The 191,392-nt window shown below is 53.6% G+C and carries 174 protein-coding genes; 116 read left to right on the forward strand and 58 right to left on the reverse strand.

Going from position 1 to position 191,392, the window contains the following annotated elements; all coding sequences use genetic code 11:
• The first annotated feature begins 542 nt into the window (after positions 1 to 542).
• Positions 543 to 1,841, forward strand: coding sequence for an MFS transporter (locus OGY17_RS20605; protein ID WP_008785510.1), 1,299 nt, complete (start codon positions 543 to 545; stop codon positions 1,839 to 1,841).
• Here the strand turns inward: OGY17_RS20605 and OGY17_RS20610 are convergent.
• From OGY17_RS20610 to trxC, 5 genes are all read right to left on the reverse strand, one after another.
• Positions 1,838 to 2,173 (reverse strand): YfiM family lipoprotein, encoded by a 336-nt coding sequence (locus OGY17_RS20610; protein ID WP_008785509.1) that lies wholly within the window; start codon positions 2,171 to 2,173, stop codon positions 1,838 to 1,840. The genes OGY17_RS20605 and OGY17_RS20610 overlap by 4 nt on opposite strands.
• Positions 2,174 to 2,205: 32 nt before the next feature.
• On the reverse strand, positions 2,206 to 3,561 hold the full coding sequence (gene pssA, locus OGY17_RS20615; RefSeq protein WP_003835350.1) for a CDP-diacylglycerol--serine O-phosphatidyltransferase: 1,356 nt from the start codon (positions 3,559 to 3,561) through the stop codon (positions 2,206 to 2,208).
• A 114-nt stretch (positions 3,562 to 3,675) separates the two neighbouring features.
• A complete protein-coding gene (locus OGY17_RS20625) occupies positions 3,676 to 6,336 on the reverse strand; it encodes a bifunctional acetate--CoA ligase family protein/GNAT family N-acetyltransferase (RefSeq protein ID WP_286608263.1) in 2,661 nt (886 codons plus the stop codon).
• A gap of 36 nt (positions 6,337 to 6,372) precedes the next feature.
• Positions 6,373 to 7,071 carry a tRNA-uridine aminocarboxypropyltransferase gene (gene tapT / locus OGY17_RS20630; RefSeq protein ID WP_234103816.1) on the reverse strand — a complete coding sequence of 233 codons (699 nt, stop codon included), beginning with the start codon at positions 7,069 to 7,071 and terminating at the stop codon, positions 6,373 to 6,375.
• 69 nt (positions 7,072 to 7,140) lie between these two features.
• The gene (trxC, locus tag OGY17_RS20635; RefSeq protein WP_008785506.1) at positions 7,141 to 7,560 is read right to left on the reverse strand and encodes a thioredoxin TrxC; all 420 of its coding nucleotides are present in this window, start codon (positions 7,558 to 7,560) and stop codon (positions 7,141 to 7,143) included.
• Positions 7,561 to 7,767: 207 nt separating this feature from the next.
• On the opposite strand from trxC, the gene OGY17_RS20640 reads away from it, so the two are divergent.
• Positions 7,768 to 8,847, forward strand: a complete 1,080-nt coding sequence (locus OGY17_RS20640) for a tRNA/rRNA methyltransferase (protein ID WP_286608265.1) — start codon at positions 7,768 to 7,770, stop codon at positions 8,845 to 8,847.
• 33 nt (positions 8,848 to 8,880) lie between these two features.
• On the opposite strand, the gene ung is transcribed toward OGY17_RS20640, so the two are convergent.
• A complete protein-coding gene (gene ung / locus OGY17_RS20645; protein ID WP_057066702.1) occupies positions 8,881 to 9,570 on the reverse strand; it encodes a uracil-DNA glycosylase in 690 nt (229 codons plus the stop codon).
• Between the two features lie 317 nt (positions 9,571 to 9,887).
• Between ung and grcA the strand changes: the two genes are divergently transcribed.
• Positions 9,888 to 10,271, forward strand: a complete 384-nt coding sequence (gene grcA, locus OGY17_RS20650) for an autonomous glycyl radical cofactor GrcA (protein WP_003037563.1) — start codon at positions 9,888 to 9,890, stop codon at positions 10,269 to 10,271.
• A 79-nt stretch (positions 10,272 to 10,350) separates the two neighbouring features.
• Here grcA and eamB read toward each other — a convergent pair whose 3' ends face one another.
• Complete coding sequence (eamB, locus tag OGY17_RS20655; RefSeq protein ID WP_008785502.1) at positions 10,351 to 10,938, reverse strand: cysteine/O-acetylserine transporter; 588 nt, start codon at positions 10,936 to 10,938, stop codon at positions 10,351 to 10,353.
• Between the two features lie 102 nt (positions 10,939 to 11,040).
• Here eamB and OGY17_RS20660 point away from each other — a divergent pair, with 102 nt between their 5' ends.
• A complete protein-coding gene (locus OGY17_RS20660; RefSeq protein ID WP_234103818.1) occupies positions 11,041 to 11,937 on the forward strand; it encodes a LysR family transcriptional regulator in 897 nt (298 codons plus the stop codon).
• A gap of 17 nt (positions 11,938 to 11,954) precedes the next feature.
• Here the strand turns inward: OGY17_RS20660 and srmB are convergent, their stop codons facing one another.
• Positions 11,955 to 13,283: an ATP-dependent RNA helicase SrmB gene (srmB, locus tag OGY17_RS20665; RefSeq protein ID WP_003835340.1), complete on the reverse strand. Its 1,329-nt coding sequence runs from the start codon at positions 13,281 to 13,283 to the stop codon at positions 11,955 to 11,957.
• 130 nt (positions 13,284 to 13,413) lie between these two features.
• On the opposite strand from srmB, the gene trmN reads away from it, so the two are divergent.
• The gene (gene trmN / locus OGY17_RS20670) at positions 13,414 to 14,151 is read left to right on the forward strand and encodes a tRNA(1)(Val) (adenine(37)-N(6))-methyltransferase TrmN (RefSeq protein ID WP_048215761.1); all 738 of its coding nucleotides are present in this window, start codon (positions 13,414 to 13,416) and stop codon (positions 14,149 to 14,151) included.
• Here trmN and nadB read toward each other — a convergent pair.
• Positions 14,136 to 15,758 carry an L-aspartate oxidase gene (gene nadB, locus OGY17_RS20675; RefSeq protein ID WP_048225097.1) on the reverse strand — a complete coding sequence of 541 codons (1,623 nt, stop codon included), beginning with the start codon at positions 15,756 to 15,758 and terminating at the stop codon, positions 14,136 to 14,138. The two genes, trmN and nadB, sit on opposite strands and share 16 nt — an antisense overlap.
• 263 nt (positions 15,759 to 16,021) lie before the next feature.
• On the opposite strand from nadB, the gene rseD reads away from it, so the two are divergent.
• The 12 genes from rseD (at position 16,022) to acpS (ending at position 25,634) form a co-directional block, all read left to right on the forward strand.
• Positions 16,022 to 16,186, forward strand: a complete 165-nt coding sequence (rseD, locus tag OGY17_RS20680) for a rpoE leader peptide RseD (protein ID WP_122973798.1) — start codon at positions 16,022 to 16,024, stop codon at positions 16,184 to 16,186.
• Positions 16,183 to 16,758, forward strand: a complete 576-nt coding sequence (gene rpoE, locus OGY17_RS20685) for an RNA polymerase sigma factor RpoE (protein ID WP_003037573.1) — start codon at positions 16,183 to 16,185, stop codon at positions 16,756 to 16,758. The genes rseD and rpoE overlap by 4 nt, the downstream gene beginning before the upstream one ends.
• 31 nt (positions 16,759 to 16,789) lie before the next feature.
• The gene (gene rseA / locus OGY17_RS20690; RefSeq protein ID WP_008785497.1) at positions 16,790 to 17,440 is read left to right on the forward strand and encodes an anti-sigma-E factor RseA; all 651 of its coding nucleotides are present in this window, start codon (positions 16,790 to 16,792) and stop codon (positions 17,438 to 17,440) included.
• Positions 17,440 to 18,396 (forward strand): sigma-E factor regulatory protein RseB, encoded by a 957-nt coding sequence (gene rseB, locus OGY17_RS20695; RefSeq protein ID WP_003835334.1) that lies wholly within the window; start codon positions 17,440 to 17,442, stop codon positions 18,394 to 18,396. Before rseA ends, rseB begins: the two co-directional genes overlap by 1 nt.
• On the forward strand, positions 18,393 to 18,857 hold the full coding sequence (rseC, locus tag OGY17_RS20700) for a SoxR-reducing system protein RseC (RefSeq protein WP_003037576.1): 465 nt from the start codon (positions 18,393 to 18,395) through the stop codon (positions 18,855 to 18,857). The genes rseB and rseC overlap by 4 nt, the downstream gene beginning before the upstream one ends.
• Positions 18,858 to 19,127: 270 nt before the next feature.
• Positions 19,128 to 20,927: a translation elongation factor 4 gene (gene lepA / locus OGY17_RS20705; RefSeq protein WP_003037577.1), complete on the forward strand. Its 1,800-nt coding sequence runs from the start codon at positions 19,128 to 19,130 to the stop codon at positions 20,925 to 20,927.
• Between the two features lie 15 nt (positions 20,928 to 20,942).
• A complete protein-coding gene (lepB, locus tag OGY17_RS20710; protein ID WP_003835329.1) occupies positions 20,943 to 21,917 on the forward strand; it encodes a signal peptidase I in 975 nt (324 codons plus the stop codon).
• A 269-nt stretch (positions 21,918 to 22,186) separates the two neighbouring features.
• A complete protein-coding gene (gene rnc, locus OGY17_RS20715) occupies positions 22,187 to 22,867 on the forward strand; it encodes a ribonuclease III (protein WP_003037579.1) in 681 nt (226 codons plus the stop codon).
• Positions 22,864 to 23,769 carry a GTPase Era gene (era, locus tag OGY17_RS20720; protein ID WP_003037581.1) on the forward strand — a complete coding sequence of 302 codons (906 nt, stop codon included), beginning with the start codon at positions 22,864 to 22,866 and terminating at the stop codon, positions 23,767 to 23,769. The genes rnc and era overlap by 4 nt, the downstream gene beginning before the upstream one ends.
• A 27-nt stretch (positions 23,770 to 23,796) precedes the next feature.
• Positions 23,797 to 24,507, forward strand: a complete 711-nt coding sequence (recO, locus tag OGY17_RS20725) for a DNA repair protein RecO (RefSeq protein ID WP_008785495.1) — start codon at positions 23,797 to 23,799, stop codon at positions 24,505 to 24,507.
• Between the two features lie 15 nt (positions 24,508 to 24,522).
• Positions 24,523 to 25,254, forward strand: coding sequence for a pyridoxine 5'-phosphate synthase (gene pdxJ, locus OGY17_RS20730; RefSeq protein ID WP_008785494.1), 732 nt, complete (start codon positions 24,523 to 24,525; stop codon positions 25,252 to 25,254).
• Positions 25,254 to 25,634 (forward strand): holo-ACP synthase, encoded by a 381-nt coding sequence (acpS, locus tag OGY17_RS20735; protein ID WP_235126983.1) that lies wholly within the window; start codon positions 25,254 to 25,256, stop codon positions 25,632 to 25,634. Before pdxJ ends, acpS begins: the two co-directional genes overlap by 1 nt.
• A 106-nt stretch (positions 25,635 to 25,740) precedes the next feature.
• Here acpS and OGY17_RS20740 read toward each other — a convergent pair whose 3' ends face one another.
• Both OGY17_RS20740 and OGY17_RS20745 read right to left on the reverse strand, forming a co-directional pair.
• The gene (locus OGY17_RS20740) at positions 25,741 to 26,001 is read right to left on the reverse strand and encodes a YfhL family 4Fe-4S dicluster ferredoxin (RefSeq protein ID WP_003037590.1); all 261 of its coding nucleotides are present in this window, start codon (positions 25,999 to 26,001) and stop codon (positions 25,741 to 25,743) included.
• 55 nt (positions 26,002 to 26,056) lie between these two features.
• The gene (locus tag OGY17_RS20745; RefSeq protein WP_032944256.1) at positions 26,057 to 26,905 is read right to left on the reverse strand and encodes a MurR/RpiR family transcriptional regulator; all 849 of its coding nucleotides are present in this window, start codon (positions 26,903 to 26,905) and stop codon (positions 26,057 to 26,059) included.
• A 117-nt stretch (positions 26,906 to 27,022) separates the two neighbouring features.
• Here OGY17_RS20745 and murQ point away from each other — a divergent pair, with 117 nt between their 5' ends.
• The 4 genes from murQ to tadA are packed head-to-tail and all read left to right on the forward strand — an operon-like array spanning position 27,023 to position 30,494.
• Positions 27,023 to 27,916: an N-acetylmuramic acid 6-phosphate etherase gene (gene murQ / locus OGY17_RS20750; protein ID WP_032944255.1), complete on the forward strand. Its 894-nt coding sequence runs from the start codon at positions 27,023 to 27,025 to the stop codon at positions 27,914 to 27,916.
• A gap of 9 nt (positions 27,917 to 27,925) precedes the next feature.
• Complete coding sequence (locus OGY17_RS20755; protein ID WP_008785492.1) at positions 27,926 to 29,290, forward strand: PTS transporter subunit EIIC; 1,365 nt, start codon at positions 27,926 to 27,928, stop codon at positions 29,288 to 29,290.
• Positions 29,291 to 29,293: 3 nt separating this feature from the next.
• The gene (yfhb, locus tag OGY17_RS20760; protein WP_008785491.1) at positions 29,294 to 29,929 is read left to right on the forward strand and encodes a phosphatidylglycerophosphatase C; all 636 of its coding nucleotides are present in this window, start codon (positions 29,294 to 29,296) and stop codon (positions 29,927 to 29,929) included.
• A 28-nt stretch (positions 29,930 to 29,957) separates the two neighbouring features.
• On the forward strand, positions 29,958 to 30,494 hold the full coding sequence (tadA, locus tag OGY17_RS20765; protein ID WP_071845284.1) for a tRNA adenosine(34) deaminase TadA: 537 nt from the start codon (positions 29,958 to 29,960) through the stop codon (positions 30,492 to 30,494).
• 40 nt (positions 30,495 to 30,534) lie between these two features.
• On the opposite strand, the gene mltF is transcribed toward tadA, so the two are convergent.
• Positions 30,535 to 32,085 (reverse strand): membrane-bound lytic murein transglycosylase MltF, encoded by a 1,551-nt coding sequence (gene mltF / locus OGY17_RS20770; protein WP_008785489.1) that lies wholly within the window; start codon positions 32,083 to 32,085, stop codon positions 30,535 to 30,537.
• A 257-nt stretch (positions 32,086 to 32,342) separates the two neighbouring features.
• Between mltF and purL the strand changes: the two genes are divergently transcribed.
• The 5 genes from purL to glnB all read left to right on the forward strand — a co-directional run bounded on the left by purL (position 32,343) and on the right by glnB (position 40,809).
• The gene (purL, locus tag OGY17_RS20775; RefSeq protein ID WP_191215498.1) at positions 32,343 to 36,230 is read left to right on the forward strand and encodes a phosphoribosylformylglycinamidine synthase; all 3,888 of its coding nucleotides are present in this window, start codon (positions 32,343 to 32,345) and stop codon (positions 36,228 to 36,230) included.
• Between the two features lie 649 nt (positions 36,231 to 36,879).
• The gene (qseE, locus tag OGY17_RS20780) at positions 36,880 to 38,310 is read left to right on the forward strand and encodes a two component system sensor histidine kinase QseE/GlrK (RefSeq protein WP_108912488.1); all 1,431 of its coding nucleotides are present in this window, start codon (positions 36,880 to 36,882) and stop codon (positions 38,308 to 38,310) included.
• Between the two features lie 22 nt (positions 38,311 to 38,332).
• Entirely contained in the window at positions 38,333 to 39,076 is a 744-nt protein-coding gene (gene qseG, locus OGY17_RS20785) for a two-component system QseEF-associated lipoprotein QseG (RefSeq protein ID WP_032944248.1), read from the forward strand.
• Entirely contained in the window at positions 39,076 to 40,410 is a 1,335-nt protein-coding gene (gene glrR / locus OGY17_RS20790; RefSeq protein WP_304502732.1) for a two-component system response regulator GlrR, read from the forward strand. The genes qseG and glrR overlap by 1 nt, the downstream gene beginning before the upstream one ends.
• A gap of 60 nt (positions 40,411 to 40,470) precedes the next feature.
• Positions 40,471 to 40,809 carry a nitrogen regulatory protein P-II gene (glnB, locus tag OGY17_RS20795; protein ID WP_002914032.1) on the forward strand — a complete coding sequence of 113 codons (339 nt, stop codon included), beginning with the start codon at positions 40,471 to 40,473 and terminating at the stop codon, positions 40,807 to 40,809.
• A gap of 101 nt (positions 40,810 to 40,910) precedes the next feature.
• Here glnB and hmpA read toward each other — a convergent pair whose 3' ends face one another.
• The gene (gene hmpA / locus OGY17_RS20800) at positions 40,911 to 42,101 is read right to left on the reverse strand and encodes an NO-inducible flavohemoprotein (RefSeq protein ID WP_234103810.1); all 1,191 of its coding nucleotides are present in this window, start codon (positions 42,099 to 42,101) and stop codon (positions 40,911 to 40,913) included.
• A 326-nt stretch (positions 42,102 to 42,427) separates the two neighbouring features.
• Between hmpA and glyA the strand changes: the two genes are divergently transcribed.
• The gene (gene glyA, locus OGY17_RS20805) at positions 42,428 to 43,681 is read left to right on the forward strand and encodes a serine hydroxymethyltransferase (RefSeq protein WP_003835277.1); all 1,254 of its coding nucleotides are present in this window, start codon (positions 42,428 to 42,430) and stop codon (positions 43,679 to 43,681) included.
• A gap of 92 nt (positions 43,682 to 43,773) precedes the next feature.
• Here glyA and hcaD read toward each other — a convergent pair whose 3' ends face one another.
• The 5 genes from hcaD to hcaE are packed head-to-tail and all read right to left on the reverse strand — an operon-like array spanning position 43,774 to position 47,991.
• Positions 43,774 to 44,976, reverse strand: coding sequence for a phenylpropionate dioxygenase ferredoxin reductase subunit (gene hcaD / locus OGY17_RS20810; protein ID WP_191215500.1), 1,203 nt, complete (start codon positions 44,974 to 44,976; stop codon positions 43,774 to 43,776).
• Between the two features lie 9 nt (positions 44,977 to 44,985).
• The gene (hcaB, locus tag OGY17_RS20815; RefSeq protein WP_234103808.1) at positions 44,986 to 45,798 is read right to left on the reverse strand and encodes a 3-phenylpropionate-dihydrodiol/cinnamic acid-dihydrodiol dehydrogenase; all 813 of its coding nucleotides are present in this window, start codon (positions 45,796 to 45,798) and stop codon (positions 44,986 to 44,988) included.
• On the reverse strand, positions 45,795 to 46,115 hold the full coding sequence (gene hcaC, locus OGY17_RS20820; RefSeq protein ID WP_032944244.1) for a 3-phenylpropionate/cinnamic acid dioxygenase ferredoxin subunit: 321 nt from the start codon (positions 46,113 to 46,115) through the stop codon (positions 45,795 to 45,797). The genes hcaB and hcaC overlap by 4 nt, the downstream gene beginning before the upstream one ends.
• The gene (gene hcaF, locus OGY17_RS20825; protein ID WP_032944241.1) at positions 46,115 to 46,633 is read right to left on the reverse strand and encodes a 3-phenylpropionate/cinnamic acid dioxygenase subunit beta; all 519 of its coding nucleotides are present in this window, start codon (positions 46,631 to 46,633) and stop codon (positions 46,115 to 46,117) included. Before hcaF ends, hcaC begins: the two co-directional genes overlap by 1 nt.
• Positions 46,630 to 47,991, reverse strand: a complete 1,362-nt coding sequence (hcaE, locus tag OGY17_RS20830) for a 3-phenylpropionate/cinnamic acid dioxygenase subunit alpha (RefSeq protein WP_286608267.1) — start codon at positions 47,989 to 47,991, stop codon at positions 46,630 to 46,632. Before hcaE ends, hcaF begins: the two co-directional genes overlap by 4 nt.
• 135 nt (positions 47,992 to 48,126) lie before the next feature.
• On the opposite strand from hcaE, the gene hcaR reads away from it, so the two are divergent.
• Entirely contained in the window at positions 48,127 to 49,008 is an 882-nt protein-coding gene (gene hcaR / locus OGY17_RS20835; protein WP_060683414.1) for a DNA-binding transcriptional regulator HcaR, read from the forward strand.
• Between the two features lie 4 nt (positions 49,009 to 49,012).
• On the opposite strand, the gene OGY17_RS20840 is transcribed toward hcaR, so the two are convergent.
• The 4 genes from OGY17_RS20840 to OGY17_RS20855 all read right to left on the reverse strand — a co-directional run bounded on the left by OGY17_RS20840 (position 49,013) and on the right by OGY17_RS20855 (position 53,978).
• Entirely contained in the window at positions 49,013 to 50,095 is a 1,083-nt protein-coding gene (locus OGY17_RS20840) for a fimbrial protein (RefSeq protein ID WP_286608269.1), read from the reverse strand.
• The gene (locus tag OGY17_RS20845) at positions 50,086 to 52,581 is read right to left on the reverse strand and encodes a fimbria/pilus outer membrane usher protein (RefSeq protein WP_286608272.1); all 2,496 of its coding nucleotides are present in this window, start codon (positions 52,579 to 52,581) and stop codon (positions 50,086 to 50,088) included. The genes OGY17_RS20840 and OGY17_RS20845 overlap by 10 nt, the downstream gene beginning before the upstream one ends.
• A 42-nt stretch (positions 52,582 to 52,623) precedes the next feature.
• On the reverse strand, positions 52,624 to 53,316 hold the full coding sequence (locus OGY17_RS20850) for a fimbrial biogenesis chaperone (RefSeq protein ID WP_032944234.1): 693 nt from the start codon (positions 53,314 to 53,316) through the stop codon (positions 52,624 to 52,626).
• An 83-nt stretch (positions 53,317 to 53,399) separates the two neighbouring features.
• Entirely contained in the window at positions 53,400 to 53,978 is a 579-nt protein-coding gene (locus tag OGY17_RS20855; RefSeq protein ID WP_008785473.1) for a fimbrial protein, read from the reverse strand.
• Between the two features lie 493 nt (positions 53,979 to 54,471).
• Between OGY17_RS20855 and OGY17_RS20860 the strand changes: the two genes are divergently transcribed.
• Positions 54,472 to 55,620 (forward strand): 3-phenylpropionate MFS transporter, encoded by a 1,149-nt coding sequence (locus OGY17_RS20860; RefSeq protein WP_286608274.1) that lies wholly within the window; start codon positions 54,472 to 54,474, stop codon positions 55,618 to 55,620.
• On the opposite strand, the gene csiE is transcribed toward OGY17_RS20860, so the two are convergent.
• The 7 genes from csiE to OGY17_RS20895 all read right to left on the reverse strand — a co-directional run bounded on the left by csiE (position 55,615) and on the right by OGY17_RS20895 (position 64,633).
• Complete coding sequence (gene csiE, locus OGY17_RS20865) at positions 55,615 to 56,892, reverse strand: stationary phase inducible protein CsiE (RefSeq protein ID WP_032944230.1); 1,278 nt, start codon at positions 56,890 to 56,892, stop codon at positions 55,615 to 55,617. The two genes, OGY17_RS20860 and csiE, sit on opposite strands and share 6 nt — an antisense overlap.
• Positions 56,893 to 57,849: 957 nt before the next feature.
• Entirely contained in the window at positions 57,850 to 58,449 is a 600-nt protein-coding gene (locus tag OGY17_RS20870; protein WP_153752480.1) for a KpsF/GutQ family sugar-phosphate isomerase, read from the reverse strand.
• Entirely contained in the window at positions 58,446 to 60,083 is a 1,638-nt protein-coding gene (locus OGY17_RS20875) for an FGGY-family carbohydrate kinase (RefSeq protein ID WP_008785469.1), read from the reverse strand. The genes OGY17_RS20870 and OGY17_RS20875 overlap by 4 nt, the downstream gene beginning before the upstream one ends.
• A 17-nt stretch (positions 60,084 to 60,100) precedes the next feature.
• The gene (locus tag OGY17_RS20880) at positions 60,101 to 61,054 is read right to left on the reverse strand and encodes an ABC transporter permease (protein WP_008785468.1); all 954 of its coding nucleotides are present in this window, start codon (positions 61,052 to 61,054) and stop codon (positions 60,101 to 60,103) included.
• A 1-nt stretch (position 61,055) separates the two neighbouring features.
• The gene (locus OGY17_RS20885) at positions 61,056 to 62,045 is read right to left on the reverse strand and encodes an ABC transporter permease (RefSeq protein WP_008785467.1); all 990 of its coding nucleotides are present in this window, start codon (positions 62,043 to 62,045) and stop codon (positions 61,056 to 61,058) included.
• A complete protein-coding gene (locus tag OGY17_RS20890; protein ID WP_008785466.1) occupies positions 62,038 to 63,546 on the reverse strand; it encodes a sugar ABC transporter ATP-binding protein in 1,509 nt (502 codons plus the stop codon). Before OGY17_RS20890 ends, OGY17_RS20885 begins: the two co-directional genes overlap by 8 nt.
• Positions 63,547 to 63,649: 103 nt before the next feature.
• Positions 63,650 to 64,633 carry an autoinducer 2 ABC transporter substrate-binding protein gene (locus tag OGY17_RS20895; protein ID WP_003037665.1) on the reverse strand — a complete coding sequence of 328 codons (984 nt, stop codon included), beginning with the start codon at positions 64,631 to 64,633 and terminating at the stop codon, positions 63,650 to 63,652.
• A 420-nt stretch (positions 64,634 to 65,053) separates the two neighbouring features.
• Here OGY17_RS20895 and OGY17_RS20900 point away from each other — a divergent pair, with 420 nt between their 5' ends.
• Both OGY17_RS20900 and OGY17_RS20905 read left to right on the forward strand, forming a co-directional pair.
• Entirely contained in the window at positions 65,054 to 65,692 is a 639-nt protein-coding gene (locus OGY17_RS20900) for a DUF1007 family protein (protein WP_008785465.1), read from the forward strand.
• Positions 65,683 to 66,663, forward strand: coding sequence for a nickel/cobalt transporter (locus tag OGY17_RS20905; protein ID WP_008785464.1), 981 nt, complete (start codon positions 65,683 to 65,685; stop codon positions 66,661 to 66,663). Before OGY17_RS20900 ends, OGY17_RS20905 begins: the two co-directional genes overlap by 10 nt.
• A gap of 103 nt (positions 66,664 to 66,766) precedes the next feature.
• Here the strand turns inward: OGY17_RS20905 and suhB are convergent, their stop codons facing one another.
• Positions 66,767 to 67,570, reverse strand: a complete 804-nt coding sequence (gene suhB, locus OGY17_RS20910) for an inositol-1-monophosphatase (protein ID WP_003835237.1) — start codon at positions 67,568 to 67,570, stop codon at positions 66,767 to 66,769.
• Between the two features lie 118 nt (positions 67,571 to 67,688).
• Here suhB and trmJ point away from each other — a divergent pair, with 118 nt between their 5' ends.
• The 11 genes from trmJ to sseB all read left to right on the forward strand — a co-directional run bounded on the left by trmJ (position 67,689) and on the right by sseB (position 76,466).
• A complete protein-coding gene (trmJ, locus tag OGY17_RS20915; protein ID WP_008785463.1) occupies positions 67,689 to 68,420 on the forward strand; it encodes a tRNA (cytosine(32)/uridine(32)-2'-O)-methyltransferase TrmJ in 732 nt (243 codons plus the stop codon).
• A gap of 239 nt (positions 68,421 to 68,659) precedes the next feature.
• On the forward strand, positions 68,660 to 69,151 hold the full coding sequence (iscR, locus tag OGY17_RS20920) for a Fe-S cluster assembly transcriptional regulator IscR (protein WP_003037674.1): 492 nt from the start codon (positions 68,660 to 68,662) through the stop codon (positions 69,149 to 69,151).
• 112 nt (positions 69,152 to 69,263) lie between these two features.
• Complete coding sequence (iscS, locus tag OGY17_RS20925) at positions 69,264 to 70,478, forward strand: cysteine desulfurase (protein ID WP_003835233.1); 1,215 nt, start codon at positions 69,264 to 69,266, stop codon at positions 70,476 to 70,478.
• A 26-nt stretch (positions 70,479 to 70,504) separates the two neighbouring features.
• Positions 70,505 to 70,891, forward strand: a complete 387-nt coding sequence (iscU, locus tag OGY17_RS20930) for a Fe-S cluster assembly scaffold IscU (RefSeq protein ID WP_002913991.1) — start codon at positions 70,505 to 70,507, stop codon at positions 70,889 to 70,891.
• Positions 70,892 to 70,911: 20 nt separating this feature from the next.
• A complete protein-coding gene (iscA, locus tag OGY17_RS20935) occupies positions 70,912 to 71,235 on the forward strand; it encodes an iron-sulfur cluster assembly protein IscA (protein WP_003835203.1) in 324 nt (107 codons plus the stop codon).
• A gap of 108 nt (positions 71,236 to 71,343) precedes the next feature.
• The gene (gene hscB / locus OGY17_RS20940) at positions 71,344 to 71,859 is read left to right on the forward strand and encodes a co-chaperone HscB (RefSeq protein WP_003835201.1); all 516 of its coding nucleotides are present in this window, start codon (positions 71,344 to 71,346) and stop codon (positions 71,857 to 71,859) included.
• Positions 71,860 to 71,874: 15 nt separating this feature from the next.
• On the forward strand, positions 71,875 to 73,725 hold the full coding sequence (gene hscA, locus OGY17_RS20945; RefSeq protein ID WP_071446842.1) for a Fe-S protein assembly chaperone HscA: 1,851 nt from the start codon (positions 71,875 to 71,877) through the stop codon (positions 73,723 to 73,725).
• Position 73,726: 1 nt separating this feature from the next.
• Complete coding sequence (gene fdx, locus OGY17_RS20950; protein ID WP_003037690.1) at positions 73,727 to 74,062, forward strand: ISC system 2Fe-2S type ferredoxin; 336 nt, start codon at positions 73,727 to 73,729, stop codon at positions 74,060 to 74,062.
• 11 nt (positions 74,063 to 74,073) lie between these two features.
• Positions 74,074 to 74,274 carry a Fe-S cluster assembly protein IscX gene (gene iscX, locus OGY17_RS20955; RefSeq protein ID WP_003037694.1) on the forward strand — a complete coding sequence of 67 codons (201 nt, stop codon included), beginning with the start codon at positions 74,074 to 74,076 and terminating at the stop codon, positions 74,272 to 74,274.
• Positions 74,275 to 74,335: 61 nt separating this feature from the next.
• Positions 74,336 to 75,619, forward strand: coding sequence for an aminopeptidase PepB (gene pepB, locus OGY17_RS20960; protein WP_008785461.1), 1,284 nt, complete (start codon positions 74,336 to 74,338; stop codon positions 75,617 to 75,619).
• Between the two features lie 70 nt (positions 75,620 to 75,689).
• Positions 75,690 to 76,466: an enhanced serine sensitivity protein SseB gene (gene sseB, locus OGY17_RS20965; RefSeq protein ID WP_286608278.1), complete on the forward strand. Its 777-nt coding sequence runs from the start codon at positions 75,690 to 75,692 to the stop codon at positions 76,464 to 76,466.
• A gap of 43 nt (positions 76,467 to 76,509) precedes the next feature.
• Here the strand turns inward: sseB and sseA are convergent, their stop codons facing one another.
• Positions 76,510 to 77,355 (reverse strand): 3-mercaptopyruvate sulfurtransferase, encoded by an 846-nt coding sequence (gene sseA / locus OGY17_RS20970; protein WP_048225027.1) that lies wholly within the window; start codon positions 77,353 to 77,355, stop codon positions 76,510 to 76,512.
• Between the two features lie 206 nt (positions 77,356 to 77,561).
• Between sseA and OGY17_RS20975 the strand changes: the two genes are divergently transcribed.
• The 13 genes from OGY17_RS20975 (at position 77,562) to OGY17_RS21035 (ending at position 97,289) form a co-directional block, all read left to right on the forward strand.
• Positions 77,562 to 82,496, forward strand: a complete 4,935-nt coding sequence (locus OGY17_RS20975) for an alpha-2-macroglobulin family protein (RefSeq protein ID WP_008785458.1) — start codon at positions 77,562 to 77,564, stop codon at positions 82,494 to 82,496.
• Positions 82,497 to 84,809 (forward strand): peptidoglycan glycosyltransferase PbpC, encoded by a 2,313-nt coding sequence (gene pbpC, locus OGY17_RS20980; RefSeq protein ID WP_008785457.1) that lies wholly within the window; start codon positions 82,497 to 82,499, stop codon positions 84,807 to 84,809.
• Positions 84,810 to 84,957: 148 nt separating this feature from the next.
• Positions 84,958 to 85,389, forward strand: coding sequence for a nucleoside-diphosphate kinase (gene ndk, locus OGY17_RS20985; protein ID WP_003037710.1), 432 nt, complete (start codon positions 84,958 to 84,960; stop codon positions 85,387 to 85,389).
• Positions 85,390 to 85,640: 251 nt separating this feature from the next.
• Positions 85,641 to 86,807: a dual-specificity RNA methyltransferase RlmN gene (gene rlmN / locus OGY17_RS20990; protein WP_008785455.1), complete on the forward strand. Its 1,167-nt coding sequence runs from the start codon at positions 85,641 to 85,643 to the stop codon at positions 86,805 to 86,807.
• Positions 86,808 to 87,090: 283 nt separating this feature from the next.
• Positions 87,091 to 88,089, forward strand: coding sequence for a cytoskeleton protein RodZ (rodZ, locus tag OGY17_RS20995; RefSeq protein WP_008785454.1), 999 nt, complete (start codon positions 87,091 to 87,093; stop codon positions 88,087 to 88,089).
• 26 nt (positions 88,090 to 88,115) lie between these two features.
• Positions 88,116 to 89,234: a flavodoxin-dependent (E)-4-hydroxy-3-methylbut-2-enyl-diphosphate synthase gene (ispG, locus tag OGY17_RS21000; protein ID WP_003037720.1), complete on the forward strand. Its 1,119-nt coding sequence runs from the start codon at positions 88,116 to 88,118 to the stop codon at positions 89,232 to 89,234.
• 110 nt (positions 89,235 to 89,344) lie between these two features.
• Positions 89,345 to 90,619 carry a histidine--tRNA ligase gene (hisS, locus tag OGY17_RS21005; RefSeq protein WP_003835173.1) on the forward strand — a complete coding sequence of 425 codons (1,275 nt, stop codon included), beginning with the start codon at positions 89,345 to 89,347 and terminating at the stop codon, positions 90,617 to 90,619.
• Between the two features lie 13 nt (positions 90,620 to 90,632).
• On the forward strand, positions 90,633 to 91,253 hold the full coding sequence (locus OGY17_RS21010; protein WP_003835172.1) for a YfgM family protein: 621 nt from the start codon (positions 90,633 to 90,635) through the stop codon (positions 91,251 to 91,253).
• A 10-nt stretch (positions 91,254 to 91,263) separates the two neighbouring features.
• The gene (gene bamB / locus OGY17_RS21015; protein ID WP_191215504.1) at positions 91,264 to 92,442 is read left to right on the forward strand and encodes an outer membrane protein assembly factor BamB; all 1,179 of its coding nucleotides are present in this window, start codon (positions 91,264 to 91,266) and stop codon (positions 92,440 to 92,442) included.
• 118 nt (positions 92,443 to 92,560) lie between these two features.
• Positions 92,561 to 94,033 (forward strand): ribosome biogenesis GTPase Der, encoded by a 1,473-nt coding sequence (gene der, locus OGY17_RS21020; RefSeq protein ID WP_003835168.1) that lies wholly within the window; start codon positions 92,561 to 92,563, stop codon positions 94,031 to 94,033.
• Positions 94,034 to 94,333: 300 nt separating this feature from the next.
• Positions 94,334 to 95,875: a peptide MFS transporter gene (locus OGY17_RS21025; RefSeq protein WP_048225012.1), complete on the forward strand. Its 1,542-nt coding sequence runs from the start codon at positions 94,334 to 94,336 to the stop codon at positions 95,873 to 95,875.
• A gap of 63 nt (positions 95,876 to 95,938) precedes the next feature.
• Positions 95,939 to 97,021, forward strand: a complete 1,083-nt coding sequence (locus tag OGY17_RS21030; RefSeq protein WP_153753962.1) for a Gfo/Idh/MocA family oxidoreductase — start codon at positions 95,939 to 95,941, stop codon at positions 97,019 to 97,021.
• 52 nt (positions 97,022 to 97,073) lie between these two features.
• Positions 97,074 to 97,289: a zinc ribbon domain-containing protein gene (locus OGY17_RS21035; protein WP_003835160.1), complete on the forward strand. Its 216-nt coding sequence runs from the start codon at positions 97,074 to 97,076 to the stop codon at positions 97,287 to 97,289.
• Here the strand turns inward: OGY17_RS21035 and xseA are convergent.
• On the reverse strand, positions 97,286 to 98,659 hold the full coding sequence (gene xseA / locus OGY17_RS21040; protein ID WP_048215788.1) for an exodeoxyribonuclease VII large subunit: 1,374 nt from the start codon (positions 98,657 to 98,659) through the stop codon (positions 97,286 to 97,288). The two genes, OGY17_RS21035 and xseA, sit on opposite strands and share 4 nt — an antisense overlap.
• Positions 98,660 to 98,819: 160 nt before the next feature.
• On the opposite strand from xseA, the gene guaB reads away from it, so the two are divergent.
• Both guaB and guaA read left to right on the forward strand, forming a co-directional pair.
• Positions 98,820 to 100,286 (forward strand): IMP dehydrogenase, encoded by a 1,467-nt coding sequence (gene guaB / locus OGY17_RS21045; RefSeq protein WP_003037756.1) that lies wholly within the window; start codon positions 98,820 to 98,822, stop codon positions 100,284 to 100,286.
• 63 nt (positions 100,287 to 100,349) lie between these two features.
• The gene (gene guaA, locus OGY17_RS21050; protein ID WP_195995367.1) at positions 100,350 to 101,927 is read left to right on the forward strand and encodes a glutamine-hydrolyzing GMP synthase; all 1,578 of its coding nucleotides are present in this window, start codon (positions 100,350 to 100,352) and stop codon (positions 101,925 to 101,927) included.
• A gap of 121 nt (positions 101,928 to 102,048) precedes the next feature.
• On the opposite strand, the gene mscS is transcribed toward guaA, so the two are convergent.
• Positions 102,049 to 102,927, reverse strand: coding sequence for a small-conductance mechanosensitive channel MscS (mscS, locus tag OGY17_RS21055; RefSeq protein ID WP_057069350.1), 879 nt, complete (start codon positions 102,925 to 102,927; stop codon positions 102,049 to 102,051).
• A 364-nt stretch (positions 102,928 to 103,291) separates the two neighbouring features.
• Complete coding sequence (locus OGY17_RS21060) at positions 103,292 to 103,495, reverse strand: YfgG family protein (protein WP_103015178.1); 204 nt, start codon at positions 103,493 to 103,495, stop codon at positions 103,292 to 103,294.
• Between the two features lie 350 nt (positions 103,496 to 103,845).
• Between OGY17_RS21060 and OGY17_RS21065 the strand changes: the two genes are divergently transcribed.
• A complete protein-coding gene (locus tag OGY17_RS21065) occupies positions 103,846 to 106,116 on the forward strand; it encodes a bifunctional diguanylate cyclase/phosphodiesterase (protein ID WP_286608281.1) in 2,271 nt (756 codons plus the stop codon).
• Here the strand turns inward: OGY17_RS21065 and ppx are convergent.
• The 4 genes from ppx to purM form a co-directional block, all read right to left on the reverse strand.
• Complete coding sequence (gene ppx / locus OGY17_RS21070) at positions 106,096 to 107,637, reverse strand: exopolyphosphatase (RefSeq protein ID WP_032944195.1); 1,542 nt, start codon at positions 107,635 to 107,637, stop codon at positions 106,096 to 106,098. The genes OGY17_RS21065 and ppx overlap by 21 nt on opposite strands.
• A gap of 4 nt (positions 107,638 to 107,641) precedes the next feature.
• A complete protein-coding gene (ppk1, locus tag OGY17_RS21075) occupies positions 107,642 to 109,708 on the reverse strand; it encodes a polyphosphate kinase 1 (protein WP_032944192.1) in 2,067 nt (688 codons plus the stop codon).
• 216 nt (positions 109,709 to 109,924) lie between these two features.
• The gene (gene purN, locus OGY17_RS21080; RefSeq protein ID WP_008785442.1) at positions 109,925 to 110,566 is read right to left on the reverse strand and encodes a phosphoribosylglycinamide formyltransferase; all 642 of its coding nucleotides are present in this window, start codon (positions 110,564 to 110,566) and stop codon (positions 109,925 to 109,927) included.
• Positions 110,563 to 111,600: a phosphoribosylformylglycinamidine cyclo-ligase gene (purM, locus tag OGY17_RS21085; RefSeq protein WP_020996702.1), complete on the reverse strand. Its 1,038-nt coding sequence runs from the start codon at positions 111,598 to 111,600 to the stop codon at positions 110,563 to 110,565. Before purM ends, purN begins: the two co-directional genes overlap by 4 nt.
• A 295-nt stretch (positions 111,601 to 111,895) precedes the next feature.
• Here purM and OGY17_RS21090 point away from each other — a divergent pair, with 295 nt between their 5' ends.
• The 4 genes from OGY17_RS21090 (at position 111,896) to OGY17_RS21105 (ending at position 116,319) form a co-directional block, all read left to right on the forward strand.
• Positions 111,896 to 113,326, forward strand: coding sequence for a 6-phospho-beta-glucosidase (locus tag OGY17_RS21090; protein WP_071446833.1), 1,431 nt, complete (start codon positions 111,896 to 111,898; stop codon positions 113,324 to 113,326).
• A 183-nt stretch (positions 113,327 to 113,509) separates the two neighbouring features.
• Complete coding sequence (upp, locus tag OGY17_RS21095) at positions 113,510 to 114,136, forward strand: uracil phosphoribosyltransferase (RefSeq protein WP_003835110.1); 627 nt, start codon at positions 113,510 to 113,512, stop codon at positions 114,134 to 114,136.
• A gap of 96 nt (positions 114,137 to 114,232) precedes the next feature.
• On the forward strand, positions 114,233 to 115,522 hold the full coding sequence (uraA, locus tag OGY17_RS21100; RefSeq protein ID WP_003835107.1) for a uracil permease: 1,290 nt from the start codon (positions 114,233 to 114,235) through the stop codon (positions 115,520 to 115,522).
• A 95-nt stretch (positions 115,523 to 115,617) separates the two neighbouring features.
• Entirely contained in the window at positions 115,618 to 116,319 is a 702-nt protein-coding gene (locus OGY17_RS21105; RefSeq protein ID WP_211924219.1) for a DnaA inactivator Hda, read from the forward strand.
• A gap of 35 nt (positions 116,320 to 116,354) precedes the next feature.
• Here OGY17_RS21105 and arsC read toward each other — a convergent pair whose 3' ends face one another.
• Together arsC and bepA are read right to left on the reverse strand one after the other, a co-directional pair.
• Complete coding sequence (gene arsC / locus OGY17_RS21110) at positions 116,355 to 116,714, reverse strand: arsenate reductase (glutaredoxin) (protein ID WP_048215795.1); 360 nt, start codon at positions 116,712 to 116,714, stop codon at positions 116,355 to 116,357.
• A 123-nt stretch (positions 116,715 to 116,837) separates the two neighbouring features.
• Positions 116,838 to 118,301 carry a beta-barrel assembly-enhancing protease gene (bepA, locus tag OGY17_RS21115; RefSeq protein WP_008785438.1) on the reverse strand — a complete coding sequence of 488 codons (1,464 nt, stop codon included), beginning with the start codon at positions 118,299 to 118,301 and terminating at the stop codon, positions 116,838 to 116,840.
• A gap of 226 nt (positions 118,302 to 118,527) precedes the next feature.
• Between bepA and OGY17_RS21120 the strand changes: the two genes are divergently transcribed.
• The 4 genes from OGY17_RS21120 to iadA all read left to right on the forward strand — a co-directional run bounded on the left by OGY17_RS21120 (position 118,528) and on the right by iadA (position 122,056).
• Positions 118,528 to 119,592: an AI-2E family transporter gene (locus OGY17_RS21120; RefSeq protein ID WP_003037941.1), complete on the forward strand. Its 1,065-nt coding sequence runs from the start codon at positions 118,528 to 118,530 to the stop codon at positions 119,590 to 119,592.
• 166 nt (positions 119,593 to 119,758) lie between these two features.
• A complete protein-coding gene (locus OGY17_RS21125; protein WP_032944189.1) occupies positions 119,759 to 120,418 on the forward strand; it encodes a nucleoside recognition domain-containing protein in 660 nt (219 codons plus the stop codon).
• A 1-nt stretch (position 120,419) separates the two neighbouring features.
• Complete coding sequence (locus OGY17_RS21130) at positions 120,420 to 120,881, forward strand: YjiG family protein (RefSeq protein ID WP_003835099.1); 462 nt, start codon at positions 120,420 to 120,422, stop codon at positions 120,879 to 120,881.
• Positions 120,882 to 120,892: 11 nt separating this feature from the next.
• Entirely contained in the window at positions 120,893 to 122,056 is a 1,164-nt protein-coding gene (iadA, locus tag OGY17_RS21135; RefSeq protein WP_286608283.1) for a beta-aspartyl-peptidase, read from the forward strand.
• 107 nt (positions 122,057 to 122,163) lie between these two features.
• On the opposite strand, the gene bcp is transcribed toward iadA, so the two are convergent.
• Both bcp and OGY17_RS21145 read right to left on the reverse strand, forming a co-directional pair.
• The gene (gene bcp / locus OGY17_RS21140; RefSeq protein ID WP_003835095.1) at positions 122,164 to 122,634 is read right to left on the reverse strand and encodes a thioredoxin-dependent thiol peroxidase; all 471 of its coding nucleotides are present in this window, start codon (positions 122,632 to 122,634) and stop codon (positions 122,164 to 122,166) included.
• Positions 122,634 to 123,206, reverse strand: a complete 573-nt coding sequence (locus OGY17_RS21145) for a glycine cleavage system transcriptional repressor (protein ID WP_003037954.1) — start codon at positions 123,204 to 123,206, stop codon at positions 122,634 to 122,636. The genes bcp and OGY17_RS21145 overlap by 1 nt, the downstream gene beginning before the upstream one ends.
• Before the next feature lie 145 nt (positions 123,207 to 123,351).
• On the opposite strand from OGY17_RS21145, the gene dapA reads away from it, so the two are divergent.
• From dapA to ypfH, 6 genes are all read left to right on the forward strand, one after another.
• The gene (gene dapA / locus OGY17_RS21150; protein ID WP_003037957.1) at positions 123,352 to 124,230 is read left to right on the forward strand and encodes a 4-hydroxy-tetrahydrodipicolinate synthase; all 879 of its coding nucleotides are present in this window, start codon (positions 123,352 to 123,354) and stop codon (positions 124,228 to 124,230) included.
• A gap of 16 nt (positions 124,231 to 124,246) precedes the next feature.
• Positions 124,247 to 125,281, forward strand: a complete 1,035-nt coding sequence (bamC, locus tag OGY17_RS21155; protein ID WP_003835088.1) for an outer membrane protein assembly factor BamC — start codon at positions 124,247 to 124,249, stop codon at positions 125,279 to 125,281.
• Between the two features lie 111 nt (positions 125,282 to 125,392).
• Positions 125,393 to 126,106 (forward strand): phosphoribosylaminoimidazolesuccinocarboxamide synthase, encoded by a 714-nt coding sequence (gene purC, locus OGY17_RS21160; RefSeq protein WP_003835086.1) that lies wholly within the window; start codon positions 125,393 to 125,395, stop codon positions 126,104 to 126,106.
• Positions 126,107 to 126,234: 128 nt separating this feature from the next.
• The gene (gene ypfJ, locus OGY17_RS21165; protein ID WP_286608285.1) at positions 126,235 to 127,098 is read left to right on the forward strand and encodes a KPN_02809 family neutral zinc metallopeptidase; all 864 of its coding nucleotides are present in this window, start codon (positions 126,235 to 126,237) and stop codon (positions 127,096 to 127,098) included.
• A 15-nt stretch (positions 127,099 to 127,113) separates the two neighbouring features.
• On the forward strand, positions 127,114 to 129,129 hold the full coding sequence (locus OGY17_RS21170) for a tRNA(Met) cytidine acetyltransferase TmcA (protein ID WP_286608287.1): 2,016 nt from the start codon (positions 127,114 to 127,116) through the stop codon (positions 129,127 to 129,129).
• Between the two features lie 73 nt (positions 129,130 to 129,202).
• Complete coding sequence (gene ypfH, locus OGY17_RS21175) at positions 129,203 to 129,901, forward strand: esterase (RefSeq protein WP_071446828.1); 699 nt, start codon at positions 129,203 to 129,205, stop codon at positions 129,899 to 129,901.
• Positions 129,902 to 130,005: 104 nt separating this feature from the next.
• Here the strand turns inward: ypfH and OGY17_RS21180 are convergent, their stop codons facing one another.
• From OGY17_RS21180 to OGY17_RS21190, 3 genes are read right to left on the reverse strand one after another with little or no spacing between them, the layout of a single operon-like run.
• On the reverse strand, positions 130,006 to 130,206 hold the full coding sequence (locus OGY17_RS21180) for a YpfN family protein (protein ID WP_003835080.1): 201 nt from the start codon (positions 130,204 to 130,206) through the stop codon (positions 130,006 to 130,008).
• A 27-nt stretch (positions 130,207 to 130,233) separates the two neighbouring features.
• Positions 130,234 to 131,361: a succinyl-diaminopimelate desuccinylase gene (gene dapE / locus OGY17_RS21185; protein WP_003037976.1), complete on the reverse strand. Its 1,128-nt coding sequence runs from the start codon at positions 131,359 to 131,361 to the stop codon at positions 130,234 to 130,236.
• 3 nt (positions 131,362 to 131,364) lie between these two features.
• Complete coding sequence (locus tag OGY17_RS21190; protein WP_128611175.1) at positions 131,365 to 131,721, reverse strand: ArsC family reductase; 357 nt, start codon at positions 131,719 to 131,721, stop codon at positions 131,365 to 131,367.
• Between the two features lie 389 nt (positions 131,722 to 132,110).
• Here OGY17_RS21190 and ypfM point away from each other — a divergent pair, with 389 nt between their 5' ends.
• Positions 132,111 to 132,170, forward strand: coding sequence for a protein YpfM (gene ypfM, locus OGY17_RS21195; RefSeq protein ID WP_001386977.1), 60 nt, complete (start codon positions 132,111 to 132,113; stop codon positions 132,168 to 132,170).
• A gap of 75 nt (positions 132,171 to 132,245) precedes the next feature.
• Here the strand turns inward: ypfM and acrD are convergent, their stop codons facing one another.
• Complete coding sequence (gene acrD / locus OGY17_RS21200; protein ID WP_286608292.1) at positions 132,246 to 135,359, reverse strand: multidrug efflux RND transporter permease AcrD; 3,114 nt, start codon at positions 135,357 to 135,359, stop codon at positions 132,246 to 132,248.
• Positions 135,360 to 135,543: 184 nt separating this feature from the next.
• Positions 135,544 to 137,241: a nitrate/nitrite two-component system sensor histidine kinase NarQ gene (gene narQ, locus OGY17_RS21205; protein ID WP_048234754.1), complete on the reverse strand. Its 1,698-nt coding sequence runs from the start codon at positions 137,239 to 137,241 to the stop codon at positions 135,544 to 135,546.
• Between the two features lie 260 nt (positions 137,242 to 137,501).
• On the opposite strand from narQ, the gene aegA reads away from it, so the two are divergent.
• The 3 genes from aegA to OGY17_RS21220 all read left to right on the forward strand — a co-directional run bounded on the left by aegA (position 137,502) and on the right by OGY17_RS21220 (position 141,380).
• A complete protein-coding gene (gene aegA, locus OGY17_RS21210) occupies positions 137,502 to 139,481 on the forward strand; it encodes a formate-dependent uric acid utilization protein AegA (RefSeq protein ID WP_286608295.1) in 1,980 nt (659 codons plus the stop codon).
• Between the two features lie 156 nt (positions 139,482 to 139,637).
• Entirely contained in the window at positions 139,638 to 140,213 is a 576-nt protein-coding gene (gene nudK / locus OGY17_RS21215) for a GDP-mannose pyrophosphatase NudK (protein ID WP_008785426.1), read from the forward strand.
• A 123-nt stretch (positions 140,214 to 140,336) separates the two neighbouring features.
• Positions 140,337 to 141,380: a DUF1176 domain-containing protein gene (locus OGY17_RS21220; RefSeq protein WP_286608297.1), complete on the forward strand. Its 1,044-nt coding sequence runs from the start codon at positions 140,337 to 140,339 to the stop codon at positions 141,378 to 141,380.
• Here the strand turns inward: OGY17_RS21220 and tkt are convergent.
• Positions 141,370 to 143,364, reverse strand: coding sequence for a transketolase (tkt, locus tag OGY17_RS21225; RefSeq protein ID WP_286608299.1), 1,995 nt, complete (start codon positions 143,362 to 143,364; stop codon positions 141,370 to 141,372). The genes OGY17_RS21220 and tkt overlap by 11 nt on opposite strands.
• Positions 143,365 to 143,644: 280 nt before the next feature.
• Between tkt and maeB the strand changes: the two genes are divergently transcribed.
• From maeB to eutR, 18 genes are all read left to right on the forward strand, one after another.
• A complete protein-coding gene (gene maeB, locus OGY17_RS21230) occupies positions 143,645 to 145,924 on the forward strand; it encodes an NADP-dependent oxaloacetate-decarboxylating malate dehydrogenase (RefSeq protein WP_003835063.1) in 2,280 nt (759 codons plus the stop codon).
• A 160-nt stretch (positions 145,925 to 146,084) separates the two neighbouring features.
• The gene (gene eutS / locus OGY17_RS21235) at positions 146,085 to 146,420 is read left to right on the forward strand and encodes an ethanolamine utilization microcompartment protein EutS (protein WP_003037995.1); all 336 of its coding nucleotides are present in this window, start codon (positions 146,085 to 146,087) and stop codon (positions 146,418 to 146,420) included.
• 12 nt (positions 146,421 to 146,432) lie between these two features.
• Positions 146,433 to 146,912, forward strand: a complete 480-nt coding sequence (gene eutP, locus OGY17_RS21240; RefSeq protein ID WP_003037998.1) for an ethanolamine utilization acetate kinase EutP — start codon at positions 146,433 to 146,435, stop codon at positions 146,910 to 146,912.
• A complete protein-coding gene (eutQ, locus tag OGY17_RS21245; RefSeq protein ID WP_103285614.1) occupies positions 146,890 to 147,588 on the forward strand; it encodes an ethanolamine utilization acetate kinase EutQ in 699 nt (232 codons plus the stop codon). Before eutP ends, eutQ begins: the two co-directional genes overlap by 23 nt.
• Before the next feature lie 9 nt (positions 147,589 to 147,597).
• Complete coding sequence (eutT, locus tag OGY17_RS21250) at positions 147,598 to 148,401, forward strand: ethanolamine utilization cob(I)yrinic acid a,c-diamide adenosyltransferase EutT (protein ID WP_003835057.1); 804 nt, start codon at positions 147,598 to 147,600, stop codon at positions 148,399 to 148,401.
• Positions 148,398 to 149,414, forward strand: a complete 1,017-nt coding sequence (gene pta / locus OGY17_RS21255) for a phosphate acetyltransferase (protein WP_032944169.1) — start codon at positions 148,398 to 148,400, stop codon at positions 149,412 to 149,414. The genes eutT and pta overlap by 4 nt, the downstream gene beginning before the upstream one ends.
• Before the next feature lie 36 nt (positions 149,415 to 149,450).
• A complete protein-coding gene (gene eutM / locus OGY17_RS21260; RefSeq protein ID WP_003835054.1) occupies positions 149,451 to 149,744 on the forward strand; it encodes an ethanolamine utilization microcompartment protein EutM in 294 nt (97 codons plus the stop codon).
• Positions 149,745 to 149,858: 114 nt separating this feature from the next.
• Positions 149,859 to 150,146, forward strand: coding sequence for an ethanolamine utilization microcompartment protein EutN (gene eutN / locus OGY17_RS21265; protein WP_003038011.1), 288 nt, complete (start codon positions 149,859 to 149,861; stop codon positions 150,144 to 150,146).
• An 11-nt stretch (positions 150,147 to 150,157) separates the two neighbouring features.
• Positions 150,158 to 151,561 carry an aldehyde dehydrogenase family protein gene (locus tag OGY17_RS21270; RefSeq protein WP_003835050.1) on the forward strand — a complete coding sequence of 468 codons (1,404 nt, stop codon included), beginning with the start codon at positions 150,158 to 150,160 and terminating at the stop codon, positions 151,559 to 151,561.
• A gap of 12 nt (positions 151,562 to 151,573) precedes the next feature.
• Positions 151,574 to 152,413, forward strand: a complete 840-nt coding sequence (eutJ, locus tag OGY17_RS21275) for an ethanolamine utilization protein EutJ (protein ID WP_079935155.1) — start codon at positions 151,574 to 151,576, stop codon at positions 152,411 to 152,413.
• Entirely contained in the window at positions 152,403 to 153,590 is a 1,188-nt protein-coding gene (gene eutG / locus OGY17_RS21280) for an ethanolamine utilization ethanol dehydrogenase EutG (protein WP_286608302.1), read from the forward strand. The genes eutJ and eutG overlap by 11 nt, the downstream gene beginning before the upstream one ends.
• Before the next feature lie 119 nt (positions 153,591 to 153,709).
• Positions 153,710 to 154,942: an ethanolamine utilization protein EutH gene (gene eutH / locus OGY17_RS21285; RefSeq protein WP_003835043.1), complete on the forward strand. Its 1,233-nt coding sequence runs from the start codon at positions 153,710 to 153,712 to the stop codon at positions 154,940 to 154,942.
• Positions 154,939 to 156,342, forward strand: a complete 1,404-nt coding sequence (gene eutA / locus OGY17_RS21290; RefSeq protein WP_103285613.1) for an ethanolamine ammonia-lyase reactivating factor EutA — start codon at positions 154,939 to 154,941, stop codon at positions 156,340 to 156,342. The genes eutH and eutA overlap by 4 nt, the downstream gene beginning before the upstream one ends.
• 11 nt (positions 156,343 to 156,353) lie before the next feature.
• A complete protein-coding gene (gene eutB, locus OGY17_RS21295; protein ID WP_003038029.1) occupies positions 156,354 to 157,715 on the forward strand; it encodes an ethanolamine ammonia-lyase subunit alpha in 1,362 nt (453 codons plus the stop codon).
• Positions 157,716 to 157,735: 20 nt separating this feature from the next.
• Positions 157,736 to 158,632, forward strand: a complete 897-nt coding sequence (gene eutC / locus OGY17_RS21300; protein ID WP_008785418.1) for an ethanolamine ammonia-lyase subunit EutC — start codon at positions 157,736 to 157,738, stop codon at positions 158,630 to 158,632.
• Positions 158,633 to 158,641: 9 nt separating this feature from the next.
• Positions 158,642 to 159,301, forward strand: a complete 660-nt coding sequence (gene eutL, locus OGY17_RS21305; protein WP_003838537.1) for an ethanolamine utilization microcompartment protein EutL — start codon at positions 158,642 to 158,644, stop codon at positions 159,299 to 159,301.
• A gap of 11 nt (positions 159,302 to 159,312) precedes the next feature.
• Positions 159,313 to 159,843: an ethanolamine utilization microcompartment protein EutK gene (eutK, locus tag OGY17_RS21310; RefSeq protein WP_003835033.1), complete on the forward strand. Its 531-nt coding sequence runs from the start codon at positions 159,313 to 159,315 to the stop codon at positions 159,841 to 159,843.
• A gap of 48 nt (positions 159,844 to 159,891) precedes the next feature.
• Positions 159,892 to 160,944 (forward strand): HTH-type transcriptional regulator EutR, encoded by a 1,053-nt coding sequence (gene eutR, locus OGY17_RS21315; protein WP_003835032.1) that lies wholly within the window; start codon positions 159,892 to 159,894, stop codon positions 160,942 to 160,944.
• A 95-nt stretch (positions 160,945 to 161,039) separates the two neighbouring features.
• On the opposite strand, the gene hemF is transcribed toward eutR, so the two are convergent.
• Positions 161,040 to 161,939 carry an oxygen-dependent coproporphyrinogen oxidase gene (gene hemF / locus OGY17_RS21320; RefSeq protein WP_048224960.1) on the reverse strand — a complete coding sequence of 300 codons (900 nt, stop codon included), beginning with the start codon at positions 161,937 to 161,939 and terminating at the stop codon, positions 161,040 to 161,042.
• A gap of 2 nt (positions 161,940 to 161,941) precedes the next feature.
• A complete protein-coding gene (amiA, locus tag OGY17_RS21325; RefSeq protein ID WP_003038046.1) occupies positions 161,942 to 162,811 on the reverse strand; it encodes an N-acetylmuramoyl-L-alanine amidase AmiA in 870 nt (289 codons plus the stop codon).
• Positions 162,812 to 163,023: 212 nt separating this feature from the next.
• Here amiA and OGY17_RS21330 point away from each other — a divergent pair, with 212 nt between their 5' ends.
• The 10 genes from OGY17_RS21330 to cysM all read left to right on the forward strand — a co-directional run bounded on the left by OGY17_RS21330 (position 163,024) and on the right by cysM (position 171,426).
• Positions 163,024 to 163,449 (forward strand): GNAT family acetyltransferase, encoded by a 426-nt coding sequence (locus OGY17_RS21330; protein WP_003038048.1) that lies wholly within the window; start codon positions 163,024 to 163,026, stop codon positions 163,447 to 163,449.
• The gene (locus tag OGY17_RS21335; RefSeq protein WP_003835027.1) at positions 163,436 to 163,885 is read left to right on the forward strand and encodes a DUF2919 domain-containing protein; all 450 of its coding nucleotides are present in this window, start codon (positions 163,436 to 163,438) and stop codon (positions 163,883 to 163,885) included. Before OGY17_RS21330 ends, OGY17_RS21335 begins: the two co-directional genes overlap by 14 nt.
• Before the next feature lie 59 nt (positions 163,886 to 163,944).
• The gene (locus tag OGY17_RS21340; protein WP_048215807.1) at positions 163,945 to 164,520 is read left to right on the forward strand and encodes an RpoE-regulated lipoprotein; all 576 of its coding nucleotides are present in this window, start codon (positions 163,945 to 163,947) and stop codon (positions 164,518 to 164,520) included.
• Positions 164,521 to 164,613: 93 nt separating this feature from the next.
• Positions 164,614 to 165,513 (forward strand): porphyrinogen peroxidase, encoded by a 900-nt coding sequence (gene yfeX, locus OGY17_RS21345; RefSeq protein WP_048234761.1) that lies wholly within the window; start codon positions 164,614 to 164,616, stop codon positions 165,511 to 165,513.
• 172 nt (positions 165,514 to 165,685) lie between these two features.
• On the forward strand, positions 165,686 to 166,477 hold the full coding sequence (gene ucpA / locus OGY17_RS21350) for an SDR family oxidoreductase UcpA (RefSeq protein ID WP_003835020.1): 792 nt from the start codon (positions 165,686 to 165,688) through the stop codon (positions 166,475 to 166,477).
• Between the two features lie 157 nt (positions 166,478 to 166,634).
• Entirely contained in the window at positions 166,635 to 167,651 is a 1,017-nt protein-coding gene (cysP, locus tag OGY17_RS21355; RefSeq protein ID WP_003835019.1) for a thiosulfate/sulfate ABC transporter substrate-binding protein CysP, read from the forward strand.
• The gene (gene cysT / locus OGY17_RS21360) at positions 167,652 to 168,485 is read left to right on the forward strand and encodes a sulfate/thiosulfate ABC transporter permease CysT (protein WP_003038061.1); all 834 of its coding nucleotides are present in this window, start codon (positions 167,652 to 167,654) and stop codon (positions 168,483 to 168,485) included. It begins immediately after the preceding gene.
• Positions 168,485 to 169,360 carry a sulfate/thiosulfate ABC transporter permease CysW gene (gene cysW, locus OGY17_RS21365; protein ID WP_003038064.1) on the forward strand — a complete coding sequence of 292 codons (876 nt, stop codon included), beginning with the start codon at positions 168,485 to 168,487 and terminating at the stop codon, positions 169,358 to 169,360. The genes cysT and cysW overlap by 1 nt, the downstream gene beginning before the upstream one ends.
• Positions 169,350 to 170,447 carry a sulfate/thiosulfate ABC transporter ATP-binding protein CysA gene (cysA, locus tag OGY17_RS21370; protein ID WP_286608304.1) on the forward strand — a complete coding sequence of 366 codons (1,098 nt, stop codon included), beginning with the start codon at positions 169,350 to 169,352 and terminating at the stop codon, positions 170,445 to 170,447. The genes cysW and cysA overlap by 11 nt, the downstream gene beginning before the upstream one ends.
• Positions 170,448 to 170,514: 67 nt before the next feature.
• Positions 170,515 to 171,426 carry a cysteine synthase CysM gene (gene cysM / locus OGY17_RS21375; RefSeq protein WP_003835014.1) on the forward strand — a complete coding sequence of 304 codons (912 nt, stop codon included), beginning with the start codon at positions 170,515 to 170,517 and terminating at the stop codon, positions 171,424 to 171,426.
• Positions 171,427 to 171,517: 91 nt separating this feature from the next.
• Here the strand turns inward: cysM and OGY17_RS21380 are convergent, their stop codons facing one another.
• Both OGY17_RS21380 and ptsJ read right to left on the reverse strand, forming a co-directional pair.
• The gene (locus tag OGY17_RS21380) at positions 171,518 to 172,234 is read right to left on the reverse strand and encodes a type 1 glutamine amidotransferase (RefSeq protein ID WP_048234763.1); all 717 of its coding nucleotides are present in this window, start codon (positions 172,232 to 172,234) and stop codon (positions 171,518 to 171,520) included.
• 13 nt (positions 172,235 to 172,247) lie between these two features.
• Entirely contained in the window at positions 172,248 to 173,540 is a 1,293-nt protein-coding gene (gene ptsJ / locus OGY17_RS21385) for a MocR-like B6 salvage transcription factor PtsJ (protein ID WP_191226952.1), read from the reverse strand.
• Between the two features lie 82 nt (positions 173,541 to 173,622).
• On the opposite strand from ptsJ, the gene pdxK reads away from it, so the two are divergent.
• Both pdxK and OGY17_RS21395 read left to right on the forward strand, forming a co-directional pair.
• Complete coding sequence (pdxK, locus tag OGY17_RS21390) at positions 173,623 to 174,489, forward strand: pyridoxine/pyridoxal/pyridoxamine kinase (protein ID WP_167820180.1); 867 nt, start codon at positions 173,623 to 173,625, stop codon at positions 174,487 to 174,489.
• On the forward strand, positions 174,486 to 174,725 hold the full coding sequence (locus tag OGY17_RS21395) for a hypothetical protein (protein WP_008785406.1): 240 nt from the start codon (positions 174,486 to 174,488) through the stop codon (positions 174,723 to 174,725). The genes pdxK and OGY17_RS21395 overlap by 4 nt, the downstream gene beginning before the upstream one ends.
• 148 nt (positions 174,726 to 174,873) lie before the next feature.
• Here OGY17_RS21395 and crr read toward each other — a convergent pair whose 3' ends face one another.
• The 5 genes from crr to cysZ all read right to left on the reverse strand — a co-directional run bounded on the left by crr (position 174,874) and on the right by cysZ (position 179,734).
• A complete protein-coding gene (gene crr, locus OGY17_RS21400) occupies positions 174,874 to 175,383 on the reverse strand; it encodes a PTS glucose transporter subunit IIA (protein ID WP_000522253.1) in 510 nt (169 codons plus the stop codon).
• 40 nt (positions 175,384 to 175,423) lie between these two features.
• On the reverse strand, positions 175,424 to 177,151 hold the full coding sequence (gene ptsI, locus OGY17_RS21405; protein WP_008785405.1) for a phosphoenolpyruvate-protein phosphotransferase PtsI: 1,728 nt from the start codon (positions 177,149 to 177,151) through the stop codon (positions 175,424 to 175,426).
• Between the two features lie 45 nt (positions 177,152 to 177,196).
• Positions 177,197 to 177,454, reverse strand: a complete 258-nt coding sequence (ptsH, locus tag OGY17_RS21410; protein ID WP_002913505.1) for a phosphocarrier protein Hpr — start codon at positions 177,452 to 177,454, stop codon at positions 177,197 to 177,199.
• Between the two features lie 383 nt (positions 177,455 to 177,837).
• Complete coding sequence (gene cysK, locus OGY17_RS21415) at positions 177,838 to 178,809, reverse strand: cysteine synthase A (RefSeq protein WP_003038091.1); 972 nt, start codon at positions 178,807 to 178,809, stop codon at positions 177,838 to 177,840.
• A gap of 163 nt (positions 178,810 to 178,972) precedes the next feature.
• Complete coding sequence (gene cysZ / locus OGY17_RS21420) at positions 178,973 to 179,734, reverse strand: sulfate transporter CysZ (protein WP_057066948.1); 762 nt, start codon at positions 179,732 to 179,734, stop codon at positions 178,973 to 178,975.
• A 230-nt stretch (positions 179,735 to 179,964) separates the two neighbouring features.
• Between cysZ and zipA the strand changes: the two genes are divergently transcribed.
• From zipA to OGY17_RS21435, 3 genes are all read left to right on the forward strand, one after another.
• Positions 179,965 to 180,978 (forward strand): cell division protein ZipA, encoded by a 1,014-nt coding sequence (zipA, locus tag OGY17_RS21425; RefSeq protein WP_048215814.1) that lies wholly within the window; start codon positions 179,965 to 179,967, stop codon positions 180,976 to 180,978.
• Positions 180,979 to 181,049: 71 nt separating this feature from the next.
• A complete protein-coding gene (gene ligA / locus OGY17_RS21430) occupies positions 181,050 to 183,065 on the forward strand; it encodes an NAD-dependent DNA ligase LigA (protein ID WP_060683464.1) in 2,016 nt (671 codons plus the stop codon).
• Position 183,066: 1 nt separating this feature from the next.
• Positions 183,067 to 183,285, forward strand: coding sequence for a DUF3820 family protein (locus OGY17_RS21435; protein ID WP_003038102.1), 219 nt, complete (start codon positions 183,067 to 183,069; stop codon positions 183,283 to 183,285).
• On the opposite strand, the gene OGY17_RS21440 is transcribed toward OGY17_RS21435, so the two are convergent.
• The gene (locus tag OGY17_RS21440) at positions 183,282 to 184,280 is read right to left on the reverse strand and encodes a bile acid:sodium symporter family protein (RefSeq protein ID WP_100272054.1); all 999 of its coding nucleotides are present in this window, start codon (positions 184,278 to 184,280) and stop codon (positions 183,282 to 183,284) included. The genes OGY17_RS21435 and OGY17_RS21440 overlap by 4 nt on opposite strands.
• A gap of 89 nt (positions 184,281 to 184,369) precedes the next feature.
• Between OGY17_RS21440 and OGY17_RS21445 the strand changes: the two genes are divergently transcribed.
• The 7 genes from OGY17_RS21445 (at position 184,370) to OGY17_RS21475 (ending at position 191,245) form a co-directional block, all read left to right on the forward strand.
• Positions 184,370 to 185,296 (forward strand): LysR family transcriptional regulator, encoded by a 927-nt coding sequence (locus tag OGY17_RS21445; protein WP_003834913.1) that lies wholly within the window; start codon positions 184,370 to 184,372, stop codon positions 185,294 to 185,296.
• A gap of 428 nt (positions 185,297 to 185,724) precedes the next feature.
• Positions 185,725 to 186,816 (forward strand): YVTN family beta-propeller repeat protein, encoded by a 1,092-nt coding sequence (locus OGY17_RS21450; protein ID WP_286608306.1) that lies wholly within the window; start codon positions 185,725 to 185,727, stop codon positions 186,814 to 186,816.
• A gap of 77 nt (positions 186,817 to 186,893) precedes the next feature.
• Complete coding sequence (locus OGY17_RS21455) at positions 186,894 to 187,289, forward strand: DUF302 domain-containing protein (RefSeq protein WP_286608308.1); 396 nt, start codon at positions 186,894 to 186,896, stop codon at positions 187,287 to 187,289.
• Positions 187,290 to 187,519: 230 nt separating this feature from the next.
• Positions 187,520 to 187,789 carry a YdgH/BhsA/McbA-like domain containing protein gene (locus OGY17_RS21460; protein ID WP_008785396.1) on the forward strand — a complete coding sequence of 90 codons (270 nt, stop codon included), beginning with the start codon at positions 187,520 to 187,522 and terminating at the stop codon, positions 187,787 to 187,789.
• Positions 187,790 to 188,114: 325 nt separating this feature from the next.
• Positions 188,115 to 188,948 (forward strand): xanthosine phosphorylase, encoded by an 834-nt coding sequence (gene xapA / locus OGY17_RS21465; protein ID WP_286608310.1) that lies wholly within the window; start codon positions 188,115 to 188,117, stop codon positions 188,946 to 188,948.
• Between the two features lie 57 nt (positions 188,949 to 189,005).
• Positions 189,006 to 190,262, forward strand: coding sequence for a nucleoside permease (locus OGY17_RS21470; protein ID WP_208743890.1), 1,257 nt, complete (start codon positions 189,006 to 189,008; stop codon positions 190,260 to 190,262).
• 98 nt (positions 190,263 to 190,360) lie between these two features.
• Positions 190,361 to 191,245 (forward strand): LysR family transcriptional regulator, encoded by an 885-nt coding sequence (locus tag OGY17_RS21475; protein ID WP_048234780.1) that lies wholly within the window; start codon positions 190,361 to 190,363, stop codon positions 191,243 to 191,245.
• Positions 191,246 to 191,392 lie beyond the last annotated feature (147 nt).

Consider the following 191,392-nt stretch of genomic DNA (forward strand, 5'->3'; position numbering starts at 1 on the left):
CAGCAACGGCCCGGAGGGTGGCGGGCAGGACGCCCGCCATAAACTGCCAGGCATCAAATAAAGTGAAGAAGCCCATCCTGCCGGATGGGCTTTTTTGCGTCTGTGCGGGATGAAAACCGCCGGATGCGGCGTGCCGCCTTATCCGGCCTACAGGAGCCGGGCTGAACGTATTTTGTAGGCCTGATAAGCGCAGCGCATCAGGCAACGCGGCGGTACATTGCCGGATGCGGCGTATCGCCTTATCCGGCCTACAGAGGCAGGGCTGAATGTATTTTGTAGGCCTGATAAGCGCAGCGCATCAGGCAACGCGGCGGTACATTGCCGGATGCGGCGTAACAGCCTTAATCGACCAACAAAAGCATACTGTCTCGATCTACTACACGGATCTCTCCCTCGAACATATCTGAATCCTTTCTCTGCTAATTAAAATCGTGATCTTTACCGCACAATAAGATATAACAATTATATAACATTCTATTCACTAAAAAACACACAACCATCATTGATAAATTCACGCGATCGTTGGCAGGGGTACAATTCTAATGGCTGATAGTAGTGTAACTGAGAACGGGGCGCTGGCAGACGGCGATACCCGTCGTCGTATATGGGCGATTGTCGGAGCATCATCAGGGAATCTGGTCGAATGGTTTGATTTCTATATCTATTCATTCTGCTCTCTTTATTTTGCTCATATCTTTTTTCCATCAGGAAATACCACCACACAACTCTTACAAACCGCTGGCGTTTTTGCCGCTGGCTTCTTGATGCGACCAATTGGAGGCTGGCTGTTTGGCCGTATCGCGGATAAGCACGGGCGTAAAAAGTCCATGTTGCTGTCCGTTTGTATGATGTGCATGGGATCGTTGGTGATCGCTTGTCTACCGGGATATGAAACTATCGGTACCTGGGCGCCTGCGCTATTACTGCTGGCAAGGCTATTCCAGGGGTTATCTGTCGGTGGTGAATACGGAACCAGCGCGACCTATATGAGTGAAGTCGCCGTTGAAGGTAAGAAAGGTTTTTATGCTTCATTCCAGTACGTAACGTTAATCGGCGGACAGTTACTGGCATTACTGGTTGTGGTCATATTACAGCACACGTTAGAAGACTCAGCGCTCAGAGAGTGGGGTTGGCGTATTCCATTTGCGTTGGGCGCCGTGCTGGCTATTGTTGCGCTATGGCTGCGTCGCCAACTGGATGAAACCTCGAAACAGGATGTTCGCGCGCTGAAAGAAGCGGGTTCCCTGAAAGGTCTGTGGCGTAATCGCAAAGCTTTTGTCATGGTGCTTGGTTTTACCGCCGCGGGTTCGTTGTGTTTTTACACGTTCACAACCTATATGCAGAAGTACCTGGTTAACACAGCCGGTATGCATGCCAACGTAGCCAGCGGGATTATGACGGCGGCACTGTGTGTGTTCATGCTGGTACAACCGTTGTTCGGCGCCTTGTCTGATAAAATTGGCCGACGTACTTCAATGCTGTGTTTTGGCGCGTTGGCCGCGATTTTCACCGTTCCCATTCTGACAGCATTGCAAAGCGTAACATCCCCGTATATGGCGTTTGCTCTGGTGATGTGTGCTCTGTTAATCGTCAGTTTCTATACGTCAATTAGCGGTATTCTGAAGGCCGAAATGTTCCCGGCACAGGTGCGCGCTCTGGGGGTCGGCTTATCTTATGCGGTGGCCAATGCGCTGTTTGGCGGTTCAGCCGAATATGTCGCGTTGTCCCTGAAGTCTGTCGGTATGGAAACGACATTCTTCTGGTACGTCACTGCGCTGGCAGTAGTTGCGTTTTTAGTATCGCTAATGCTGCATGGGAAGGGGAAAGGTCTGCGCCTCTAGTAATGTGCCAGTTGCCAGACCGCATAGCCGGTAGATGCGCCTGCAACATCCCAGGCGAAGTCCTTCCAGCTCCAGCCGCTCCCTGCGGGGCGGCTGTCCCATAGCTCTTTTGACGCACCCAGGCTGACTGAGAACATCAGGCCGATAGCCGCACTGCGATCGCGGCTGTTGCCCTGATGTTGGGCATATTCATTGCCGGCTGCGGCAAGCATGGCGGAGGCGATGAAGTGTTGAGCTTTGTCTTGCCCGCTCCACTGGTCGTTAGCCATATGGCTGCAGCCCGAAATGGCAAGGACACTGGTAAGAATGAACAGGCGCACCGTTACCTCCATATGAAAAACCCCGTCACTGGACGGGGTCTTGATTACAGAATACGGCTAATTAATCTGTCGATACGAATACGGCGTAGTCGACGGATGAGCTTACGCACTTTGACTGGATAGTCAGCAATGCTTTGCAGGTCGCGATAGTGCTTAACGACGGTAGTATGCGTACGGATAAGCTCCAGCTCTTTATCGCGCTGAGGGGTGAGCTCTTGCTTAGGATCGTGGATAAGGATGGCGTTTTCCAGATCCAGACGCCAGGCGCGAGGGTTAAGGTTGTTGCCGGTGAGCAGCATCCATTTATCATCAACCCACATACCTTTCAGATGATAGGTATTGTCATCATCTTTCCATAAGCGCACGACCAACTGGTCGGTATTCACGTAATACTGCAATCTGCTCAAGAAACGGCGCAGATTTATTTCATACAGATAAGGCAGCGCGCCGATGATCTTGAATGGCTCATCTTCCGGGATGAAAAAGTCGTTGGCGGTTTTATCACCGACAATGATTTCAACCTTTTTCCCTTCACGCAGCAGTTGAATGATATTGCGCACCAGTATGGCGGGAAGGTTGAAATAAGGGGTACAGATTGTAAGCTTGTGCTCCGCGCAAGGCATAAGATGGAAAATGGTCTTATTTAACAGACTGGATTTCCCAAGGCCCACCAGAGGCGTAACCGAAAGCTGTTCGTTATCAGCATCACCCTGAAAATGGAATGACGCATCGCGCAGTTCCTGACGGTACAGGCGGATGTCGTTTTTAATTTCTGGGCTTTTAGGGCGGTTGATATCATCAAGACGGTTAACGCCGCGACCGTTCATCAGGTTTTGCGTCACCCAATCGAACATGATATCGGCCATTTGCGCGTTGCGAATCAACTGATAACGGTCATAGCGATATTTATCATGCTGATGCAGGTAAACATCGTTCAGACTGGCCCCGCTGTACAGGACGCTGTCATCAATGATAAAGCCTTTGAAATGCAGGACGCCAAGCGCTTCACGGGTGTTAATCGGGACACCGTAGACAGGAATATCGATACCAGGGTTTTCTTGCGCCATTCGGCAATACCAGTCAGCATTGGTATTGGATGCCGCAGCACCAATACGACCGCGCTGGGCTCGGTGCCAGTCGACAAGCACCCGGACATCCAGCTCAGGACGCTGCCGTTTTGCCGCATAGAGAGCGTCAAGTATGCCTTTACCACCGTCATCCTGTTCCAGGTACAGCGCAATAATGCAGATCCGTCGCGTCGCGCTGGCTATTTTTTCCAGCAGAGTCTCCCTGAAATTAGCGGGAGCATAAAAGAAATCTACATCATCAACTGACTGAGAAATCTTGGGTAGTTGGGCAAGGTGTTGTTGATGTTTATTACGCTTAAATTTTGACAACATCACAGTGCATTTCTTCTCTGTTCATTGAAGGGTCCTCTGTGCTATGCAGACGACATAAGCGGGCAATGATACCACCAGTACCCATTAATGTGGTCAACATTTCCAGTACCTTACTCACGATTCCTCACATTGGGCCAGATTAAGCGTTAGCCCAACAATTCCCTCTTCGAGCTGGACGTCAACAACAAACCCGAGTTTTCGGGCCAGGGCGACCATCCCACGATTGTTCGGCATCGTAATACCATTCAAACGTATAAGTCCGTGATCTCGAGTATAGGCAATTAATTTTTCCATCAATCGGCGACCCAGTCCAAGCCCTTTGAGATCGGAACGAACCAGTACGGCAAACTCAGCGTCTACGTTATCAGGATCCGAGATTGCTCGCGTTACGCCGAGGATCTCTTCGTGATTCTCTTTACAACGCACCGCAACAAAGGCCATTTCCCGATCGTAGTCGATCTGCGTCATATTGGCTAAATCTTCGTGGGTAAATTCGTTGATCTCACTGAAATAGCGATAATAAAGATCTTCTTTTGTCACCTGAGAAATGAACTGCTGAAGATGAGGTTCATCCTCCGGCAAAATGGGGCGGAACAGACAGCGCTCGCCGTTCTTCAACTCCACCCACTCTTCAAGCTGATGAGGGTAGGGACGTACAGCCAGTCTGCTTTCGTTATCTCCCGTGAAAGGGGCAATATCCAGCGTAACGTCCAGCGCGGTAAATTCTCCGGCCGAGGCCAGCAGCGGATGAATATCCAGACGCTGAATTTCCGGGCAATCGACGATCAGGTTGGAGACCTGCACCAGAAGTTGGCTCAACCCGGCGATATCCAAAGGGCGCAGTGCGCTGCGCGCGCGGATCTTTTTATTTTTGATCCCCTGGATCACCAGATAACGCGCCAGATTCATGTTCAATGGCGGCAATGCCACCACGGCTTGCTCTTCCGGTCGCCATTCAACACCACCTTCACCCAGCATAATCAACGGGCCAAATACCGGGTCGTGTTCAACGACAACGCGAAGCTCCTGAGCGCCGGCGCGATTCGCCATACTTTGCACTAATAAGCCGTGAATGCGTGCCTGCGGCCAGGCCATTTTTACCCGATCGAAAATTGCATTGGCGGCCTGTTGCACTTCAGTGGCTGTACGCAGGTAGAGCATCACCCCCTGAACTTCTGATTTATGCGGAATATCAGGAGAACGCAGCTTGAGCGCCACCGGGTAGCCGATTTGCTCCGCGATGTGTACGGCTTCCGCGCTGTCGCTGGCGATCCACGTTGGCAGCGTGTGTAAGCCATAAGCCTGTAAAATCGGCTGCACTTCATGGGTATCAAGCGATGTCGCTCCTTCAGCAATCGCACTCTGTAACAGATTATGCGCTTCGGCGGTGTTGGAGGTCAGGCTGTCAGGCAGCGCAGGCGTTTCTCGTAGCTGCTTCTGGTTTCGCCGATACTCCACCATATGCATAAATGCGGTGATGGTACCTTCCGGCGTGCGGTAGGTGGGCAGTCCGGCTTCGCTAAACAGTCTGCGGGCTTCCTGAGAGGAAAACTCTCCGCACCAGTTGGTCAGCAACGAGACGAATTTTCCTCGGGGGTGATGCTTTACCGCTTCAATCAATGCCAGTGCGCTTTCGGTTCCGGGAGCGGCTGCGCTGGGTGAATGAATCACCATCAGCGCGTCGAAATCCTGGCTGGCGAGCAAAATATCCAGCGTCTTAACGTAGTGTTCGCTGCTGGCGTCATCACGCAGATCCAGCGGGTTGGCGATATCAACATGTTCAGGCAATGCATCGCGTAATTTCTGGCAGGTGTCTTCACTCAACGTCGCCAACTTGCCATTTTTTGACCACAGTTCATCTAATGCCAGTGCGGCAGGCGCGGCCCCATTGCTGATGATCATCAGCCTGTCGCCACGTAGTGGACGCATGTGGCTCAGGGTTTCGACCGCCGAAAACAGCTCGTGAGTGTCTTGCACGCGTAATAAACCGGCACGCTGAATAGCGGCATCCCACGCAGGGTCCATCCCGGCGCTGGTATGCAGTAAACGCTGCGCCGCTGGACTACGACCGCTCTTAATCACCAAAATAGGTTTATTGCGCGAGGCGCTGCGGGCGGCGGAAACAAAGCGTCGGGCATCACTTAAATGCTCGAGATACAGCAATATCGCGCTGGTTTTGCTGTCGCGCGCCAGGTAATCCAGCAGCTCATCAACGTCGATATCCAGGCTATCACCCAGCGCGATAAAGTAAGAAAAGCCCATTTCTCTCTGCTGTGCCCAGTCGAGTATGGTATTGGATACGGCAGCGGATTGAGAGATAAAAGCCAGCTTGCCGCGCTTAATCGGGACGGGGGAAAAGCTGGCGTTAAGCCCTTGCCAGGGCGCGAGAAGTCCCAGGCTGTTGGGGCCCAGCAAACGTATGTTGTAGCGTGATGCGCAGGCCAGCAGCTCTGCGTGCTGCGCCGCGGGAGCTGAAAGAATAATGCAGGTTTTACAGCCTTTCTCGCCAAGCGCTTCGAGTAACGCAAGGTTACGGCTGGCATTGGTGCACAACACGGCGAGATCCGGGCTAAAGGGCAGGCTGTTGATATTGGGCCATGCCAGTACGCCCAGCACCGCTTTCCATGCGGGCGTCACCGGTAAAACAGGTCCATTGAAACCGCCGGCAAGCAGGTTACGCATCATCAGGTAACCCGCGCGATTAGGCTTCATTGACGCCCCAATCACCGCAATGGATTTCGGTCGCAGTAGTGCTTCCAGACCACGCTGACTCATATCGGCTTCCTTAATGACACCAGTGACCGAATGATTTTAAACGTTTTCTGATGAATCTGCTGTGACGCTTCCCTGATGTTGAGTTTTTCCTGCCAGGTAGCGGGTTTTAAAGCGAGTGAAATGATCGCTTAACCCTTCTGCGGCTTGCGTATCTCCCGCCAGATCCAACAAGGCGATGGCCACTTCGGCAGTGCAATATTGCCCTTCAGCGTGAACGCCACGCAGGTGGTAAGCAGAAAGGCGTGATAAATCAACGGAGATCACCGGTAGGTTATCGAGGTACGGGCTTTTGCGGAACATTTTACGCGCCTCAGGCCAGGTGCCGTCGAGCATGAGAAACAATGGGGGCTTACCGGCTGGTGGCGTGAAAATCACTTCACGCTCTTCACCCGCATAGGAGGCTGGGAATACAACCATCGGCTGGTAATCCGGATTTTTCACCAGTTCCAGCAGCGCCTGCGGCGGCTCGGTGCGTGACCACTGAAAAGCCGTGGTATCGGGCAGAATATCAGCAATCAAACGCCCCGTGTTGCTGGGCTTCATCGGCTCGGTATCAAACATCACCAGACAAAAGCGACTTTTTGCCTCAGAGGGTGCCAGCGTTGCGCACAAGCAGAGTTTCTGCGGCAGCAGGCAGCGCTGACAGCGGCGAACGCGATTACCTCGGGCAAGGAAAGGACGCGTGGCGCGCGCGAGGCGCTCAGCGCGTAACTGAAGAACAGCGTTATCGGTCATGGGGAAACACGTTGAAAAACGCTATTGTCGCAGAGGTGAAAACGGGGCACAAGATGCGCCCCGTAGAGATTATAATGATTCGTTAAGCCAGCTATCAAACGGGGCTTTTGGTACAGCGCCGTTAAGCATGTCGACGATTTCCCCTTTTTTGAAAATCATAATGGTCGGAATGCTGCGGATACCGAAACGGGCGCTGAGTTCACGCTCGGCTTCCGTATTCACTTTAACAAAACGCACTTTACCGCTACGCTCTTCCGCGACATCTTCAAAAATCGGGGCGAAGTTACGACATGGACCACACCAGGGGGCCCAAAAGTCAACGACCACCGGGAGATCGTCTTTTAACAGTTTATCCAGTGTCTCACCGGTCGCATTGATCACCTCCCCATCAAACAGGTCGTGACCACAGCGTCCGCATTTAGCCGCTTCCTGGACACGATCGTCGGGGATGCGGTTGATAGCCTGGCAGCTGGTACAAACGGTATTCATAACTAACCTCTGGATGAGTGGAGTGGACTTCACGGCAGGAACGCCAGTATGTTTCTATTATGTTACATATTATCGGGGAGTCTGTTCTAAACAACAATGCGTTTTATTCAATGAGTACAATAGTCCTTAGCTTTTAAATGAAATAATGGCTAACGACGTGCACATCGGGTAATCTGCGCGCTTCGCGCAGAGCAGGTGGAGAAAAACATGAGCGACGAACTGAAGAACAAAAACGGCAAGGTCAAAGTGATGTACGTCCGCAGTGACGATGACTCGGATAAACGCACCCAAAATCCACGTACTGGCAAAGGCGGCGGTCGCCCCGGTACTTCCCGAGCCGAAGGCGGTCGTCGCCCTGCCCGTGATGACCGAAAGGGTCCGAACAGCGAACGCGGTCGTGAACGTGGTCGTGACCGCGATGTAGAACGTGACCGCAGACGTGAAGATTCACCGTGGCGTACCGTGTCCCGCGCACCGAATGATGACGCAGCGGATAAAGCCGATCACGGCGGTATTAGCGGTAAGAGCTTTATCGATCCTGAAGTATTACGCCGTCAGCGTGCGGAAGAAACCCGCGTTTACGGTGAGAATGCCTGTCAGGCTCTGTTCCAGAGTCGTCCGGACGCCATCGTCCGCGCCTGGTTTGTTCAGAGCGTAACCCCGCGCTTTAAAGAAGCATTACGCTGGATGGCGGCAAACCGCAAAGCCTATCACGTGGTTGACGAAGCCGAGCTGGCGAAAGCCTCTGGCACTGAACACCATGGTGGCGTCTGTTTCCTGATCAAAAAACGTAACGGTACTACCGTTAAGCAGTGGGTCGGTCAGGCAGGGGCGCGGGATTGCGTGCTGGCACTGGAAGATATCGCTAACCCGTATAACCTGGGCGGCATGATGCGTAGCTGCGCGCACTTCGGTGTGAAAGGCGTAGTGGTTCAGGATGCGGCGCTGCTGGAATCAGGTGCGGCCATCCGTACCGCTGAAGGTGGTGCAGAGCACGTTCAGCCGATTACCGGCGACAGCATTGTTGATGTGCTGGACGACTTCCGCCAGGCGGGTTACACGGTTGTGATGACCTCAAGCGCGAAAGGCAAACCGCTGTTTACTACCACGCTGCCGGAAAAAATGGTGCTGGTATTAGGGCGTGAGCGTGAAGCTCTGCCAGAAGCAGCATGCTCAGCCGACGATTTGTGCATAGCGATTGACGGCACTGGCAAGGTAGAAACGCTCAACGTTTCTGTGGCAACAGGCGTGCTGCTCGCGGAGTGGTGGCGTCAGAACAAAGTCTGATAATAAAAATGCCAGCGAATCGCTGGCATTTTTTTACTCGCTTTCTGCGGGTAATACCGGCATCCAGTCAATTGGCTTTTCACCTCGTTGTTCCAGCCATTCATTCGCCAGTGCAAAGTGATTGCAGCCAAAGAAACCGCGATGCGCAGAGAGCGGTGATGGGTGGGGCGCTTTCAACACATGGTGACGCTGCGTATCAATAATCGCGCCTTTCTTCTGTGCGTGAGAACCCCAGAGCAGGAAAACCACACCTTCCCGATGTTGGTTAATCAGACTGATGACTTTATCGGTAAATGTTTCCCACCCAAGGCTGGCGTGAGAATGTGCCTGGCCGGCGCGGACGGTGAGTACGGTGTTGAGTAACAGTACCCCCTGGCGTGCCCAGCTTTCCAGATATCCGTGCGTTGGGCGCGTGAAGCCTGGAATCGTTGCCTCCAGCTCTTTGTACATGTTCAGCAACGAGGGTGGAGTGGCAATGCCGGGGCGAACAGAGAACGCGAGACCGTGTGCCTGGCCTGGACCGTGGTAAGGATCCTGACCCAGGATGACGACTTTCACATCACCAAGCTCGGTAAAGCGAAAAGCGTTAAACACATCTTTTTGCGGCGGATAAATTGTCATTCCCGATTGACGCTCGCCGGCAACAGTATGCAGTGTGTTAACAAAATAAGGCTGCTGTTTCTCTTCAGCCAGCACATCGTGCCAGGTTAATTCGGTGGCCATCCCGCTCTCCTGCGAATTTTCAATCCCCCTAGCTTAACTGCTTCTTTCGACGTCGCAAAATTCTGTACGTTACTCAATGGTCTACCCCTTAAAGATAGTTGAAAATTTATGTAAAAAGTTTATCTGCACACATGGCGTAAGTTGATGTAAAACAATAAAATCCACCTATCACCACTTTTCATGTGTGGTTTTTATTGATTTAAATCAAAGATTCAAGGGTGTGTGAGGGGTATATATACACTCAAGCAACAATGGTTTTACCAATTGGCCGGATGACGGCCAACCGAGATCAAATAATTTTGCCGGGGAGGCATCAAATGATTACAGGTATCCAGATTACTAAAGCTGCAAACGACGACCTGCTGAACTCTTTCTGGCTGCTGGACAGCGAAAAAGGCGAAGCTCGCTGCATCGTTGCGAAAGCAGGTTTCAATGCTGATGAAGTTGTTGCAGTCAGCAAACTGGGCGAAATCGAATACCGTGAAGTACCGGTAGACGTACAGCCGGAAGTCCGCGTGGAAGGTGGTCAGCACCTGAACGTGAACGTTCTGCGTCGCGAAACGCTGGAAGATGCAGTTAAGCATCCGGAAAAATATCCGCAGCTGACCATCCGTGTTTCTGGTTATGCAGTGCGTTTCAACTCTCTGACCCCAGAACAGCAGCGCGACGTTATTGCTCGTACCTTTACTGAGAGCCTGTAAGGCTCACGGGGAATAACCCCGTTTAGCAGAGAATCAAAAAGCGGAAGATGCCAGTGCGTCTTCCGCTTTTTTGCATCTGTTAGTAAAAGATCCTCACCGCGCAATACACCAACAGCAGCGCCAGAATGATATTCAACTGTCGACCGTAACGGCAAAAAACGCGCTGAAAAAGATGGCCCGCCAGCGCCCAGCAGGCATTCCCGAAGGTGCCGATCAGCGCTAACAGAATACTCACCCCAATCAGCCAGTGGGCGTCCTGAGTGTACGGTAATACGAACGTGGATAACGCGGTAATGCCGTACAAAATGATTTTCACGTTAACAAACTGCAAGCCAAAACTTGCCCAGAAGCTAATCGGCTCTGACTGCAATCTATCGTTCGAGGTCGGGCTGGTGGCGATCTTCAGCGCCAGCCACAGGATATAAGCGGCCCCAGCCCAACTAAGCCAATGGATGATGGCTGGATCCATGACCGCCAGTGAAAATGAAATCCCGGCGCACATCATCATGACGATTAAAAAGCCCAGACTCATTCCGGCCAGTACGCGTGTACTCTGACGAAAACCGTGTGACGTCGCGGCGCTGAGCGCAAGGATGTTGTTTGGTCCGGGAGTTAGCGCGGTAATCAATGTATAGGTCCAGAATGCACTTAAAAGCGTGGGGGTCACTTGTTATCTCCTCTGTTTTGGTAGACAGTACCCGAGGCAAAATATTAAAAAAAATGAATGTTTTTGCATTCTGAGTTCGATATTTTCGATGGGTTGGTGCGGATGGATTTACGTCGGTTTATTACGCTAAAAACGGTGGTGGAAGAGGGTTCATTTCTGCGGGCATCACAAAAACTGTGCTGTACGCAATCAACGGTTACCTTTCATATTCAACAGCTTGAGCAAGAGCTTTCGGTGCAGTTGTTTGAAAAAATTGGTCGCCGGATGTGTCTCACCAGTGAGGGAAAACGGCTGATGCCGCATATCCATGACCTGACGCGCGTGATGGCATCGATTCGACAGTCGGCACATCAGGATGCGCAGCCGAGCGGCGATCTACGTGTCGCAACAGGCGAAACGCTGCTGGCGTATAAAATGCCGCAGGTTTTACAGCGATTTAAACAACGTGCGCCCCATGTGCGGCTGTCTTTACAGTCGCTCAACTGTTATGTCATTCGCGATGCATTGCTCAGTGATGATGTTGATCTGGGGGTCTTTTATCGGGTGGGTAATGACGATGCCCTGGAGTTGATGCCGCTTGGCGATCAGTCACTGGCATTAGTTGCTTCGCCACTGCTTCAGCACGTTGATTTTACTCAGCATAACCAGCACATTCCCTGCAGTTTTATCATTAATGAGCCGCAATGTATTTTCAGACAACGCTTCGAGGGGCTACTGCGTAAACGACAGATTACGCTGGAAAATACCATTGAGTTATGGAGCATTGAAAGCATTAAGCAGTGCGTATCGGCAAATCTTGGGATCAGCTTTTTGCCGCATTTTGCCGTCGAGAAAGAGTTACGTTCAGGGGAGTTGATTGAATTACTGTTCAGTGAACAACCTGAGTTAATTACGGCATTGTGTGGTTATCATGCCGGAAAAGTCGTTAGCCCGGCGATGCGGGTGTTTCTTGAGTGCATTGAAGAGAGTTTTGCATCACGTGAAAAAATGCCGGGCTAAATGGCCCGGCATTCGGTTTACTCTTTGTCGGACTGCTGGGTAGCAGCGCCGCTCGGCTTACGACGTTTGCCGATATTTTTGGCGTCGCGGTGACGTTTTTTCACCCGCGGCTTCTCTTTCTCTTTCGCCTTTTTCTCAGCGCGCTTCGCCAGCACTTTCTTGGATGGCTTACCGTTAGATTTCTCACTTGGCGCGCGCGTGGTTGGACGCAGTTCGTCAATGACGCGAGCTTTCAACGGTTCGTCAATATAGCGGCTCGCTTTGCCGAGCAGCAGGTGGTCGTGCGCTTCAACTAAAGAGATCGCAGTGCCTTTACGGCCAGCACGACCGGTACGGCCAATACGGTGCAAATAGGCATCGCCACTGCGCGGCATGTCGAAGTTAAACACGTGGCTGACGTCAGGAATATCGATCCCGCGAGCGGCGACGTCGGTTGCTACCAGCACGTTCACACGACCATCGGTCAGGCGTTTGATCGCTTCGTTACGTTTGTTCTGCACCATCTCGCCTTCGAGATAGCAGTTATTAATGCCCGCCTGGCGCAGCCAGCCTGCCAGTTCGTGCACACGCTCACGTTTGCGTACGAAGACAATCGAGCGAGTCGCTTCCGGCTGTTTTAACAGGTGGATCAGCATGGCAGTTTTGTGCTCGATGTCATCGGCACGGTAGTAAAACTGATGGATCTTCTTGCGTTCACGGGTGGACGGATCCGCTGAGACTTCGACCGGGTCTTCCAACAGACGCTCGGCAAAATCTTTAATCGCATCGCCTTCCAGCGTGGCGGAAAACAGCATGGTTTGCTTACGCCAGCGTGTTTCACCGGCGATATGCTCGATGTCCTGGGCAAAGCCCATGTCCAGCATACGGTCTGCTTCATCGAGAATTAGCGTTTCAACCGCATGGCAGTCGAAGTTTTCTTCTTTAATGTATTGCAGCAGACGACCCGTGGTGGCGACCACGATGTCCTGGTTTTCGCTAAACACTTCCATGTGGTTCATGTAAGCCACGCCGCCGGTAATCGTAGCGATATCCAGATGTGTATTCTTCGCCAGCTCACGAGCGTGTTCGGCAACCTGCATCGCCAGTTCGCGCGTTGGCGTCAGGATTAAAATGCGCGGCGGACCAGATTTCTTGCGCGGGAAGTCGAGCAGGTGCTGCAACGCTGGCAGCAAATATGCCGCCGTTTTACCGGTGCCTGTCGGCGCAGAACCGAGTACATCACGGCCATCGAGCGCAGGCGGAATGGCGGCAGCCTGAATGGCGGTCGGGCGAGTGAAACCTTTTTCCTGGAGGGCATCCAGAAGGCTTTCATCGAGTTCAAGTTCGGAAAAAGTCGTTACAGTCATGTTCTACCTCTGAGTGGGGCGCTGATTATAGACGTTACGGCTGCAATCTTCATCTGTTTGTATGGATATACCTTCTCAGGTATTGTTTTTATCCTATGTTATCGTTTTTTTTCCAGGAAGGTTGTTCTTCATGCCCCAGTCTACATCCGTACTGAGACGTAATGGATTTACTTTTAAGCAGTTTTTTGTGGCACACGATCGCTGTGCAATGAAAGTCGGAACAGACGGCATTTTATTGGGGGCCTGGGCCCCCGTTGCGGGCGTAAAGCGGATCCTGGATATTGGTACCGGGAGTGGCCTGTTGGCGCTGATGTTGGCCCAGCGCACTGATGAAAACGTCATCATTGACGCCGTGGAGCTTGATGTCGATGCCGCGCAGCAGGCGCAGGAGAACATCGCGCAATCTCCGTGGATGCATCGCGTGAGTGTTCATACAGAAGATGCGCAGCAGTGGATACCGCGTCAGACCGTGCGTTTTGATTTGATAATCAGCAACCCTCCCTATTATGAACAGGGCGTGGAATGTGCTACACCGCAGCGCGAGCAGGCGCGCTATACCACCACGCTCGATCACCAGGCGTTGCTTACGCTGGCGGCGGACAGCATTACGGAAGAAGGTTTTTTTTGTGTCGTGCTGCCGGAACAGATTGGGAACGCGTTTACCCAGCAGGCATTAAGTATGGGCTGGCATCTGCGATTACGTACGGATGTAGCAGAAACGGAAGCCCGACTACCGCATCGGGTATTGCTGGCATTCTCCCCGCAGGCCGGGGAGTGCTTTAGCGACAGGCTGGTGATTCGTGGGCCAGACCAACGTTACTCTGAAGGTTACACGGCACTGACCCAGGCGTTTTACCTGTTTATGTGATGACTTAGCGGCGAGAGAATGGACGGGCCGGCTTCTGGAAGCTGCTCTGGGTAATCCAGCGTGTAGTGCAGGCCCCGACTCTCTTTGCGCATCATTGCGCAGCGGACAATCAACTCGGCAACCTGCACCAGGTTACGCAGTTCCAGCAAATTGTTCGACACGCGGAAATGGGCGTAATACTCGTCGATTTCCTGTTGCAGCATGGTGATACGGCGCAGAGCGCGCTCCAGGCGCTTGGTCGTACGCACAATACCGACGTAATCCCACATAAACAGCCGCAGCTCATGCCAGTTATGCTGGATAACAACCAACTCATCCGGATTTTCTACCCGGCTTTCATCCCAGCCCGGGAGCATGCTAACGCCGCGAGCATAAGGCATGCGCCTGTCGATATCTTCAGCCGCGGACCAGCCATAAACCAGACACTCCAGCAATGAGTTCGATGCCATCCGGTTGGCACCATGCAGGCCGGTGTAACTCACTTCGCCGATCGCATACAGCCCGTCGACATCGGTACGGCCAAAGTCATCCACCATCACACCGCCGCAGGTATAGTGCGCGGCAGGCACGATGGGAACCGGCTCTTTGGTTAAATCAATGCCCAATCCCAGCAACTTTTCATAAATCATCGGGAAATGCTGACGAACAAATTCTTCCGGCTTATGGCTGATATCGAGGAACATGCAATCTGCACCAAGGCGCTTCATTTCATGATCAATGGCGCGGGCGACAATATCGCGGGGAGCCAATTCGCCACGTTCGTCAAAATCGGGCATAAAGCGTGAACCGTCCGGGCGCTTCAGGTGCGCTCCTTCGCCGCGCAGCGCTTCGGTCAGCAGAAAATTGCGCGCCTGCGGATGATACAGCGCTGTCGGGTGAAACTGGTTAAACTCCAGGTTGGCGACGCGACATCCCGCGCGCCAGGCCATTGCAATCCCGTCACCCGAGGAAATATCCGGATTGGTGGTGTATTGATACACCTTTGATGCGCCGCCGGTGGCCAACACTACCGACTTCGCATGGCAGGTTTCGACGGCTTCTTTATTACGATTCCAGATCCATGCGCCGACAACCCGACGCGTTCCCGGCAGACCGATTTTATCGGAGACAATCAGGTCGACGGCGTTGCTACGCTCAAGAACCCGGATATTGGGGTGATTTTGTGCCTGGCTGACGAGGGTGGTTTCGACTTCTTTGCCGGTAGCATCCGCAGCGTGCAGGATGCGTCGATGGCTGTGACCGCCTTCACGGGTCAGGTGATAGCTCTCTTCGCCGTTAGGCTGAACCTGTGTATCGAATAAGACGCCCTGATCGATAAGCCATTGAACGCAGGTGCGGGCATTGCTGGCGACAAATTCAACCGCATGGCGATCGCACAGCCCGGCCCCGGCAATCAGCGTATCTTCAACGTGGGAGTCGATACTGTCGGTTTCATCGAAAACCGCGGCAATACCCCCCTGGGCATAAAATGTCGAGCCTTCGCTGACCGGCCCTTTGCTCAGGACAATAACCTGATGTTTTTCAGCCAGGCGCAGCGCCAGTGAGAGTCCGGCAGCCCCGCTGCCAATGATCAGCACGTCACAGGATAATTCAGGAGTCGTATTCATGATGTTTGTTTAATTTACTAAACAGTGTTTGGTCACCATAGCACCACATTGCGCGATACTGCACGTTTTATTTTTAAATGTGTTGCAATGACTAAACATGAAGGAAAAGCATGATGAGGGCGAAATAGGCAAAAATATTTTGTGAAGCAGGCCGTTAGCATCAGATTATGTGATGAAATAAAGTGCCCGTTGGGTTACTCTGCAAGCGGTGAAATGGGCATTTCTGTACAGATAGTGCGTTGATCGGGTTATGTAGACTTATAATGAGAGATAAGACCTGTCTACAACATGACAAACAAAAAACAATGCGTAACGGAACTTTACGAAACTTGAGCACTCTAAGCATTTGCTTGCTCATAGTGAAGCTGATGGAGTGGCGTTTCGAAAGCGCGTGGAAATTTGGTTTGGGGAGACTTTACCTCGGATGAGCGAGCAGTTAACGGACCAGGTCCTGGTAGAACGGGTCCAGAAGGGAGATCAGAAAGCCTTTAACCTACTGGTAGTGCGCTATCAGCATAAGGTGGCGAGTCTGGTTTCTCGCTATGTACCGTCGGGTGATGTACCCGATGTAGTACAAGAAGCATTTATCAAAGCCTATCGTGCGCTGGACTCGTTCCGGGGAGATAGTGCTTTTTATACCTGGCTGTATCGTATTGCAGTCAATACAGCGAAGAATTACCTGGTCGCTCAGGGGCGTCGTCCACCTTCCAGTGATATTGATGCGATTGAAGCAGAAAATTACGAAAGTGGCGGTGCGCTGAAAGAAATTTCGAACCCTGAGAACTTAATGTTGTCAGAAGAACTGAGACAGATAGTTTTCCGAACTATTGAGTCCCTCCCGGAAGATTTACGCATGGCAATAACCTTGCGGGAGCTGGATGGCCTGAGCTATGAAGAGATAGCCGCTATCATGGATTGTCCGGTAGGTACGGTGCGTTCACGTATCTTCCGAGCGAGGGAAGCTATTGATAATAAAGTTCAACCGCTTATCAGGCGTTGACGATAGCGGGATACTGGAAAAGGTATTAGGCATGCAGAAAGAGAAACTTTCCGCTTTAATGGATGGCGAAACGCTGGATACTGAGTTACTCAAAGAGCTAACTCACGACCCGGAAATGCAAAAAACCTGGGAGAGTTATCACCTGATTCGCGATTCCATGCGAGGTGATACCGCCGACGTTCTCCATTTCGATATTTCCGCCCGCGTAATGGCCGCCATCCAGGATGAGCCAGTACGTCAGACGGCGCCATTGATTCCTGAGGCCCAGCCAGCACCGCACCAGTGGCAGAAAATGCCATTCTGGAAGAAAATGCGTCCGTGGGCCGCGCAGCTTACCCAAATGGGTGTGGCCGCGTGCGTATCACTTGCAGTTATCGTTGGCGTCCAGCACTATAATGGGCAATCTGAAACGTCCCAGCAGCCCGAAACACCGGTATTTAATACATTACCGATGATGGGTAAAGCCAGTCCGGTAAGCCTGGGTGTACCTTCTGACGCGACGGCCAGCGGCGGTCAACAACAGCAGGTACAGGAGCAGCGTCGTCGTATTAATGCCATGTTGCAGGATTACGAATTGCAACGTCGACTGCACTCTGAACAGCTTCAGTTTGAGCAGGCCCAAACACAGCAAGCCGCTGTGCAGGTGCCAGGAATTCAAACTTTAGGAACGCAATCGCAGTAATGAAGCAACTTTGGTTTGCCATGTCACTTGTGGCTGGTAGCCTGTTCTTCTCTGTAAACGCCTCGGCCAATCCTGCGTCCGGGGCGTTGTTGCAGCAGATGAATCTGGCCAGCCAGTCGCTAACCTATGAGCTGTCATTTGTCAGCATCAATAAGCAGGGTGTTGAATCCCTACGTTATCGTCATGCCCGCCAGGATAACCGTCCACTCGCGCAACTATTACAAATGGATGGACCGCGCCGGGAAGTTGTGCAACGCGGCAACGAAATTAGCTATTTTGAGCCTGGTCTCGAACCGTTCACGCTGAACGGCGATTATATCGTTGACTCTCTGCCATCCCTGATTTACACCGATTTCAAACGCCTTGCTCCCTACTATGATTTTATCTCAGTAGGCCGCACCCGTATTGCCGATCGGCTCTGTGAAGTGATCCGCGTTGTGGCGCGTGACGGCACCCGTTACAGCTATATCGTTTGGATGGACACGGAGACCAAACTGCCAATGCGTGTCGATCTCCTCGATCGTGATGGCGAAACGCTGGAACAGTTCCGTGTGATCTCCTTTACCGTGAATAACGGTGTTAGCGACAGCATGCAGACGTTAGCAAAAGCGAATTTACCACCGTTGCTGTCGGTTCCTGCAGGCGAGAAAACCAACTTCAACTGGAGTCCGTCGTGGTTGCCACAAGGTTTCAGTGAGGTCTCAAGCAGTCGACGTCCGCTGCCGACGATGGATAACATGCCGATTGAATCACGCCTTTATTCTGATGGCCTGTTTAGTTTCTCCGTGAACGTAAACCGTGCGACGCAGAACAGCGCCGATCAACTGCTGCGTACTGGCCGCAGAACGGTCAGCACCAGCGTGCGTGATAACGCGGAAATTACGATTGTGGGCGAGCTTCCACCACAAACGGCGAAGCGTATCGCGGACAATATCAAGTTCAGGGCAGCACAATGATTAAAGAGTGGGCGACGGTCGTCTCCTGGCAAAATGGTCTGGCGACGGTCAGCTGTGATGTTAAAGCATCATGTAGCAGCTGTGCTTCCCGGGCCGGATGCGGGAGCCGCGTACTGAACAAACTGGGACCACAGACCACACACACTATCGTGGTGCCCTGCGACGAACCCTTGACCCCTGGTCAAAAAGTTGAACTGGGCATTGCCGAAGGTAGCCTGCTGGGTTCGGCGATGCTGGTCTACATGTCTCCGTTGGCGGGACTGTTTCTTTTCGCGGCGCTGTTCCAGGTGCTGTTTGGTTCCGATCTTGCGGCATTAAGCGGCGCAGTGCTGGGGGGCGTGGGCGGATTCCTGATTGCTCGTGGATACTCTCGTAAGCTTGCTGAGCGCGAAGCCTGGCAGCCGGTCATTCTGAACGTTGCTCTCCCACCCGATCTTATTCGCGTCGAAACCCAGCAGTGATATCTTTGCCTGATGGCGTTGCGCTTATCAGGTCTACAGCGTGCTCAGATGCAGGCGTAGGCCGGATAAGGCGTTTATGCCGCCATCCGGCAAAAGTTTCACCGACTTTGCAAGGTTGTTTCCAGTTCCCGCTATCCTTGCTCTATGAACGTTTCCTCGCCTCAGCGTTGTAGTGTAGAATGCGGCGTTTCACTTAAACAGACGTTAAGCTCAGATCAGCGACTTCTCAGAGCCTGCTCCGGCGGGCGTAAGGCACAATAATTACACTATATGAAGAACATACGTAACTTTTCAATCATAGCTCACATCGACCACGGTAAATCGACGCTGTCTGACCGTATTATCCAGATCTGCGGTGGCCTGTCTGACCGTGAAATGGAAGCGCAGGTTCTCGACTCGATGGATCTTGAGCGTGAGCGCGGTATTACTATCAAAGCGCAGAGCGTGACGCTCGATTTCAAAGCATCTGATGGTGAAACCTATCAGCTTAACTTTATCGACACCCCGGGCCACGTTGACTTCTCGTATGAAGTTTCCCGCTCGCTTGCTGCCTGTGAAGGCGCATTGCTGGTGGTTGATGCCGGACAGGGCGTAGAAGCGCAGACCCTGGCTAACTGCTATACCGCCATGGAAATGGATCTGGAAGTAGTACCGGTACTGAATAAAATTGACCTGCCAGCCGCCGATCCTGAACGCGTAGCGGAAGAGATCGAAGATATCGTCGGTATCGATGCGACAGATGCCGTTCGCTGCTCGGCGAAAACCGGCGTTGGCGTCACTGACGTTCTTGAACGTCTGGTACGCGACATTCCGCCGCCGGAAGGCGATCCGGAAGGCCCATTGCAGGCGCTGATCATCGACTCCTGGTTCGATAACTACCTTGGCGTGGTGTCACTGGTGCGTATTAAAAACGGCACCATGCGTAAAGGCGACAAAATTAAAGTAATGAGCACCGGTCAGGTCTATAACGCTGACCGTCTGGGCATCTTCACGCCAAAACAGGTTGACCGTACCGAGCTGAAATGCGGCGAGGTAGGTTGGTTGGTTTGTGCGATTAAAGACATCCTCGGCGCACCGGTTGGCGATACCCTGACGCAGGCGCGTAACCCGGCAGACAAACCGCTGCCAGGCTTTAAAAAAGTGAAGCCGCAGGTTTACGCCGGTCTGTTCCCGGTGAGCTCTGACGACTATGAAAACTTCCGTGACGCGCTTGGCAAACTGAGCCTGAACGACGCCTCCCTGTTCTACGAACCGGAAAGCTCTACCGCGCTGGGCTTCGGCTTCCGTTGTGGCTTCCTTGGTCTGCTGCACATGGAGATCATTCAGGAACGTCTGGAGCGTGAATACGATCTGGATCTGATCACCACCGCGCCGACCGTAGTCTACGAAGTCGAAACCACGGCAAAAGAGACTATCTACGTCGATAGCCCGTCCAAGCTGCCGCCGCTGAACAACATCTACGAACTGCGTGAGCCGATCGCTGAGTGTCACATGCTGCTGCCGCAGGCTTACCTTGGCAACGTCATCACCCTGTGTATCGAGAAGCGCGGCGTCCAGACCAACATGGTTTACCACGGTAACCAGGTGGCGCTGACGTATGAGATTCCAATGGCGGAAGTCGTACTCGATTTCTTCGACCGTCTGAAGTCGACCTCTCGCGGCTACGCGTCGCTGGACTATAACTTCAAACGCTTCCAGGCGTCTGACATGGTGCGTGTTGATGTCCTTATCAACAACGAACGTGTCGATGCACTGGCGCTGATTACCCACCGCGACAACTCCCAGAGCCGTGGCCGTGAACTGGTTGAGAAGATGAAAGATCTGATCCCTCGCCAGCAGTTTGATATCGCGATCCAGGCGGCCATTGGCACGCACATCATCGCGCGTTCAACGGTTAAGCAGCTGCGTAAAAACGTTCTGGCGAAATGCTACGGTGGCGATATCAGCCGTAAGAAAAAGCTGCTGCAAAAACAGAAAGAGGGTAAAAAGCGCATGAAGCAGATCGGTAACGTCGAACTGCCGCAGGAAGCGTTCCTCGCCATTCTGCATGTCGGTAAAGACAGCAAATAATCTTAAGGAGTTGGCATGGCGAACATGTTTGCCCTGATTCTGGTGATTGCCACACTGGTGACGGGCATTTTATGGTGCGTAGATAAATTCATCTTCGCGCCAAAGCGCCGGGAGCGTCAGGCAGCAGCGCAAGCTGCTGCAGGTGATTCACTGGATAAAGCTACGCTGAAAAAAGTGGCACCTAAGCCAGGCTGGCTGGAAACCGGGGCGTCCGTTTTCCCGGTACTGGCGATTGTGCTGGTGGTGCGTTCATTTATCTATGAACCATTCCAGATCCCGTCAGGTTCGATGATGCCGACGCTGCTTATCGGTGACTTTATCCTGGTGGAGAAATTCGCCTACGGGATTAAAGATCCGATTTACCAGAAAACGTTGATCGAAACCGGTCATCCGAAACGCGGTGATATCGTGGTGTTTAAATACCCGGAAGATCCGCGTCTGGACTACATTAAACGTGCTGTCGGTTTACCGGGAGACAAAGTAACGTACGATCCAGTGGCGAAAGAGGTGACTATTCAGCCAGGATGCCGTTCCGGTCAGGCGTGTGAAAACGCGCTGCCGGTAACGTACTCTGATGTTCAGCCAAGTGATTTTGTACAGACCTTTGCTCGTCGTAACGGCGGTGAAGCGACCAGCGGCTTCTTTGAAGTTCCGCTGAACGAAACGAAAGAGAACGGTATTCGCCTTTCTGAGCGTAAAGAAACGCTGGGTGAGGTTACGCACCGCATTCTGACCGTGCCGATTGCGCAGGATCAGGTGGGGATGTATTACCGTCAACCTGGTCAGCCGTTGGCAACCTGGATCGTTCCGCCGGGACACTACTTCATGATGGGTGATAACCGTGATAACAGCGCGGACAGCCGTTACTGGGGATTTGTACCGGAAGCGAATCTGGTTGGTAAAGCGACCGCTATCTGGATGAGTTTCGATAAGCAAGAAGGTGAATGGCCGACCGGTGTGCGTTTAAGCCGTATTGGTGGCATTCACTAATCACCGATAATCGTTCACGTTGTCGTCATTACGGCGGCAGCGTGAATTATTTCTCGGATAAATTCCCGCAGACTAACGACATCCCTTGTCGTTGTGTATAGAATATTCCCCCGAAGTTTTAGGTTGGCACCGACAGGTTGCCACGGCACACGAAACAGCGTTGGTTTGTATATAAATGCATGCAGGCGAAGCCAGATGGCTCAGCGAAGTGCGTATATCAGGTCTGTTTCGTGTGCTGAATTGTTGACGCATTCATTTATTGGTATCGCATGAACCCCATCGTAATTAATCGGCTTCAACGGAAGCTGGGCTACACTTTTAATCATCAGGAGCTGTTGCAGCAGGCATTAACTCACCGGAGCGCCAGCAGCAAACATAACGAGCGTTTAGAATTTTTAGGCGACTCTATTTTGAGCTTTGTTATCGCTAATGCGCTGTATCACCGTTTCCCGCGTGTGGATGAAGGTGATATGAGCCGCATGCGCGCGACGCTGGTTCGCGGCAATACGCTGGCTGAATTAGCCCGTGAGTTTGACCTCGGTGAATGTTTACGTTTGGGGCCAGGTGAGCTGAAAAGCGGCGGCTTCCGTCGTGAATCAATCCTGGCGGATACCGTTGAAGCTTTGATCGGCGGCGTCTTCCTCGACAGCGATATTCAAACCGTTGAGCAATTGATCCTGAACTGGTATCAAACTCGTCTGGATGAAATTAGCCCAGGCGACAAACAAAAAGATCCGAAAACGCGCCTGCAGGAATATTTGCAGGGCCGCCACCTGCCTCTGCCGTCTTATTTGGTTGTACAGGTCCGTGGTGAAGCACACGATCAAGAATTTACTATCCACTGCCAGGTCAGCGGCCTGAGTGAACCGGTGGTTGGCACAGGTTCGAGCCGTCGTAAGGCTGAGCAGGCTGCCGCCGAACAGGCGTTGAAAAAACTGGAGCTGGAATGAGCGAAGAGAAAACCTACTGCGGATTTATTGCTATCGTCGGTCGCCCGAACGTCGGCAAATCCACCCTGTTGAATAATCTGCTTGGGCAGAAGATTTCTATTACCTCACGTAAGGCTCAGACAACACGTCACCGTATTGTTGGCATCCATACCGAAGGCGCGTATCAGGCGATTTATGTTGATACCCCGGGTCTGCATATGGAAGAAAAACGGGCTATTAACCGCTTGATGAACAAAGCGGCGAGCAGCTCGATCGGTGATGTTGAACTGGTTATTTTCGTTGTCGAAGGCACCCGCTGGACGCCGGACGACGAAATGGTGCTCAACAAGCTGCGTGATGGCAAAGCCCCGGTTATTCTGGCCGTCAACAAAGTCGACAACGTTCAGGAAAAAGCCGATCTGCTGCCGCACCTGCAGTTCCTGGCAAGCCAGATGAACTTCCTTGATATCGTACCGATTTCTGCCGAAACCGGCTTGAATGTCGATACCGTTGCGGGCATCGTGCGTAAGCATTTGCCGGAAGCTATTCATCACTTCCCGGAAGATTACATCACCGACCGTTCTCAGCGCTTTATGGCCTCTGAAATCATCCGTGAAAAGCTGATGCGTTTTCTGGGTGCTGAACTGCCGTACTCCGTTACCGTGGAGATTGAGCGTTTTATCTCTAACGAGCGCGGTGGCTACGACATCAACGGTCTGATCCTCGTTGAACGTGAAGGGCAGAAGAAGATGGTTATTGGCAACAAAGGGGCCAAGATTAAAACCATCGGCATCGAAGCGCGTAAAGACATGCAGGAGATGTTCGAAGCGCCCGTTCACCTCGAACTGTGGGTGAAAGTGAAATCCGGCTGGGCCGATGACGAACGCGCGCTGCGTAGCCTCGGTTACGGCGACGACGTCTAAACACATCCTCTGAAACACGGCGAGTATATGGAAGGATGGCAACGCGCTTTTGTCCTGCATAGTCGCCCCTGGAGCGAAACCAGTCTCGTGCTGGACGTCTTCACGGAAGAGTCGGGTCGCGTGCGCCTTGTGGCTAAAGGCGCACGTTCCAAACGCTCCAATCTTAAAGGCGCACTCCAGCCTTTTACCCCGTTGTTGCTTCGCTTTGGTGGACGTGGCGAGGTCAAAACCTTGCGCAGCGCCGAAGCCGTTTCTCTGGCACTCCCCCTTAGCGGAATCACGCTGTACAGCGGCTTGTATATTAACGAGCTTATCTCGCGCGTACTCGAATACGAAACCCGTTTTTCTGCACTCTTTTTCGATTACCTGAACTGCATTCAGGCGCTGGCTGGCGCGACGGGTTCGCCAGAACCTGCGTTGCGTCGCTTTGAGCTAGCCTTACTTGGTCATCTGGGGTATGGCGTCGATTTTACCCACTGTGCGGGCAGCGGCGAGCCGGTAGACGACACCATGACCTATCGCTACAGGGAAGAAAAAGGGTTTATCGCAAGCGTAGTGATTGATAACGCCACCTTTACCGGACGCCATCTGAAAGCACTCGAATCGCGGGAATTTCCGGATGCTGATACGCTTCGCGCCGCGAAACGCTTTACCCGCATGGCGTTAAAGCCGTATCTTGGTGGTAAGCCCTTAAAGAGCCGCGAATTATTCCGGCAGTTTATGCCGAAGCGAAAATAAAAAACGAGGATTGTCATGGCCGAATTACTGTTAGGCGTCAACATTGACCACATTGCCACTTTACGTAATGCACGCGGTACCGCATATCCGGACCCGGTTCAGGCAGCGTTTATCGTTGAACAGGCGGGCGCGGACGGTATTACCGTACACCTGCGTGAAGACCGTCGTCATATCACCGACCGTGACGTACGTATTTTGCGCCAGACGCTGGATACGCGCATGAATCTGGAAATGGCAGTCACCGAAGAGATGCTGTCGATTGCCGTTGAGACTAAGCCGCATTTTTGCTGCCTGGTGCCGGAAAAACGTCAGGAAGTTACCACTGAAGGTGGGCTGGACGTCGCCGGTCAGCGTGACAAGATGCGCGATGCCTGCAAACGGCTGGCGGACGCAGGCATTCTGGTTTCGCTGTTTATCGATGCCGATGAAGAACAGATTAAGGCCGCTGCGGAAGTTGGCGCACCGTTTATTGAGATTCACACCGGCTGTTACGCCGATGCGAAAACCGACGCAGAACAGGCCAGCGAACTGGCGCGTATCGCCAAAGCGGCAACCTATGCTGCAAGTCTTGGCCTGAAGGTGAATGCGGGTCACGGTCTGACGTATCACAACGTTAAAGCTATCGCGCGGATCCCGGAAATGCACGAGCTGAACATTGGCCATGCCATTATTGGACGTGCGGTGATGAGCGGCCTGAAAGAGGCCGTAGTCGAAATGAAGCGCCTGATGCTGGAAGCGCGTGGCTAATGGCGATTCTGGGATTAGGTACGGATATCGTGGAGATTGCCCGCATCGAAGCGGTGATCTCCCGTTCCGGCGACCGCCTGGCAAGACGTGTGCTCAGCAACAACGAATGGGCAATCTGGGAAACGCATCAGCAGCCGGTGCGTTTTCTGGCGAAGCGTTTTGCAGTCAAAGAGGCGGCAGCAAAAGCCTTTGGCACGGGTATTCGCAATGGGCTGGCGTTTAATCAGTTTGAAGTCTTTAACGATGAACTCGGTAAGCCGCGTCTGCGATTATGGGGAGAGGCGTTAAAACTGGCGGAAAAACTCGGCGTTGCGCACATGCATGTGACGCTGGCCGATGAGCGTCACTACGCCTGCGCCACGGTGATTATCGAAAGTTAGATTCAGGACGATGCCGGATGGCGACGCGTAGCGTCTTATCCGGCCTACGGGTTATGCGTTTGTTGCAGGGGCAGGGTAGGGGCTTCATCGCCAGATGGCGACGCGGCTAAAGTTTATCGGCGTGGTGCATCAGCACAAACTTATCCCACAGCTGCTCTTCTGTTTCGACATGCGCCGGATCTTTCAAAATAGTATTGGGGATCGGGCACACTTTCTGGCAGGTTGGCGTGTCGTAATGGCCTACGCATTCCGTACACTTGTCGCTGTTAATCTCGTAAATGCTATCACCCATCGAAATCGCCTCATTCGGGCATTCGGGCTCGCACATATCGCAATTGATACACTTTTTAGTGATTAACAGGGCCATCAGGAAACTCTCAAAACATCACAAATCGGGCGGGCATTATACGCGCATTCTTTGCTCAGACCAGTTTTTTTACCAGTGCCTCACTGTGGCGAATACGTTCCGGGGCATGCTCCAGATCCTGCTGCACCAGCGCCATAAACAGTAAATCAGTGAGCATCATTTGCGCATGGGTGGAGGAAATCGCTGCGCTGCGCGTGGCCTGCTCCTCGGCAATGGTGTACAGACAATGACTTGCCCGTTGCTGCAGGGCGTTCGGTGTAAATCCGGTGATGGCGAGGATTTTCGCGCCGGTGCGCAACGTTTCATCCGCAGCCAGGTTGAGCTCGCGACGCTCTCCGGTATACGAAATGGCCAGCAGTAGATCGTTGGGCGAAAGCGCCTGCACCGTCGCCAGTAGGGCGTGCATATCGCGTTCCACCACCGCGTTAAAACCAATCTTCAGCAGCTTCCAGGCAAAATTCTGTGCCACCAGACCCGATGCGCCAATCCCGGTCACGATAATGCGGCGGGCTGAACGCAGCATCGTGACGCTCTCCATCAGTTTCTCTTCGCTGTTGACGTCCAGCGTTGCATGCATCGCCGCCACGTTCTCTTTAATCAGTTTCTCGCCTACCATTCGCATCGGGTCGTCACCGCGAATCTGATTATGTACCGGAATGGAATGGGGATTGGGATTGCTGGCCAATGCTTCGCTAATCGCCAGTTTGAGTGCCGGGAATCCTTTAAAGCCCATCTTTTGCGCGAATTTCACCACGCTGGACTGGCTGACGCCCGCTTCAAAGGCCAGCTGTTGTGAACTGAGATGACGCGCAGTATCCGGTTGAGCAAGAAGATAATCCGCAAGTTTTTTATCGCTTTGCGCGAGATCCGGATAACGCTGACGAATGCGAATTAAACAGTTCATGCTTTCTCCTGGCGAAAATGTGATGGCGATTACAAAACAAAATATCACTCGCCTTAGTGAATATAATATTCCATTATGACAGATTATTATGAATTAAAAATTCCTAAGGAACAAAAAATGAATCTCGGTGCGTTAGTTTCAGAAACCCGCAATCCTCAGACCATGGATCTGGATGCGCTCTCCACTCTGGAGTTGGTTCATCGTTTTAATCAACAGGATACGCTGGTAGCTGAAGCAGTAAAAGCAACTCTTCCTGAAGTTGCGCGCGCGGTTGATGCGGCAGCTGACGCGCTAAAAGCCGGTGGACGCATTATTTACATGGGAGCAGGTACCAGCGGGCGTCTTGGGGTGCTGGACGCGTCTGAATGCCCGCCGACCTTCGGCGTCCCGCACGGTCTGGTGGTTGGGCTGATTGCCGGGGGACCGGGCGCTTTGCTGAAGGCAGTAGAAGGCGCAGAAGACAACCCGCAGCTAGGCGAAGACGATCTGCGTGGGCTCAATCTTACCGCACAGGATCTGGTGGTGGGGCTGGCAGCTTCTGGTCGCACGCCGTATGTAATTGGCGGGTTGAAATATGCGCGTTCGGTGGGCTGTACAACGGCGGCTATTTCTTGCAATCCGGATTCCCCTATCGCGCATGAAGCGGATATTGCTATTTCTCCGGTAGTGGGGCCTGAGGCGCTGACCGGGTCAACACGACTGAAATCCGGCACCGCGCAAAAGCTGGTGCTCAATATGATCTCCACCGGCGCGATGGTGAAATTTGGCAAGGTGTACCAGAACCTGATGGTGGATATGCAGGCAACCAACGTCAAACTGGTCGATCGGGCGTGCCGTATGGTGGTTGAAGCCACCGGTATTGCGCGGGCTCAAGCTGAAACGCTGCTGAAGCAGACGGATTATGATGTTAAGCCAGCTATTTTAATGGCGCTCACCGGCCTGGATGCCGCTGCCGCCCGCGAAAAGCTTGCCGCTCACCAGGGTTTTTTACGCGCGGCGTTAGAACACTAAGAGGTGTATATGGATAAGACGGCGTTGCTGGCCAGCGACATCCTGCTGGGCGTTGGCGGAGAGAACAATATTCTGCGTCTGGAAAACTGTATGACCCGTGTCAGGGTGGAAGTTCAGGATGACGGGCAGATCGATATTCCCCGCCTCAGGCAACTGCCCGGCGTTAGCGGCTACGTGAAGCAGGGCGCACAGCACCAGATTATTGTCGGCCCCGGTAAAGCTGCCAAAGTGGTGGATGCCATGCGTTCCCTGATTGCCGATGGCGGCGAGCGAGCAGGTGCCAATGATATTGAGCGCACCAAGTCAGAGGCCAAAGCAAAGTACAAAGCGCCGATGAGCGATGCGCTGCGCAAACTGGCGAACGTCTTTATCCCTCTTATTCCGGCGTTTATCGCCTCCGGTTTGATTACCGGCATTATTAACATCCTTAAGCGCCCGGATATCGTGGGGGATTTTGCGACCCACTATCCAAATATGCTGGGGTTGATGGGCATATTTGGCAGCGCCGTGTTTGCCATTATGAATATTCTGGTCGGGGTGAATACCGCCAAAGTTTTCGGTGGCTCCCTGGCAATGGGCGGGGTGATGGCGGGGATCCTTTCCAGCCCTCAGCTGGCGCAAATTACCCTGTTTGGCGAAGCGTTGCAGCCGGGGCGTGGCGGGGTGATCGCGGTATTGTTGGTGGTTGCGCTGATGTGCTGGATCGAACGCAAATTCCGCACGCTGTTGCCGGAATCACTGGAGCTTATCCTTAACCCGCTGCTAACCACCATCATTACCGGCGTAATCGCGATTGTGGCGCTGCAACCGCTTGGCGGATGGATTTCTGAATCTATCGCTCACGGCGCATCCTGGGCTATCGATCGCGGCGGTTTTCTGGTCGGTGCTGTGCTGGCAGGAACCTTCCTGCCGTTGGTGCTCACCGGACTTCATCAGGGATTGGTGCCCATCCACGTTGAGCTGGTTCAGGCACACGGTTATAACGCGCTTTTTCCGATCCTGGCGATGGCGGGCGTTGGGCAAATAGGTGCTGCGATCGCGGTTCTGATGAAAACTCGTAATGCGCGGCTAAAGAAAGTGATCAAAGGGGCGCTACCGGTCGGACTGCTGGGGATTGGCGAGCCGCTGATTTTTGGCGTAACGCTGCCGTTGGGTAAGCCGTTTATCGGTGCCTGTCTTGGCGGCGCGGTAGGTGGGGCGCTGATTAGCTACTGGAAGGTGGCGACGGTCATCACCTTTGGCATCTCCGGGTTACCGCTGGCACTGACGATTGTTGCCGGAAAAGTGATGTTCTATCTGTTAGGCTATCTGGTAGCAGTTATCGCCGGGTTCCTGTTTACCTGGCTATTGGGATTCACTGATCCAGAGGAATAAGGTTTGACCAATCACCAGCGCCGCGTTGTCTTTTTTGATTTGGATGGCACGTTACACCAGCAGGATATGTTCGGTAGTTTTATTCGTTATCTGCTGCGTCGCCAGCCGCTGAATGCGTTGCTTGTGCTGCCTCTATTACCGGTGATTGCGCTGGCGTTGCTGATAAAAGGACGTGCCGCCCGCTGGCCAATGAGCCTGCTGTTATGGGGATGCACTTTTGGCCGCAGTGAGGCGCGTCTGAAAGCGCATCAGGCCGACTTTGTGCGCTGGTTTCGCCGTAACGTGACGGCGTTTCCGCTCGTGCAGCAGCGGCTGACAACCTACCTGTTAAGCTCTGACGCTGATATCTGGCTTATTACCGGCTCTCCGCAGTCACTGGTCGAGCAGGTTTACTTTGATACTCCATGGCTACCGCGAGTCAATCTGATTGCCAGCAAAATGGCGCGGGGATACGGCGGTTGGGTACTGACTTTGCGCTGTCTGGGCCATGAGAAAGTGACACAACTGGAACGCCACATTGGCGCGCCGCTACAGCTTTATAGTGGCTATAGTGACAGTAATCAGGACAATCCGCTGCTCTCTTTTTGCCAGCATCGCTGGCGCGTCACGCCGCGCGGAGAGCTTCAGCAACTCGAATAGCTAACGCACATGCAATTTGAAGTATGACGTGTATAATGCGCCCGCTTTGATTACTGGAGTTACCCCTTTGTCAGATGTTGAATTTAGCCACGAATACTGGATGCGTCATGCTTTAACGCTGGCTAAGCGCGCCTGGGATGAGCGTGAAGTCCCGGTGGGTGCGGTATTGGTACATAACAACCGAGTGATTGGCGAAGGCTGGAACCGCCCGATTGGACATCATGATCCGACTGCCCACGCTGAGATTATGGCGCTGCGTCAGGGCGGCCTGGTGCTGCAGAACTACCGTCTGTTAGATGCCACGCTGTATGTCACTCTGGAGCCGTGCGTGATGTGCGCTGGCGCGATGGTGCACAGCCGTATCGGTCGGGTCGTTTTTGGCGCGCGCGATGCGAAAACGGGCGCTGCCGGGTCATTAATGGATGTACTGCATCACCCTGGAATGAATCATCGGGTTGAAGTGACAGAGGGGGTACTGCGGGATGAATGTGCCACGTTGCTCAGTGATTTCTTCCGCATGCGCCGGCAGGAAATCAAAGCCCTGAAAAAATCCGCTAATCAGTAACTCTCAGCCTGACGGCAGTGCGCTTATCAGGCGTACAAGACTACTTCTCCTCTTTTTTATGCGGTGAAAACAGCAAGGAAGGGGAGTGCGTCAGGTAGTTTGACGACGTTTGAGACAGAAACGCCGAAAGCGGGAATTTCTCTTTACCTAATAGTTCTGCGGGCGTCACCGTCGGGTAATCCTGCGCCAGTTGCTGCGTTTCTAGCGCCTGTTTTTCTTTCTCTTGCAGATATCCCACCAGGCTAATTTGGTACTTACGGATATTTTCCACATAGGCGTAAGCTTCGTGGCCGCGCGCATAGCCATAGGTCAACTTGTTATAATACGGTTTTTGGCTGAGAAGCGGTAATCGCTGTTTTACGTCGGACCAACTGTTCGGATTGCCTTTGGTTTTCACCGTCAGCGCCCGCGCATCCAGCATGTGCGCATAACCCATGTTATAGGCTGCAAGGGCAAACCAGATGCGTTCTCCTTCGGGGACGGTATCCGGTACTTTACTCATCATATCCTGCAAGTATCGCGCCCCGCCGCTGATACTCTGTTCGGCATCGGTACGGTCGGTCAGCCCGAGACTCTGAGCGGTATTTTTAGTCAACATCATCAGCCCGCGTACGCCGGTTGGAGAGGTGGCCTGCGCGTCCCAGTGTGATTCCTGATATGAGATAGCGGCCAGCAGTCGCCAGTCTATCTCTTGCGCATATTTCTCAAACAGCGGCTTGAGGTCCGGCAACACGCTGTCTACGGCGCGTAAAAAGGAGCGGGTATCGACATAGTCAAAATCATCGCCATGTCCGAGATATTTCTCTTCCAGCCGTGCCAGAGAACCGTCTTCATTCATGGTGTTGAAGAAATCCAGTAGGGCGGCAGACAGCGTGTTGTCATCGTCCAGCCGACTAAACCATGTCACCGGTTGTTCGTCAGAGACGTCGAGCGCTACGGCCAGCTCAGGATGCACGCGTTGATATAAGCTGATGGCAACAGAATCGGCAATGGTGTAATCCAGCTTTCCGGCGATTACATCATCAAGCAGTTCGGTGGTGCCCTTTTTGTCATCGACTTTCCAGCTCAGATCGGGAAATTTTTTCTCTTTTAGCTGCTGGAGGTCATTAACCACCACGTGCCCCGGAGCGATAGTCAGTTGGTTTTCGTTCACGGTGGCAAGCGTGCGCGGGCGGTATTGCCCAACCCGGTACACCAGCTGTTGTGAAACCGAATAATAGGTCGGGCCGGGCTGGTAATTTTTCACCCGCTCGCTGTTATAGACCAGACCAGCGGCTAACAGGTCGGCATTGCCGTTATCCAGGTCGTCAAAAAGCTGGCTGATGTTCTGGCGTACGGTAACTTTTAACTTCACGCCTAAGTAGTCGGCAAATTCCTGGGCCAGTTCATAATCCAGACCGAATTTTTTGCCATTGAGGGTCGCGTAAGTTAATGGCGAATCAATGGTACTGACGCGTAGCTCTCCCCGCGACTGAATGGCGGCGATACGATTTTCGGCTTTACCGAACCAGGGGATAGATGGCCAAAGGGCCGCTGCCAACAACAGCGTCAATATGCCGATGAACAGATAATTAATCTTTAATTTTTTCAATTAGTTAATTCTCTGAACCGTACGTTGTCTCTGTCTGCTGTGGTGTTGATTAAGAAGTGAAGTCGTCATTAATGAACGGCATTTTGCTTAAACTTGCGTCAGTTGGCAACTTATTCAGAAATCTGACCGCATTTGATGATAAGTGACGGTCGTGATTTTATTTCGACGCAAACGGTTTCGTCGGCGCGGTAGATTCTTTATAATGACGCCCGTTTCCCCCACTTGGGCACACCGAAAGCTTAGAAGACGAGAGACTTATGATGGAAATTCTGCGTGGTTCACCTGCACTGTCTGCATTCCGTATTAACAAACTGCTGGCACGTTTTCAGGCTGCCAACCTCCAGGTCCACAACATTTACGCCGAGTACGTCCATTTTGCCGATCTGAATGCACCGTTAAATGAAGATGAGCACGCGCAGCTTGCACGCCTGCTGAAATATGGTCCTGCTCTGCAAAGCCACGCCCCGGAAGGCAAACTGCTGCTGGTTACGCCTCGCCCAGGCACCATCTCCCCGTGGTCTTCTAAAGCGACTGATATTGCCCACAACTGCGGTCTGCACCAGATTAGCCGCCTGGAACGTGGCATTGCCTGGTATGTAGAAGCCTCTACGCTGACCGCTGAGCAATGGCAGATGGTGGCCGACGAACTGCACGACCGCATGATGGAAACGGTTTTCTCTGCGCTGAACGATGCCGAAAAACTGTTTGCCCATCACCAACCGGCGCCGGTCTCCAGCGTTGATCTACTGGGTGAGGGGCGTCAGGCGCTGATCGACGCTAACCTGCGTCTGGGTCTGGCGCTGGCGGAAGACGAAATTGACTATCTGCAGGATGCGTTCACCAAACTGGGACGTAACCCGAACGATATTGAACTATACATGTTTGCGCAGGCCAACTCTGAGCACTGCCGCCACAAGATTTTTAACGCCGACTGGGTTATCGATGGTAAACAGCAGCCGAAGTCGCTGTTCAAGATGATCAAGAATACCTTCGAAACCACGCCGGACCACGTGCTGTCTGCCTATAAAGACAACGCTGCGGTAATGGAAGGCTCTGAAGTGGGCCGCTATTTTGCCGATCACAAAACCGGCCGCTACGATTTCCATCAGGAACCAGCCCACATCCTGATGAAGGTTGAAACTCACAACCACCCGACGGCTATCTCTCCGTGGCCAGGTGCTGCAACCGGCTCCGGTGGCGAAATCCGCGACGAGGGCGCAACAGGTCGCGGTGCAAAACCGAAAGCCGGGCTGGTGGGTTTCTCCGTTTCCAACCTGCGTATTCCTGGCTTTGAACAGCCGTGGGAAGAAGACTTCGGTAAGCCGGACCGTATTGTTACCGCGCTTGATATCATGACCGAAGGCCCGCTGGGCGGCGCGGCGTTTAACAACGAATTTGGTCGTCCGGCGCTGACCGGCTACTTCCGTACCTATGAAGAAAAGGTCAACAGCCACAACGGCGAAGAGCTGCGCGGTTACCATAAACCGATCATGCTGGCAGGCGGGATCGGTAACATCCGTGCCGATCACGTGCAGAAGGGCGAGATCGTCGTTGGCGCTAAGCTTATCGTCCTCGGCGGCCCGGCGATGAACATTGGCCTTGGCGGTGGGGCAGCCTCCTCTATGGCTTCCGGCCAGTCTGATGCAGATCTTGATTTCGCTTCCGTACAGCGTGACAACCCGGAAATGGAACGTCGTTGCCAGGAAGTTATCGACCGTTGCTGGCAGATGGGTGATGCGAACCCGATTCTGTTTATCCATGACGTTGGTGCGGGTGGACTGTCTAACGCTATGCCGGAGCTGGTAAGCGATGGTGGTCGCGGTGGTAAGTTCCAGCTGCGCGATATCCTCAGCGACGAGCCGGGTATGAGCCCGCTGGAAATCTGGTGTAACGAATCCCAGGAACGCTACGTGCTGGCGGTTGCTGCCGATCAATTACCGCTGTTTGACGAACTGTGTAAGCGCGAGCGCGCGCCGTATGCGGTGATTGGTGAAGCTACCGAAGAACAGCATCTGACCTTGAGCGACAGCCACTTCGACAACCAGCCGATCGACATGCCGCTCGATGTGCTGCTGGGTAAAACACCGAAAATGACCCGCGATGTGCAGACGCTGAAAGCTAAAGGCGATGCCCTGAATCGTGGTGAAATCTCGATTGCAGATGCGGTTAACCGCGTGCTGCATCTGCCGACTGTCGCGGAGAAAACGTTCCTCGTGACCATCGGTGACCGTACCGTTACCGGCATGGTGGCGCGTGACCAGATGGTTGGTCCATGGCAGATCCCGGTCGCTAACTGCGCGGTCACTACCGCAAGCCTCGATAGCTACTACGGCGAAGCGATGTCTATCGGCGAACGCGCGCCGGTTGCACTACTGGACTTCTCTGCCTCTGCGCGTCTGGCGGTCGGTGAAGCGCTGACAAACATTGCGGCAACGCAGATTGGTGACATCAAACGTATTAAGCTGTCGGCAAACTGGATGGCGGCTGCGGGTCACCCTGGTGAAGATGCTGGCCTGTACGAAGCAGTAAAAGCCGTTGGGGAAGAGCTATGCCCGGCGCTCGGCCTGACCATTCCAGTGGGTAAAGACTCTATGTCGATGAAAACCCGCTGGCAGGAAGGTAACGAGCAGCGTGAAATGACCTCGCCACTGTCGCTGGTGATTACCGCCTTTGCCCGCGTAGAAGATGTGCGCCACACCATTACCCCGCAGCTGTCTACTGAAGACAACGCCCTGCTGCTGATTGACCTCGGTCTTGGTCACAATGCGCTGGGCGCTACGTCGCTGGCGCAGGTTTACCGTCAACTGGGCGATAAGCCTGCCGACGTGCGTAACGTTGAGCAACTGAAAGGCTTCTACGATGCGATTCAGGCGCTGGTCGCTGCGCGTAAGCTGCTGGCCTATCATGACCGTTCTGACGGTGGTCTGCTGGTTACGCTGGCGGAAATGGCCTTCGCCGGTCACTGCGGTATTGACGCTGATATCCACTCTCTGGGTGAAGATCGTCTGGCGGCGCTGTTTAACGAAGAACTGGGTGCGGTGATTCAGGTTCGTGCTGCTGAGCGTGAGGCGGTGGAAGCGATTCTGGCTGCCCACGGCCTGGCAGACTGCGTACACTTCCTCGGTAAAGCCGTTGAAGGTGATCGTTTCACCCTGACCGCTAACGGCCAGCCGGTGTTTAGCGAAAGCCGTACAACCCTGCGTATGTGGTGGGCGGAAACCACCTGGCAGATGCAGCGTCTGCGTGACAATCCGGAATGCGCCGATCAAGAACACGACGCTAAAACCAACGATGCGGACCCTGGTCTCAACGTTAAACTGTCGTTTGATATCAACGAAGATGTTGCCGCTCCGTACATCGCCACCGGTGCGCGTCCCAAAGTGGCCGTACTGCGCGAGCAGGGTGTGAACTCCCACGTTGAAATGGCAGCAGCCTTCCACCGTGCGGGTTTCGAAGCCATCGATGTGCACATGAGCGACCTGCTGGGCGGACGTATCGGCCTGGGTAACTTCCAGGTGCTGGTGGCCTGCGGCGGCTTCTCTTATGGCGATGTGCTCGGCGCTGGTGAAGGTTGGGCGAAGTCGATTCTGTTCAACAACCGCGTCCGTGATGAGTTCGAAACCTTTTTCCATCGCCCGCAAACGCTGGCACTCGGCGTGTGTAACGGTTGTCAGATGATGTCTAACCTGCGTGAGCTGATCCCAGGAAGCGACCTGTGGCCGCGCTTTGTGCGTAACCATTCCGACCGCTTTGAAGCCCGCTTCAGTCTGGTCGAAGTGACGCAAAGCCCATCCTTACTGCTTGCTGATATGGTGGGTTCGATGATGCCGATTGCCGTTTCTCACGGTGAAGGTCGTGTGGAAGTGCGTGACGGTGCGCATCTGGCTCAGCTTGAGAGCAAAGGTCTGGTGGCGCTGCGCTACGTTGATAACTTCGGTAAGGTGACCGAGACCTATCCGGCTAACCCGAACGGTTCGCCGAACGGCATTACTGCAGTGACCACTGAAAATGGTCGCGTCACCATTATGATGCCGCACCCGGAACGTGTGTTCCGTACCGTGAGCAACTCCTGGCACCCGGAAAACTGGGGCGAGGATAGCCCATGGATGCGTATTTTCCGCAACGCGCGTAAACAGCTCGGTTAATTCGCTCAATAGTCATCAAGCCCCTCTTCGCGAGGGGCTTTTTTTTGTCTGCCGGATGGAACCCGCCTGATGACGCTACGCTTATCAGGCCTACAGGGAAAATGCGGTTGTAGGCCGGATAAGGCGTTCACGCCGCCATCCGGCAATAAACTCAGCGCTTGCACCTAAAAGTAAAGTGTCGGGAAATGCCGACATGGGCAGGGTTGCGGTGTCGTCAAAAAGAGACGTTTAATTATTTGATTTAATAGGGATTTGTTTTTAAGTGCTGCAAGTGTTGCTGATTGGCGACAGAGAGAACAAAAAACAGCCAGAATTGTTATTTGTGAAAATAATAATATTTTTCATACTTATCATTGTGTTAATAAAGCGTTTTGAATATTGGCACAGATGCTGCATAATATTAACCAGTGGCTCATTCACCTTCTTATGTCAGCCCCTTCGGGACGTGCTACATAAACTTCGAATGACGCACAACAAGGTGCCTGCCGTCCAACATCTGATATTAGCATTGCTCATATCAACCTCCGGGCGAAACGTCGAGTTAGGCACCGCCTTATTCCATAACAAAGCCGGGTTAATCCCGGCTTTGTTGTATCTGGCGTTCCCCTCAGTTAGCATCAATCTATTCCTGTCCATTGAGAGTAACGCCTTGAAGCGCTGGTCAGTTTTTCCCCGATCTTTACGTCAATTGGTGACGTTGGCCTTCTTGCTTATCCTGCTGCCGTTGTTAGTTCTGGCCTGGCAGGCATGGCAAAGTCTGAATGCCCTGAGCGCGCAGGCTGCGCTGACAAACCGCACCACGCTGATTGATGCCAGACGCAGCGAGGCGATGACCAACGTCGCGCTGGAGATGGAGCGCAGCTATCGGCAATACTGCGTGCTTGATGACCCAACATTGGCCAGGGTCTACCAAAGCCAGCGTAAACGCTACAGCGACATGCTGGATGCGCATGCGGGGGTGTTGCCGGATACCAAGCTCTACCAGGCGTTGCGTCAGGATCTTAACGATCTCGCGCAGTTGCAGTGTAAAAACAGTGGTCCTGACAGTGTGTCGGCTGCACGGCTGGAAGCGTTCGCCAATGCCAATACCGAGATGGTGCAAGCGACGCGTACCGTGGTCTTTTCTCGTGGGCAGCAGTTACAGCAGGAAATAGCCGAACGCGGGCAGTTTTTTGGCTGGCAGGCACTGGTGCTGTTTCTCGTCAGCCTGGCGATGGTCTTGCTGTTTACCCGCATGATTATCGGTCCGGTGAAGGGCATTGAACGGATGATCAACTGTCTGGGAGAAGGGCGCTCGCTGGGGGATAGCGTATTATTTACCGGGCCACGGGAATTAAGATCCGTGGGGCAGCGCATCATCTGGTTAAGCGAACGCCTCTCCTGGCTTGAGTCGCAACGGCATCAGTTTTTACGCCATCTTTCCCATGAGCTGAAAACACCGCTGGCGAGCATGCGCGAAGGTACCGAATTGTTGGCCGATCAGGTGGTTGGCCCGTTAACACCGGAGCAAAAAGAGGTGGTCGGTATTCTGGATGACAGCAGCCGTAACCTGCAAAAGCTGATTGAACAACTCCTCGATTACAACCGCAAGCTGGCGGATGACGAGGTGGAACTTGAAAGTGTGGAAATTGCGCCGCTGGTGGAAAGCGTTGTTTCTGCGCATAGCCTGCCCGCTCGCGCCAAAATGATACATACTGATGTTGCGCTTGCGGTGAACACCTGCCTGGCAGAACCGATGCTGTTGATGAGCGTGCTGGACAATCTTTATTCCAATGCGGTGCACTATGGTGCTGGATCCGGTAACATTTGGATCCGCAGCAGTTTGCATGGCTCAACGGTATACATCGATGTAATGAATACCGGCACACCGATTCCAGAAGCAGAACAGACCATGATCTTCGAGCCTTTTTTCCAGGGGAGTCATCAGCGAAAAGGGGCGGTAAAAGGAAGCGGGTTGGGGCTAAGCATTGCCAGAGATTGCATCCGCCGTATGCGGGGCAAGCTGTATCTGGTTGATGACCATGCGCAAAACGTTTGTTTTCGCATAGAACTGCCGCTAGCTGCTGCGAAAAATCACTAAAATAAACCTAAGTCTGGTGAGTATGCCATACGTTGTTGTCCGAATGCTTAAACGACATTTTCTTCGTCGCGTCATCCTCGCAAGCCTGCCGTGCCTGGCGCTGGTTGGTTGTGTCCCGAACGCGGTGAATCATATTATCGGCGATCCCTCGCAGGAGAAAATTCCGCCTAATCAACTGGCGGACTACCTTGCAACCGACTGTACGGATATCTGGTCGCTGTCTGGCCAGTCTACAGAAACCAATCCGTTGTACTGGCTGCGGGCGATGGATTGTGCCAATCGCCTGATGCCGGTGCAGGCGCGTAGTGAAGCCAGCACCCTGATGGCAGATACCTGGCAGGGCGCTTTCAGGCGTGGGATCCTGCTCGATAATGCCAACATTACGCCGCCTGAAAGGCGGGAGGCTGTTACGCGCCTCGATGCGTTAAGCCCGCAAATTCCGCCGCAGGTACGCCCGCTGTATCAGGTCTGGCGCAGCAGCCAAACGTTGCAGTTGCAGCTTGCCGAAGAGCGTATGCGCTACAGCAAACTCCAGCAGGCGTCCGACAGCGATCTCGATACGCTGCGTCAACAGCAACAGCATTTGCAGTCCCAGCTCGATCTCACGACCCGCAAGCTGGAGAATCTGACCGATATTGAGCGCCAGCTTTCCACGCGCAAACCTGGCGGTAACTACAATCCTGATGCGCTGCACGGGAACGATAAACTCACTACGCCTGATAACGAAGAAGGCGCAGCGCCGTCTGCCGATGAGGTTACGCCATGATAAGCCGTAAGCCCGCGCATCTGCTGCTGGTGGATGACGATCCGGGACTGTTGAAATTACTTGGAATGCGACTGACCAGCGAAGGCTACAGCGTCGTGACCGCGGAAAGTGGGCAGGAAGGGTTACGGGTGCTGAACCGTGAAAAAGTGGATCTGGTTATTAGCGATCTGCGCATGGATGAAATGGATGGTATGCAGCTGTTTACTGAAATCCAGAAAGTACAGCCTGGGATGCCGGTGATTATCCTGACCGCTCACGGCTCCATCCCGGACGCTGTTGCGGCGACCCAGCAAGGGGTGTTCAGTTTTCTCACCAAGCCAGTCGACAAGGACGCGTTGTATCACGCGATTGACGGGGCGCTGGAACAGTCTGCGCCCGCCACCGATGACAGCTGGCGCGAATCTATCGTTACCCGCAGCCCGCTGATGCTACGCCTGCTGGAACAGGCGCGGATGGTGGCGCAATCGGACGTTAGCGTCTTGATTAACGGCCAAAGCGGGACCGGGAAAGAAGTTTTCGCTCAGGCTATTCACAACGCCAGCCCACGCAGCCAAAAACCTTTCATTGCCATTAACTGCGGCGCGTTGCCGGAACAACTGCTGGAATCAGAACTGTTTGGTCATGCGCGCGGTGCTTTTACCGGTGCGGTGAGCAATCGTGAAGGGCTGTTTCAGGCCGCAGAAGGCGGTACGCTGTTTCTCGATGAGATTGGCGATATGCCTGCGCCGTTACAGGTGAAACTGCTGCGCGTATTGCAGGAACGAAAAGTCAGACCGTTGGGCAGTAACCGCGATATCGACATTGATGTGCGGATCGTTTCTGCGACCCACCGCGATTTACCCAAAGCGATGGCACGGGGCGAATTTCGCGAGGATTTGTACTATCGCCTCAATGTGGTGAGCCTGAAGATCCCTGCGCTGGCCGAGCGTACGGAAGATATTCCGCTGCTGGCGAACCATCTGCTGCGCCAGTCTGCTGAACGGCACAAACCGTTCGTACGCGCCTTTTCAACCGATGCCATGAAGCGGTTAATGACCGCCAGCTGGCCGGGCAACGTGCGTCAGCTGGTCAACGTAATTGAGCAGTGCGTGGCGTTGACCTCTTCGCCGGTGATCAGCGACGCGCTGGTGGAGCAGGCGCTGGAAGGGGAAAACACCGCGCTGCCGACCTTTGTTGAGGCGCGTAACCAGTTTGAGCTCAACTATCTGCGTAAGCTGCTGCAAATCACCAAGGGCAATGTGACCCACGCGGCAAGAATGGCGGGGCGCAACCGCACCGAATTCTATAAATTGCTTTCTCGGCACGAGCTGGATGCAAACGATTTCAAAGAATAAATCTGCGGATTATGTTAGCTTTATTCGATCAAAAGACAGGCGACCTTTTCAAGGAATAGCATGAAAAAGATTGATGCGATTATTAAACCCTTCAAGCTGGACGACGTCCGCGAAGCGCTGGCAGAAGTCGGCATTACCGGTATGACTGTGACAGAAGTGAAAGGTTTTGGCCGTCAGAAAGGCCATACCGAGCTGTACCGTGGTGCGGAATATATGGTGGATTTTCTGCCGAAGGTAAAAATTGAAATTGTGGTTACCGACGACATCGTCGATACCTGCGTCGACACCATTATCCGTACTGCCCAGACCGGCAAGATCGGTGACGGTAAGATTTTTGTCTTCGACGTGGCACGCGTTATTCGTATTCGTACCGGTGAAGAAGACGACGCGGCAATCTAAGCCGCGCCGTTAATTTGTAGGCCTGATAAGCGTAGCGCATCAGGCAGAGTGATTGCCGGATGGCGGCGTAAACGCCTTATCCGGCCTACTTGCGTAACACATTACAAGACTTTGTGCGGGCCAAAGCACTCGTAATGAATGTTCTCGTTTTTCACGCCCAGACCGACCAGCTGCTTCGCGGCGAACTGCATGAAACCAACCGGACCGCACAGATAAAACTGCATCGCCGGATCGCTAATTGCGCTTTCCAGTTTGTTCAAATCCATCAGACCTACGCTATCAAAGGCACCTTTCGCACGATCGGCTTCGGTTGGCTCACGATACCAGGTGTGTGCGCTAAAGCGTGGCAGCGTTTTGCCGAGTTCATTGACTTCATCAGCGAAGGCATGCACGTCACCATTTTCTGCCGCGTGGAACCAGTTAACCTGCGCCGTATGCTTCGCTTTTGCCAGCGTATCCAGCATCGCCAGCATTGGGGTTTGTCCCACGCCCGCGGAGATCAGAGATACCGGGGTGTCGGTCGCGACGTCCATAAAGAAATCGCCCGCTGGTGCGGCCAGGTGAACAACGTCGCCAACATTCGCATGGTTGTGCAGCCAGGTTGAAACCTGACCACCGTCTTCACGCTTAACCGCAATACGGTAGCCTTTGCCATCGGGTTTACCGGTCAGTGAGTACTGACGAATTTCCTGATGCGGGAAACCTTCCGGCTTTAACCAGACGCCCAGATATTGCCCCGGATGATATTCAGCCACTGCGCCACCGTCGACAGGTTCAAACTCAAAGCTGGTGATAAGTGCACTGCGTGGGGTTTTTGCCACGATGCGGAAAGGACGGGTACCTTCCCAGCCGCCATTTTTATTGGCATTTTCGCTGTAGATTTGCGCTTCACGGTTGATGAAAACGTTCGCCAGCACACCGTATGCTTTGCCCCACGCATCCAGAACTTCCTGGCCTGGGCTGAACATTTCGTCCAGCGTTGCCAGTAAATGGCCACCCACGATGTTGTACTGCTCGGGTTTAATCTGGAAGCTGGTATGCTTCTGTGCGATTTTCTCAACAGCCGGCAACAGTGCCGCCAGGTTTTCGATATTGCTGGCATACGCGGCAATAGCGTTAAACAGCGCTTCACGCTGATCGCCATTACGCTGATTACTCATGTTGAAGATTTCTTTCAGCTCTGGGTTATGCGTAAACATGCGGTCGTAGAAATGGGCGGTCAGCTTCGGACCTGTTTCAACCAGCAGGGGAATGGTGGCTTTCACTGTAGCGATGGTTTGTGCGTCAAGCATACGGTCTTCCTTTATCTGAAACTTTAATGATGTATGTCAAATACATCTTATAAAAAATACCCCTGCATTGTAAATGGTTCTTTGTAACTTTGCGTTGTAAAGGTTACATCGTGAAAAATCTGCATCACAAACCTGAAAAGAAATCCGTTGAAATTCAGCAGACCTTTGTTCTCCAAAGCCTTGCGTACCATGAAGGTAATCGTTTGCGTAAAATCCTTTGTCAAGACCTGTTATCGAAGAATGATTCGGTTATACTGTTCGCCGTTGTCCTACGGACCGCCTTTTAAGGCCGAAAATTTTATTGTTAGCTGAGTCAGGAGATGCGGATGTTAAAGCGTGAAATGAACATTGCCGATTATGATGCCGAACTGTGGCAGGCTATGGAGCAGGAAAAAGTACGTCAGGAAGAGCACATCGAACTGATCGCCTCCGAAAACTACACCAGCCCGCGTGTTATGCAGGCGCAGGGTTCTCAGCTGACCAACAAATATGCTGAAGGTTATCCGGGCAAGCGCTACTACGGCGGTTGCGAGTACGTTGATATCGTTGAGCAACTCGCTATCGATCGCGCAAAAGAGCTGTTTGGCGCTGACTACGCTAACGTACAACCGCACTCCGGCTCTCAGGCTAACTTCGCTGTTTACACCGCTCTGCTGCAACCGGGCGATACCGTTCTGGGTATGAACCTGGCACAAGGCGGCCACCTGACTCACGGCTCCCCGGTTAACTTCTCCGGCAAACTGTACAACATCATCCCTTACGGTATTGATGAGTCCGGCAAAATTGACTACGAAGACATGGCGAAGCAGGCCAAAGAGCACAAACCGAAGATGATCATCGGTGGCTTCTCTGCTTACTCCGGCGTTGTTGACTGGGCAAAAATGCGCGAAATCGCCGACAGCATCGGTGCATATCTGTTCGTCGATATGGCGCACGTTGCAGGTCTGATTGCCGCAGGCGTTTATCCGAACCCGGTTCCACACGCACACGTTGTGACCACCACCACCCACAAAACCCTGGCGGGTCCACGCGGTGGCCTGATCCTGGCGAAAGGCGGTGACGAAGAGCTGTACAAAAAACTGAACTCCGCTGTGTTCCCAAGCGCGCAGGGCGGCCCGCTGATGCACGTGATCGCGGCGAAAGCTGTGGCGCTGAAAGAAGCGATGGAGCCTGAGTTCAAGGTTTACCAACAGCAGGTTGCCAAAAACGCCAAAGCGATGGTGGAAGTGTTCCTGAACCGTGGCTACAAAGTGGTTTCTGGCGGTACTGAAAACCACCTGTTCCTGCTGGATCTGGTTGATAAAAACCTGACCGGTAAAGAAGCTGACGCCGCGCTGGGCCGTGCTAACATCACCGTTAACAAAAACAGCGTACCGAACGATCCGAAGAGCCCGTTTGTGACTTCCGGTATCCGTATCGGTTCTCCGGCTGTGACTCGCCGTGGCTTTAAAGAAGCTGAAGTGAAAGAGCTGGCTGGCTGGATGTGTGACGTTCTGGACAACATCAATGACGAAGCTGTTATCGAGCGCGTCAAAGGTAAAGTGCTGGATATCTGTGCACGTTTCCCGGTTTACGCGTAAGTAATACGGATTGCCAGATGGTGGTGTAAACACCTTTTCCGGCCTACAGGTAACTCACATGTAGGCCAGATAAACGAAGTGCCATCCGGCAGTTATATTGACTTAAGCAAGATTGTTTCATTGATTAAAGTCGCCACTGGCGGCTTTTTCTTTGCCTGAATCCATTTTCTCAATAAACGTATTTCTCGGCCCTGATTCAACGTTACTGCGCCGACAATCACGCCATCCTGTAGGTTAAACCATATTGCTTTCTGCGCATCAGGATCGCCGCGTAGGAGCCAGTTCTCACCCTGCATTTCGCCGACAAACTGTAGATTATCACGGTACTGATCGGTCCAGAACCAGCCCGGCGTTGCTGCTGGCTGCGGTTGATTGAGCATCGCGGCGGCGGCAACCTGTGCCTGAAAATTGGCGTTTTCCCAGCTTTCCACGCGTACTAACGAACCGTCAGCCTGGCGTGTTATCGCTACGTCACCGGCGGCGAAAATCGCGGGATCGGAGGTGGTGCAGGCGGCATCAACGATAATGCCGTTTGCCGTCTCCAGCCCCGCTTCGCGGGCCAGCATATCGTTCGCCACAATACCAATGCCATAGATCACCGCATCAGCGGTGAGAGTTTCGCCGTTTTGCAGCATGAGCGAGAGACACTCTCCTGCTTCGGCATGCTCAATAGCGCTGTTAAGCAGTACCCGCACGCCCGCAAGTTGGTGGCGGGCTAGCAGGTAGTCGCGCACCGGAGCAGGCGCGTTGCGGCCCATGACCGTTGGCGCCAGCTCCACCACCGTCACCTGACAGCCGCGTTGAGTCGCGCTGGCCGCCAGTTCCAGACCAATGGTGCCCGCACCGACAATGACAATCGACTTGCCCGGCAATAAATTGTCGCGCAGGCGCTCGGCATCGCCCGCGTGGCGCAGGGTGAAGCAACGATCGCCCAGCTTATCCAGTTGCGGAAGGGGGCGTGCCGCAGCGCCCGTCGCAATCAGTAGCCGATCCCATGGATAACTCTGCCCATTAGCCAGCACCAACTGATGCGTTTGGCGGCCGAGCGTCTGCACAGTAACCCCCAGATGCAGCTGTACGTTGTGTTCCCGCCACCAGTCAGCGGGGAGTATCGGCTGAAGTTGCGGATTGTCGTCCAGTAGCATCGCTTTGGAGAGCGGTGGGCGTTCATAGGGCAGATGCTGCTCATCGGAAAACAGGTGTAATTCGCCGTCAAAACCTTGTTGGCGCAGTGCAGCGGTAGCCATAGCCGCCGCCTGACCGCCGCCGACGATAGCAATAGTTTTTGGGTTCATAACGCCTCCTCAGAGATCCAGTCCGGCGGCGACGTGACGAATACCGCGAATACCCAGACCGGCGTCGGCATTGATCATCACGCCGCTCAATGTGCGGTTGTTGCGTTTTGACGCCAGCATCACATACGGGCCGGTAAAATCCGCCGGCTCCGGGAAAAATTGTAGTGGCAAAATAGCGGCGATTTTTTCCGGCGTCAGCGACTGCATAATCGATGTATCGTTTTGTCCCAGCGCCTGCGGGCCGCGTAGATCTGTCGCCATACCGCATGGACCGACACCGTTAACACGAATCTTTGGTGCCAGCTCGTATGCCAGCTGGCGAATCAGCCCGGTAGCCGCATGTTTGCTGGCGGTATACAGCGGGCCGCCGCCGCCGGGATACCACGACGCATTGGACAGGGTAAAGATGATGCTGCCTTCGCTGGCGATAAGTGCTGGGGCACAGGCTTTCGCGCCCAGCAGATAGCCCAGCACGTTGACGTTAAACAGCTCGTGGAAGCCGCTCTCCAGCGCCTCCGCAGGCGTATTGACCAACGAGGCGTTGTGATCCCATATCCCCGCATTTCCGATAAAACAGTCCAGCGTATCGTAATGCGTCAGGATTTGATCTACCGCGCGCTGATAGTCGGCGTAGCAGGTGACGTTGCCTTCGATTGCCAGCACATGTTCGCCAAAGCGCTGACGCAGGCTGGCAACTTTAGCTGGCGACAGCTCCAGCGTGGCGACCCGCGCACCTTCTTCGATGAAACGCTCGACCAGTGCCAGACCAAGACCGGAGCCGCCGCCGGTGATAAAGACCACGTTATCGCGTAAATCGCTCATCTTGCGTCCTCTGGAATATCAACAAACACATCGCTACCGTCTACATATACCGCGTAGGTGGTGAGCGCGTCGGTGGCGGGCAAGCACAACGCCTTGCCGGTTTTCAGGCAAAAACTGGCGGCATGCAGCGGGCATTCCACCGTAGCGTCGTCTTCCAGATAGCCTTCCGACATCGAGGCGTTACCGTGGCTACAGCGATCGTTAATGGCATAGAACTCGCCGCCAACGTTGAACAGCGCGATGACGGGCGAAGTATCAAGCCGGAGCGCTTCACCCTCCGGCAAATCCCCTACGGGGCAGGCATAAACACGACTCATCAGAACAGTACACTCAGGTTATGGGAGGTGATCACCGCTTGATCCAGCACGATCTCACGCTCCAGTAAGCGCCACTCATCGCCCGGCAAACGGCGCACTTTGTCTATGCGCATGCCGACGTAAAAGGTTTCATCGCGCTCTTTTTGCGCGCGATACAGCAGATAATTAAGGCGCACGGCAAAGACGTCGGGAACCCCAGTTTCACTGACCTGGCAGTTGCTGATCAGGTGCCGGGTACGCGACGGTGGCTCTTCCGCCCAGGCCATGCCGGTTTCCAGCCGCGCGATACGACGTTCGAGCTGGTCTTTGTTGTCGTTGAAAATCCAGGTGGTCGGCGGCTGCACGCCTTTGCGACGATCGCGCGTCTGGGCATTGACCGTCGTACGCATGGTGTAGCGAATGTCTTCATCCAGTTGTGCCAGCCAGTCACGAAACTTCCAGTCATCCAGCAGGCTGGCTTCATGGTAGAGAAACTGTGTAATGCGGTGGTGTAGTTCCTGAGAAACTAAGGTGCTCATTTCATCACCTCCTGCTGGTAAGCTGAAGTTTTCTCCTGCACTTCCTGCCAGCTTTCGCTGCTGAGCAAATCGGCCCAGCGCTGATACATGCCGCGCGCGGCGGTTTCCGAAAAGATGTAGTTGGTGATCCCCGGAATGCCGTCTTCACGACGTTTCTCCTGGCCCAGCCCCATTTCCAAACACAATTTGGTGTTGCGTGCGCGATGACCCTTCAGCAGTTTTTGAATTTCACACCAGTTTTCCGAGTCGTCCTGCTCCAGGAATCCGGCGGGGCCAAAGGCGCGCGTGGCGCTGTTTTCAAACGCAGCTTTCACTTCATCAGAAGCGGCTTTATCGGTAATACAGAATGCCCATACTTCAACTTGATCCGGCCCGCGCGGATGCCAGACCCTTAAGGTGGCAGTACCGTTGAGCCAGGAAAGCGTTGGGAAAATGTTGTTGTGACCGGCCAGACGCAGGGCGCGAACTTTTCCCAGACGCTGCTCGGCTTCCGCGTAGGTGTCGCGGTAATAGCTGGAGACTTCGCCGTCGACCCAGACGTTGGCATCGGGATTTTCGGTAAAGAAAAATCCGCTGCCGTGCCCATCCTGACCGAACTGTAGTGCGTCTTTGGCGGTTTCCCACACCGGGCGGGCGGTTTGTCCGTCGCCCAGGCGTTTATCGCTGCCGTCGTCTTTTGCCCCCAGCACCTGCACGGCCGAGGCATGGCTGAACAGCGCGTGATACTGGTCGCTGGCAAACTGTTCGGCGGGGAATTTCCAGTTACAATCAATGGTCCACTTTTGTACGCCACCGACGATTTCGGTGCCGCCTTCACGACGATCCAGCACACCGTCGAGATACCAGGCGATGTCGCCGAGATAATCGCGCAGCGCAGGCGCGGAGGTATCCCAGTTGCCGAAAATCAGTCCCTTGTAGCTCTCTACGCCAGGAACTTCGTTCAGCCCCCAGTGCGATTTGCACAGCCCTTGCGGGTAGGCGCGCGGTTCCAGTGGCACGTCGATCAGATCGCCGTTAATGCCGTACGACCAGCCGTGATACGGGCAGGTGAAGGCGCGGGTATTGCCGCAGTCGGCGTAGCTGACGCGCATTGCGCGGTGGCGACACTGGTTGAGAAACGCTTTGATGCTGCCGTCTTTCTGGCGAACCACCACAACCGCATCCTCGCCCATGTAGGTGTTAAAAAAATCACCGGGTTTGGGGATTTGGCTTTCGTGGGCGAGAAATAACCAGCAGCGTCCGAAGATGCGTTCCAGCTCCAGTTGGTAAATTTCAGGGTCGGTATAAATTCGTGGGGTTACGCGACCGTTTTGTGTGTCGATCAGTTGGTAGATGTCTAAATTTGAGGGTGTGGTCATATTTTTTAATCCTGAAAGCTAAGATGTATTGACCTTCTTTTTTTGTACCTTAAGGATGTTGCTGGTTAGTTATCAATCTGTGAAATAGTAAATTTCTACCAGTTGAGACATTTTTTCGATAACAAGGAGAAGGGCATGGAACTGAGGCACTTACGCTATTTCGTAGCGGTGGCGCAGGCGCTGAATTTCACCCGAGCGGCAGAAAAGCTGCATACCTCTCAGCCGTCGTTAAGCAGCCAGATCCGCGATCTGGAAACGTGCGTGGGCGTTCCGTTGCTGGTGCGGGATAAACGAAAAGTTGCGCTGACGGCGGCGGGAGAGTGCTTTTTACAAGATGCGCTGGCGATCCTCGAACAGGCGGAAAACGCCAAAGTTCGTGCCCGTAAAACGGTGCAGGAAGATAATCATTTCGCCATCGGTTTTGTCCCTTCCGCAGAGGTAAATCTGCTGCCGAAGGTGCTGCCTTTGTTTCGTTTAAAACAGCCTGATACGCACATTGAGCTGGTGAGTCTGATCACCACCGAACAGGAAGAGAAGATCCTGAGTGGAGAGCTGGATGTGGGCTTAATGCGCCACCCGGTGTACAGCCCGGATCTCGATTATCTGGAGCTGATTCATGAGCCGTTAGTAGTGGTTTTACCGGTGAATCATCCGTTAGCTAATGAGCAAGCAATCTCCGCAGAACAACTACACGGCGTGAATTTTGTCAGCACTGATCCGGCCTACTCCGGTGCGTTAGCGATGATTGTCAAAAACTGGTTTCAGCAGCAAAAAAGCCAGCCCAACATTGTGCAGGTGGCAACCAACATTCTGGTGACCATGAACCTGGTCGGCATGGGGCTGGGGGTGACTTTGATACCCGGTTATATGAATAATTTTAATACCGGACAGGTGGTTTTCCGCCCTATTGTTGGCGATGTTCCGACCATTGCGCTGTTGATGGCGTGGAAAAAAGGCGAGCTAAAGCCCGCCCTGCAGCATTTTATCGAACTGGCTCAGCGCCAGCCGATGTTGTGAGCCATTATTTCACGAGAACGGTGATGGTCGCGGTACCGCTAAATTTCCCCGGCGCGGGCGTGCCGCCGAGCATATTAATCGGCCAGGCTTCCAGGTTGATTACTCCCTTGCCGGAAGGATCGATATTGATCAATCCATTTGTGAACGGGACATTGACATGGGTGCCGTCGATACGGGCCATTCTCACACCGATGTCCGGGACATTATTGGCTTCCTGGCGGCGGGCGACTAACGTGTACTGCTCAATCACATCATCAGCATCAATCCTCATTTCCATGCTATTTTTGATGGTTGAGGTATCACCGCAGTCATAGTGAATGTCAAAATTGACCGGTGTATAGCCGTCCGGCATCTGGTCCTTGGTGGTGAAACGGTTGGCGTTGATAAAACCGAGATCGACCTGAATCACGTCGCCCTGGTTGATTTTACAATCCTGGGGCACGGTGATGCTCCCCTGGATGCGCAGTTCGGCGATATTTTCCATGCTGCTCACCGATGGTGGGGTGGACGAACTGGTCCATCCGGCCTGTACTGAGGCGACCAGGGTGTCTGGAATTACCAGTTCCCCCAGGAAGGGTTTGGTGACGTACAGCGTAAAACGGGTGCTCGCGCCAATGTTTACCGGCGCGGCGCGGATCTCCGCTGGGTCAGCCGTGCACACGCTACCTTTGCTGCTGCTGGGGCTGTAAGAGCCACTTTCCTGGATAGGTTTAGTGTTCTGCGGCGTGACCGCCGTCTTCCCGGGAATGTCATCAACTTCAGTTTTAATATCCAGATTATCATTCAACTGGTAAAAGCCGCTGAGTTTACCGTTTTTAGATAGCGCGCTGGTGACCGTATAGTACAACGCCACTTTGCTACCCGCGCTACAGCTGCAATCGATTTGATAAGCATTGCCTGAGAGCGGCGTTGGCAGTTCCAGCGAGGTTCCCGCGACGTTCTGTGCTTGCGTCCAGTCGCTGGCTATATTGACGTTAAAGCTTCCCGTCGCGGAGCAGGCCCCGGTCACCGCGTAGACCGGGGTGATAGGTAGCGCCAGTAGCGCGGCGGTAATCCCATTTTTCATCCACAGACTCTTTATTGACATAGCGCGTTCCCATTTTGTATTGCGGTGTTGCGAGCAGCATCTTCCGGCAGGCTGAAGGTAAACTGGCACTGTTGATCTGGCTGATTACCCCAGCGCACGGACCAGATCTGCGGCTGGCTGTTTACGCCAGTGATATACAGCACGCCACCTTCATCAACGATGCTCTGCTGCGTCTGACTGCTGGCGATGGCGCCGAAGGGCAGTGCTTTTCCGCGCGCATCGGTGAGTTTCAGCAGTACGCGGTAGCCGGTCTGGGCAATAAAGTGTGCCGTTACGGCGGCACCGCGATTAGGCACTACGGTGCGCACCGTTTCGGTGACGTCGACGTTATCCGGCATCATTGTGGTATCGAGAGAGATGGCGTTTTCCTGATACGCGGTCAGATAGGGGATCACGGCATAGCCAAAATAGTCGGTGGCGATGCCGGGGTAATTTTTCACCCGGATCCCTGCCGCGCCGTTGGTGTCAATCAGCGCAAAGGCATTGCCCAGTGACTGCGACAGGGTCACGCCGTGACGATGGGCGACAATACCGCCAGAGAGGCCGTAGCTCAGTTGGCGGTTATCGCTGCTGTAGTCGTAACCGGCATTCACGGTGCCGTAGGCAGAACGGTAGCTGCCGTACAGACTGCTGCTGCCCGGATCGCCGCCTTCGCTTTGCCGTTGTTTCAGGTTATAGGTCAGCCGACGGTCTTCCAGCAGCGAGCCATTGATGCCCACTTCGTGCTGAGTAGCGCGATCGCGCTGGTCGGTGGTGCGCCAGGTTGCCTGCGCATGCGACAGCCAGCGATCCAACGGCACGCTCAGGCTGAGCGACAGCGTACGGTCGTTGTCGCTGTCATGTGAGTCGGTAAACTGGCCGCTGAGGTTATAGCTCACGCCCCACAGATTGCCGTTCAGGCCAATGGACAGATTTTTATCCTGCTGCTCGCGATCCCAGTACTCCTGCTGCGAGCCAGAGGCGTAGAAACTGATACCAGAAAACAACGTCTGGCTGACAGTGAACTGAGCTTCATTGCGCAGGTGATCGCCGCCGTTGATACCCTTCTGGTTGGCGTCGGAGAAGTTGAAATAACCGCTGCTGGTGTAGCGGTAGTAGCTTAGCGACACGCTGGTGCCGCTTTCCGGTAGGTCTTTGATGTACTGGGTGCGCCAGCTGTAGCCATGATAGCTTTCATCGTTATCAAGCTGAGTGTCCGCACGGCTGACGTCCATCGATACTGCCCCCAGAACGCCAAGCGTAGAGCCGAGGCCCAGCGCCAGCGCTGGGTAGTCCTGCGAGGCGTTCAGGCCGCCGTAAAGCGTGAACGCGTTGTTCAGACCATAGCTGGCGGTGCTTTCAAGGAACTCCGGCTCGTGGCTGTCCTGCGAGCTGGCAGCGCGAAAGCGCCCCGCGGTGACGCTGTATTTTAGATAACCCGGTCTTTGCATCTGCGGCAGCGCGGAGAACGGCTGGACGAAATGACGTATGCTGCCGTCGGCTTCTTCGATAGTGACGTCTAAGTCGCCGCTGAACGCCGAAGGGTAGAGATCGTTGATTTCAAAAGCCCCAGCCGGAACGTTGCTTTGATACAGGGTGTAGCCGTTTTGCCGTACCGTCACGATAGCGCTGGAGTTGGCGATGCCGCGAATGGTCGGCGCAAAGCCGCGCTGGCTGTTGGGCAGCATGGTTTCATCAGAGTACAGCCGCACGCCGGTAAACTGATAGCTGGAGAACACCGTGCCTTCGGTGGCGCTCTCGCCTATCACCAACTGCGATTTCAGGCTTTTGATATCCCGTTGTAGCCAGCTATTAATGCTATCCCAACGCGTGTCATTATCGCTGTGCGCCCAGGTCGAGTAATTGCGCAGTCGCCAGGGGCCGATGTTGGCACCATTTTGCATATTCAGATACTGACGCCGATCGCTGTCGTTGTCGTACTGGTTTTGCGAACCGCTAAAGTTGTAGTTGGTGAACAAAACCGGCATCCCGTCGTCCCAGCGTGCAGGATCTACATAGCCGCGGGCGTCACGGTAAAGGGCAATCTGCGGCACGCTGAGATTCAGTCGGCTGTGGTTGATATCAAACTGTGAGATGCTGCCGGGAATCGCCTGCGTCAGGTCGGCTACTATCGTGGCGTTGTCCTGCTCCGCCAACTGTGGATAGTTGTCGATTTTAAAGCCCAGCTCACGCAGTTGCCCGAGGGTGAACTGAGGAATCAACTGGTGGTCTTTACCCGCGACAAACGGCAGCCTACGCTGACCGGTTTTCTTGTTGTTAATATAAATATCAACAATATATTCGCCGGGAAGCTGGGCGTTATTCTGCGAAAATACCGCCAGATCCACCGCCTGCTGGCCGCTTTTCTCCGTTTCCAGAAGGGTTGGGTCAAAGTAGAAGTCACCGGCCCAGGCATGGCCGGAGGCCAGGCATCCGCTGGCGATTGCGCAGTGCAACCAGAAGGCAAGTGGCTTCACGGTTGATAAATTCGGCGTTCTTTGCGTCATATCGCTTGTCATTCCCTGAGAGCTATCATCGTGAGGCGTGGCTTATTGCAGTGTCTGGGTTTCTGTTTTGGTGGTACCGCCATAGTCGTTGATCGCGGCCCACCGCACCGTTTTCCCTGCGGCTGCGGGGACCGCCAGCCGTTTATGCTCGCCGGGAGCGATGTAATCGATTTTATTTGTGAGATCGGTTTTCCCTAACGCAAGACCGGCGAATACGACGTGATAAGCCGATGGGTTATATATATCTAACTCATTATTGCTATATTTATATTCAAGAGATTTATAAGCATCGTACGGCTTGCCGACTAAATTTGTCGGGCGATAAAATAGTTTTATTCGTGTTTTAAATACCAGCGTTAGCGTATTATTATTCGCATCGGTGGTTTGGCTTTTGGCAGGAATAGCGCGCACATTAATAAAGAACAACGATTCTTTATCGTTAGCAATGTTTTCAGATGATTTTATAATTCGTAATGATGAATCGTTATCAGCATCGAGGCGAAAAAGCGGCGGTGTAATAATAAAGGGGCCTCGTGCGGTTCCCTGTGCATTGTCGACCCACGACTGCAATAAATAAGGCAGACCTTCACTGTGGTTAGCCACCGGCAGCGCGGCCTCTTTTTTCCCGGCATCGTAGATGACACGGGTTCTCTGTAGCACAATACCGCCAGCGAGGCTTTGGCTGACCCAACTGCCCAGCACCAATGCCAAAGCGAGCGCGGTGTTTTTTTTCATCGCTGTTATCCTTAACCTGATGTCAAAAAACGTCTCTTTCCATCCCAGCGGGAAGAAGGGATGGAAAGAGACGGTATACGGGATTAGCGGTAGTCGATGGTGACGTCAACGCTGGCGTTGGCTTCGCCTGGGGAGATCTCTTTAGGATCAACAGTGGAGACGTAATAGGCTTGTAGCCCTACAATAGTGGTGCCATCGGCTTCCGGGGCAAAGCTGATTTTTGAATCAGCCGCGGGCAACTTATTCAGCACCATCGTTGCGTTGTCGCTGGCTCTTGCGATACGGATGCCCACGCCGGTTGCGGCGGTATCCATGCTGCTAACGGCGACCAGATCGTCGTGATCGGCTACGGTGCCGCCAGCGCGCGTTTCCAGCCACAGCTGGAACGAGTTGTCCGTTGTGCCATCAACGTGCTCCCACGGGGAGGCTGGGCAGTTTTCCAACGGAATATTAACCGGAATCGCCGGGCTGGTATCACCGACAGTTTTAAACTGTGCGGCGGCGTAATGACCCAGTTCCACGTTGATGACGTCACCATCGGCGAATTCACAGGTGCTGGTTAGAATTTCACCCGTAAATTCAATTTTACCGTCCGTCGCCCATGCGCTTCCCGCAGAAAGCGCCAGCAAGCTAACCGCTATAGATTTTGCAATTTTGTTCATTAAAGTCCCTCTTATTTGATTAACCTGTTAGCAATTAAATTAATGAAAAGACAAAGATCAAAATTAATTGCTGGGCAATGGTATTCGATATGCGCTGGCAGTCATATTAATAAGTGAGATTTTCAGATTATATTTATTAAAAATGAACGGGCTAACTGCTATTACATTTAAATAATTTTAAATTAGTACGGAGTCAAAATATTGCAATCACGAATATTGGCTGCTAAATGATATACTTGTGATGATATTAAGGATTTTGGTATTCAGCTGAGTATTTTTCGCAAAATCCATTCAATTCCTTGCATTACTGTTTATTCATCCCATCATGTTCCCTGCTGTAAAATCATACAGATGTAAACGATTGCGGATGCGGATGACCAATCGTGTTGGTTAAAGGTGATGTTTGTCACAATTATTTCGTAAATGTGAACGGTAGTACTCTTCAGAATGTGGTTTGAGTCATTAGACTAGGGCTTCCAAAACGGGAGGACCCATGGCTTTGCATTCCACGCGCTGGCTGGCGCTCGGTTATTTCACCTACTTCTTTAGCTACGGTATCTTTCTGCCTTTCTGGAGCGTCTGGCTCGAAGGGCTAGGGCTGACGCCGGAAACCATCGGTTTACTGCTGGGCGCGGGGCTGATTGCCCGTTTTCTCGGTAGTTTGCTGATTGCGCCGCGTGTGAGCGATCCCTCTCGGCTGATCTCAGCGTTACGTATTCTGGCCCTGTTGACGCTGGTGTTTGCGCTGGCCTTCTGGGCGGGAACCAACGTGGCGTGGCTGATGGTGGTGATGGTCGGTTTTAACCTGTTTTTCTCACCGTTGGTACCGCTGACCGACGCGCTGGCCAACACCTGGCAGAAACAAATCACCATGGATTACGGTCGGGTGCGACTGTGGGGATCTGTGGCTTTTGTGATCGGCTCCGCGCTAACCGGCAAACTGGTGAGCCTGTTTGACTATCGGGTGATCCTGGTCCTGCTATCGCTTGGCGTCGCCTCGATGCTGCTGGGCATGATGATTCGCCCGAGCGTGCAGCCAGTGGGTGAAAACCGTCAGCAGGAGAGTGCGGGATGGCCCGCCTGGCGCGCGCTGATAACCCAGAGCTGGCGTTTTCTTGCTTGCGTGAGTCTGCTACAGGGTGCGCATGCTGCGTATTATGGTTTCAGCGCCATCTATTGGCAGTCTGCCGGATATTCCGCTTCGGCGGTGGGCTATTTATGGTCACTAGGTGTGGTGGCGGAGGTGATTATTTTCGCACTTAGCCACAAGCTGTTCCGTCGCTTCAGCGCCCGCGATCTGCTGCTGCTTTCCGCCATTTGCGGGGTGGTGCGTTGGGGATTGATGGGCTGGAGCACCGAGCTGCCGTGGCTGATCGTGGTGCAAATCCTCCATTGCGGAACCTTTACCGTCTGCCACCTGGCGGCAATGCGTTATATCGCGGCACGCCAGGGGAGCGAAGTTATTCGTTTGCAGGCGGTGTATTCCGCGATAGCGATGGGCGGCAGTATCGCCATCATGACCGTATTCGCGGGCTATCTGTACCAGAATCTGGGCAGCGGCGTGTTCTGGGTGATGGCGCTGGTGGCGCTCCCGGCAATCGTTCTGCGCCCGAAGGTGGTCGCGCAGCCTGCAACGTTATGATTCGAGGATTTTGCGGATCTGCTGCTGCTGATGCGGCGTAAGCGCCAGATCCGCATGAATCAACGGGGGTGAAAATAGCGGTAACGGCGTGGTATACGGCGTAATAATCAGCGTTACGCCGCGCGGGGCACCCTCTTTTTGAAAGTCCTGCATCGGCATATGTTTTACGTTGAGCGGCAGCAGCGTCAGTTCGCGCAGCTGTTGCTCTATATGTACTTCAAGTTGTTCGTTACTACCGGTCAGCAGGATAATCTGCTTTTCGTGTAAATCCTTCTCCTGCATCAGCCAGGCGCCGAAAATAACGGCCACCAGCCCGATCTCTTCTTCGGAAAATTGCACATCGTATTCGGCCTCGAAGCCGTGAATCGCCTCGCGGGTAGTACGAACCAGCCGGGGATAAAGGCGGCTGAACTCCTCCGGCAGCGTGTTATCAATGCCGATGGCAAACACGCTGCGGTTCAGTGCCTGAGCCAGGTGGATATACAACTGGTCATTCAGCCCTTGCTCATCGCTGAAGCGCACATTGCCATACTCGCGAAAACGCAGCACCAGCCGCGCAATAGCAAGGCGCAGGCGGCGATCCTGCTGGTGATTATCGCGAATCGGGTCGGGGATACGAAGCATTGAGAACAGCAACGCCATAAACAGCGATTCGCCCAGCGGTGCACTCTGCATGACGTGGCGCTGCCAATGACGGCCAATTTCCTCGGCGAGCGGATATTCCGCGCAGGATTGCGCCCAGCGTTGCTGGAGTGGGTTAAACTCCGGGGTGATCCCCGCGTGGTGCTGTAGCAGGCAGTACTGTAAATACAGGCGCAGGAACTGGATGTCACGACACTCAAACGGTTTCTGCAAGCGCCGGGAACACAGATTAATGAGCGCGTGCAGATTGGTGTCGTCATACAGCGTACGTGCGATCCCCCGTTGTTTAAGTTCTGCTTTTAACGCCGGGGTAAACTGCTGGGCGATAAAGGCAGGGCAAATCCGCAGGCCACGGCGCAGCCACTGCAACAGACACAGACGTTGATTTAGCGGGGTTCCTTCGATCGTATAGCCACCATTCTGCGCGGTGGCTATCGCGAGCCGGTGATAGCGCTGGATTTCGAGTCCTGCGCCAATAATATCTTCCTGAACCGTGGCATCATCGACACCGTTGAGGCTGCTGAAGGTTTGTGTAGTAGCGATTTGCCCCGGCAGGAAAAGCGTCAGCAGCACCTGGCAACGGCGCTGGGGAGCGGAAAGTACAGATGGTGGGGCAAGCGTTGACATCATCTGTAGATTCTCCCGTGAGTATGTTTGATAAGAATAGCTAAAGTTTGCTCATAGATTTGAGGAATGGAAAGCTTTCCACCAGGAATGCTGGAGAGCGTCACAGAATTTTTAACGTGCGGAACAGATAGCGGTAGTGGAACGCAGCGCGTTAATCCGCTTTTTCACTGTTTTATCTTTTGTTTAGATATAAATAAACCGGCAGGTTGCGCAATGACGTACTGTTAATGCTCCTGTATCAACATATGTTGGCGGAGCATAATGAATATGTTTTCTCCGAGAAAAGGTTCCGTTCACCTTATGTTCATCGCTTCTCTGTACACTGAACGGCAGTGAACGTGTTAAGGGTGCTATCGCCGCACCCTTAACAATCCCGGCTCCCGGCGGGAAAATTGCCGCTCCGCGGTTCCCTCAGCTTATTCCTCCAGGCTACAGGGCCGGGCGCGATGTAACGTCCCTGTAAAGCGCGCCCTGAGCCAGCATCCATGCTGGCTCTCCCGGCCTTACGGAAACACGTCGGCAATTTTCAGCCGGACCAGCTCACACCCCACCTTCTGCGTTTTTTGTTAAAACAGCAAAACAGATTTAACTGGAAGTCAGAGCGTTGAAGCGATGACCCCGGTCCGGCTGAAAATCGATGAGGCGTTGACGGCTGACCGGGTCTGCCCGCAGGGATGCGGGCAGAGAGGACGGCCTGCATGGATGCAGGCTCGGCCCCGACCCGACAGGCAGACGGAATAAGACGAATAGCTCGCGCAGCGACGATTTTCCCGCCGGGAGCCTGGGATGCAAGGGAGGCGGCGGTGAGCCTCCCTTGCACGTTCACGGGTATAGCGATATCAGAGAAGCGATGCACATAAGGTGAACGGAAACTTATTCAGAGTAAAACGTTCTCCCTACATGTTTAACTGACCGCCATTACACCTGCAAATAGGTGGGTAACAAGAGCGCTGTCTGGCGTTACTTACCACGGCTCAGTGTTAATCCCACATCACCACCTGGATGCACAGACAACAGCGTCTCTTTTGAGTAACCGCTTTCGCTCATCAGGCAGGCGCAGGCGGCGTCAAAGATAGCCAGCACCAGTAAAATTGAGGTGGTGGCCAACATGTTCAGCGGGTCGGCCTCACGCTGGACGCCGGTGGAAATCACCAGTCTCGACGCTTTAGCAATGGCTGAATCGGCGTTTTCAGTCACGCTCAGAATCGGCACATTTCGCGCATTTAGTCCGGGCAGCAGCCGGGTGAGTTCGTCCGAATTCCCCCCACGCGACAGCATAATCACCAGGTCGTTGGCGCGTAAAAAACCGAGATCGCCATGCGCCGCGTCCGTCGCGTTGAGGTAAATCGCCGGACGTTCCACGCACGCAAGCATATGCGCCACTTTACGCGCCGCAATGCCGGAGGTGCCGACGCCAGTGACGACGATTTTCCCCCGACAGCCGCGCAGCTCCGCCATCAGCGACTGCCAGAGCGGTTCAGTCAGATGCTGCCCCAGACCCGCCAGGGCATCGCTATAGAGCTGAAATACGCCGGTGGCCTGAGACCAGGAGTCGCTCATGCGTCCTCCTGCATCAACTGGCGGTATTTCATATGATCCTGATACATCTCGTGGAATACCCGATATTTGCGATCGTAGTACTGCTTAATGCGATTTGTTTGCGGGGTAACCGTTTTACCAATCCGGCTCATCGCCGACATCGCTTCCGGGAAGGTTTCGAAAACGCCCGCGGCGATAGTTCCCATCATGGCGCCACCCAGCAGCATGGCTTCGCTCTCTTCAGGCAGCAGCATCGCGCAGCCGGTGGCGTTGGCATGTTCCTGAACGAAGATTGGGTTTTTCGTCCCGCCGCCGCTGGCCATTATCGTATCGATGGTGTAGCCGCTTTGATTCATCGTTTCAATGATATGGCGGGTTCCCAGCGCAATGGCCTGGATGGTCGCAAGGTACTGTAGCGCCATATCTTCCGGCGTACGTGACAGTTTCAGTCCGGTGATTGCGCCCGTAAGCGTTGGGTTAGCGCGTGGCGAGCGGTTGCCGTGGAAATAGGGCAGGATGTGCATATCGCGGGTTAAAAATGCGATATCTTCCGGCTCACCGGCCATTTTACGCAACAGCGCATTCAGCACTTCGTAAATGGTCTGCCCCTGAGATTTAGCTTGCGCCAGCAGGGTTTCGTAGCAAGGATGCGACTGAATAACGTGATCGATTAACGCCCCTGTTGCCGACTGTCCACCTTCGTTGAGCCAGTATTCTGGCAGCACGGCTGAGTAGTAAGGACCCCAGACGCCGCCGATAAAACGCGGCTCTTTGGAAATCGCCATGTGTCCAGTGGAAGTGCCGCCAATCAGCGCGATACGACGGTCAAAATCCGCCACCTCGCCGGAAACACCGCTTGCCCCGAGCGTGCCGAGGGTACCGGCGTGGGCATCGATGATCGAGACGCTGACAGCGGTCCCCGGAATCAGCCCCATTTCGCTGGCGGCGCGCGCGGATAGCCCGTGACCGAGCGGTTCGCCCATGGTTTTCACGTAGCGACCAATTTTGGCGGCATCATGCTCCAGCAAATCTTCCAGCCCAATCTGGCGGAAATAGCTGGCATCCCATTTGTCTTCATGGCCCATATAGGTCCATTTACACACCGTCGAACACAATGAGCGCGTGTCATCGCCCGTTGCGCGCCAGGTCAGGAAATCGGGCAGGTCAAAGTAGTATCCCGCATTGGCCCAGGTGTTGGGCATATGTTGCTTCAGCCATAGCAGCTTGGGCGTTTGCATTTCTGGGGAGATAATACCACCAACGTAGTCCAGCACCCGATGATGCAGGGCGTTGATGCGCTCGGCCTGAGTAATGGCGCGGTGATCCATCCACACAATGATGTTCTGTTCGCTGCGCCCGGACGGGCTAATGGTCAGCGGTTTACCTTCTTTGTCCAGCACCACCAGTGAACAGGTCGCGTCAAAGCCCAGACCTTTCACCTGGATTGGGTTGATATCCGACTGGTTAATCGCATCGCGAACCGCGTTACACACCGCCTGCCAGATGTTATCGGAAGACTGCTCAACAAAATCGGCCTGCGGGCGGTAAATCTCGATGGCCCGACTGGCCTGACCGACCATTCTGCCGTTGAGATCAAACACGCCAGCACGGGCGCTTCCGGTTCCGACATCCACACCAATAAAGTAACTTGCCATAATTTTTTCTCCTGAAATCAGGCTTTACGATTCTGTAATGCGATAAAGAGGATCAGCACCGCGCCCCACAGCGCCATCGTCAGATAGCTGCTGACCCCCAGCAAGTTAAGGCCGCTTTCCAGCATTTGCAGCACAATCAGTGCCAGCACCAGGCCGATAATGCGCCCGAAGCCGCCATCCGGGTTGATACCGCCGAGGACGGAGGCAAGGATGGTGACCAGCAGGTAGGATTCACCGTATCCGGCTTTAGCTGAGTTGAATTTCGCCATCATCAAAATGGCGGCGACCCAGCCGAGCAGGGCAGAAATCACGTACACCGAAATTTGTACCCGTACGGTATTCACACCGCTGTAGCGGGTAGCCTGCTCATTGGAACCGACGAGATACAGGCTGCGCCCAAGCGTGGTGTGCTCCAGCAGCACCCACAGCAGGATTGCCACCAGGAAAAAGAGCAGTAGCGCCACCGGAATACCGGCAATCGTGGCGTTACCAAGGTACTGAATGGCGGTCGGAAAACCGGAAATCACCGTCCCGTTGGAAAGCAGAATATTCAGCCCGGAGATAAGCGTCATCGTGCCGAGCGTGGCGAGAATAGGCGAAACCCCGACCCAGGCAATCAGCGCACCGTTGAGCGTGCCGATAACCACCGCCACGGCAGCGCCTGCCAGCAGCGCTAGCACCAGAAACAGCGGGTTATCCGGATGGGTGACGATAATCGCCGCCATCACCAGCGAGCAGGCGTTCGCCCCGGCAATAATCGACAGGTTAATGCCGCCGGTCAGCATGGTCATGCCCATCCCGAGGGCCAGCATGCCGAGGATTGGTAGCTGTGAGCCAATCGACTGGAAGTTAGCGACGCTGAAAAAACGGCTGCCAAGCAGGGCCGAGAAGACCAGGGCGACGACCACAATAATCACGCATTGCAGACGAATGATGGCATCACCGGGTAAAAATCTGGCGATTGTTTTCATCTCAAAGCTCCCTTGCCAGTTTGCGTTTTTCGTTCCAGGCCGTGGCGCTAATGCTGACCAGGATAATGGCGCCGCTGAACACGGTGTGCCAGTAAGAGGAGACGCTGAGCAGCGTCAGTCCATTTTGTAAGAAGGCCAGCAGAACCACGCCGAGCAGGGTTCCGGTCAACGTACCGCGCCCGCCGCTCATGCTAGTTCCGCCGAGTACTACCGCCGCCAGCACCGTCAGCTCAAAGCCGAGCAGCGAATTGGGCGCAACTGACTGGGTGATTTGCGCCTGAACCACGGCGGCAACGCCTGCCAGAATGCCCATGTAGCCATAGACGTAAAAATGCAGCTTCAGCAGATTCAGCCCCAGGCGCGAGGCCGCGTCGCGGTTGCCGCCCATGGCGTAAACCTGACGGCCAAGACGGGTATAGTTCATCAGCACGGCGGTAAAAATGATCACCGCCGCCAGGCACAGCAGGGGGAGGGTCAAACCGTAGTCGTAGCCATCCGCCGCGGTGAACGAGAACCAGTTAATGCCGTTCATAAACCAGTCCGGGAAGCCGTACAGCCAGGTGCCTTTGGTGGCGTAAACCAGCAGACCGTAGTAGACGTTCAGCGTGGCGATGGTAATGATGATTGCCGGAACGCGTAGCCAATAGACCAGAAAACCGTTGATCAGCCCAAGCAGCAGGCCCACCGCAATGGCGATGATTAACGCCAGCGCGAAGTTGCCGCCGTGACCGATAACCCAACTGGCCATTGCATACTGGGCTATCGCGGTCATCGCCGGAAATGAGATGTCGATCCCGCCGGAAATCAGCACTACAAACAGCCCACAGGCCAGGATGCCGAGAATCGCGTAGCTGGTGGCCACATCCGTCAGGTTCCCCAAAGACAAGAACTCGTCGGTGCTGATGCTCAGCCCAACGGCAAGGGCTACAACCAGCAGGCCCAGCCAGAACTCATGTTGCCCGATTAAACGGGAGAGATGCATCTTATTCATTGATTACCTCGACCACTTCAGCAATCTCCTCTTCACGGCATTGATGAGGATTAAATTCCGCCACCAGCTTGCCGCGACGCATTACCAGCACACGGTGGCTGTTGTAATACGCTTCCGGGATTTCATCGCAAATCATCAGCACCGCCATACCCTGTTCAGCCAAATCGCGGGCTATCTGGTAAATACCCTCTTTGTTGGCGATATCCACGCCGACGGTAGGCGAGTCGAGGATCAGGATGCGCGGATTGGTCGCCACCCATTTGGCAATGGCGATACGCTGGGCATTACCGCCGGAAAGGGTTTTGACCGGCAGGTGCGGATCGGACACTTTGATATTCAGTTCGCGGATTAAATCGGCGACCAACTTTTGCGCTTTACGATGATCGAGCAGACCGCTACCGGTGTGCAGTTGATCAAACACCGTGACGATGGTGTTGTCGTAGATCGACTGCTCCATGATCAGCCCCTGCGTCAGGCGATCTTCTGAGACATAGCCGATCCCGTGTTGGATGGCGTCATGGTTATTGCGCAGAGTAACCGGCTGACCGTTAATGCGAATCTCGCCGCTTTCCGGGTGGGTCATACCAAACAGGCTCAGACAAAGCTCAGTGCGCCCGGCACCCAGCAGACCAACAATGGAGACGATCTCGCCGCCGTGCAGCGACAGATTAATGTTTTGGTATTTGCCTCTGCGGCTCAGATTGCGCAGCTCAAGCAGCGGCTCTTGCTCAATCGCGGGCCTTTCCGGCAACGGGCTGTAGTGGAAGCGTTGTCCGGTCATCAGGAAGGCCAGCTCGTGGCTGTCGAGTTCGCTGGCAGGGTATGTGCCCACCAGTTTGCCGTCGCGCATTACGCTGATGCGGTCAGCCACTTCCATCACCTCATCCAGACGATGGCTGACAAACACGACGCAAATTCCGGCCGCTTTCAGTTCATTAACTACTCGCAGCAGGCCATTAACCTCCTGGCGGGTTAGCGAAGCGGTGGGCTCGTCCATAATCACCAGACGCGCATCGGCGGCAATCGCCCGGCAAATGGCGACCAGCTGTCGATCAGCAATTGAGAGTTTTTCAACTTTTTTATCGGGATCGATATTCACCCCAATACGTTTCATGGCTGCCAGCGCCTGCTGCTTCATGGCGCCGCGACGCACCCAGATATCGCCACCTGGCAGATAGCGGTTGACCGCGATATTTTCTGCGACGCTAAAGTTGGGGAACAACGACAGGTCCTGATAAATAACCTGAATGCCATAATGGGAAGAGAGCTGCGGCGTCAGATGATGGAACAATTTTCCGTCGAGTAAAATCTGCGCGCCTTTTTCCGGATGATAAACCCCGGAGATCACTTTAATAATGGTACTTTTACCACAGCCGTTTTGACCCGCCAGACAGTGAACTTCGCCTTTTCTCAGCGTCAGATTCACGTTATCCAGCGCCAGCACGCCCGGGAATTGTTTGCTGATATTCTCAAGAGTGATAAATGCGGTGGTGTCTGCCATGGACAATACCCCTGCGCGCGTCCGGGGGGACGCTGAGTGTTAGTTTGGTTGATAGCGCCGACCAGACGGTCGGCGTTAAGGTTCCCTGGTGTTGGCTAAAGCCTTAGAAACCAAGTGATTGTGCGTTGTCTTTGGTGACTTCGAGGATCTTGTTAAAGCGGATCACTTTCTTCTCCGTGTCGATATCGGCTTTCCCTAAACCATCGATACTCAGATCGGCGTTCACTTCTTTGCCCTGCAACAGCTGATCGGCAACAGTGACCAGCGCGTAGCCCGCGTCTTTTGGATCCCACAGCAGCGCTTTTTTGATATCACCGCGCATCAGGTAAGGTGCTGCCTGCGCTGGCATAGCGATCCCGACGACGGCGATCTTATCTTTGGCGCGTTTTTTCTGCACAGCCTGACCCGCACCGATTGGACCCAGTGAGCCGAAGCCGATAATGCCCTTCATCTGCGGGTAGGTTTTCATCAGATCCAGCGTTGTGGCGTAGGATTTATCGATGCTTTCCGCGACCGGCAGACGTGAAGTGACTTCGAACATTTCCGGATATTTTTCTTTCTGGTACTTAATTGCATAATCCGCCCACGCGTTATGCAGTGGGACCGTCAGCGAACCAACATAGATGGCATATCCGCCTTTGCCGCCCATATTTTTCGCTAACTCATCGACGTTAGCCTGTGCGTATTTTTCACTGTCGATGGTTTCGATATCCCACTGGCCAATTTGCTCATCCGGGGATTCGTGCGTCAACACCACGATGCCTTTATCGCGCGCTTTTTTCAGTACAGGCTCAAGGACCTTGGCATCATTCGGCACCACGATGATCGCATTAACGTTTTTGGCGATCAGATCCTCAATCACTTTCACCTGCTGCGCCGGGTCCGGCGTTGAAGGTCCGGTCTGGTAAGCATTCACATCCAGTTTTTTTGCTGCTTCATTTACGCCGGTTTCCATCCGGTTAAACCATGGGATCCCGGTGACTTTAGCAACCACAGCAATTTCATATTTTTCCGCCGCAAAGGACGTGCCGGACAACATGCATGCAGAAACCAGGGTTGCACTGAGTAATGCGAGTTTGAATTTCATAGTTGTACCTTTCGTAGGGGGCAGGACATGTCACGGCGTGAAGTTAACAATGAATGGAAGAGGGAATGAATCATAAGTTTTGTGAATGTGATCTATGCCCATTGTTGTGAATTTATGGAAATAAAATAGTTAATAATTAGTTAAATTTGCATGGTTTTACATTCAGTCGTTCAAATTAAGTGTTAATTAAATATTAAAATGAAACTATCAATTAACATATCATTATCATTTGGCTTAAGTTTTGACGCCGAAAAGGTGTTTGAGGGGAATTTCCCGAAGAAGAAATTATCGAAATTGAGAACTGAATCGATACCGGAAAAGGGTGCTCAATATTTTTTCGTTCAATGGTATCCTCAGCACACTTTCGCCAAACCAGGCATCATTATTTGTGGCGGTGTAGATTTTCATCGTGGAGAACTCATGCAAGGCGTTAAACGTATCATTATCACGTTGTTTCTCGCTGTCCTGTCCTTTGGCGCAGGCGCGCATCCCCACAGCTTTATCCATCTGAAAACTGAGATAGTGAGCGAGAATGACCAGTTCGTCGCGCTGAAAATGCGCTGGACGATGGATGAAATTACCTCGGCGGATCTGCTTTACGATGCGGGGAATGCCAAACCTGGTGATGAGATCTGGAAGAAACTGGCGGCGGAAGTGATGGCCAACGTTCTCGGGCAGCACTATTTCACCGAAGTGTGGCACGACGGGAAAAAGGTAAAGTTTAAAAACAGGCCGACGGAATATGGCATGGCGCAGGAGGAACACCAGGCTGTGCTGACGTTCGTTTTGCCGCTGGCCGAAGCTCAGCCGCTGAGTGGTCAAAAATATACCATTTCAACCTTCGACCCGACCTACTACGTTGATATGAGCTATGACAAAGACAGCGACGCCAGGCTGGGGCAGGCCATAAGCCAGAAATGCCGGATTTCAGTACATACGCCGACGCCCAATGAACAAACGCTGAGCTTTGCGCAGTCGCTGGATAAAGAAGACGCACCGCCGGAGGATATGGAGTTGGGTAAACAGTTTGCACAGACGGTAACGCTGCAATGTCAGTAGTTTATCAACAACGTGCAGCCAGACGTCGCTGGCTGACGCTATGGCCGCTGGCTGTCTTTTTGCTGTTGGCGGCAGGCGGCATACTGTGGCTATGGCAGGCCTGGCCGCAGGTGATGATGAAAAGTGTCGTCTGGCAGCGCGACGTTAACCAACAGATGAGCGGGTTGCTGAAAGCAGTTGCCGCCAATCCGGCCCAGGCCGGGGGATCGCTGCTGCTGTTTAGTTTTCTCTACGGCGTTCTGCATGCGCTGGGGCCGGGACATGGAAAAGTCGTTATTACCACCTGGCTGGCAACGCACCCCTCGAAGCTGAAGTCGAGTATTGGCCTGACGCTAGCCTCATCTTTATTACAGGGGCTGGTCGCTATCGGACTGGTGGTTGTGGTGCTTACCATCTTGCAGTTGCCTGCACGACAGCTACATATGAGTAGTTTCTGGCTGGAGAAAGGGAGTTATGCTCTGGTTGGCGTGTTGGGTGTTTTATTGTGCGTCCGTGCGCTGAAGAAATTGCGCCAGCTGCTGCGCCGCCCAAAATTCACTGCCTTCACGCCGCATCATGTGCATCACGAGGGTTGCGGCTGCGGGCATCAGCATTTGCCCGATCCTGAACAGCTGCAAAATGGTGATGACTGGCGTGCCCGGTTGATGATCGTGCTGTCTATGGGGATGCGCCCGTGCTCGGGGGCCATCATGGTTTTACTGTTCAGCAAAGTGGTTGGCGTGTTTAGCTGGGGTATGGCGTCGGCGCTGGCGATGGCGGCAGGAACATCTTTGACGATTACGTCACTGGCTCTGCTGGTACACAGTTTCCGCTCGCTGGCGGTGAAACTTAGCGGGCATAAAGCGCCGGTATTGTGGCGACAGATTGGCTGGACGACGCTGGCGTTAGCCGGTGGTGCGGTGCTGATCGCTGCTGCGGTAGTGATGTGGATGAGTGCGGTGCCGGTAGGGCGAGGGATAAGACCGTTTTAGCACTGTTGTAGGATGAATGCCTGATGGCGCTTCGCTTATCCGGCCTACGGGGAACTTCCCTGGTAGGCCGGATAAGGCGCTAGCCGCCATCCGGCATCAACGATTAGCGCTTCAGCGCATCGCTCAGTTCGTCACGCATGTTAGCCAGCATGGCTTTCACTACGCGCGGGTTACCTGCAACGATGTTGCCGGTCGCCATGTAGTTATGACCACCGGTAAAGTCGCAAACCAGTGCGCCAGCTTCACGGGCAATCAGCTCACCTGCGGCGAAATCCCACGGGCGCAGGCCAATTTCGAAATAACCGTCAACGCGGGCTGCGGCAACGTAGGCCAGATCCAGCGCAGCAGAACCGGTGCGGCGGAAGTCCGCGCATTCGGTAAACATGTTGCCAAGAATTTTCATGTAAGAAGCGGCGTGCTGTTTGGCTTTGAACGGGAAACCGGTGGCGATGATGGTGCCATCCAGATCGCGGGCGGTGCTGCCACGCAGACGGTAGCCGTTCAGCTGTGCGCCCTGGCCACGGGTTGCGGTGAACAGTTCGTTACGCATTGGATCGTAAACAACGGCGACTTCAGTACGGCCTTTGATGCGTACTGCGATGGATACCGCGAAGTGCGGCAGACGTTTTACGAAGTTGGTGGTGCCATCCAGTGGATCGATAACCCATTGAACATCCAAATCTTCACCAACATGTTCACCGCTTTCTTCGGTGATGATGGTGTGCTGTGGGTAAGATTTGCGAATCGTTTCGATAATAATCGCTTCGGCGGCTTTATCGACGTTAGTCACGAAATCATTGCTGCCTTTCTGGCTGGTTTCTACAGAGTCTGGGGTTTCGTAGTGTTTGGCAATTACATTACCCGCCTTGCGCGCTGCGCGCACGGCGATGGTCAGCATCGGATGCATCGGTCTCTCTCACTGGATGTTAAAGAACGGGAAAACGGCGCAGAGTATAGCAGCGAGTTCGGAATATGTCTTCGTTTTATGATAATATGCCAGAATAATCTTTAGCCGAAGAAATACAATGCTGCAAAATATTCGAATCGTGCTGGTGGAAACCTCTCACACTGGCAACATGGGCTCTGTAGCCCGCGCAATGAAAACCATGGGTTTAACCAATCTGTGGCTGGTAAATCCACTGGTTAAACCGGACTCCCAGGCAATCGCCCTGGCTGCGGGGGCCAGTGATGTGATCGGCAGCGCGCAGATCGTCGATACGCTCGATGAAGCGCTGGCAGGTTGTAGCCTGGTGGTAGGCACCAGTGCGCGTTCCCGCACGCTGCCGTGGCCGATGCTGGATCCGCGTGAATGCGGTTTAAAAAGTGTCTCTGAAGCGACGAACTCGCCGGTGGCGCTGGTCTTTGGTCGTGAACGTGTTGGTCTGACCAACGAAGAACTGCAAAAGTGCCATTATCACGTCGCCATTGCCGCGAACCCGGAATACAGTTCGCTCAACCTGGCGATGGCAGTGCAGGTCATCTCTTATGAGGTGCGCATGGCCTGGCTGGCGACGCAGGAAAGCGACAAGACCATAGATTACGAAGAAGCAGAGTATCCGCTGGTCGATGATTTAGAGCGTTTTTACGGTCATCTGGAGCAAACGCTGCTGTCGACCGGGTTTATCCGCGAAGGGCACCCGGGGCAGGTGATGAATAAACTGCGTCGTTTGTTTACGCGCGCGCGTCCAGAGAGCCAGGAACTGAACATCCTGCGCGGGATTTTAGCTTCAATCGAGCAGCAGAATAAAAGCAAGTAACTGTACTAATGCCGGATGCGCTTCGCTTATCCGGCCTACAGGCCGCACGATTCGTAGGCCGGATAAGCGAAGCGCATCCGGCAAGTGAAAATGGCACTGAAGGTTAAATACCTGACTAAATTAGTCAAGTAAATAGTTGACTGATTTAGTCGGGAATGTCAGACTTGCCCCTGCTATGCAATACCCCCATTTTACAATAAAAAACCCCGGGCAGGGGCGAGTTTGAGGCTAAGTAAGACATGAGACTGACATCAAAAGGGCGTTACGCCGTGACCGCAATGTTGGACGTTGCGCTCAACTCCGAAACGGGCCCGGTACCGTTGGCTGATATTTCTGAACGTCAGGGAATTTCCCTGTCATATCTGGAGCAGCTGTTTTCCCGTTTGCGTAAAAACGGTCTGGTTTCCAGCGTACGTGGACCAGGCGGCGGGTATCTGCTGGGTAAAGATGCCGGCAGCATCGCAGTAGGTGAAGTGATTAGCGCTGTTGACGAGTCTGTAGATGCGACCCGTTGCCAGGGCAAAGGCGGTTGTCAGGGCGGCGATAAATGCCTGACCCACGCGCTGTGGCGCGATCTGAGCGATCGTCTGACCGGTTTCCTCAACAACATTACGTTGGGCGAACTGGTAAATAATCAGGAAGTCCTGGATGTGTCTGGTCGCCAGCATACCCATGACGCTCCACGCACTAATCGTGCTCAAGACGCGATCGACGTTAAGTTACGCGCATAATAAAAGTATTTTAGAATCAGGCCGGGGTGCTACACACCCCGTTAACTCGGTCGTACATCCAGCCGGTTGCCTGATTCCTTGCATTGAAGCGATGTACGGAGTTTATAGAGCAATGAAATTACCGATCTATCTCGACTACTCCGCAACCACGCCGGTGGACCCGCGTGTTGCCGAGAAAATGATGCAGTGTCTGACCCTGGACGGAAACTTTGGTAACCCAGCGTCTCGTTCACACCGTTTCGGCTGGCAGGCTGAAGAGGCGGTAGATATCGCCCGTAACCAGATTGCCGACCTCGTGGGCGCTGACCCGCGTGAAATCGTATTTACTTCCGGTGCGACTGAATCCGATAACCTGGCGATTAAAGGTGCAGCCAACTTTTATCAGAAAAAAGGCAAGCACATCATCACCAGCAAAACCGAACACAAAGCCGTGCTGGATACCTGTCGTCAGCTGGAGCGCGAAGGGTTCGAAGTCACCTACCTCGCCCCGCAGCGTAACGGCATTATCGACCTGAAAGAACTTGAAGCGGCAATGCGTGACGACACCATTCTTGTGTCCATCATGCACGTGAACAACGAAATCGGCGTGGTGCAGGATATCGCGACTATCGGCGAAATGTGCCGTGCTCGCGGCATCATCTATCACGTTGATGCGACCCAGAGCGTGGGCAAACTGCCTATCGATCTGAGCCAACTGAAAGTTGACCTGATGTCCTTCTCCGGCCACAAAATCTATGGTCCGAAAGGTATCGGCGCGCTGTACGTTCGTCGTAAACCGCGTATTCGTATTGAAGCGCAGATGCACGGCGGCGGTCACGAGCGCGGTATGCGTTCCGGTACGCTGCCTGTGCACCAGATCGTCGGCATGGGTGAAGCATACCGTATCGCTAAAGAAGAGATGGAAACCGAGATGGCGCGCCTGCGCAGTCTGCGTAACCGTCTGTGGAACGGCGTGAAAGATATGGAAGAGGTGTACCTCAACGGTGACCTCGAGCAGGGCGCACCGAACATTCTCAACGTCAGCTTCAACTTTGTTGAAGGCGAGTCGCTGATTATGGCGCTGAAAGACCTGGCTGTATCCTCCGGTTCTGCATGTACTTCTGCAAGCCTGGAGCCATCCTACGTGCTGCGCGCGCTGGGGATGACCGACGAGCTGGCACACAGCTCAATTCGTTTCTCTTTAGGTCGTTTCACTACCGAAGAAGAGATTGACTATGCCATCAATCTGGTTCGCAACTCCATTGGCCGTCTGCGCGACCTTTCTCCACTGTGGGAAATGTTCAAACAGGGTGTGGATCTGAACAGCATTGAATGGTCACATCACTAATTCGGCACCGATAAGGAGAATTCAACATGGCTTACAGCGAAAAAGTTATCGATCATTACGAGAATCCACGTAACGTGGGCTCTTTTGACAACAGCGACGAGAACGTGGGTAGCGGCATGGTGGGTGCACCAGCCTGTGGCGACGTGATGAAGTTGCAGATCAAAGTCAACAATGAGGGTATCATTGAAGACGCGCGTTTCAAGACTTACGGCTGCGGTTCCGCTATTGCTTCCAGCTCTCTGGTTACCGAATGGGTAAAAGGGAAATCTCTGGACGAAGCACAGGCGATTAAAAACACCGATATCGCCGACGAGCTTGAACTGCCACCGGTGAAAATTCACTGCTCTATTCTGGCTGAAGACGCGATTAAAGCCGCGATTGCGGATTACAAAAGCAAACGTGAAGCAAAATAATTAAGAGTTGAGGTTTTATTATGTCGATTACCTTAAGCGACAGTGCAGCAGCGCGTGTAAATACCTTCCTGGCAAACCGCGGTAAAGGGTTTGGTCTGCGTCTGGGCGTGAGAACCTCCGGCTGCTCAGGTATGGCCTATGTACTGGAATTTGTTGACGAGCCGGCGGCTGAAGATACCGTGTTTGAAGACAAAGGCGTAAAAGTCGTGATCGACGGTAAGAGCCTGCAATTCCTCGACGGTACGCAGTTAGACTTCGTCAAAGAAGGTCTGAACGAAGGGTTTAAGTTCACTAACCCGAACGTGAAAGACGAATGTGGATGCGGCGAAAGCTTCCACGTGTAACGCGCTTACTGATAACCCCACCGTGGTCGCCTGCGCGTGGGGTTTGTTTTACCTGACTCTCTGGTTTTGCCTCATCGAACAACAGAGAATCGATGCCCTGAGAATGTTATGGACTACTTCACCCTCTTTGGCTTACCGGCCCGTTATCAGCTCGATACTCAGGCGCTGAGCCTACGTTTTCAGGATCTACAACGTCAGTATCATCCTGATAAATTCGCCAGCGGTTCCCAGGCGGAACAACTTGCTGCGGTTTCGCAGTCCGCCACTATCAACCAGGCCTGGCAAACGCTGCGTCATCCTTTGATGCGCGCCGAATACTTATTGTCTTTACACGGTTTTGATATCCGCAGCGAGCAGCACACGGTGCGCGATACCGCGTTCCTGATGGAGCAACTTGAGCTGCGTGAAGAGCTGGACGAGATTGAACAGGCAAAAGACAGTCAACGTTTAGATGCGTTTATGAAACGCGTCAGCGAAATGTATAACGTTCGCCATCAACTGATGGTGGAACAGCTGGATAGCGAGACGTGGGACGCAGCGGCAGATACCGTGCGTAAGCTGCGTTTTCTCGATAAACTGCGAAGCAGTGCAGAACAACTCGAAGAAAAACTGCTCGATTTTTAATTTCCGGAAGCGAAAATGGCCTTATTACAAATTAGTGAGCCTGGTCTGAGCGCCGCGCCGCACCAGCGTCGTCTGGCGGTAGGTATCGATTTAGGCACCACCAACTCCCTGGTTGCTACCGTACGCAGCGGCCAGGCCGAAACGCTGGCAGACCATGAAGGTCGCCACCTGTTGCCGTCAGTGGTTCACTATCAGCAGCAGGGCTACTCTGTCGGTTACGATGCCCGCGCCAATGCAGCGTTGGATACGGCAAACACCGTTAGCTCAGTAAAACGCATGATGGGCCGCTCTCTGGCGGATATCCAGGCGCGTTACCCGCATCTGCCATATACGTTCCAGGCGAGCGAAAACGGTCTGCCGATGATTGAAACCGCTGCCGGTTTGCTTAATCCGGTGCGCGTCTCCGCTGATATTCTGAAAGCGCTGGCCGCGCGGGCTACCGAATCGCTGTCCGGCGAACTGGACGGCGTGGTTATCACCGTTCCGGCTTACTTTGACGATGCACAGCGTCAGGGGACCAAAGACGCCGCGCGTCTGGCGGGCCTGCACGTATTGCGTCTGCTGAACGAACCGACCGCAGCGGCGATCGCGTATGGTCTGGACTCCGGTCAGGAAGGCGTGATCGCAGTCTACGATCTTGGCGGCGGTACGTTTGATATTTCTATTCTGCGCCTGAGCCGTGGCGTGTTTGAAGTGCTGGCGACCGGCGGTGATTCCGCGCTCGGCGGCGACGATTTTGACCATCTGCTGGCCGATTACATTCGCGAGCAGGCGGGCGTGGCCGATCGCAGCGATAACCGCGTACAGCGTGAACTGCTGGATGCCGCGATTGCAGCGAAAATCGCACTTAGCGACGCTGATTCTGTAACGGTTAACGTGGCAGGATGGCAGGGTGAAATCACCCGTGAAACCTTTAATGAACGCATTTCCGCACTGGTCAAGCGTACGCTGCTGGCCTGCCGTCGCGCGCTGAAAGATGCGGGCGTGGAGCCGCAAGATGTTCTGGAAGTGGTGATGGTTGGCGGTTCAACGCGCGTGCCTCTGGTACGTGAACGCGTCGGTGAATTTTTTGGCCGCACGCCGCTGACCTCTATTGACCCGGACAAAGTGGTCGCTATCGGTGCGGCAATCCAGGCGGATATTCTCGTCGGAAATAAACCGGACAGCGAAATGCTGCTGCTGGACGTTATCCCGCTGTCTCTGGGACTGGAAACCATGGGCGGTCTGGTGGAGAAAGTGATCCCGCGTAACACCACTATCCCAGTGGCGCGCGCGCAGGACTTTACCACCTTTAAAGATGGCCAAACCGCGATGTCCATTCACGTGATGCAGGGCGAGCGTGAGCTGGTGCAGGACTGCCGTTCACTGGCGCGTTTTGCGCTGCGCGGCATCCCGGCATTGCCGGCTGGCGGTGCGCACATCCGCGTGACCTTCCAGGTGGATGCCGATGGGCTGCTGAGCGTCACCGCCATGGAGAAATCCACAGGCGTTGAGTCCTCAATCCAGGTTAAACCGTCCTATGGTCTGACCGACAGTGAAATCGCCTCCATGATTCAGGATTCGATGAGTTTTGCCGAGCAGGACGTTAAAGCCCGTATGCTGGCAGAACAGAAAGTCGAAGCGGCACGCGTACTGGAGAGTTTATCCGGTGCGCTGAACGCTGATGCCGCGCTGTTAAGCGCCGCAGAACGTCAGGCTATCGACACCGCCGCCGCGCACTTGAGCGAGGTTGCACAGGGTGACGATGTTGACGCGATAGAACAAGCCATTAAAAACGTAGACAAACAAACCCAGGAATTCGCCGCTCGCCGCATGGACAAATCCGTCCGTAGCGCGCTGAAAGGCCATTCCGTGGACGAGGTTTAATATGCCAAAGATTGTTATTTTGCCTCATCAGGATCTCTGTCCCGATGGCGCAGTTCTGGAAGCTGAGACCGGCGAAACCATTCTCGACGTTGCCCTGCGTAACGGAATCGAGATTGAACACGCCTGTGAAAAATCCTGTGCCTGCACTACCTGCCACTGCATCGTGCGTGAAGGTTTTGATTCTTTGCCGGAAAGCACAGAAGAAGAAGACGACATGCTGGATAAAGCCTGGGGACTGGAGCCGGAGAGCCGTTTAAGCTGTCAGGCGCGGGTAACCGAGGACGATTTAGTGGTCGAAATCCCACGTTACACAATCAATCATGCGCGTGAGCATTAACAGAGGGTAGTATGGGACTGAAGTGGACCGATAGCCGCGAAATCGGCGAGGCGCTGTATGACGCTTTCCCCGATCTCGATCCCAAGACCGTTCGTTTCACCGATCTGCACCAGTGGATCTGTGACCTGGAAGAGTTCGATGATGATCCTCAGGCATCGAACGAAAAAATCCTTGAGGCCATTTTGCTGGTCTGGCTGGACGAAGCCGAATAAGTCAACGGGCTGCCCACGGGTGGCCCGTTTTCCTGTATGCGCGAAAATAAGGATAAATAAAATGACAGAAGCCATGAAAATTACGCTTTCCACGCAACCCGCCGATGCCCGCTGGGGTGAAAAGGCGACATACAGCATTAATAATGACGGCATTACCCTGCACCTGAACGGAAAAGATGACCTCGGCCTTATCCAGCGTGCTGCGCGTAAAATCGACGGCCTGGGTATTAAACACGTTCAACTGGACGGTGAAGGCTGGGATACCGAACGTAGCTGGGCGTTCTGGCAGGGCTACAAGGGACCAAAAGGCACCCGCAAAGTTGAGTGGGCCGCTCTGGACGAAGCGCAGCGCAAAGAGCTGGATAGCCGTCTGAAGATTATTGACTGGGTGCGCGATACCATTAATGCCCCGGCAGAAGAGCTGGGTCCGGAACAGCTGGCGCAGCGCGCTGTTGATCTGCTGTGCTCCGTCGCGTGCGATAACGTCTCTTACCGCATCACCAAAGGTGAAGATCTGCGCGAGCAGAACTACATGGGCCTGCATACCGTGGGTCGCGGATCTGAACGTCCTCCAGTGCTGCTGGCGCTGGACTACAACCCAACAGGCGACAAAGAAGCCCCGGTTTATGCCTGCCTGGTTGGTAAGGGAATTACTTTTGATTCCGGTGGTTACAGCATCAAGCAAAGCGCATTTATGGACTCAATGAAGTCCGACATGGGCGGTGCGGCAACGGTCACCGGCGCGTTGGCATTTGCCATCACCCGTGGTCTGAACAAGCGCGTGAAGCTGTATCTGTGCTGCGCGGATAACCTGATTAGCGGCAACGCCTTTAAGCTCGGCGACATTATTCACTATCGCAACGGTAAAAAAGTTGAAGTGATGAATACCGATGCCGAAGGACGTCTGGTGCTGGCCGATGGCCTGATCGATGCCAGCGCGCAGAAACCGGAACTGATCATTGATGCTGCCACGCTGACCGGCGCGGCGAAAACCGCGCTGGGCAACGATTACCACGCGCTGTTTAGCTTTGATGATCAGCTGGCTGCTCGCCTGCTGGCAAGTGCGGCGCAAGAAAACGAACCGTTCTGGCGTCTGCCGCTGGCAGAGTTTCACCGTAGCCAGTTGCCGTCGAACTTTGCCGAACTGAATAACACCGGTAGCGCGGCTTACCCGGCTGGCGCAAGCACCGCGGCGGGCTTCCTGTCCCATTTCGTGGAAAACTACCAGCAGGGCTGGCTGCATATCGACTGCTCCGCAACCTATCGCAAAGCGCCGGTTGAGCAGTGGTCTGCGGGCGCAACCGGTCTGGGTGTGCGCACGATTGCGAATCTGCTGACCGCATAATTTATTACTGTATTGCCGGATGGCGCTACGCTTATCCGGCCTACATGTATTCATCCAATTTGTGATACTTATGTCCGAAACAAAAAACGAATTAGAAACATTGCTGGAACAAGCGGCGACAGAACCTGCGCATCGTCCGGCATTTTTCCGTACTTTACTGGAATCCACAGTCTGGGTGCCGGGTACTGCCGCAGAAGGCGAGGCGGTGGTTGAAGACAGCGCTCTCGACCTGCAGCACTGGGAAAAAGAAGACGGCACGACCGTGATCCCGTTCTTCACTTCTCTGGAAGCCCTGCAGCAGGCGGCGGAAGATGAGCAAGCATTTGTCGTTATGCCGGTGCGTACGTTGTTTGAAATGACGCTCGGCGAAACGCTCTTTCTCAACGCGAAACTGCCGACCGGCAAAGAATTTATGCCGCGTGAAATCAGCCTGCTGATGGGGGAAGAGGGGAATCCGCTCAGCACCCAGGAAGTACTGGAAGGCGGTGAATCGCTGATCCTCTCTGAAGTCGCTGAACCTCCGGCGCAGATGATTGACTCGCTGACTACGCTGTTTAAAACCATTAAGCCGGTAAAACGCGCGTTTCTCTGCTCAATCAAAGAAAGCGCGGAAGCCCAGCCGAATCTGCTGATTGGTATTGAAGCGGAAGGGGATATTGAAGAGATCATCCACGCTGCTGGCAGCGTCGCGACCGATACGCTGCCGGGCGATGAACCTATTGATATCTGCCAGGTGAAGAAGGGTGAGAAGGGCGTGAGCCACTTTATCACTGAGCATATCGCACCGTTCTACGAACGCCGCTGGGGCGGTTTCCTGCGCGACTTTAAACAGAACCGGATTATCTAAATTGTAGGCCGGATAAGCGAAGCGCTATCCGGCTTTTCCAGCTTTATAATTGCGGTTCTACCGGTAAATCGTTGCGCGCTCCCCATTCGCTCCATGCGCCGTCATACAATGCGACGTCAGAAACGCCCAGCGTGGCAAGTGCCAGCACGACGACGGCAGCCGTTACGCCGGAGCCGCAGCTGGCGATAATAGGGCGGTCAAAGCTCACGCCGTGGCTGAAGAAAATAGCATCCAGCTCATCGGTGGTTTTCAGTTCGCCGTCACGAACCAGTTCTGTCCACGGTACGTTAAGCGCACCCGGCACATGACCACGTTTCAGACCAGGACGCGGCTCGTCAACTTCGCCATTAAAACGCGCAGCCGGACGGGCATCGACGATCTGCGCCGTTTTTTCATGACTGGCCAGCAGTACATCGGTAACGCGCACAACTGCGTCAGGCGTAAAGGCCACGTTAAATTCACCTTCAGGTAAATCCTCATCGCCTTCCTTGAGCATTAACTCATCGCGCTTCCAGCCTGCCAGACCGCCTGCCAGAATGGAGACATTTTCGACGCCAAATGTCCGCAGCATCCACCATGCGCGTGGCGCGGAAAACAGATTACCGTCATCGTAGATAACCAGATGCTTATCCTGATCAACGCCCAGCTCGCGCATCGCAACGGCAAAGGCTTCGGGGCGTGGCATCATATGCGGTAGCGGTGAGGTATGATCGGAAAGTGCTTCAATATCAAAAAAGACTGCGCCAGGAATATGGCCCGCACGATACTCCTCGCCAACATCGCGATCTTCCTGTCCTGGAGGTGCCATCCGGGCATCAAGAATTTGTATTTCCGGGTCGTCAATGTGTTCGGCAAGCCAGTCGGCAGCGACAAAGAAGGCGGTGGTCATAGGCATCTCCATTTTTACCAGGTTTTGGCAAATTGTCGGATGTTTACCGTAAAGCGACAAGTAAAACAGGCTGATTTGTCAGGTGAATCCACATTAATCACTTAAATTAAGACAACGTTGTTCAGTTACTGACTTCCACAGCCGGAAATCTGACGCATAATAGTTGTTCTACGTAGCTAACGGGCCACTACGGCCAGGGATGAAAAATGAAACATTTACGCGTAGCGGCCTGCATGCTGATGCTGGCACTGGTCGGGTGCGATAATAATAACGAAAAATCACCGACGGCTGCGAAACCTGACTCGCCAGCTCCCCAGACTGCGCCAGTAAAAGACAAGGCCCAATTACAAAAGCTGGTGCAACAAAGCCAGGGCAAGTCGCTGACGCTGCTGGATGCCTCAGAGGTCCAGCTCGACGGTGCGGCAACACTCGTTTTGACCTTCTCCATTCCCCTCGCTCCAGAACAAGATTTTTCCCGCGTCGTGCACGTTGTTGATAAAAAAAGCGGCAAAGTGGATGGTGCCTGGGAGCTGGCGCCAAATCTGAAAGAGCTGCGCTTACGCCATCTGGAACCTAACCGGGAACTGGTGGTGACCATTGAGCGTGATTTGCTGGCGTTGAATAAAGCGACGTTCGCTATTGATTATGAAAAAAACATTACCACCCGCGATGTACAGCCAAGCGTTGGGTTTGCCAGTCGCGGCTCGCTGTTGCCGGGAAAAGTAATTGAAGGCCTGCCGGTAATGGCCCTCAATGTTAACAGCGTGGATGTGAACTTCTTTCGTGTGAAGCCTGAATCGCTCGGCGCATTTGTCAGCCAGTGGGAATACCGCAATTCGTTGACGAACTGGGAATCTGACAATCTATTGAAAATGGCGGAACTGGTGTATACCGGACGCTTTGACCTCAATCCTGCGCGTAACACCCGTGAGAAGTTGCTGCTGCCGCTGAGCGATATCAAGCCGTTGCAGCAAGCAGGTGTTTACATCGCGGTGATGAATCAGGCTGGACAATACAACTACAGTAATGCCGCTACGCTGTTCACGCTCAGCGATATTGGTGTGTCTGCGCACCGTTACCATAATCAACTGGATGTCTTTACGCAGAGTCTGGAAAACGGCGCTGCGCAGCAGGGTATAGAGGTCACCTTACTCAACGAAAAAGGACAGACGTTGGCGCAGGCTACCAGCGACGCGCAGGGTCATGTCAAACTGGAGACTGATAAAGACGCGGCTTTATTGCTGGCCCGCAAAGACGGGCAAACCACGCTGCTGGATCTGAAACTCCCGGCGTTGGATCTGGCTGAATTTGATATTGCCGGTGCACCGGGATACAGCAAACAGTTCTTTATGTTTGGTCCCCGTGACCTCTATCGTCCTGGCGAAACGGTGATCCTCAACGGATTACTGCGTGACAGCGACGGCAAAACGTTGCCCGACCAGCCGGTGAAGCTGGAGGTCGTGAAGCCCGACGGGCAAGTGTTACGTTCGGTGGTTAGCCAGCCGGAGAACGGTCTGTACCGTTTTAGCTGGCCGCTGGACACCAACGCGCCAACCGGTATGTGGCATATTCGTGCTAATACGGGCGACAACCAGTCACGGATGTGGGATTTCCACGTCGAAGATTTTATGCCTGAGCGGATGGCGCTCAATCTCTCCGCTAATAAGATTCCCGTGGCTCCGGCTGATGAAGTGAAGTTCTCGGTAGTGGGCTACTACCTGTACGGCGCGCCCGCTAACGGCAATGCTCTGCAAGGGCAGCTTTTCCTGCGCCCGCTGCGCGAAGCGGTGCAGGTATTGCCGGGGTTCCAGTTTGGTAATATTGCCGAAGAAAACCTGTCCCGCAGCCTCGATGAAGTTCAGCTTACGCTGGATGAACACGGTCGCGGCGAAGTGACCACCAACAGCCAATGGCAGGAGACGCATTCCCCGTTACAGGTGATCCTGCAAGCCAGCCTGCTGGAGTCAGGTGGCCGCCCGGTGACGCGTCGGGCTGAACAAGCCATCTGGCCTGCGGACATGCTGCCGGGTATTCGTCCGCAGTTTGCGGCAAAAGCCGTCTATGACTACCGCACTGATACCACTGTGAATCAGCCTATCGTTGATGAAAACAGCAACGCAGCTTTCGACATTGTTTATGCCGATGCGCAGGGCGAGAAAAAAGCGGTGTCCGGTTTGCAGGTGCGTTTGATCCGCGAGCGCCGGGATTATTACTGGAACTGGTCTGAAGGCGAGGGCTGGCAATCACAGTTCGATCAAAAGGATCTGGTTGAAGGTGAGCAGACTCTGGATCTTAAGGCCGATGAAACCGGTAAAGTCAGCTTCCCGGTTGAGTGGGGTGCCTATCGTCTGGAAGTGAAAGCCCCGAATGATGCGGTGAGCAGCGTACGCTTCTGGGCAGGTTATAGCTGGCAGGATAACAGCGACGGCAGTGGGGCTGTGCGTCCCGATCGCGTGACTCTGAAACTGGACAAACCCAGCTACCGTCCTGGCGATACCATGAAGCTGCACGTTGCCGCTCCTGCTGCTGGCAAAGGTTATGCGATGGTGGAATCCAGCGAAGGCCCGCTGTGGTGGCAAGAAATAGACGTACCGGCGGATGGTCTCGATATCTCCATCCCGATTGATAAAACCTGGAATCGCCACGATTTGTATCTCAGTGCGCTGGTGGTTCGTCCTGGCGACAAGTCCCGTTCGGCCACGCCAAAACGGGCGGTTGGTTTACTGCATTTGCCGTTAGGTGATGAAAACCGTCGTCTGGCGCTGGCGCTGGAAAACCCGGCGAAAATACGTCCAAACCAGTCGTTGACCGTCAAGATTAAAGCCAGCGTCAAAAATGGCGACGTACCAAAACAGGTTAACGTGCTGGTCTCTGCCGTTGATAGCGGGGTGTTGAACATTACCGATTACGCCACGCCAGATCCGTGGCAGGCATTTTTCGGACAAAAACGCTATGGCGCGGATATTTATGATATTTACGGCCAGGTGATCGAAGGGCAAGGGCGGCTGGCGGCGCTGCGTTTTGGTGGTGATGGCGATGAATTAAAACGCGGCGGTAAGCCACCGGTCAATCACGTCAATATCGTGGCGCAACAGGCGCTGCCGGTCACGCTCAACGAGCAGGGCGAAGGTACGGTGACGCTACCGATTGGTGATTTCAACGGCGAGCTACGGGTAATGGCACAGGCCTGGACGGCGGATGACTTTGGCAGCAGTGAAAGCAAGGTGATTGTTGCCGCGCCGGTAATTGCTGAACTGAATATGCCGCGTTTTCTGGCGGGAGGCGATACCTCGCGACTGACGCTGGACGTGACTAACCTGACTGACAAACCGCAAACACTGAATATTAAGCTCGCGGCCAATGGCTTACTGGAGCTGATGGGGCAAGATCCTGCTCCATTGAATCTGGCACCAGGCGTACGGACTACGTTGTTTATTCCGGTGCGTGCGCGGGAGGGGTTTGGCGATGGCGAAATTCAGGCAGAAATTAGCGGTCTGACTTTACCGGGTGAAACGCTGCCAGTTCAGCATAAACAGTGGAAGATTGGCATGCGTCCGGCGTTCCCGGCGCAAACCGTTAATAACGGTGTCGCACTTCAACCGGGCGCAACCTGGCAGCTTCCGGGCGAAGAACTGACCAATTTCTCCCCTGCAACGATGCAGGGACAACTGCTGTTCAGCGGTAAGCCGCCGCTAAATCTGGCGCGTTATATCCGCGAACTGAAGGCTTACCCTTACGGCTGCCTGGAGCAAACTGCGAGCGGGTTGTTCCCATCCTTATACACTAACGCTGCGCAATTGAAGGCGTTAGGTATTGTGGGTGACAGCGATGAAAAACGCCGCGCGGCAGTCGATATTGGGATTTCTCGTTTAGTGCAGATGCAGCGTGATAACGGCGGTTTCGCGCTGTGGGATAAAAACGGGTCGGAAGAGTACTGGCTGACCGCGTATGTCATGGATTTCCTCGTTCGGGCAAATGAACAGGGCTACAGCGTCCCGGTAGAGGTCATTAACCGTGGCAACGAACGGCTGCTGCGCTATTTGCAGGATCCAGGAATGTTGTCGATTCGCTATACCGACGACTCTTCAGCAAGCCGGTTTGCCGTACAAGCCTACGCCGCGTTGGTTCTGGCGCGTCAGCAAAAAGCCCCGCTCGGCGCATTGCGTGAGATCTGGGAGCGTCGTGCGCAAGCGGCCTCTGGTTTACCGCTGTTACAACTGGGAATCGCGCTGAAAAATATGGGCGATGCTAACCGCAGTGAACAGGCGTTGACGCTGGCGCTGAATACGCCGCGCCGCGATACGCAACAGTGGATGGCGGATTACGGCAGTGCGTTACGCGACAACGCGCTAATGCTGGCCTTGCTCGAAGAGAACAAGCTCAAACCTGACGTGCAGAATACGCTGCTGAACACGTTGTCAGAACAGGCCTTTGGGCAGCGCTGGCTCTCGACTCAGGAAAATAATGCGTTGTTCCTTGCCGCGCGTACGTTACAGGACTTGCCAGGCACATGGCAGGCGCAAACGTCACTCTCGGAGCAACCGTTAGCCGGGGAGAAATCACAGACGCGTAATCTGGATGCCGATGCGCTGTCTACGCTGAGCGTCACCAATACCGGTAATCAACCGCTGTGGCTGCGTCTGGATGTGAGCGGTTATCCGCAAACCTCACCGACGCCTGCCAGCAACGTTCTGCATATTGAGCGTCAAATTCTGGGGCTCGACGGAAACAGCAAATCGCTGGATTCGCTGCGCAGCGGCGAGCTGGTGCTGGTCTGGCTGGAGGTGAAAGCCAGCCAGAACGTGCCGGATGCGCTGGTGGTTGACTTACTGCCAGCAGGACTGGAACTGGAAAACCAGAATCTGGCCAACGGCAGCGCCAGCCTGCAGGATAGCGGTAGCGAAGTGGCGAATTTGCTTAATCAGATGCAGCAGGCAGATATCCAGCACGTTGAGTTCCGTGACGATCGCTTTGTCGCTGCGGTGGCGGTCAATGAAGGACAACCGGTTACGCTGGTGTATCTGGCGCGAGCGGTAACGCCGGGGACCTACCAGGTTCCCGTCCCACAGGTGGAATCAATGTATGTTCCGCAGTGGCGCGCGACCGGTGCGACAGAGGGACTTTTGATTGTCAGACCGTAAATGATGCGCCGGTTGGGTAAACGCGGCTGCTGGCTCTGGCTGGCAGCCGTTGCGCTATTGATTGTGGCGGCAGTTTGGGCGGCAGATAAAATCTGGCCGCTGCCTTTGCGCGAAGTCGATCCGGCTCGGGTCGTGGTGGCACATGATGGTACGCCACTCTGGCGCTTTGCTGATGCCGAAGGTATCTGGCGGTATCCGGTAACGATTGATGAGGTGTCGCCCCGCTACCTTGAGGCGTTAATTAACTATGAAGACCGCTGGTTCTGGAAGCATCCCGGCGTCAATCCGTTTTCAGTACTGCGCGCAGCATGGCAGGACCTCTCCTCTGGGCGTGTGGTTTCGGGCGGCAGTACGCTCACCATGCAGGTCGCACGATTACTCGATCCCCATCCGCGAACCTTCGGCGGCAAGTTTCGCCAGCTCTGGCGCGCATTGCAGCTGGAATGGCATCTCTCCAAACGCGGCATCCTGACACTGTATCTCAACCGTGCGCCGTTTGGCGGTACGCTGCAGGGCGTCGGGGCGGCAAGCTGGGCCTATCTTGGTAAATCACCCGCGCAATTGAGTTACTCCGATGCCGCGCTGCTGGCTGTTTTGCCACAGGCACCGAGTCGCCTGCGTCCGGATCGCTGGCCGGACCGTGCTGAAGCGGCGCGTAATAAAGTGCTCGAACGTATGGCGAGCCAGGGTATTTGGCCTGCCAGACAGGTACAGGAGTCACGTGAAGAGCCAGTCTGGCTGTCGCCCCGGCAAATGCCGCAGTTAGCACCGTTATTCTCGCGCATGATGCTGGGAAAAAGCCGGAGCGATAAAATCGTGACTACCCTTGATGCCGGATTGCAGCGTCAACTGGAAGAGCTGGCGCAAAACTGGAAGGGGCGCTTACCTGCACGCAGTTCGCTGGCAATGATTGTGGTCGATCACACCGATATGAGCGTGCGTGGTTGGGTGGGGTCGGTAGATATGAATGACGACTCCCGCTTTGGTCATGTGGATATGGTGAATGCGATCCGTTCGCCTGGCTCGGTATTGAAGCCGTTTATCTATGGACTGGCGCTGGATGACGGACTCATTCATCCCGCTTCGTTGTTGCAGGATGTCCCGCGGCGAACCGGAGATTATCGACCGGGGAATTTTGACAGCGGTTTTCATGGCCCGGTGAGTATGAGCGAAGCGCTGGTAAGGTCGTTGAATTTACCCGCCGTGCAGGTGCTCGAAGCCTATGGTCCGAAGCGCTTTGCCGCATCGTTACGTAACGTCGGCTTACCGCTGTATCTGCCCGCAGGGGCTGCGCCGAATCTGTCGCTGATTTTAGGTGGCGCGGGGGCAAGGCTGGAAGATATGGCCGCAGCGTACAGCGCCTTTGCCCGTAAGGGAAAAGCGGGAAAACTGCGTCTGCAGCCGGGTGACCCACTGCTTGAACGTCCGTTGATGTCGGCGGGCGCGGCGTGGATTATTCGCCGTATTATGGCCGACGAAGCGCAACCGCTGCCGGATAACGCACTGAGCAGAGTGGTTCCGCTGGCGTGGAAAACGGGTACCAGCTATGGCTATCGCGATGCCTGGGCGATTGGCGTTAACGCCCGTTATGTGATCGGTATCTGGACTGGCAGACCAGACGGAACGCCGGTGGTGGGCCAGTTTGGATTTGCCAGCGCCGTGCCGCTGCTCAATCAGGTCAACAATCTTTTGCTCTCTCGCGGGACCAATCAGCCGGAAGATCCACGTCCTGATTCCGTGAGTCGCGGCGTGGTGTGCTGGCCGGGCGGGCAATCCCTTGCCCCAGGAGACAGCAACTGCCGTCGCCGTCTGGCAACCTGGTTACTGGATGGCAGTCAGCCGCCAACGTTATTATTGCCCGAGCAGGAAGGGGTTAATGGCATTCGTTTTCCTGTCTGGCTGGATGATGAAGGCAAACGTGTGGCGGCGGATTGCCCGCAGGCGCACGAACAAACGTTAATCGTCTGGCCATTGCCGCTGGAGCCATGGCTACCTGAATCAGAACGCCGTGGGGCGAGATTACCGCCAGTTTCTGCCACGTGTCCGCCGCTGGGACAAGACGCTTCGCAGCCATTGCAGTTGACAGGCATTCGTGATGGCGCGATTGTGAAGCGTTTACCCGGTTCTGCTCAAGCCTCATTGCCGGTGCAAACCAGTGGTGGGAGCGGTGAACGCTGGTGGTTTCTTAACGGTGAAAGGCTGGAAGAACGAGGGCGTCGTCTTACGCTACGGCTGGCGACTAAAGGGGATTATCAACTGCTGGTGATGGATGACGCTGGTCAGGTAGCGACGGTGAGATTTTCGATGCAGTAGACCAGTTGGTGACTGTTTGTTGCTAAAATTCATCTTATTTTAAAGAAATGTTACCTTCATCAATAGTCAATTGCCGGGATGCTCTTTATAATCCGCGCCAGGTCGTACATCTATATAGACAACAACAGAACACATTACAGAGGTTATCATGGCTATTGAACGTACTTTTTCCATCATCAAACCAAACGCGGTGGCAAAAAACGTTATTGGGAGCATCTTTGCGCGCTTTGAAGCAGCAGGGTTCAAAATTGTCGGCACTAAAATGCTGCACCTGACCGTTGAGCAGGCACGTGGCTTCTATGCTGAGCACGATGGCAAACCGTTCTTTGACGGTCTGGTTGAATTCATGACCTCCGGTCCGATCGTTGTTTCTGTTCTGGAAAGCGAAAATGCCGTACAGCGTCATCGCGATCTGCTGGGCGCAACCAACCCGGCGAATGCGCTGGCCGGTACTCTGCGTGCAGACTATGCTGACAGCTTCACCGAGAACGGTACTCACGGTTCCGACTCCGTTGAGTCAGCGGCGCGCGAAATCGCCTATTTCTTTGGTGAAGGTGAGGTTTGCCCGCGCACTCGCTAATAAGCTCGTGGGGTAGGCAGGATAAGCATTTGCGCATCCGGCTCTGCTTTGCCTGATGGCGATGCTGATGCGTCTTATCAGGCCTACGATCTTCCTTTACATATTATTTTCGCTAATGCTTCGTGCAAACGTGGCATCCCTGCGCCAGACTTTGTACAATGCAACGCCCCGGAAGAGCAGATCGCTTGCCGGGGCGTTTCTTTTTAACCCTCCACGGGCCACAACGTGTAACAACGAGGCCGGAAAAAATTATGTCTGAATTAGTTAACACCTCTGAAGTCGTCATTCCTGCGGTTCCAAATAAAAATGGAAAAATTAACCTGCTGGATCTGAACCGTCAGCAAATGCGCGAATTCTTCAAAGAGATGGGCGAAAAACCGTTTCGTGCCGATCAGGTCATGAAGTGGATGTACCACTATTGCAGCGACAACTTTGATGACATGACTGACATCAACAAGGTGCTGCGTAACAAGCTGAAAGAAGTGGCTGAAATTCGCGCCCCGGAAGTGGTGGAAGAGCAGCGTTCTTCTGACGGTACGATCAAATGGGCTATCGCGGTTGGCGATCAGCGCGTTGAAACGGTGTATATCCCGGAAGACGATCGTGCGACCCTGTGTGTTTCTTCACAGGTCGGGTGCGCATTAGAGTGTAAATTCTGCTCTACGGCGCAACAGGGCTTTAACCGTAACCTGCGGGTATCGGAGATCATTGGTCAGGTCTGGCGCGCGGCGAAGATCGTCGGTGCGGTGAAGGCTACGGGCGTGCGTCCTATTACCAACGTGGTGATGATGGGGATGGGCGAGCCGCTGCTCAACCTGACCAACGTGGTTCCGGCGATGGAAATCATGCTCGATGACTTCGGTTTTGGGCTGTCCAAGCGTCGCGTCACGCTCTCCACCTCAGGTGTTGTCCCTGCGCTGGATAAGCTGGGTGATATGATTGACGTCGCGCTGGCGATTTCTCTGCATGCGCCGAACGATGAAATTCGTGACGAAATTGTACCTATCAACAAAAAGTACAATATCGAAACATTCCTTGGCGCGGTTCGTCGTTATCTGGAGAAGTCCAACGCTAACCAAGGTCGTGTAACCATTGAGTATGTGATGTTAGATCACATCAATGATGGCACTGAACACGCGCATCAGCTGGCAGAACTGCTGAAAGATACTCCGTGTAAGATCAACCTGATCCCGTGGAACCCGTTCCCGGGCGCGCCGTATGGCCGTAGTTCTAACAGCCGTATCGATCGTTTCTCCAAAGTGTTGATGAGCTATGGTTTCACTACCATCGTGCGTAAAACACGTGGTGATGACATCGATGCAGCCTGCGGTCAGCTGGCGGGCGACGTTATCGACCGTACCAAGCGTACTCTGCGTAAGCGTATGCAGGGCGACGCTATCGAGATTAAGACCGTTTGATGTTGGCGCACTACGGTATAATTCCTGTACCGTAGTGCAACGTAAGCCATATGAGGTTTTTTGTTGTCGTCGTCAGGTCAATAATAACGGTGCGTTTTTGTCGACTTTAAGGCAGTATGTAACGGCGTAACAAGTGTTTAGCCCTCAGGTTTACGCCGTTTTGTCATTGATAGTCTGACCGTTTTATACTGTCTGACGATGGTTAACTGACCAGATGTTTCGCGGTGTGGGTGAGCATTGTGGCTCGCCGGCATCAGAACCCAAATTTACGCAGCTGTAGCGAATGAATACTGAAGCCACGCACGACAAAAATGAAACACTATCCACCGGCGTTCGTCTGCGCAATGCCCGTGAACAACTCGGATTCAGCCAGCAGGCAGTCGCGGAGCGACTTTGCCTGAAGGTCTCCACGGTACGCGATATTGAAGAGGATAAGGCGCCAGCCGATCTTGCTTCAACATTCCTGCGCGGGTATATCCGTTCTTATGCGCGTCTGGTGCATATTCCTGAAGAAGAACTGTTGCCAGGGCTGGAAAAACAGGCTCCGATTCGACCAGCTAAGGTCGCACCGATGCAGAGCTTCTCGCTCGGTAAGCGTCGTAAGAAACGTGACGGCTGGTTAATGACCTTTACCTGGCTGGTACTGTTTGTCGTTGTCGGACTGACAGGCGCCTGGTGGTGGCAGAACCATAAAGCGCAGCAGGAAGAGATCACCACCATGGCCGATCAATCCTCTGCTGAGCTGAATGCCGGTAAAGAGGGTGCGCAGAACGTACCGTTAGATACCAGCGCAGCAGCAGGGCAGGATACCCCTCCGGCTCCTGACGATGGTGCGGTAGCGGACGCAGCGCCAACGCCAGACGTTGCTGCGACCCCGGCACCCGCCGCTGATGCGCAACAGAACGCCGTTGTTGCCCCATCTCAGGCTAACGTCGATACCGCAACCGCAGCGCCAACAGCGCCAGCTACAGCGGCTCCTCTGCCGACCGATCAGGCAGGTGTGACTACACCTGTAGCCGATCCTAACGCGCTGGTGATGAACTTTACCGCCGATTGCTGGCTGGAAGTAACCGATGCGACCGGTAAAAAACTGTTCAGTGGGATGCAGCGTAAAGACGGCAATCTAAACCTGACCGGTCAAGCGCCGTACAAACTGAAAATTGGCGCCCCGGCGGCAGTGCAGATTCAGTTCCAGGGTAAACCTGTCGATCTGAGTCGTTTTATCAGAACTAACCAGGTTGCGCGTCTGACCGTTAATGCCGAACAATCACCGGCTCAGTAACAGACGGCAATGCGGGAGATTTTTTAATGCATAACCAGGCTCCAATTCAACGTAGAAAATCGACACGCATTTACGTTGGGAACGTGCCGATTGGCGATGGTGCGCCCATCGCCGTACAGTCTATGACTAACACGCGTACCACGGATGTGGAAGCGACGGTTAATCAGATTAAAGCGCTGGAACGCGTAGGCGCAGACATTGTTCGTGTCTCCGTACCGACAATGGATGCCGCAGAAGCGTTCAAGCTTATCAAACAGCAGGTTAACGTCCCGCTGGTTGCCGATATTCACTTCGACTATCGTATCGCGCTGAAGGTGGCGGAATACGGTGTTGATTGCCTGCGTATTAACCCTGGTAATATCGGTAGTGAAGAGCGTATTCGCATGGTGGTGGATTGCGCTCGTGATAAAAATATTCCAATCCGTATCGGCGTCAACGCCGGATCGTTGGAAAAAGATCTGCAGGAAAAATACGGCGAACCGACGCCGCAGGCGCTGCTGGAATCCGCTATGCGCCATGTGGATCACCTCGATCGTCTGAACTTCGATCAATTCAAAGTCAGCGTTAAAGCATCTGACGTTTTCCTCGCCGTAGAATCCTATCGCCTGCTGGCGAAACAGATCGATCAACCGCTGCATCTGGGGATCACCGAAGCCGGTGGCCTGCGTAGTGGTTCGGTGAAGTCCGCGATCGGCCTTGGCCTGCTGTTATCTGAAGGGATCGGCGATACGCTGCGTGTTTCTCTGGCAGCCGATCCGGTGGAAGAGATCAAAGTGGGTTTCGATATCCTGAAATCGCTGCGTATTCGCGCGCGCGGGATCAACTTCATCGCTTGCCCAACCTGTTCGCGTCAGGAGTTTGACGTTATTGGTACGGTTAACGCGCTGGAGCAACGCCTGGAAGATATCATTACGCCAATGGACGTTTCGATCATCGGCTGCGTGGTAAACGGTCCTGGTGAAGCGCTGGTTTCTACGCTGGGCGTGACGGGCGGTAACAAGAAAAGCGGCCTGTATGAAGACGGCGTGCGTAAGGACAGACTCGATAACGACGACATGATTACGCAGCTTGAAGCCCGCATCCGCGCTAAAGCGAGTATTCTGGACGAAGCGCGTCGTATCGACGTGCAGCAGCTTGAAAAATAACAACGTGATGGGAAGCGGCGTGCTTCCCGTGTATGATTGAACCCGCATGGCGCCCGCATTGTTCGGGTTAGCGCTGAGGGTTCATTTTTATATTCATAAAGAGAATAAACGTGGCAAAAAACATTCAAGCCATTCGCGGCATGAACGATTATCTGCCTGGCGAAACCGCCATCTGGCAGCGCATTGAAGGCACTCTCAAAAACGTGCTCGGTAGCTACGGTTACAGTGAAATCCGCTTGCCGATTGTAGAGCAGACCCCGTTATTCAAACGCGCGATCGGTGAAGTCACCGACGTGGTTGAAAAAGAGATGTATACCTTTGAGGACCGTAATGGCGACAGCCTGACGTTGCGTCCTGAAGGGACTGCGGGCTGCGTACGCGCCGGCATCGAACATGGTCTCCTGTACAATCAGGAACAGCGTCTGTGGTATATCGGGCCGATGTTCCGCCACGAACGTCCGCAGAAAGGACGCTATCGTCAATTCCATCAGCTGGGTGTCGAAGTATTTGGCCTGCAAGGCCCGGACATCGATGCGGAGCTGATTATGCTGACCGCTCGCTGGTGGCGCGCGCTGGGTATTTCTCAGCATGTTAGCCTTGAGCTGAACTCAATCGGTTCGCTTGAAGCCCGCGCTAACTACCGTGATGCGCTGGTCGCCTACCTGGAACTGCACAAAGAGAAACTGGACGAAGACTGCAAGCGTCGTATGTACACCAATCCGCTGCGCGTTCTCGACTCTAAAAACCCGGAAGTACAGGCGCTGCTCAACGACGCGCCTGCACTGGGCGACTATCTTGATGACGACTCTCGCGAGCACTTCGCGGGCTTGTGCAAACTGCTGGAATCCGCAGGCATTGCCTACACCGTCAATCAGCGTCTGGTTCGTGGTCTTGATTACTACAACCGCACCGTATTTGAGTGGGTTACCAGCAGCCTGGGCTCTCAGGGCACCGTGTGTGCCGGTGGTCGTTACGACGGTCTGGTAGAGCAACTTGGCGGTCGTGCAACGCCAGCCGTGGGCTTTGCTATGGGGCTGGAACGACTTGTTTTGTTAGTTCAGGCAGTTAATCCGGAATTTAACGCAGATCCTGTTGTCGATATATACCTGGTTGCTTCAGGGGCGGACACGCAGTCGGCGGCAATGACGCTTGCAGAACGTCTGCGCGATGAAGTTCCTGGTGTGAAACTGATGACAAACCACGGTGGCGGCAACTTTAAGAAACAGTTTGCCCGTGCCGATAAGTGGGGCGCCCGCGTTGCACTGGTACTGGGCGAGTCCGAAGTGGCTGACGGTACTGTTGTAGTGAAGGATTTGCGCTCTGGTGAGCAAACGGCAGTAGCGCAGGATAGCGTTGCCGCGCATTTGCGCACTTTACTGGGCTAAGGAGAAGGACAGCGTGGAAATTTACGAGAACGAACACGACCAGGTTGATGCGGTAAAACGCTTCTTTGCTGAAAACGGCAAGGCGCTGGCTGTTGGGATCATTTTAGGGGTTGGCGCGCTGGTTGGTTGGCGTTACTGGACCAGCCATCAGACGGAGTCCGCACGCTCTGCTTCTCTGGCATATCAAAATACGGTGACTGCGGTTAGCGCGGGTAAACCGGACAGCATTCCTGCCGCTGAGAAATTTGCTGCAGAGAATAAAAATACCTACGGCGCGCTAGCTTCACTGGAACTTGCGCAGCAGTTTGTTGACCAAAATGAACTTGAGAAAGCCGCAAGCCAACTGCAACAGGGCTTAGCTGCAACCAGCGATGAAAACCTCAAAGCGGTGATCAACCTGCGTCTGGCTCGTGTTCAGGTTCAGCTTAAACAAGCCGATACCGCGCTGAAAACGCTCGACACCATTAAAGGTGAAGGCTGGACGGCCATTGTTGCCGATCTGCGCGGTGAAGCGTTGCTGAGCAAAGGCGACAAACAAGGTGCGCGTAGCGCATGGGAAGCGGGCGTGAAAAGCGATGCCTCTCCTGCTCTGAGCGAAATGATGCAGATGAAAATCAATAATTTGTCCATCTGAGAGGGACCCGATGCAATTGCGTAAATTACTTCTGCCAGGGCTGCTTTCCGTTACCCTATTGAGCGGCTGTTCACTGTTTAGTGGCGAAGAAGATGTCGTTAAGATGTCCCCATTACCGGTGGTTGAGAACCAGTTTACTCCGTCTACGGACTGGAGCACCTCCGTAGGCAACGGTATTGGTGATTTCTATTCCAATCTTCATCCTGCGCTGGCGGATAACGTTGTCTATGCAGCCGATCGCGCTGGTGTAGTGAAAGCATTGAACGCAGGCGACGGTAAAGAAGTCTGGTCTGTGAATCTGGGTGAGAAAGACGGCTGGTTCTCCCGTGCATCTGCACAGCTTTCTGGCGGTGTAACCGTGTCCGGCGGACATGTTTACATTGGCAGCGAAAAAGCACAGGTTTATGCGTTGAATACCAGCGACGGTACCACCGCATGGCAGACGAAAGTCGCCGGTGAAGCGCTGTCTCGTCCTGTTGTGAGCGATGGCGTAGTTTTGATCCACACCAGCAACGGTCAGTTGCAGGCCTTGAACGAAGCTGATGGTGCTATCAAATGGACCGTTAACCTCGACATGCCTTCTCTGTCACTGCGCGGCGAATCTGCCCCAGCGACCGCCTTTGGCGCAGCTATTGTCGGCGGTGATAACGGTCGCGTGAGCGCCGTGCTGATGCAGCAAGGCCAGATGATTTGGCAGCAACGTATTTCTCAGGCGACAGGTCCAACGGAAATCGATCGTCTGAGCGACGTTGATACCACGCCGGTTATCGTCAATGGCGTTGTTTATGCGCTGGCTTATAATGGTAACCTGACGGCGCTGGATCTGCGCAGCGGTCAGATTATGTGGAAACGCGAACTGGGCTCGGTGAATGATTTTATCGTCGACGGCAACCGTATCTACCTGGTTGACCAGAACGACCGCGTACTGGCACTGACCACCGACGGCGGTGTGACGCTGTGGACGCAAAGCGATCTGCTACACCGTCTGCTGACGTCCCCGGTATTGTATAATGGCAATCTGGTCGTCGGTGATAGCGAAGGCTACCTGCACTGGATTAACGTTGACGATGGTCGTTTTGTTGCCCAGCAGAAAGTCGACAGCTCAGGTTTCCTGACCGAGCCGGTCTCTGCTGATGGTAAACTGCTGATCCAGGCGAAAGACGGTACGCTGTACTCTATTACGCGTTAATCGTCCCGGCCGCTCGCTTTGAAAAACGGCTCCTGGTGCAGGGGCCGTTTTACTGTTTTTAACAACGGGGCAAAAAATGTGCCCGTTGTCTGATGATTTTTTAAATGAGGCTTTAAACATGGTACCTGTGGTCGCGCTTGTCGGGCGCCCTAACGTTGGCAAATCCACGTTATTTAACCGTCTAACTCGCACCCGAGATGCGCTGGTTGCGGATTTCCCGGGTCTGACTCGTGACCGTAAGTACGGTCGTGCGGAAATTGAAGGCCGTGAGTTTATCTGCATTGATACCGGCGGTATTGATGGCACCGAAGACGGTGTTGAAACCCGTATGGCGGAACAGTCGCTGTTGGCTATCGAAGAAGCAGACGTTGTGCTGTTCATGGTGGATGCGCGTGCTGGCCTGATGCCAGCGGATGAAGCTATTGCTAAACACCTGCGTTCGCGCCAGAAACCGACGTTCCTGGTCGCCAACAAAACTGACGGACTCGATCCTGACCAGGCGGTTGTTGATTTCTACTCATTGGGTCTGGGTGAAATTTATCCGATTGCGGCGTCCCATGGTCGTGGTGTTCTCAGCCTGCTGGAGCATGTTCTGCTGCCGTGGATGGATGACGTTGCTCCTCAGGAAGAAGTGGATGAAGACGCAGAATACTGGGCGCAGCTTGAAGCCAAAGAAAACGGCGAAGAAGAGCCTGAAGACGATTTCAACCCGCAGGATTTGCCGATTAAACTGGCAATCGTCGGCCGTCCGAACGTAGGTAAGTCCACGCTTACTAACCGTATTCTCGGCGAAGACCGCGTGGTGGTTTACGACATGCCGGGAACCACGCGTGACAGTATTTATATTCCGATGCAGCGCGATGAACGCGAATATGTGCTCATCGATACCGCGGGTGTGCGTAAGCGCGGCAAAATTACCGAAGCGGTAGAAAAATTCTCAGTAATCAAAACGCTGCAGGCAATTGAAGATGCCAACGTGGTGATGCTGGTGATTGACGCGCGTGAAGGGATTTCCGATCAGGACCTGTCGCTGCTGGGCTTTATTCTCAATAGTGGGCGCTCACTTGTTATCGTTGTGAACAAGTGGGATGGTCTGACGCAGGAAGTAAAAGAGCAGGTCAAAGAGACGCTGGACTTCCGTCTGGGCTTTATTGATTTTGCGCGCGTACACTTTATCTCAGCTCTGCACGGTAGCGGCGTGGGTAACCTGTTTGAATCGGTCCGTGAAGCATACGATAGCTCTACACGTCGCGTGAGCACCGCGATGCTGACGCGCATCATGACCATGGCAGTAGAAGATCATCAGCCGCCGCTGGTGCGTGGTCGTCGTGTGAAGCTGAAATATGCCCATGCCGGTGGTTATAACCCGCCAATCGTGGTGATTCACGGCAACCAGGTCAAAGACCTGCCGGATTCCTACAAGCGCTATCTGATGAACTATTTCCGCAAGTCTTTGGACGTAATGGGGACGCCGATCCGTATTCAGTTCAAAGAAGGGGAAAACCCGTTTGCGAACAAACGTAATACATTAACGCCGACTCAGATGCGTAAGCGTAAGCGTCTGATTAAGCACATCAAAAAAAGCAAGTAACTGTTGCTGATGCAGATAAAAACCCGCGCTTGTCGCGGGTTTTTTTTCGTCTGCCCATTGCTGATCTCCCCCTGTGTAAAGTCAATCACTATTCGTTTTTTGCCAAGTTTAAATCTAAGAAAGTAGACATTTGTCGAGTTTTCATCTTAAAGTCCGGGGGCTGGTACTAGACAAAACTAGCCTTAGGTTATCAAATGGTTAAATAACTTTTCGCCGCATGTAAAAAATCGGTCAGATACGTAACTGGCTGGCGTACATCGCGGTGTTTACACGCACGACGACATAACTTTCGGGAGAATTATGCAATCCTCTGTTAATCAAAAAGAAAGCCGAACTTTCTTCGGTCATCCTTACCCGCTCGGCTCGCTGTTCTTCACAGAGATGTGGGAGCGCTTCTCGTTTTACGGCATTCGCCCGTTACTGATCCTGTTTATGGCTGCTACCGTTTATGACGGCGGCATGGGGCTGGCGCGTGAAAATGCCTCGGCGATTGTGGGTATCTTTGCCGGTACGATGTATCTCGCCGCGTTGCCTGGTGGCTGGCTGGCGGATAACTGGCTCGGCCAACAGAAAGCGGTGTGGTACGGTTCCATTTTGATTGCGCTCGGTCACTTGTCGATCGCGCTCTCGGCCATTATGGGGAACAACCTGTTCTTTATCGGCCTGATGTTTATCGTGCTCGGTTCTGGTCTGTTTAAAACCTGTATCTCAGTGATGGTTGGCACGCTGTATAAAAAAGGCGATGCGCGTCGCGACGGCGGCTTCTCGCTGTTCTATATGGGCATCAATATGGGATCGTTTATCGCGCCGCTGATCTCCGGCTGGCTGATTAAATCCCACGGTTGGCACTGGGGCTTTGGCATCGGTGGTATCGGGATGCTGGTGGCATTGATCATCTTCCGCGTGTTTGCCGTTCCATCGATGAAACGTTATGACAGCGAAGTGGGTCTGGACTCAACCTGGAACAGCCCGGTAGTGAAACGTAATGGCGTGGGCGCGTGGCTGCTGGCGCTGGCCGTCGGCGTAGCTGTTATCGTTACGCTGATTGCGCAGGGCGTGATTGTGATAAATCCGGTCGCGGTTGCCAGCATACTGGTATACGTGATTGCAGCCTCCGTTGCCTTGTACTTTATCTACCTGTTCATCTTTGCCGGTTTGAACCGTAAAGAGCGCGCCAGACTGCTGGTCTGCTTTATCCTGCTGGTTTCCGCCGCGTTCTTCTGGTCTGCATTTGAGCAGAAGCCAACCTCATTCAACCTGTTCGCTAATGACTACACTAACCGTATGATCGGCGATTTTGAAATCCCGGCGGTCTGGTTCCAGTCGATAAACGCACTGTTTATCATTCTGCTGGCACCGGTATTCAGCTGGGCGTGGCCGAAACTGGCGAGCATGAATATTCGCCCGAGCAGCATCACCAAGTTCGTTATCGGTATTCTCTGTGCCGCTGCAGGCTTTGGTCTGATGATGCTGGCAGCGCAAAACGTTCTCAGTAACGGTGGCGCAGGCGTCTCCCCATTCTGGCTGGTGGGCAGTATCCTGATGCTGACGCTTGGTGAGTTGTGCCTGAGCCCGATCGGTCTGGCGACCATGACGCTGCTGGCTCCGGAAAGAATGCGCGGGCAGATGATGGGCCTGTGGTTCTGCGCCAGTGCGCTGGGTAACCTGGCCGCAGGTCTGATTGGTGGTCATGTTAAGGCCGACCAACTGGATATGCTGCCGGATCTCTTCGCTCGCTGCTCGATTGCGTTGCTTATCTGCGCCGCGGTACTGATCGTCCTCATTGTGCCGATCCGTCGCATGCTGGAGAATACGCAAACTAAACCGGCTACTAGCGCCTGATAACACCTCGATTGTGCCGGGGCAGACGTGATGTCCCGGCCAATTCATTTACGAGGTGAGAACATGCTGTTAGGGTTTGTTGGGCTTGGCGCAGTCGTTGAAACGGCATACTTGCCCGCATTGCGTAAACTTTACGGTGATTCCCTGTGCTGTGTGGGATTTGACCTGCAACCCGCAAAACAGCCCGCTGGTGTGACACGCTGTGCATCGCTCGCTGAACTTCTTGCAACACCGCTTGATACCCTGTTTATCACCACCGCATCCCTGCATCATCTCGATGTGCTTGAACAGGCGCTGGCCGCTCCCATCGCACGAATCGTGGTTGAAAAACCGATTGTTGCCACGCTTTCCCAAATTAAAAAACTGAAAACGCTGCTGGAGCAACCCGACGCTGCCGACCGTGTGCTGGCGCTCGACCACTGGATGGCGCGCAATGGCGCAATGCAGCTGGCATTGGGAAAACTCGGTGCGCAGTGGCAGGGCGATAACCCACAACAGGCACTTGTCTCTCACTTTTCAGACGTTGTTAAAATCGACGGTTTTTTGCAGGAGCCGAGCGGATATAACGCTACAGGAGAGCCGATCGCGCTCAACTTTGCCACTGGTGAGCCAGATACGCGTGAGCTTCGCCACCCGGACGGTGTGATTCTGGACATTGGCACACACGTACTGGCCATGCTGCGTGAAACAGTGCGTTACCTGGGCGGTAATGACAGCATGACCCTGCAGGTGAAGAGCGCTAAAGACCGTCTGGGACGTAACATCATCCAGGGTGACCTGACCACGGCTGAAGGAGAGGCGCATCTGCAAGGACTGATTAGCGGTGTACCGTTGGATATCTGGCTGAATAAATACGCGGGGCCTGCTGGCGGACAAAAAGGTCTGCGCCTTTATCTGCGTGATGGGCGTATCATCAGCTACGACCGACGGGGTGCCGACGATGTGCTCGAATTGATTGACGGTGATGTTGTGCAACGCTGGTGTCTGCCTGGTACGATTTATGCCCATTGTCTGGCGGAACATATTCTGGGGACGCAAAGTCTGTTTGAACGCAGCCCGCAGGAGGTGAGCCGCACGACGCAGCGCAGGCTGGATGAGGTAGAACGATTACTGATCCTACAGCAACAGTTGCGTGGTTCACACTAAGCGTATCATGGTAAAATTAGCGCAGAATTGAACGCCATTTAAAGGAGTCACCATGTCGATGACCTGCCCGGATTGTCATGCAGAACTGGAACCACAAAACGGTGTGGCACACTGTGAAAACTGTAAAAAAGATATTCCGTTAGAAGCGCGCTGCCCGGAGTGCCATCAGCCACTCCAGGTGTTAAAAGCCTGCGGTGCGGTGGATTACTTCTGTCAGAATGGTCATGGTCTGATTTCGAAGAAACGTGTGGAGTTTGTGCCGGTTTAATCTGGCTTTTTCTTACGCGTTTTCTTTGCCGTCGTTACGCCTTTCACTTCGCTCTCTACCCAGCCGTCTGACAGGCGGGTAGTGAGCACATCACCGGTTTTTACCTGTTTGGTCTGCTTCAGCACTTTGCCGTCGGTCGCGGTAGTGACGCTATAGCCGCGAGCGAGCGTCGAGAGAGGACTCACCGCTTCAAGATGCGTCACCACATTACCGAAGCGTTCTCGCTGTGCACTTAAACGCGCGCGGATATTCTCTGCCAGACGGTACTCCAGTTGCTGAATACGGGTTTGCGCCCGATAAATTCGCGGCTGTGGGTTTTGCTGGCTCAGGCGTTGACTTACGCGCTGTTGGCGCTGATTGGCCTGCTTAATCTTATTCTCAAGAGCGAAATTCATCCGCTGACGCAGCCGCTCCAGCACGGTCTGCTGACGGGCCAGACGCAGTTGCGGATGTTGCTGTTGCAAACGGTGATGAAGCTGGGTAAAGCGACGAGTACGGTTGGCGATGTAGTAGTCCATCGCCATCTCCAGACGCTGCTGGCCATGCTGAATTTGACGCAGCAGTTCCAGTTGATTGCGGCTGACAATTTCCGCCGCTGCTGATGGCGTAGGCGCCCGTAAATCTGCAATAAAATCGGCAATAGTGACATCTGTTTCGTGCCCGACGGCGCTAACCACAGGAATGTGGCTGGCAAAGATTGCCCGTGCTACGCGTTCGTCGTTAAAACTCCACAAATCTTCCAGAGAACCGCCGCCGCGCCCGACGATAAGCACATCGCACTCGCCCCGCGCGTTCGCCAGCTCAATGGCGCGAACGATCTGTCCTGGCGCATCGTCGCCCTGGACCGCGGTCGGGTAGATAATAACGGGCAGGGATGGGTCACGACGCTTCAGCACGTGGAGAATATCGTGCAGCGCAGCCCCGGTTTTCGAGGTAATGACTCCAACGCAGTGAGCCGGAGAGGGTAGTGATTTTTTGAACTGCTGATCGAATAGCCCTTCAGCCTGCAGTTTGGCTTTGAGTTGCTCATATTTTTGCTGCAACAAGCCTTCACCAGCTGGCTGCATGCTCTCAACAATTATCTGGTAGTCGCCACGCGGTTCGTACAACGTAATGTTGGCGCGTACCAGGACCTGCTGACCGTGCTGTGGGCGGAACGTTACCCGTCGATTGCTGTTGCGAAACATCGCGCAGCGTACCTGGGCGGTGTCATCTTTGAGCGTGAAATACCAGTGACCGGAGGACGGCTGAGTGAAATTCGAGATTTCACCGCTGATCCAAACTTGTCCCATTTCCTGCTCAAGCAGCAAACGAACCGTCTGATTTAGGCGGCTTACGGTAAAAATTGAGGTGGTCTGAGAGGATAACATGTGAGCGGGATCAAATTCTAAATCAGCAAGTTATTCAGTCGAAAGTAACATGCTCACAGAGGAGCGCAAGGTTTTTTTGCAAAAAAGTGTGGATGCAATCGGTTACGCTCTGTATAATGCCGCGGCAATATTTAATAACCTCCCAGGTGAGATATTGCCCATGCTACGTATCGCAAAAGAAGCCCTGACGTTTGACGACGTCCTCCTCGTTCCCGCTCATTCTACCGTTCTGCCGAATACTGCTGACCTCAGCACCCAGTTGACGAAAACCATTCGCCTGAACATTCCTATGCTCTCCGCAGCAATGGACACCGTGACGGAAGCGCGCCTGGCAATTGCCCTGGCCCAGGAAGGCGGCATCGGTTTTATCCACAAAAACATGTCCATCGAGCGCCAGGCTGAAGAAGTTCGCCGCGTGAAGAAACACGAATCTGGCGTGGTAACTGACCCACAGACCGTACTGCCAACCACTACTCTGCGCGAAGTGAAAGAACTGACCGAGCGTAACGGCTTTGCTGGCTACCCGGTAGTGACTGAAGATAACGAACTGGTCGGCATCATCACCGGCCGTGACGTGCGTTTTGTGACAGACCTGAACCAGCCGGTTAGCGTATATATGACGCCAAAAGAGCGTCTGGTGACCGTTCGTGAAGGCGAAGCGCGCGATGTCGTTTTTGCCAAAATGCACGAAAAACGCGTTGAGAAAGCGTTGGTTGTTGATGACAGCTTCCACCTGCTCGGCATGATCACCGTAAAAGATTTCCAGAAAGCAGAACGTAAACCTAACGCCTGTAAAGACGAGCATGGTCGTCTGCGCGTTGGTGCAGCGGTAGGTGCTGGCGCAGGTAACGAAGAGCGTGTAGACGCGCTGGTTGCCGCTGGCGTAGACGTTCTGCTGATTGACTCCTCTCACGGCCACTCTGAAGGCGTTCTGCAGCGTATCCGTGAAACTCGCGCTAAATATCCTGACCTGCAGATCATCGGCGGTAACGTTGCTACAGGCGCAGGTGCTCGCGCGCTTGCTGAAGCTGGCTGCAGCGCAGTTAAAGTGGGTATCGGCCCAGGCTCCATCTGTACTACCCGTATCGTGACCGGCGTCGGTGTTCCGCAGATCACTGCCGTTTCTGATGCCGTTGAAGCGCTGGAAGGCACCGGTATTCCGGTTATCGCCGACGGCGGTATTCGTTTCTCCGGCGACATCGCTAAAGCGATTGCTGCTGGTGCTGCCGCAGTGATGGTTGGCTCCATGCTGGCGGGTACTGAAGAATCCCCGGGCGAAATCGAACTGTACCAGGGCCGTTCTTACAAATCTTACCGCGGTATGGGTTCTCTGGGCGCGATGTCCAAAGGGTCTTCTGACCGTTACTTCCAGAGCGATAACGCTGCTGACAAACTGGTCCCGGAAGGTATCGAAGGTCGCGTTGCCTATAAAGGTCGCCTGAAAGAGATCATTCACCAGCAGATGGGCGGCCTGCGCTCCTGTATGGGTCTGACCGGCTGTGGTACTATCGACGCGCTGCGAACGAAAGCAGAGTTTGTACGCATCAGCGGTGCGGGTATTCAGGAAAGTCACGTTCACGATGTGACCATCACCAAAGAGTCCCCTAACTACCGCATGGGCTCCTGATAAGTTTCCGCGCCCGGCTATATGCCGGGCGAATTTGTTTCACTTGCCTCGGAATTAGCGTCAATGACAGACAATATTCATAAACATCGCATTCTCATCCTCGATTTCGGCTCGCAGTACACTCAGCTGGTTGCACGTCGCGTACGTGAACTGGGCGTCTACTGTGAACTGTGGGCATGGGATGTTACGGAAGCACAAATTCGCGAATTCAACCCAAGCGGTATCATTCTTTCCGGTGGTCCGGAAAGTACCACCGAAGAAAACAGCCCGCGTGCGCCGGAATACGTTTTCAACGCGGGCGTGCCGGTGTTCGGCGTGTGCTACGGCATGCAGACCATGGCAATGCAACTCGGTGGTCATGTTGAAGGTTCTAACGAACGTGAATTCGGCTATGCGCAGGTTGAAGTTCAGACCGACAGCGCGCTGATCCGCGGTATTGAAGACTCCCTGACCGCAGACGGCAAACCGCTGCTGGACGTGTGGATGAGCCACGGCGACAAAGTGACCGCCATTCCGGAAGGTTTCGTGACCGTTGCCAGCACCGACAACTGCCCGTTCGCTATCATGGCGCACGAAGAAAAACGCTTCTACGGCGTGCAGTTCCACCCGGAAGTTACCCACACCCGTCAGGGTATGCGCATGCTGGAGCGTTTTGTGCGCGACATCTGCCAGTGTGAAGCGCTGTGGACGCCGGCAAAAATTATCGATGACGCCGTTGCCCGCATTCGTGAGCAGGTTGGCAATGATAAAGTTATCCTCGGTCTGTCCGGCGGCGTTGACTCCTCCGTGACCGCGATGCTGCTGCACCGTGCTATCGGCAAAAACCTGACCTGCGTGTTCGTCGACAACGGTCTGCTGCGTCTCAACGAAGCTCAGCAGGTGATGGATATGTTCGGCGACCACTTTGGCCTGAACATCGTTCACGTGGAAGGCGAGCAGCGTTTCCTGGACGCGCTGAAAGGCGAGAACGACCCAGAAGCTAAACGTAAAATCATTGGCCGCGTCTTCGTGGAAGTATTCGATGAAGAAGCGCTGAAGCTGGAAGACGTGAAGTGGCTGGCGCAGGGCACCATCTACCCGGACGTGATCGAATCCGCGGCATCTGCCACCGGCAAAGCGCACGTTATCAAATCTCACCACAACGTGGGCGGTTTGCCGAAAGAGATGAAGATGGGTCTGGTTGAACCGCTGCGTGAGCTGTTCAAAGACGAAGTGCGTAAGATTGGTCTGGAGCTGGGCCTGCCGTACGACATGCTGTACCGTCACCCGTTCCCAGGCCCGGGTCTGGGCGTGCGTGTGCTTGGCGAAGTGAAGAAAGAGTACTGCGACCTGCTGCGTCGCGCGGATGCTATCTTCATTGAAGAGCTGCACAAAGCTGACCTGTACAACAAGGTAAGCCAGGCGTTCACCGTGTTCCTGCCGGTTCGTTCCGTTGGTGTGATGGGCGATGGCCGCAAGTACGACTGGGTTGTTTCCCTGCGTGCGGTCGAAACCATCGACTTTATGACCGCGCATTGGGCACACCTGCCGTATGACTTCTTAGGCCGCGTCTCTAACCGCATTATCAACGAAGTGAACGGTATTTCCCGCGTGGTGTATGACATCAGCGGTAAGCCGCCAGCTACGATTGAGTGGGAATAATATCCCTTTCCGTTAGCGGTTTTTGAACCGGTAATATGCAAAAAACCCTCTGTTTACAGAGGGTTTTTTATTGCACGCATTTCAGCAAATACTTCAGGCGCATGTTCTGCAGGAAAGTACGCTAATCGACCAGTTGCAGCTGAGACTGTTGCTGAGGTGCGACATTCTGAATACGCACATCCATCTGTGGATAGGGCAGGTCGATGTGGTTGGCGTCCAGCGCCTCTTTAATGTTTTCCAGCAGATCGTAATAGGTATTCCAGTATTCGATATTGGGCACCCATACGCGCACGTAAAAATTCAACGCTGAAGCGCCCAGTTCGCCCAGACGAACGGTTACCCCACGTTGCTTATCGATGCGGCTGTCCTGCTCGATAATGTGATTAATAACTTGCTTAACCTCTGCAATCCGACTCTGATAACCCACACCAATCACCAGATCGATACGACGAAAAGGGTGACGGGAATAGTTAATGATGTTGTCAGCGATGATCTTACCGTTTGGAATCACCACTTCTTTGCTGTCCGCGGTGAGCAGGGTGGTGGAGAAGATGTGCACCTTTTCTACTGTTCCGGTGACTGCACCAATCTGCACTACTTCTCCGGCGCGAAAAGGTCGCAGGGAAACCAACAGCACGCCAGCGGCAAAGTTGGAAAGTGAGCTTTGTAACGCGAGGCCAATGGCCAGTCCGGCGGCACCGATGACGGCAATAATGGAGGATGTTTCAATACCGATGCGACCTAATGCGGCGACGACGGAAAAGGCGAGGGTAATGTAACGTACCAGCGCGGTGAAGAACTGAATGATCGTTCTGTCGACTTTACGTTTAAGCAGTAACTTTTCCAGCCCACGAGAGAGCAGACGAGCGATAAATTTACCGATAAACAATAAGATCACGGCGGCAACGATATTCCAGCCGAATTGAATGACAGCATCGCTGTGCCCGGCGATCCACTCAAGGCCGCTTCTTATTTTCGGGAATAATAAAAAACCACTCATGGTATTACCCTGTAGTATTTAAAAATGATAACAATTCAAATAACTATTTAATTTTCATGCGAAATATAAATACTTGCGTCAGTGATATTTGCTGGTGATATTAATTAGCGTTTATTTGAGCACTGTTTGTCTTTTTATGTCCGTTAAACCGGAACGTAAAAATCAGCGCGAATGGTGCGGTGAAGTGGGATGAAAAGATTGTGCATTTGTGCGAAAAATACGGTCGATTATCTGATAATTAAGCGAGAGAGGAGGGATGTGTGTAAAGTTTCGTCACTCAAATCCCTTACCGGATGGTTAAATATCAGGCGATTAGCCATCCGGTAAGGAATCTTAATGCTGGGGGTATCACAGGCGCGAGCGATCAATGTACGTCGGTTTGTGCAGAAGATGTCTGTTGCGGCTGAGTGGTCTGCTGAGATTCTTTTTTGTCCTGGTGGTGATGCCACGCACCAATGGCGGAGTAGACGAAGCGTCCGAAGAAGAAGAGAAAGCTGATAAGCAGTACGATCCGGATCATGCGACTGTTAAATCGGTGTCGTTTGCGTAGGCTGGTAACCTGGCTCACAAAAGGTTCCTTGTAGTGTACCCAACTGAGGGCGATACTCACATTAAGGCACACTGAGAGGGAATGGTCAATTCTTCCTTATGTAAAATTGCTTCAGTTGTTTTATCTTCTTATGTTATGGAAATTAATATTATTATTTGCATGAATAATGTATTAACGATAAAAAATAATGAAAAGAGTAATAATTGATGAATGAGGGGCATGTTTTTTGATATGTATCAAGCATCACACTTTGCTGACAACTAAAATCGATGAATCATTGTGATGTATTTTACTTTATCGTTTTAAGGTCAGGTGGGATGCCTGTCTGAATACCCCCTACAGGATGTGCGGGATTCTACTGAGCATCTATGAAACTCAATAAAAATTATATTGGTATTAGAGATAGATGGTGGGCATTACCTCTCATCTTACCTTCTTTGTTGTTGCCTATATTGAGCACTGCCACCACCTATGCCCATATTAGTACGGGGACCGTAATTCTTTTCTACCTGCCGTTAGCGCTGATGATTAGCCTGATGCTTTTTTTTGGCTGGGCGGCATTGCCAGGTATTATCATTTCCATTATCTGGTACAAATATCCGCAGGTTGGGTTATTTGAAACACTTTCAATAATTTCGCACTTTATAGTTACAGTCGTGCTTAGCTGGGGAGGATATAAAGTATTTTCTCCCCGACGAAACAACGTTTCCCACGGCGACTCTCATCTGTTGTTTCAGCGTATGTTCTGGCAAGTCTTCTGCCCGGCTACGCTGTTTCTGATACTCTTTCAGTTTGCTGCATTTGTGGGTGTTTATGAAAGCAAATCCGGCATGGTGGGCGTTATGCCCTTCAATACAGGCACATTGATCAACTATCAGTCCATACTCGCGGGGAATCTTGTAGGTGTGCCGCTGTGTTATTTCATCATTCGAACAATTCGCAACCCCTTGCATCTGAGAGGCTATTTTTCTCAGTTAAAGCAGCAGTTTGATACCAAAGTGACTAAAACAGAGTTTGCGGTCTGGTTGATTATATTGACTGTGCTAATGGCAATGTTGTGTATGCCGCTCAATGAACAAAGCTCAATATTTAGCACGAATTATACCTTGTCACTGTTACTTCCCGTCATGCTGTGGGGGGCAATGCGTTACGGTTATAGATTTATTTCGGTGATATGGGCGGTCGTACTTATTACCGCAATTCATTATTATCAGCGCTATATGCCATGGTATTCGGGTTACGATACGCAGCTTGCCATTACCTCATCAAGTTATCTGGTTTTTTCCTTCATCGTGAATTTCATTGCTGTCCTGGCAACGCGTCAACGTTTTGTTACCCGGCGCAACCATCGCCTGGCCTTCTTTGACCCTATGGTGCATATTCCGAATTTGCGCGCTTTGAACCGGGATTTGAAAAACGCGCCATGGTCAGTGCTTTGCTTTTTGGGTGTTCCGGGCATGGAGCTGCTGGTGAAAAATTACGGCATTATGCTGCGTATCCAGTACAAGCAAAAACTGGCTCAGTGGATAACACCGTTGCTTGAACAGGATGAGCATGTCTATCAATTATCAGGTAATGATTTAATCCTGCGTTTTAACACTGAGCTACACCAGGAACGCATTGAAGCACTGGACAGACATATCAAGCAGTTTCGTTTTGTTTGGGACGGAATGCCTTTGCAACCGCAGGTTGGGATCAGCTTTTGCTATGTCCGTTCTCCTGTTAACCATATCTATTTGTTGCTGGGAGAGTTAAGTACCATTGCCGAATTATCGCTGGCAACCAATTCTCCAGAGAATTTGCAGCGGCGTGGTGTGATGCACCTGCAACGCGACCTGAAAGATAAAGTTGCGATGATGAACCGTATTCAGCAGGCGCTGGAGAACAATCGCTTTTTCCTGAAGGCGCAGCCGATTTTTGGCGTGCGTGGCGACGTTTATCACGAAATCCTCCTGCGGCTTGAGGGGGATGACGGTGAAACTATTGCCCCTGATAACTTCTTGCCGGTAGCCCATGAGTTTGGTTTGTCATCCCGTATCGATCTGTGGGTGATTGAAAATACGTTGAAATTTATGGCGCAGAATCGGGAAAAAATGCCCGCCCACCGGTTTGCTATCAACTTATCACCCACCTCAGTATGTCGCGCGCGACTTCCTAATGACATCAATCAGTTACTGAATAAGTACAAGGTTGAAGCATGGCAACTTATCTTTGAAGTGACGGAAAGCAATGCCTTGACCAATGCGGAACAGGCACAGGCAACGTTGCTGCAGCTGCAATCACTGGGCTGTCAGATTGCGATTGATGATTTTGGTACTGGGTATGCCAGCTATGCGCGGCTGAAAAATGTGAATGCCGATATCCTGAAAATTGACGGTAGCTTTATTCGCAATATTGTTTCGAACAGCCTCGACTACCAAATCGTGGCCTCTATTTGCCATCTGGCGCGGATGAAAAGAATGCTGGTGGTTGCGGAGTACGTCGAAAGCGAAGAAATACGCAGTGCGGTGATTTCACTGGGGATTGATTACATGCAGGGGTATCTGATTGGTGAGCCACTGCCGTTGAATGAAACTCTGGAAAAGCAGGTGCCAGATGAACTGACACCTGCTGAGATCTTATGCGGCGATATCGGGTGAGCTCTCTTCTTCAATTTTGAGTCGCCAGCCTGTTACGGCTTCCCAGTATTGCTGCTCTTTTTCCAGATCGAGCAGCACCAGCGCATTTTGGCTAAACCAGTCATGCGGGAAGCGTAAGGTCCAGTGGCTGTCGTCGGTTATCAGGGTCAAAGTCGGCGGTGTGGTGGTCGCCTGACGCTGATTATTCAACAGCACGCCCAGGCGCAGCAGCTGAATTAACGGCAGAAACTGTTTCTTCTTAAACAGCGTAAAGCGGGGCAAGTCGTCGAGCTTAATCGCTTTGCGATGATAACGAACTAATGTTGCCATCATCAGCTGTTGTTCCTGATTGAAACCAGGTAGATCGCTGTTTTGTAAGATATACGCAGAGTGGCGATGCAAACCGCTGTGGTTGATGTTCAGCCCAACCTCATGCAGCATTGCTGCCCAACGCAGTAACGCTTCCAGTTGGGGATTGGCCAGCTTTGGCTGCTGCGTATGCCACTGGTCGTACATTTGCATCGTCGTTTCTAGTACGCGCCGGGCCTGTTCGCTGTCAATGTTGTACTGGTTCGCCAGGCTGCTGGCGGTACGGCTACGAACGTCCTGGTGGCGAAAACGGCCTTCCATCTCGTACAGCACGCCTTCACGTAACGCACCATCAGAAAGGCGAAGTTCGCGAATAGCTAACGCGTCAAAAACGCCGCACAGAATCGCGAGTCCGGGTACAAACACTGCTTTTCTTTCTTCTGACAACCCAGGCAAGCTGAGCGCATCAAATGACGCGTGCTTCAACACTTCAGATGTCAGCTTGTCCAGACGTTCGGGGGTGATAAAACCGTCTTTTTCACCCATCTCCAGCAGCACTTCATGGGCTGCCTTAATGGTGCCCGATGCGCCCAGCGCAACGTTCCAGCCCTGAATGCGAAACTGCCAGGTTAAGGTTTCGAGCTTTTGCGCAGCCGCCATGCGGGCACGCTGGAAGTTTTCGCGGTTAATTACACCGCGCGGGAAATACATCTGGGCAAAGCTGACGCAACCCATACGGCGGCTTTCGACCAGTTTAGGCTCGAAATCTTCTCCGATCACCAGTTCTGTTGAGCCGCCGCCGATATCGATAACCAGCTTGCGACCTTTTTCCGGCTGCGTATGTTCAACGCCCATAAAGATCAATCGGGCTTCTTCGTTGCCGGAAATAATCTCAATTGGGTAGGGGATGACTTTTTCCGCTCGCTTGAGAAAATCAGTCGCATTCAGTGCCTGACGCAAAGTATGGGTTCCCACGATACATACGCTTGATGGAGGAAACCCCTGCAAACGTTCGGCGAACAGTGATAAACAGCTTAGCCCGCGCTCCATGGCCTCTTCGCTCAGCTTGTTATCTTCGCCGAGGCCATCCGCCAGATGTACGCGTTGTTTCAGTCGCCCAATAATTTGCATTGCGCCATCAACCACGCGGGCAATGACCATATGGAAACTGTTTGAACCAAGGTCGACCGCAGCAAATTCCTGCGGTCGTGGAGTCTTGTCGTGTATTGGCATATCTTTAGTCAGGTTGCTCGAGTGATTTGATGTAATCGTAAATCGCCAATTGTGACTGAACCTTACGGCGGTTTCCGCGCGGTACGTAGCGATTACTCAGTTCTTTATCAATAAAGCGGGCTTTCACCGTGTCGCTGAACAGGATATCGATAATATCCAGCACGCGTTGCTTAAGGCGCGGGTCAAGAAGCGGTGTGGCAACTTCGATACGATAGTCGATGTTTCTTGTCATCCAGTCAGCGGAGGAGAGATACACCTGCTTGTCACCCCCGTTCTCGAAGATATAGACCCGGTCATGTTCAAGATAGCGATCAACGATGCTGATAACGCGAATATTGTCGCTGATACCTTCCAGATTCGGAATCAAAGAACACATACCACGAATCAACAAATTGACCGGCACACCAGAGCTTGAGGCCGCATAGAGGCGGTCAACCAGACCTTTATCGACCAGGTTATTCAGTTTTAGCGTAATGCCGGAAGGCAGTCCTTGCTGCGCGTTGGCGATTTCTTTGTCGATCATCGCGTACAGCAGACGGCGTGAGTTCTGCGGGGAAACCAGCAGATAATCGAACGTCACCGGGCGATACGGGTTCTCGATGAAGTTAAACACCCGACGCACTTCGTTGGTAATGCGCGAATCGGCGGTCAGCAACGAGTAGTCGGTATACAGGCGTGCCGTTTTTTCGTTGAAGTTCCCCGTCCCGATATGCGCATAGCGCACGACTTCATCACCTTCTTTACGCGAGATAAGGAACAGTTTGGCGTGAATTTTCAGGCCTGGCGCGGAGAAGATGACGTGAACGCCTGCTTCGGTAAGACGCTTGGCCCAATGGATGTTGGCTTCTTCATCGAAGCGGGCCTGCAATTCCACCACCACGGTGACTTTCTTACCGTTGTGCGCGGCATGGATCATTGAATCTATGATGCGTGAATCTTTTGCCACACGGTAGATGTTGATCTTTATAGCCAGCACGCTCGGGTCGAAAGAGGCCTGGCGCAGCAGTTCAAGAACGTGCTCAAAGGTGTGATAGGGGTAATACAGCAGCACGTCGCGTTCGCGAACGGCGTCAAAGCCGTTACGAAACTTCTCGTTGTCGAACCAGATATGGCGCAGACGCGGCAGCGGTTTGTTCACCAGGTTAGCTTTGCCAACGTTAGGGAAGTTAATAAAGTCTTTGAAGTTATGGTAACGCCCGCCGGGAACAATCGAGTCGTAGCGAGAAATCGTCAGTTTTTCACGCAGTACTTCGACCAGTGCATTGGGCATGTCACGCTGATAGACAAAACGTACAGGTTCTGCGGTCAGACGCTGTTTCAGGCTGGATGACATCAGCTCCATCAGGCTCGATTCCATCTCGTGCACCAAATCGTATTCGGCGTCACGGGTCATTTTCATCGAATAGGCGTTCAGTGCGTCGTAATCAAAGAACCCTTTGAAAATGTCGTCAAGGCAGTAACGTAAGATGTTGTCCAGCAGGATCATCGGTTTGCGACGGCGCGGGGTTTCCGGCGGCAGATTCACAAAACGAGGAACCTTGTCGGAAGGAATTTCCAGCAGCGCGTAGCGGATCGTATCGCCACGGATAATTTCTACCGCCAGATAGGTGTAGTCATCTTTCAAAAACTGGACTAAATCCGTCTCGCGGTTAATCAGGATCGGCGTGATGTGCTGGCGAAGATATTGCTTGAAGTAATGACGCAACCAGCTTTGCTGATTGACCGACAACTGGCGTTCGTTGATTAAGAAAATCTGATTGCGCGCCATTTCCAACAGCAACTCGTTGTACAGGCCGTCAAATTCCTGATCGGCTTTTAATACGCGGGCCTGGATTTTGCCTAACAAATGGCGGGAGTGAGAGTTTGAACCCTGTTCTTCGCTAATAATGATTCGGCGCTTCAGTTCGGCAAAACGAACCTTATAAAACTCGTCGAGATTATTGGAATAGATACCTAAGAAACGCATCCGTTCGATCAACGGGTTTGACTTATCAGCAGCTTCCTGGAGTACACGTTCGTTGAACGCTAACCAGCTGAGTTCTTTCTCGATGTATAGCTTTTCCTGACCCATTACCACTTTTACTCCGTTTCATTCACGGGACACTACCGATTTATTATGGCGAGCATTGCTCTCAGATGTCCAACTGTGCCAGAAAAATATGACAATAAACCGTCTGATAGCAAAGAGAAAGGGGGAGCGTAGATGAATACCGGTGGTATTAACCGGAAAAGGTAGTTATGCCTGTAAGCCGGATGGTGACATTCGGCTTACAGGTTGGTTTTTTTATTATTCGTCGGCGGCGTAGCCTTGTGGAGGCAAACGAACGCCATCCAGCCATGCAGCGTTATCACGCATCTTCAGGCGACCGTCGATAAACCAGCTTACCACCAGCGGGTAAATGGTATGTTCCTGAGCCTGAACCCGTGCCGTGACGTCATCTTCGCTGTCGCCTTCAAATACCGGAACCTTGGCCTGGAGAATGACCGGTCCGCCGTCCAGCTCATCCGTTACGAAATGGACTGAGGTACCATGTTCTTCATCGCCGTTTTCCAGTACCTGGCGGTGCGTATGCAGGCCGGGATACTTCGGCAATAAAGACGGGTGGATATTCAGCAATCGTTCAGCATAGTGAGCGACAAACGCCGGGCTGAGGATACGCATATAACCGGCCAGCACCACGACATCGGGTGCATAGGCGTCAATCTCTTGTATCAGTTGGCGGTCGAATGCTTCGCGACTGGCAAACTGGGCGGCTTCCAGCGAGTGTGCCGGAATATTCGCTTCGCGTGCGCGCTCAAGGCCGAACGCATCGGCCTTGTTACTGAATACTGCACGTATGGTGCCATTGATTTTTTTCTGTTCGCAGGCGTCGATTATCGCCTGCAAATTGCTTCCGTTGCCGGAAATGAGCACCACAATGTTTTTCATTCAATGACCACACGCTGTTCGGAATCAGAAGCTTTGATGATACCGATTTTCCATGCGTTTTCACCTTTCTCATTGAGCAAAGCAAGGGCTTTGTCCACTTCCGGAGCTGGCAGGGCGATAACCATACCTACACCGCAGTTAAAGGTGCGATACATCTCATGCTGGCTGACGTTACCCGCCGTTTGCAGCCAGTTGAAGACGGCTGGCCACTGCCATGAAGATTCGTCGATCACTGCCTGCGTGTTGTCTGGCAGAACGCGTGGAATATTTTCCCAGAAGCCGCCGCCGGTCAGGTGGGCAATGGCGTGCACATCAACCTTCTCGATCAGTTCCAGAATGGATTTCACGTAAATGCGGGTAGGGGCCAGTAAGTGATCGGCCAGCGGCTTGCCTTCAAGCTCGGTGGTTTCTGGGTCACAACCGCTGACTTCTACAATTTTACGCACCAGAGAGTAGCCGTTGGAGTGCGGGCCGCTGGAGCCGAGCGCAATCAGTACGTCACCGTCAGCCACTTTTGAACCGTCGATAATCTCTGATTTTTCGACGACGCCAACGCAGAAACCTGCCACGTCGTAATCTTCGCCGTGGTACATCCCCGGCATTTCAGCTGTTTCCCCACCGACCAGCGCACAGCCAGACTGCAGGCAGCCTTCGGCAATCCCGTTAATGACGCTGGCTGCGGTGTCCACATCCAGTTTGCCGGTTGCATAGTAGTCGAGGAAGAACAGCGGCTCAGCGCCCTGAACCACGAGGTCGTTGACGCACATTGCGACGAGGTCAATGCCGATAGTGTCGTGGCGTTTCAGATCCATCGCCAGACGCAGTTTTGTACCAACGCCATCAGTGCCGGAAACCAGTACCGGTTCACGATATTTTTGCGGCAATGCGCACAGCGCACCGAAGCCACCCAGACCACCCATAACTTCCGGACGACGAGTTTTCTTTACTACGCCTTTGATTCGATCAACCAGAGCATTACCTGCATCAATATCAACACCGGCATCTTTGTAGCTAAGAGAGGTTTTATCGGTCACTGCCTGCTTCCCCACATGTTTACTTGCAGTAAAAGTTAAATTCGGCGCAATTCTAACAGGGAAAGCAAACGTTTGCGAGCCTGCTCTGCATCAAGTTTTATCTGCTGGTTTTTTCAGCATTTTTCAATCATTTATCTATTTGTTTGAGCTGCGCCACGAAAATGAAACCGGGTACAGTCTTGTGCTTGAATCCTGTTAGCCGAATGCACAGTATCGTACTGAAACCGGTTTCTGTTTTCTGTTGCGGACCTCATCAACAGCGTTTTGCGCAGAGTCATCACGATAGGGGAAGGGTATGTCAGGATTTAAAGCAGATTTCATGTGGGGTGGTGCTGTCGCTGCTCATCAACTGGAAGGTGGCTGGCAGGAGGGCGGAAAAGGCGTCAGCGTTGCCGATGTCATGACCGCGGGAGCGCATGGTGTGGCGCGTGAAATTACCGACGGTGTGATTGCCGGTAAAAATTACCCTAACCATGAGGCCATCGATTTTTATCATCGCTATAAAGACGACATAAAGCTGTTTGCCGAAATGGGGTTTAAATGTTTTCGCACCTCTATTGCCTGGACACGTATTTTTCCCTTAGGCGATGAAGAACAACCCAATGAGGCTGGCCTACAGTTCTATGATGACCTGTTTGACGAATGCCTGAAATATGGCATTGAGCCGGTGATTACGCTGTCGCATTTTGAGATGCCTTACCATCTGGTGACGGAGTACGGCGGCTGGCGCAACCGCAAGCTTATCGATTTCTTTGTCCGTTTTGCCAGGGTGGTATTCACTCGTTACCAGCACAAAGTGAAGTACTGGATGACGTTTAATGAGATTAACAACCAGGCAAATTATCACGAAGATTTCGCGCCCTTTACTAACTCAGGTCTGAAATACCAGCCAGGCGAAGACCGCGAGCCGGTTATGTACCAGGCGGCGCACTATGAGCTGGTGGCAAGCGCGCTGGCGGTAAAGGTCGCGCGTGAGATTAACCCGGAATTACAAATAGGGTGCATGATTGCCATGTGTCCAATCTATCCGCTGACCTGCGCGCCAGACGATATGATGATGGCGATGAATGCCATGCACCGGCGTTACTGGTTTACTGACGTCCATGTGCGCGGCAAATACCCGCGGCATCTTCTCAACTACTTTGCCCGTCGTGGCTTTGAACTGGATATCACCGAGGAAGACCGTCAGGCGCTGGCCAAGGGCTGCGTTGATTACATCGGCTTTAGCTATTATATGTCTTTCGCGACCCAGGCAACGGCGGACAACCCACAGCTGGATTACGACGAGTCGAAAAGCCTGGTTTCCAACCCGTACGTGCAGAAATCGGACTGGGGCTGGCAGATTGATCCGGTTGGCCTGCGTTATTCACTGAACTGGTTCTGGGATCATTATCAACTGCCACTATTTATTGTGGAGAATGGATTTGGCGCCATTGATGTGCGCGAGGACGATGGTACAGTTAACGACCAGTACCGTATCGACTACCTTGCCGCCCACATACGTGAGATGAAAAAAGCGGTGGTGGAAGATGGCGTGGATCTGATGGGATATACCCCGTGGGGCTGCATTGATTTAGTCTCTGCCGGGACAGGGGAGATGAAAAAACGCTACGGGTTTATCTATGTCGATAAAAATAATGACGGTAGCGGGACATTAACGCGCTCACCTAAAAAATCTTTTTCGTGGTATCAAAAAGTCATCCAGACCAATGCTGAATATCTTTGAAATTCATAGCATTGACAGCAAGCCCCGCCATCAGTGCGGGGCTTGTTTTATACTCATCATTCAGACGCAAATGACTTTGGTTGATCCATATCAAGCGTATGCAGTGTTGCGCCAGAGAGGAAAAGCGGTATAATCCGGCGATTTTTTTTGTGGTTGCCATTCGTCTGAGGAAAGGAGAAGAGTATGAAGATCGTGGAAGTCAAACACCCACTCGTCAAACACAAGCTGGGACTGATGCGTGAAAACGACATCAGCACTAAACGCTTTCGTGAACTCGCCTCGGAAGTTGGCAGTCTGCTGACTTATGAAGCAACCGCTGGTCTGGAAACCGAAAAGGTGACCATTGAAGGCTGGAACGGTCCAGTTGAAGTTGACCAAATCAAAGGCAAAAAAATCACCGTTGTGCCTATCCTGCGTGCGGGCCTGGGCATGATGGAAGGCGTTCTGGAAAACGTTCCGAGCGCGCGTATCAGCGTTGTTGGTATGTACCGTAACGAAGAGACGCTGGAGCCGGTTCCGTATTTCCAGAAGCTGGTTTCTAACATCGATGAGCGTATGGCGCTGATCGTTGACCCAATGCTGGCAACCGGCGGCTCTGTTATCGCCACTATCGATCTGCTGAAAAATGCAGGCTGCACCAGCATTAAAGTGCTGGTCCTGGTTGCGGCACCGGAAGGTATCGCGGCACTGGAAAAAGCGCACCCGGATGTGGAGCTGTACACCGCCTCCATCGATCAGGGACTGAACGAGCACGGATACATTATTCCGGGGCTCGGCGATGCCGGCGATAAGATTTTTGGTACTAAGTAAACGAATAAGTGAAAAGAAGCCGACTTTAAGAGTCGGCTTTTTTTTGAATAAAACAACCCAATGGCTAATAACAAACAACACTCAGAGGAAAACACTATGACGCGCCGTGCTATCGGGGTGAGTGAAAGACCGCCGCTTTTACAGACAATCCCGCTTAGTTTGCAGCACCTGTTCGCCATGTTTGGCGCAACGGTACTGGTGCCAGTCCTGTTCCACATCAACCCGGCTACCGTTCTGCTGTTTAACGGCATTGGTACGTTGCTGTATCTCTTTATTTGTAAGGGTAAAATTCCCGCATATCTGGGTTCCAGCTTTGCCTTTATTTCCCCGGTACTGCTGCTGCTGCCGTTAGGGTATGAAGTGGCGCTGGGCGGTTTCATTATGTGTGGCGTCCTGTTCTGCCTGGTTTCTTTCATTGTTAAGAAGGCAGGAACCGGCTGGCTGGATGTCATGTTCCCGCCTGCGGCGATGGGCGCAATCGTTGCCGTCATCGGTCTGGAGCTGGCTGGCGTTGCTGCGGGTATGGCGGGGTTACTGCCTGCTGAGGGGCAATTACCGGATTCAAAAACCATCATCATTTCTATGGTGACGCTGGCGGTAACGGTCTTTGGTTCCGTATTGTTCCGCGGTTTTATGGCGATTATCCCGATTCTGATCGGGGTGCTGGCCGGTTATGCGCTTTCCTTCGTGATGGGCGTTGTGGACACTACGCCGATTGCGCAGGCCCACTGGTTCGCGCTGCCGACGTTCTACACGCCGCGTTTTGAATGGGTTGCCATTCTGACCATCCTGCCAGCGGCGCTGGTGGTCATCGCCGAACACGTCGGGCATCTGGTGGTGACGGCGAATATCGTGAAAAAAGATTTGATTCGCGATCCTGGCCTGCATCGTTCTATGTTTGCCAACGGTCTGTCTACGGTAATCTCTGGTTTCTTCGGCTCTACGCCGAACACCACGTACGGCGAAAACATCGGCGTAATGGCGATCACCCGCGTTTACAGTACCTGGGTTATCGGCGGTGCGGCAATTTTCGCCATTCTGCTCTCCTGCGTGGGTAAACTGGCGGCGGCGATCCAAATCATTCCACTGCCGGTGATGGGCGGCGTATCGCTGCTGCTGTACGGTGTGATTGGCGCTTCTGGTATTCGCGTACTGATCGAGTCGAAGGTTGACTATAACAAGGCGCAGAACCTGATCCTGACCTCGGTTATTTTGATCATCGGCGTAAGTGGCGCGAAAGTTCACATCGGTGCCGCAGAGCTGAAAGGCATGGCACTGGCGACCATCGTTGGTGTCTGTCTGAGCCTGATTTTCAAAGTTATCAGCCTGCTGCGTCCGGAAGAAGTCGTGCTTGACGCGAAAGATGCAGACAGTCCGCAACAGTAAATCTCTGACCGGGCGGCAGCGCTGCCCGGTTCTATCGCGACGTATTTCTGTGTTAAACTCAACGCGATTTTATGAAATCCTGGGTTGAGGTATCTCTGAACACACCGGCACAGCTCTCTTTGCCACTTTATCTTCCTGACGACGAAACTTTCGCAAGTTTCTGGCCGGGGGATAACTCCTCTTTACTGGCTGCACTGCAAAACGTGCTGCGTCAGGAACATAGCGGGTATATTTATCTCTGGTCGCGTGAAGGCGCTGGCCGTAGTCATTTGCTGCATGCAGCCTGTGCGGAACTGTCCGCGCGCGGCGATGCGGTAGGCTACGTGCCGCTCGACAAACGCACCTGGTTCGTCCCCGAGGTGCTCGACGGGATGGAGCATTTATCGCTGGTTTGCATTGATAACATCGAATGTGTGGCCGGTGATTCGCTGTGGGAAATGGCGATCTTTGATCTCTACAACCGTATCCTGGAGTCGGGGAAAACGCGTTTGCTGATCACCGGCGATCGTCCGCCAAGACAGCTGAATCTGGGGTTGCCGGATCTCGCCTCACGCCTGGACTGGGGGCAAATCTACAAGCTACAACCGCTTTCCGATGAAGATAAGCTGCAGGCGTTGCAATTACGCGCCAGACTTCGTGGATTTGAACTGCCGGAAGATGTGGGACGTTTTCTGCTGAAGCGTCTGGATCGTGAAATGCGAACGCTGTTTATGACGTTGGATCAGTTAGATCATGCGTCGATCACCGCCCAGCGTAAGCTGACCATTCCGTTCGTAAAAGAAATTCTGAAGCTGTAAGCGCCGCAGCCGAGAAGACTGCGGCAGGTTGCAGGTTAACCGACGATTTCCAGTACCTGCTCAGGCGGGCGTCCAATTCGAGCCTGACCTTTGGCAACCACAATCGGGCGCTCCATCAGTTTCGGGTTTTCCACCATTGCCTGAATCAGCGCATCTTCACTCAGATTTTTGTCCGCCAGGTTAAGCGACTTATAGAGATCCTCTTTCTGGCGCATCAGTTCACGCGCGCTGGCCATACCGAGCATTTGCAGCAGTTCGCGCAGGGTTGCTGCGTCAGCCGGCGTTTCCAGATACAACACCACTTCCGGGTCCACGCCGTTGGACTTCAGTAATTCCAGCGTTTCACGGCTCTTGGAGCAGCGTGGGTTATGGTAGATTTTAATCGCGTCTGACATGACTTCTCCTTGCATAACAATACTGCCGGATGGCGGCCAAAAGACCTTATCCGGCCTACATATTGCGTCTGACGTAGGCCGGATAAGACGCGACAGCGTCGCCATCCGGCAAAGGTTCGATAATTACATCTTCGTGTACGGTTTAAAGCGTTCTTGCAGCTGGCGTAGCTGGTCAATACGGGCATCGTATCTGGCCTGCTGCTGGCTACCCAGTTTCACCTGAGAGCTTGCGCTGCTGAGCATCGAAATAGCCTGATCCAGACGTCCCGCGAGGGCATACCCCTCCGCGCGCGCCGCCAGCTCCTGATCGCGGTTGCTCAGGTTGGCTTCCGTTTGCGCTAACAGATCCCAGCCGTTAGGGTCATCTTTATGGTTAAACGTATAGCGATTCAGGATGGTCGCCGCCTCTTTGGCTTGTCCACCCTGTAAATAGGCATTCGCCAGGTTGAGCTGCAGAACCGGGTTAGTGCGCAGGTCTCGGGCGTTTTTCAGGCGGTTAATGGCATCACTGGTTTTCTTCTGGCCGAGATCGATATCCGTTGCCAGGTCGAGATACCAGGCATTGTTAGGATCTGCCGCCAGCAGCGGTTGCAGCGCTTTACGCGCCTCGTCGTATTTACTGGCTTCCATCGCCTGCAATGCCCGGCCATACTGGGCCGCACGTTGCTCACGTACGTTGCCTTTCGACCAGCTACTCAGCAGGTCATCGGTCAACTGGTTACGACCAGAGTTGTACATGCCTAAGGTTCGTGCCTTAGCCAGATAAAAATCTTCTGACGACTGGACGACCACCGGGCGCATCTGGTTGGCGCGGTTACGGGCATCAGACAGACGGCTTTCCGGCAGGGGGTGAGTCAGCAAAATTTCCGGCGGACGCGAAGAGTAACGAGCCTGGTCGAGCAGTTTTTCCAGGAACGTTGGCATGGCCTGGGGATCGAATCCCGAGCGTTGCAGTACCTGAATACCAATGCGATCTGCTTCCTGTTCGTTTTGCTGCGTAAAGCTGATCATTCCCTGACGTGTACCCGCCAGCGTACCGGTCAGCGCCGCCATACCCGCCTGCGGGCTGGCCATCGCCAATAAAATTGAACCTAACGCACCAACCCACGTTAGCGGTGCGCTACGTTTCTGGTCTTCCATGGCACGCGCCAGGTGGCGTTGCGTGACGTGGGAAATTTCGTGCGCCATAACCGATGCCAGCTGGCTTTCGTTGTCGGAATAGCGGAATAGTGCAGAGTGCAGGACAACGTTGCCGCCAAAGAAAGCAAAGGCGTTGATTTCATCGTTGTTAATCAAAAAGAAGGTGAAGGGCGTTTTTACCGAGTCGGCGTGCGAGACCAGACGCATCCCCAGCGCATTAATGTATTGGGTGAGCAATGGATCGTTAATTAATGGCGCACTGCCGCGCAGTTGGCGTACGTAATAATCGCCCATCTGCATTTCCTGTCCTATGGAAAGCGTACTGCCTGCCGACGTTCCCATATCAGGCAGGGTGTCCGCAGTATCAGCAAATGCGGGCGCAACCTGACCGATAGTCAGTGCGGCAATGAGGGTAGCAACCAGGTTTTTTTTCAACTGCCTGAACATAACCTCTGTCCTGTATTCTTTTTTGAGATAGCCATTTGACCGATGCTGTGAAGTATCGTTCACACTCCGCAAGCTTACGGAGTGTAACTGCGAAACCTGACGATGAACACCCAGGAAAAATGTCTTTTCACTTTGCGTAATCAGCCATAAAAAGCGAAGTCTTTTTTGTGACATTTCGATACAATTCGGGATCGCAATCCCGCTATTGGGTTCATGGAAGGGTTTTATGCTCGAAATGTTGATGCAATGGTATCGTCGCCGCTTTAGCGACCCCGAAGCCATCGCCCTGCTGATTATTCTTGTTGCCGGTTTTGGCATCCTGTTTTTCTTTAGCGGTCTTTTGGCGCCGCTGCTGGTCGCCATTGTGCTGGCGTACCTGCTTGAATGGCCGACAGTGCGGCTGGAACATATTGGGTGTTCACGGCGTTGGGCGACATCGATTGTGCTGGTGGTGTTTGTCGGTATTTTACTGCTGATGGCCTTTGTGGTGATGCCCGTTGCGTGGCAGCAGGGAATTTACCTGATCCGCGACATGCCCGGCATGCTCAATAAATTGTCTGATTTTGCCGCCACCTTGCCACGACGTTACCCGGCGCTGATGGATGCGGGCATCATTGATGCGATGGCGGAAAATATGCGCTCACGAATGCTCACCATGGGCGATTCGGTGGTGAAATATTCGCTGGCCTCACTGGTCGGTTTGCTGACGCTGGCGGTTTACCTGGTTCTCGTCCCATTGATGGTGTTCTTTCTGATCAAAGATAAAGGACAGATGCTGAACGCCGTGCGCCGGGTGCTGCCGCGTAACCGCGGGCTGGCAGGGCAGGTATGGAAAGAGATGAATCAGCAAATCACCAACTATATCCGCGGGAAGGTGCTGGAAATGGTGGTGGTCGGCGTAGCGACCTGGCTCGGCTTCCTGCTGTTTGGTCTCAACTATTCGCTGCTGCTGGCGGTGTTGGTCGGGTTCTCTGTGCTGATCCCGTATATCGGCGCTTTTGTGGTGACGATTCCGGTGGTTGGCGTGGCGCTGTTCCAGTTCGGGCTTGGCACCGAGTTCTGGAGCTGTTTTGCCGTGTACCTGATAATCCAGGCGCTGGACGGCAATTTGCTGGTTCCCGTGCTGTTCTCCGAGGCGGTCAATCTGCATCCACTGGTGATTATTCTCTCCGTAGTGATTTTCGGCGGCCTGTGGGGGTTCTGGGGCGTATTCTTTGCGATTCCTCTGGCGACGTTAATCAAAGCGGTAATGCATGCCTGGCCGGATGGTCAGGTCGTTGACGAACCCTAATCTACAGGTTCCGGCGATGCAATGTCGCCGGAACTGAACTTGTCTGACCTCTATCCACACTTTCTGAATAATCTCTTCTGCTGTCGTTTTTCTCCGCGTTTGTATTTAACTTGACCATCGTGATGTCTTTTAGTCACACAAGGATTAAGGCCAACAGGAGAACAAAATGGGTCACAGCACACACACGCAGCAAAAGGTGGGATGGGGCGGTTATCTCGCTTTTTTTATTACGATTATTCTTTTTTCCGGCATGTTTGCGAAAAGTACCGAATGGTGGCGGGTCTTTGACTTCACCGTCCTCAACGGTGCGTTTGGGCAGATTAATGCTGCGGGCGACACGGCGGTCTCTTTTCGTGGCACTGGGGGGATGGGGGCAAAAGACGGCTTCTTATTCGCGCTTGAGCTGGCGCCTTCCGTCATTCTTTCGCTCGGGATTATTTCCGTCACCGAAGGGTTGGGTGGGTTGCGCGCGGCACAACAGCTGATGACGCCGGTCCTGCGTCCGTTACTGGGCATTCCGGGTATTTGTTCGCTGGCGTTGATTGCGAATTTGCAAAATACCGATGCCGCGGCAGGGATGACCAAAGAAATGGCGGAAGAGGGCATTATCACAGAGCAGGAACGCGCAATTTTTGCCTGCTGGCAAACCAGCGGCAGCGCGTGCATTACCAACTATTTTTCTTCTGGCGCAGCGCTGTTTACGATGGTGACTGTTCCGGTGATTACGCCGCTGGCTGTGATCCTTGTCTTCAAATTTGTGGGCGCGAACCTGTTGCGTGTATGGATCGCGCAGCTGGAAAATCGCCGTATGCAGCAGGAGGCGTGAGATGACAACGCAGGTACGTAAAAACGTCATGGATATGTTTATCGATGGCGCACGGCGCGGGTTTACCATTGCAACAACCAGTCTGTTGCCTAACGTGGTGATGGCGTTTGTGATTATTCAGGCGCTGAAGGTGACAGGGCTGCTCGAGGTTGTAGGGCGGGTATGCGAGCCGGTAATGGCTCTGTGGGGGCTGCCGGGGGAATCTGCCACTGTGCTGCTGGCAGCGGTGATGAGTATGGGAGGCGGCGTCGGCGTGTGCGCCAGCCTGGTTGTCGCCGGTACGCTTTCGGGACATGATGCCACGGTGTTGTTACCGGCTATCTACCTGATGGGAAATCCGGTGCAAAATGTGGGCCGTTGTCTGGGGACCGCGGGGGTTCATCCTCGTTATTACCCGCTAATTATTGCGGTATGCGTCATTAATGCGCTGCTCTCTATTTGGGTTATGCAGGTTATTGCCTGACAAGGAAGGTTATGAACTGTTCAATTCTTGATTTGACGTTGTTCCAGCAGGGACACGTGTATGCGCCGGAAGATTTAGGGCGACAGGATATACTGGTCTCCGGCAGCAAAATTGTTGCCATCGCCCCGTCAATTTCTCCTGAAGACTTTCCCGGTTGCGAGTGTATCAATCTTGACGGCGCGATTGTATGCCCAGGATTTATCGATCAACACGTCCATCTTATTGGCGGCGGTGGGGAAGCGGGGCCGCATGCCCGCACGCCGGAAGTGCGCTTGTCACGGCTGGTTGAAGCTGGTGTCACGTCGGTGGTGGGTTTGCTGGGTACCGATGGCATTACCCGTCACCCTGAATCGCTGCTGGCAAAAACCCGCGCGCTGGAGTTTGAAGGTATCAGCGCCTGGATGCTGACCGGGGCGTACTCTCTGCCTTCCCCGACTATCACCGGCAGCATCGATCGCGACGTGGCGCTGATCGATAAAGTGATTGGCGTGAAGTGTGCGGTTTCGGACCATCGTTCTTCAGCCCCGGATACCTCGGCGCTGGCAAATATGGCGGCGCAGTCGCGTGTCGGCGGATTGTTAGGGCGCAAACCGGGGATCAGCGTTTTCCATATGGGCGACAGCCAGCGCATGCTGGAACCGTTGTACCAGATCCTTGACTGTTGCGATGTGCCGATTACTAAACTGTTGCCGACACACGTTAACCGTGCGGAACCGCTGTTCCAGGCGGCGCTGGAGTATGCCCGTAAAGGCGGTTATATCGACATTACCAGCAGCATTGATGAGCCCGTCGACCCGGCCACGGCTATCGCCACGGCGCTGCGCCAGAACGTGCCGCTGTCGCGCATTACCCTTAGCTCGGATGGCAACGGCAGCCAGCCGGAATTTGATGAGCTTGGCAATCTCACCGGCATCGGTGTCGCGGGGTTTGAATCACTGGCTGAGACGGTGCGCCAGTTGGTGAAGATTCATGCCATACCGCTGGAACAGGCGCTGTGTCCGCTGACGCGTACGGTCGCAGAATTTTTGGCACTGGAGCATAAAGGGCGTCTGGCGGTGGGATGCGATGCGGACATTCTGGTGCTCAACGACGCGCTGGAAGTTCATCACCTGTGGGCGAAGGGAAAAGCCGTAGTCAGGGAGCAAAAAGCGTGCGTGAAAGGGACGTTTGAGTAACCGGGCGATCATCTGCCGGATGGCGACGCTAACGCGTCTTATCCGGCCTACGTGCGTGCATTTGTAGGCCGGATAAGGCGTTCACGCCGCCATCCGGCATTTCACGGTCAGGCGTTCTCTTTCAGCCAATTCATTACCACGTCGTGGTGGTTGCTGGTTTTGAAGTCATCAAACACATGCTCAATTTTCCCTTCGGCATCAATCAGGAAGCTGATGCGGTGGATGCCATCGTAGGTTTTGCCCATAAATGACTTCTCACCCCAGACGCCGAACTGCTCGCAAACCTGATGATCTTCATCGGACAGGAGCGTGAAATTCAGGACTTCTTTCTCCGCGAATCGGGAAAGCTTCTCTGGTTTGTCGGTGCTGATCCCCAGCACTTCAACACCCGCTTTTTTTAACTCATCCATGTTATCGCGCAGGCCGCAGGCCTGTACGGTACAGCCGGGTGTCATGGCTTTCGGGTAAAAATAAACCAGAACACGCTGTCCCTGGAAGTCGGTTAAATTTACTTGTTCTCCGTCTTGATCCGGCAAGCTAAATTTCGGTGCGATATCACCGGCTTTCAGTGGGTTCATTACTTAACTCCATCCTGTTCATCATGCTGTGAGTAATTGACGACGTTAATACTGCCTTGCGCATTGAGTTCTGTACAGAGTGCTTTAAACGCATCTTCAATATTTGCCGAATCATGTGACGCAGGACTATGTGCGGTAATTTGAATAAACAACTGCGCCGCCTTTCCATTCTCAGCCGGTTGCGTGCGTGAAACCAGTTCCGCAATATTCATTTGGTGGCTGTCAAACAGAGCGGTGAAGCGTTCAATCAAATGGGGAGAATCAGGGACATCGACCTGCACCCATACCGTAGCAGGCATCGCCGGACGGGGGCGCGCGGTCGTGCGCTTCATCACAATGAGTAAATCCAGCTCTGCGCCTTTTAATGGCAGGGTTGATTCAATCAGGGTGATGGCATTCCAGGTGCCCGACAGCAACATGATAAACGTGAACTCATCACCCAGCATGGCCAGTCGGCTGTCTTCGATATTACAGCCGCAACTGCTGACATGACGCGTGATGGTGTTCACAATTCCTGGGCGATCGGCACCCAGCGCAGTAATGACCAGATAGTGTTGCGATGACGATGTCAAACCTGTTATTCCTTTGAGCGGTGAGGTAATCATAAGGAAAGCATAAAAAAAACATGCATACAACAATCAGAACGGCTCTGGTCGCTTGCTTTTATTGTCGTACCAAACGTACCATTGAGACACTTGTTTGCACAGAGGATGGCCCATGTTCACGGGAAGTATTGTCGCGCTTGTTACGCCGATGGATGAGAAAGGTAAAGTCTGCCGGTCGAGCCTGAAAAAACTGATTGATTATCATGTCGCCAGCGGCACCTCGGCGATCGTTTCTGTTGGCACCACCGGTGAGTCCGCCACCCTGAGTCATGATGAACATGGCGATGTGGTGATGATGACGCTGGAACTGGCTGACGGGCGTATTCCGGTGATTGCCGGAACCGGCGCCAATGCGACCGCGGAAGCCATTAGTCTGACGCAGCGTTTCAACGACAGCGGTGTTGTCGGCTGCCTGACGGTGACGCCTTACTACAACCGCCCAACCCAGGAAGGTTTGTTCCAGCATTTCAAAGCCATCGCTGAGCATACTGACCTGCCGCAAATTCTGTATAATGTGCCGTCCCGTACTGGCTGCGATATGCTGCCGGAAACCGTTGGTCGTCTGGCGAAAGTTAAAAATATTATCGCAATTAAAGAAGCCACGGGGAACTTAAGTCGCGTTCACCAGATCAAAGAGCTGGTTTCGGACGACTTTATTCTGCTCAGCGGTGATGACGCGACCGGACTGGATTTTATGCAGCTCGGTGGTCATGGCGTGATTTCCGTAACGTCTAACGTTGCGGCACGTGATATGGCTGAAATGTGCAAACTGGCGGCAGCCGGGCAATTTGCCGAGGCGCGGGTGATTAACCAGCGTCTGATGCCGTTACACAACAAACTATTTGTCGAACCCAATCCTATCCCCGTGAAATGGGCGTGTAAGGAGTTGGGACTTGTGGCGACCGATACGCTACGTCTGCCGATGACGCCAATCACGGACAATGCTCGTGAAATCGTCAAAGCGGCGCTTAAGCATGCCGGTTTGCTGTAAAGTTTAGGGAGATTTGATGGCTTACTCAGTACAAAAGTCGCGCCTGGCCAAGGTTGCGGGTGTTTCGCTTGTTATGTTGCTCGCGGCCTGTAGCTCTGACTCGCGCTATAAGCGCCAGGTGAGCGGTGATGAATCCTATCTGGAGGCCGCACCGCTTGCTGAGCTTCATGCTCCAGCTGGGATGATTTTGCCGGTTATGTCGGGCGACTATAATATCCCGGTAACCAACGGCAGTGGTGCCGTGGGTAAAGCGCTGGATATTCGTCCACCGGCTCAGCCGTTAGCATTAGTCACCGGTGCTCGCACACAGATCGCGGGTGATACGTCGACATTACTGGTGGAAAACGGTCGTGGCAACACACTGTGGCCGCAGGTCGTTAGCGTCATTCAGTCTAAAAACTACACGATCACCAAACGTGATGATGCCAGCCAGACGTTGACCACCGACTGGGTTGACTGGAACCGTCTGGATGAAGACGAGCAGTACCGTGGACGTTATCAAATCTCGGTTAAACCGCAGGGCTATCAGCAAGCGGTAACGGTGAAACTGGTTAACCTCGAGCAGGCGGGTAAACCCGTAGCCGATGCGGCATCAATGCAGCGCTACAGCGCTGAGATGATGAACGTTATCTCTGCTGGTCTGGATAAAAACGCCACCGACGCCGCGAATGCCGCGCAGAACCGCTCTGCAGCCACCATGGATGTTCAGAGCGCCGCCGATGACACAGGTTTACCAATGCTGGTGGTACGTGGGCCGTTCAACGTGGTGTGGCAGCGTCTGCCGGCAGCGCTTGAGAAAGTGGGGATGAAGGTAACCGACAGCACCCGTTCTCAGGGCAGCATCGCGGTGACCTACAAACCACTGTCCGATAGCAACTGGCAGGAGTTGGGCGCAAGCGATCCGGGTCTGGTATCCGGCGACTATAAACTGCAGGTCGGTGATTTAGACAACCGCAGCAGCTTGCAGTTTATCGATCCGAAGGGGCATACCCTGACGCAAAGCCAGAACGACGCGCTGGTCGCCGTCTTCCAGGCAGCGTTCAGTAAGTAAAAATAAAGGGCTGGATAACTCCAGCCCTTTTTTTCTGATATGATACGCAAACGTGTGCGTCGGCAGAAAAACGCAATATTTATCGTTAATTCACACCCAGGAGTAATAAAGATGCAAAAGCAAGCTGAGTTGTATCGTGGTAAAGCGAAGACCGTATACAGCACGGAAAACCCGGACCTGTTGGTGCTCGAATTCCGCAATGATACGTCAGCAGGGGATGGCGCGCGCATTGAACAGTTTGACCGTAAAGGCATGGTGAACAACAAATTCAACCATTTCATTATGACTAAACTGCAAGAAGCGGGTATTCCTACCCAGATGGAGCGACTGCTTTCTGATACCGAATGTCTGGTGAAAAAACTGGAGATGGTACCGGTTGAATGTGTGGTACGTAACCGCGCGGCAGGCTCTCTGGTTAAGCGTTTAGGCGTTGAGGAAGGTATTGAACTGAATCCGCCGCTGTTTGATCTGTTCCTGAAAAACGATGCTATGCACGATCCAATGATTAACGATTCCTATTGCGAAACTTTTGGTTGGGTGAGCAAAGAGAATCTGGCACGTATGAAAGAGCTGACCTACAAAGCTAACGACGTGCTGAAAAAGATGTTTGATGATGCTGGTCTGATTCTGGTCGACTTCAAACTTGAGTTTGGTTTGTATAAAGGTGAAGTGGTCCTGGGTGATGAATTCTCACCGGACGGTAGCCGCCTGTGGGACAAAGAAACGCTGGATAAAATGGACAAAGATCGCTTCCGCCAGAGTCTGGGCGGCCTGATCGAAGCCTATGAAGCCGTCGCGCATCGCCTGGGTGTGAAGTTAGACTAATCTTCCCCTGAGCCGGCGATCGCTCTCCGGCTCATTAACCCCACCTGATTTGATTACTATTTCTTATGGTAATCCTGTTCCGAACCGCCTACGATCATCATCATAATGAATAAAAAGTTGAGGTGATTATGCGCTGGCAAGGGCGTCGTGAAAGTGACAACGTGGAAGACAGACGAAACAGCTCTGGCGGCCCCTCTATGGGTGGGCCTGGTTTTCGTCTGCCCAGTGGTAAAGGCGGCATCATCCTGCTGATTGTAGTGCTGGTGGCGGGTTATTATGGCGTGGATCTCACCGGGCTAATGACTGGCCAGCCGGTCTCCCAACAGCAATCATCACGCTCCATCAGCCCAAACGATGATGAAGCGGCAAAATTTACCTCGGTGATTCTGGCTACAACAGAAGATACCTGGGGACAGCAGTTTGAAAAAATGGGCCGCACCTACCAACAGCCGAGGCTGGTGATGTACCGGGGCGCGACGCGTACCGGCTGCGGTGCGGGTCAGTCCGTGATGGGGCCGTTTTATTGCCCGGCAGATGGTACGGTTTACATCGACCTTTCATTCTATGACGACATGAAAAACAAGCTGGGCGCTGATGGTGATTTTGCTCAGGGCTATGTTATCGCCCATGAAGTGGGTCATCACGTGCAGAAACTGCTGGGCATTGAACCTAAAGTTCGTCAGATGCAGCAGAATGCCTCACAGGCAGAAGTGAACCGTCTTTCCGTTCGAATGGAACTGCAGGCAGACTGCTTTGCCGGTGTCTGGGGCCACAGCATGCAGCAGCAGGGCGTACTGGAGTCTGGTGACCTGGAAGAGGCACTGAACGCCGCACAGGCCATTGGTGACGATCGTCTGCAACAGCAGGGACAAGGACGCGTAGTACCGGACAGCTTTACTCACGGAACCTCTGAACAGCGTTTTACCTGGTTCAAACGCGGTTTTGACAGCGGCGATCCGGGGCAATGTAATACTTTTGGTAAAGGTATTTAAGACTCTGTGGCAGGGATGTCCGATAACACGGCGCTGAGCGCGTTAACCGAACAAATGACCCACGAAGGGATCCGTCGTCTGCTGATTATCAGCGGCGAGGGTAACTGGTGTCAGGAACAGGCATTAGCGCTACGTAGCACGTTACCCGGCGACTGGCTGTGGGTAGGGGAGCAAGCCCCTACCGAGCCGTGCTGTACGCCGCAGGCGCTAAAAACATTATTAGGGCGCGAGTTTCGTCATGCGGTTTTTGACGCCAGGCAAGGTTTTGACGCTGCGGCGTTTGCCGCCTTAAGCGGCACACTGCTTGCTGGCAGTTGGCTGGTATTGCTGACCCCACCCTGGCATTCCTGGCACACACATCTGGACGCGGATTCACTACGCTGGAGCGATTGTGCTGAACCGATCCCTACACCGCACTTTATTGAGCACATCAAACGGGTGATTTCCCGCGATAGACAGGCTCTGCACTGGCAACAGCATCAGCCGGTTGCCTGTCCGCATTTTCCTGCTCGCGCAGCCTGGCATGCGGCAACCGGCGAACCCCAGCCAGAACAGGCGATGATATTAAATCATTTGCTGGCTATGCCTCCCGGTGTGGTTGCGGTGACGGCCGCACGGGGTCGGGGCAAGTCCGCTCTGGCAGGGCAACTCATAGCGCGGATTAACGGCACTGCGATTGTGACAGCGCCTGCCAAAGCGGCAACCGATGTGCTGGCGCAATTTGCCGGAGAGCGTTACCGTTTTATGGCCCCGGATGCGCTGTTAAGCAGTTCTGCAATCGCAGACTGGCTAATTGTGGATGAAGCCGCCGCGATCCCCGCGCCGCTGCTGCACCAACTGGTGGCGCGTTTTCCTCGTACGCTGTTAACCACTACAGTACAAGGCTACGAGGGAACGGGGAGAGGCTTCCTGCTGAAATTCTGTGCTCGCTTCCCCAATCTTCAACGCTATGAGTTGCAGCAACCGGTACGCTGGGCGCAGGGATGTCCGCTGGAGCAAATCGTCAGCGATGCGCTGGTGTTTGATGATGAAACGTTCACGCATGCCCCATTGGGGGAGCTTCACTTCTCGGCATTTGAGCAACAGTCCTGGCATGCTAATCCGGCGCTGCCGTTAGCGGTATACCAGCTGCTTTCTGGAGCGCATTATCGCACCTCGCCATTGGACCTGCGGCGGATGATGGACGCGCCTGGTCAGCATTTTCTTCAGGCATCAACCGCTGACTCCGTAGCGGGAGCCGTCTGGTTGGTCGATGAAGGGGGACTATCCGCGGAATTAAGCCAGGCTGTCTGGGCCGGATATCGTCGACCGAGAGGGAATCTGGTTGCGCAGTCGCTGGCGGCGCACGGTGGTGACCCGTTGGCGGCGACGCTCGTCGGGAGACGGGTCAGTCGAATTGCGGTTCATCCTGCGCGCCAAAGAGAAGGTATTGGGCAACAGCTGATTATGCTGGCCTACCGCTATTCCACATCGTGTGACTATCTGTCGGTCAGTTTTGGGTATACGGCTGAACTATGGCGTTTCTGGCAACGTTGCGGTTTTGTGCTGGTGCGAATGGGAAATCATCGGGAAGCCAGCAGCGGCTGTTATACCGCCATGGCGTTACTTCCCATTAGCGAAGCGGGGAAACGCCTTGCCGAGCGGGAGCACCAGCATTTGCGCCGTGATGCGGAAATCCTTGCGCGATGGAACGGTGAGAGCATTCCGCTGGTCCCGCTGAAAGAGACTACGCTTAATGAGGATGACTGGGCTGAGCTGGCCGGGTTTGCCTTCGCGCATCGGCCATTATTGACGTCGCTAGGCTGTCTGAGTCGTCTGCTTGAGCACAGTGAGTTACCTCTTCCGGCCTTGCGCGGACGCATCCAGGCTAAACGTAGTGACGCCGAATTGTGCCAACAGCTCAAGATTTCTGGTCGTAAAGCGTTGCTGGTCATTCAGCGCGCCGAAGCGGCGCAGGCATTAAATCAGCTGGATGCAGAGCGTGAACAGCGGCTACATAATCGCATTATGCAATGGCAATTTTTTCACTAACTTCTTCAATTTCCTGGCATGGTCATTGCGGTTAAGCGGCGTAGAATGATTCTCATCAGCTAAGGAGAACGCCATGAAACATGACCATTTTGTTGTTCAAAGTCCCGATAAACCCGCTCAACAGCTACTGCTGCTGTTTCATGGCGTCGGCGATAACCCGGTTGCTATGGGCGAAATTGGCACCTGGTTTGCGCCGCTGTTTCCGGATGCGCTAATCGTTAGCATTGGTGGAGCAGAGCCTTACGGTACGACTTCCGGACGTCAGTGGTTTTCGGTGCAGGGCGTAACAGAAGAGAATCGTCAGGCTCGTGTTGACGCCATTATGCCGGTGTTTATCGAAACCGTGCGCTACTGGCAGAAGCACAGCGGCGTTTCGCCGCAGGCAACCGCGCTGATTGGCTTTTCTCAGGGGTCGATTATGTCACTTGAGAGCATCAAAGCTGAGCCGGGGCTGGCGTCGCGGGTTATCGCCTTCAATGGCCGCTATGCCACCTTGCCAGAGGCTGCAACCACCGCGACGACGGTGCATTTGATTCACGGTGGCGAAGACCGGGTAATTGAGTTATCTCATGCCGTTGCCGCGCAGGAAGCGTTAATTCGCGCCGGTGGGGATGTGACGCTGGATATCGTCGAAAATCTGGGGCACGCCATTGATGAACGCAGCATGCAGTTTGCGCTCGATCATCTGCGTTTTACCGTACCGAAGCACTACTTTGATGAAGCGCTGAGCGGCGGTAAGCCTCACGATGATGATGTGATTGCCATGATCTGATTGATCACCGTAGGCCGGATAAAACGCGAAGCGTTGCCATCCGGCACGTAATGCCCGGTGGCGCTAACGCTTACCGGGCATTACGGGACTTATCGGCCTACTAATTATTTCTTCGGTTGGTCCTTATTCGGCCAATCGTCGTCGTCATCCCATTTATCGTTAAAGTCACGATGTGGGGGAAGCTCCGGCTTGTTGGCAAGAAATTTCTTGTGATCGACGCGCTTGAGATCTTTAATCACGTTCAGCAGCACGCCTACCAGAAACACCAACACCAGAATCCACCAATATTTTGCCAGCCAGTCCATGCTCATTTCCTCTTACAGGAACACTCATCAGGCGACGAGTTGCTCCATGATACGTTGATACATACGGGCAAGCAGCTGCAGGTCGGCGGCATTAACACATTCATTAATTTTATGAATAGTGGCGTTGACCGGCCCAAGTTCTACTACCTGCGCCCCCATGCGGGCAATAAAACGCCCGTCGGACGTCCCGCCTGTAGTCAGTAACTGCGGTTTAATCTCATTATAGTGCTCAATGGCGTTCACCACTGCATCCACCAGTTTACCGCGTTCGGTCAGGAACGGCTGACCGGAAAGCCACCAGTCGACGGTATAACGCAGCTGATGTTTCTCCAGCAGCGCGTGAACCCGTGCTTTAATCATCTCATCGGTCAGCTCAGTGCTGAAACGGAAGTTGAACTGGATAAACAGTTCTCCAGGGATAACGTTGTTGCTTCCGGTTCCAGCCTGGATATTGGCAATCTGCATGCTGGTCGCCGGGAAGAATTCGTTACCCTGATCCCACTCGATCGCCACCAGTTCGTTGAGCATGGGGGCCGCGCGGTGTACCGGGTTATCGGCCAGATGCGGATAGGCTACGTGGCCCTGCACGCCGTGAATGGTCAGGTTGCAGGTCAGTGAACCACGACGTCCATTTTTCACCACGTCGCCAACGATTTCCGTGCTGGATGGCTCACCCACCAGGCAATAATCCAGTCGTTCATTACGCGCCATCAGCGCTTCAACCACCTTCACGGTGCCGTTTTTGGCGCTGGCTTCTTCGTCAGACGTTATCAAAAAGGCCAGACGACCCTGATGGTTTGGATGCTGGGCGACAAAACGTTCTGCGGCCACGACCATCGCCGCCAGTGAACCCTTCATATCGGCAGCGCCACGCCCGAACAACATGCCATCGCGAATGGTCGGTTCGAACGGTGGATTGATCCAGCGATCGACATCGCCGGCAGGCACTACGTCGGTGTGACCGGCAAATGCCAGGGTCTCACCTTTACCGCGCCATGCCCAAAAATTCTGTGTGTCACCAAAATCCATACGCTCAACGGTAAAACCTACCGCGCGCAGGCGTTCAATCATTAACGCCTGGCACCCGGCATCATCCGGGCTCAGGGAAGGACGGCGAATAAGCTGCTGTGTCAGCTCAATGACCGGGCACGACATAGACTACACCTCATTAAAAAACAGAGTATAACTGGATTCACTGAAACCAAGCAGCATAGGCTTACCCGGCGCGCAGAGCAATGGGCGTTTGATAATTGCTGGCATTTCAATCATCAACGCGGCGGCGGAAGCCGCATCGGTGATTTGACTGCGCGTGGATTCATCGAGTTTACGCCAGGTGGTTCCACGCATATTGAGCAGCGCCTCCCAACCTAATTCGCTGATAAAGGACTGTAATAGCGTGTTGTCCAGACCGTCGACGCGATAATCATGAAAGCGGTAGTCAATACCTTGAGCCTCCAACCAGCGTCTGGCTTTTTTAATCGTGTCGCAATTCTTAATGCCGTAAAGGGTGATCATTTGAATCCTTATTGACGTAATTTGAATATTTATTCTTATATTCTGTGGCAATGAATAATACATATTGTCATTCAATCGTTATAGAAAAATATAACATTGTTGAACAACAGTGAATAATGATTCCTGAAAGCTCCAAAAAATACCGTATAACTAAAAATCAGAATCTGCCTGTTTGCATCAGCCTGTTTTTCCATCAGAATTGCAAAAGTAGTAGATGATGTATGAATATTTCAAAATATTGCAGTAAGTCACATAAAATTTATGGGTATAGCGCATAGTGATCACATAAACCCCAAACACTGGAGGAATCAATCGCAACCATCGGTTAAATTGCCTTCTTTTAATGATGATGATTTCGTAAAATGCCCATAATAATAAGAGAGGTTGTTATGATTGAACGTGAACTGGGGAACTGGAAAGACTTTATCGAAGTGATGCTTCGTAAATAATTTTCTGGAAGAAATTCATATCCTGTAAAGGATAAAAAAAGGCGACTCAACGTAAGTCGCCTTTTTTGTGTCCGATTATTCTGGGCGTGGCTTCAATGGGAAGCGTCTGCGCACCAGCACAAAGAACAGGGGAACGAAGTAAATCGCCAGGATAGTGGCTGAAATCATCCCGCCCATTACGCCTGTCCCCACCGCATGTTGACCGCCAGAACCAGCGCCACTGCTGATGGTCATCGGCAGCACCCCGAAGATAAACGCCAGTGACGTCATCAGAATTGGGCGTAAACGTTGGCGACAAGCATGGAGCGTGGCGTCGAGCAGATCGTGTCCTTTCTCGTTCATCTCATTGGCGAATTCAACAATCAATATTGCGTTCTTCGCCGATAGCCCGATAACGGTAAGTAACCCGACCTGGAAATACACATCGTTTTCCAGGCCGCGCATCCAGGTCGCCAGTAGCGCGCCAATAACCCCCAGCGGCACGACCAGCATGACGGAGAAGGGTACCGACCAGCTTTCGTACAGTGCCGCCAGACACAGGAACACGACCAGCAAAGAAATGGCGTACAGGGCAGGGGCCTGAGAGCCCGACAGCCGTTCCTGATAAGACATCGCAGTCCATTCGAGGCCAAACCCTGTCGGCAACTGGCGCACCAGCGATTCCATCACGTCCATTGCCGTACCGGTACTGACGCCGGGCGCAGCTTCGCCGACAATCTCGACTGCGGAGTAGCCGTTATAGCGTTCCAGACGTGGAGAACCCGTTTCCCAGCGTGAAGTCGCAAAGGCCGAGAAAGGCACCATGCCACCGTTGTTATTGCGGACGTACCACAAGTTAATGTCGTCCGGGAGCATGCGATATTTTGCTGCCGCCTGCACGTAAACCTTCTTCACGCGGCCCCGGTCCATAAAGTCATTGACGTAGCTGGAACCCCAGGCCGTTTGCAATGTGTCATTGATGTCGTCGATGGAAACGCCCAGCGCCTGGGCTTTGCGCTGATCGATATCAATTTGCAACTGCGGGCTGTCGTCCAGACCGTTATGACGAACGCGGGTAAGGGACGTGTCTTTCCCTGCCAGCTCAATGAGTTTGTCGCGCGCGGCCATTAACGCATCATGGCCCGCACCGGCGTGATCCTGCAGCTCCATATCGAAACCGGCAGAGCTTCCGAGGCCGCTGATAGCCGGAGGGCTGCTGGCGAAGACGCGGGCTTCTTTAATCTTATTAAAGGCTTTGGTCGCACGTTCGATGATGGCGAAAGAGGTTCCGGTAGTGGTGTCGCGCTCATCCCAGTCTTTTAAGCGGACAAACATACGCGCCACGTTTTGACCGTTCCCGCCAGGGCCAGAACCGACCGTGGAAAAGACTGACATAATGTTGTCTTTCTCATGGGTGAAGTAATACTTCTCCACTTCCTCAACCACTTTCAATGTTTGCTGCTGTGTGGAGCCGCTGGGCAGCTGTACCGAGGTGGTAAACATGCCGCGGTCTTCCAGCGGTAGGAAGGAGGTTGGCAGGCGCAGGAACAGGAAAACCATTCCACCGAGCAGCAGGCCGTAGATCAGTATCCAGCGCAGGCTGCGGTGCAGAATTCTGGCAACGCCTTTTTCGTAGCGCTCGGCGTTGCGATTAAACATCCGGTTAAACCAGCCGAAGAAACCGGTTTGTCCGTGATGCTCGCCCTTATGCAGCGGTTTGAGCAGGGTGGCGCAAAGTGCGGGGGTCAGGATCATCGCCACCAGAACAGACAGCACCATGGCGGAGACGATAGTAATCGAGAACTGGCGGTAAATAGCCCCGGTAGTGCCGCCGAAGAAGGCCATCGGGATAAACACCGCTGACAGCACCATGGCGATACCGACCAGCGCACCCTGGATTTGTCCCATCGATTTCCGTGTCGCTTCCCGCGGTGAGAGTCCTTCCTCACTCATAATACGCTCGACGTTTTCCACAACCACAATGGCGTCATCGACCAGCAGACCGATCGCCAGCACCATCGCAAACATCGTCAAGGTGTTAACGCTATAGCCAAAGGCGTAAAGCACGGAGAAGGTACCCATCAGTACGACGGGAACGGCGATGGTGGGAATCAGCGTGGCGCGGAAGTTTTGCAGGAACAGGTACATCACGAGGAATACCAGTGCAATAGCTTCCAGAAGGGTTTTTACCACGTCGATGATTGAGGCTTTAACAAAGGAGGTGGTTTCATACGCCACCTTATATTCCAGCCCGTGCGGAAAATATTGTGACAGCCCGTTCAAACGGTTAATGACCAGCGTTGCTGTCGCCATTTCATTGGCGCCGGAGGCCAGCTTCACGCCCAGACCGGAGGCGGGATTACCATTAAAGCGGCTGAGATAATCATACTTTTCAGCACCCATTTCGACCGTCGCCACGTCGCCCAGTTTAACTTCCGAACCATCCTGGTTAACGCGCAGAGTAATATCGCGGAATTGATCCGGAGTCTGCAGTAGCGACTGGGCGTTGATCGTCGCGTTCAGCGCCTGCTTGTCCACCGAAGGCGTACCGCCAAGTTGTCCGACGGCAATCTGCGCATTCTGTGATTCGATAGCATCGGTCACATCTTTAGCGGTCATCTGGAAACTGTTCAGTTTGGCCGGGTCAAGCCAGATACGCATGGAGTACTGTGAGCCGTAAGCGTCAATATCTCCCACGCCGTTAATACGGCTGAGTGGATCCTGAATGTTACTGGCGACGTAGTCGGCGATGTCCTGCTTATCCATTGAGCCATCGGTGGAGACAAAGGCGATAGTCAGAATATTGGTGTCCCCGGTCTTACGCACCGTGACCCCCTGATCCTGTACCGCCTGCGGCAGTTTACGCATTGCCGATTGCAGCTGGTTTTGCACCTGCTGGACGGCCTCGTCAGGATCGGTTCCGGCAACGAAGCTCAACGTAACCGTAGCCTGACCTGTCCCGCTGCTCTGCGATGACATGTACATCAGGTTATCGAGACCGGTCATGTTCTGCTCGATAACCTGGGTGACGGTGTTTTCCAGAGTCTGAGCCGAAGCGCCAGGATAGTTGGCGGTGACCCGCACGTTTGGCGGTGCCAGATCGGGATATTGCTCAACGGGCAGTGAAAAAATAGCCAGGGCTCCTGTCAGGCACAACAGGATAGCTAACACCCAGGCAAAAATGGGGCGATCGATGAAAAAATTCGCCATTAAAAGAGGACCTCGTGTTTCTGCGTATCGTTATGGGTATGGCTTGCTTCACTTTAGCGGCAAGGTACGGGTCAAACGTGGAGAAAAAAAGAAGATAATGTAAATTATCATGCCCGTTTACAGCATACCTTTCGTGCCAACGCCGTCAGGCCTGGATCCAGACCCGACGGCGCTTTGCGGTTCTTTACGTTAGCTCACTGTCTGATTCAGCCGAACGGAAACTGATGCTCACCAACGTTCCCCCTCCGGAAGGTTGAGAGAAGGTCAACGTGCCGCTCAGTCTTTCCGCCCGCTCACGCATAATATTGAGTCCATAGTGCCCTGCAGGCTCATGCGGCTCGCCAATGCCGATGCCGTTATCGCGGATATAAACCGTGTGGTTGCCGTCCGGAGCCGTTACGCAGCTGACGGCAATTTCGCTCGCACTGGCATGCTTAATGGCGTTCAGCACCGCTTCGCGGATGATCTGCAACAGGTGCACCTGCATTTGCGCATCCAACGCCAGCGTGGGTAACCGACAGTCGAGTGTGAGTTTAGCTGAGGTTTGATTTTGCAGCGTTTCCAGCATTTCATGCAGGGCGGAGGGTAAGTCTGCCTGCTGTAAGGTCAGACGGAAGGTGGTGAGCAGTTCGCGTAGCTGACGGTAGGCATCGTTCAGCGCCTGGGAGAAATCCGCCATAATGCTTTGCGCCGGGGCGTTATCCTCCGGGATTGAACGTTTAAGCAACGTGAGCTGAATGCGCAAATAAGAGAGCACCTGCGCCAGCGAGTCGTGCAGCTCGCGTGCAATCGTCGCTCGCTCCTCCATTAACAACAGCTGCTGAAAATGTTTTTGCGCCTGGTTGAAGTACAACCCGCGTCCCAGCATCGAGGAGACGCTGTTGAGCAGCGGAGTAGAAGCATTGACGTTTGGACTTTGCCAGTGCAGTTCGCCGTAGACGGTTTCCTGCATGGTGACAGGCAGGATCTGCATCGGTAGCTCGAGGCTTTTAGTCCCTTCGCTAATCCGCCAGTTATCACCGACGGTGAGTTCAAGGAAATACGCGGCGTCATGTTCGCGGACGATCTGTAAAATATGGCGGAAGCAGTGCACGTCAATCTGGCTGGTATTTAACGCCTGGGAGCACTGATACAACACCTCCAGACGGCGATTGGCTTCGTGCAGATCGTGAGTTTTCTCGGCCACAGACGCTTCCAGCGAACGATACAGCTTGTGTAATTCACTCGACATCTGGCTAAACGTTTTGCCCAGCAACCCCAGTTCATTAGGCAAACCGGTATCCAGCTGTGGGATATCAAATTGACCGTGTTCAATTTGCTGACTGGCCATCACCAGTTTATTCAGCGGACGCACCACCTGCTGGCGAATGCGCCGCAGGGTAAAGAAGACGAGGGTGAATATGCCGATCCCGCCCGCCAGCGAGATGCCAAATACCAGCATTACTTTACGCTCGGCATAATGCTGCAACGCCAGCACGAAGAGATCGATCTGATCGACGTAGTTGTTGATGTTGGCCTGGTACCATTTTAAATCGCCGTCGATCAGGCGGGCGTTCATTTCCAGCCAGTTAGCATGCAGACGTCCATAGCGGCTTTTTACCGCTTGTGGCACATACCACGCGTTCAGATTCTGTAATGCTGGCGAGTTTAGCGCCTGCTGGAAAAGCTGGCGGTGGGCGTTAAGCTGCGGGCTCTGGCTTTGTAGATCGTAACCCAGACGGTAGCTTTGCATGCGCAATGAGCCAGCAACGTTGATGGCTTCGGCATCTCGCAAGCTGCTGGTCAGCGTGAGCAGCGCAATACCCGTTGAGAGAATCGACAGCATCACTATGTAGAAAAAAGCTTTAGCCAGACTGGCCGAGACCGGACGCTTTACCGTCACTTGTGCATCCTCACACAATACACGTCGCGCCTGAAAACAGCGTGAACGATGCGGTGTATTTGATAAATGTTAATAAAACGCCATGAAACTGGATGGTAACTGAAACACAATTTCATATGCGATGAAATAAATTGATCTGCCACAGGTTCTGGATAAATAGTTGTGCTTCCTGGGCAAATGAACATTGCCGCTTCCTTCCGTGTCGGTTAATAACACTCTTATAAAGAATAAGGTTTTTGCAACCAAAAAAGAAGGAAGCCATGAATCGTTTTATTATGGTCAATAGCCAGCAGTGCCTGGGATGCCATGCCTGTGAGGTCGCCTGCGTCATGGCTCACAATGGCGAACAGCATGTCCTGAGCCAACGGCATTTTCAGCCCCGAATTACCGTCATTAAGCATCAGCAGCAGCGCAGCGCGGTGACCTGCCACCACTGCGAAGATGCACCCTGCGCCAGAAGTTGCCCAAACGGGGCAATTAGCCATGATAACGACAGCGTTCAGGTGAACCCGCAAAAGTGTATTGGCTGTAAATCGTGCGTTGTAGCCTGTCCTTTCGGCACGATGCAGATCGTACTCACTCCCGTCGCCAAAGGGAAGGTGAAAGCTACCGCGCACAAATGCGATCTGTGCCAGGGGCGTGAACAGGGACCCGCCTGCGTAGAGAACTGTCCGGCGCAGGCGTTACAGCTGGTGACGGAAAATTCGCTTACCGGTCTGTCAAAAGCGCGCAGGCTGCGTACCGCAAGTTTGGAAAGCCAGCCATGGCATGCCAGCACTACCGATTTTGTTCCACATGTCATCACTAAACGTGAGCAAATGCAGGCGACGCCTGCGCGCGGGGAGCCGGATAAACTGGCGATTGAGGCCCGGAAAACCAGCTTTGAAGAGATCTATCTGCCGTTTCGTACGGCGCAGGCGGAGCGCGAAGCCTCTCGCTGCCTGAAATGCGGCGGCCACAGTATTTGCGAATGGACCTGTCCACTGCATAACCACATTCCGCAGTGGATTGAACTGGTCAAAGCCGGGAATATCGACGCGGCGGTTGAGCTTTCTCACCAGACCAACTGCCTGCCGGAGGTGACCGGACGCGTATGCCCGCAGGATCGACTCTGCGAAGGGGCATGTACGGTGCGTAGCGAGCATGGCGCAGTTACCATCGGTAATATTGAGCGTTACATCTCCGATCGGGCGCTGAGTAAAGGATGGCGACCGGACTTAAGCCATGTGCAGAAAGTGGACAAGCGTGTTGCCATCATCGGTGCGGGTCCGGCGGGTCTGGCCTGTGCGGATGTGCTTGCGCGCAGCGGCGTCAGCGCCACCGTTTACGATCGCCATCCTGAAATTGGCGGTTTGCTGACGTTCGGTATTCCGGCCTTCAAGCTGGACAAATCGCTGCTGGCGCGTCGCCGTGAAATCTTCAGCGCCATGGGCATTCATTTTGAACTTAACTGTGAAGTGGGTAAGGATGTCGCGCTTGAAAAGCTGCTGGAGGATTACGATGCCGTGTTCGTGGGCGTAGGAACCTATCGTTCCATGAAGGCGGACCTGCCAAATGAAGACGCGCCAGGCGTGTATGATGCGCTGCCGTTCCTGATTGCCAACACCAAGCAGGTGATGGGGCTGGAGGAACTGCCTGAAGAACCGTTTATCGATACCGCCGGACTAAACGTGGTTGTGCTGGGCGGAGGCGATACGGCAATGGACTGTGTGCGAACCGCCCTGCGTCATGGCGCAAGCCTGGTGACCTGCGCCTATCGTCGTGATGAAGCCAACATGCCCGGCTCGAAAAAAGAGGTGAAGAACGCCCGGGAAGAGGGGGCAAATTTCGAGTTTAACGTTCAGCCGGTTGAGCTGGTGTTGCATGCCGATGGGCGAGTCAGCGGTGTGCGTTTCTTACGTACTCAACTTGGCGAACCTGATGCGCAGGGCCGTCGCCGCCCGGTTCCCATTGCCGGGAGTGAGTTTGTGATGCCCGCAGATGCGGTGATTATGGCGTTTGGTTTTCACCCACACGGCATGCCGTGGCTGGAGTCGCATGGCGTTAAGGTCGATAACTGGGGGCGCATTGCCGCCGATGTTGAAAGTGCATACCGTTATCAAACCAGTAACCCGAAAATCTTTGCCGGTGGTGACGCGGTACGCGGTGCAGACCTGGTGGTGACGGCTATGGCGGAAGGGCGGCATGCCGCCCAGGGGATCGTCGACTGGCTGGGCGTAAAATCAGTCAAATCTCATTAATCGGCGAGTAGGCCGGATAAAACGCGTTAGCGTTGCCATCCGGCAATGTGCCGCATGAATGCCTGATGGCGCTTTGCTTATCAGGCCTACATTGTTCCAAGACAAACCCGGTTTCACGGCGTAGTATTATTTCTCACTTCTTGCTGTGGAGCCGGTATGTCGCAAAAAATTACCCTCATCAAAGATAAAGTCCTTTCCGATAACTACTTCGTCCTGCGCAATATCACTTATGACCTGACCCGTAAGAATGGAGAGGTGATCCGTCACAAACGTGAGGTTTACGATCGTGGCAACGGCGCCACAATCCTGCTGTATAACCCGGAGAAGAAAACGGTGGTGCTCATCCGCCAGTTTCGCGTTGCGACATGGGTCAACGGTAACGAAGACGGTCAACTGATTGAAACCTGCGCCGGGCTGCTGGATAACGACGAACCGGAAGCATGTATTCGAAAAGAGGCGATTGAAGAGACCGGCTTTGAAGTGGGTGAAGTACGTAAACTGTTTGAGCTATACATGTCGCCGGGCGGTGTGACGGAAATAATCCACTTCTTCATCGCGCAATACCGTGACAGTCAGCGGACAAACGCGGGTGGCGGCGTGGAAGATGAAGATATTGAAGTTCTGGAACTGCCGTTCACACAGGCGCTGGAAATGATCAAAACGGGTGAGATCCGTGACGGTAAAACGGTGCTATTGCTGAACTATTTGCAGTCATCGCATCTCATGGACTAATGCGCGGGATTTATATTTCTTTACAAATTTACGGCCAATCCGACGATTCTTATTGAGCCACATAAGTCGCGCAAGGAAGATACCGCTTAGGCTGTGTGTTTTGACTTCGGGGTTGTACCGTCCATGCGCTATCGCGTTATTCTCCTTTTCCTGCTCGGGTTGCTACCCGCCCGATTGCTGTGGGCTGCGCCCGCGCAACAGGCGTTTTCTGACTGGCAGGTGACGTGTAATAACCAAAATTTTTGCGTGGCGCGCAATACCGGAGAGCACCACGGCCTGGTCATGACCTTGAGCCGCAGCGCCGGGGCACATACCGACGCCGTGTTGCGTATTGAGCTGGGCGGGCTGGAATCGTCCAGCGTCAAAGAGAGCGATATTGCGCCGCGTCTGCTGTTGGATGGTGCGCCACTCTCGCTGAGCGGCGAGCACTGGCGCATAACTCCCTGGCAGCTGACGACCGATGATCCCGCCACCATCAGCGCATTTTTACAAACCGTACAGGACGCGAAGGCGATTACCCTGCAAAAAGGTGCGCAAAACCTTTCGCTGGTCGGGCTAAAAGCCGCATTGTTGTTTATCGACGCCCAGCAAAAACGGGTGGGGAGCGAAACCGCATGGATTGAAAAAGGTGACGAGCCTCCGCTCAGCGTACCTCCGGCCCCCGCGCTGAAAGGTGTAGCGGTCATTAATCCAACGCCAACGCCTCTCACACAGCAGGAGCGCAGTGAACTGCTGGACTATGGTAACTGGCGGATCAACGGTATTCGTTGCTCTATCGATCCGCTGCGTCGCGAGATGCGCGTCACGGCCCTAACGGATGATAAAGCGCTGCTGATGATTGGCTGTGAGGCCGGGGCGTATAACACCATCGATCTGGCGTGGGTGGTTTCACGTACGACTCCGTTGTCTTCACGCGCGGTACGGTTAAGCCTGCCGTTTAAAACGGATGCAGAAAGTCGCGATATGGAGCTGACCAACGCTACGTTTGACGAGAAGTCGCGGGAGCTGGTCACCCTCGCTAAAGGACGAGGGTTGGCAGATTGCGGTATCCAGACCCGCTGGCGCTACGACGGTCAACGTTTTCGCCTGGTGCGCTATGCCCAGGAGCCAAGCTGCGATAACTGGCATGGGCCAGATGCCTGGCCCACGCTGTGGATCACGCGTTAAGCACCTTGTGCGCTTTGTCGACGATGTTATCTACCGTAAAGCCGAAGAACGGGAACAGTTTGTCCGCTGGAGCCGACTCTCCATAACCCGTCATCCCAACAATTGCCCCTTTCAGCCCGACATATTTGTACCAGTAGTCAGCAATTCCTGCTTCTACCGCCACGCGAGCGCTGACGTTTGCTGGTAGGACCGATTCCCGGTACGCCTCATCCTGGGCGTCGAAGATATCGGTTGAGGGCAGAGAAACCACTCGCACGTTACGACCTTCGCCGGTCAGTTTTTCCGCTGCCAGCAGCGTGATTTCCATTTCTGAACCGGTAGCAATCAAAATAACATCCGGCTTACCGCCGCCATCCTTCAGCACATAGCCGCCGCGGGCAATTTGCTGCACCTGCTCTGGCGTGCGCTCAACCTGTGCCAGATTCTGCCGCGAGAGGATCAGCGCCGTTGGCCCGTCATGACGTTCGACTGCCAGCTTCCAGCCTACTGCCGCTTCAACCTGATCGCACGGTCGCCAGGTACTGAAATTAGGCGTCAGGCGCAGGCTAGCGAGCTGTTCAACGGCCTGGTGCGTAGGACCATCTTCCCCCAGACCAATTGAGTCGTGGGTATAAACCATGATTTGTCGGGCTTTCATCAGCGCCGCCATACGCGCGGCATTTCGGGCATATTCGACAAACATCAGGAACGTAGCGGTGTACGGTACGAAGCCCCCGTGATGGGCGATACCGTTGGCAATCGCCGTCATACCAAATTCACGCACGCCGTAGTGGATGTAGTTTCCTGCATGATCCTCTTTAAGAGAGGAGGAGCCTTTCCAGATGGTCAGGTTGCTGGGGGCCAAATCCGCCGATCCACCAAGCAGCTCTGGCAGTATAGGCCCGTAGGCGTTAAGGGTATTTTGCGAGGCCTTACGGGTGGCGATTTTGGCCGGATTGGCCTGCAGCTCGGTAATATATTTCTGGGTTGTTGCCTCCCACTCTTTCGGCAGCCCACCGCTCATCCGGCGAGAAAACTCTGCCGCCAGTTCCGGGTAGGCTTGTTGATAAGCTGCGAATTTCTCCTTCCAGCCCTGTTGCGCTTTTTCGCCTCTCTCGCGTGCGTCCCACGCCCGGTAAATCTCTTTGGGGATCTCAAAAGCAGGATGATGCCACCCCAGCTTCTGCCGGGTCAGTGCCACCTCTTCTTCGCCCAGCGCAGCGCCGTGCGCTTCCTCTTTCCCTGCTTTATTTGGTGAGCCAAAACCAATCACCGTGCGGCAGATAATCAGCGATGGCTTATCGGTAACAGCCTGCGCTTCCTGAATGGCTTTTTTCACCGCCTCTGGGTCATGACCGTCAATGTCGTGCACCACATGCCAGTGATAAGCCTCAAAGCGTTTTGCAGTATCGTCGGTAAACCAGCCGTCGGTTTCACCATCAATCGAGATGCCGTTGTGATCGTAGAAGCCAATGAGTTTGCCAAGCCCCAGCGTGCCCGCCAGCGAACAAGCCTCGTGTGAAATACCCTCCATCAGACAGCCGTCGCCCATAAAGACCCAGGTAAAGTGGTTAACAATCTCATGGTCCGGCTGGTTAAACTGCGCTGCCAGCGTACGCTCGGCAATGGCCATGCCGACGGCGTTGGCTAAACCCTGACCCAGCGGTCCTGTCGTGGTTTCCACGCCCGGCGTGTAGCCAATTTCCGGGTGCCCTGGCGTCTTCGAATGGAGCTGACGGAAGTTCTTTAATTCTTCGATCGGCAGGTCGTAACCGGAAAGATGCAACAGGCTGTAAAGCAGCATTGAGGTGTGGCCGTTGGACAGAATAAACCGGTCACGATCGTACCAGGTGGGGTCGGTCGGGTTATGGCGTAGAAAATCGTTCCACAGAACTTCGGCGATATCGGCCATCCCCATTGGTGCTCCAGGGTGGCCGGAGTTAGCTTTTTGGACGGCATCCATACTTAGCGCACGAATGGCATTGGCAAGCTCTTTACGGGGCATAGGAAATACTCCTTGAAAAGTAAAGTGTTAGATGCGTGTTGTGATTCACACTTTTGGGAAAATTGCGGGCGTTGTCAGCAAAAAGCATAGCAGACAGGCATGGTATTGCTGGATTAAGCAGGTAACATGGTTGTTATAAATTGATAACAAATTCTTTCTTTGAATGGTGAGAGTTTGGGGACCTTCAAAGTTTGTACCGTTGACTGAGGTGATAATGTGCGGCTCAGTAGAATGGTTACCCGCGCCACTTTTTTGATAGATACGTGAAAGGAACAACAAGATGGATGACCAGTTAAAACAAAGCGCCCTCGATTTCCACGAATTTCCGGTACCCGGTAAAATCCAGGTTTCTCCGACCAAGCCTCTGGCAACGCAGCGCGACCTGGCGCTGGCCTACTCGCCGGGCGTGGCTGCACCGTGTCTTGAAATTGAAAAGGATCCGCTGGCAGCCTACAAATACACCGCGCGCGGCAACCTGGTTGCGGTTATTTCCAACGGCACAGCGGTGCTGGGTCTCGGCAACATTGGCGCGTTGGCCGGCAAACCGGTGATGGAAGGTAAAGGCGTTCTGTTTAAGAAATTCGCCGGGATCGACGTGTTCGACATTGAAGTCGATGAACTCGATCCGGATAAGTTTATCAATGTGGTTGCGGCTCTGGAGCCAACATTTGGCGGCATCAACCTCGAAGATATTAAAGCGCCGGAGTGCTTCTACATTGAGCAAAAACTGCGCGAGCGCATGAATATTCCGGTCTTCCACGATGATCAGCACGGTACGGCAATCATTAGTACAGCCGCTATTCTGAACGGTCTGCGGGTGGTTGAGAAAAATATCTCTGACGTGCGCATGGTGGTGTCTGGTGCAGGTGCGGCGGCGATTGCCTGTATGAACCTGCTGGTAGCGCTGGGTATGCAGAAACACAATATTGTGGTCTGTGACTCCAAAGGTGTGATTTACAAAGACCGCGAACCGAACATGGCGGAAACCAAAGCGGCTTACGCGGTGGTGGATGACGGTAAACGTACGCTGGATGATGTCATTGACGGCGCAGATATTTTCCTCGGCTGCTCGGGCCCGAAAGTGCTGACGCAGGAAATGGTTAAGAAGATGGCGCGTGCGCCAATGATTCTGGCACTCGCCAACCCGGAGCCGGAAATCCTGCCGCCGCTGGCAAAAGAGGTGCGTTCCGACGCCATCATCTGTACCGGTCGTTCAGACTACCCGAACCAGGTTAACAACGTCCTGTGCTTCCCGTTCATCTTCCGCGGTGCGCTGGACGTTGGTGCGACGGCCATCAACGAAGAGATGAAACTGGCGGCGGTGCACGCGATTGCTGAGCTGGCGCATGCCGAGCAGAGTGAAGTGGTGGCCTCTGCTTATGGCGATCAGGACCTGAGCTTCGGCCCGGAATACATCATTCCGAAACCGTTCGACCCGCGTCTGATCGTCAAAATCGCCCCTGCTGTGGCGAAAGCGGCGATGGACTCCGGCGTGGCAACGCGTCCGATTGCCGACTTTGACGCTTACATCGATAAGCTGACTGAATTCGTCTACAAAACCAACCTGTTCATGAAGCCGATTTTCTCCCTGGCACGCAAAGCGCCGAAGCGCGTGGTGCTGACGGAAGGGGAAGAAGCGCGCGTACTGCATGCTACCCAGGAGCTGATCACGTTAGGGCTGGCGAAGCCGATCCTGATCGGTCGTCCAAGCGTTATTGAAATGCGTATCCAGAAACTGGGTCTGCAGATCAAAGCGGGCGTCGATTTTGAAATCGTCAACAATGAGTCCGATCCGCGCTTTAAAGAGTACTGGAGCGAGTACTACCAGATTATGAAGCGTCGTGGGATTACCCAGGAGCAGGCGCAGCGTGCGGTGATCGCCAACACTACGGTGATCGGCGCAATCATGGTACAGCGCGGCGAAGCGGATGCGATGATCTGCGGTACGATTGGCGACTACCATGAGCACTTCAGCGTGGTGAAAGAGGTATTTGGTCATCGCGACGGCGTGCATACTGCCGGGGCGATGAACGCCTTGCTGCTGCCAAGCGGTAACACCTTTATCGCCGATACCTACGTCAACGACGATCCTACGCCTGAGCAACTGGCGGAAATCGCCGTGATGGCGGCAGAGACCGTGCGTCGCTTTGGTATCGAACCGAAGGTGGCGTTGCTGTCGCACTCCAACTTTGGTTCCTCTAACTGTCCGTCGGCCAGCAAAATGCGCGACGCGCTGGAGCTGATTAAGGCGCGCGCGCCAGAGTTGATGATTGACGGCGAAATGCACGGCGACGCCGCGCTGGTGGAAAGCATCCGTAATGACCGCATGCCGGACAGTCCGTTGAAAGGCTCAGCGAATATTCTGGTGATGCCGAATATGGAAGCTGCCCGTATTAGTTACAACTTACTACGCGTTTCCAGTTCTGAAGGCGTAACGGTTGGCCCGGTGCTGATGGGGGTTGCGAAACCGGTTCACGTATTAACGCCGATCGCCTCTGTTCGTCGTATCGTTAATATGGTGGCGCTGGCGGTTGTAGAAGCCCAAACGCAGCCGCTGTAATTTCACTTTAATTTATTTCCGGCGCGGGTTTCTCCCGCGCCTTTTTATTTTCCCTTTCTTAGTGATCTACTTCACCTTTTAAACCTGGTTGCCGAATTTTGTTATTTACTCTGACAAAAAATTGCCACGATGAGGGCAGTTTTAGCGGAGGTGGTGAGCAATGGAAAAAGAACGCATTATTCAGGAATTTGTGCCGGGGAAACAGGTCACGCTGGCGCATCTCATTGCGCACCCCGGCGAGGAATTAGCGAAAAAGATCGGCGTACCCGAAGCGGGCGCTATCGGCATCATGACGCTGACGCCAGGCGAAACCGCGATGATTGCCGGTGACTTAGCCATGAAGGCGGCGGATGTACATATCGGTTTTCTCGATAGATTCAGCGGCGCACTGGTGATCTACGGTTCGGTAGGCGCAGTAGAAGAAGCGTTATTACAGACGGTAAGTGGTCTGGGTCGATTATTAAATTTCACTTTGTGCAACCTGACAAAAAGTTAATCAGAGGCGGCGATGAAACGTATTGCATTTGTCGGTACGGTGGGGGCGGGGAAAACAACGCTCTTTAATGCGCTACAGGGGAATTATTCCCTCGCCAGAAAAACACAGGCCGTGGAGTTTAATGAAAATGGCGATATCGATACGCCAGGGGAATATTTTAGCCATCCGCGCTGGTATCACGCCTTAATTACCACGCTGCAGGATGTCGATACGTTGATTTATATACACGCGGCAAATGATAAAGAAAGTCGCTTACCTGCCGGGCTGTTGGATATCGGCGCCAGTAAACGACAAATCGCCGTTATCAGTAAAACGGACATGCCGGATGCCGACGTCGCCGCAACGCGACAACTACTTCGCGGGATGGGGTTTCAGGAGCCGATTTTTGAGCTCAATAGCCATGACCCGCGCAGCGTGCAGCACCTGGTGGATTATCTGACTGAGCTCAGCCAAAAGGAGGAAAGGGCAGGTGAAAAAACTCATCACAGCTAACGATATTCGTGCGGCCCACGCACGCGGCGAACAGGAAATGTCGGTTGTTCTGCGCGCCAGCATCATCACCCCGGAGGCGCGCGAAGTTGCGGAGCTGCTGGGCGTTACCATCAGTGAATGCGATGAATCCGCGCCAACTGCTGCTGTACCGGCGGCGGTTGATGATGGCAAAACGGAAAGCCAGCGCATTCGCGAAACCATCATTGCGCAGTTACCGGAAGGGCAGTTTACCGAAAGCCTGGTCGCCCAGCTGATGGACAAAGTTATGAAGGAGAAGCAGTCGCTGGAGCAGGGCGGAATGCAGCCGAGTTTTAGCTCGGTAACCGGCAAAGGCGGCGTCAAAGTCATCGACGGCAGCAGCGTGAAGTTTGGTCGTTTTGACGGCGCGCAGCCGCACTGCGTGGGCTTAACCGATCTGGTGACCGACCAGGACGGTAGCAGCATGGCCGCCGGGTTCATGCAGTGGGATAACGCTTTTTTCCCATGGACGCTGAACTACGACGAAATCGACATGATTCTGGAAGGCGAGCTGCACGTTCGCCACGAAGGCGAAACCATGATTGCAAAAGCCGGGGACGTCATGTTTATCCCGAAAGGTTCCAGCATCGAATTTGGTACGCCATCGACGGTGAAGTTTCTGTATGTGGCCTGGCCTGCGAACTGGCAGTCCTGCTAAGGCGGATGTATGAAGGATTTCATTACCGAAGCATGGCTCAGAGCGAATCATACGCTCAGCGAAGGGGCTGAAATTCATCTCCCCGCTGACGCTCGCCTGACGCCGTCTGCCCGGGAATTACTGGAAAGCCGACATCTGCGTATTAAGTTTATCGACGAGCAGGGCAGCCTGTTTATTGATGACGAAGAACAGCAGCCGCAGCCGGTGCATGGATTAACCAGCAGCGATACGCATCCACAGGCCAGCTGCGAACTGTGCCATCAACCGGTGGCGAAGAAACCGGACACCCTGACGCATCTGACGGCGGACAAGATGGTCGCCAAAAGTGACCCTCGGCTGGGATTTCGCGCCGCGCTGGACAGCACCATCGCCCTGGCTGTGTGGTTGCAGATTGAGATGGCAGAACCGTGGCAGCCGTGGCTGGCGGATATCCGCTCGCGCCTGGGCAATATTATGCGCGCTGACGCCATGGATGAGCCGCTGGCAGCACAAGCTGTCGTGGGTTTAAGTGACGAAGATTTACACCGTCTTTCGCATCAACCGCTGCGCTATCTGGACCACGACCATCTGGTGCCTGAAGCCAGCCACGGACGTGATTGCGCGCTGCTTAATCTGCTGCGTACCAAAGTCCGTGAAACGGAGACGGTGGCGGCCCAGGTGTTCATCACTCGCAGTTTTGAGGTTATGCGACCGGACATTATGCAGGCGCTCAACCGCCTTTCCAGTACGGTCTACGTGATGATGATTCTGAGCGTTGCGAAGCATCCGCTGACGGTTAACCAAATTCAACAGCGACTGGGGGAGAAGCAATGATCATTGAACGTGCTCGTCAACTCGCCCAACGCTCACCGGCACGGGTGGTGTTCCCGGATGCGCTGGATGTCCGGGTGCTGAAGGCGGCGAATTACCTGCATCAGCACGGTCTGGCACATCCAATTCTCGTCGCCAGTCCGTTTGCGCTGCGCCAGTTTGCCCTCAGCCACCGGGTGGCAATGGATGGCATTCAGGTTATCGATCCGCAAAGCAATCAGCCAATGCGCGAAGAGTTTGCGCTGCGCTGGCTGGCTCGCGCGGGAGATAAAACGCCTGCGGATGCGCTGGAAAAACTCAACGATCCGCTGATGTTCGCCGCTGCAATGGTCAGCGCGGGTAAAGCTGACGTCTGTATTGCGGGCAATCTCTCATCAACAGCAAACGTGCTGCGTGCCGGATTACGCATTATCGGGCTACAGCCTGGCTGTAAAACGCTGTCGTCAATTTTCCTGATGCTGCCGCAGTACCTTGGTCCGTCATTAGGTTTTGCCGATTGCAGCGTCGTGCCGCAGCCCACCGCTGCACAGTTGGCGGATATTGCGATTGCCAGCGCGCAGACATGGCAGGCGATCACAGGTGAAGAGCCGCGCGTGGCCATGCTGTCGTTTTCAAGTAATGGCAGTGCTCGCCATCCTAACGTCGCTAACGTGCAGCAGGCGACCGAGATCGTTCGTGAGCGTGCCCCGCAGCTTACCGTGGACGGAGAACTGCAATTTGATGCCGCCTTTGTTCCGGATGTCGCAGCGCAAAAAGCGCCCGCCAGTCCGTTAAAGGGCAATGCCAATGTGATGGTCTTCCCATCGCTCGAGGCAGGCAATATTGGCTACAAAATCGCTCAGCGTCTGGGAGGGTATCGCGCAGTAGGTCCGTTGATTCAAGGGCTGGCCGCACCGCTTCATGACCTTTCTCGCGGCTGTAGCGTACAGGAAATTATCGAACTGGCGTTGGTGGCAGCAGTGCCGCGCCAGACTGACGTGAGTCGTGAAAACGCCTCACAAACACTGGTTGTTTAGGTCCCGTTCTGGACCCCTTAATGAGAGGAAAACACAATGGAAGCATTAGGAATGATTGAAACCCGGGGCCTGGTTGCACTGATTGAGGCTTCTGACGCAATGGTTAAAGCGGCACGGGTGAAACTGGTTGGCGTGAAGCAGATCGGTGGCGGTCTGGTCACTGCCATGGTCCGTGGCGACGTAGCGGCATGTAAAGCTGCAACGGACGCAGGTGCTGCGGCAGCACAGCGTATTGGCGAGCTGGTTTCAGTACACGTGATCCCACGTCCGCACGGCGATCTGGAAGAAGTGTTCCCGATCAGCTTTAAAGGCGACAGCAACGACATGTAAGTCGTCCATGTGACGCCACAGACTTCATTGCTGGCGTCACCCTCTCTCCTTTTCACATTACCTTCTGCGGAGGGTAGGGGGAGGTTTTACCTGAAATATGCCACGGAGGCGCGTATGAAACTGGCAATCGTTACAGGACAAATTGTTTGTACCGTACGCCATCAGGGGCTCGCGCACGACAAGTTGCTGATGGTGGAAATGATTGACGCCCAGGGAAATCCCGACGGGCAATGTGCTGTTGCTATCGACAGCATCGGGGCGGGAACCGGAGAGTGGGTGCTGCTGGTCAGCGGAAGCTCCGCCCGTCAGGCGCACCGGAATGAATCATCGCCTGTCGATCTGTGCGTGATTGGCATTGTCGATGAAGTGGTGGCAGGTGGTCAGGTGATCTTCCATAAATAAGGCAGAAAATCATGAATCAACAGGATATTGAACAGGTCGTGAAAGCGGTACTGCTGAAAATGAAAGACAGCAGCCAACCCGTCAGTGCCGTTCAAGAAATGGGCGTTTTTGCCTCCCTGGATGACGCAGTGGCGGCAGCAAAACTTGCCCAGCAGGGGTTGAAAAGCGTCGCCATGCGCCAACTGGCTATCACGGCCCTACGTGAGGCGGGCGAAAAGCACGCCAGAGAATTAGCGGAACTTGCCGTCACTGAAACCGGCATGGGACGCGTCGAAGATAAATTTGCCAAAAACGTGGCGCAGGCGCGCGGCACGCCGGGTGTGGAATGCCTGTCTCCACAGGTTCTGACCGGCGATAACGGTCTGACGCTGATTGAAAACGCACCGTGGGGCGTGGTGGCCTCGGTAACTCCATCCACCAACCCGGCCGCGACCGTCATTAACAACGCCATCAGCCTGATTGCCGCTGGTAACAGCGTGGTCTTCGCACCGCATCCGGCGGCGAAAAAAGTCTCTCAGCGCGCTATCACTCTGCTTAACCAGGCGGTAGTTGCCGCAGGCGGTCCGGCAAACCTGTTGGTGACGGTTGCCAACCCGGATATCGAGACTGCCCAGCGTCTGTTCAAGTACCCAGGTATCGGCCTGCTGGTGGTGACCGGTGGTGAAGCCGTGGTGGACGCCGCGCGTAAGCACACCAACAAACGTCTGATTGCCGCTGGTGCGGGTAATCCGCCAGTGGTGGTTGATGAAACGGCTGACCTGGCACGCGCGGCGCAGTCGATAGTCAAAGGTGCATCGTTTGACAACAACATCATCTGCGCCGACGAAAAAGTGCTGATCGTGGTCGATAGCGTCGCTGATGAACTGATGCGTCTGATGGAAAGCCAGCATGCGGTAAAACTGACCGCGGCTCAGGCCGAACAGCTGCAGCCGGTGCTGCTGAAAAATATCGATGAGCGCGGTAAAGGCACAGTCAGTCGTGACTGGGTCGGGCGCGATGCCGGAAAAATCGCTGCGGCGATTGGTCTGAACGTACCGGAGCAAACCCGTCTGTTATTCGTCGAAACCTCCGCGACGCATCCGTTTGCCGTTACCGAACTGATGATGCCGGTGCTGCCGGTCGTGCGAGTTGCCAACGTCGATGAAGCCATTGAACTGGCGGTCAAGCTGGAAGGCGGCTGCCACCATACGGCGGCGATGCACTCACGCAATATCGAAAATATGAACCGTATGGCAAACGCCATTGATACCAGCATCTTCGTTAAGAACGGACCGTGCATTGCCGGTCTTGGACTGGGTGGTGAAGGCTGGACCACGATGACCATTACCACACCAACCGGGGAAGGGGTGACCAGTGCGCGTACGTTTGTGCGTCTGCGTCGCTGTGTGTTGGTAGACGCCTTCAGAATTGTATAAGGAGTAAATGAGATGGCGCACGACGAACAACGTTGGTTGACACCCAGACTGCTAAAAGCGGCAACGCTATGTAACCAGACGCCCGCAAAGAGCGATTCACCGCTGTGGTTGGGCATTGATTTGGGAACGTGTGATGTGGTGTCGATGGTTGTGGACAGTGATGGACAGCCGGTCGCGGTTTGCCTGGACTGGGCCGATGTCGTGCGCGATGGCATCGTCTGGGATTTCTTTGGTGCGGTGACCATCGTTCGTCGCCATCTCGATACGCTCGAACAACAACTGGGTTGCCGTTTTACCCATGCGGCAACCTCGTTTCCACCGGGAACTGACCCACGCATCTCTATTAACGTGCTGGAGTCTGCCGGGCTTGAAGTGAGCCATGTCCTCGACGAACCAACCGCGGTGGCGGATCTGTTGCAGCTTGATAACGCCGGCGTGGTGGATATTGGTGGTGGCACTACCGGGATTGCGATTGTTAAACAGGGCAAAGTGACATACTCCGCTGATGAAGCGACCGGCGGGCACCATATCTCTCTGACGCTGGCCGGGAACCGTCGTATCCAGTTGGAAGAAGCCGAGCAGTACAAGCGCAGCAATGGCAAAGAAATCTGGCCGGTGGTGAAGCCTGTCTACGAAAAGATGGCGGAAATCGTGGCGCACCATATTGCCGGACAGGGTGTCGCTGATTTGTGGCTGGCGGGTGGCTCCTGTATGCAGCCAGGCGTTGATGAACTGTTCCGTAAGCGTTTCCCGGAACTGCAGGTGCATTTACCCCAGCACAGCCTGTTTATGACTCCGCTGGCGATTGCAAACAGCGGAAAAGAAAAAGCGGAAGGAATCTATGCAAGCTGAATTGCAGACCGCGCTCTTTCAGGCATTCGATACCCTGAATCTGCAACGCGTAAAAACGTTTAGCGTTCCCCCGGTTACGTTATGTGGACTGGGAGCGCTTAGTACCTGCGGACAGGAAGCACAAACGCGCGGACTGACGCATATGTTCGTCATGGTTGACAGCTTTCTGCATCAGGCGGGGATGACCGCCGCACTGGAGCGCAGCCTGGCGATGAAAGGTGTGGCAATGACGCTGTGGCCATGTCCGGTAGGTGAACCGTGCATTACGGACGTCTGCGCGGCAGTCGCGCAACTGCGTGAATCAAAGTGCGACGGTGTCGTGGCTTTCGGCGGCGGTTCCGTGCTGGATGCCGCCAAGGCAGTGGCGTTGCTGGTGACCAATCCTACCCAGACGCTGGCTGACATGGACGAGCGTAGCGTGTTACGCCCGCGTCTGCCGCTGATTGCCGTACCGACTACCGCCGGAACGGGCTCAGAAACCACGAACGTCACGGTGATTATCGACGCCGCGACCGGACTCAAAAAAGTACTGGCCCACGCAACCCTGATGCCGGATGTGGCGATCCTTGACGCCGCATTGACGGAAGGTGTGCCTGCGCACGTAACGGCGATGACCGGGATTGATGCACTGACGCACGCCGTTGAAGCGTATAGCGCACTGAACGCGGCGCCGTTTACCGACAGCCTGGCGATTGGCGCGATAGCGATGATCGGTAAATCGCTGCCGAAGGCCGTCGGCTACGGTCAGGATCTGGCTGCGCGCGAAAGCATGCTGCTGGCTTCCTGTATGGCCGGGATGGCGTTTTCCAGCGCTGGGCTTGGCCTGTGCCATGCGATGGCGCACCAGCCGGGGGCGACGTTGCACATTCCACACGGACAGGCTAACGCCATGCTGCTGCCGACGGTAATGGGGTTCAACCGCATGGTGTGTCGTGAGCGCTTTAGCCATATCGGACGCGCGTTAACCAACAAGAAATCGGACGATCGTGATGCTATCAACGCGGTCAGCGAGTTGATTAGCGAAGTGGGCCAGACCAAACGACTCTCTGACGTTGGGGCAAAGCCCGAGCAGTACAGCGCATGGGCTCACGCCGCGCTGGAGGATATTTGTATTCGCAGTAACCCACGCACCGCCACGCAGGCACAGATCATCGACCTGTACGCGGCTGCCGGGTAATGCCTGTAGGCCGGATAAGGTGCTCGCACCGCCATCCGGCAATAACACGGCGTTAATGCCGGAGGCGACGTAAACGTCTTATCCGGCCTACAAATCACAAATGACAGGGAGTAGGGGCTATGGGAATTAACGAAATCATCATGTACATCATGATGTTCTTTATGCTGATTGCCGCCGTGGACAGGATCCTGTCGCAGTTCGGCGGTTCGGCACGCTTCCTCGGTAAGTTCGGTAAGAGTATTGAGGGATCGGGCGGCCAGTTTGAAGAAGGTTTTATGGCGATGGGCGCGCTGGGTCTGGCGATGGTCGGTATGACCGCGCTGGCACCGGTTCTGGCGCATGTGCTCGGGCCAGTGATTATTCCGCTGTATGAAATGCTGGGCGCGAACCCGTCGATGTTTGCCGGAACGCTGCTGGCGTGCGATATGGGCGGCTTCTTCCTGGCGAAAGAACTGGCGGGCGGCGACGTTGCGGCGTGGCTGTACTCTGGCCTGATCCTCGGGGCGATGATGGGGCCGACGCTGGTCTTCTCCATTCCGGTTGCGCTGGGGATTATTGAACCGTCTGACCGTCGTTATCTGGCGCTGGGCGTGCTGGCGGGTATTGTCACCATTCCGATTGGTTGTATTGCGGGCGGTTTGATTGCGATGTACTCCGGCGTCGAAATCAACGGACAGCCGGTGGAGTTCACCTTCGCGCTGATCCTGATGAATATGATCCCGGTGCTGATCGTGGCTGTGCTGGTGGCGCTGGGACTGAAATTCATCCCGGAAAAAATGATCAACGGCTTCCAGATCTTCGCGAAATTCCTGGTGGCGCTGATCACCATCGGCCTGGCAGCAGCGGTGGTCAAATTCCTGCTCGGCTGGGAGCTGATCCCAGGTCTTGATCCTATCTTCATGGCTCCGGGCGACAAGCCGGGTGAAGTGATGCGCGCCATCGAAGTTATCGGTTCTATTTCCTGCGTACTGCTCGGTGCGTACCCAATGGTACTGCTGTTAACCCGCTGGTTTGAAAAACCGCTGATGAGCGTCGGTAACCTGTTAAAAATCAATAATATTGCGGCTGCCGGTATGGTTGCGACGCTGGCGAACAACATCCCAATGTTCGGCATGATGAAGAATATGGATACCCGCGGCAAAGTGATCAACTGCGCCTTTGCGGTCTCCGCGGCCTTTGCACTGGGTGACCACTTAGGCTTCGCCGCTGCCAACATGAACGCGATGATCTTCCCGATGATTGTCGGCAAGTTGATTGGCGGCGTGACGGCGATTGGTGTGGCTATGCTGTTGGTACCGAAAGATGAAGATGTGCCAGCAGAAGTAGAAACCAACCCGGAGGCGCAATCGTGAATACTCGCCAGCTATTGAGCGTCGGTATCGATATCGGCACCACTACCACTCAGGTGATTTTCTCGCGCCTTGAGTTAGTCAACCGTGCGGCAGTGTCGCAGGTGCCGCGCTACGAATTCATCAAACGCGAAATTAGCTGGCAAAGCCCGGTGTTCTTTACCCCCGTTGATAAGCAGGGCGGGTTGAAAGAGGCCGAACTTAAGGCGCTGATCCTCGCCCAGTACCAGGCGGCGGGTATTGCACCTGAGACTGTCGATTCCGGCGCGATCATCATCACCGGAGAAAGTGCCAAAACCCGTAATGCGCGTCCGGCGGTGATGGCGCTCTCTCAGTCGCTGGGGGATTTTGTGGTGGCCAGCGCCGGTCCGCATCTGGAATCGGTGATTGCCGGTCACGGTGCGGGGGCACAAACCCTGTCCGAGCAGAAGTTGTGCCGCGTACTGAATATCGACATTGGTGGCGGTACGTCGAACTACGTTCTGTTTGATGCCGGAAAGGTCAGCGGTTCGGCTTGCCTGAACGTCGGCGGACGACTGCTGGAAACGGACGGCCAGGGGCGAGTAGTACATGCGCATCAGCCGGGGCAGATGATTGTTGATGACGTATTTGGTCCGGGCACCGACGCCCGAACCCTCAATGCGGCGCAGCTTGTTCAGGTAGCCCGACGGATGGCGGCGCTGATTGTGGAGGTGATTGACGGCACGTTATCACCGCTGGCGCAGGCGCTGATGCAAACCGGCCTGTTACCGGCGGGCGTGAAACCGGAAGTGATTACGTTGTCCGGCGGGGTGGGCGAGTGCTACCGCAACCAACCAGCCGATCCGTTCTGTTTTTCCGACATTGGCCCGCTGTTAGCAACGGCACTGCATGAACATCCGCGCCTGCGTGAGATGAACGTGCAGTTCCCGGCGCAAACCGTGCGCGCCACGGTGATTGGCGCCGGTGCGCATACGCTGTCGCTTTCGGGCAGCACCATCTGGCTGGAAGGCGTGGCGCTTCCGCTGCGCAATCTGCCGGTGGCGATTCCGGTTGATGAGGCTGATTTGGTGGCCGCCTGGCAACAGGCGCTAATGCAGCTCGATCTGGACCCGCAAACGGACGCCTACGTGCTGGCGCTGCCCGGTTCGCTGCCGGTGCGCTATGCCGCGCTGTTAACGGTGATTGATGCGCTGCTGGCCTTTGTCGCGCGCTATCCGAATCCGCATCCCCTGCTGGTGGTAGCCGAGCAGGATTTTGGTAAGGCCCTGGGCATGCTGTTACGCCCACAGTTACAGCAACACCCGCTGGCAGTCATCGATGAGGTGGTTGTCCGGGCGGGGGACTATATCGACATTGGTACGCCTCTTTTTGGCGGATCGGTTGTGCCGGTGACGGTGAAATCACTCGCATTTCCTTCCTGAGGGAACGACTTATGAAACTAAAGACCACATTGTTCGGCAATGTTTATCAGTTTAAGGATGTTAAAGAGGTGCTGGCAAAAGCCAACGAACTGCGTTCGGGGGATGTGCTGGCAGGAGTGGCCGCAACCAGTTCGCAGGAGCGCGTGGCAGCCAAGCAGGTACTGTCGGAAATGACGGTGGCGGATATCCGCAATAACCCGGTGATTTCCTATGAAGAGGACTGTGTTACTCGTCTGATTCAGGATGACGTCAACGAAACGGCCTATAACCGTATCAAAAACTGGAGTATCAGCGAGCTGCGCGAGTACGTGCTGAGCGATGAAACCTCCGTTGATGACATTGCGTTTACGCGCAAAGGGTTAACGTCGGAAGTGGTCGCTGCGGTAGCAAAAATCTGCTCTAACGCGGACCTGATCTACGGCGGTAAGAAAATGCCGGTGATCAAAAAGGCCAATACCACCATCGGTCTACCGGGCACCTTCAGCTGCCGTTTACAGCCGAACGACACCCGTGATGACGTGCAGAGTATTGCCGCACAAATCTACGAAGGGCTGTCCTTCGGGGCGGGTGATGCGGTGATTGGCGTAAACCCGGTAACGGATGACGTGGAAAACTTAAGCCGCGTACTGGATACCGTGTACGGCGTTATCGACAAATTCAACATCCCGACCCAGGGCTGCGTACTGGCACACGTAACTACCCAGATCGAAGCGATTCGTCGCGGCGCGCCGGGCGGGCTGATTTTCCAGAGTATCTGCGGTAGCGAAAAAGGCTTAAAAGAGTTTGGCGTTGAGCTGGCCATGCTGGATGAAGCGCGCGCAGTGGGCGCTGAGTTCAACCGTATCGCCGGGGAAAACTGCCTGTACTTCGAAACCGGGCAAGGGTCTGCACTTTCCGCGGGCGCGAACTTCGGCGCCGATCAGGTGACGATGGAAGCGCGTAACTACGGGCTGGCACGCCACTATGATCCGTTCCTGGTGAACACCGTGGTGGGCTTTATCGGGCCGGAGTATCTCTACAACGACCGTCAGATTATTCGCGCGGGTCTGGAAGATCACTTTATGGGCAAGCTGAGCGGCATCTCAATGGGCTGTGACTGCTGCTACACCAACCATGCTGATGCTGACCAGAACCTTAACGAAAACCTGATGATTCTGCTCGCCACCGCTGGCTGCAACTACATCATGGGCATGCCGCTCGGTGACGACATCATGCTCAACTATCAGACCACCGCCTTCCATGACACCGCGACCGTGCGTCAGCTGCTGAACCTGCGTCCGTCGCCGGAGTTTGAACGCTGGCTGGAAACCATGGGCATTATGGCAAACGGTCGCCTGACCAAACGGGCGGGCGATCCGTCACTGTTCTTCTGATGACGCGGGGATGACACACGATGGATCAAAAACAGATTGAAGAAATTGTACGCAGCGTAATGGCGTCAATGGGTGAGTCTCAACCGCAGGCTCAAGAACCGTCAGCACCAGCAAAATGCAGCACCACGCAGTGCGCCGCGCCGACCGGTGAAAGCTGCGCGATGGACTTAGGCTCAGCCGAAGCCAAAGCGTGGATTGGCGTTGAGAATCCGCACCGTGCAGAGGTGTTGACTGAACTTCGCCGTAGCACCGCTGCGCGTGTATGTACCGGTCGTGCCGGTCCTCGTCCGCGTACCCAGGCGCTGCTGCGTTTCCTGGCTGACCACTCGCGTTCGAAAGATACGGTATTGAAAGAAGTGCCGGAAGAGTGGGTAAAAGCCCAGGGGCTGCTGGAAGTGCGCTCGGAAATCAGCGACAAAAACCTGTATCTGACGCGTCCGGATATGGGGCGTCGTCTGAGTGCGGAAGCCATTGAAGCACTGAAATCACAGTGTGTAATGAATCCGGATGTGCAGGTGATTATTTCTGATGGCCTGTCTACCGACGCGATTACCGCTAACTATGAAGAGATCCTGCCGCCGCTGTTGTCGGGCTTAAAACAGGCCGGATTGAAGGTCGGGACGCCGTTCTTTGTTCGCTATGGGCGCGTGAAAATCGAAGATCAGATCGGCGAACTGCTGGGTGCAAAAGCGGTGATCCTGCTGGTTGGTGAACGTCCGGGCCTCGGCCAGTCGGAAAGTCTTTCTTGCTATGCCGTCTATTCGCCGCGTGTGGCGACCACCGTTGAGGCTGATCGTACCTGTATCTCGAACATTCACCAGGGCGGTACGCCACCGGTTGAAGCGGCGGCGGTGATTGTGGATTTGGCCAAGCGCATGCTGGAGCAAAAAGCATCCGGTATCAATATGACCCGTTAAGGAGGCATCATGCCAGCATTAGATTTAATTAGACCTTCAGTCACCGCAATGCGTGTGATTGCCTCGGTAAATGACGGTTTTGCCCGCGAACTTAAATTACCGCCACATATACGTAGCCTCGGACTCATCACAGCAGATTCTGATGACGTGGCGTATATTGCCGCAGACGAAGCGACAAAACAGGCAATGGTCGAAGTGGTTTATGGCCGCTCGCTGTATGCCGGTGCGGCGCACAGTCCCTCTCCAACCTCGGGCGAAGTGCTGATTATGCTCGGTGGACCAAACCCGGCCGAAGTTCGCGCGGGTCTGGACGCGATGGTGGCCAATATTGAAAGCGGGGCGGCATTCCAGTGGGCGAATGACGCAGAAGATACCGCCTTCCTGGCGCATGTGGTTTCGCGTACCGGTTCGTATCTCTCCGCAACCGCGGGATGCCGACTGGGCGATCCGATGGCGTATCTGGTAGCACCGCCGCTGGAAGCGACATTTGGTATTGATGCCGCGCTGAAATCTGCCGATGTACAACTGGTGACCTATGTACCACCGCCGTCAGAAACTAACTATTCAGCCGCGTTTTTGACCGGTAGCCAGGCCGCTTGTAAAGCCGCATGTAACGCCTTTGCCGATGCCGTTCTGGATATTGCCCGTAATCCAATCCAGCGCGCGTAAGAGAGGTAGTGATGATCAATGCACTGGGATTACTGGAAGTGGATGGCATGGTGGCTGCCGTGGACGCGGCCGATGCCATGCTGAAAGCTGCGAACGTGCGTCTGCTTAGCCACGAAGTGCTCGATCCTGGTCGGCTGACGCTGGTGGTGGAAGGCGATCTGGCGGCATGCCGCGCAGCGCTGGATGCTGGCAGTGCAGCCGCAGCGCGTACGGGCCGTGTTATCAGCCGTAAGGAAATAGGCCGGCCGGACGATGACACCCAGTGGCTGATCGGCGGTTTTAAACGCCAGCCGAAGAAACCTGAACAGAAGCCAGAAGCGAAAACAGAAGTGAAACCAGAGAAGACACAGGACGCCCCAGTGACGTCTGAATCCTCTGCCCAACTTCTGACGCTGTTAGCATCGGTCCGTCAAGGAATGACGGCAGGGGAAGTGGCGGCCCACTTTGGCTGGTCACTTGATGAAGCCAGAAATGCGCTGGAACAGCTCTTTTCTGATGGAGCGTTGCGTAAACGCAGTAGTCGCTACCGCTTAAAAAATTAACCTGTCGGAGGGCCGGGGGCTTCGTTGAAGCTTCCGGCTTAAAAGATCATGAAAAAGAACCGTACTGCAAACTTGCACCATCTTTATCATGAAGTATTACCCGAAGACGTTAAACTGACGCCGAAAGTGGAAGTGGACAACGTTCACCAACGGCGAACAACGGATGTGTATGAGCACGCGCTGACGATTACCGCCTGGCAGCAGATCTACGACCAGCTGCATCCGGGAAAATTTCATGGCGAGTTCACGGAAATCCTGCTCGATGATATTCAGGTGTTCCGTGAATACACCGGACTGGCGCTGCGTCAGTCGTGCCTTGTCTGGCCAAACTCATTTTGGTTTGGCATTCCGGCCACGCGCGGCGAGCAGGGATTTATTGGTACCCAGTGTTTGGGTAGCGCTGAAATTGCCACCCGCCCAGGCGGGACGGAGTTTGAACTGAGTACGCCGGATGATTACACCATTTTGGGTGTCGTCATTTCGGAAGAGGCCATTGCTCGTCAGGCCAACTTCCTGCATAACCCGGAAAGGGTGCTACATATGCTGCGCAATCAGTCGGCGCTGGAAGTTAAAGAACAACACAAAGCCGCGCTATGGGGCTTTGTGCAGCAGGCGCTGGCGACGTTTAGTGAGAATCCTGAAAACCTTCACCAACCCGCGGTGCGTAAAGTGTTGGGGGATAACCTGCTGCTGGCGATGGGCACCATGCTGGAAGAAGCGCAGCCGATTATGACTGCGGAGAGCATCAGCCATCAGAGCTATCGTCGCTTGCTGTCACGTGCGCGCGAATATGTGCTGGAAAATATGTCAGAGCCGCTGACCGTGCTCGACTTATGCAATCAGCTGCACGTTAGCCGCCGGACGTTGCAAAACGCCTTTCACGCGATCCTCGGTATTGGCCCGAATGCCTGGTTGAAACGTATTCGCCTGAACGCCGTGCGCCGTGAGTTGATAAGCCCATGGTCGCAGAGTGCGACGGTGAAAGACGCAGCCATGCAGTGGGGATTCTGGCATTTAGGGCAGTTTGCCACCGACTACCAGCAGCTGTTTGCGGAGAAACCGTCGTTGACGCTGCATCAGCGTATGCGCCAGTGGGCATGATGAGATTATTGTGCCGGATGCGACGCTAACGCGTCTTATCCGGCCTACGGGTTTGCCGTTGTTGCAGGCCTGATAAGCGTAGCGCCATCAGGCAATTACACCCAGTCGCGGACCTGAATAAACTCGCTAAGGGCAGCTTCCGGGCTGTTCGCTTCTGGCTGCCAGTCATACTCCCAGCGTACCAGCGGCGGCATCGACATCAGAATCGATTCCGTGCGCCCGCCGGTTTGCAAACCGAACAACGTGCCGCGATCCCACACCAGATTAAATTCCACATAGCGCCCACGACGATAAAGCTGGAAATTACGTTCGCGCTCGCCCCAGCTCATCATTTTGCGGCGTTCGACGATGGGCAGATACGCCTCGGTGTATCCTTGACCTACCGCCTGCATAAAAGCGAAGCAGTGGTCGAAATCAGGGGTATTCAAATCATCGAAAAACAGCCCGCCAATGCCGCGCTGCTCGTTGCGGTGCTTGAGGAAGAAGTAGTCATCGCACCACTTTTTGTAACGTGGATAAACGTCATCGCCAAACGGCTGGCACAGGTCCCGCGCCGTGCGATGCCAGTGAACCGCATCCTCATCAAAGCCGTAGTAGGGCGTTAAGTCAAAGCCACCGCCAAACCACCACACGGGATCGGCCCCCGGTTTTTCCGCGATAAAAAACCGTACGTTGGCATGACTGGTTGGAATGTAGGGATTCTGCGGGTGCACCACCAACGAGACGCCCATGGCTTCAAAACTGCGCCCGGCAAGCTCCGGGCGATGCGCGGTAGCCGAGGCCGGCATTGCATCGCCGTGGACGTGGGAGAAGTTGACGCCTGCTTGCTCGAAAATACCGCCGTTACGCAACACCCGACTGCGCCCGCCGCCGCCCGCTTCGCGTTGCCAGTTATCCTCAACAAATTCGCTGCCGTCTACGGTGGATAACTGCTGACAAATCTCATCCTGCAGGCTGAGCAGGAACTGTTTTACGCGCTGTGCATCGGGCTTCATGGTTAACGTTTCTTCGAGTGTGCTTTCTGGTTATCAAACCAGTGGAAATAGCTGATGATGCCATTGGCGATAGCGGTGGCGATTTTCTGACGAAACGCCGCCGTACCCAGCAATCGTTCTTCTTCCGGGTTGGTGATGAACGAGGTTTCGACCAGGACCGACGGAATCGAAGGTGATTTTAGCACCACGAAGGCGGCCTGTTCCGTGCTGCGACTGTGCAGACGGTGTACCGGCTTGATCTTCTTAAGAATATGCGAGCCTAACGTCAGGCTGTTTTTTATGGTGTCAGTTTGCACCAGATCGAACAGCACCTGCTGCAACAAATGATCTTTATCAGTGGCCTTCTTTCCGGCGACTTCATCGGCCCGGTTTTCACGATCGGACAGATATTTCGCCATGGCGCTACTGGCACCGCGATTGGATAAGGCAAAGACCGAAGCACCCGCAGCGCTCGGATTGGTAAAACCGTCGGCGTGGATCGACATGAACAGATCGGCACCATGTTTGTGGGCGATCTCGACGCGATCGTAGAGCGGAATAAACGTATCGCCGGAGCGGGTCAGGCGTGCATCAATCCCCTGGTTACGTAGGATCGAGCGCACGTTTTTGGCAATAGCCAACACAACGTGCTTTTCTTTCGAGCCGTTGCGACCAATTGCGCCGGTATCAATTCCTCCGTGCCCCGGATCAAGGACAACAACGCGCTTAGCACCGGATTTTTTCGCTTTCGGTTTGCTGTGTCCATTGCTGGTCTTTAGCGCTTCTTCTTTAGCGATGGCTTGTGACATGCCTGACAGCGTCAGGGCGGCCAGCCCGGCTTTCAGCACCTGGCGGCGCGATGTGAGTGTTTTTAGTGGTTTAAAAGTGCTCATACGGCCTGAGTTGTAAAAAAAAGGTTCTAAACGTTATATCGTATCGCGTAGTCCGTTGCGACGGATCGAGATAAGAATTGTTTTACTTTTCATTTCAATACGTGACAATTCCGTATTATGCCATTTTTTCCGCCGCTTCGCGTCAGATATTGGCTAAATCAGCCGTTCGCGCCATAATCGCTTTTTAACGTCCTGAAAAGGTACCCAATACCATGGAAATACGCGTTTTTCGCCAGGAAGATTTCGAAGAGGTGATCACCCTCTGGGAGCGTTGTGATTTGCTGCGTCCATGGAACGACCCTGAAATGGACATCGAACGTAAAGTCAATCATGACGTCAGCTTGTTCCTCGTCGCTGAAGTGAACGGTGAGGTGGTCGGTACAGTGATGGGCGGATACGACGGGCATCGCGGTTCCGCCTATTACTTGGGCGTGCATCCTGAGTTTCGCGGTCGCGGCATCGCCAATGCGCTGCTCAACCGGCTGGAGAAAAAGCTCATTGCCCGCGGTTGTCCGAAGATTCAAATCATGGTGCGTGACGATAACGACGTCGTACAGGGCATGTATGAACGTTTGGGCTATGAACATGCGGATGTACTCAATCTGGGCAAGCGTTTGATCGAAGATGAAGAGTACTGAGTTTCATCCGGCCGACTATGACGGTCATGGGCGTCTGCGCCTGCCTTTTCTTTTCTGGTGCGTACTGCTGTTGCAGGCACGCACCTGGGTTTTGTTTGTGATTGCCGGTTCTTCCCGTGAGCAGGGCAACACCTTGCTGAATCTGTTTTATCCCGATCATGACGCATTCTGGCTGGGGTTGCTTCCCGGCGTTCCCGCCGTGTTGGCGTTTTTACTCAGCGGGCGACGCTTTGCGTTTCCGGTGATCTGGCGCTGGCTGCGAGGATTATTGATTCTCGCTCAACTGGTGCTGCTGTGCTGGCAGCCGGTGATGTGGCTGGCAGGCGATCCGCTCAACGGCGTCGGGCTGGCGCTGCTGGTGGCGGATATCGTCGCGCTGATCTGGCTGTTAACCAATCAACGTCTGCGTGCCTGTTTTTCCCTTGAGAAAGAATAACGGCACTTTTTGGGGAAACCGGACTCCAAGCACCGTTGATAAATAAGGAAGGAAGTGAAATGAAATCACTGCGTTTGACTTTATGCGCGATGCCGCTGCTACTGGCCGGGTGTTCAACGTTGTCCTCGGTGAACTGGTCTGCCGCCAATCCGTGGAACTGGTTTGGTTCTTCAACGCAGGTCACAGAGCAGGGCGTAGGAGCGTTAACGGGCGCTACGCCGCTGGATGAAAAAGCCATTGCTGATGCGCTGGACGGCGATTACCGCCTGCGTAGCGGAATGAAGACCGATAACGGTAATGTGGTGCGCTTCTATGAAGCGATGAAAGACGACAAGCTGGCGATAGTCATCAACGGCAGCCAGGGAACCATCAGTCGTATTGATGTATTAGATCACGATATTTCGTCAGCCGCGGGTGTCGAAATCGGTACACCGTTTAGCGACCTTTACACTAAAGCTTTCGGTAATTGCCAAAAAGCAACCGGCGATGACAGCGCGGGCGTTGAGTGTAAAGCTGAGGGAAGTCAACATATTAGCTATATTTTTTCCGGCGAATGGAGTGGGCCTGAGGATATAATGCCGTCTGACGACACGCTGAAAGCGTGGAAAGTAAGCAAAATTATCTGGCGGCGTTAATTTGCGTCTGAACAAATCGGCTTGTTAAAAAAACAGGTAGAATAGCGCCCATCAATGCCACGATGTCGTGGCATCTTTTTTTCAGGAGGAACAATGTCTCAGGTTCAGAGTGGCATTTTGCCAGAACATTGCCGTGCGGCGATTTGGATTGAAGCCAATGTTAAAGGCGACGTTGATGCCCTGCGTGCGGCCAGCAAAAACTTCGCCGATAAGCTGGCGACCTTTGAAGCTAAGTTCCCGGATGCTCACCTGGGCGCGGTTGTCGCTTTCGGCAACAACACCTGGCGTGCATTGAGCGGCGGCGTCGGTGCTGAAGAGTTAAAAGACTTTATCCCTTACGGTAAAGGTCTGGCACCAGCAACCCAATATGACGTGTTGATCCACATTCTCTCTTTGCGTCATGACGTGAATTTCTCCGTTGCGCAGGCGGCAATGGAAGCATTTGGCGACTGTATTGAAGTTAAAGAAGAAATCCATGGTTTCCGTTGGGTCGAAGAGCGCGATCTCAGCGGCTTTGTTGACGGTACGGAAAACCCGGCAGGCGAAGAAACGCGCCGTGAAGTTGCCGTTATCAAAGATGGCGTGGATGCCGGTGGCAGCTATGTGTTTGTGCAGCGTTGGGAACATAACCTGAAGCAGCTTAATCGCATGAGCATCCATGACCAGGAAATGATGATTGGTCGCACCAAGGAAGCCAACGAAGAGATCGACGGTGATGACCGTCCGGTCACCTCTCACCTGAGCCGTGTTGACCTAAAAGAAGACGGTAAAGGGCTGAAAATTGTGCGCCAGAGCCTGCCATACGGTACTGCCAGCGGCACGCATGGTCTCTATTTCTGCGCCTACTGCGCTCGTCTGCACAACATTGAACAACAATTGCTGAGCATGTTTGGTGACACCGACGGTAAGCGTGATGCGATGCTGCGCTTCACCAAACCGGTAACCGGCGGTTATTACTTTGCACCGTCGCTGGACCGTTTAATGGCGCTGTAATGGTGAGCTGAGCCTGTTATCGGCCACGAAATAGACATCCCCGCATCGTCGGGGATTTTTTTTACCTGAGATTAACCTGATTTAGTGAGCTATTCCTCAGCACTAATTTGTTATTGCTGTATCTTCTGCGTGAATGAAGCGAAGGCTTCATATTCAAAAGGAGAATATTGAAATGGGAAAACTCACGGGCAAAACAGCATTGATTACTGGCGCATCTCAGGGTATTGGCGAGGGTATCGCCAGAACGTTTGCCCGCCATGGTGCGAACTTAATCCTGCTGGATATCTCCGATGAGATTGAAAAACTGGCGGATGAGTTGGCTGGGCGAGGGCACCGTTGCACAGCTGTTCACGCTGACGTCAGAGATTTTGCGTCGGTCAAGGAAGCGGTGACGCGCGCGAAGCAGATTGAAGGCAAAATCGATATTCTGGTGAACAATGCCGGCGTATGCCGCCTCGGCAATTTCCTTGATATGAGCGATGAAGATCGCGATTTCCACATTGATATCAACATTAAAGGCGTCTGGAACGTGACGAAAGCCGTTCTGCCGGAGATGATTGCGCGCAAAGATGGGCGCATCGTGATGATGTCATCGGTGACCGGCGATATGGTTGCTGACCCGGGCGAAACGGCCTACGCGCTGTCGAAAGCCGCGATCATCGGTTTGACCAAATCCCTGGCGGTAGAATATGCGCAGTCCGGCATTCGCGTGAACGCCATTTGCCCTGGCTACGTTCGTACGCCGATGGCGGAAAGCATTGCGCGTCAGTCTAACCCGGAAGATCCTGAATCCGTTTTAGTCGAAATGGCGAAAGCGATCCCGATGCGTCGTCTGGCCTGCCCGCTTGAGGTCGGTGAACTGGCGGCGTTCCTGGCATCGGATGAGTCCAGTTATTTAACTGGCACGCAAAACGTGATTGATGGCGGCAGCACTTTGCCTGAAAGCGTAAGCGTCGGCGTCTGATTGATGCCGGTCTCCTCCCCATGTGCTGGGGAGGAGGTACCCCTTATTCTCTTTTCAACTTTCAAATCATCAAACGGTATATAAAACCGTTACTCCTTTAGCACTGGTTATAAATATGATGACCATAAGAAAGTCATTTAATTTATAAGGGTGCGCAATGGCCGTTAACTTACTGAAAAAAAGAACACTGACGCTGGCAGCCATGCTGTTGCTGGTGGGGCAGGCGCAGGCAACGGAACTGCTGAACAGTTCATACGATGTTTCCCGCGAGCTGTTTGCCGCCCTTAATCCGCCGTTTGAACAGCAATGGGCGAAGGATAACGGCGGCGACAAACTGACGATTAAACAATCTCATGCCGGGTCATCAAAACAGGCGTTGGCGATTTTGCAGGGGCTGAAAGCTGACGTCGTGACCTATAACCAGGTGACCGACGTGCAGATCCTGCATGACAAAGGCAAGCTGATCCCTGCCGACTGGCAAAGCCGCCTGCCGAATAACAGTTCGCCATTCTATTCCACCATGGCGTTTTTGGTGCGTAAGGGCAACCCGAAGAATATCCACGAATGGAACGATCTGGTTCGCCCGGACGTGAAGCTGATTTTCCCGAACCCGAAAACCTCCGGTAACGCACGCTATACCTATCTGGCTGCGTGGGGCGCGGCAGATAAAGCGGACGGTGGGGATAAAGCTAAAACCGAACAGTTCATGACCCAGTTTCTGAAAAACGTGGAAGTATTTGATACCGGCGGTCGTGGTGCAACTACCACCTTCGTGGAGCGCGGTCTGGGCGACGTACTGATTACCTTTGAATCGGAAGTGAACAATATCCGTAAACAGTACGAAGACCAGGGCTTCGAAGTGGTGGTGCCGAAGGTCAACATTCTGGCGGAGTTCCCGGTGGCTTGGGTAGATAAAAATGTGCAGGCCAACGGTACTGAAAAAGCGGCGAAAGCTTACCTGAACTGGCTGTACAGCCCGCAGGCGCAAACCATCATTACCGATTTCTATTACCGCGTGAATAACCCGCAGGTAATGGACAAGCTGAAAGATAAATTCCCGCAGACCGAATTGTTCCGTGTGGAAGATAAGTTTGGCTCGTGGCCTGAAGTGATGAAAACGCACTTTGTCAGCGGCGGTGAGCTGGACAAACTGCTGGCGGCGGGGCGTAAGTAAATGTTTGCTGTTTCTTCCCGACGTGTGCTGCCCGGCTTCACTTTGAGCCTGGGCACCAGCTTACTGTTTGTCTGCCTGATATTGCTGCTGCCGCTGAGCGCGCTGGTGATGCAACTGGCGCAAATGAGCTGGGCGCAATACTGGGATGTGATTACCAATCCGCAGGTGGTGGCGGCTTATAAAGTGACGCTGCTGTCAGCGTTTGTGGCGTCGATTTTTAACGGCGTGTTCGGTTTGCTGATGGCGTGGATCTTAACACGCTATCGCTTTCCGGGCCGTACGCTGCTGGATGCGCTGATGGACCTGCCGTTCGCACTGCCTACGGCGGTGGCAGGTCTGACGCTGGCGTCACTGTTTTCGGTTAATGGCTTCTACGGCGAGTGGCTGGCGAAGCTGGATATCAAGGTGACCTACACCTGGCTCGGTATCGCGGTAGCGATGGCCTTTACCAGCATTCCGTTTGTGGTGCGTACCGTGCAACCGGTACTGGAAGAGTTAGGCCCGGAATATGAAGAAGCAGCTGAAACGCTCGGTGCTACGCGCTGGCAAAGTTTCCGTAAAGTAGTGCTGCCGGAGCTGTCTCCTGCGCTGGTGGCGGGCGTTGCGCTGTCGTTTACCCGCAGCCTCGGTGAGTTTGGCGCGGTTATTTTTATCGCCGGAAACATCGCATGGAAAACGGAAGTGACCTCGCTGATGATTTTTGTTCGCTTGCAGGAGTTTGACTACCCGGCCGCCAGCGCGATTGCTTCTGTGATCCTCGGGGCTTCGTTGTTGCTGCTGTTTTCAATTAACACTCTGCAAAGTCGCTTTGGTCGACGTGTGGTAGGTCACTGATGGCAGACATTACCCAATTGAAACGCTATGGCGCACCCCGCATCAACTGGGGGAAATGGTTTCTGATCGGCACGGGCATGCTGGTCTCCGCGTTTATTTTGCTGGTGCCGATGATTTACATCTTCGTGCAGGCGTTCAGCAAGGGATTAATGCCGGTATTACAGAACCTGGCGGATCCGGACATGCTGCATGCCATCTGGCTGACAGTGCTGATTGCGCTGATTGCGGTCCCGGTGAACCTGGTGTTTGGTGTGTTGCTGGCCTGGCTGGTGACCCGTTTTAACTTCCCAGGACGCCAACTACTACTAACGTTACTGGATATTCCATTTGCTGTCTCGCCGGTGGTCGCCGGTCTGGTCTATCTGCTGTTTTACGGCTCTAACGGCCCGCTTGGTGGGTGGCTGGATGAGCATAACCTGCAAATTATGTTTGCCTGGCCGGGGATGGTGCTGGTGACAGTGTTCGTGACCTGTCCGTTTGTGGTGCGTGAGCTGGTGCCGGTGATGTTAAGCCAGGGCAGCAATGAAGATGAAGCCGCGGTTCTGTTGGGCGCGTCCGGCTGGCAGATGTTCCGCCGCGTTACGCTGCCGAATATCCGTTGGGCATTGCTGTACGGTGTGGTGTTGACCAACGCCCGTGCGATTGGTGAGTTTGGCGCGGTGTCAGTGGTTTCCGGCTCGATTCGCGGCGAAACCTTATCGCTGCCGCTACAGATTGAATTACTGGAGCAGGACTACAACACGGTCGGCTCCTTTACCGCCGCGGCGCTATTAACGCTGATGGCGATTATTACCCTGTTTTTGAAGAGCATGTTGCAATGGCGTCTGGAGAACCAGGAAAAACGCGCGCAGCAGGAGGAAAATCATGAGCATTGAGATTGCCAATATTAAGAAGTCTTTTGGTCGCACCCAGGTGCTGAACGATATCTCGCTGGATATTCCTTCAGGTCAGATGGTCGCGCTGTTGGGGCCATCCGGCTCGGGCAAAACCACGCTGCTGCGCATTATTGCCGGGCTGGAGCATCAGTCCAGCGGGCATATCCGTTTTCACGGTACCGACGTCAGCCGATTGCACGCCCGCGACCGTAAGGTGGGGTTCGTGTTCCAGCACTATGCGCTGTTTCGTCATATGACCGTTTTCGACAATATCGCGTTTGGTCTGACGGTCCTGCCACGGCGTGAGCGCCCGAGTGCGGCGGCCATCAAAGCAAAAGTGACCAAACTGCTGGAAATGGTTCAACTGGCTCATCTGGCGGACCGTTTCCCGGCACAGCTCTCCGGCGGGCAAAAACAGCGCGTGGCGTTGGCGCGTGCGCTGGCGGTAGAGCCGCAGATCCTGCTGCTCGACGAACCGTTTGGCGCGCTTGATGCGCAGGTGCGCAAAGAGCTGCGTCGATGGCTGCGCCAGCTGCATGAAGAGCTGAAATTTACCAGCGTGTTTGTTACCCACGATCAGGAAGAAGCAACGGAAGTCGCAGACCGCGTGGTGGTGATGAGTCAGGGTCATATCGAACAGGCTGATGCGCCGGATCAGGTATGGCGCGAACCGGCTACTCGTTTCGTCCTGGAATTTATGGGTGAGGTTAACCGCCTGCAGGGGACGATTCGTGGCGGCCAATTCCATGTGGGCGCACACCGCTGGCCGCTGGGTTATACGCCTGGCTATCAGGGACCGGTGGATCTGTTCCTGCGCCCGTGGGAAGTGGACGTGAGCCGTCGTACCAGCCTGGATTCGCCGTTGCCGGTACAAGTGCTGGAAGCCAGCCCGAAAGGACACTACACCCAATTAGTTGTGCAACCCCTGGGGTGGTATAACGAACCGTTGACGGTAGTCATGCAGGGCGATGATTCCCCTGGCCGCGGCGAACGTCTGTTTGTCGGGCTGCAAAATGCACGCTTGTATAGCGGCGACCAGCGTATTGAAACGCGTGAAGAGGAACTTGCCCTGGCGCAATCAGCCTGATAGGTTAATTTGCATAGTTATCGCCCGGTGGCGCTACGCTTACCGGGCTTTTTTACGAGCTGAAAACGTGAACACATTAGAACAAACAATTGGCAATACGCCTCTGGTGAAATTACAACGTCTGGCGCCGGATAACGGTAGTGAAATTTGGGTCAAGCTGGAAGGCAATAATCCCGCAGGTTCGGTGAAAGATCGCGCCGCGTTGTCGATGATCGTCGAAGCGGAAAAGCGCGGAGAAATTAAGCCAGGCGACGTGCTGATTGAGGCGACCAGCGGTAATACTGGTATTGCGCTGGCAATGATCGCCGCGCTGAAGGGCTACCGCATGAAGCTGCTGATGCCAGACAACATGAGCCAGGAGCGCCGTGCGGCGATGCGCGCCTATGGTGCCGAGCTGATTCTGGTCACCAAAGAGCAGGGGATGGAAGGCGCGCGCGATTTAGCCCTTGAGATGGCGCAGCGTGGAGAAGGCAAGCTGCTGGATCAGTTTAATAATCCGGATAACCCGTACGCGCATTACACTACCACCGGACCGGAAATCTGGCAGCAGACGTCAGGTCGTATTACCCACTTTGTCTCCAGTATGGGAACGACAGGCACAATTACCGGTGTGTCGCGTTTTCTGCGTGAGCAAGAAAAAGCGGTCACCATCGTTGGCCTGCAGCCGGAAGAGGGCAGTAGTATTCCGGGAATTCGCCGCTGGCCTGCGGAATATATGCCGGGCATTTTTAACGCCTCGCTGGTGGATGAGGTGCTGGATATTCATCAGAACGATGCGGAAAACACCATGCGTGAACTGGCCGTTCGCGAAGGGATTTTCTGTGGTGTCAGTTCTGGTGGCGCGGTAGCGGGGGCGTTACGTGTGGCGCGCGCGACACCGGGAGCGGTGGTGGTGGCGATTATCTGCGATCGCGGCGATCGCTACCTTTCAACCGGCGTGTTTGGCGAAGAGCACTTTAACCAGGGATTAGGGATTTAGTTTTCAGGCCTGATAATCATAGCACTATCAGGCAAACGTACGGCACGAGCGCCGGATGACGACGTAAAGCGTCTTATCCGGCCTGCCATAATCAATCGTTACGTTTTTCCACAAGCTTATCAAGGAATTGCCACAGTTTCTCATTCATCTGCTGATAATCCCATGCTCGCATCTCTTCAATGGAACGGATGAAACGCTTGCCTTTAGCTTCCGCCAGTTCTTGTTCGGAGTGTTGAATAAGCCCTTCTATAGCATCAGCCGTAAACTCCATATGGCACTGAAAACCATAAACAAAATTACCGTATTGCACGATTTGTCGTGGGCAGCCCTCGCTGGCAGCAAGAATGGTCGCCTGGTCGGTTAATCCTGGCATGTCGTTGTGCCAGTGACCGACGGTAAGCGGTGAGCCGAAATGGCTGAACAGCGGGTGCTGTTGACCGGCTTCGGTCAGAACGATGGGGTAGTGACCAATCTCTTTTTCCGGACTCTGGCACACCTTCGCACCCAGCGCTTCGCCGATTAACTGTGAACCCAGGCAGATCCCCACCACAATTTTACGTGCCGCAATCGCCTGGTTGATCAGATGCTGCTCGGCCTGAGAATCAAAGTACGGGCACTCTGCCAGCGTGGTTCGTGGTGACTGCGGACCGCCAAACACCACCAACATATCGAAATCATCGGCGTTCGCAGGGACCGCTTCTCCGGCATAAACGCGCGACCAACTGACGCTATAGCCGCGTGATTCGGCCCACGGCAGATACGCGCCAGCAGATTCGAAAGACTCATGAATAACAAAATGAACTCGCACTTTTTCTCTCCTGTTAGCGTTTTAGCGCCTGATGAATATCAGCCGCCAGCTTATCAATGTCGCTGTCAGTTAAGGTTGACAGCGTAATACGCAGGCCGTGGGCAGGCGTATTGACGCCAAAAACTTCGCCTTCCCGCACCAGCCAGCCGGACTTTGCCAGCGCAAAAGCGATCGCCTGGCTGTTATCATCCAGCGGTAGCCACATATTCAGACCGTCACCAACGGGCAACTCAATGCCATGTCGCCGTAGCGCTGCTGTCAACTTTTGCTGCTGGGTGGCGTAAAACTGCTGAGTTTGCGCCAGCGTGTGTTGATAAGTCTCGTCACTCAGGCAGGCGCAGGCCAAATCCTGCAGCAGGTGGCTGACCCACTGACTGCCGGAGTTGAGCCGTAAACGTAGCTTCCCTGAAGTGAGCGGATCGCTGGCCACAATGGCCAGGCGTAAATCCGGACCTAACGTTTTTGACATCGAACGGACAATCGCCCAGTGCGTGGTTTCCTTCGCAATCACCGGATACCAGTGGCAAGCAGATAGCAGCGCAAAGTGGTCGTCGACGATCACCAGCGTCTGCGGATAGCGGGCCAGGATTTCCTGCAATTGCGCCGCGCGTGAAGCGCTCAGGCTGCATCCTGTCGGGTTATGCGCGCGCGGTGTCAGAATCACTGCCCGCGCACCTTTCTGTAGCGCGAGTTCCAGTTGGTCCGGCAGCATGCCTTCGTGGTCAACATTGGCCGGACTGGCGGAGAAACCAGCATAACGCAGCATGTTGATGCTGCTCAAAAAGCATGGATCTTCTACGACAACGCTATCTCCAGGCAGTAAATGGGCGCACAGTAGCCGTTCGATAGCATCAATGGCGCCGCTGGTGATATCAATTTCCCCTTTGCCGGGCATTGCATTTTGCATCCATTGTGATGCCCATACCTTAAGCCCTGGTGATACAGCGGCATCGCCGTACAACCGCGGATTCTTATTTATCTTCGCGAAATAACTACTCAGGTCAGGAAGACGCGAGGGCGCTGGATTACCGCCGGAAAGATCGATAAGCGGGGTATCCGGATTACCACCTTCCAGCGCAACGGGGGCAGTAATCCCCTTAATCACCGTGCCGTTGCGTCCCAGGCTCTGCGCCAACCCGGAGGTGACCAGGCGTTTGTAAGCCGCCGCGACAGTATTGCGGTTCACGTTTAATTCCGTTGCCAGTTCCCGCACTGGCGGCAACGTTTCGCCTGCTGCCAGCGTGCCTGTAGTGACATGTTGACGGATACTGTCAAAAATTTCGTTAGCGGTTTTTCCGTCGATCATTATTGACCTATGACAAAATGAATTTTAGCATATGACGATAATAGTGAGGCGTAGGCCCGCTGTCCAGCGAGAGGAGAAATTTATGGAGCAGGAGAGTGATATCCAGTCAGTGCTCTTTGACGACACGAATCGGGCGTTACAGACCGATATCGTCGCCGTCCAGTCACAGGTGGTGTATGGCAGCGTAGGTAACAGCATCGCCGTCCCGGCCATTAAAGCGCAGGGGTTACGCGTGACGGCAGTACCCACGGTGCTGTTCAGTAATACCCCGCATTATGAAACCTTTTACGGCGGCGTTATTCCGTCTGACTGGTTTAGCGGCTATCTCCGCGCCTTAAGCGAGCGTGATGCCTTGCGTGAGCTAAAGGCGGTGACAACAGGATACATGGGCAGCGCGGAGCAAATCGCCTTGCTGGCACAGTGGCTGGAAACCGTTCGGGCCACGCATCCGGACCTATGCATTTTGGTCGACCCCGTGATTGGCGATACGGATAGCGGCATGTATGTGAAAGCCGAAATCCCGGAAGCTTATCGTCAGCACCTGCTGCCGTTGGCACAGGGGCTGACGCCGAACGTGTTCGAGCTGCAAATGCTAAGCGGAAAGCCGTGTCGTACGCTTGATGAAGCCATTACGGCGGCACAATCACTGCTCAATGACACCCTGAAATGGGTGGTAATAACCAGCGCGCCGGGGGATACCGAAGAGATTATTAACGTTGCGGTGGTGACGGCTGAAACGGTTGAGGTGTTAGCCCATCCGCGAGTGAAAACGGATCTGAAGGGGACTGGCGATCTGTTTTGTGCAGAGCTGGTGAGCGGCCTTGTACTGGGGAAAGCGCTGACGACCGCGACGCACGACGCCGCGCAGCGGGTGCTGGACGTGATGACGTGGACGCACCTGTGCGGTTGTGATGAATTAATTCTGCCACCGGCAGGGGAGGCGCGATGAAGAGTTACCGGCTGGTAGTTCGCCAGAATGGGCGTATGGTTGGACATTTTGACACCAACGGGGCAGCAGCGCTGGAAGATATCTGTGTAGCGCGGGCCATGTTTGGTATTGCGGGTGGCTACGACTGTGAATTGTTAGTGGCAGACTCGGAGCGACGGATGCTGGAAAGCGGGCCGGAAGGGATGAAGATTCTGATGCGCGAGGCGTGTTACCGACCGGTCACCTCACAGATTTAATGCCGGATGGCGACGAGAACGTCTTATCCGGCCTACGTTACGGAGTTTGCTGTAGGCCGGATAAGCGTAGCGCCATCCGGCAGGGTTTTGATATCCATCAGATAAAAAAAATGGCGCCTGATGGCGCCATTTTTCTCTGCAAAAAGAATTACTTCTTGATGCGGATAACCGGAGTCTCACCCACTGTCACGCTACCGGACAGTTTGATCAGCTCTTTGATTTCGTCCATGTTGGAGATAACAACCGGAGTCAGGGTAGACTTGGCTTTTTCTTCCAGCAGCGGCAGATCGAATTCAATAACCGGGTCGCCCACTTTCACGCGCTGACCTTCTTCAGCGATGCGTTTGAAGCCTTCGCCTTTCAGTTCAACGGTATCAATACCGAAGTGAACAAACAGCTCAATGCCGCTGTCGGATTCGATAGAGAAAGCGTGGTTGGTTTCAAAGATTTTGCCGATGGTGCCATCAACAGGAGCAACCATTTTGTTACCGGTTGGTTTGATAGCAATGCCATCACCAACGATTTTTTCAGCAAAAACTACATCCGGCACGTCTTCGATGTTGACGATCTCGCCAGAGAGCGGAGCAACGATCTCAATAGTTCCGGTGTCTTTCTTATCATCAGAAACCAGAGATTTCAGTTTATCGAACAAACCCATGATCTTCTCCTAAGCAGTAAATTGGGCCGCATCTCGTGGATTAGCAGATTGTTTTTTCTTCAATGAACTTGTTAACCAGCGTCATTAACTCGTCCGTTGTCGGTTGAGCAAGAGCCTGCTCTGCTAACACCTTCGCATCTTCGAAGTTCGTGTTACGGATAATCTTCTTAATGCGCGGGATAGAAATGGCGCTCATAGAGAATTCGTCCAGACCCATCCCCAGCAACAGAAGTGTAGCACGTTCGTCGCCTGCAAGCTCACCACACATGCCAGTCCATTTGCCTTCAGCATGAGAAGCATCAATAACTTGCTTGATCAGCGTCAGCACAGATGGCGACATCGGTTGGTAAAGGTGTGAAATCATATCATTACCACGGTCAACTGCCAGGGTGTACTGCGTTAAATCATTGGTGCCGATACTAAAGAAATCAACTTCTTTGGCTAAATGACGCGCAATTGTTGCCGCAGCTGGTGTTTCCACCATCACGCCAATCTCAATGCTCTCGTCAAATGCTTTACCTTCGTCGCGTAGTTCCTGTTTGTAGATTTCGATCTCTTTGCGCAGTGCACGCACTTCTTCAACAGAGATGATCATTGGGAACATGATACGCAGTTTGCCGAAAGCAGAGGCGCGCAGGATAGCGCGAACCTGGTCACGCAGGATCTCTTTACGATCCATGGCGATACGCACGGCACGCCAGCCCAGGAACGGGTTCTCTTCTTTCGGGAAGTTCATGTACGGCAGTTCTTTATCGCCGCCGATGTCCATGGTACGGACGATGACCGCCTGAGAGCCACAGGCTTCAGCAACGGCTTTATACGCAGCAAACTGTTCTTCTTCAGTTGGCAGCGATTCACGGTCCATGAACAGGAATTCGGTGCGGTACAGACCCACACCTTCAGCGCCGTTACGCTCGGCGCCTTCAACGTCACGAACGGTACCGATGTTGGCGCAAACTTCAACCTGATGTCCGTCCAGCGTGATAGCCGGCAGATCTTTCAGCTTAGCGAGTTCCGCTTTCTCGGTTGCAACCTGCTCCTGAACGGCACGCAGTTGCTCAATAACGTCGTTGGTCGGATTGACGTAAACCTGATTGTTTACGGCATCCAGAATCAGATAGTCGTCGTTTTTCACCTGAGAGGTGACGCTACCCGTACCTACGATGGCAGGCAGTTCCAGAGAACGCGCCATGATAGAGGTATGAGAGGTACGTCCGCCCGCGTCAGTGATGAAACCCAGCACCTTGTTCAGGTTCAGCTGTGCGGTTTCTGACGGGGTCAGGTCTGCGGCAACCAGGATAACTTCGTCCTGGATAGCGCTCAGATCAATAATTGCCAGACCCAGAATGTTACGCAGCAGGCGTTTACCGATGTCACGTACGTCAGCCGCACGTTCTTTCAGGTATTCATCATCCAGCTCTTCCAGGGCTGTGGCCTGACCTTCGATAACTTCATGCGCAGCTGCATCAGCCGTCATGTGCTTATCTTTAATCAGGGCTATGATTTCCTGCTCCAGCTCCTCATCTTCGAGCAGCATGATATGCCCTTCAAAGATGGCTTCTTTTTCTTCACCGAACGTTTCACCAGCTTTGGTTTTGATCGCTTCCAGTTGCGCAGATGCCTTGGCACGACCGCTCAGAAAACGTTCAACTTCCTGATCAACCTTGTCGGCAGAAATTTTTTTCCGGTCAATGACGATCTCGTCTTCTTTCAGCAGCAATGCTTTACCGAAAGCGATACCCGGGGATGCTAAAATGCCTGAAATCATAACCCTACCTTACTTGTGACTGATATTTAAAAGAACTCGTTGAACTTACTCGAGTTCAGCCATCAGTTTAACCAGATGCTCAACTGCTTTCTGCTCGTCTTCACCTTCTGCGGACAGGGTGACAACGGTACCCTGAGTCAGGCCCAGAGTCTGCAGTTTAAACAGGCTTTTGGCGCTAGCGCTTTTGCCGTTGGAAGTCACAGTAATTTCAGAAGTAAAGCCTTTTGCTTCTTTAACAAACTGAGCAGCAGGGCGAGTATGCAGACCGTTCGGAGCGGTAATGGTAACTTCTTGCTGGAACATTATATTTCCCCAACTTATAGGTTTAGTGTTGTGGAACTAAAGTCTAGCCTGGCGGCTCAACTTTAGCCTGTATTGTTAGCATCGGCGTAAACTGGACGCGACACAAAAGGAGTTCGGTGCAATCCGTTGCTGGCAACTTCTTGCCGCTGACGTTTCGTTCGTCATTAAACATTATGCCGCGAAAGGAAGAGTTGAACCAAATCATAAAATCGATTCAGCTAGCGCTTTTCCTGTAACGATTAATTTCGCGCATCAAAATAATTAGTTTGGTTAAATACCAGTTCCGGCGGGCTGAATCAATGCCAGGCGAGTTGAAACTTTGAAGCAGGCCACAAAAAAGCACCCAAAAGGGTGCTTTTTTACGCGTTTTTAACATGCTGGCACTACTGTTGCAGTTCTTTCTCTGTAAAGAGATCGGCAAACAGTGCAGTGCTCAGATAACGCTCACCCGATGACGGTAGAATAACCACTATATTCTTATTGGTAAAGGTTTCATCTTCCTGGAGCTTAAGCGCGGCAGCAACCGCAGCACCGGAAGAGATCCCAGCCAGAATACCTTCTTCTTCCATCAGACGACGCGCAGTAGAAATAGCTTCATCATTAGTGATGGCAACGACTTTATCGATAAGCTTCAGATCAAGGTTACCCGGAATGAAGCCTGCTCCAATGCCCTGAATTTTATGCGGGCCTGGTTTGAGTTCTTCACCTGCCAGCGCCTGGGCGATAACCGGGGAGTCGGTAGGTTCAACCGCGACGGTGATCAGATCGGTTTTGCCTTTAGTGCCTTTAATGTAACGGGTCACACCAGTCAACGTACCGCCAGTACCGACGCCGGAAATAAAGACATCAACCTGGCCATCGGTATCTTCCCAGATTTCCGGGCCGGTGGTTTTTTCGTGGATTTCCGGGTTTGCCGGGTTGCTGAACTGCTGCAGCAGCAGGAATTTTTCCGGATCGCTGGCCACAATTTCTTCCGCTTTCTGAATCGCGCCCTTCATACCTTTTGCGCCTTCGGTCAGCACCAGGTTTGCGCCCAGCGCTTTTAAGAGCTTGCGGCGCTCAATGCTCATGGTTTCAGGCATGGTCAGAGTCAGTTTGTAACCGCGAGCTGCGGCAACGTAGGCCAGCGCAATCCCTGTGTTGCCGCTGGTTGGTTCGACCAGCTCTACACCCGGTTTCAGTACACCACGTTTTTCGGCATCCCAAATCATGTTGGCACCGATACGGCATTTGACGCTAAAGCTTGGGTTGCGTGATTCCACCTTCGCCAGAATGCGTCCGTTACCGATACGGTTCAGTCGAACCAGCGGCGTATGACCGATAGTCAGCGAGTTGTCTTCAAAAATCTTACTCATGGCCTGTCCTTAACTGTATGAAATTGGGATACCGCTTCAGCATACCTGTTGAGAAAGTATGGGGAAGTAAGGAATTCGTATATCTATATGCCACCAGGAAATAATGCGTTGCAGTATGGAATAAGAGCGGGCATAAGCCAGCCCGCTTTTACACATTTTTGCATTACTTCCATAACGCGTGCTTAGCACGATAGCAGTCTACCCACATCGCCGTGGCACCACAAACCGCGACCGGCATGATGAACAGATTGAGCACCGGAATCATGGTGAACAGGCTGGTCAATGCGCCAAATTGCATATTGGTGACCTTGCGTGTGCGCAGCGCGACGCGCATCTCCTTAAAAGGCACCTTATGGTTATCAAACGGATAATCGCAGTACTGAATGGCCAGCATCCACGCGCTGAACAGGAACCACAGCACCGGGGCTACGGTCTGACCAATACCCGGAATGAAATAGAGGATCAGCAACACGACGGCGCGCGGGAGATACCACGCCAGCTTTTGCCATTCACGTTTCATAATACGGGGAACATCTTTCATGATGCCGAGAACGCCGGTGTCAGGCGGTGTTGCGCCCGTTAAGCGTGCTTCCAGCTGTTCTGCCAGCAGACCGTTAAACGGCGCGGCAATCCAGTTGGCTATGGTGGAAAACAGGTAGCCGAACACCAGTAGTACGGAGATAGTGACAATCGGCCACAGCAAGTAGCTGAGCCACTGAAGCCAGTCAGGGACGTGACTCATCAGCGCGGGGATCCAGCTATCGAGTTGTGTGAATAGCCACCAGAATGCGCCGCCCATCAGCAGGATATTCACCAGCAAAGGCAGGATGACAAAGCGACGAATGCCCGGTTGGGTGATGAGCTTCCATCCCTGTGAAAAGTAATAAAGGCCGCTGCGAGGTACGACTGCAGATGATGAAACCATGGTCAGGACATACTCCTTGTTATATAAGCTCTGGTAAACTTTGCGTATCTTACCGGGTTGTTGAGCGTTAAGCTGTTCAGAAATGTTCGAAAAAACAGCAAAAAGCACAATTTTGTTCATCTTTATGCCGTGAAAGCCAAGAGTGCACTTGCACTTGGCGTAATCGACAAATACTCTTAGTGAGTAAATGTTTGCCGTGGTGGCAAGGTGTTAGAACAACAGAGAATATAATGATGCAGGATTTGCGTCTGATATTAATCATTGTTGGCGCGATCGCCATAATCGCTTTACTGGTACATGGTTTTTGGACTAGCCGTAAAGAGCGGTCTTCTATATTCCGCGATCGCCCACTGAAACGCATGAAGTCTAAACGTGAAGACGAGGATTCGTTCGACGACAACGTCGAGGAAGACGAAGGCGTGGGCGAAGTTCGCGTTCATCGTGTGAATCATGCTCCCGGTAACGCGCAGGAACATGGTGTTCCTCCTCAGTCGCCGCAACACCAGTACCAGCCGCCTTATGCGTCTGCTCAGCCGCGTCAACCCGCGCCGCAGCCTGCACAAGCGCCGGTACCGCCGCCGCATGCTCAGCAGCAGCCGCAGCCTGTACAACCGCAGCAGCCGGTGCAGCATCAGCCTGTTCAGCAACAACCTGTGCAGCAGCCGATGCAGCATCAGCCCGTTGCTCCGCAGGTTCAGCAGCCCGTGCAGCAAGCACCGCAACCTGCGCCGCAGGCTTTCCAGCCCGCAGAGCCTGCCGTTGAACATCAACCGCAGCCTGAGCCGGTAGTTGAAGAAGCGCCTGTTGCTGAAAAACCGCAGCGTAAAGAAGCGGTCATTATTATGAACGTTGCGGCGCATCACGGTAGTGAGCTCAACGGTGAAGTGCTGCTCAACAGCATTCAGCAAGCCGGTTTTAAATTTGGCGATATGAATATTTTCCATCGTCATTTGAGCCCGGATGGCAGCGGTCCTTCGCTGTTCAGCCTTGCCAATATGGTTAACCCAGGAACGTTTGACCCCGAAATGACGGGTGATTTCAGCACCCCTGGCGTGACTATTTTTATGCAGGTTCCGTCTTACGGTGACGAGCTGCAAAACTTTAAGCTGATGCTGCAGTCCGCACAGCACATTGCCGATGAAGTGGGTGGTGTGGTGCTCGACGATCAACGTCGCATGATGACGCCGCAGAAACTGCGCGAGTATCAGGACCGCATCCGCGAAGTTAAAGAATCTCGCGCCTGATTTTCCTCTGGCGTGACATCTCCTTGCTAAACCCCCGCCTGTCGGGGGTTTTTTATCATTGATGGTGCGATATGGAATCAATCGAACAACAACTGACAGAACTGCGAACCACGCTTCGCCATCATGAGTATCTCTACCATGTGATGGATGCGCCGGAAATTCCCGATGCGGAATACGATCGCCTGATGCGTGAACTGCGCGAGCTGGAAGCGCAGCATCCGGAACTTATCACCCCCGACTCGCCAACCCAACGTGTTGGCGCCGCCCCGTTAGCAGCGTTCAGCCAGATTCGCCATGAAGTGCCAATGCTGTCGCTGGATAACGTGTTTGATGAAGAGAGTTTTCTCGCCTTCAACAAGCGCGTGCAGGACAGACTAAAGAGTACGGATAAACTAACCTGGTGCTGCGAACTGAAGCTGGACGGGCTGGCGGTCAGTATCCTGTATGAAAACGGTGTGCTGGTCAGTGCCGCAACGCGTGGTGATGGTACTACGGGTGAGGATATTACCTCGAACGTGCGCACCATTCGTGCGATCCCGTTAAAACTGCGAGGCGATAACATTCCGACGCGTCTGGAAGTGCGCGGTGAAGTGTTCCTGCCGCAGGCCGGATTTGAAAAAATTAACGAAGAGGCCCGCCGCACTGGCAACAAAGTGTTTGCTAACCCGCGTAACGCAGCGGCCGGGTCATTGCGCCAGCTCGATCCGCGTATCACAGCGAAGCGACCGCTTACTTTCTTCTGCTATGGCGTTGGTGTGCTGGAAGGTGGTGTGCTGCCTGATACCCACCTGGGCCGTCTGCTGCAATTTAAAGAGTGGGGATTGCCGGTGAGCGACAGAGTTACGCTTTGCGACTCTCCGGAGGAAGTACTTGCTTACTATCACAAGGTTGAAGAAGACCGACCGACGCTGGGATTCGATATCGACGGTGTGGTGATCAAAGTCAACTCTATGGTGTTGCAGGAACAACTGGGTTTTGTTGCCCGCGCGCCGCGCTGGGCTGTGGCCTTTAAGTTCCCGGCGCAAGAGCAGATGACCTTCGTACGTGATGTTGAGTTTCAGGTTGGACGCACCGGGGCGATTACGCCTGTCGCCCGCCTTGAGCCAGTTCAGGTTGCCGGGGTGTTGGTCAGTAACGCCACCTTGCACAATGCGGATGAAATTGAGCGTCTTGGTTTGCGTATTGGCGATAAAGTCGTCATTCGCCGTGCGGGCGATGTCATCCCGCAGGTAGTGAATGTCGTGCTTTCCGAGCGCCCGGACGATACGCGTGAAATTGAGTTTCCCACCCACTGTCCGGTATGCAACTCTGACGTTGAGCGTGTGGAAGGCGAAGCGGTCACTCGCTGTACCGGTGGTTTAATCTGCGGGGCGCAGCGTAAGGAATCGCTGAAACACTTCGTTTCTCGCCGCGCGCTCGATGTTGACGGTATGGGCGACAAAATTATCGATCAACTGGTCGAGAAAGAGTATGTCCATACGCCAGCAGATCTCTTCACTCTGACGGCAGGCAAGCTGACCGGACTCGATCGTATGGGGCCGAAATCGGCGCAAAACGTGGTGAATGCGCTGGAAAAAGCGAAAGAAACGACGTTTGCCCGTTTCCTCTACGCGCTGGGTATTCGCGAAGTCGGTGAAGCCACGGCGGCTGGTCTGGCGGCGCATTTTGGCACCCTTGAGGCGCTGGAAGCGGCTTCCATTGAAGAGCTGCAAAAAGTGCCGGATGTCGGCATTGTGGTAGCGACCCACGTGTTTAATTTCTTTGCTGAAGAGAGTAACCGCGAGGTGATCGTCCAACTGCTGGCGCAGGGGATTCACTGGCCAGCGCCGGTGGTCATCAACGCTGAAGAAATCGACAGCCCCTTCGCGGGGAAAACGGTGGTGCTGACCGGGAGCCTGAGCCTGATGTCACGCGATGACGCCAAAGCGCGACTGACTGAGTTGGGTGCAAAAGTGGCCGGCAGCGTATCGAAGAAAACCGACCTGGTGATTGCCGGTGAAGCGGCGGGTTCGAAGCTGGCAAAAGCGCAGGAACTGGGTATTGCCGTGATCGATGAAGCTGAAATGATCCGCTTACTGGGTGCCTGAGATGGAAAAAGAGCAGCTGGTTGAAATCGCCAATACCGTGATGCCCTTTGGCAAATATAAAGGGCGTCGGCTGATTGATGTACCGGAAGAGTATCTGCTGTGGTTTGCCCGTAAAGATGAATTCCCGCCGGGCAAGCTCGGCGAGCTGATGCAAATCACGCTGCTGATTAAAACTGAAGGGCTGACGCAACTGGTGCAGCCCCTGAAGCGCCCGCTCTAAGCCTTTGCGGCGCGGCTTTTCTGCTGCGCCTGCAATGCGTCCGTTTGTTGCTTGTAGCGACGTGCCAGCACGGCACACACCATCAGCTGAATTTGATGGAAGATCATCAACGGCAGCACCATCATTCCTATCACTGACGTCGGGAACAGAATATTTGCCATTGGGATCCCATTCGCCAGGCTCTTTTTCGATCCGCAAAAGACAATGGTGATCTCATCGGCTTTGTTGAAGCCGCATTTCCGCGCAACAAAGACGTTGATGCCAATCACAATTGCCAGCAATACGATGCTGACCACCACGATAAACAACAGCGAACCAATCCCCACTTTGTGCCAGATCCCGTTAACCACGGCTTCACTGAAGGCGGAGTACACCACCAGCAAGATGGAGGATTGGTCCGTTTTGGCGATCCATTTTTTATGTCGGGACACCCAGTTACCAATCCACGGACGTGAAAGATGTCCCAGTACGAACGGCAGCAACAGTTGCAGCATGATTTTCCCCACCTGCTCCAGACTGCCTTCTGCGCCGTGTATATTCATTACCAGGCCAACCAGCAATGGCGAGAGAAAAATACCCAGCAGGCTGGAGGCCGAAGCGGAACACACGGCGGCAGCAACGTTACCCCCCGCCAGCGACGTAAAAGCGATTGCCGACTGCACCGTGGCTGGCAAAATACACAGGTACAGGAAACCGGTGTACAGCATCGGGTCAACACTTACCGGTGCCCACCAGGCGAACAGAACGCCCAGCACCGGGAAAACAACAAACGTGCTGCACATCACCCACAGATGTAAACGCCAGTGACTACCGCCGGCAATAATGGCTTCACGCGAAAGCTTCGCCCCGTGCATAAAAAACAGTAGGGCAATGGCGGCGGTGGTTAAGCCTTCAAAGAAAGGTACAAAGCCACCCTCGGCCGGGAAAAAGGACGCCAGTAAAACGACCGTAATCAACGTTATCGTGAACGGATCAAGGATACGAAAAAGTTTCATAAAAGCTCCTGAAATTCGGTAGGAACATTTTGCGTTTTTCTGTTTGAGAAATAAAATTGATTTATTGCATCCATATATGAATCGAATAGATGAATTACTCTCTGCGTCAGCTCCGTATCTTTGTTACCGTCGCTCAGGCCAAAAGCTTTAGCCGGGCGGGGGATATCATTGGCTTAAGCCAGTCTGCGGTCAGCCACAGCGTTAAAGAGCTGGAAGGGCAGACGGGTGTGCGGTTGTTAGATAGAACAACGCGGGAAGTGGTGCTGACGGAAGCAGGGCACCAGTTGGCGGCGCGGCTGGAACGTATTCTGGATGAACTGCACAGCACGCTGCGCGAAGCAGGCCAGGTGGGAACGCAGTTAACCGGAACGGTGCGCGTTGCCGCCAGCCAGACAATATCTGCTCACCTTATTCCACAGTGTATTGCCCAGAGTAATCAGCTTTATCCAGCAATCGATTTTGTGCTGCACGATCGTCCGCAACAGTGGGTGCTGGAGAGTATTCGTCAGGGCGAGGTAGATTTTGGCATTGTGATAGATCCAGGTGCTGTGACCGATCTACAGTGTGAAGCGGTGTTATCCGAACCGTTCCTGCTGTTGTGTCGAGAGGATCATCCGCTAGCCCAACGCGAATGGGTAAATTGGCAGGATTTATATCATGAGCGCCTGGTATTACAGGATTACGCTTCCGGCAGTCGACCGTTGATCGATGCGGCACTGGCTCACTTTTCCATTGAGGCCAATATCGTTCAGGAGATAGGTCACCCTGCCACGCTTTTCCCGATGGTTGAGGCGGGGATTGGTATCAGCGTGCTGCCTGCGCTGGCGCTTCCTCTGCCACAGGGCAGCCATTTGCAGGTTAAACGCCTGACGCCGGTTGTGGAACGACAATTGATGCTGGCACGACGTAAAAATCGTTCTTTATCGACTGCGGCCCAGGCGCTGTGGGACGTAGTACGGATGCAGGCCAGTGAATTAACCGCCGGTCGGGCACGGGATCCTTTGTACCAGCTTTAACGATATGGCTGGTGTTTGTCATGTCGTTAAGTTTGGCTTTCAGTATCGATGAACTGATCGTTAACTTTTATATTTTTACCCGGCACCGGACTACCTCTTTATATTTATAAATTCTCCTGCGATATTCTTAGGCAATTGCTTAGCTTGCGGATTTGTAAGGCTATTTTAAATTATTACTTTTTTTCTTGACCTTCCACTTGCTGGAAGGTTGATACTCTTTATACGCAAGTACGGATAGCAGTATCTAATACAATGATGTATAGCGATTGATTAATGAAATGACTAAGCAATTTATACAGTAACTCGTTATAGGTAGAATTAACACGATCCCGATGGAGTAATATTAGTGACATGTTAAATAATCCTACAATAGCTGGTTGCTGAAACTAATCCGGTAAATATATTTAACTAATGGGGTATTGGCGGCGATGATAAGAAAAAATAAAATTTTAATTGCAATGCAAATTAGTATGCTGGCATGGTCTGGTTATACGTTTGCAGCAGACAGAGTGTATGTGGCAAATGAAGGTGCAGATTCAGTTAATGTACTTGATGCTGCGTCTTTAAAGACTGTAGATAAAGTACATGTTGGTAAAATGCCGCATAACGTTCAGGTGTCACCAGACAATAAAACAGTTTGGGTAACCAACCTTGGTGCTAACGGGACACATTCAACAGGCTCTGAACATATGAATATGAGTAAAGATGCCCATTCTGAGAAAATGGATATGGGCAAAGATTCTCATGCAGGCAAAAAGGAACATGGCGAAGTTTGGGTTATTAATGCCGAAAATGATACGGTTATTGCAAAACTTCCGGTTGGCGCACACCCTGCGCATGTTGTCGTCACCCCTGATGGGAAAATGGCGTATATCTCAAATAGTGCAGATAACACTATCAGCGTGATTGATGCAGAACATTTGAAAAATTTAACGACAATTAATGTAGGTAAATTCCCTCATGGCCTCAGAGTGAGTCCTGACGGTAAAGAAGTTTATATCGCGAATATGAAAGGGGGCTCGGTATCCGTTGTCGATACAGCCAGTAATAAAGAAGTCGCGCAGATCCCATTAGGTAAAATGCCAGCCCAGGTAGGTTTCTCACCGGACGGAAAACGGGTGTTTGTTTCCCTGTCTGGTGAAGACGCTGTAGCGGTGATTGATACAGCAACGCGTAAAGTTGTGAAGAAAATTAATGTTGGTACCGTACCAATCCAGCTGTTTGGTACTCCGGATGGTAAAAGCATGCTGGTAACCAATCAGGGCTCGAAGAGCAAGCCGGGTAACACAATAAACATGATTGATATCGCAAGCCTTACGGTAGCGAAAACTATCACCACTGGCAATGGGGCCCATGGCGTGGTTGTCGATAAAAATGGCAAATATGCTTACGTAACTAACTCATTTGCAAACTCTGTCTCGATGATTGACATTAATGAGCGTAAGGTAGTGAACACGCTCCCGGTAGACAACAACCCAAATGGTATCAGCTGGGGCTCTGTCGAAGTGACGCCTAAATAACTGTGCTAGCATTTATCAATACCCGTCATTCGCTGGCGGGTATTTTCATGAATATTCTATAAATAAAGGAACGACAGATGAGAAAGCCGGAGCGGACAAAAACGCTACCTAGTAAGTTCAATTTTGATGATACTGTAAACAGACTCGTCAGCGTATTGAATGCTAAAAATATTCGTATTTTTGTGCAGGTTGATCAACAGCAAGCGGCAACGGAAGTAGGTCTTGCTCTGCGACCGACGATGTTAATTCTGTTTGGTAACCCAAAGGGTGGTACTCCTGCCATGCAAGCAAATCCTCATGCGGCAATAGAGTTACCCCTACGGGTGGTTATTTGGCAGGATGACAATGGTGATACCCATATAGATTATCAGGATGCAAGTACTGTTCTGGAGTTTGACTATGATGTTGCACATAATATTGTTGCTCCAGTTAGCATCCTGACAACCCTTCTTAACGAAGTGGCCGGTAATTAATTGCAAAAAACACTAAATGCCTCGTGGATATTTAGTGTTATTTTTCTGCGTTTATTATGCAAATATTTAACCCGCTATAATAAACCTATTGAATAATACATATGATGTTCATTACTCTTCAATGTTTGTCGATTCGTCTATTTTATAAATAGAAGGGTTTTTGTTTGCAATATTATGTGAAGAGTATATCTTGACGCTCAAATATTAATATGTAAGTTATGAGGATAGTTATGAAAAAGACATTAGTCACATCATTGGCCGCTTCTTTGTGTTTTCTCAGTCTGTCTGCCTTTGCTGCTACAGAAATCTCGCAACAAGAAGCCAATAGTTTAAAGCATGTCAAGTCAATCACCGTAACGGAAAATACGGTGAATCAATGTATGCACAAAATTTCGAAAATGGCAGATAAAGAAGGTGCTGATTTCTTTGTTATTAAGAACTTCTCTTCTATAGGCAATGGTTCTCAGGCTGTAGTGACCAGCGAACTCTATAAGAAGTAAACAGCTGTTTCCCCCGTTTTAATTATTGATTAGCGAAAGTGCGTTGTTGTACCTGCTTTCGCTTATTAATAATCAACAAATGTTTGTCAGTCATTTGCAAGGCGGGCTTTGTCAGCCCATTCGTCTGACGAATTCCTGATGTGTTGGTACTCCTTGCCATTTCTGGCAGAAAAAAAATGTGAGTTCAGGCCGATTTAGCACATGCCATCTATACCGATTTACTATTGGTTATCGGGATAAACGGTATTGGTAATCGATTGCGTAGTCTCGCTATAACAATGCGGTACGCTACGTTATTTCGATTACTCAGTATTAAGGACATCTCATGAGCCACTCTCTTTTCTCGCAAAATCCCTGGTATAGCGCTGATATCATTCGTGGTTACAAACCGGATTTTACGCCGCGCGTAGCCTTTATCCTCGGCTCAGGCCTGGGGGCGCTGGCGGATCAAATTGAGGATGCGGTTGCCATCTCTTACGAGAAACTACCAGGGTTCCCGGTGAGTTCCGTACACGGTCATGCTGGTGAACTGGTGTTGGGAAATCTGGCGGGAATTCCGGTGGCCTGTATGAAAGGACGTGGACATTTCTATGAAGGTCGCGGTATGACGGTGATGACGGATGCCATTCGTACGCTGAAGCTGCTGGGCTGTGAGCTGCTGTTTTGCACCAATGCTGCAGGCTCTTTGCGTCCCGAAGTCGGACCGGGTAGCCTCGTTGCGCTTAGCGATCACATCAATACGATGCCGGGTACGCCGATGGTAGGGCCAAACGATGAGCGTTTTGGCGAGCGATTCTTTTCACTGGCGAATGCCTATGATGCTGACTATCGTGCGATCCTGCAAACTGTTGCCGCTGAGGAAGGGTTCCCGCTGAGTGAAGGGGTTTTTGTCTCTTATCCGGGGCCGAACTTTGAAACCGCGGCAGAAATCCGCATGATGCAAATTATCGGTGGCGACGTGGTGGGGATGTCGGTGGTGCCTGAAGTTATCTCTGCGCGCCACTGCGGCTTGAAAGTGGTTGCGGTGGCGGCCATCACCAACCTGGCGGAAGGTCTGGGTGATGTTAAATTATCTCACGCGCAGACGCTGGCTGCGGCGGAACTCTCCCGGCAGAATTTCATCAATTTGATCTGCGGATTCTTGCGCAAACTGGCCTGAATAACTAAAAAATGACCCCGCTTGCGGGGTCTTACTTTATGGCAAGGTAACGGAAAAATGGGTATCGCATCTCGCTTAAAGCTCATGTCGTTTTTGCAATATTTCATCTGGGGAAGCTGGTTGGTAACCCTGGGATCCTACATGATTAATACCCTGGATTTTACCGGCGCGAATGTCGGTATGATTTACAGTTCGAAAGGGCTGGCGGCGATTATCATGCCGGGCATTATGGGCATCATTGCCGATAAATGGCTACGCGCCGATCGAGCCTATATGCTTTGTCATCTGGTGTGTGCGGGCGTGTTGCTATATGCCACAACCGTTACCGATCCGCAGACTATGTTTTGGGTGATGCTGGTTAACGCAATGGCGTATATGCCGACGATTGCGTTATCGAATAGCGTCTCATACTCGTGCCTGGCACAATCGGGTCAGGATCCGGTCACCGCGTTCCCGCCAATTCGTGTGTTTGGCACCATTGGGTTTATTGTGGCGATGTGGACTGTCAGCTTGATGGGACTGGAACTGAGCAGCGCGCAGTTGTATATCGCTTCAGGCGCATCGCTGCTGCTGGCTCTGTATGCGCTTACGTTGCCGAAAATCCCGGTTGCTGAGAAGAAAGCAAACACCACGCTTGCCAGCAAGCTCGGTCTGGACGCCTTTGTTCTGTTTAAAAAACCGCAGATGGCAATCTTCTTTTTGTTTGCGATGATGCTGGGGGCGGTGTTGCAAATCACCAACGTCTTTGGCAATCCGTTCCTGCATGATTTTGCCCGTAACCCGGAATTTGCCGACAGCTTTGTGGTGAAGTACCCCTCCATATTGCTTTCCGTTTCACAGATGGCGGAGGTGGGCTTTATTCTCACTATTCCGTACTTCCTTAAACGCTTTGGCATTAAAACGGTGATGCTGATGAGCATGCTGGCATGGACGCTGCGCTTTGGCTTCTTTGCCTTTGGCGATCCGTCGCCGTTTGGTTTTGTGCTGCTGCTGATGTCGATGATCGTCTACGGCTGTGCGTTTGATTTCTTCAATATCTCGGGATCGGTATTTGTCGAGCAGGAGGTTAGCTCTAACATTCGCGCCAGCGCGCAGGGGCTGTTTATGACGATGGTAAACGGCGTTGGCGCGTGGGTGGGATCAATTCTGAGTGGTATGGCGGTGGACTATTTTTCTGTCGATGGCGTCAAGGATTGGCAAACTATCTGGCTGGTGTTTGCCGCGTATGCGCTGGCTCTGGCGGTTATCTTTGCATTGTTCTTTAAGTACAAGCATGAGCCTGAACGACTGGCACAGAAATCACCGGCACATTAACACTCCATTGGAGGCGGGTTCTGATACCCGCCGTTTCATTTTCTGCGAGGCAATGTGGTAACTTTGCGCATTATCCTTATTTCAGGAGCGCATTATCCATGGAACGCACGCACCGCATCGATCTGAAGTTACTGCGTTATTTTCTTGCTGTCGCAGAAGAACTGCATTTTGGACGTGCTGCTGCTCGCCTGAATATGTCGCAACCGCCGCTCAGTACCCATATTAAAGAGCTGGAGCAACAGCTCGGCACTTTGCTATTTATCCGTCATTCCCGCAGCGTGGCGTTAACTCACGCGGGAAAGATATTGATGGAAGAGTCGCGCCGACTGTTATCCAGTGCTAATCAGGCGCTGGCGAGAGTGGAGCAAATTGGTCGTGGTGAGGCAGGGCGAATTGAGCTTGGCGTTATCGGTACAGCGATGTGGGGAAAAATGCGTCCGGTGATGCGGCGTTTTATGAAGGATAATCCCAATGTTGAGGTGCTGTTTCGCGAGAACATGCCCGCGATGCAGATGACGATGCTGGAACGGCGTGAACTGGATGCGGGAATTTGGCGGATGGCTACGGAGCTTTCTCCCGGGTTTACCAGTTTGCGTTTGCATGAGTCCTCTTTTCTGGTTGCCATGCCGGAAGAACATCCTCTTACTGCCTGTGAGTCCATACCGCTGGAGGCGTTGAGAAATGAATATTTTGTCACAATGCCTTCCATTCATACTGACTGGGCATTTTTGCAGCGAGTTTGCCTGAGTGCTGGATTTTCCCCGATGATTATTCGTGAGGTGAGGGAGCCGCAAACGGTGCTGGCGATGATCAGCATGGGGATTGGTATTACGTTAATTGCTGACAGCTATGCGCAGATGAATTGGCCTGGCGTGGTATTTCGACCGTTAGAGGAACGTATTCCGGCGGATTTGTATATTGTGTATGACCAACTGCAGGCGACACCCGCGCTGGAGAAACTGGTAGCGGCATTGACGATGTGATGTCTGTGCCGGATGGCGACTGACGTCTTATCCGGCCTACGCGTGTTGTGTTGTCTGTGCCGGGTGGCGACTGACGTCTTATCCGGCCTACGCGTGCGGTATTGTCTGTGCCGGATGGCGACTGACGTCTTATCCGGCCTACGCGTG

The organism is Citrobacter sp. Cpo126, assembly GCF_030332445.1.
In the GTDB taxonomy this organism is placed as follows: Bacteria; Pseudomonadota; Gammaproteobacteria; order Enterobacterales; family Enterobacteriaceae; genus Citrobacter; species Citrobacter portucalensis.

What these genes read in the sequence shown, in the direction of transcription:
- OGY17_RS20605 (WP_008785510.1), top strand. Translation starts at nt 543, where the DNA reads ATGGCTGATAGTAGTGTAACTGAGAACGGGGCGCTGGCAGACGGCGAT.
- crr (WP_000522253.1), bottom strand. Translation starts at nt 175,383, where the DNA reads ATGGGTTTGTTCGATAAACTGAAATCTCTGGTTTCTGATGATAAGAAA.
- OGY17_RS20660 (WP_234103818.1), top strand. Translation starts at nt 11,041, where the DNA reads ATGGATTTACGTCGGTTTATTACGCTAAAAACGGTGGTGGAAGAGGGT.
- iscS (WP_003835233.1), top strand. Translation starts at nt 69,264, where the DNA reads ATGAAATTACCGATCTATCTCGACTACTCCGCAACCACGCCGGTGGAC.
- OGY17_RS21435 (WP_003038102.1), top strand. Translation starts at nt 183,067, where the DNA reads ATGGAAAAAGAGCAGCTGGTTGAAATCGCCAATACCGTGATGCCCTTT.
- srmB (WP_003835340.1), bottom strand. Translation starts at nt 13,283, where the DNA reads ATGACTGTAACGACTTTTTCCGAACTTGAACTCGATGAAAGCCTTCTG.
- purC (WP_003835086.1), top strand. Translation starts at nt 125,393, where the DNA reads ATGCAAAAGCAAGCTGAGTTGTATCGTGGTAAAGCGAAGACCGTATAC.
- sseB (WP_286608278.1), top strand. Translation starts at nt 75,690, where the DNA reads ATGTCCGAAACAAAAAACGAATTAGAAACATTGCTGGAACAAGCGGCG.
- qseG (WP_032944248.1), top strand. Translation starts at nt 38,333, where the DNA reads ATGCCATACGTTGTTGTCCGAATGCTTAAACGACATTTTCTTCGTCGC.
- eutM (WP_003835054.1), top strand. Translation starts at nt 149,451, where the DNA reads ATGGAAGCATTAGGAATGATTGAAACCCGGGGCCTGGTTGCACTGATT.
- rseA (WP_008785497.1), top strand. Translation starts at nt 16,790, where the DNA reads ATGCAGAAAGAGAAACTTTCCGCTTTAATGGATGGCGAAACGCTGGAT.
- lepA (WP_003037577.1), top strand. Translation starts at nt 19,128, where the DNA reads ATGAAGAACATACGTAACTTTTCAATCATAGCTCACATCGACCACGGT.
- recO (WP_008785495.1), top strand. Translation starts at nt 23,797, where the DNA reads ATGGAAGGATGGCAACGCGCTTTTGTCCTGCATAGTCGCCCCTGGAGC.
- rpoE (WP_003037573.1), top strand. Translation starts at nt 16,183, where the DNA reads ATGAGCGAGCAGTTAACGGACCAGGTCCTGGTAGAACGGGTCCAGAAG.
- OGY17_RS21330 (WP_003038048.1), top strand. Translation starts at nt 163,024, where the DNA reads ATGGAAATACGCGTTTTTCGCCAGGAAGATTTCGAAGAGGTGATCACC.
- der (WP_003835168.1), top strand. Translation starts at nt 92,561, where the DNA reads ATGGTACCTGTGGTCGCGCTTGTCGGGCGCCCTAACGTTGGCAAATCC.
- hscB (WP_003835201.1), top strand. Translation starts at nt 71,344, where the DNA reads ATGGACTACTTCACCCTCTTTGGCTTACCGGCCCGTTATCAGCTCGAT.
- OGY17_RS21340 (WP_048215807.1), top strand. Translation starts at nt 163,945, where the DNA reads ATGAAATCACTGCGTTTGACTTTATGCGCGATGCCGCTGCTACTGGCC.
- purN (WP_008785442.1), bottom strand. Translation starts at nt 110,566, where the DNA reads ATGAAAAACATTGTGGTGCTCATTTCCGGCAACGGAAGCAATTTGCAG.
- OGY17_RS20755 (WP_008785492.1), top strand. Translation starts at nt 27,926, where the DNA reads ATGGATAAGACGGCGTTGCTGGCCAGCGACATCCTGCTGGGCGTTGGC.
- iscA (WP_003835203.1), top strand. Translation starts at nt 70,912, where the DNA reads ATGTCGATTACCTTAAGCGACAGTGCAGCAGCGCGTGTAAATACCTTC.
- OGY17_RS21035 (WP_003835160.1), top strand. Translation starts at nt 97,074, where the DNA reads ATGTCGATGACCTGCCCGGATTGTCATGCAGAACTGGAACCACAAAAC.
- hcaF (WP_032944241.1), bottom strand. Translation starts at nt 46,633, where the DNA reads ATGAGCACCTTAGTTTCTCAGGAACTACACCACCGCATTACACAGTTT.
- ptsJ (WP_191226952.1), bottom strand. Translation starts at nt 173,540, where the DNA reads ATGATCGACGGAAAAACCGCTAACGAAATTTTTGACAGTATCCGTCAA.
- OGY17_RS21170 (WP_286608287.1), top strand. Translation starts at nt 127,114, where the DNA reads ATGTCCGATAACACGGCGCTGAGCGCGTTAACCGAACAAATGACCCAC.
- OGY17_RS20850 (WP_032944234.1), bottom strand. Translation starts at nt 53,316, where the DNA reads ATGAAAAAAAACACCGCGCTCGCTTTGGCATTGGTGCTGGGCAGTTGG.
- OGY17_RS20745 (WP_032944256.1), bottom strand. Translation starts at nt 26,905, where the DNA reads ATGAACTGTTTAATTCGCATTCGTCAGCGTTATCCGGATCTCGCGCAA.
- rseC (WP_003037576.1), top strand. Translation starts at nt 18,393, where the DNA reads ATGATTAAAGAGTGGGCGACGGTCGTCTCCTGGCAAAATGGTCTGGCG.
- OGY17_RS21090 (WP_071446833.1), top strand. Translation starts at nt 111,896, where the DNA reads ATGTCAGGATTTAAAGCAGATTTCATGTGGGGTGGTGCTGTCGCTGCT.
- eutR (WP_003835032.1), top strand. Translation starts at nt 159,892, where the DNA reads ATGAAAAAGAACCGTACTGCAAACTTGCACCATCTTTATCATGAAGTA.
- OGY17_RS21025 (WP_048225012.1), top strand. Translation starts at nt 94,334, where the DNA reads ATGCAATCCTCTGTTAATCAAAAAGAAAGCCGAACTTTCTTCGGTCAT.
- trmN (WP_048215761.1), top strand. Translation starts at nt 13,414, where the DNA reads ATGCCCCAGTCTACATCCGTACTGAGACGTAATGGATTTACTTTTAAG.
- ppk1 (WP_032944192.1), bottom strand. Translation starts at nt 109,708, where the DNA reads ATGGGTCAGGAAAAGCTATACATCGAGAAAGAACTCAGCTGGTTAGCG.
- OGY17_RS20860 (WP_286608274.1), top strand. Translation starts at nt 54,472, where the DNA reads ATGGCTTTGCATTCCACGCGCTGGCTGGCGCTCGGTTATTTCACCTAC.
- rlmN (WP_008785455.1), top strand. Translation starts at nt 85,641, where the DNA reads ATGTCTGAATTAGTTAACACCTCTGAAGTCGTCATTCCTGCGGTTCCA.
- rseD (WP_122973798.1), top strand. Translation starts at nt 16,022, where the DNA reads ATGAGAGATAAGACCTGTCTACAACATGACAAACAAAAAACAATGCGT.
- hcaR (WP_060683414.1), top strand. Translation starts at nt 48,127, where the DNA reads ATGGAACTGAGGCACTTACGCTATTTCGTAGCGGTGGCGCAGGCGCTG.
- OGY17_RS20870 (WP_153752480.1), bottom strand. Translation starts at nt 58,449, where the DNA reads ATGAGCGACTCCTGGTCTCAGGCCACCGGCGTATTTCAGCTCTATAGC.
- OGY17_RS20840 (WP_286608269.1), bottom strand. Translation starts at nt 50,095, where the DNA reads ATGTCAATAAAGAGTCTGTGGATGAAAAATGGGATTACCGCCGCGCTA.
- aegA (WP_286608295.1), top strand. Translation starts at nt 137,502, where the DNA reads ATGAATCGTTTTATTATGGTCAATAGCCAGCAGTGCCTGGGATGCCAT.
- OGY17_RS21270 (WP_003835050.1), top strand. Translation starts at nt 150,158, where the DNA reads ATGAATCAACAGGATATTGAACAGGTCGTGAAAGCGGTACTGCTGAAA.
- ypfH (WP_071446828.1), top strand. Translation starts at nt 129,203, where the DNA reads ATGAAACATGACCATTTTGTTGTTCAAAGTCCCGATAAACCCGCTCAA.
- suhB (WP_003835237.1), bottom strand. Translation starts at nt 67,570, where the DNA reads ATGCATCCGATGCTGACCATCGCCGTGCGCGCAGCGCGCAAGGCGGGT.
- OGY17_RS21180 (WP_003835080.1), bottom strand. Translation starts at nt 130,206, where the DNA reads ATGGACTGGCTGGCAAAATATTGGTGGATTCTGGTGTTGGTGTTTCTG.
- eutK (WP_003835033.1), top strand. Translation starts at nt 159,313, where the DNA reads ATGATCAATGCACTGGGATTACTGGAAGTGGATGGCATGGTGGCTGCC.
- pssA (WP_003835350.1), bottom strand. Translation starts at nt 3,561, where the DNA reads ATGTTGTCAAAATTTAAGCGTAATAAACATCAACAACACCTTGCCCAA.
- ppx (WP_032944195.1), bottom strand. Translation starts at nt 107,637, where the DNA reads ATGCCAATACACGACAAGACTCCACGACCGCAGGAATTTGCTGCGGTC.
- guaA (WP_195995367.1), top strand. Translation starts at nt 100,350, where the DNA reads ATGACAGACAATATTCATAAACATCGCATTCTCATCCTCGATTTCGGC.
- OGY17_RS20875 (WP_008785469.1), bottom strand. Translation starts at nt 60,083, where the DNA reads ATGGCAAGTTACTTTATTGGTGTGGATGTCGGAACCGGAAGCGCCCGT.
- ispG (WP_003037720.1), top strand. Translation starts at nt 88,116, where the DNA reads ATGCATAACCAGGCTCCAATTCAACGTAGAAAATCGACACGCATTTAC.
- pbpC (WP_008785457.1), top strand. Translation starts at nt 82,497, where the DNA reads ATGATGCGCCGGTTGGGTAAACGCGGCTGCTGGCTCTGGCTGGCAGCC.
- sseA (WP_048225027.1), bottom strand. Translation starts at nt 77,355, where the DNA reads ATGACCACCGCCTTCTTTGTCGCTGCCGACTGGCTTGCCGAACACATT.
- xapA (WP_286608310.1), top strand. Translation starts at nt 188,115, where the DNA reads ATGAGCCACTCTCTTTTCTCGCAAAATCCCTGGTATAGCGCTGATATC.
- OGY17_RS21125 (WP_032944189.1), top strand. Translation starts at nt 119,759, where the DNA reads ATGGGTCACAGCACACACACGCAGCAAAAGGTGGGATGGGGCGGTTAT.
- ucpA (WP_003835020.1), top strand. Translation starts at nt 165,686, where the DNA reads ATGGGAAAACTCACGGGCAAAACAGCATTGATTACTGGCGCATCTCAG.
- OGY17_RS20845 (WP_286608272.1), bottom strand. Translation starts at nt 52,581, where the DNA reads ATGACGCAAAGAACGCCGAATTTATCAACCGTGAAGCCACTTGCCTTC.
- cysW (WP_003038064.1), top strand. Translation starts at nt 168,485, where the DNA reads ATGGCAGACATTACCCAATTGAAACGCTATGGCGCACCCCGCATCAAC.
- pdxJ (WP_008785494.1), top strand. Translation starts at nt 24,523, where the DNA reads ATGGCCGAATTACTGTTAGGCGTCAACATTGACCACATTGCCACTTTA.
- OGY17_RS21395 (WP_008785406.1), top strand. Translation starts at nt 174,486, where the DNA reads ATGAAGAGTTACCGGCTGGTAGTTCGCCAGAATGGGCGTATGGTTGGA.
- maeB (WP_003835063.1), top strand. Translation starts at nt 143,645, where the DNA reads ATGGATGACCAGTTAAAACAAAGCGCCCTCGATTTCCACGAATTTCCG.
- bcp (WP_003835095.1), bottom strand. Translation starts at nt 122,634, where the DNA reads ATGAACCCACTGAAAGCCGGTGATATCGCACCGAAATTTAGCTTGCCG.
- cysA (WP_286608304.1), top strand. Translation starts at nt 169,350, where the DNA reads ATGAGCATTGAGATTGCCAATATTAAGAAGTCTTTTGGTCGCACCCAG.
- iscR (WP_003037674.1), top strand. Translation starts at nt 68,660, where the DNA reads ATGAGACTGACATCAAAAGGGCGTTACGCCGTGACCGCAATGTTGGAC.
- hcaC (WP_032944244.1), bottom strand. Translation starts at nt 46,115, where the DNA reads ATGAGTCGTGTTTATGCCTGCCCCGTAGGGGATTTGCCGGAGGGTGAA.
- OGY17_RS21065 (WP_286608281.1), top strand. Translation starts at nt 103,846, where the DNA reads ATGAAACTCAATAAAAATTATATTGGTATTAGAGATAGATGGTGGGCA.
- eutT (WP_003835057.1), top strand. Translation starts at nt 147,598, where the DNA reads ATGAAGGATTTCATTACCGAAGCATGGCTCAGAGCGAATCATACGCTC.
- OGY17_RS20740 (WP_003037590.1), bottom strand. Translation starts at nt 26,001, where the DNA reads ATGGCCCTGTTAATCACTAAAAAGTGTATCAATTGCGATATGTGCGAG.
- cysZ (WP_057066948.1), bottom strand. Translation starts at nt 179,734, where the DNA reads ATGGTTTCATCATCTGCAGTCGTACCTCGCAGCGGCCTTTATTACTTT.
- eutB (WP_003038029.1), top strand. Translation starts at nt 156,354, where the DNA reads ATGAAACTAAAGACCACATTGTTCGGCAATGTTTATCAGTTTAAGGAT.
- iscU (WP_002913991.1), top strand. Translation starts at nt 70,505, where the DNA reads ATGGCTTACAGCGAAAAAGTTATCGATCATTACGAGAATCCACGTAAC.
- ung (WP_057066702.1), bottom strand. Translation starts at nt 9,570, where the DNA reads ATGGCCACCGAATTAACCTGGCACGATGTGCTGGCTGAAGAGAAACAG.
- OGY17_RS20905 (WP_008785464.1), top strand. Translation starts at nt 65,683, where the DNA reads ATGTCAGTAGTTTATCAACAACGTGCAGCCAGACGTCGCTGGCTGACG.
- tapT (WP_234103816.1), bottom strand. Translation starts at nt 7,071, where the DNA reads ATGACCGATAACGCTGTTCTTCAGTTACGCGCTGAGCGCCTCGCGCGC.
- iadA (WP_286608283.1), top strand. Translation starts at nt 120,893, where the DNA reads ATGAACTGTTCAATTCTTGATTTGACGTTGTTCCAGCAGGGACACGTG.
- yfeX (WP_048234761.1), top strand. Translation starts at nt 164,614, where the DNA reads ATGTCTCAGGTTCAGAGTGGCATTTTGCCAGAACATTGCCGTGCGGCG.
- tkt (WP_286608299.1), bottom strand. Translation starts at nt 143,364, where the DNA reads ATGCCCCGTAAAGAGCTTGCCAATGCCATTCGTGCGCTAAGTATGGAT.
- guaB (WP_003037756.1), top strand. Translation starts at nt 98,820, where the DNA reads ATGCTACGTATCGCAAAAGAAGCCCTGACGTTTGACGACGTCCTCCTC.
- nadB (WP_048225097.1), bottom strand. Translation starts at nt 15,758, where the DNA reads ATGAATACGACTCCTGAATTATCCTGTGACGTGCTGATCATTGGCAGC.
- csiE (WP_032944230.1), bottom strand. Translation starts at nt 56,892, where the DNA reads ATGATGTCAACGCTTGCCCCACCATCTGTACTTTCCGCTCCCCAGCGC.
- ptsI (WP_008785405.1), bottom strand. Translation starts at nt 177,151, where the DNA reads ATGATTTCAGGCATTTTAGCATCCCCGGGTATCGCTTTCGGTAAAGCA.
- OGY17_RS21470 (WP_208743890.1), top strand. Translation starts at nt 189,006, where the DNA reads ATGGGTATCGCATCTCGCTTAAAGCTCATGTCGTTTTTGCAATATTTC.
- OGY17_RS20975 (WP_008785458.1), top strand. Translation starts at nt 77,562, where the DNA reads ATGAAACATTTACGCGTAGCGGCCTGCATGCTGATGCTGGCACTGGTC.
- iscX (WP_003037694.1), top strand. Translation starts at nt 74,074, where the DNA reads ATGGGACTGAAGTGGACCGATAGCCGCGAAATCGGCGAGGCGCTGTAT.
- cysK (WP_003038091.1), bottom strand. Translation starts at nt 178,809, where the DNA reads ATGAGTAAGATTTTTGAAGACAACTCGCTGACTATCGGTCATACGCCG.
- trmJ (WP_008785463.1), top strand. Translation starts at nt 67,689, where the DNA reads ATGCTGCAAAATATTCGAATCGTGCTGGTGGAAACCTCTCACACTGGC.
- OGY17_RS21130 (WP_003835099.1), top strand. Translation starts at nt 120,420, where the DNA reads ATGACAACGCAGGTACGTAAAAACGTCATGGATATGTTTATCGATGGC.
- cysT (WP_003038061.1), top strand. Translation starts at nt 167,652, where the DNA reads ATGTTTGCTGTTTCTTCCCGACGTGTGCTGCCCGGCTTCACTTTGAGC.
- rseB (WP_003835334.1), top strand. Translation starts at nt 17,440, where the DNA reads ATGAAGCAACTTTGGTTTGCCATGTCACTTGTGGCTGGTAGCCTGTTC.
- bamB (WP_191215504.1), top strand. Translation starts at nt 91,264, where the DNA reads ATGCAATTGCGTAAATTACTTCTGCCAGGGCTGCTTTCCGTTACCCTA.
- OGY17_RS21190 (WP_128611175.1), bottom strand. Translation starts at nt 131,721, where the DNA reads ATGATCACCCTTTACGGCATTAAGAATTGCGACACGATTAAAAAAGCC.
- bamC (WP_003835088.1), top strand. Translation starts at nt 124,247, where the DNA reads ATGGCTTACTCAGTACAAAAGTCGCGCCTGGCCAAGGTTGCGGGTGTT.
- hcaD (WP_191215500.1), bottom strand. Translation starts at nt 44,976, where the DNA reads ATGAACCCAAAAACTATTGCTATCGTCGGCGGCGGTCAGGCGGCGGCT.
- OGY17_RS20640 (WP_286608265.1), top strand. Translation starts at nt 7,768, where the DNA reads ATGAGCGACGAACTGAAGAACAAAAACGGCAAGGTCAAAGTGATGTAC.
- OGY17_RS21030 (WP_153753962.1), top strand. Translation starts at nt 95,939, where the DNA reads ATGCTGTTAGGGTTTGTTGGGCTTGGCGCAGTCGTTGAAACGGCATAC.
- era (WP_003037581.1), top strand. Translation starts at nt 22,864, where the DNA reads ATGAGCGAAGAGAAAACCTACTGCGGATTTATTGCTATCGTCGGTCGC.
- OGY17_RS21440 (WP_100272054.1), bottom strand. Translation starts at nt 184,280, where the DNA reads ATGAAACTTTTTCGTATCCTTGATCCGTTCACGATAACGTTGATTACG.
- cysP (WP_003835019.1), top strand. Translation starts at nt 166,635, where the DNA reads ATGGCCGTTAACTTACTGAAAAAAAGAACACTGACGCTGGCAGCCATG.
- ypfJ (WP_286608285.1), top strand. Translation starts at nt 126,235, where the DNA reads ATGCGCTGGCAAGGGCGTCGTGAAAGTGACAACGTGGAAGACAGACGA.
- acpS (WP_235126983.1), top strand. Translation starts at nt 25,254, where the DNA reads ATGGCGATTCTGGGATTAGGTACGGATATCGTGGAGATTGCCCGCATC.
- OGY17_RS21335 (WP_003835027.1), top strand. Translation starts at nt 163,436, where the DNA reads ATGAAGAGTACTGAGTTTCATCCGGCCGACTATGACGGTCATGGGCGT.
- dapE (WP_003037976.1), bottom strand. Translation starts at nt 131,361, where the DNA reads ATGTCGTGCCCGGTCATTGAGCTGACACAGCAGCTTATTCGCCGTCCT.
- upp (WP_003835110.1), top strand. Translation starts at nt 113,510, where the DNA reads ATGAAGATCGTGGAAGTCAAACACCCACTCGTCAAACACAAGCTGGGA.
- eutJ (WP_079935155.1), top strand. Translation starts at nt 151,574, where the DNA reads ATGGCGCACGACGAACAACGTTGGTTGACACCCAGACTGCTAAAAGCG.
- ndk (WP_003037710.1), top strand. Translation starts at nt 84,958, where the DNA reads ATGGCTATTGAACGTACTTTTTCCATCATCAAACCAAACGCGGTGGCA.
- rodZ (WP_008785454.1), top strand. Translation starts at nt 87,091, where the DNA reads ATGAATACTGAAGCCACGCACGACAAAAATGAAACACTATCCACCGGC.
- OGY17_RS20855 (WP_008785473.1), bottom strand. Translation starts at nt 53,978, where the DNA reads ATGAACAAAATTGCAAAATCTATAGCGGTTAGCTTGCTGGCGCTTTCT.
- trxC (WP_008785506.1), bottom strand. Translation starts at nt 7,560, where the DNA reads ATGAATACCGTTTGTACCAGCTGCCAGGCTATCAACCGCATCCCCGAC.
- eutG (WP_286608302.1), top strand. Translation starts at nt 152,403, where the DNA reads ATGCAAGCTGAATTGCAGACCGCGCTCTTTCAGGCATTCGATACCCTG.
- pta (WP_032944169.1), top strand. Translation starts at nt 148,398, where the DNA reads ATGATCATTGAACGTGCTCGTCAACTCGCCCAACGCTCACCGGCACGG.
- nudK (WP_008785426.1), top strand. Translation starts at nt 139,638, where the DNA reads ATGTCGCAAAAAATTACCCTCATCAAAGATAAAGTCCTTTCCGATAAC.
- ptsH (WP_002913505.1), bottom strand. Translation starts at nt 177,454, where the DNA reads ATGTTCCAGCAAGAAGTTACCATTACCGCTCCGAACGGTCTGCATACT.
- acrD (WP_286608292.1), bottom strand. Translation starts at nt 135,359, where the DNA reads ATGGCGAATTTTTTCATCGATCGCCCCATTTTTGCCTGGGTGTTAGCT.
- grcA (WP_003037563.1), top strand. Translation starts at nt 9,888, where the DNA reads ATGATTACAGGTATCCAGATTACTAAAGCTGCAAACGACGACCTGCTG.
- eutL (WP_003838537.1), top strand. Translation starts at nt 158,642, where the DNA reads ATGCCAGCATTAGATTTAATTAGACCTTCAGTCACCGCAATGCGTGTG.
- OGY17_RS21460 (WP_008785396.1), top strand. Translation starts at nt 187,520, where the DNA reads ATGAAAAAGACATTAGTCACATCATTGGCCGCTTCTTTGTGTTTTCTC.
- OGY17_RS21120 (WP_003037941.1), top strand. Translation starts at nt 118,528, where the DNA reads ATGCTCGAAATGTTGATGCAATGGTATCGTCGCCGCTTTAGCGACCCC.
- bepA (WP_008785438.1), bottom strand. Translation starts at nt 118,301, where the DNA reads ATGTTCAGGCAGTTGAAAAAAAACCTGGTTGCTACCCTCATTGCCGCA.
- pepB (WP_008785461.1), top strand. Translation starts at nt 74,336, where the DNA reads ATGACAGAAGCCATGAAAATTACGCTTTCCACGCAACCCGCCGATGCC.
- glyA (WP_003835277.1), top strand. Translation starts at nt 42,428, where the DNA reads ATGTTAAAGCGTGAAATGAACATTGCCGATTATGATGCCGAACTGTGG.
- hmpA (WP_234103810.1), bottom strand. Translation starts at nt 42,101, where the DNA reads ATGCTTGACGCACAAACCATCGCTACAGTGAAAGCCACCATTCCCCTG.
- eutP (WP_003037998.1), top strand. Translation starts at nt 146,433, where the DNA reads ATGAAACGTATTGCATTTGTCGGTACGGTGGGGGCGGGGAAAACAACG.
- arsC (WP_048215795.1), bottom strand. Translation starts at nt 116,714, where the DNA reads ATGTCAGACGCGATTAAAATCTACCATAACCCACGCTGCTCCAAGAGC.
- OGY17_RS21445 (WP_003834913.1), top strand. Translation starts at nt 184,370, where the DNA reads ATGAATTACTCTCTGCGTCAGCTCCGTATCTTTGTTACCGTCGCTCAG.
- uraA (WP_003835107.1), top strand. Translation starts at nt 114,233, where the DNA reads ATGACGCGCCGTGCTATCGGGGTGAGTGAAAGACCGCCGCTTTTACAG.
- lepB (WP_003835329.1), top strand. Translation starts at nt 20,943, where the DNA reads ATGGCGAACATGTTTGCCCTGATTCTGGTGATTGCCACACTGGTGACG.
- hscA (WP_071446842.1), top strand. Translation starts at nt 71,875, where the DNA reads ATGGCCTTATTACAAATTAGTGAGCCTGGTCTGAGCGCCGCGCCGCAC.
- murQ (WP_032944255.1), top strand. Translation starts at nt 27,023, where the DNA reads ATGAATCTCGGTGCGTTAGTTTCAGAAACCCGCAATCCTCAGACCATG.
- OGY17_RS21455 (WP_286608308.1), top strand. Translation starts at nt 186,894, where the DNA reads ATGAGAAAGCCGGAGCGGACAAAAACGCTACCTAGTAAGTTCAATTTT.
- mscS (WP_057069350.1), bottom strand. Translation starts at nt 102,927, where the DNA reads ATGAGTGGTTTTTTATTATTCCCGAAAATAAGAAGCGGCCTTGAGTGG.
- OGY17_RS20610 (WP_008785509.1), bottom strand. Translation starts at nt 2,173, where the DNA reads ATGGAGGTAACGGTGCGCCTGTTCATTCTTACCAGTGTCCTTGCCATT.
- amiA (WP_003038046.1), bottom strand. Translation starts at nt 162,811, where the DNA reads ATGAGCACTTTTAAACCACTAAAAACACTCACATCGCGCCGCCAGGTG.
- OGY17_RS20890 (WP_008785466.1), bottom strand. Translation starts at nt 63,546, where the DNA reads ATGGCAGACACCACCGCATTTATCACTCTTGAGAATATCAGCAAACAA.
- OGY17_RS20885 (WP_008785467.1), bottom strand. Translation starts at nt 62,045, where the DNA reads ATGAATAAGATGCATCTCTCCCGTTTAATCGGGCAACATGAGTTCTGG.
- eutS (WP_003037995.1), top strand. Translation starts at nt 146,085, where the DNA reads ATGGAAAAAGAACGCATTATTCAGGAATTTGTGCCGGGGAAACAGGTC.
- OGY17_RS21450 (WP_286608306.1), top strand. Translation starts at nt 185,725, where the DNA reads ATGATAAGAAAAAATAAAATTTTAATTGCAATGCAAATTAGTATGCTG.
- eutH (WP_003835043.1), top strand. Translation starts at nt 153,710, where the DNA reads ATGGGAATTAACGAAATCATCATGTACATCATGATGTTCTTTATGCTG.
- zipA (WP_048215814.1), top strand. Translation starts at nt 179,965, where the DNA reads ATGATGCAGGATTTGCGTCTGATATTAATCATTGTTGGCGCGATCGCC.
- xseA (WP_048215788.1), bottom strand. Translation starts at nt 98,659, where the DNA reads ATGTTATCCTCTCAGACCACCTCAATTTTTACCGTAAGCCGCCTAAAT.
- OGY17_RS21220 (WP_286608297.1), top strand. Translation starts at nt 140,337, where the DNA reads ATGCGCTATCGCGTTATTCTCCTTTTCCTGCTCGGGTTGCTACCCGCC.
- OGY17_RS21475 (WP_048234780.1), top strand. Translation starts at nt 190,361, where the DNA reads ATGGAACGCACGCACCGCATCGATCTGAAGTTACTGCGTTATTTTCTT.
- fdx (WP_003037690.1), top strand. Translation starts at nt 73,727, where the DNA reads ATGCCAAAGATTGTTATTTTGCCTCATCAGGATCTCTGTCCCGATGGC.
- hemF (WP_048224960.1), bottom strand. Translation starts at nt 161,939, where the DNA reads ATGAAGCCCGATGCACAGCGCGTAAAACAGTTCCTGCTCAGCCTGCAG.
- OGY17_RS20900 (WP_008785465.1), top strand. Translation starts at nt 65,054, where the DNA reads ATGCAAGGCGTTAAACGTATCATTATCACGTTGTTTCTCGCTGTCCTG.
- eutC (WP_008785418.1), top strand. Translation starts at nt 157,736, where the DNA reads ATGGATCAAAAACAGATTGAAGAAATTGTACGCAGCGTAATGGCGTCA.
- ligA (WP_060683464.1), top strand. Translation starts at nt 181,050, where the DNA reads ATGGAATCAATCGAACAACAACTGACAGAACTGCGAACCACGCTTCGC.
- hcaE (WP_286608267.1), bottom strand. Translation starts at nt 47,991, where the DNA reads ATGACCACACCCTCAAATTTAGACATCTACCAACTGATCGACACACAA.
- purL (WP_191215498.1), top strand. Translation starts at nt 32,343, where the DNA reads ATGATGGAAATTCTGCGTGGTTCACCTGCACTGTCTGCATTCCGTATT.
- dapA (WP_003037957.1), top strand. Translation starts at nt 123,352, where the DNA reads ATGTTCACGGGAAGTATTGTCGCGCTTGTTACGCCGATGGATGAGAAA.
- rnc (WP_003037579.1), top strand. Translation starts at nt 22,187, where the DNA reads ATGAACCCCATCGTAATTAATCGGCTTCAACGGAAGCTGGGCTACACT.
- pdxK (WP_167820180.1), top strand. Translation starts at nt 173,623, where the DNA reads ATGGAGCAGGAGAGTGATATCCAGTCAGTGCTCTTTGACGACACGAAT.
- OGY17_RS20880 (WP_008785468.1), bottom strand. Translation starts at nt 61,054, where the DNA reads ATGAAAACAATCGCCAGATTTTTACCCGGTGATGCCATCATTCGTCTG.
- hcaB (WP_234103808.1), bottom strand. Translation starts at nt 45,798, where the DNA reads ATGAGCGATTTACGCGATAACGTGGTCTTTATCACCGGCGGCGGCTCC.
- glnB (WP_002914032.1), top strand. Translation starts at nt 40,471, where the DNA reads ATGAAAAAGATTGATGCGATTATTAAACCCTTCAAGCTGGACGACGTC.
- OGY17_RS20895 (WP_003037665.1), bottom strand. Translation starts at nt 64,633, where the DNA reads ATGAAATTCAAACTCGCATTACTCAGTGCAACCCTGGTTTCTGCATGC.
- eutN (WP_003038011.1), top strand. Translation starts at nt 149,859, where the DNA reads ATGAAACTGGCAATCGTTACAGGACAAATTGTTTGTACCGTACGCCAT.
- OGY17_RS20625 (WP_286608263.1), bottom strand. Translation starts at nt 6,336, where the DNA reads ATGAGTCAGCGTGGTCTGGAAGCACTACTGCGACCGAAATCCATTGCG.